This window comes from Flagellimonas alvinocaridis (assembly GCF_965248585.1).
Lineage (GTDB): Bacteria > Bacteroidota > Bacteroidia > Flavobacteriales > Flavobacteriaceae > Flagellimonas > Flagellimonas alvinocaridis.
In genome coordinates this window covers 173,014-403,699 of the sequence record NZ_OZ252111.1, presented here as the reverse complement: position 1 = coordinate 403,699, position 230,686 = coordinate 173,014, and the positions used below count along the sequence as shown (strand labels likewise).

214 protein-coding genes, 1 tRNA gene and 1 pseudogene (1 of these 216 cut by a window edge) are annotated in these 230,686 nt (G+C 42.4%); 110 read left to right on the top strand and 106 right to left on the bottom strand.

What is annotated here, in order from left to right:
* Positions 1–48: 48 nt before the first annotated feature.
* A complete protein-coding gene (locus tag ACP14V_RS01795; RefSeq protein ID WP_136565353.1) occupies positions 49–303 on the bottom strand; it encodes a SemiSWEET family sugar transporter in 255 nt (84 codons plus the stop codon).
* Positions 304–402: 99 nt separating this feature from the next.
* The gene (locus ACP14V_RS01790) at positions 403–3,375 is read right to left on the bottom strand and encodes a leucine--tRNA ligase (protein WP_272610891.1); all 2,973 of its coding nucleotides are present in this window, start codon (positions 3,373–3,375) and stop codon (positions 403–405) included.
* Positions 3,376–3,464: 89 nt separating this feature from the next.
* On the opposite strand from ACP14V_RS01790, the gene ACP14V_RS01785 reads away from it, so the two are divergent.
* The 5 genes from ACP14V_RS01785 to ACP14V_RS01765 all read left to right on the top strand — a co-directional run bounded on the left by ACP14V_RS01785 (position 3,465) and on the right by ACP14V_RS01765 (position 7,029).
* Positions 3,465–4,343, top strand: a complete 879-nt coding sequence (locus tag ACP14V_RS01785; protein WP_136565351.1) for a cell division protein FtsX — start codon at positions 3,465–3,467, stop codon at positions 4,341–4,343.
* A gap of 102 nt (positions 4,344–4,445) precedes the next feature.
* Complete coding sequence (locus ACP14V_RS01780; protein WP_136565350.1) at positions 4,446–4,709, top strand: DUF3098 domain-containing protein; 264 nt, start codon at positions 4,446–4,448, stop codon at positions 4,707–4,709.
* The gene (locus ACP14V_RS01775; protein ID WP_136565349.1) at positions 4,710–5,504 is read left to right on the top strand and encodes an undecaprenyl-diphosphate phosphatase; all 795 of its coding nucleotides are present in this window, start codon (positions 4,710–4,712) and stop codon (positions 5,502–5,504) included.
* Between the two features lie 30 nt (positions 5,505–5,534).
* Positions 5,535–6,221: a tRNA pseudouridine(55) synthase TruB gene (gene truB, locus ACP14V_RS01770; RefSeq protein WP_272610892.1), complete on the top strand. Its 687-nt coding sequence runs from the start codon at positions 5,535–5,537 to the stop codon at positions 6,219–6,221.
* An 88-nt stretch (positions 6,222–6,309) separates the two neighbouring features.
* Positions 6,310–7,029, top strand: coding sequence for an energy transducer TonB family protein (locus ACP14V_RS01765; protein ID WP_272610893.1), 720 nt, complete (start codon positions 6,310–6,312; stop codon positions 7,027–7,029).
* On the opposite strand, the gene ACP14V_RS01760 is transcribed toward ACP14V_RS01765, so the two are convergent.
* The gene (locus tag ACP14V_RS01760; RefSeq protein WP_272610894.1) at positions 7,012–7,644 is read right to left on the bottom strand and encodes a thioredoxin family protein; all 633 of its coding nucleotides are present in this window, start codon (positions 7,642–7,644) and stop codon (positions 7,012–7,014) included. The two genes, ACP14V_RS01765 and ACP14V_RS01760, sit on opposite strands and share 18 nt — an antisense overlap.
* Positions 7,645–7,824: 180 nt before the next feature.
* Between ACP14V_RS01760 and ACP14V_RS01755 the strand changes: the two genes are divergently transcribed.
* Positions 7,825–8,388 carry a DNA-3-methyladenine glycosylase I gene (locus tag ACP14V_RS01755; RefSeq protein ID WP_272610895.1) on the top strand — a complete coding sequence of 188 codons (564 nt, stop codon included), beginning with the start codon at positions 7,825–7,827 and terminating at the stop codon, positions 8,386–8,388.
* A gap of 21 nt (positions 8,389–8,409) precedes the next feature.
* On the opposite strand, the gene aat is transcribed toward ACP14V_RS01755, so the two are convergent.
* Positions 8,410–9,078: a leucyl/phenylalanyl-tRNA--protein transferase gene (gene aat, locus ACP14V_RS01750; protein ID WP_409557941.1), complete on the bottom strand. Its 669-nt coding sequence runs from the start codon at positions 9,076–9,078 to the stop codon at positions 8,410–8,412.
* A gap of 82 nt (positions 9,079–9,160) precedes the next feature.
* On the bottom strand, positions 9,161–9,538 hold the full coding sequence (locus ACP14V_RS01745) for a DUF3127 domain-containing protein (protein WP_272610896.1): 378 nt from the start codon (positions 9,536–9,538) through the stop codon (positions 9,161–9,163).
* Positions 9,539–9,661: 123 nt separating this feature from the next.
* Here ACP14V_RS01745 and ACP14V_RS01740 point away from each other — a divergent pair, with 123 nt between their 5' ends.
* Both ACP14V_RS01740 and ACP14V_RS01735 read left to right on the top strand, forming a co-directional pair.
* On the top strand, positions 9,662–10,813 hold the full coding sequence (locus ACP14V_RS01740; protein WP_272610897.1) for a sensor histidine kinase: 1,152 nt from the start codon (positions 9,662–9,664) through the stop codon (positions 10,811–10,813).
* Positions 10,814–10,816: 3 nt separating this feature from the next.
* Positions 10,817–11,167, top strand: a complete 351-nt coding sequence (locus ACP14V_RS01735; protein WP_272610898.1) for a hypothetical protein — start codon at positions 10,817–10,819, stop codon at positions 11,165–11,167.
* Here the strand turns inward: ACP14V_RS01735 and ACP14V_RS01730 are convergent.
* Complete coding sequence (locus ACP14V_RS01730; RefSeq protein ID WP_272610899.1) at positions 11,160–11,552, bottom strand: HIT family protein; 393 nt, start codon at positions 11,550–11,552, stop codon at positions 11,160–11,162. The genes ACP14V_RS01735 and ACP14V_RS01730 overlap by 8 nt on opposite strands.
* A gap of 63 nt (positions 11,553–11,615) precedes the next feature.
* On the bottom strand, positions 11,616–12,092 hold the full coding sequence (greA, locus tag ACP14V_RS01725) for a transcription elongation factor GreA (RefSeq protein WP_136565339.1): 477 nt from the start codon (positions 12,090–12,092) through the stop codon (positions 11,616–11,618).
* 186 nt (positions 12,093–12,278) lie between these two features.
* On the opposite strand from greA, the gene ACP14V_RS01720 reads away from it, so the two are divergent.
* The gene (locus tag ACP14V_RS01720; RefSeq protein ID WP_272610900.1) at positions 12,279–12,722 is read left to right on the top strand and encodes a Rieske (2Fe-2S) protein; all 444 of its coding nucleotides are present in this window, start codon (positions 12,279–12,281) and stop codon (positions 12,720–12,722) included.
* On the opposite strand, the gene ACP14V_RS01715 is transcribed toward ACP14V_RS01720, so the two are convergent.
* Together ACP14V_RS01715 and ACP14V_RS01710 are read right to left on the bottom strand one after the other, a co-directional pair.
* Complete coding sequence (locus tag ACP14V_RS01715) at positions 12,719–13,720, bottom strand: Gfo/Idh/MocA family protein (RefSeq protein ID WP_272610901.1); 1,002 nt, start codon at positions 13,718–13,720, stop codon at positions 12,719–12,721. The two genes, ACP14V_RS01720 and ACP14V_RS01715, sit on opposite strands and share 4 nt — an antisense overlap.
* 39 nt (positions 13,721–13,759) lie before the next feature.
* Positions 13,760–15,931: a TonB-dependent receptor gene (locus ACP14V_RS01710; RefSeq protein ID WP_272610902.1), complete on the bottom strand. Its 2,172-nt coding sequence runs from the start codon at positions 15,929–15,931 to the stop codon at positions 13,760–13,762.
* 289 nt (positions 15,932–16,220) lie between these two features.
* On the opposite strand from ACP14V_RS01710, the gene ACP14V_RS01705 reads away from it, so the two are divergent.
* The gene (locus tag ACP14V_RS01705; RefSeq protein WP_272610903.1) at positions 16,221–18,683 is read left to right on the top strand and encodes a hybrid sensor histidine kinase/response regulator; all 2,463 of its coding nucleotides are present in this window, start codon (positions 16,221–16,223) and stop codon (positions 18,681–18,683) included.
* Here ACP14V_RS01705 and ACP14V_RS01700 read toward each other — a convergent pair.
* The 6 genes from ACP14V_RS01700 to ACP14V_RS01675 form a co-directional block, all read right to left on the bottom strand.
* Positions 18,658–19,998, bottom strand: a complete 1,341-nt coding sequence (locus ACP14V_RS01700) for a sigma-54-dependent transcriptional regulator (RefSeq protein WP_272610904.1) — start codon at positions 19,996–19,998, stop codon at positions 18,658–18,660. The two genes, ACP14V_RS01705 and ACP14V_RS01700, sit on opposite strands and share 26 nt — an antisense overlap.
* Before the next feature lie 132 nt (positions 19,999–20,130).
* The gene (locus tag ACP14V_RS01695) at positions 20,131–20,433 is read right to left on the bottom strand and encodes a hypothetical protein (protein ID WP_272610905.1); all 303 of its coding nucleotides are present in this window, start codon (positions 20,431–20,433) and stop codon (positions 20,131–20,133) included.
* A 684-nt stretch (positions 20,434–21,117) separates the two neighbouring features.
* A complete protein-coding gene (locus ACP14V_RS01690; RefSeq protein ID WP_272610906.1) occupies positions 21,118–23,217 on the bottom strand; it encodes a DUF4301 family protein in 2,100 nt (699 codons plus the stop codon).
* Positions 23,178–23,813 carry a nicotinamide riboside transporter PnuC gene (pnuC, locus tag ACP14V_RS01685; RefSeq protein ID WP_272610907.1) on the bottom strand — a complete coding sequence of 212 codons (636 nt, stop codon included), beginning with the start codon at positions 23,811–23,813 and terminating at the stop codon, positions 23,178–23,180. The genes ACP14V_RS01690 and pnuC overlap by 40 nt, the downstream gene beginning before the upstream one ends.
* The gene (locus ACP14V_RS01680; protein ID WP_136565332.1) at positions 23,797–24,057 is read right to left on the bottom strand and encodes a thiamine-binding protein; all 261 of its coding nucleotides are present in this window, start codon (positions 24,055–24,057) and stop codon (positions 23,797–23,799) included. The genes pnuC and ACP14V_RS01680 overlap by 17 nt, the downstream gene beginning before the upstream one ends.
* Before the next feature lie 45 nt (positions 24,058–24,102).
* The gene (locus ACP14V_RS01675) at positions 24,103–24,744 is read right to left on the bottom strand and encodes a 4'-phosphopantetheinyl transferase family protein (RefSeq protein WP_272610908.1); all 642 of its coding nucleotides are present in this window, start codon (positions 24,742–24,744) and stop codon (positions 24,103–24,105) included.
* Between the two features lie 73 nt (positions 24,745–24,817).
* Between ACP14V_RS01675 and ahcY the strand changes: the two genes are divergently transcribed.
* Positions 24,818–26,134 (top strand): adenosylhomocysteinase, encoded by a 1,317-nt coding sequence (gene ahcY / locus ACP14V_RS01670; RefSeq protein ID WP_272610909.1) that lies wholly within the window; start codon positions 24,818–24,820, stop codon positions 26,132–26,134.
* 69 nt (positions 26,135–26,203) lie between these two features.
* Here ahcY and ACP14V_RS01665 read toward each other — a convergent pair whose 3' ends face one another.
* From ACP14V_RS01665 to ACP14V_RS01650, 4 genes are all read right to left on the bottom strand, one after another.
* The gene (locus ACP14V_RS01665) at positions 26,204–28,099 is read right to left on the bottom strand and encodes a peptidase M61 (RefSeq protein WP_272610910.1); all 1,896 of its coding nucleotides are present in this window, start codon (positions 28,097–28,099) and stop codon (positions 26,204–26,206) included.
* A gap of 200 nt (positions 28,100–28,299) precedes the next feature.
* On the bottom strand, positions 28,300–28,878 hold the full coding sequence (locus ACP14V_RS01660; RefSeq protein ID WP_272610911.1) for a DUF3332 domain-containing protein: 579 nt from the start codon (positions 28,876–28,878) through the stop codon (positions 28,300–28,302).
* A gap of 87 nt (positions 28,879–28,965) precedes the next feature.
* On the bottom strand, positions 28,966–29,721 hold the full coding sequence (locus ACP14V_RS01655; protein ID WP_136565327.1) for a LytR/AlgR family response regulator transcription factor: 756 nt from the start codon (positions 29,719–29,721) through the stop codon (positions 28,966–28,968).
* Positions 29,722–29,723: 2 nt separating this feature from the next.
* Complete coding sequence (locus ACP14V_RS01650; RefSeq protein WP_272610912.1) at positions 29,724–30,803, bottom strand: sensor histidine kinase; 1,080 nt, start codon at positions 30,801–30,803, stop codon at positions 29,724–29,726.
* A 249-nt stretch (positions 30,804–31,052) separates the two neighbouring features.
* On the opposite strand from ACP14V_RS01650, the gene ACP14V_RS01645 reads away from it, so the two are divergent.
* Positions 31,053–33,437, top strand: a complete 2,385-nt coding sequence (locus tag ACP14V_RS01645; protein ID WP_272610913.1) for a TonB-dependent receptor — start codon at positions 31,053–31,055, stop codon at positions 33,435–33,437.
* 65 nt (positions 33,438–33,502) lie between these two features.
* A complete protein-coding gene (locus ACP14V_RS01640) occupies positions 33,503–34,615 on the top strand; it encodes an alanine racemase (RefSeq protein ID WP_272610914.1) in 1,113 nt (370 codons plus the stop codon).
* A 3-nt stretch (positions 34,616–34,618) separates the two neighbouring features.
* Here the strand turns inward: ACP14V_RS01640 and ACP14V_RS01635 are convergent, their stop codons facing one another.
* From ACP14V_RS01635 to ACP14V_RS01610, 6 genes are all read right to left on the bottom strand, one after another.
* Positions 34,619–35,638, bottom strand: a complete 1,020-nt coding sequence (locus ACP14V_RS01635; RefSeq protein WP_272610915.1) for a phytase — start codon at positions 35,636–35,638, stop codon at positions 34,619–34,621.
* Positions 35,639–35,731: 93 nt separating this feature from the next.
* Positions 35,732–38,635: a TonB-dependent receptor gene (locus tag ACP14V_RS01630; protein WP_272610916.1), complete on the bottom strand. Its 2,904-nt coding sequence runs from the start codon at positions 38,633–38,635 to the stop codon at positions 35,732–35,734.
* Between the two features lie 171 nt (positions 38,636–38,806).
* Positions 38,807–40,408, bottom strand: coding sequence for a tetratricopeptide repeat protein (locus ACP14V_RS01625; RefSeq protein ID WP_272610917.1), 1,602 nt, complete (start codon positions 40,406–40,408; stop codon positions 38,807–38,809).
* 160 nt (positions 40,409–40,568) lie between these two features.
* Positions 40,569–40,829: a 50S ribosomal protein L27 gene (gene rpmA / locus ACP14V_RS01620; RefSeq protein WP_090291918.1), complete on the bottom strand. Its 261-nt coding sequence runs from the start codon at positions 40,827–40,829 to the stop codon at positions 40,569–40,571.
* 26 nt (positions 40,830–40,855) lie between these two features.
* Positions 40,856–41,395, bottom strand: a complete 540-nt coding sequence (gene rplU, locus ACP14V_RS01615; protein WP_272610918.1) for a 50S ribosomal protein L21 — start codon at positions 41,393–41,395, stop codon at positions 40,856–40,858.
* Between the two features lie 104 nt (positions 41,396–41,499).
* Positions 41,500–41,946: a DUF4199 domain-containing protein gene (locus ACP14V_RS01610; protein WP_136565319.1), complete on the bottom strand. Its 447-nt coding sequence runs from the start codon at positions 41,944–41,946 to the stop codon at positions 41,500–41,502.
* A gap of 181 nt (positions 41,947–42,127) precedes the next feature.
* On the opposite strand from ACP14V_RS01610, the gene ACP14V_RS01605 reads away from it, so the two are divergent.
* The 3 genes from ACP14V_RS01605 (at position 42,128) to ACP14V_RS01595 (ending at position 46,021) form a co-directional block, all read left to right on the top strand.
* Entirely contained in the window at positions 42,128–43,450 is a 1,323-nt protein-coding gene (locus ACP14V_RS01605) for a M16 family metallopeptidase (protein WP_272610919.1), read from the top strand.
* A gap of 1 nt (position 43,451) precedes the next feature.
* Positions 43,452–45,524: a M16 family metallopeptidase gene (locus tag ACP14V_RS01600; RefSeq protein ID WP_272610920.1), complete on the top strand. Its 2,073-nt coding sequence runs from the start codon at positions 43,452–43,454 to the stop codon at positions 45,522–45,524.
* A 77-nt stretch (positions 45,525–45,601) separates the two neighbouring features.
* Complete coding sequence (locus tag ACP14V_RS01595; protein ID WP_136565316.1) at positions 45,602–46,021, top strand: hypothetical protein; 420 nt, start codon at positions 45,602–45,604, stop codon at positions 46,019–46,021.
* Here ACP14V_RS01595 and gldD read toward each other — a convergent pair whose 3' ends face one another.
* From gldD to mutY, 4 genes are read right to left on the bottom strand one after another with little or no spacing between them, the layout of a single operon-like run.
* A complete protein-coding gene (gldD, locus tag ACP14V_RS01590; RefSeq protein ID WP_272610921.1) occupies positions 46,022–46,579 on the bottom strand; it encodes a gliding motility lipoprotein GldD in 558 nt (185 codons plus the stop codon). It abuts the gene before it with no gap.
* On the bottom strand, positions 46,569–47,879 hold the full coding sequence (locus ACP14V_RS01585) for a gliding motility-associated protein GldE (RefSeq protein WP_272610922.1): 1,311 nt from the start codon (positions 47,877–47,879) through the stop codon (positions 46,569–46,571). The genes gldD and ACP14V_RS01585 overlap by 11 nt, the downstream gene beginning before the upstream one ends.
* 24 nt (positions 47,880–47,903) lie before the next feature.
* Complete coding sequence (locus ACP14V_RS01580; RefSeq protein WP_272610923.1) at positions 47,904–48,362, bottom strand: single-stranded DNA-binding protein; 459 nt, start codon at positions 48,360–48,362, stop codon at positions 47,904–47,906.
* 23 nt (positions 48,363–48,385) lie between these two features.
* The gene (gene mutY / locus ACP14V_RS01575) at positions 48,386–49,423 is read right to left on the bottom strand and encodes an A/G-specific adenine glycosylase (RefSeq protein WP_424987720.1); all 1,038 of its coding nucleotides are present in this window, start codon (positions 49,421–49,423) and stop codon (positions 48,386–48,388) included.
* Between the two features lie 123 nt (positions 49,424–49,546).
* Between mutY and ACP14V_RS01570 the strand changes: the two genes are divergently transcribed.
* The 4 genes from ACP14V_RS01570 (at position 49,547) to ACP14V_RS01555 (ending at position 54,611) form a co-directional block, all read left to right on the top strand.
* Positions 49,547–49,837: an HU family DNA-binding protein gene (locus tag ACP14V_RS01570; RefSeq protein WP_036380395.1), complete on the top strand. Its 291-nt coding sequence runs from the start codon at positions 49,547–49,549 to the stop codon at positions 49,835–49,837.
* Between the two features lie 271 nt (positions 49,838–50,108).
* Positions 50,109–51,659, top strand: a complete 1,551-nt coding sequence (locus tag ACP14V_RS01565) for an Rne/Rng family ribonuclease (RefSeq protein ID WP_136565311.1) — start codon at positions 50,109–50,111, stop codon at positions 51,657–51,659.
* Positions 51,660–51,816: 157 nt separating this feature from the next.
* Positions 51,817–54,132: a glycogen debranching protein gene (locus tag ACP14V_RS01560; protein WP_272610925.1), complete on the top strand. Its 2,316-nt coding sequence runs from the start codon at positions 51,817–51,819 to the stop codon at positions 54,130–54,132.
* Positions 54,129–54,611: a regulatory protein RecX gene (locus ACP14V_RS01555; RefSeq protein ID WP_272610926.1), complete on the top strand. Its 483-nt coding sequence runs from the start codon at positions 54,129–54,131 to the stop codon at positions 54,609–54,611. Before ACP14V_RS01560 ends, ACP14V_RS01555 begins: the two co-directional genes overlap by 4 nt.
* Here the strand turns inward: ACP14V_RS01555 and ACP14V_RS01550 are convergent.
* The 4 genes from ACP14V_RS01550 to bioA form a co-directional block, all read right to left on the bottom strand.
* A complete protein-coding gene (locus ACP14V_RS01550) occupies positions 54,608–55,486 on the bottom strand; it encodes a cupin-like domain-containing protein (RefSeq protein ID WP_272610927.1) in 879 nt (292 codons plus the stop codon). The genes ACP14V_RS01555 and ACP14V_RS01550 overlap by 4 nt on opposite strands.
* Before the next feature lie 58 nt (positions 55,487–55,544).
* On the bottom strand, positions 55,545–56,645 hold the full coding sequence (gene bioB, locus ACP14V_RS01545) for a biotin synthase BioB (RefSeq protein ID WP_272610928.1): 1,101 nt from the start codon (positions 56,643–56,645) through the stop codon (positions 55,545–55,547).
* A gap of 82 nt (positions 56,646–56,727) precedes the next feature.
* The gene (locus tag ACP14V_RS01540; RefSeq protein WP_272610929.1) at positions 56,728–57,912 is read right to left on the bottom strand and encodes a beta-ketoacyl synthase N-terminal-like domain-containing protein; all 1,185 of its coding nucleotides are present in this window, start codon (positions 57,910–57,912) and stop codon (positions 56,728–56,730) included.
* Positions 57,913–57,921: 9 nt separating this feature from the next.
* Complete coding sequence (bioA, locus tag ACP14V_RS01535; protein WP_272610930.1) at positions 57,922–59,217, bottom strand: adenosylmethionine--8-amino-7-oxononanoate transaminase; 1,296 nt, start codon at positions 59,215–59,217, stop codon at positions 57,922–57,924.
* Positions 59,218–59,270: 53 nt separating this feature from the next.
* Between bioA and ACP14V_RS01530 the strand changes: the two genes are divergently transcribed.
* Entirely contained in the window at positions 59,271–60,755 is a 1,485-nt protein-coding gene (locus ACP14V_RS01530; RefSeq protein WP_272610931.1) for an ArnT family glycosyltransferase, read from the top strand.
* On the opposite strand, the gene ACP14V_RS01525 is transcribed toward ACP14V_RS01530, so the two are convergent.
* Positions 60,749–60,901 carry a hypothetical protein gene (locus ACP14V_RS01525; protein ID WP_272610932.1) on the bottom strand — a complete coding sequence of 51 codons (153 nt, stop codon included), beginning with the start codon at positions 60,899–60,901 and terminating at the stop codon, positions 60,749–60,751. The two genes, ACP14V_RS01530 and ACP14V_RS01525, sit on opposite strands and share 7 nt — an antisense overlap.
* A 15-nt stretch (positions 60,902–60,916) precedes the next feature.
* On the opposite strand from ACP14V_RS01525, the gene ACP14V_RS01520 reads away from it, so the two are divergent.
* Positions 60,917–62,581: an ArnT family glycosyltransferase gene (locus ACP14V_RS01520; RefSeq protein ID WP_424987715.1), complete on the top strand. Its 1,665-nt coding sequence runs from the start codon at positions 60,917–60,919 to the stop codon at positions 62,579–62,581.
* On the opposite strand, the gene bioD is transcribed toward ACP14V_RS01520, so the two are convergent.
* From bioD to ACP14V_RS01505, 3 genes are read right to left on the bottom strand one after another with little or no spacing between them, the layout of a single operon-like run.
* Positions 62,520–63,134, bottom strand: a complete 615-nt coding sequence (gene bioD / locus ACP14V_RS01515; protein ID WP_272610942.1) for a dethiobiotin synthase — start codon at positions 63,132–63,134, stop codon at positions 62,520–62,522. The genes ACP14V_RS01520 and bioD overlap by 62 nt on opposite strands.
* Positions 63,134–63,511, bottom strand: a complete 378-nt coding sequence (locus ACP14V_RS01510; protein WP_136565305.1) for a DUF2007 domain-containing protein — start codon at positions 63,509–63,511, stop codon at positions 63,134–63,136. Before ACP14V_RS01510 ends, bioD begins: the two co-directional genes overlap by 1 nt.
* The gene (locus tag ACP14V_RS01505; protein ID WP_272610933.1) at positions 63,508–64,659 is read right to left on the bottom strand and encodes an aminotransferase class I/II-fold pyridoxal phosphate-dependent enzyme; all 1,152 of its coding nucleotides are present in this window, start codon (positions 64,657–64,659) and stop codon (positions 63,508–63,510) included. The genes ACP14V_RS01510 and ACP14V_RS01505 overlap by 4 nt, the downstream gene beginning before the upstream one ends.
* A 62-nt stretch (positions 64,660–64,721) precedes the next feature.
* On the opposite strand from ACP14V_RS01505, the gene ACP14V_RS01500 reads away from it, so the two are divergent.
* Entirely contained in the window at positions 64,722–66,521 is a 1,800-nt protein-coding gene (locus ACP14V_RS01500) for a M61 family metallopeptidase (protein ID WP_272610934.1), read from the top strand.
* Positions 66,522–67,052 carry a GNAT family N-acetyltransferase gene (locus ACP14V_RS01495; RefSeq protein WP_272610935.1) on the top strand — a complete coding sequence of 177 codons (531 nt, stop codon included), beginning with the start codon at positions 66,522–66,524 and terminating at the stop codon, positions 67,050–67,052.
* 175 nt (positions 67,053–67,227) lie between these two features.
* On the opposite strand, the gene ACP14V_RS01490 is transcribed toward ACP14V_RS01495, so the two are convergent.
* The 8 genes from ACP14V_RS01490 to ACP14V_RS01455 all read right to left on the bottom strand — a co-directional run bounded on the left by ACP14V_RS01490 (position 67,228) and on the right by ACP14V_RS01455 (position 80,750).
* A complete protein-coding gene (locus tag ACP14V_RS01490; protein ID WP_136565301.1) occupies positions 67,228–67,581 on the bottom strand; it encodes a hypothetical protein in 354 nt (117 codons plus the stop codon).
* Between the two features lie 231 nt (positions 67,582–67,812).
* Entirely contained in the window at positions 67,813–70,878 is a 3,066-nt protein-coding gene (locus tag ACP14V_RS01485; RefSeq protein ID WP_424987712.1) for a deaminase domain-containing protein, read from the bottom strand.
* Between the two features lie 230 nt (positions 70,879–71,108).
* Positions 71,109–71,387 carry a F0F1 ATP synthase subunit epsilon gene (locus ACP14V_RS01480; RefSeq protein ID WP_136565293.1) on the bottom strand — a complete coding sequence of 93 codons (279 nt, stop codon included), beginning with the start codon at positions 71,385–71,387 and terminating at the stop codon, positions 71,109–71,111.
* 76 nt (positions 71,388–71,463) lie between these two features.
* On the bottom strand, positions 71,464–72,972 hold the full coding sequence (atpD, locus tag ACP14V_RS01475) for a F0F1 ATP synthase subunit beta (RefSeq protein ID WP_272609294.1): 1,509 nt from the start codon (positions 72,970–72,972) through the stop codon (positions 71,464–71,466).
* Positions 72,973–73,133: 161 nt separating this feature from the next.
* Positions 73,134–75,893: a TonB-dependent receptor gene (locus ACP14V_RS01470; RefSeq protein ID WP_136565291.1), complete on the bottom strand. Its 2,760-nt coding sequence runs from the start codon at positions 75,891–75,893 to the stop codon at positions 73,134–73,136.
* Between the two features lie 208 nt (positions 75,894–76,101).
* The gene (gene glmS / locus ACP14V_RS01465) at positions 76,102–77,949 is read right to left on the bottom strand and encodes a glutamine--fructose-6-phosphate transaminase (isomerizing) (RefSeq protein WP_136565290.1); all 1,848 of its coding nucleotides are present in this window, start codon (positions 77,947–77,949) and stop codon (positions 76,102–76,104) included.
* 129 nt (positions 77,950–78,078) lie between these two features.
* Positions 78,079–79,935, bottom strand: a complete 1,857-nt coding sequence (locus ACP14V_RS01460; protein WP_272609293.1) for a DUF4270 domain-containing protein — start codon at positions 79,933–79,935, stop codon at positions 78,079–78,081.
* Positions 79,936–79,940: 5 nt separating this feature from the next.
* Positions 79,941–80,750 carry a glycogen/starch synthase gene (locus ACP14V_RS01455; RefSeq protein WP_136565288.1) on the bottom strand — a complete coding sequence of 270 codons (810 nt, stop codon included), beginning with the start codon at positions 80,748–80,750 and terminating at the stop codon, positions 79,941–79,943.
* Positions 80,751–80,852: 102 nt separating this feature from the next.
* Here ACP14V_RS01455 and panC point away from each other — a divergent pair, with 102 nt between their 5' ends.
* From panC to ACP14V_RS01425, 6 genes are all read left to right on the top strand, one after another.
* A complete protein-coding gene (gene panC / locus ACP14V_RS01450; RefSeq protein WP_272609291.1) occupies positions 80,853–81,701 on the top strand; it encodes a pantoate--beta-alanine ligase in 849 nt (282 codons plus the stop codon).
* Between the two features lie 12 nt (positions 81,702–81,713).
* Positions 81,714–82,064, top strand: a complete 351-nt coding sequence (gene panD / locus ACP14V_RS01445; protein ID WP_136565286.1) for an aspartate 1-decarboxylase — start codon at positions 81,714–81,716, stop codon at positions 82,062–82,064.
* Positions 82,065–82,066: 2 nt separating this feature from the next.
* Positions 82,067–83,032 carry a lysylphosphatidylglycerol synthase transmembrane domain-containing protein gene (locus ACP14V_RS01440; RefSeq protein WP_272609290.1) on the top strand — a complete coding sequence of 322 codons (966 nt, stop codon included), beginning with the start codon at positions 82,067–82,069 and terminating at the stop codon, positions 83,030–83,032.
* A 26-nt stretch (positions 83,033–83,058) separates the two neighbouring features.
* The gene (locus ACP14V_RS01435) at positions 83,059–84,204 is read left to right on the top strand and encodes an alpha/beta hydrolase (protein ID WP_136565284.1); all 1,146 of its coding nucleotides are present in this window, start codon (positions 83,059–83,061) and stop codon (positions 84,202–84,204) included.
* A 102-nt stretch (positions 84,205–84,306) separates the two neighbouring features.
* Positions 84,307–85,668: a DNA repair protein RadA gene (gene radA, locus ACP14V_RS01430; protein ID WP_272609289.1), complete on the top strand. Its 1,362-nt coding sequence runs from the start codon at positions 84,307–84,309 to the stop codon at positions 85,666–85,668.
* A gap of 121 nt (positions 85,669–85,789) precedes the next feature.
* On the top strand, positions 85,790–87,877 hold the full coding sequence (locus ACP14V_RS01425; RefSeq protein ID WP_424987707.1) for a PQQ-binding-like beta-propeller repeat protein: 2,088 nt from the start codon (positions 85,790–85,792) through the stop codon (positions 87,875–87,877).
* 3 nt (positions 87,878–87,880) lie between these two features.
* Here ACP14V_RS01425 and ACP14V_RS01420 read toward each other — a convergent pair whose 3' ends face one another.
* On the bottom strand, positions 87,881–88,921 hold the full coding sequence (locus tag ACP14V_RS01420) for an NADP(H)-dependent aldo-keto reductase (protein ID WP_272609287.1): 1,041 nt from the start codon (positions 88,919–88,921) through the stop codon (positions 87,881–87,883).
* A gap of 60 nt (positions 88,922–88,981) precedes the next feature.
* Complete coding sequence (locus ACP14V_RS01415) at positions 88,982–89,746, bottom strand: exodeoxyribonuclease III (protein WP_272609286.1); 765 nt, start codon at positions 89,744–89,746, stop codon at positions 88,982–88,984.
* 128 nt (positions 89,747–89,874) lie between these two features.
* Here ACP14V_RS01415 and ACP14V_RS01410 point away from each other — a divergent pair, with 128 nt between their 5' ends.
* On the top strand, positions 89,875–90,429 hold the full coding sequence (locus ACP14V_RS01410; RefSeq protein ID WP_272609285.1) for a cysteine hydrolase family protein: 555 nt from the start codon (positions 89,875–89,877) through the stop codon (positions 90,427–90,429).
* A 120-nt stretch (positions 90,430–90,549) separates the two neighbouring features.
* On the opposite strand, the gene ACP14V_RS01405 is transcribed toward ACP14V_RS01410, so the two are convergent.
* On the bottom strand, positions 90,550–91,029 hold the full coding sequence (locus ACP14V_RS01405; protein ID WP_272609284.1) for a hypothetical protein: 480 nt from the start codon (positions 91,027–91,029) through the stop codon (positions 90,550–90,552).
* Positions 91,030–91,058: 29 nt separating this feature from the next.
* Positions 91,059–92,360 carry a hypothetical protein gene (locus tag ACP14V_RS01400; protein ID WP_272609283.1) on the bottom strand — a complete coding sequence of 434 codons (1,302 nt, stop codon included), beginning with the start codon at positions 92,358–92,360 and terminating at the stop codon, positions 91,059–91,061.
* 292 nt (positions 92,361–92,652) lie between these two features.
* Here ACP14V_RS01400 and ACP14V_RS01395 point away from each other — a divergent pair, with 292 nt between their 5' ends.
* The 5 genes from ACP14V_RS01395 (at position 92,653) to ACP14V_RS01375 (ending at position 96,771) form a co-directional block, all read left to right on the top strand.
* Complete coding sequence (locus ACP14V_RS01395; protein WP_272609282.1) at positions 92,653–93,702, top strand: Gfo/Idh/MocA family protein; 1,050 nt, start codon at positions 92,653–92,655, stop codon at positions 93,700–93,702.
* Positions 93,703–93,712: 10 nt separating this feature from the next.
* Positions 93,713–94,654, top strand: coding sequence for a polysaccharide deacetylase family protein (locus tag ACP14V_RS01390; protein ID WP_272609281.1), 942 nt, complete (start codon positions 93,713–93,715; stop codon positions 94,652–94,654).
* A gap of 26 nt (positions 94,655–94,680) precedes the next feature.
* A complete protein-coding gene (locus ACP14V_RS01385; protein WP_272609280.1) occupies positions 94,681–95,256 on the top strand; it encodes a hypothetical protein in 576 nt (191 codons plus the stop codon).
* A gap of 45 nt (positions 95,257–95,301) precedes the next feature.
* Positions 95,302–95,835 carry a hypothetical protein gene (locus tag ACP14V_RS01380; RefSeq protein ID WP_272609279.1) on the top strand — a complete coding sequence of 178 codons (534 nt, stop codon included), beginning with the start codon at positions 95,302–95,304 and terminating at the stop codon, positions 95,833–95,835.
* A 150-nt stretch (positions 95,836–95,985) separates the two neighbouring features.
* Positions 95,986–96,771 carry an FkbM family methyltransferase gene (locus tag ACP14V_RS01375; protein WP_272609278.1) on the top strand — a complete coding sequence of 262 codons (786 nt, stop codon included), beginning with the start codon at positions 95,986–95,988 and terminating at the stop codon, positions 96,769–96,771.
* A 31-nt stretch (positions 96,772–96,802) separates the two neighbouring features.
* Here ACP14V_RS01375 and ACP14V_RS01370 read toward each other — a convergent pair whose 3' ends face one another.
* Positions 96,803–97,003: a hypothetical protein gene (locus tag ACP14V_RS01370; protein ID WP_272609277.1), complete on the bottom strand. Its 201-nt coding sequence runs from the start codon at positions 97,001–97,003 to the stop codon at positions 96,803–96,805.
* Between the two features lie 119 nt (positions 97,004–97,122).
* On the opposite strand from ACP14V_RS01370, the gene ACP14V_RS01365 reads away from it, so the two are divergent.
* From ACP14V_RS01365 to ACP14V_RS01355, 3 genes are all read left to right on the top strand, one after another.
* Complete coding sequence (locus ACP14V_RS01365; RefSeq protein WP_272609276.1) at positions 97,123–97,590, top strand: DinB family protein; 468 nt, start codon at positions 97,123–97,125, stop codon at positions 97,588–97,590.
* A 34-nt stretch (positions 97,591–97,624) separates the two neighbouring features.
* The gene (locus ACP14V_RS01360; protein WP_272609275.1) at positions 97,625–98,278 is read left to right on the top strand and encodes a hypothetical protein; all 654 of its coding nucleotides are present in this window, start codon (positions 97,625–97,627) and stop codon (positions 98,276–98,278) included.
* Between the two features lie 76 nt (positions 98,279–98,354).
* Complete coding sequence (locus tag ACP14V_RS01355; protein ID WP_136565270.1) at positions 98,355–98,867, top strand: DUF3124 domain-containing protein; 513 nt, start codon at positions 98,355–98,357, stop codon at positions 98,865–98,867.
* A gap of 3 nt (positions 98,868–98,870) precedes the next feature.
* Here ACP14V_RS01355 and ACP14V_RS01350 read toward each other — a convergent pair whose 3' ends face one another.
* Together ACP14V_RS01350 and ACP14V_RS01345 are read right to left on the bottom strand one after the other, a co-directional pair.
* Positions 98,871–100,415, bottom strand: a complete 1,545-nt coding sequence (locus ACP14V_RS01350; protein ID WP_424987699.1) for a glycine--tRNA ligase — start codon at positions 100,413–100,415, stop codon at positions 98,871–98,873.
* Positions 100,416–100,451: 36 nt separating this feature from the next.
* The gene (locus ACP14V_RS01345; protein WP_136565268.1) at positions 100,452–101,348 is read right to left on the bottom strand and encodes a hypothetical protein; all 897 of its coding nucleotides are present in this window, start codon (positions 101,346–101,348) and stop codon (positions 100,452–100,454) included.
* Between the two features lie 162 nt (positions 101,349–101,510).
* Between ACP14V_RS01345 and ACP14V_RS01340 the strand changes: the two genes are divergently transcribed.
* On the top strand, positions 101,511–102,086 hold the full coding sequence (locus ACP14V_RS01340; RefSeq protein WP_272609273.1) for a ComF family protein: 576 nt from the start codon (positions 101,511–101,513) through the stop codon (positions 102,084–102,086).
* 58 nt (positions 102,087–102,144) lie between these two features.
* Positions 102,145–103,776: an Ig-like domain-containing protein gene (locus ACP14V_RS01335; RefSeq protein WP_313791638.1), complete on the top strand. Its 1,632-nt coding sequence runs from the start codon at positions 102,145–102,147 to the stop codon at positions 103,774–103,776.
* On the opposite strand, the gene ACP14V_RS01330 is transcribed toward ACP14V_RS01335, so the two are convergent.
* The 4 genes from ACP14V_RS01330 to katG all read right to left on the bottom strand — a co-directional run bounded on the left by ACP14V_RS01330 (position 103,763) and on the right by katG (position 107,961).
* Positions 103,763–104,536, bottom strand: a complete 774-nt coding sequence (locus tag ACP14V_RS01330) for an amidohydrolase (RefSeq protein ID WP_272609271.1) — start codon at positions 104,534–104,536, stop codon at positions 103,763–103,765. The genes ACP14V_RS01335 and ACP14V_RS01330 overlap by 14 nt on opposite strands.
* An 11-nt stretch (positions 104,537–104,547) precedes the next feature.
* Positions 104,548–105,171, bottom strand: a complete 624-nt coding sequence (locus ACP14V_RS01325; RefSeq protein ID WP_272609270.1) for an NUDIX hydrolase — start codon at positions 105,169–105,171, stop codon at positions 104,548–104,550.
* A gap of 1 nt (position 105,172) precedes the next feature.
* Complete coding sequence (locus tag ACP14V_RS01320; protein ID WP_272609269.1) at positions 105,173–105,655, bottom strand: ankyrin repeat domain-containing protein; 483 nt, start codon at positions 105,653–105,655, stop codon at positions 105,173–105,175.
* A gap of 86 nt (positions 105,656–105,741) precedes the next feature.
* Positions 105,742–107,961, bottom strand: a complete 2,220-nt coding sequence (katG, locus tag ACP14V_RS01315; protein ID WP_409557924.1) for a catalase/peroxidase HPI — start codon at positions 107,959–107,961, stop codon at positions 105,742–105,744.
* A gap of 282 nt (positions 107,962–108,243) precedes the next feature.
* On the opposite strand from katG, the gene ACP14V_RS01310 reads away from it, so the two are divergent.
* Both ACP14V_RS01310 and ACP14V_RS01305 read left to right on the top strand, forming a co-directional pair.
* The gene (locus tag ACP14V_RS01310; RefSeq protein WP_272609268.1) at positions 108,244–108,849 is read left to right on the top strand and encodes a DinB family protein; all 606 of its coding nucleotides are present in this window, start codon (positions 108,244–108,246) and stop codon (positions 108,847–108,849) included.
* Positions 108,850–108,949: 100 nt separating this feature from the next.
* Positions 108,950–109,480 (top strand): lipid-binding SYLF domain-containing protein, encoded by a 531-nt coding sequence (locus tag ACP14V_RS01305; protein ID WP_272609267.1) that lies wholly within the window; start codon positions 108,950–108,952, stop codon positions 109,478–109,480.
* Between the two features lie 62 nt (positions 109,481–109,542).
* On the opposite strand, the gene ACP14V_RS01300 is transcribed toward ACP14V_RS01305, so the two are convergent.
* From ACP14V_RS01300 to ACP14V_RS01275, 6 genes are all read right to left on the bottom strand, one after another.
* Positions 109,543–110,019, bottom strand: a complete 477-nt coding sequence (locus tag ACP14V_RS01300) for a hypothetical protein (RefSeq protein ID WP_272609266.1) — start codon at positions 110,017–110,019, stop codon at positions 109,543–109,545.
* A gap of 20 nt (positions 110,020–110,039) precedes the next feature.
* Entirely contained in the window at positions 110,040–110,552 is a 513-nt protein-coding gene (locus ACP14V_RS01295) for a hypothetical protein (protein WP_272609265.1), read from the bottom strand.
* Positions 110,553–110,611: 59 nt separating this feature from the next.
* Positions 110,612–111,100 (bottom strand): hypothetical protein, encoded by a 489-nt coding sequence (locus ACP14V_RS01290; RefSeq protein WP_272609264.1) that lies wholly within the window; start codon positions 111,098–111,100, stop codon positions 110,612–110,614.
* A complete protein-coding gene (locus ACP14V_RS01285) occupies positions 111,054–112,775 on the bottom strand; it encodes a hypothetical protein (protein ID WP_272609263.1) in 1,722 nt (573 codons plus the stop codon). Before ACP14V_RS01285 ends, ACP14V_RS01290 begins: the two co-directional genes overlap by 47 nt.
* 159 nt (positions 112,776–112,934) lie before the next feature.
* Positions 112,935–114,296 (bottom strand): DUF5689 domain-containing protein, encoded by a 1,362-nt coding sequence (locus ACP14V_RS01280; RefSeq protein ID WP_272609262.1) that lies wholly within the window; start codon positions 114,294–114,296, stop codon positions 112,935–112,937.
* A gap of 10 nt (positions 114,297–114,306) precedes the next feature.
* The gene (locus tag ACP14V_RS01275; RefSeq protein ID WP_272609261.1) at positions 114,307–117,048 is read right to left on the bottom strand and encodes a TonB-dependent receptor; all 2,742 of its coding nucleotides are present in this window, start codon (positions 117,046–117,048) and stop codon (positions 114,307–114,309) included.
* Positions 117,049–117,150: 102 nt separating this feature from the next.
* Here ACP14V_RS01275 and ACP14V_RS01270 point away from each other — a divergent pair, with 102 nt between their 5' ends.
* The gene (locus ACP14V_RS01270; protein ID WP_272609260.1) at positions 117,151–118,194 is read left to right on the top strand and encodes an endonuclease/exonuclease/phosphatase family protein; all 1,044 of its coding nucleotides are present in this window, start codon (positions 117,151–117,153) and stop codon (positions 118,192–118,194) included.
* An 11-nt stretch (positions 118,195–118,205) separates the two neighbouring features.
* The gene (locus tag ACP14V_RS01265) at positions 118,206–118,607 is read left to right on the top strand and encodes a JAB domain-containing protein (RefSeq protein WP_272609259.1); all 402 of its coding nucleotides are present in this window, start codon (positions 118,206–118,208) and stop codon (positions 118,605–118,607) included.
* A 60-nt stretch (positions 118,608–118,667) separates the two neighbouring features.
* Here the strand turns inward: ACP14V_RS01265 and ACP14V_RS01260 are convergent, their stop codons facing one another.
* The 8 genes from ACP14V_RS01260 to uvrC all read right to left on the bottom strand — a co-directional run bounded on the left by ACP14V_RS01260 (position 118,668) and on the right by uvrC (position 131,129).
* On the bottom strand, positions 118,668–119,105 hold the full coding sequence (locus ACP14V_RS01260; RefSeq protein WP_136565252.1) for a hypothetical protein: 438 nt from the start codon (positions 119,103–119,105) through the stop codon (positions 118,668–118,670).
* A 90-nt stretch (positions 119,106–119,195) separates the two neighbouring features.
* Complete coding sequence (locus ACP14V_RS01255; RefSeq protein ID WP_136565251.1) at positions 119,196–121,877, bottom strand: TonB-dependent receptor; 2,682 nt, start codon at positions 121,875–121,877, stop codon at positions 119,196–119,198.
* Positions 121,878–122,046: 169 nt separating this feature from the next.
* Complete coding sequence (gene pgi, locus ACP14V_RS01250; protein WP_136565250.1) at positions 122,047–123,684, bottom strand: glucose-6-phosphate isomerase; 1,638 nt, start codon at positions 123,682–123,684, stop codon at positions 122,047–122,049.
* Positions 123,684–124,964, bottom strand: a complete 1,281-nt coding sequence (locus ACP14V_RS01245) for a peptidoglycan DD-metalloendopeptidase family protein (protein WP_272609258.1) — start codon at positions 124,962–124,964, stop codon at positions 123,684–123,686. Before ACP14V_RS01245 ends, pgi begins: the two co-directional genes overlap by 1 nt.
* A 2-nt stretch (positions 124,965–124,966) precedes the next feature.
* Positions 124,967–125,944, bottom strand: a complete 978-nt coding sequence (locus ACP14V_RS01240) for a tryptophan 2,3-dioxygenase family protein (protein ID WP_272609257.1) — start codon at positions 125,942–125,944, stop codon at positions 124,967–124,969.
* 5 nt (positions 125,945–125,949) lie between these two features.
* Entirely contained in the window at positions 125,950–126,729 is a 780-nt protein-coding gene (locus tag ACP14V_RS01235; RefSeq protein WP_272609256.1) for a DUF3108 domain-containing protein, read from the bottom strand.
* Between the two features lie 336 nt (positions 126,730–127,065).
* Positions 127,066–129,309, bottom strand: a complete 2,244-nt coding sequence (locus ACP14V_RS01230; protein WP_272609255.1) for a patatin-like phospholipase family protein — start codon at positions 129,307–129,309, stop codon at positions 127,066–127,068.
* A 29-nt stretch (positions 129,310–129,338) separates the two neighbouring features.
* Positions 129,339–131,129, bottom strand: coding sequence for an excinuclease ABC subunit UvrC (gene uvrC, locus ACP14V_RS01225; RefSeq protein ID WP_272609254.1), 1,791 nt, complete (start codon positions 131,127–131,129; stop codon positions 129,339–129,341).
* A gap of 471 nt (positions 131,130–131,600) precedes the next feature.
* Between uvrC and ACP14V_RS01220 the strand changes: the two genes are divergently transcribed.
* Positions 131,601–132,164, top strand: a complete 564-nt coding sequence (locus ACP14V_RS01220; protein ID WP_136565245.1) for a 5-formyltetrahydrofolate cyclo-ligase — start codon at positions 131,601–131,603, stop codon at positions 132,162–132,164.
* Here the strand turns inward: ACP14V_RS01220 and ACP14V_RS01215 are convergent.
* From ACP14V_RS01215 to ileS, 4 genes are read right to left on the bottom strand one after another with little or no spacing between them, the layout of a single operon-like run.
* A complete protein-coding gene (locus ACP14V_RS01215; RefSeq protein ID WP_272609253.1) occupies positions 132,161–132,790 on the bottom strand; it encodes a lipoprotein signal peptidase in 630 nt (209 codons plus the stop codon). The two genes, ACP14V_RS01220 and ACP14V_RS01215, sit on opposite strands and share 4 nt — an antisense overlap.
* 31 nt (positions 132,791–132,821) lie before the next feature.
* Positions 132,822–133,442, bottom strand: a complete 621-nt coding sequence (locus ACP14V_RS01210) for a DUF4097 family beta strand repeat-containing protein (RefSeq protein ID WP_272609252.1) — start codon at positions 133,440–133,442, stop codon at positions 132,822–132,824.
* Between the two features lie 26 nt (positions 133,443–133,468).
* The gene (locus tag ACP14V_RS01205; RefSeq protein WP_136565242.1) at positions 133,469–133,852 is read right to left on the bottom strand and encodes a TraR/DksA family transcriptional regulator; all 384 of its coding nucleotides are present in this window, start codon (positions 133,850–133,852) and stop codon (positions 133,469–133,471) included.
* Positions 133,853–133,855: 3 nt separating this feature from the next.
* Positions 133,856–137,257 carry an isoleucine--tRNA ligase gene (gene ileS, locus ACP14V_RS01200; RefSeq protein ID WP_272609330.1) on the bottom strand — a complete coding sequence of 1,134 codons (3,402 nt, stop codon included), beginning with the start codon at positions 137,255–137,257 and terminating at the stop codon, positions 133,856–133,858.
* Between the two features lie 179 nt (positions 137,258–137,436).
* Here ileS and ACP14V_RS01195 point away from each other — a divergent pair, with 179 nt between their 5' ends.
* Positions 137,437–137,736 (top strand): hypothetical protein, encoded by a 300-nt coding sequence (locus ACP14V_RS01195; protein ID WP_136565240.1) that lies wholly within the window; start codon positions 137,437–137,439, stop codon positions 137,734–137,736.
* Positions 137,737–137,787: 51 nt separating this feature from the next.
* Here ACP14V_RS01195 and ACP14V_RS01190 read toward each other — a convergent pair whose 3' ends face one another.
* The 4 genes from ACP14V_RS01190 to ACP14V_RS01175 form a co-directional block, all read right to left on the bottom strand.
* Positions 137,788–140,202: a TonB-dependent receptor gene (locus ACP14V_RS01190; protein ID WP_272609251.1), complete on the bottom strand. Its 2,415-nt coding sequence runs from the start codon at positions 140,200–140,202 to the stop codon at positions 137,788–137,790.
* A gap of 1 nt (position 140,203) precedes the next feature.
* Positions 140,204–140,923 (bottom strand): DNA repair protein RecO, encoded by a 720-nt coding sequence (recO, locus tag ACP14V_RS01185; RefSeq protein WP_272609250.1) that lies wholly within the window; start codon positions 140,921–140,923, stop codon positions 140,204–140,206.
* Positions 140,924–141,011: 88 nt separating this feature from the next.
* Positions 141,012–142,355 carry an NADP-specific glutamate dehydrogenase gene (gene gdhA / locus ACP14V_RS01180; protein WP_272609249.1) on the bottom strand — a complete coding sequence of 448 codons (1,344 nt, stop codon included), beginning with the start codon at positions 142,353–142,355 and terminating at the stop codon, positions 141,012–141,014.
* A gap of 131 nt (positions 142,356–142,486) precedes the next feature.
* Entirely contained in the window at positions 142,487–143,641 is a 1,155-nt protein-coding gene (locus ACP14V_RS01175; protein WP_272609248.1) for a cystathionine gamma-synthase, read from the bottom strand.
* 86 nt (positions 143,642–143,727) lie between these two features.
* On the opposite strand from ACP14V_RS01175, the gene ACP14V_RS01170 reads away from it, so the two are divergent.
* The gene (locus ACP14V_RS01170) at positions 143,728–144,474 is read left to right on the top strand and encodes a DUF3298 and DUF4163 domain-containing protein (RefSeq protein WP_272609247.1); all 747 of its coding nucleotides are present in this window, start codon (positions 143,728–143,730) and stop codon (positions 144,472–144,474) included.
* On the opposite strand, the gene ACP14V_RS01165 is transcribed toward ACP14V_RS01170, so the two are convergent.
* Positions 144,471–144,938, bottom strand: coding sequence for a DinB family protein (locus ACP14V_RS01165; RefSeq protein WP_272609246.1), 468 nt, complete (start codon positions 144,936–144,938; stop codon positions 144,471–144,473). The genes ACP14V_RS01170 and ACP14V_RS01165 overlap by 4 nt on opposite strands.
* A gap of 60 nt (positions 144,939–144,998) precedes the next feature.
* Here ACP14V_RS01165 and ACP14V_RS01160 point away from each other — a divergent pair, with 60 nt between their 5' ends.
* The 4 genes from ACP14V_RS01160 (at position 144,999) to ACP14V_RS01145 (ending at position 147,494) form a co-directional block, all read left to right on the top strand.
* Positions 144,999–145,316 carry an ArsR/SmtB family transcription factor gene (locus ACP14V_RS01160; RefSeq protein ID WP_272609245.1) on the top strand — a complete coding sequence of 106 codons (318 nt, stop codon included), beginning with the start codon at positions 144,999–145,001 and terminating at the stop codon, positions 145,314–145,316.
* A 191-nt stretch (positions 145,317–145,507) separates the two neighbouring features.
* Positions 145,508–146,200, top strand: coding sequence for an aspartate/glutamate racemase family protein (locus ACP14V_RS01155; RefSeq protein WP_272609244.1), 693 nt, complete (start codon positions 145,508–145,510; stop codon positions 146,198–146,200).
* A 50-nt stretch (positions 146,201–146,250) separates the two neighbouring features.
* Entirely contained in the window at positions 146,251–146,601 is a 351-nt protein-coding gene (locus ACP14V_RS01150; RefSeq protein WP_272609243.1) for an arsenate reductase family protein, read from the top strand.
* Entirely contained in the window at positions 146,601–147,494 is an 894-nt protein-coding gene (locus ACP14V_RS01145; protein ID WP_272609242.1) for a DMT family transporter, read from the top strand. The genes ACP14V_RS01150 and ACP14V_RS01145 overlap by 1 nt, the downstream gene beginning before the upstream one ends.
* Here the strand turns inward: ACP14V_RS01145 and ACP14V_RS01140 are convergent.
* Complete coding sequence (locus ACP14V_RS01140; protein WP_272609241.1) at positions 147,478–147,954, bottom strand: acyl-CoA thioesterase; 477 nt, start codon at positions 147,952–147,954, stop codon at positions 147,478–147,480. The two genes, ACP14V_RS01145 and ACP14V_RS01140, sit on opposite strands and share 17 nt — an antisense overlap.
* A gap of 117 nt (positions 147,955–148,071) precedes the next feature.
* On the opposite strand from ACP14V_RS01140, the gene ACP14V_RS01135 reads away from it, so the two are divergent.
* The 12 genes from ACP14V_RS01135 to ACP14V_RS01080 all read left to right on the top strand — a co-directional run bounded on the left by ACP14V_RS01135 (position 148,072) and on the right by ACP14V_RS01080 (position 156,608).
* The gene (locus tag ACP14V_RS01135; protein WP_272609240.1) at positions 148,072–149,049 is read left to right on the top strand and encodes an NAD(P)H-dependent flavin oxidoreductase; all 978 of its coding nucleotides are present in this window, start codon (positions 148,072–148,074) and stop codon (positions 149,047–149,049) included.
* 55 nt (positions 149,050–149,104) lie between these two features.
* Complete coding sequence (locus ACP14V_RS01130; protein WP_272609239.1) at positions 149,105–150,106, top strand: bestrophin family protein; 1,002 nt, start codon at positions 149,105–149,107, stop codon at positions 150,104–150,106.
* Entirely contained in the window at positions 150,106–151,065 is a 960-nt protein-coding gene (locus tag ACP14V_RS01125; RefSeq protein WP_272609238.1) for a YheT family hydrolase, read from the top strand. Before ACP14V_RS01130 ends, ACP14V_RS01125 begins: the two co-directional genes overlap by 1 nt.
* 113 nt (positions 151,066–151,178) lie before the next feature.
* Positions 151,179–151,658: a c-type cytochrome gene (locus tag ACP14V_RS01120; RefSeq protein WP_136565225.1), complete on the top strand. Its 480-nt coding sequence runs from the start codon at positions 151,179–151,181 to the stop codon at positions 151,656–151,658.
* A 75-nt stretch (positions 151,659–151,733) separates the two neighbouring features.
* Complete coding sequence (locus tag ACP14V_RS01115) at positions 151,734–152,111, top strand: nuclear transport factor 2 family protein (RefSeq protein WP_136565224.1); 378 nt, start codon at positions 151,734–151,736, stop codon at positions 152,109–152,111.
* Between the two features lie 2 nt (positions 152,112–152,113).
* Complete coding sequence (locus tag ACP14V_RS01110; protein WP_272609237.1) at positions 152,114–152,824, top strand: membrane or secreted protein; 711 nt, start codon at positions 152,114–152,116, stop codon at positions 152,822–152,824.
* Positions 152,825–152,919: 95 nt separating this feature from the next.
* On the top strand, positions 152,920–153,339 hold the full coding sequence (locus tag ACP14V_RS01105) for an META domain-containing protein (protein ID WP_272609236.1): 420 nt from the start codon (positions 152,920–152,922) through the stop codon (positions 153,337–153,339).
* Entirely contained in the window at positions 153,336–154,142 is an 807-nt protein-coding gene (locus ACP14V_RS01100) for an META domain-containing protein (RefSeq protein ID WP_272609235.1), read from the top strand. The genes ACP14V_RS01105 and ACP14V_RS01100 overlap by 4 nt, the downstream gene beginning before the upstream one ends.
* Positions 154,143–154,144: 2 nt before the next feature.
* Positions 154,145–154,624, top strand: a complete 480-nt coding sequence (locus ACP14V_RS01095; protein WP_272609234.1) for a hypothetical protein — start codon at positions 154,145–154,147, stop codon at positions 154,622–154,624.
* A gap of 26 nt (positions 154,625–154,650) precedes the next feature.
* The gene (locus ACP14V_RS01090) at positions 154,651–155,004 is read left to right on the top strand and encodes a YciI family protein (protein WP_272609233.1); all 354 of its coding nucleotides are present in this window, start codon (positions 154,651–154,653) and stop codon (positions 155,002–155,004) included.
* A gap of 115 nt (positions 155,005–155,119) precedes the next feature.
* Positions 155,120–155,989, top strand: coding sequence for a YciI family protein (locus ACP14V_RS01085; protein WP_272609232.1), 870 nt, complete (start codon positions 155,120–155,122; stop codon positions 155,987–155,989).
* Positions 155,990–156,080: 91 nt separating this feature from the next.
* Positions 156,081–156,608 (top strand): DinB family protein, encoded by a 528-nt coding sequence (locus ACP14V_RS01080; protein WP_272609231.1) that lies wholly within the window; start codon positions 156,081–156,083, stop codon positions 156,606–156,608.
* A 1-nt stretch (position 156,609) separates the two neighbouring features.
* On the opposite strand, the gene ACP14V_RS01075 is transcribed toward ACP14V_RS01080, so the two are convergent.
* A complete protein-coding gene (locus tag ACP14V_RS01075) occupies positions 156,610–158,136 on the bottom strand; it encodes a SulP family inorganic anion transporter (RefSeq protein WP_272609230.1) in 1,527 nt (508 codons plus the stop codon).
* Between the two features lie 82 nt (positions 158,137–158,218).
* Positions 158,219–159,190 carry a phytanoyl-CoA dioxygenase family protein gene (locus tag ACP14V_RS01070; RefSeq protein WP_272609229.1) on the bottom strand — a complete coding sequence of 324 codons (972 nt, stop codon included), beginning with the start codon at positions 159,188–159,190 and terminating at the stop codon, positions 158,219–158,221.
* Between the two features lie 134 nt (positions 159,191–159,324).
* Between ACP14V_RS01070 and ACP14V_RS01065 the strand changes: the two genes are divergently transcribed.
* The gene (locus tag ACP14V_RS01065; RefSeq protein ID WP_272609228.1) at positions 159,325–160,167 is read left to right on the top strand and encodes a helix-turn-helix transcriptional regulator; all 843 of its coding nucleotides are present in this window, start codon (positions 159,325–159,327) and stop codon (positions 160,165–160,167) included.
* 93 nt (positions 160,168–160,260) lie between these two features.
* Here the strand turns inward: ACP14V_RS01065 and ACP14V_RS01060 are convergent, their stop codons facing one another.
* On the bottom strand, positions 160,261–161,181 hold the full coding sequence (locus ACP14V_RS01060; RefSeq protein ID WP_272609227.1) for a nicotinic acid mononucleotide adenyltransferase: 921 nt from the start codon (positions 161,179–161,181) through the stop codon (positions 160,261–160,263).
* Between the two features lie 124 nt (positions 161,182–161,305).
* Between ACP14V_RS01060 and ACP14V_RS01055 the strand changes: the two genes are divergently transcribed.
* A complete protein-coding gene (locus tag ACP14V_RS01055) occupies positions 161,306–162,307 on the top strand; it encodes an NAD(P)H-dependent glycerol-3-phosphate dehydrogenase (protein WP_272609226.1) in 1,002 nt (333 codons plus the stop codon).
* Here the strand turns inward: ACP14V_RS01055 and ACP14V_RS01050 are convergent.
* From ACP14V_RS01050 to ACP14V_RS01040, 3 genes are read right to left on the bottom strand one after another with little or no spacing between them, the layout of a single operon-like run.
* Complete coding sequence (locus ACP14V_RS01050; protein WP_272609225.1) at positions 162,304–163,971, bottom strand: glycerol-3-phosphate dehydrogenase/oxidase; 1,668 nt, start codon at positions 163,969–163,971, stop codon at positions 162,304–162,306. The genes ACP14V_RS01055 and ACP14V_RS01050 overlap by 4 nt on opposite strands.
* Before the next feature lie 3 nt (positions 163,972–163,974).
* Entirely contained in the window at positions 163,975–164,283 is a 309-nt protein-coding gene (locus ACP14V_RS01045; RefSeq protein WP_272609224.1) for an antibiotic biosynthesis monooxygenase family protein, read from the bottom strand.
* 8 nt (positions 164,284–164,291) lie between these two features.
* Positions 164,292–164,648, bottom strand: coding sequence for a hypothetical protein (locus ACP14V_RS01040; RefSeq protein WP_272609223.1), 357 nt, complete (start codon positions 164,646–164,648; stop codon positions 164,292–164,294).
* Between the two features lie 59 nt (positions 164,649–164,707).
* Here ACP14V_RS01040 and ACP14V_RS01035 point away from each other — a divergent pair, with 59 nt between their 5' ends.
* The 6 genes from ACP14V_RS01035 to ACP14V_RS01010 all read left to right on the top strand — a co-directional run bounded on the left by ACP14V_RS01035 (position 164,708) and on the right by ACP14V_RS01010 (position 169,580).
* A complete protein-coding gene (locus ACP14V_RS01035) occupies positions 164,708–165,232 on the top strand; it encodes a CvpA family protein (RefSeq protein ID WP_272609222.1) in 525 nt (174 codons plus the stop codon).
* A 150-nt stretch (positions 165,233–165,382) separates the two neighbouring features.
* On the top strand, positions 165,383–165,892 hold the full coding sequence (locus tag ACP14V_RS01030; protein ID WP_272609221.1) for a CAP domain-containing protein: 510 nt from the start codon (positions 165,383–165,385) through the stop codon (positions 165,890–165,892).
* Positions 165,893–166,003: 111 nt separating this feature from the next.
* On the top strand, positions 166,004–166,546 hold the full coding sequence (locus ACP14V_RS01025; RefSeq protein ID WP_272609220.1) for a 3-hydroxyanthranilate 3,4-dioxygenase: 543 nt from the start codon (positions 166,004–166,006) through the stop codon (positions 166,544–166,546).
* Positions 166,543–166,917 (top strand): DUF1304 domain-containing protein, encoded by a 375-nt coding sequence (locus tag ACP14V_RS01020; RefSeq protein WP_409557923.1) that lies wholly within the window; start codon positions 166,543–166,545, stop codon positions 166,915–166,917. The genes ACP14V_RS01025 and ACP14V_RS01020 overlap by 4 nt, the downstream gene beginning before the upstream one ends.
* Before the next feature lie 73 nt (positions 166,918–166,990).
* The gene (locus ACP14V_RS01015) at positions 166,991–168,544 is read left to right on the top strand and encodes an aldehyde dehydrogenase family protein (protein ID WP_272609219.1); all 1,554 of its coding nucleotides are present in this window, start codon (positions 166,991–166,993) and stop codon (positions 168,542–168,544) included.
* A gap of 478 nt (positions 168,545–169,022) precedes the next feature.
* Positions 169,023–169,580 (top strand): hypothetical protein, encoded by a 558-nt coding sequence (locus tag ACP14V_RS01010; protein WP_272609218.1) that lies wholly within the window; start codon positions 169,023–169,025, stop codon positions 169,578–169,580.
* Between the two features lie 18 nt (positions 169,581–169,598).
* Here ACP14V_RS01010 and ACP14V_RS01005 read toward each other — a convergent pair whose 3' ends face one another.
* A complete protein-coding gene (locus tag ACP14V_RS01005) occupies positions 169,599–170,594 on the bottom strand; it encodes an acyl-ACP desaturase (protein WP_136565203.1) in 996 nt (331 codons plus the stop codon).
* A gap of 54 nt (positions 170,595–170,648) precedes the next feature.
* On the bottom strand, positions 170,649–171,374 hold the full coding sequence (locus ACP14V_RS01000) for a metallophosphoesterase (protein ID WP_272609217.1): 726 nt from the start codon (positions 171,372–171,374) through the stop codon (positions 170,649–170,651).
* A gap of 156 nt (positions 171,375–171,530) precedes the next feature.
* Here ACP14V_RS01000 and ACP14V_RS00995 point away from each other — a divergent pair, with 156 nt between their 5' ends.
* Positions 171,531–172,475: a carbohydrate kinase family protein gene (locus tag ACP14V_RS00995; RefSeq protein ID WP_136565201.1), complete on the top strand. Its 945-nt coding sequence runs from the start codon at positions 171,531–171,533 to the stop codon at positions 172,473–172,475.
* Position 172,476: 1 nt separating this feature from the next.
* Positions 172,477–174,402 carry an alpha-amylase family protein gene (locus ACP14V_RS00990; RefSeq protein WP_272609216.1) on the top strand — a complete coding sequence of 642 codons (1,926 nt, stop codon included), beginning with the start codon at positions 172,477–172,479 and terminating at the stop codon, positions 174,400–174,402.
* Here ACP14V_RS00990 and ACP14V_RS00985 read toward each other — a convergent pair.
* The 3 genes and pseudogenes from ACP14V_RS00985 to ACP14V_RS00975 all read right to left on the bottom strand — a co-directional run bounded on the left by ACP14V_RS00985 (position 174,399) and on the right by ACP14V_RS00975 (position 177,170).
* Positions 174,399–175,534: pseudogene (locus ACP14V_RS00985) on the bottom strand (ATP-binding protein). The gene ACP14V_RS00990 and the pseudogene ACP14V_RS00985 overlap by 4 nt on opposite strands.
* Positions 175,531–176,286, bottom strand: coding sequence for an SDR family NAD(P)-dependent oxidoreductase (locus ACP14V_RS00980; RefSeq protein ID WP_272609214.1), 756 nt, complete (start codon positions 176,284–176,286; stop codon positions 175,531–175,533). The pseudogene ACP14V_RS00985 and the gene ACP14V_RS00980 overlap by 4 nt, the downstream one beginning before the upstream one ends.
* 11 nt (positions 176,287–176,297) lie before the next feature.
* Positions 176,298–177,170: an aldo/keto reductase gene (locus tag ACP14V_RS00975; RefSeq protein WP_272609213.1), complete on the bottom strand. Its 873-nt coding sequence runs from the start codon at positions 177,168–177,170 to the stop codon at positions 176,298–176,300.
* 158 nt (positions 177,171–177,328) lie between these two features.
* On the opposite strand from ACP14V_RS00975, the gene ACP14V_RS00970 reads away from it, so the two are divergent.
* The 19 genes from ACP14V_RS00970 (at position 177,329) to ACP14V_RS00880 (ending at position 199,714) form a co-directional block, all read left to right on the top strand.
* Entirely contained in the window at positions 177,329–178,330 is a 1,002-nt protein-coding gene (locus ACP14V_RS00970; protein WP_136565196.1) for an AAA family ATPase, read from the top strand.
* Positions 178,331–178,398: 68 nt separating this feature from the next.
* Positions 178,399–179,265 (top strand): DUF58 domain-containing protein, encoded by an 867-nt coding sequence (locus tag ACP14V_RS00965; RefSeq protein WP_136565195.1) that lies wholly within the window; start codon positions 178,399–178,401, stop codon positions 179,263–179,265.
* Complete coding sequence (locus tag ACP14V_RS00960; RefSeq protein ID WP_272609212.1) at positions 179,266–180,927, top strand: hypothetical protein; 1,662 nt, start codon at positions 179,266–179,268, stop codon at positions 180,925–180,927.
* Entirely contained in the window at positions 180,928–181,926 is a 999-nt protein-coding gene (locus ACP14V_RS00955; protein ID WP_272609211.1) for a vWA domain-containing protein, read from the top strand. It begins immediately after the preceding gene.
* Between the two features lie 3 nt (positions 181,927–181,929).
* Entirely contained in the window at positions 181,930–182,976 is a 1,047-nt protein-coding gene (locus ACP14V_RS00950; RefSeq protein WP_272609210.1) for a VWA domain-containing protein, read from the top strand.
* Between the two features lies 1 nt (position 182,977).
* On the top strand, positions 182,978–183,850 hold the full coding sequence (locus tag ACP14V_RS00945; protein WP_272609328.1) for a tetratricopeptide repeat protein: 873 nt from the start codon (positions 182,978–182,980) through the stop codon (positions 183,848–183,850).
* Positions 183,850–185,634, top strand: a complete 1,785-nt coding sequence (locus ACP14V_RS00940; protein WP_272609209.1) for a BatD family protein — start codon at positions 183,850–183,852, stop codon at positions 185,632–185,634. The genes ACP14V_RS00945 and ACP14V_RS00940 overlap by 1 nt, the downstream gene beginning before the upstream one ends.
* Positions 185,631–186,395, top strand: a complete 765-nt coding sequence (locus ACP14V_RS00935; RefSeq protein ID WP_272609208.1) for a tetratricopeptide repeat protein — start codon at positions 185,631–185,633, stop codon at positions 186,393–186,395. Before ACP14V_RS00940 ends, ACP14V_RS00935 begins: the two co-directional genes overlap by 4 nt.
* 56 nt (positions 186,396–186,451) lie before the next feature.
* Positions 186,452–186,763 (top strand): hypothetical protein, encoded by a 312-nt coding sequence (locus tag ACP14V_RS00930; RefSeq protein ID WP_272609207.1) that lies wholly within the window; start codon positions 186,452–186,454, stop codon positions 186,761–186,763.
* A gap of 90 nt (positions 186,764–186,853) precedes the next feature.
* The gene (locus tag ACP14V_RS00925; RefSeq protein WP_272609206.1) at positions 186,854–188,437 is read left to right on the top strand and encodes a SulP family inorganic anion transporter; all 1,584 of its coding nucleotides are present in this window, start codon (positions 186,854–186,856) and stop codon (positions 188,435–188,437) included.
* Between the two features lie 10 nt (positions 188,438–188,447).
* The gene (locus ACP14V_RS00920) at positions 188,448–189,074 is read left to right on the top strand and encodes a carbonic anhydrase family protein (RefSeq protein WP_272609205.1); all 627 of its coding nucleotides are present in this window, start codon (positions 188,448–188,450) and stop codon (positions 189,072–189,074) included.
* Positions 189,075–189,176: 102 nt separating this feature from the next.
* Positions 189,177–191,033, top strand: a complete 1,857-nt coding sequence (locus tag ACP14V_RS00915) for a SulP family inorganic anion transporter (protein WP_272609204.1) — start codon at positions 189,177–189,179, stop codon at positions 191,031–191,033.
* 21 nt (positions 191,034–191,054) lie between these two features.
* The gene (locus ACP14V_RS00910; protein WP_272609203.1) at positions 191,055–191,747 is read left to right on the top strand and encodes a hypothetical protein; all 693 of its coding nucleotides are present in this window, start codon (positions 191,055–191,057) and stop codon (positions 191,745–191,747) included.
* Positions 191,740–192,759, top strand: a complete 1,020-nt coding sequence (pheS, locus tag ACP14V_RS00905) for a phenylalanine--tRNA ligase subunit alpha (RefSeq protein WP_424987673.1) — start codon at positions 191,740–191,742, stop codon at positions 192,757–192,759. Before ACP14V_RS00910 ends, pheS begins: the two co-directional genes overlap by 8 nt.
* Before the next feature lie 124 nt (positions 192,760–192,883).
* The gene (locus ACP14V_RS00900; RefSeq protein WP_136565183.1) at positions 192,884–193,360 is read left to right on the top strand and encodes a GbsR/MarR family transcriptional regulator; all 477 of its coding nucleotides are present in this window, start codon (positions 192,884–192,886) and stop codon (positions 193,358–193,360) included.
* 52 nt (positions 193,361–193,412) lie between these two features.
* Complete coding sequence (locus ACP14V_RS00895; RefSeq protein WP_272609201.1) at positions 193,413–194,483, top strand: efflux RND transporter periplasmic adaptor subunit; 1,071 nt, start codon at positions 193,413–193,415, stop codon at positions 194,481–194,483.
* A gap of 33 nt (positions 194,484–194,516) precedes the next feature.
* On the top strand, positions 194,517–197,663 hold the full coding sequence (locus ACP14V_RS00890) for an efflux RND transporter permease subunit (RefSeq protein ID WP_272609200.1): 3,147 nt from the start codon (positions 194,517–194,519) through the stop codon (positions 197,661–197,663).
* A gap of 31 nt (positions 197,664–197,694) precedes the next feature.
* Entirely contained in the window at positions 197,695–199,095 is a 1,401-nt protein-coding gene (locus ACP14V_RS00885; protein WP_272609199.1) for an efflux transporter outer membrane subunit, read from the top strand.
* 10 nt (positions 199,096–199,105) lie between these two features.
* Complete coding sequence (locus ACP14V_RS00880) at positions 199,106–199,714, top strand: TetR/AcrR family transcriptional regulator (RefSeq protein ID WP_272609198.1); 609 nt, start codon at positions 199,106–199,108, stop codon at positions 199,712–199,714.
* 40 nt (positions 199,715–199,754) lie between these two features.
* Here the strand turns inward: ACP14V_RS00880 and ACP14V_RS00875 are convergent, their stop codons facing one another.
* Positions 199,755–200,423, bottom strand: a complete 669-nt coding sequence (locus tag ACP14V_RS00875) for a lysoplasmalogenase (RefSeq protein WP_272609197.1) — start codon at positions 200,421–200,423, stop codon at positions 199,755–199,757.
* Positions 200,417–200,890: a CYTH domain-containing protein gene (locus ACP14V_RS00870; RefSeq protein WP_272609196.1), complete on the bottom strand. Its 474-nt coding sequence runs from the start codon at positions 200,888–200,890 to the stop codon at positions 200,417–200,419. Before ACP14V_RS00870 ends, ACP14V_RS00875 begins: the two co-directional genes overlap by 7 nt.
* Positions 200,891–200,917: 27 nt before the next feature.
* Between ACP14V_RS00870 and dinB the strand changes: the two genes are divergently transcribed.
* A complete protein-coding gene (dinB, locus tag ACP14V_RS00865; protein WP_272609195.1) occupies positions 200,918–202,018 on the top strand; it encodes a DNA polymerase IV in 1,101 nt (366 codons plus the stop codon).
* Positions 202,019–202,020: 2 nt separating this feature from the next.
* Here the strand turns inward: dinB and ACP14V_RS00860 are convergent, their stop codons facing one another.
* A complete protein-coding gene (locus ACP14V_RS00860) occupies positions 202,021–202,446 on the bottom strand; it encodes a COG2426 family protein (RefSeq protein ID WP_409557927.1) in 426 nt (141 codons plus the stop codon).
* Between the two features lie 140 nt (positions 202,447–202,586).
* On the opposite strand from ACP14V_RS00860, the gene ACP14V_RS00855 reads away from it, so the two are divergent.
* Entirely contained in the window at positions 202,587–203,162 is a 576-nt protein-coding gene (locus ACP14V_RS00855) for a TetR/AcrR family transcriptional regulator (protein ID WP_272609193.1), read from the top strand.
* A gap of 54 nt (positions 203,163–203,216) precedes the next feature.
* Here ACP14V_RS00855 and ACP14V_RS00850 read toward each other — a convergent pair whose 3' ends face one another.
* From ACP14V_RS00850 to ACP14V_RS00820, 7 genes are all read right to left on the bottom strand, one after another.
* On the bottom strand, positions 203,217–203,765 hold the full coding sequence (locus tag ACP14V_RS00850; protein ID WP_272609192.1) for a carboxymuconolactone decarboxylase family protein: 549 nt from the start codon (positions 203,763–203,765) through the stop codon (positions 203,217–203,219).
* 284 nt (positions 203,766–204,049) lie between these two features.
* Positions 204,050–204,862 carry a helix-turn-helix domain-containing protein gene (locus ACP14V_RS00845; RefSeq protein ID WP_272609191.1) on the bottom strand — a complete coding sequence of 271 codons (813 nt, stop codon included), beginning with the start codon at positions 204,860–204,862 and terminating at the stop codon, positions 204,050–204,052.
* Positions 204,863–205,049: 187 nt separating this feature from the next.
* A complete protein-coding gene (pyk, locus tag ACP14V_RS00840; protein ID WP_136565171.1) occupies positions 205,050–206,492 on the bottom strand; it encodes a pyruvate kinase in 1,443 nt (480 codons plus the stop codon).
* 2 nt (positions 206,493–206,494) lie between these two features.
* The gene (locus tag ACP14V_RS00835; protein WP_272609190.1) at positions 206,495–206,959 is read right to left on the bottom strand and encodes an IPExxxVDY family protein; all 465 of its coding nucleotides are present in this window, start codon (positions 206,957–206,959) and stop codon (positions 206,495–206,497) included.
* A gap of 105 nt (positions 206,960–207,064) precedes the next feature.
* The gene (gene rnc / locus ACP14V_RS00830) at positions 207,065–207,808 is read right to left on the bottom strand and encodes a ribonuclease III (protein WP_136565169.1); all 744 of its coding nucleotides are present in this window, start codon (positions 207,806–207,808) and stop codon (positions 207,065–207,067) included.
* Between the two features lie 7 nt (positions 207,809–207,815).
* Positions 207,816–209,066, bottom strand: a complete 1,251-nt coding sequence (gene fabF, locus ACP14V_RS00825; RefSeq protein WP_136565168.1) for a beta-ketoacyl-ACP synthase II — start codon at positions 209,064–209,066, stop codon at positions 207,816–207,818.
* Positions 209,067–209,166: 100 nt separating this feature from the next.
* Positions 209,167–209,400, bottom strand: coding sequence for an acyl carrier protein (locus tag ACP14V_RS00820; protein WP_009778413.1), 234 nt, complete (start codon positions 209,398–209,400; stop codon positions 209,167–209,169).
* A 161-nt stretch (positions 209,401–209,561) separates the two neighbouring features.
* Between ACP14V_RS00820 and ACP14V_RS00815 the strand changes: the two genes are divergently transcribed.
* The 4 genes from ACP14V_RS00815 to ACP14V_RS00800 all read left to right on the top strand — a co-directional run bounded on the left by ACP14V_RS00815 (position 209,562) and on the right by ACP14V_RS00800 (position 213,810).
* On the top strand, positions 209,562–210,125 hold the full coding sequence (locus tag ACP14V_RS00815; protein ID WP_272609189.1) for a phosphoribosylglycinamide formyltransferase: 564 nt from the start codon (positions 209,562–209,564) through the stop codon (positions 210,123–210,125).
* Positions 210,125–210,760 carry a ribonuclease H family protein gene (locus tag ACP14V_RS00810; protein WP_272609188.1) on the top strand — a complete coding sequence of 212 codons (636 nt, stop codon included), beginning with the start codon at positions 210,125–210,127 and terminating at the stop codon, positions 210,758–210,760. The genes ACP14V_RS00815 and ACP14V_RS00810 overlap by 1 nt, the downstream gene beginning before the upstream one ends.
* Positions 210,761–210,940: 180 nt before the next feature.
* Entirely contained in the window at positions 210,941–211,867 is a 927-nt protein-coding gene (locus ACP14V_RS00805) for a PfkB family carbohydrate kinase (protein WP_272609187.1), read from the top strand.
* A 44-nt stretch (positions 211,868–211,911) separates the two neighbouring features.
* The gene (locus tag ACP14V_RS00800) at positions 211,912–213,810 is read left to right on the top strand and encodes an amidophosphoribosyltransferase (protein ID WP_272609186.1); all 1,899 of its coding nucleotides are present in this window, start codon (positions 211,912–211,914) and stop codon (positions 213,808–213,810) included.
* A 672-nt stretch (positions 213,811–214,482) separates the two neighbouring features.
* Here ACP14V_RS00800 and ACP14V_RS00795 read toward each other — a convergent pair.
* Positions 214,483–215,091, bottom strand: coding sequence for a superoxide dismutase (locus ACP14V_RS00795; RefSeq protein WP_272609185.1), 609 nt, complete (start codon positions 215,089–215,091; stop codon positions 214,483–214,485).
* A 118-nt stretch (positions 215,092–215,209) separates the two neighbouring features.
* On the opposite strand from ACP14V_RS00795, the gene ACP14V_RS00790 reads away from it, so the two are divergent.
* From ACP14V_RS00790 to ACP14V_RS00775, 4 genes are all read left to right on the top strand, one after another.
* On the top strand, positions 215,210–218,323 hold the full coding sequence (locus ACP14V_RS00790) for a UvrD-helicase domain-containing protein (RefSeq protein WP_272609184.1): 3,114 nt from the start codon (positions 215,210–215,212) through the stop codon (positions 218,321–218,323).
* A 9-nt stretch (positions 218,324–218,332) separates the two neighbouring features.
* Positions 218,333–219,526 carry a glycine C-acetyltransferase gene (kbl, locus tag ACP14V_RS00785; RefSeq protein WP_272609183.1) on the top strand — a complete coding sequence of 398 codons (1,194 nt, stop codon included), beginning with the start codon at positions 218,333–218,335 and terminating at the stop codon, positions 219,524–219,526.
* Between the two features lie 113 nt (positions 219,527–219,639).
* A complete protein-coding gene (locus ACP14V_RS00780) occupies positions 219,640–220,998 on the top strand; it encodes an OmpA family protein (protein WP_136565160.1) in 1,359 nt (452 codons plus the stop codon).
* Positions 220,999–221,068: 70 nt separating this feature from the next.
* Positions 221,069–223,798 carry a PD-(D/E)XK nuclease family protein gene (locus ACP14V_RS00775; RefSeq protein ID WP_272609182.1) on the top strand — a complete coding sequence of 910 codons (2,730 nt, stop codon included), beginning with the start codon at positions 221,069–221,071 and terminating at the stop codon, positions 223,796–223,798.
* On the opposite strand, the gene ACP14V_RS00770 is transcribed toward ACP14V_RS00775, so the two are convergent.
* Together ACP14V_RS00770 and ACP14V_RS00765 are read right to left on the bottom strand one after the other, a co-directional pair.
* Positions 223,799–224,509 (bottom strand): SDR family oxidoreductase, encoded by a 711-nt coding sequence (locus ACP14V_RS00770; protein ID WP_272609181.1) that lies wholly within the window; start codon positions 224,507–224,509, stop codon positions 223,799–223,801.
* Positions 224,510–224,611: 102 nt separating this feature from the next.
* Positions 224,612–224,986 carry a winged helix-turn-helix transcriptional regulator gene (locus tag ACP14V_RS00765; protein ID WP_272609180.1) on the bottom strand — a complete coding sequence of 125 codons (375 nt, stop codon included), beginning with the start codon at positions 224,984–224,986 and terminating at the stop codon, positions 224,612–224,614.
* Between the two features lie 87 nt (positions 224,987–225,073).
* Between ACP14V_RS00765 and ACP14V_RS00760 the strand changes: the two genes are divergently transcribed.
* The 4 genes from ACP14V_RS00760 to ACP14V_RS00745 are packed head-to-tail and all read left to right on the top strand — an operon-like array spanning position 225,074 to position 227,121.
* Positions 225,074–225,322, top strand: a complete 249-nt coding sequence (locus ACP14V_RS00760) for a hypothetical protein (protein WP_272609179.1) — start codon at positions 225,074–225,076, stop codon at positions 225,320–225,322.
* Positions 225,291–225,806, top strand: coding sequence for a GNAT family N-acetyltransferase (locus ACP14V_RS00755; RefSeq protein ID WP_272609178.1), 516 nt, complete (start codon positions 225,291–225,293; stop codon positions 225,804–225,806). The genes ACP14V_RS00760 and ACP14V_RS00755 overlap by 32 nt, the downstream gene beginning before the upstream one ends.
* A 54-nt stretch (positions 225,807–225,860) precedes the next feature.
* Positions 225,861–226,730, top strand: coding sequence for a HEPN domain-containing protein (locus ACP14V_RS00750; RefSeq protein ID WP_272609177.1), 870 nt, complete (start codon positions 225,861–225,863; stop codon positions 226,728–226,730).
* The gene (locus ACP14V_RS00745; protein WP_272609176.1) at positions 226,699–227,121 is read left to right on the top strand and encodes a hypothetical protein; all 423 of its coding nucleotides are present in this window, start codon (positions 226,699–226,701) and stop codon (positions 227,119–227,121) included. Before ACP14V_RS00750 ends, ACP14V_RS00745 begins: the two co-directional genes overlap by 32 nt.
* 598 nt (positions 227,122–227,719) lie before the next feature.
* Here ACP14V_RS00745 and ACP14V_RS00740 read toward each other — a convergent pair.
* Together ACP14V_RS00740 and ACP14V_RS00735 are read right to left on the bottom strand one after the other, a co-directional pair.
* Positions 227,720–227,793, bottom strand: a tRNA-Ala gene (locus ACP14V_RS00740).
* 56 nt (positions 227,794–227,849) lie between these two features.
* Complete coding sequence (locus ACP14V_RS00735) at positions 227,850–228,647, bottom strand: universal stress protein (protein WP_136565154.1); 798 nt, start codon at positions 228,645–228,647, stop codon at positions 227,850–227,852.
* 53 nt (positions 228,648–228,700) lie between these two features.
* On the opposite strand from ACP14V_RS00735, the gene ACP14V_RS00730 reads away from it, so the two are divergent.
* The 3 genes from ACP14V_RS00730 to ACP14V_RS00720 form a co-directional block, all read left to right on the top strand.
* Positions 228,701–229,201, top strand: coding sequence for a GNAT family N-acetyltransferase (locus ACP14V_RS00730; RefSeq protein WP_272609175.1), 501 nt, complete (start codon positions 228,701–228,703; stop codon positions 229,199–229,201).
* Between the two features lie 11 nt (positions 229,202–229,212).
* Entirely contained in the window at positions 229,213–230,547 is a 1,335-nt protein-coding gene (locus ACP14V_RS00725; RefSeq protein WP_272609174.1) for an MATE family efflux transporter, read from the top strand.
* A gap of 92 nt (positions 230,548–230,639) precedes the next feature.
* On the top strand, positions 230,640–230,686 hold the beginning of the coding sequence (locus ACP14V_RS00720) for an enoyl-CoA hydratase/isomerase family protein (RefSeq protein ID WP_272609173.1). The gene runs 721 nt beyond the window's last position; only the first 47 of its 768 coding nucleotides appear in the window; the start codon lies at positions 230,640–230,642; its stop codon lies beyond the right edge, outside the window.

The following is a 230,686-nucleotide window of genomic DNA, read 5'->3' as shown; positions in this document are numbered from 1 at the left end:
ATAATATATTATTGTAAAGTACCCTAAACAATAAGGGGGTAGATTGGACTATTTGTGTTTTATTTTTAAAACAAGCATTACAATGACCAAAATACCAGTTATACCATTCGCCAATATTATGGCTAGGCTCTCATGCACATAACCGTAGTATAGCCACAGCATGGTTCCAATGAAAAAGGCCAAATACATGGTAAGGGAAACATCCCGGGTAGATTTGTGCCGCCACGCCTTATAAACTTGCGGAATAAATGAACTGGTGGTTAGGGTGGCCGCAACAAGGCCAATGATCTCAATAGTGTCCATGGTTGGTTATTTGCCCTAAATGTAGGGACTTTATGGATGACTGCTCATCGCATCGTAAAGATTATCCGTAGAGATTTACTGTCTTTTGAGAAGCCTCGCTTACCCTACAATATTCACAATCTTACCGGGTACCACAATCACCTTTTTGGGGGCACGACCCTGCAACTGTTCCTGGGTCTTTTCATGGGCCAGAACCGCGGCTTCTATCTCGTCTTTGCCCATATCCAAGGGCAACTCCAACTTAAAGCGCATTTTTCCATTAAAGGAAATGGGGTATTCTTTGCTGCTCTCTACTAGATATTTCTCCTCAAACTTTGGGAAAGGTGCTTCGGCAATGGACTCAGTATGTCCCAATCGCTCCCAAAGCTCCTCCGCAATATGGGGCGCGTAGGGTGACACCAAAATGGCCAACTGTTCAAAAATAGCCCTGCTGGTACATTTTTGAGCGGTAAGTTCGTTCACACAAATCATAAAGGTGGAGACGGAAGTATTGAACGAAAAGTTCTCGATATCCTCCTCCACTTTTTTGATGGTCTTGTGCAGCGTTTTTAGATTATCGGCCGTAGGTTCTTTATCCTCAATGACCTCAAAAAGGCGCCATAGTTTTTTAAGGAAGGAATGCACTCCCGTAATTCCTGCAGTGTTCCAAGGTTTGGATTGTTCCAAGGGACCTAAAAACATTTCATACAGACGGAGGGAATCTGCCCCATATTCCTCACAAATGGCATCGGGGTTGACGACATTGTATTTGGATTTGGACATTTTTTCGATTTCCATTCTCAACAAAACATACCTACCGATATTGTCTTGCCCAGACCAAACAATATCATTCGCAGTTAAATCCTCAAACCTGTTATCATTTTCAATGAGAGCTATCAATTCGCTTTCATATATCTTATCCAAATGAGTTAGCCCAACTGGAACATGGTAGACATACTCACATATAAGTCCAAAATAACTCCCATTAAACTCAACTATTGGAAGTTCTTCAGTTTCATAATCTAAATTAGTGCTTGCCAAAACGCATTTACCTGTACTTTCATATGGTACTTTCCCAGGAGTAATGCTTAAACTATATTTAGTGATGAATTTAGATTCCCCCGTAATCATCCCTTGGTTGATCAACTTTTGGGCATATTCGTCCTTGGGCACATAACCCCTATCAAACATAAACTTCTGCCAAAAACGGGAATACAGTAGGTGGCCCGTGGCATGTTCACTACCGCCAATATAGAGGTCCACATCCTGCCAATATCCAATGGCCTCCGGAGAAAAAATGGCCTCATCGTTGCGCGGGTCCATATATCGATTAAAGTATTGGGAACTTCCCGCCCAACCCGGCATGGTGTTCAACTCCAACGGGTACACTCCTTCATGAGATTCCGAATCAAGTTCGGAATGACCGTCATGCTGAAGTTGTTTCAGCATCTCATTGGAAACTACTTTATTGTTCTTGGCGTCCCAAGCCCAAGTGGTGGCATTGCCCAAGGGCGGCTCGCCAGTTTCAGTGGGAAGGTATTTCTCCACTTCGGGCAATTCCAAAGGCAAGTGTTCCAAAGCGATCATTTGGGGCATCCCATCTACATAATACACCGGGAAGGGTTCTCCCCAATAGCGTTGCCTGCTGAAGACGGCATCACGAAGGCGATAGTTGACCTTACCCACTCCATGTCCAATTTTCTCCAACTCTGCAATCACTTTTTTAGTGGCCTCTTTATAGGAAAGCCCATTCAAAAAGTCGGAATTAGCTATGATGGTGGTCGCTTTGTCGGCAAACGCCTCTTCGGAAATATCCACCCCTTCAAAAATGTTGGGGATATCAATATGGTAATGTTTCGCGAAATCGTAATCCCGTTGGTCACCGCAAGGCACGGCCATCACCGCTCCGGTTCCGTAACTGGCCAACACGTAGTCGCCAATCCAAATGGGAACAGGTTCTTTGGTGAACGGATGCTCTGCATATGCTCCGGTAAACACCCCTGAAATGGTCTTTACATCAGCCATACGATCCCGCTCTGAACGCTTTGCCGTGGCCTCCACATAGGCTTCCACCTCGGCTTTTTGTTCTGGAGTGGTGATTTTAGCCACCAAATCGTGCTCAGGGGCCAAGGTCATAAAACTTACCCCAAAAATGGTATCGGGGCGGGTGGTGAAGACCTCTATAATCTTTTGAGATTTCTCGCTATCGCTCGAAATGACATTAAAAGTCACCGAAGCGCCTTCGGAACGTCCGATCCAATTGGTCTGGGAATCTTTTAGCGGCTGTGGCCAATCAATCTTGTTCAATCCATCGAGCAAGCGTTGGGCATAAGCCGTGATACGCATGCTCCATTGCGTCATTTTTTTTCGGATGACGGGATGACCTCCACGCTCGGATACGCCATTTACGATCTCATCATTGGCCAAAACCGTGCCCAAGGCCGGACACCAGTTCACTTCGGTATCAGCCAAATACGTGAGTCTGTATTTTAAAAGGATCTCTTGCTTTTCCTTTTCAGAAAACGCGTTCCATTCCGCTGCACCAAAATTGGGTGCATCCTCATCACAAACAGCTTCTACCGCTGTATTCCCTTCCTTTTCAAAAAGGGAGACCAAAGTCTCAATGGCTTCAGCTTTATCGGAACTTTTATTGTACCATGAGTTGAACAATTGGATGAAGATCCACTGTGTCCATTTGTAATATCCCGGATTGGAAGTGCGCACTTCCCTGCTCCAATCGAACGAAAAGCCCAACCTGTCCAACTGCTCGCGATACCTTTTAATATTGTTTTCGGTAGTGATCGCAGGGTGTTGTCCGGTTTGAATGGCGTACTGCTCCGCGGGCAACCCGAAGGAATCGTACCCCATGGGATGCAACACGTTGAACCCTTTATGCCTTTTATAACGGGAATAGATGTCCGTGGCAATGTACCCCAATGGGTGCCCTACGTGCAATCCTGCCCCAGAAGGATAGGGGAACATGGACAAGGCATAAAATTTGGGCTTGTCAGAATCGTTGATTGCCTTAAAGGTTTCATTTTCTGCCCAGTACTTCTGCCATTTGGCTTCAATGTCACGGAAATCGTAGTTCATGGTATTCTCTTTCATTTTCGAGTTGCAAAAATAGGTTTAATCCCCTAAATACAATTTACTTTTCTATTTTTACGTACTGATTCCACTCTATGAGCCAATATATTGAACGATATCAGCGAAGAAAGTTGATTTCCTCCTACTTCTCCGTGGTTTTGAGCATCGCTTTGGTGCTTTTCCTGTTGGGTGTTTTGGGACTTTTGGTCTTGAATACCAAAAAACTGGCGGACCACTTCAAGGAACAAATCACCATTTCGGTCTTTTTGAAGGACAATGCCAAACCGGTTGAAATTGACCAATTACAAAAAAGCCTCGTTTTGGCAGAATACACCAAATCTGCCGAGTACATTTCCAAGGAAGATGCTGCAGAACAATACAGCGAGGACATTGGTGAAAATTTTGTGGAGTTCTTGGGGTACAATCCGTTAAAGAATTCCATTGATGTGAACCTAAAGGCCGATTTTGTTTCTCCAGAGCAAATCGCGGAAATTGCCGAAGACCTTGCCACAAAAACCTATGTGGACGAGGTAAGCTACGACAAACCTTTGATCTCCTTGCTCAACGACAATGCCCGAAAGATCAGTTTATGGATATTAGTAGCCAGTGCTATTTTTACTGTCATAGCCGTATTGCTCATCAACAGTTCCATCCGATTGTCCATTTATTCCAAACGGTTTATCATCAAGACCATGCAAATGGTGGGCGCTACCAAAACCTTTATCAGACGCCCCTTTATCTGGGCCAACATAAAACTGGGCATGATAGGCGCGGCCGTGGCTTTGGCCTCCTTGAGCATCCTTATCTATTACATCAACAAAAATTTTCCCGAACTGAACCTGCTACAGGACTATTTGGTATTGATCTTTTTATTTATCGGAGTTTTTGGACTAGGGGTTGTCATTTCGTGGGCAAGCACCCATTTTGCCACCCAACGTTTTTTAAATCTGAGGACAGACGATCTTTACTATTAGATTCTAGATATTGGACCGCTACGCTGATAGATTTGGTACTCATATCTTCCCATATTGTTGGTTGAGAAAATATTCTGGGAAACTTTTCCTTAAATTTGCGGCATGAGCAAGAAAAACAAGAATGTTCAAAAACCCACCAAGGAGTTCATCTTTCAAAAGAAGAACTACCTGTTCCTCTTCATAGGTCTGGCTTTTATTGCTTTGGGCTTTATTTTGATGGCCGGCGGTGGCAGTGATGACCCAGAGGTCTTCAATCCAAATATCTACAGTTTTAGGAGAATCCGTTTAGCGCCCACTTTGGTACTGATCGGCTTGGGTATACAGATTTATGCTATTTTGTTGAACCCTAACAAAAACAAAGAATAATTGGAGCTTATTGATGCCATAATCCTTGGAATCATCCAAGGGTTGACCGAATTTTTACCTGTATCGTCCAGCGGACATTTGGAATTGGGGAAAGCCATTTTGGGCGCACATGCCCTTCCCGAGGAAAGCCTACTCTTCACGGTGATCTTACATTTTGCCACCGCATTGAGCACCTTGGTCGTATTCAGGAAGGATGTTTTTGAAATTTTGAAAGGTCTTTTCCAGTTCAAATGGAACGAGGAGACCCAATTTTCGCTAAAAATTGTCATTTCCATGATTCCCGCGGCTTTGATCGGACTCTTTTTGAATGATTTTATTGAAGTTTTTTTTGACGGGGCCATCATCATAGTGGGCATCATGCTCATCATTACCGCAGTGCTACTCTATTTGGCCGATTTGGCCAAGACTACGGACAAGGGGGTTTCGTTCAGAAGCGCCTTTGTGATCGGTATGGCACAGGCGGTGGCCATTTTACCAGGGATTTCCAGAAGTGGGGCTACCATTTCCGCAGCGGTTCTTTTGGGTGTTGACAAGGCAAAATCGGCTCGTTTTTCGTTCTTGATGGTCGTTCCCCTTATTTTGGGAAAAGTGGCCAAAGACCTTATGGGGGGTGAAATCAATTTTCACGGTGATCAGGCCGTTGCCATGGGCGCTGGGTTTATTGCCGCCTTCATAGCCGGCCTTGCCGCCTGTACTTGGATGATCAAACTCGTGCGCCAGAGCAAGCTTACCTATTTTGCCATATATTGTCTCATAGTGGGGCTTATCGCCGTTGCCTGGAGCATTTGGGGATAGATTGTTACCTTTATCCAAATCCCGAAACCTTTGAAAACCAAGGAAGATTTTTTAAACGGTCAAATTCTTTTGATCGATAAACCTTTGGAGTGGAGTTCCTTTCAGGCGGTGAATGCCCTTAAATGGGCCATCCGAAAAAAATTCGACCTTAAGAAAATCAAAATAGGCCACGCAGGCACTCTTGACCCGTTGGCCACAGGCCTTTTGATTATCTGCACAGGGAAGTTCACCAAAAAAATCCCAGAGCTGCAAGGGCAGATCAAGGAATATACGGGAACATTCACCCTTGGGGCCACTACTCCTTCCTATGATTTGGAAACCGAAGTAGACCAAACCTACCCTACGGAGCACCTTACGCAAAACATCATAAAAGAAGCGACCAAAGAATTTTTGGGTGAGATTGAACAGGTTCCTCCCATATTCTCGGCTTTAAAAAAAGATGGAAAACGTCTTTACGAACTAGCTCGTGAAGGAAAGGAAGTGGACATAAAATCCCGAAAAATAACTATCTCTGAGTTTGAAATTACCCGAATTCAACTTCCCGAAGTGGATTTTAGAGTAGTTTGCAGCAAAGGAACCTACATTCGCTCCTTGGCCCATGATTTTGGGAAATCTTTGAAAACTGGAGCACACCTTTCTGCTTTAAGAAGAACCAAAATAGGGGATTTCAACGTAAATAATGCTACGACACCTATGGATTTCAAAGAAAATTTATAGGCAGAATGGCCTAAAAACCGAGCAAATAATTGGTTTGAAACAGTCATCAGGCAAAATATTTTATAAAAAAAGCGGTTATACTAGAACCATGAACTTGAACAGAAGCCAGTTATCCCTAATCATAACCTTCTTCTCCATGGCCTTGGTGGTCTTGTTGTTGTTCAACATCCACTTAGGGGGCATGCAAGAAGATGAGTATGTCATTGAAATGAGCTTGGCCGATGAGGATATCGAGGAATTGCTGAAGGAAGAGGAAGAACGAATGGAGGAACTGGCCAACAACGACCCCATCAAAAGCCACATGGCCTTCAATGAAACCGCAAAACCCACCATTGGGAATCCCGAACCCTTAAAAACCCTTGAAGAGTTATTGGAAGAAAGGGCCATGAGCAGTGAAGAAGGTCAATTTTCGGAAAGTGACACCGCTTTTGCCGATCAGCTAAAGGAACTGGCCGCAAAACGTGACGAAAAAAAGCAGAAGTTGGGTGAACGGGATGCACAAAAAGAAGAATTCACCAACTATCTTAAAGACAGGCGTACCTCCATTTCATTTTCATTGGTAGAAAGAAACGCATATTATCTACCACCTCCTATTTACACCTGTATTGAAGGAGGGAAGGTGGTCATTAACATTAATGTGGATGCCAATGGCTATGTTACCGAAGCAAGTTTTAATGACAAGAGCTCCGGCACCAGCAATGGATGCCTTGTGGACAACGCCATAGCTTACGCCCTAAAGGCACGTTTTAGCCCTGATTCCAAAGTCAACCAAATTGGAACCATTACCTACCTATTTCAAGGGAAGTAGGGCTACAATCTCCTCCAAAATACTTTCACCCTTATCCTTATTGTACCAAACCTGAAGGTCCTGTTTGAACTCTGGGGTAAACGTTCCATGCATCGCTTTATAATCATTTGCCATTTGTGTGGCAATACTAGGCCTTGGTCCCCATTCTGCGATGATTTCATTCAAGTCCGCATCAAAGACCACCAACTTGGGTATGGAACGACTGCCATTGGTAAGGAAGGCATCCATAAGCTCAGGGTTTTCATCCCTGAGCAAAGCTTTAAAATCTATATTTGGATTCGCTTCGGCAATCTTGTTCATGATCGGCATACTGTGTGCAGCATCCCCGCACCAGCTTTCTGTCAAAACCAAGAATTTCAACCTGGAAGAAATGTTGGAGACCTTTTCCCCTATCGCTTCAGGCAGTTTAAAGGTCTTGTCCCACCGCCTCATGCGGCGGTCGTTAAGCTGGGTGTATTCAATGTTCGCTTCGGATTGGGATAAGCCTGTGGTCTGTTTGGTATCCGCTAAATGATGGACCAAATCCCTATATTTTTCATAATCCATTCCCATTGAAATCCCCTGTTTGACCAATGTGATCTTGACCTCTTCAATCTTCTTTTCCAGTAGTTCCATCCGTAATACTTTTTACAAAAATACGCTCCACAATTTGGGCGTTTTCTGATTTTTATCATTGGTTGTATCCCATATCAAAACCTTACATTTGTCCGATATATTCAATTAATTATTGAACCCTGCTGTTTTCGTTGCCGGATGTTTGATAGGTTCTTTACCTTTGACCAAAACTTTTCCACTATGGACAAACATCGATGCGGCTGGTGCCTGGGCGACCCTTTATATGAAGCCTACCACGATTTGGAATGGGGTGTTCCCGTTAAGGATGATGCCACTCTTTTTGAATTTTTGATATTGGAAACCTTCCAAGCCGGTCTAAGTTGGATCACCGTATTGCGGAAACGAGATAATTTTAGGGAAGCCTTTGATCACTTTGACTATCAAAAAATTGCCGAGTATGGTCAGGATAAAATCGATGAGCTTTTGGATAACCCAGGTATCATCCGAAACAAACTAAAGGTGCATGCCACTGTTTCCAACGCCAAGGCCTTTATGGATGTCCAGAAAGAGTTTGGCAGCTTCAGTGCCTATATCTGGGGGTTTGTGGACGGTAAACCCATTAAAAATAGTTTGGAGAATTATAAAATGGCCCCTGCCACCACGCCTTTATCCGACACCATTAGCAAAGACCTAAAAAAACGAGGGTTCAAGTTTGTGGGCAGTACGGTGATTTATGCGCATATGCAGGCCACTGGGATGGCAAATGATCATGAAACTGCTTGTTTTAGATATCATGAGGTGTGATTCCCCAAAAATCCTTTGGACCTACAATCCGATTTTCAAAATTTCCACAAATTGTTTCCTAGGCATCAATTCTGCCCCCAAGCTTTCCAAATGCGGGGTGTATACTTGGCAATCTATAAGCAAATAGTTTTTTTCCTTTAGTTCGTGGGCCATTTCAATAAAAGCAAACTTTGAGGCATTGGGTTTTAAGCTGAACATGCTTTCGCCACAGAACACATACCCCAAATCTACTCCGTACAATCCACCAACAAGCTCATTGCTCTCCCATACCTCATAGGACTTTGCACATCCCTGTTTGTGTAAATCCAAATAGGCTGCTTTCATTTTGGGGGTTATCCAAGTTCCCTCTTGCCCCTTTCGCTCCATGTTGGCACATTGTTCCATAACTTCTAAAAAGCAAGTATCCTTCGTTAATTTAAATGTGCCATCACGTAGCACCTTTCGCATGCTTTTGGATACTTTAACTTTGTTGGGAAAAAGGACCATGCGTGGGTCCGGGCTCCACCACAATACAAGGGAATCGTCGTTAAACCAAGGAAAAATCCCGTTTTTGTAGGCAAGCATAAGTCGGTCTAGGGACAAATCGCCCCCAACAGCCAAAAGACCGTCTTCATTTGCGCTTTCCACAGAAGGAAACTCCAAACGGTCTCCCAAGAAGGTTATGGGAAATTTATTTCCGCTGTTTTCCAAAATGGTCTTTTTACCAAGATAAGAAATAGACTAAAGTCGCAAAAGCGTCTTTATCTAAAAAATGTATGAAGGCAGACAAATATTAGAATGGCAGATCGTCATGATCTTCCTCATTCAGGTCATCCGCTGGTTCAAAGGCTTCCATAGGTGGAACGGGCGGCATGTTGCCATCTTGTGCCTCTGATTGTAGATTCTCTATTCTCCACCCTTGAATGGAGTTGAAGTATTTGGTTTCACCTTGGGGGTTTGTCCACTCACGACCGCGAAGGTTGATGCTAACCTTAACTGGTTGACCTACGGAATAATTGTTCAGTAAATCGCATTTATCCTGTACAAACTCCACCAATATATGCTGCGGATATTGCTCTTCGGTTGTTATGACCATTTCTCTTTTTCGGAACCCATTGTTTCCAAATGTCTTGGTCTCATCTATCATTTTTATTCTTCCCTGAACTTCCATGTATGCTAAATTTCAATAAAATTCAAATGTACATAAAATGAAACCCATTAGAAACCCGTTATTTCAACTAACTATCAACATATTTTCTTTTTCAGCTATCTTTAATAACAATTCAGCCAAAAAATGAACTTCAGTCCCAAGAGGAAAGCATCCAACATAATCCTGTTAATTTCGGCATTTGCCATAGTTAGCCTTATCCTTTGGAACACCAACAGCTTTTTTAGAAAATTCAAAGAGGAGGAGCGCCTAAAAATGGAGATTTGGGCTACGGCACAATTGGAACTCATTCAATCCTCGGTGGACCAAGAATTGGGAAACCTCACCTTAAAGGTCATGGGCAACAACACCTCTACCCCAATGATCTTGGTAAACGAGGAAGGCTCCTTTAAAACTCATAATATTTCTAAAGAGAAGATAGGGGACAGTGTCTATATTCAAAAAAAAATCAGACAATTTGCCAGTGAAAATGAACCTATACAAATCATTCAGGATGGGGAGCTCCTTGAAACGCTCTACTATGGAAACTCCGAAGTCCTAAATAAGCTAAAATATTACCCCCTTGCCCTATTGTTGATAATTTTCCTGTTCGGAACGGTGATATTCTTTTTCTTTCGGACCAACAAAGCTTCGGAACAGAACAAACTGTGGGCAGGGATGGCCAAGGAAACGGCACATCAAATTGGCACACCTTTGACCTCACTACTGGGATGGAATGAATTGTTGAAATCAGAGGACATCAATCCGGATATTACCAAAGAAATTGCCAAGGACATTGACAGGCTACACACTATTACGGAACGCTTCTCCAAAATAGGTTCCGTGCCTGAACTACGCAACCATGACATTGTAGCGGAAACCGAAAAAGCCTACCAATATTTAATTCAGCGCAGTTCCAAGTTGGTCCATTTTTCGTTCAGCACCAACGTTGAGCAACTTTATGTGCCATTGAATCCTCCATTATACAACTGGAGCATTGAAAATTTGGTGAAAAATGGCATAGATGCCATGAAAGGCAAGGGCAATATTGGTATACAAATTGAAAAAAAGGGACAAAACGTACACATTTTGGTTTCCGATACGGGTCAAGGTATCCCAAAAAGTGATTTTCAGAATATTTTTAACCCGGGGGTAACCACTAAAAAAAGAGGTTGGGGATTGGGACTTTCCTTGGTAAAAAGAATTGTTGAGGAGTACCATAAAGGAAAAATTAAAGTATTTTCGTCAAGTAAGGAGGGAACAATCATGCAAATTTCCCTCAGAACAAATGAAACGTGAGTCATGGCAAAGGAAAAAAAAATTGTTCTCAAGGAAGCCGAAATCACCAATAACTGCCCCGAGTGCTATAACCAAGAGTTGATACTCACCTTTTACCAAAAACATACGCTTGGTGCATTTTTCCATATCACCACCAATGAGGTGACCCATGAGATAAAATGCAAAAAATGTCAATCTGTAATCTATCCAGTAAGTTGGACCCCGGATATTGAAAGGGTTTTTGATTACTACAATAAGTTGGTTACACCGGATAGGTCATCCATACGCTTCACCACTTTGTTTTTTATTGTTTTGGTGCTGATACTCTGTGTGGTGGCCGCAACCATGTATTTCTATTTGGAAGGTCTTATTTAAGGGCCTCACGGATTTTTTGGGCCACAGTCTCAAACTCCTCTGCACTTAGGCTCTCCTTATGCTGAAATGTCGCATTTTTCATACTATGCAATGGTATAAGGTGTACATGCACATGAGGTACTTCCAGCCCAATAACCGTCATCCCGACACGTTTGCAGGGAACTGACGCTTCAATGGCCTTACCTACTTTCCTTGAAAAGGCCATAAGTTTCATGTACGCCTCCCCATCAAGGTCCAGCAGTTTATCCACCTCTTTCTTGGGCACACATAGCGTATGCCCCTTAGCATTTGGATTTATGTCCAAAAAGGCAAAATTATCGGCATCTTCTGCTATTTTGTAGCATGGGATGTCTCCATTGATGATTTTGGTGAAAATACTGGCCATGGTGATTTGGTTAAAAAAAATCCCGTCTCTCGACAGGATTAAATATAGGTATTTTAGGTTTTTTTATTCCCTTGTAATTTCCAAAACCTCCAACTTTAACGTTCCATTGGGCACTTTGATCTCTGCCACATCGCCAACAGATTTTCCCAGTAATCCTTTTCCAATGGGTGAGGTAACGGATATTTTGCCCGATTTTAGGTCTGCTTCGCTTTCGGCCACCAAAGTATATTTCATTTCCATGCCATTGGCCTGGTTTTTCAGTTTTACTGTGGAAAGCACCAATATTTTTGAGGTATCCAATTGCGATTCGTCTATCAACCTAGCATTGGCCAAGGTTTCCTCCATTTTGGAAATCTTCATTTCCAAGAGGCCTTGAGCTTCTTTGGCAGCATCATATTCGGCATTTTCGGACAAATCTCCTTTGTCTCTAGCTTCGGCAATGGCCTGCGATGCCTTGGGGCGTTCTACATCTTTCAAATGATTCAACTCATCCCTTAATTTTTTTAATCCCTCCGCTGTGTAATAAGATACTTTACTCATATCGTCACGTTTTTATGCAAAAGAACATCGAAGAAAATAAAAAAATTTCCCCAATGGCCTTTCTCTACAAATACAAAAAATCCTCAACGATACCCATGCCCCTGCATGGTTTTTTTGCGAGGATTTAACGCAAATATAGGTAATTTTTGTTCAACTTTGCAGCAGTAACGTTTTGAAATTCAAACTATGAGACGCTTTTTGGGCTGTATCCTTCTTATCTTTCTAATTTCTTGTAGCTCAGACAGTACCAACCGAAATCCATACCTTCAAGAAGTTAATTTTAGGTTTGATCTAAACCTCAACCTACCTCTTTATAATGGGCTGAACAATATTGGTAATCCTGTCTATGTTGGCAACGATGGTGTAGGTACCCGAGGTGTCTTTGTAATGCGTGCCGGATTGAGTGGCGCCCAATTTGTGGCGTGGGAAGCCAGTTGTCCCAACCATGCGCCCAATAACTGTTCCACCATGGCCATAGATGGGCAGAATGTGGTCTGTGATTGTGAGGGATACACCTATAATCTGTTTACAGGACAACAACTGGATAGGCCCGATGATGGGGGAAGGTACTACGATTTACTTTTTTACAGGGCCACACAAAGTGGAAACACCGTGGTCATCTCCAATTAAAGATTACCCAAGATAGCATCCATGACCCAACTGGTATGCAAGCCTGTTTTTCCTGTTGAGGGGTGCTTCCCCTTTCCCAGTAAATGGTTTTTGATGTTTTCCACATGAAACTGTTGCACATGTTCTGGGTGCGGGATTTCCAGGATTTTATGTCCCGATGCGTTTTCCAGTTCAATGGGTGCTTCATCCAGAACTGCAAAGCGTATGCTTCCTTCAGAACCGAAGATTTCTACCTTATCCACTCGATGGTGGTTGCCAAAATTCCAAAATCCAGCTCCTGTCACTCCATTTTCGTGCAACCAACTTCCCGCAATGGCATCATGGGCCGTATACAAACCTTGTTGGTTCAAGGCCACTCCGTTTGCGGTTTTGATATCCCCAAATAGAAAATTGAACAAATCCAGACCATGACTGGCCAAATCATCAAAATAGCCACCGGGAGCCACTTTTTTATCGGTTCTCCAATTATACCCTCCATTTAAATCGACCTCATTGGGCGAAGCAGCTTTTTGCCAATTTACATGCCTTACCTTGCCTATCAACCCCTCATCCAACCATTGTTTGATTTTAAGGAATCTAGGCAAGGAGCGACGATAATACGCAATGAAAAGCGGTATGTTCTTGGCATTGAATGCCTCATAAATGGCCAAACTGTCCTGATAATTGGGTGCCATGGGCTTTTCAATACAACAGGGCTTTCCTGCTTTCGCTACTTGAAGGGCATACAGTTTATGGGTGTCCGGAGGTGTGGCGATGTAAATGGCATCAACCTCTGGATTTTGAATCACCTCATCGGCATTGGTGGTCCAATGGGAAATTTGGTGCCTTTGGGCATAATCTTGGACTTTTTCTGCATCGCGGCGCATTACCATGTGTACTTTAAACTCTGGAATGAGTTGGTATGCTGGAACGCTTTTCTTTTCGGCCACACTACCGCAACCGATAATGCCCCATCGGAGAAGTTTTTCTTCAGAAAAATGAAAATGGGATTCTGTCATGGTGTATAAAAGTACAGAATCCCATTTACTATTTGGTCATTAAAAATTAACGGTGGCCCCTACCAGAAAGTTGATTCCTGCTTGGGGATAATATCCTGCTCCCTCAATGGTGGTGACGGTTCCAGGATTGGAGTAGTCGTCATCAAAGGTGTAGAAATACCCGTTGGAAACAATATCGGCATCAAAAATATTGTTCACCAAGCCAGAAAGCACAATGCTTTTTACAAATGAATTGGCCTCAATGACATATTGCACATTGAAATCGGTTTGTGTATAGCTATCCAAGGTAGAGTTTTCAGAATCGATGTTCCCCATATATTGCTTGCCCACAAACTTTGAAAGCAACGATACCTGAAGATTTGTATTGGGTTGAAACGCTAGGATGTTTCCTGCAATCACTTGTGGTGAATACGCAATTTTGGTGTTCCCCAAGTTTTGAAGTACCCCGTCCCGCTGGAAGAAGAAATCAACATTTCGGTTATCGCTCAAGGCCACATTGGGCTGTATCCTAAATTTGCGCCCCAATCGGATATTGGCATCCACTTCCAATCCCAAGCGGTAACTGTCCCCCACATTGGCCCGTAGCGGTGCACCCACATCATTGAGTTCACCGGTGAGCACCAGCTGATCTTTATAACGCATGTAGTACACATTGGTGTTCAACTGGATGTCAGGGGACACAAAACGCCATCCCAATTCATAATCGTTCAACTGTTCGGGTTTGGGACTTCCGTTTTCATAATCATTACGGTTAGGTTCCCTATTGGCCCTGGCGTAGGACAGATAAAAATTGTTGTTGGGGTTCAAATTGAACGTAATCCCTGCTTTCGGATTGAAAAAGTTGAAGGTGTCATCCACCAACCCCGTATCTTCTCCATTGGCTTCATAACCAACCCTTCGGTATTGCATATCCCCAAAAACCGACCATTGGTCATCCAACTGATAATTAGCTTTTGTATAGGTGTTGAAATCCTTTTTTGTGGAATTATCATCATAATATTTATCTCTGATTTCACTCTGACTCGCATAACGAGCCCAGATGATTTCCCCAAAGTGGTCTCCCTTGTACTCATTGTATCCTCCGCCCAAAATCAACTTCAGGTTTTGCTTGTTATATGTGGCTGAAAAAACGGTGCCATAAAAATGGTTGTCCAACCATCTTCTTCGGATCAAGTCGGTAGTATTGATGGTCTCCCCTCCCAAGCTAATGGGTTCCAAGCCATAGTCTGAAAAGTCATCATCTTCCCTATACTGCTCAAAGTATCCTCTTCCACGTGTATAGTGCAAGGCCAAATTGGTACTCCATTCCGGACTTAGGGTCTGGTTCCAATGCAATTGCACATGGTTTTGCTTGTAATTGTCCTCTTCACGGTCATAAAACTGTACATTCCCATTCTCATCGGTATATCTTCCTGCAGAATTGTAGGTTCTATTTTCTTCCAATTCTTCAGCGGTGATGCCATTCCAGGATTGATAGGTAACCTCATGCCCTCCAAAAAGCAATGCCTTTAACAATGTGTTGTCACTGCGGTAGGTCCCTTGCATAAAATAGCTGTCCAGTTCGGAGCTGGCGCGGTCCACATACCCATCAGAGGTGATGCGCGACAACCTTCCTGAAAATTCAAAATGGTCGTTCAACATCCCCGTACTGAACTTTACATTGTTTCGCAGTGTGTTAAAACTCCCTATGGAAGAGGAAATCTTGGCGTAGGCGTCTTCAGAAAATGCATCGGTCAATACATTTAGGCTTGCGCCAAATGCCCCCGCACCATTGGTCGAGGTCCCAACCCCACGTTGCAACTGCAAGCTCTGGGTCGAAGAAGCAAAATCGGGCATGTTCACCCAAAATGTACCATGAGATTCCGCATCATTGTAGGGCACACCATTAATGGTGACATTTACCCCCCTTGAGTCGGTCCCCCTTACACGGAAACTGGTGTATCCCACTCCTGCTCCTGCATCTGAAGTAGTGACCACGGCCGGTAAAAAGTTCATTAAAATGGGAACGTCCTGTCCCAAGTTTCTGGAAGTCAGTTCCTCTTTGTCCAAGTTGGAAAAAGTAATGGGAAACTCCTTGGTTACCCGTACGGCTTGGACCAAGACCTCGTCCAAAACGAATTTTTTTCCCTCCAAAGAATCTGTTGGTTCCTGTTGGGCGCTCATACTCAGCGCCAGCCCGGAAACGGCCAATGTTGTGAATAAAGTTTTCATTCGTAAAAAATGTTACGAATAAAAGGGGCCATTATTCTTGTTAATACTTGATTTTGTTTCTTTAAAGAAACGATGAAATTCCAAGATGCGCCTTGCGCAATCCCTTGGCAGCATTACCCGCCCAGGTTCATTGGGTATAATCTCAGCCTTGCCATGCAAAGCACCCCTTTGAGATGGCCGCAAATGTACTATGCCGCTTTCATTTTTCATAAGAAACCCCAGAAATTAACTTTTGATAACAACTATGTGGTATACTTGAATGCGTATATACAATATCAAAGAATTGTGTATGACCCGGAAACCCAAGAACAGATTCACTCTAAAAATCATCTTCAGCTATTTGATTTTGGGAGCATTGGGGGTCTTGGCCGCTTTTTTTATCTATAATGAATTTAAAAGCTACACTACATCCCAAGACAAAAATGATGACAATCTAAAACTTTTGAAGACCAATAGATTGCTTGCCAGTCTTTATGAGGCCGAGAATCTGTCCAAACTTGCCTTACAGACCAAAAGTGCCAAGAACCTGAAGGTCTATGCGCAAAAAGTGGATTCCATAAACATCTTGATCGATTCCTTAAAACCCATGGTTTTTGCCCGGGATGTCAACCAAATTTTCAAGTTGGATAGTGTACAGAAGCTGCTTCAGCAAAAAATGTACAACAGTGCCGAACTTCGAAAACTAAAGGTTGAAACCGAGAACACGGCGCCCATAGATTCCATTTTGCAAGCATTCCATAAAATGGAGGTGGATATGGGGCGAATCACCCCGGAGACCTTTGCTCCCAATTTTGATCAACTGTCCCCAGCAACCCAAAAATCCATCAGGGAATATGTGGCCATTCTCAACAAAAACATTCCGGACCCCAATGGAAACACCAATGCCAAAAACATAGATTCCATCCTTGAGGTCTCCAAATCGATTTTACAGAAAGCCAAAACAGAAACCGCCGCTGTAGAACGCTCGGTATCCCAAAAAGAACTTCAGATCTATAGAACCGATCTGGAACTTTCCCAAAAAATACGCAGTATCATCTCATCGTTTGAACACGAAATCATTCGAAATACCTATTTGGACAACCTTAAACAAAAGAGGGTGTTGCAACGAAGCATTCGTATGGCAGCGGCAGCCATTGCTTTGGGGCTCTTGGGCATAATTTTGTTCACTTTTTTTATCTCCAAGGATTTTTGGAAAGTACAGCAATACCGGGAACGCTTGGAAAAGGAGAAAAAATACTCGGAGTCGCTCTTAAAAAGTAGGGAACAATTGATTTCTACCGTAAGCCATGACCTAAGGACACCGTTGAATACCATCAGCGGATATACAGAGCTGATGGAACAAAGTGGCCTCAATAAAAAGCAATCAAAATATCTCCATAATGTGAAATCCGCATCAAACTATGTGGAGAACCTCGTGAACGACCTATTGGATTTTTCAAAACTGGAAGCAGGAAAAGTACATATCGAGAAAGCCTCTTTTGTTCTTTTTGACCTTATTGTTGAAACAGCTTCCCATTTTCAGGAAACATATTCCAAAAAAGGGGTTGAGCTGCATTTGGATATAGCCGAGGAACTTAAGAATCCCATCATTGGCGATGCAGTCCGCATACGACAAATCTTGACCAACCTTGTTGGAAATGCCTTTAAGTTTACCCATACAGGTTTTGTAAAAGTGGAAGCCATCGCCAAGAAAAGCAAGAACCATTCCTATTTGAACATTAAAGTAGTGGATACCGGCATCGGCATTGAGCTCGAAAAACAGGAAATGATCTTCAAGGAATTTACCCAAGCTGAAGATTCAACCGAAAAACACTACGGCGGATATGGCCTAGGGCTCACCATTTCCAAAAAACTGACCGAACTGTTGGGGGGAACCTTAACGCTGGACAGTAAAAAAAACAAGGGAAGCACCTTTACCCTACAGCTCCCCTTTGAGTTTTCCAAGGAGCCATTGACCCAAACAGCAGAGACCTTTACTTCCCATGATGATTTAACCGTTTATATTTTGGATGATGATGAAACCCTGTTGGAACTCTTACGTGAAATCTGCCAGAGGAACCATATCCATGTCAAAACGTTTTCCAGTTATCGCACTCTGGAACAAACGGAAAATCCGAACTACGACCTCCTCCTTACGGATATACAAATGCCCGGTACCGATGGATTTGCCGTGCTCCAGAAATTACGGGATAGGGATAACCATCTTTACTCAGGTCAACCGGTAATTGCCATGACAGGACAAAAAATCGTGGACAAGGGGAAATACACCAAAATGGGTTTTACCGATGTGCTGCAGAAACCTTTTTCCAGTCATGTATTGCTAAAAACACTTGGAGTTGTATCCAAAATCGATGTAGAATCTCAAGCTTCTTTACCCAATAGCACACCGGAATCCAATTCCCCCCTGTTCAGGATTACACAGATTTCGGCTTTCCTGGACAGTCCGAATGCAGTACGCGAGGTATTGGAGGTTTTTATGGAGAATACGCAAAAGAGTATGGAATTGCTTTTTTCGGCCATTGGGGATGTGGATTTTTCCCGTATTCGGTCCATTTCCCATAAAATGTTGCCCATGTTTCGGCAATTGGAGGCACAGGAGGTCATTGAAACTTTGAAAAGATTGGAACATCTGCCTGATGACTCCAATGGAGAAAAGGTTTTTGAAGAGCTCTCCAACTTAAAAACCCGTATTGACCAACTTGAACAGGCCATTTGCCAATACTTGGCTACACCTCCATTTGGTACAGATTGATTTTATTGTAAAGTGTCTTTCTTGTCATCTGCAGCAATTTGGCCGCCTTGCTCTTATTGAAATTGGTCTGTTTTAGGGCATTTAGAATCCGTTCCTTTTCATACTCGGATTTTGAAAACTTTGTGGTGGTGTTCTTTTCAGTGCCATGAATCATTTGATCAGGGAAGGCACTTGGCATTATGGAATCCCCTTCGGTAAAAAGAACCGCCCGTTTTATCACGTTCTTCATTTCCCTAAGATTTCCCGGCCAAGGGTAGGTTTCAATATACTCTTGGGCCTCTGTTGAAAAACGGGAAACGTTCTTCCCCAGTTCTTCATTGGCCCGATCTAAAAAATAATTCGCAAAAAGCATGATATCCCCAACCCGCTCCCGAAGTGGCGGAACAGTCATGGAAAACTCGTTCAATCTATGATAAAGGTCTTCCCTGAATCTTCCTTCCTCTACAGCTTGACCCAAATCTTCATTGGTTGCGGCAATGATCCGCAAATCCAAATGGATTTCTTTGGTGCTTCCCACCCGTTTTATCTTTCGTTCTTGGATGGCCCTCAATAATTGTATTTGGTGCTCGTAGGACAGGTTTCCAATCTCGTCCAAAAAAAGGGTCCCTTCGTTGGCGGCCTCAAAATGTCCCATTTTATCTTCAATGGCCCCGGTAAAACTTCCTTTCACATGCCCAAAGAACTCGCTGGTGGCAATCTCCTTGGGAATGGCACCACAGTCAACGGCCACGAAGTTTTTCTCCCTTCTTTTACTGGCATCGTGGATGGATTTTGCGGTTACTTCCTTTCCCGTTCCACTTTCTCCAATAAGCAAAACCGACATATTGGTAGGGGCAACCAAATTGATATACTGTTGCAGTTTTTGGGAGCTTTCACTCTTACCTACCAAAAATTGATTCGGCGCATCCTTTTTCTCATTTGGATTCTGTTTAGGCGTTTGTGTATCGCTTGAAGCTTTAGTGTTGAGGGCGTTTGTGATGACAGATAGTATTTCATCCGGTGTAAAGGGTTTGGAGATATAATCAAATGCCCCTTTTTTCATGGCGTTTACCGCTGTTTTCACCTCGGCATATCCCGTCATCAGAATCACTTGGGTATTTGGCGAAGCTTTCTTAACAGTAGACAAGAGGGTCAGCCCGTTACCTTTTGGGAGCCTAACATCAGATAGAATCACATCAAAATTGGAAGCACTAAGGTTTTCTTGAGCTTCTTTTATGGTATAGCTTGAAGAAACAGCATACCCATTCTTCGTCAAAAACTTGGATAGCATTTGACAAAAAGCAGTATCGTCCTCGATGATCAAGATTTTGGGCATATCTCAGTAATATATACGATGCCCATTGCTATGAAGATGATGGGAGTTTGGTAAAATTATCACAAAAAAAGGGTTGCCGTAGCAACCCCTTTTCATCAAACCAACTAACCTAACAAGGTCTCATAAACTATTTTATAGCTCTATCCAGTTCCCTTCAGAATCGGCATAAACGGTTCCTTTGGTCCCATCTTCCAAAGAGAGTTCCAATTTAAATTGGTCCTTATCATTTTTATATGCCTTATCAACCTTGGCAGTGGGGTAATTTTTTGCCACAGCTGCGGTAACAGCCTCTGGAAGGTCGGAGACGCTAATTTCCTCAAAGTCTTGGGCCACACATACTATTGCTTCACCCATTTTCAATTCTGGGGTGTTCTCATTGGCGATGGCTGTAAGTCCTACAAATGATAGTGCGGTTGCGATAACTAAATTTTTCATGGTATATGATTTTTATAATGTTAAACTCACTTATTGCCATGAAAATCCAATGCCAAGATCTTCTTCAGCCATAGACGTTATTCAACTATTTGAAAAACTGCATGTTACAAACAACAAGTAGTCTAAGGCATTGTGTAAATCTGTTTACCACAATTAAATAATGTATCGTTTTTATACAAAGAAAGGCCGCCGAAGCAGCCTTTCAAAAGTGCCAAAATCATAATCCCAAGGAAAAAAATTATGACTACACTTGGCAACAACGGATAATACATGGTTAGCGTTTAGCTAGCATCATCCTGCTTTTTTTTATGTACTATTTTCTTTCGACTTTTTATATATGACACCAAAAGGTAAATGGCCATGGCCAATGAGATTATATTAAAGAACAGAACTATTCCAAATAGCATTGTTTTTGTTTCCTTTAAGCAAATACCGTCAAAAAGAGTTTTTAAAAGAAAGCCGTACAATTTGTACGGCCTTCCAACCAAATCAACCAACCTAAAATCCAGACAGTCATTAAGACTGTCTCTCTTCTACGGTTACATTAAAAACTATAAATTCTTTTAACAGTGTATCCGTTTCCATTATATCTTTTTGACACTACTTTTTTATGGGGGTCACATAAAAGCAAAAAAAAATCCGCTTCTTGGCAGAGAAGCGGATTTTACAAAATGTTTTTCTGGTCTATGCCTGATGGGTAGGCTTAAGAAGATCGTTTACGGTCTTCACAGGATTAAATGTTACCAAAGGGACTTCGACAAATAAAGTGTTCCAAAAGGCCATCGCTCCATTCCACAGTCCTGGAAGCTCCAACGCCTTTAGCTCCTTGCCTTCTTGTGTCTTTCCCGTAATAAATCCTTGCTTAGGGTCCACAAAATCCAAAAGATTGTATTTTTCTCCCTTGTAGTTTCTTACCCCACATACCAAATCCACCGGATTGAAGTGGGTTGAATTTTTGAGAATGGACTCCTGTTGCTGATTGGATAGGTCAATCTGAGCCGACTCAATGATTTGAAGTGAAATATTTCCTTCTGCATCCCTCACCCAAAAAGGACCGCCTCCTGGTTCTCCTTCATTCTTTACCATTCCACAGATACGTATGGGACGATTTAATTTGTCCTTTAGAATGACTAGTTGTTCGTTAACATCCAAGTCATCATAATTCTTGGGCATCCGAACATTGAGTTCTCTTTCCAAAAAGGATTTTATTTCATCGGATTTTTCTGGTGACACCTCATTATCCTCCAAAAGTCTGGCATAATCAAAGGCCTTGGCCTGCACCTTTCTCAATACTCCCGCCAACATCTTTTTGCTATTGGCCACTTTTTCCAAATTCTTGTCGACCACCACATTGTCTATATTTTTAATGAAAATGATGTCGGCATCCTGCTCGTTCAGGTTTTCAATGAGGGCTCCGTGCCCTCCGGGGCGGAACAGTATGGAACCATCCCCGTTCTTGAAAGGTTTGTTTTCCATATCTACCGCTATGGTATCCGTGGATGGCTTTTGGTTTGAATATGAAATTAGGAACTGCGTGTTTGTAGTCTTCGAAATTTTTGGAGACACCTTGGATTCTTCTTCCTTAAACATATCATCGTGCTGTGGAGAAACGGTAAAGTGTAAATGGGCCTTCCCATCTGTTTTGGCATACAATGCCGCTTCCTTCAAATGCTCCTCAAATGGTGTTGCGCTACCTGAATCGTACTTATGAAAGGGCAATAGTCCTTTGGGATAGAATCCGTAGTTTAATCTCTCTTCTCCTAGCATTTCCTTTACAAAAAGATAGGCTTCTTCGTCTTTATTGGACACATTATCCTTAATACGATCCATAATGAACCCATAAAAGGGCAGCTTATGCATTTGGTCAGTAAACTTTTTTGCATCGGAATCGCCTGTTCGGTCCAAATATTCAGAAAGAGTCTCCTTTTTGGCGTCAAAGGCGTCCAAAAAGTTGAACATGGCCTTGAACATCCGGGATGCGGCCCCAGAGGCGGGAACAAATTTCAACAGATCTAAATGACCTCTGTTCTGTTCAAAATATTGTACAAGTCCTTCTTGCTCCTTTTCCGAAAATCTTAAGATCCCATTGGAAATTACTGCGGCCTTCACCAAATCCACAAAGGGTATCCCTTCTTTGAAAGTTTCTATCTGATTTGCTACTTTTTCTTTGGAAACCCCTTTGTTTTCCAATTGTTCCAAGTCTTTTGAACTTAAATCAATCATGTGCTTAAAAAGTTTATCGATTTCTTGTATGGCCGTTGAAAGCCGGAACGCTTTGTTCCCCTTTAAAATAACAAAATTTCGATCATATTTTTCCAAAGCTTCCTTGAAATACTGGAACATTTCCTCACGTTCTTCGGGTTTGTCCCTTAGATCGTCTGCCTCCCATGGGGTGTCAATATAGGTTAACAAGTATAGATCATAAGTATTTTGGATAGCATATTTTTCCAGAATTGGATCACAACTTCCTGTGTAATAGGTTTCTGAATATACTTTAGTCTCCAAAAGGTCTGTGTCACAAACCAAAATCTTGTTCGCTTTTTTTGCCAATTGGTTCTCCAAGCGCATCTGTCCATAAGCTATGGGTACAAGGTCTTTAGGCTCGCAGGTCTTTTGTTCCCTGTCCCATTTCTCTTGAAGATATTCCCGGGCATATTCTGGCACCCACTGGGTTTGGTAATGTTGGGCCAATTGTTGGGCCAAGGTGGTCTTTCCAGTAGATTCCGGCCCAAATAGAACTACTTTTATGAGGTTTGAGGGCTCTTGCCCAAGTCTTTCTTCCATGCTACATATCCCTGAATGGCCAATACGGTAAAAATGAGGTATTGCAATGAGAACATGCCCCATCCCCGGTAGGCGTACAAAGGTACAGTTATTAAGTCTCCCAAAACCCAAAGAGTCCAGCTTTCCAATTTTTTGTTGGCCATATACCACATGGCCGTAAAGAAAATGCCCGAGGTGACGATATCCACATAGTTGGTCGTCTTTATTTCAGCTCCAAAAGCCTTGTATACCCCAAAGGTGACCAACAGCGTAACGGAGAACAGTGCAATCCCAATCCATTTTTCCCTAGTATTGGTGCGTGAGATCTTCACAATAAACTCTCTATCCTGTCTTCTTCGGGCCCAGTTCCACCATCCATAAATGCTCATAATGGAAAAGTAGAAGTTCATCATCATATCGCCTAGCAATCGATCTACAAAAAATATGTAGGTAGTAATGGCCGTGGCCACCAAACCTGTTGGATAGACCATAATGTCTTCCATCTTGGCATAGATCACACTGGCTATTCCAAAGAAAAAGGCAGTGGCTTCAAGAATGACCAAGGAAAGTTCCCTGTCTTCGTATGGACCGAGAAAAAAATCAAAAATGGGGCTCATAATCACTCCTGTCGGATTTTACAATCTTCATCCCCAATACTACATGATCAATATTTTCAAAGGCTACTTTAATTTCATCCGTCAACAACCCCATAACCCTATCATACTCCCCAAAGACTTGGGTGCTTAAGGGATTCTCCAAAACAGTAAGTCCAGAAGACCTCAACTTTTTAATGAAATCGATGATAGGGGGCTCAAAATCATCTTGTAGCGGCGTCAAGGTAAGCTCAACGGATATCTTCATGGGGCACTTTTATTTTCCAAAAGCAAATCTAGTAAAAACTACCTGTCATCCCCCCATCATTCTGAGAGCATATACACAAGTGAATCCTTCAAACTCCAAAAACTCAATTTCATAATGGGATTTTTTGCCCTTGTACAAGATTTCGGCCACCGTCCTAGCATCTTGAAAGGTAAAGTCCATCACATCAATATGGCGTAAAAAACTCAACCCCTGTTGCGCATAAATTTTATAAAGCGATTCCTTGGCACCCCAAACGATGGTAAGTTTTCTGATGATGGCATCTACATTGGCCAAGGTCTTGTACTCTTCAATGGGAGTGAACTTGTGAGCAATTCTCAGGATTTTGTCGCGCTGCATTTCAATATCTATCCCCACTTCGTCAGTTTCGCTGATGATGACCCCCGTAAAATTATGCGAATGGGTAATGGAAATATGGTTCCCATCCTTTAAATGGGGCTTCCCAAAATCGTCATAGTATAGGTCTTTGTCCTCATAACCCGCTTTGGCCATTAAGTGTCTGATACTCAAAAACGCCCTTCGGTGTGCTTCGGATTTCATCCCATCCATCCTATCTTGGCAATGGGGAGTGAGCTCTATTCCCTTGGACAATTCCTTCTCAGCCTCGGTGACTTTCCAGATGTAGACCGAGGTGGTTGGTGAAACTGTTATGGTTTTGTAAATGGGCACGACTAATAGTTAGGTGTTTTTGTATCTTTGCTGCACTATAAAAGCTAAGCTACGAAAGTAAATTTATATACGTATGAGCACAAAGACAATTCCCCATGTACCCTATAAGGTGAAAGATATTTCCCTAGCCAACTGGGGAAGAAAAGAGATTGAGCTTGCCGAGGCCGAAATGCCGGGACTTATGGCATTACGAGAGGAATACAGAAAAGAACAGCCCTTGAAGGGAGCCCGTATTGCTGGTTGTTTGCACATGACCATTCAAACTGCGGTATTGATTGAAACTTTGGTGGCCCTTGGTGCCGAAGTGACCTGGAGTTCCTGTAACATCTTTTCCACCCAAGACCATGCCGCTGCTGCCATTGCCGCTGCAGGAATCCCGGTCTATGCCTGGAAAGGGATGAACGAAGAGGAGTTCGACTGGTGTATTGAGCAGACTTTGTTCTTTGGCGAGGACAGACAGCCCTTGAACATGATTTTGGACGATGGTGGTGACCTTACCAATATGGTGTTGGATAAATATCCTGAACTGGCTTCAGGCGTAAAAGGCCTTTCCGAAGAGACCACCACTGGTGTGCACCGTTTGTACGAGCGTATGAAGAAAGGTACCTTGCCCATGCCAGCCATCAACGTGAACGATTCTGTGACCAAATCCAAATTCGATAATAAATATGGATGTCGGGAAAGTGCCGTGGATGCCATCCGTAGAGCCACAGACACTATGTTGGCCGGAAAACGAGTGGTTGTTGCCGGATATGGTGATGTTGGAAAAGGTACAGCGGCCTCCTTCCGTGGTGCAGGGGCCATTGTTACCGTGACCGAGATTGACCCTATCTGTGCCCTTCAGGCCTGTATGGATGGCTATGAGGTGAAAAAACTGGAAAGCGTTGTCCCCAATGCCGATGTGGTCATCACCGCAACCGGAAACAAGGACATCATCCGCGAAGAGCATTTTCGTGCCTTAAAAGACAAGGCCATTGTCTGTAACATTGGGCATTTTGACAATGAGATCGATATGGCTTGGTTAAACAGGGCCTATGGCAATACCAAAGACGAGATCAAACCACAAGTGGATAAGTATACCATTGATGGTAAGGACCTTATTATTTTGGCAGAAGGTAGATTAGTGAATTTGGGCTGTGCCACGGGCCACCCCAGTTTTGTGATGAGCAACTCATTTACCAACCAAACCTTGGCCCAAATAGAACTTTGGAACCATAGTGACAAATATGAAAACGAAGTATATATGCTTCCCAAACATTTGGATGAGAAAGTGGCCCAATTGCATTTGGCACGCTTGGGTGCGGAATTGACCGAATTGAAGGAAGATCAAGCAGAATATATCGGTGTAAAAGTGGATGGCCCCTTTAAACCCGATTATTACAGGTATTAATCTTCTGTGCAAACCATAAAAAAGGCCCCGATCATGATCGGGGCCTTTTTTATTTGGCAAAACTTAGACCTAGCCTTTTAGCCAAGCCTTCCGTAATTCTTTTTGGGCTTCCGTAGCCTCTGGGTTTTCCAATAGCGTAACGGCTTTGGTATAGGTTGGTGTGGTGGTGGCCTCAATGAGGACCTCCTCATCTCCCCTTAACAACTCTACTTGAATGGCTTTGCCAGGACTCCATGCATACACTTCTGTTAAAATTTGATTGGCGTTGGCCAAGGTGACTTCTGTTCCATTAATGGATTTTATAAAATCATTGGGTTTAACCCCATTATCGTTCCAAAAGCTGTTGTTTGCCACAAGATCATTGAACTTAATCCCTCCCCTCTCTGGGTCTGCGGACAAGATCAGTTCGCCGGCATTCTGAATGTAATTGGTCTCCACTTCAGCCTCTGCGAAATAAAGTCCTACCTTATCCAACATTTGGCCATAATCTATGGGTGTATTTCCAACTACATGGGTGTTTAAAAATTCGCCAACCGCAGGATAGGTCATTGTCGTAATTTCAGTAATAAGGGCATCATCTTCAAAAGGTTTGTCCTTACCATATTTTACGGACAACTCTCCTAACAACGAACGCAGGCTACGTTGCCCATCACTGTTTTCCCTCATTAAAATATCCATGCACATACCAATTAACGCTCCTTTCATATAAACATTGGCATAGTTGTCCTTATATGGGTTTTCCAAAATGTTCTCACTCATTTGGGTAAAACTCATGGCATCATCGTAATTGGACCTTGAGGTATTTATCTTTTCGGTGGTCCTAGCGTAATACTCCGCCGGGTCTATCAAGCCTTCATAGACCTGGAAATGCTGCGCAAAATATTCGGTGACCCCTTCGTAAAGCCATAGGTGCTTGCTGAATGTTGGGTTATTGTAGTCAAAATAATGTACGTCTTCTGAATGTACTGAAAGTGGAGTGACAATATGAAAGAATTCGTGGGCCACTACATCGATCATCGATTCTGCCAATGCTTCTGGATCCATTTGTTCCGGCAAGACCACCACAGTAGAAGTATGGTGTTCCAAAGCTCCAAACCCTTTTGGGGAATCTGGTTTTTTGGTGTCGGACAAATAAAGTAGGATGTCATATCGGGGCGTACTGTTCAAATCTCCGAGATATCTCTTTTGGGCTTGCATCATCTCTGCCATGATTTCTTTAATCTCGGAAGCCTTATGTACTCCATTGGGGGAAAAAACACTCAATACAATCTTGATGTTTCCAACCATAAACTCTTCAACTTCGGTCTCCCCATACATCATGGGATTGTCCGTTACCTCAAAATATCGATTGGCAAGGAACACTGAGTTTTTGATGGTACCATCTTCGCTCTGGGTCGATTGTATTTCTGTGAGAGGAGAGGTATACTTGAATTTTGTAGGAGATTTGATGTCAATTTGGTAAGCATTCCGTTTTAGGGAATCAAAATACCCCACAAACCCGTGGAGGTTCAGCATCACTTGCTTAGGCTCTATATTGGTCCCTGAGGGTGAAAAGGGAACTTCCTCGCCAATTCCTCCATCCACTTCCTGATCAAAAGTATCGTTTACCGCATACGTTATTTTATCCAAATTCTTGGCATTGGCAAACATCCAAGTGTTGGTGTCAACCTGAGTAATTTGCATCGTATTTCCCTGATAATCAATAGCCGATATATTCTCTACATACTTCCCAAAATCAGATACTGCATAGGTTCCCTGAACCACTCTTGGCAATCTGTAAATAACCGTATCTTGGACAAACCTCCCTGGATCTATGACCACATTTACTTTATCATCTTGAATATTAACCAAATCCAATTGTGCTCTTATAGAATTATCGGAAGCTAGATCATTGACTTGATTTTTGACACCGCAAGAAAAAACTGTTGCAAGCACCAATGCATGTAAGGTTACCTTTTTTATCATGATTTACTGAATGTTTTTTGATATTGCCAACTAATATAGTATTAAAATATTTCCGACAACAATAGGTTACGGAAATAGTTGATTTGTTACATATAAAGATCCTTTACCAAGCAAAGGCTAATAGTTCTATAATATTCCGAAAGTTTTTGGCAAAAAAAAGCCATGGAAAGAACCATGGCTTTTTAAATGGTCAACTGTAATTAATCTGCCAATAAACTTTCGGAATAATAACAGGTCTTGTTTTCCTGGAGAATGGCCAACCCTTCTTCCCTAGTGTCCATTGGGTTGATTTTGATTTGCTCTCCATTGGGCATATACACAATATAGAACCCTTCCTCGAAAGAGGATAACTTTATAATCTCTCCATTTGGGCGAACGGCGTTCCAAGATTTTTCATCGGGCTTGTACACCAAATCCAATTTTTTGCCTTTTTTAGGACCTTCCACCACGGTAATTTGAACCCTGTTTTGGGTGGCTACCATTTTAAAGGTATTTCCGTCATGTTCCACCATTTGAGTCTCGGACTCCCCTGGTTTCATGGCTATGGGGTTAGATCCGGACCAAAACTCGATCACATTGAAGATTATAGCATCCCCGAGGAGGAACAATTCATACACGGGAACAATCCACAACCCCCAAAAAATCAGGTTATCTACAAATTTACTGTCGGTTGCCCCTTGGTTCCAGTCCTTCAAATTATTGAATGCCCTGAACGATCCCAAACAGCTTGAAAACAAGATGGTAGACGACAATAACAAACAGCTAATGACTTTTTTCATGATAAATGGGTTTATAGTTAATGTACTTAAAGCTACAAAAAGTATTTCAACCCATCTTGGGGTTCTGTGTTCGACATCAGAACATTATCACATATCCAGCCATTTCTTAAAATTGGTGGTGCGCTCCCGTGAAACGATTACCTGCTCTTCTTCCTTTGGAAGAAGTTTCAACAACAAACGGCTGTTAAAATAGCTATGGATTTCCACCACGGCCTTTACTGAGACCATGAACTTGCGGTTAATCCTGAAAAAGTGAATAGGGTTTAGGATATTCTCCAATTGGTCTATGGTGTATTCAATGGGATAAGATTGGCCCAAATGCGTATACAGGCATATCAACCCTTCATGGGATTTAAAATAGGCGATGTCCTCCACGTTGAAAGAACGGAATTGGTTCCCCACCTTTACCATGAACCTATGTTTGTATTCCTTATGGAAAAGTTGTTTCAGATGCTCCAGATTTTCTGTAGTGGTATGTCCGTTACGGGTAACATTTTTCTTGAATTTTTCCAACGCCGTCTTCAAGTCTCCCTTCACTATCGGTTTTAACAGATAATCTACCCCATTATACTTAAATCCACGAATGGCAAATTCATTATAGGCCGTTGTAAATATTACGGGAGGATGGTCCTCAATGGCATCCAAGATGTCAAAACCATACCCATCATTGAGTTGGATGTCCAAAAACACCAAATCGGGAAGTTGGTTTTTCTGGAACCAATCGGCACCACTTTCCACAGAATTGAGCCCGGCCACAATCTCAATTTCTGGGGCCAATTCCCCAACCATCTGTGCCAAACGCTTTAGGGCAAACTCTTCGTCCTCAACAATGACCGCCTTCATTTTTAGGATATGGCTTTTAGGTTCATTTCCGTTATTTTTTTATCCAGAAGTGGAATAATGACCTCAAAATGGGCATCCTCCTCGCGTATCAACACTTCCTTGTTGGTATAGTACGAATAACGCTTTTTGATGTTTTCCAGACCAAGCTTGGTGTTTTCCTCTTTGGTATCACGCTTTCTAAGGGTATTCTTGATGGCCAAAGCGCTGTTCCCAATCGTGGACAGCGAAATCTGCAAGGGTTTTTCCTTGGAATACCAATTGTGCTTCAGGGCATTTTCTATTAACATTTGCAAGGTCAAGGTAGGAATCCGATAGAGTTCCGGAGCAACCTTGATGTCCGTTTTAACCGAAATCGCATCCTTGTGCCGTACCTCCATCATAAAGATATAGGCATCCAAAAAATTGAGCTCTTTTTGCAAACTTACCAAATCCTCTTCCTTGTTATCCAAAATATAACGGTAACTAGAGGCCAACCGGGTTACAAAGTCCGAGGCCAAATCCCGGTCCTCATACATCAAGGACGTCAACGTATTTAAACTGTTGAACAAAAAATGGGGGCTAATTTGACTTCGCAAGGAGGAATACTTGGACGCGATCATTTCTCTTTTCAGATTTTCCATCTGTTCCTGCATTTCTTCCTTCTGCTTCATGGAAAAATAAAAAAGGTTGATGAACACTACGGTAGACCCTATCAATCCAGCCCTAAAAAAGTCGCCCCAAAATTCAATGATGTAAGGTTGTTCACAGTGAATGTCCAACACTTCTCTTAAGGGGAAAAGGGCCAAATAGTAGATCAAGGCGCTCAAGGGTAGCAACAATGCCATGGTCTTCAAATAGATACCGATACTATTCCTTAGATTGAGTTCTCCTTTTCTCAGTTCTTTATAGATCAACCGATCATTGAACTCCCACGTTATCATAAAAAATAGGAAGGTGGTCCAATAATAGAACTGGCTCGTGGACGTAAAAAAGGTATGCAGCTCACCCTCTTCATGCTCCATGGTGACTTTGATGGTAAAGAAAACCACGTTGACCACCATCCAACGGAACAGAAATTTTTTTAACCCTTTCTTTTTGAGCATCCCAAAAACCATTTGTTAAAGATACGCAAGGTCTTAACAATCACTGCAAACCTTAAAACCCAACTGTCAAATAACAGATTGAACCGTAGGCAATCCCTTCTTATCTGAAATTCATCACAAAAAAAGCGGCTTTGGCATCCCAGAATCTTTGATGAACGGTACAACGGCCTAAAGTACGGTTCACCATTCCTCGAATTCTTGATTTCAACACCTTGAGGCATCTTCGATGAAAATCAAATAACGTCAGTCATGAAAAAAATCATTCTCGCCCTATTCTTTTTGTATGGATTTTCAATGTTTTCCCAAACAGGGACCATCAAAGGCATCGTTTTGGACAAACAATCTGAAAATCCCATGGAAGGAGCTACGATTGAATTGTTGCAGATGCAAATGGCCACCGGGACCATCACTGACCTTGATGGTCGATTTTCTTTTGAAAATGTGCCTGTGGGTCGCCAAACCTTACGGATAAGCTATATCGGTTTTGAAAGCACCACGGTTTCCAATGTGGAAGTAACCACAGGAAAAGATGTTTTTATTACCGTTACATTACTGGAATCTTTTAACCAATTGGAAGAAGTGGTCCTGACCAATACCGATGCCAAAAACAAATCCGTGAACAAATTGGCCACGGTTTCCGCCAGACAATTTGGGGTGGAGGAGGTCACCCGATTTTCCGGTGGGCGAAGCGACGTAGGGCGATTGGCCGCCAACTTTGCCGGCGTTTCCGCACCCGATGATAGCAGGAACGACATTGTTATCCGGGGGAACTCGCCCACAGGGTTGCTCTGGCGTTTGGAGGGAGTGCCCATTCCCAGCCCCAATCACTATTCCACCAGCGGGACCACCGGAGGGCCTGTATCGGCTTTAAACCCCAATCTCCTTAAAAACTCCGATTTCATCACTTCGGCTTTTCCTGCTGAATATGGGAATGCAATTGGTGGGGTGTTCGACCTTGGGTTCAGAAAAGGGAATGCCGATGATTATGAATACACCCTCCAAACGGGAATCTTCACTGGGGTGGAGGCCATGGCAGAAGGCCCCTTGGGCAAAAATAAAGGGTCGTTCCTGATTGCTGCACGATACTCATTGGTAAGTCTTTTGGGGATTGGCGCCGGGGGAACCTCAGCCACTCCCAATTATAATGATGTTTCCTTTAACATTGATTTTGGCCGCGTAAATTCCGGCACTCTTTCAGCCTTTGGCATCTTCGGAACCTCAGATATTGAGTTTTTGGGGAACGATATAGACCCAGATGATCTTTTCGCCGCAGAAGATGAAAACTCCTATGTGGACTCAAGATTTGGTGTTTTGGGTTTAAAGTACAATCTCAGCCTAAGTCAAAACTCTTTTTTACGAACCATTGCATCGGTGTCCTATTCGGGAAATGAGTTCACGGCAGACCGTTTCATCGAAATGGGCACTCCCCAAGAGCGATTGATACGCTATACCGACGTAGATGATTCGGAAACCCGTTTTACCGTGTCATCATTGTTCAATACCAAACTCAACAATAGGCTTGCCTTTAGGACCGGCCTTCTTGTTGAGGCGTTCAATGTACAGAGTCTGCTCCTAGATCGCACCGAACAAGCAGACAACGACTCTGATGGAGACCCAGATTTGGTCACCTTTAGGGACATTGATGAAAATATAGCCCTTTGGCAACCCTACGTCCAAGGACAGTTTAGGGTTACTGAAAAGCTTACCTTCAATGCCGGTCTACATGCCCAATACAGTTCCCTCAACAGTCAATGGGTATGGGAACCACGAGCCGCCATCAACTATTCCCCCTTTCCCAACCATATCTTCAACTTGGGATATGGGCTACACCATCAATCCGTTTCGCTACCGCTCCTGTTCCTGAACGAAAATGTGAACGGAGAAATACTACAGACCAATAAAAGCCTTGATTTTGTCCAAAGTAACCATTATGTATTGGGATATGATGCACGTTTGGCCGACAGTTGGAGAGCTAAGGTGGAAATTTACTATCAAGATATTGACAAGGCAGGGGTAGAACCTTTTCCTTCCAGTTATTCTACGCTTACCGAAGGAGCCGATTTTGGTTTTGACAACGATAGGGTTTCCTTGGTCAACGAAGGTACAGGTCATAACCAAGGGGTTGAGCTTACTTTGGAGAAATTTTTCAGTAGGGGATATTATGGTTTGTTGACGGGCTCTTTCTTTGAAAGCAAATACAAAGGAAGTGATGGTATGGAACGAAACACCCCTTTCAACAATGGACATGTGGTCAACCTTCTGGCAGGAAAGGAATTTAAGGCAGGCCCATCTGGCAAAAATATCTGGTTTGTGGATACACGGCTTACCACCTCTGGGGGCAGATACTATACCCCTGTTGACTTGGAAGCTTCACAACAAGCTGGTTTTGAAATCCTGCGGGAAGACTTGGCCTATAGCCAACAGTATGATGCTTATTTTAGATGGGATGTGAAATTTGGCCTCAAAATAAACAGTAGAAACAAAAAACGTTCGCACCAATTTTATGTAGACCTGCAAAACGTGACCGCCAATGAGAACATCTTTGTGGAACGCTATAACCGATTGACCAATAATGTAGACCGCGTGGACCAAATTGGATTCTTTCCAGACTTTGGGTACAAATTTCAATTCTAGGGGGAATTCAATTTTCCTTCACTCATAAATGAGTACCTTGTTTCCCAATTCAAACTGAACGGAACATGGCCCAAAATTGGTATGAGATTAAAAATGTGGATGCGGTTGATTCCCCATCTATTGCCTTGTATGTAAATCATCTGGAATACAACATCAGAGAAATGCTCTCCTTGGTCGGTGGGGATACTACCCGTTTGATGCCCCACATCAAGACCAATAAAATGCCCAAGGTCATGAAGCGTTTATTGGATGCCGGCATTTCCAATTTTAAAGGTTCCACCATTGCGGAAGCGGAAATAGCAGCAGAAGCGGGAGCCGATTTTGTGTTGATCGCCCATCAATTGGTCGGGCCCAAAGTGGACCGTTTCCTTGAATTGACCGCCCATTTTCCTTCTACCCGTTTTGCCACGCTGATTGATGCTGTGCCTACGGCCAAATTGTTGAATGAAAAGGCGAAGGTCAAAGGCTTGATCATTCCAATTTATATAGACATCAACAACGGGATGAACCGTTCCGGAATCAAAATAGGAAAGGAACTCGATACTTTGATAGCCTCTTTGGATGAATGCAAATCCCTTCAGTTTGAAGGGTTCCATGTGTACGATGGGCATCTTCGCGACCCAGAATTTTCAGAGAGGAACCAAAAAATTGAAAAGGGATTGGAATCTGTTACCCACTACTTCGATGGGTTAAAAAAGACCCATCCAAATCTAAGAATGATTTGCGGAGGAACCCCCTCCTTTACTTCACACCGTATGGAAGAAAACAGGATTACAAGTCCGGGTACCTGCGTGTTGTGGGATTGGGGATATGGTGAAAAATTAACGGAACAAAACTTTAAGCACGCGGCGCTCGTCGTGACCCGTGTGATCTCCAAACCCACCGAAGGTATTGTTACTGTGGATATGGGGCATAAATCCGTGGCCGCGGAAAACCCCATAGACAAGCGGATACAATTCCTCAATCTTGAGGATTACGAACTGCTTTCACAAAGTGAAGAGCACGGCGTGATCAAAGTGGCGGATTGGGATGCCCTAAACATCGGTGATGTACTTTACGGCATCCCCTACCATATTTGTCCTACCATTAACCTACATGATGAAGTTTCCGTGATCAAAAACGGTAAAAAAACCGACACTTGGGAGATTACCGCTCGAAAACGAAAACTTACTATTTGAATTTTATTCCAGGTCCAACGCTTTCTTCAAATCGTAAAAATAGAAGTCCTTTTGGTCGTTCATTGCGGCAAAAAGACCATTGGGGAAAGTATCGTTCAAAGGCACAGTGATCACATCGCAGCCATCAGTTTCTGTAGTGGATAGGTTTACAGCTTTAATGAAGCTATTGTCTTTTCTGGAAAAGATATTGAATTGTCCGCGTTGCTGGTCAGATACAATAATATATCCTACTCCGTTGGGGTACCTTGCAATGGCAATCCCCTCGATATCTTCCAAAAAGTGTTCTCCGCCAAAGCAGGCCAATTCTTCATTGCCCATACTAGGTTCCGCATAATATTTTTTAACGCATTCGCCTTCATCGGAATAATATACGTAGCCCATTTCGTTGTCCACAGCAATGGCCTCAATTTCCTTTCCTCCCGTAAAGCTTCCGAACTTGCGCACCAAATGGGCTGAAACCCCTGTACTATCCGATTCCAGTTTATATTGGTACAAATACGAGCCGCTTGGTCCTATCTTTCTGCCAACAATGGCATATACGGATGAATCTTTTGGCGATTTGTACAAACTGATGCCCATGGCCAAACGTTGTTCTACTTCGGTTTCATCTTCAAAAACAGGAAAACCTCCACCATCGAGGGGCCTCATATCCGGTACAGAAAACAATCTTATTTGTTGTTTTTCCCTTTCCGTGAAAGCAATTACATCCACAGCAACGGAATCGTTCAACTGAAAACCGTATTCCAAATCCACATTGTTGGGTCTTTGGATATTTTTGATGGACTTTTCTTGAATGATCTTTCCATTGAGGTCAAAGGCATAAATACCTCCATTGGTCTCTTTATCGGTTCCAAAAACAATACTTTTTGAGGCATCATCCGGATTGATCCAAATGGCAGGATCATCCGTGTCATTTGGTGTCTTTTCAGTAATAATGTCCGGTGCTATGGCTGGAAGCTTACTCCCTTTTTTACAGGAGACCATGCCTAGCACCAATATAAAAGGGATATAGATTTTTTTCATAAAAATAGTTTTAAAAAGGGTTCGTCAGTTGGAGTACCTGCCCAAATAGGGCAGGCACTCGGCATGACATTGTTCAAAATACTAGCTGCTGAATTACTTTTTGAACAAATCGTACTTCAACCCGAAAGTGAAACGGATATCATAGAACTCCGCTTGCTGCGTACGGTCCTTTACACTTTGGAAATAACGCAGGGGTTGATTGGTGATGTTGTTTACATCGGTATAGATCCTTAGGTTTTTATTGATGGCATAGCTGGCATTGAAATCCAAGAAAAACTGGGTGTCATAATACCGATCCTCAAAGGCATTTCCCCCAATTTCATCCACATACGAATCCGAAAAATTGGCGGAAAGTCTTGCACTGAAACGCTTGTCGGCATACCCCAATGAACCGTTGAACATGTTCGGAGCGGTGTTGGGCAAGTCCAAATCGGTACGTTCGTCCCCATCTTCGTTACGGATACCATCAGCACTTGAGGTCAAATAGGTATAGTTTAAATAAATGCTGAAATTACGTGCAAACCCGGGCAAGAAATCCAATTGTCTCTGGAAAGATACCTCAGCTCCAAAAATGGATGCAGAATCACCGTTCAAGGGTTGAAAAATATCGTATCCTGTGGTTCCTGTTCCAAAAGAATCATCTTCAGATTCTGTGATGAAGGTATAGATAAAATCGTTTATCCTTTTATAAAAAAGCCCGCCCGAAATAATTCCAACGCTCTGAAAATAATGCTCGGCATTCAAATCAAAGTTCATGGACGTTGTGGGATCCAACTCTGGATTTCCAACAATGACTTCTGCATCTTCGTTCACAATTTCGGCCCTGGGGATCAAATCCACATAGTTGGGTCTAGCCAAGGTATTGGTCCATGCAAACCTTAGAATAGTATTATTGGTTACATCATATTTAAAGTGAACGCCCGGTAACACATTGGTATAGGTGTTTTCATCCGAAACCTTTTCCACTTCAATGCCCTCTTCAATACCGGCATCCTCATCTTCCTCAATGTAGATGACCCGGTTACCATCAGATTCCAATTTGGTACTCTCTACCCTAACACCGGCCAACACGCTCAATTTATCGGAAAGTCTTTGGTTCATCATGGCATAGGCCCCAAACACATTTTCCTTCACTTTAAAATTGCCCGGCAAAAATTCATCGGGAACGGCTTCACCATTGGAACTGTTCAGGTTTAAAGAGCCTATCCATTCCGCACTGGCAAAGTTACCTGCCTGGTATTTTTCACCTGCCAAATACTCAGGATCGGTATAATCTTTAGTGGGGATATCCAACAAGGTTGGAAAGTCGTCCTCCAAATCGTATTCAAAGAAATCATTGTTTCTTTCCTTGGTCTTGAACCTACCCCTTGCACCAAACTTTATGGATCCATCCCCTTGGCCAAAAATATTGGCGGGCAATTCAAAATTGACAAAGAAGTTCATGTCTTCTTCTTCGGTATATTGATTTTCGTTGGTGATCTCACCAAACTCAAAGTTGCCCAAATCGTTAAAATCGGAAGCAGTGGCAGCCGTCATAATGGGGTATCTGGGGTTGCTGTTATCGTTGTTCACGATATATTCGGATTCGTACTCCGCGTAACGCTCGTTCAAACGTTCTTCTGAAGCCTTGGCATAAGACCCCATCCAATCCATCTTTAAAGATCCCAACAAATGGTTACCTCCAAGGGTATAATTTTGCATCCGCTGATCCTCCAAACGTCTGTTCTTGTTACGCCCACCGGCAACACCACCTTTGGTCTGTCTTTTGATCTCAGCAGGGAAACGGGTAAGCCTTCCACTGGAAACCGTGAAATCCCCTACTTCGATATCTTCGCCATCCAAGATTTCCTGCTCCAATCGGAAACGGTTCTCACGATCATCCCTCCAGTTGTACATGGTTTTCAAGAAAATATTGTTTCCTGAGTTGATCTGAAAATCAAAATTGGCAGCAAAACTCCTTCTCACACGTTGTACCAAATAAGTGCGCTGCTCGGTTACATTGGTGTAGGGATCTACATCCACTTCCTCTAAAATGGGCTCCCCTTCGTCATCCTCTTCCCCAGTATTGTATTCAAACTCATCGGTCCATTCAGCTTCAATGTCATCTGAACCAAAATCATTGTCGTTGATGGTGGCAGAAAACATGTACCCGAATTTTCCGTCGTTGGTACGGTCTCCCACCAAGATAGACCCGTTCCAAATTCTTTTATCGGTAATAAAGTTGACTCCCGATCCCGCCGTGGCCGAAACCCGAAATCCTTGGGGTGCGGTACGGGTAACCAAGTTCACGGAACCTCCCAAGGCATCGGCATCCATATCTGGGGTAACGGCCTTGTTCACCTCAATAGTCTGGATCATATCCGAAGGGATCAAGTCCATTTGAATGTTTCGGTTATCTGCTTCCGCGGAAGGAATCCGGCTACCGTTCAAGGTCACGGAGTTCAGTTGGGGCGACAGACCGCGAACAATAATGTTACGGGCCTCCCCTTGATCCACCTGCATGGTGATTCCAGGAATCCGTTTTACGGCATCCCCAATATTGGCATCGGGGAATTTTCCAATTTGGTCCGTGGAGACCACATTGGTTATGTTCAAATTGGTTTTTTGGGTATTCAGGGCTTTCGCCTGTCCGCTAAGTCCATAGGCACTTACCTGGACTTCGTCCAACTCAACATTGGAAGGGTTTAGCACAATACTTACTGCGGTGGTTTGTCCGCCGGATACGGTAACTTCCTGCTCCACATCGGCATAGCCCAAGTAAGAAATATTCAGGGTATAGGTCCCCGCTGCGATTCCCACCAAGGTAAATCTTCCGTCAAAGTCGGTGATAGCCCCTTTGGATAGCGATTCAATATATACATTCGCCCCAGGAACGTAAATGCCGTTCTCATCGGTAATGGTTCCTTGTATATTGCCTGTTTGTGCTTGGGCGTTTAGGAGACCAAGCATCAAAAAAAGCGTTACAAAAAGTAGTTTTTTCAAGTTCATTGATTTCATTTTGGTTTACGTTAGTATGCATTCCAAAACTATGTATATCAACCCATTAAGATTTAAATTAAAGGGAAACAAAAAGGAAACAAATCCCTAAAACTGCGGAAACAAGAAGGCAACAATTACATTTTTTTTACATGGGGCTAACCTTTTCTAAAAAGTGGCGAAAAAAAGTGGTCAAAGCTCTATCATAAAGTTTACCAGTTCTTCTTTTTGGTCTATGGGGAGTTTCTTCCGAAGACGATGGCGAGCCACTCGAACACTATCGGGGGTAACCCGTAAGATGGATGCAATTTCCTTGGAGGTCAAGTTTAACCTCAACAACATCCCCAGCCGTAGCTCCGCTGGCGAAAGGTTGTCTTCGGACATAGTGGAGAGTTTCTTGATAAACTCTGGGTGAATTTCCTTAAAAAAATTCATGAACTCATCCCACTCGTGTTCCTGTTGCAAATTAAAATCGATTTCCTTGACCAAGCTTTTTATTTTTTCCGAAGTGTCCATATTTTTTCGAGATGCAATGTTTCGAAGAGTATTGGACAAATCGAGCAAGATTTTATTTTTCTGGGAAAGATGGAGGCTGTATCGGGATAGTGAAGCTGTTTTGAGCTGTACCTCATTTTGAAGGTTCTTTTCCTCAATGGCTTTTTTGTCCAATTCCGCCTTGAGCATGCGCTGTTTGTATTCCTGTATCTTGATCTTGGCCTTCCGTTTTCTCCCCAAATAGTTGTATAGGATAGTAAGTATTGTGGCGATAGCGAACAGCGCCACCCAAAGTAAGTTTTGATTGGCGGCATTTACCTTGTTCTGTTCCTTCAACAACTGTATTTCGGCTTCTTTTTTATTGGTCTCGTAAATGGTCTGCAACACATTGAGCTGATTGGTATTCTGGGCCGTGAGCATAGCACTGCTGAACCTTTCTGATTGTATCAGTTCCGCATGGGCCTTTTCAAAATTTCCCATGAGGGCATAAGTCTTGGAAAGGTCTTTATGGGCACTTTCCAACTGATGGAGATCATTGAGTTTTTGAGCAACCTCCAACGCCTTTTTGGTATGTGTCAATGCCGAATCATAGTCCCCAGTTTTCCGAAAGGAATCTCCCAGATTATTGAGTACGTTTACCTCTTCTATGGTTTCGGAATCCTTTACGTACCCGTATGATTTGTTGAAGTATTGATAAGCAAGGTCAAACTGCCCTAAATCCTCATAAATGCTCCCAATATTCTCATTGGTGATGGCCACACCATGTTTATCTCCTAGGTGTTCAAACAACAACAGGCTCTCTTTTTGATAGGCCAGCGCCTTTTCATATTCTCCCTGTTTTTCATAGCAAGCCCCTAATAGGGACATGGAATTGGCCTGGCCAAAGCTATAGTTGAGCTCTAAGGAACGGTTCATGGTATCCGTAAAATGTTGCTCGGCCAAGTCAAAATTGTTTAGGGAGAGATAGACCCTTCCAATGTTGTTGTTCAATGTGATATATAGCGTATCCGAAAGGTCGGTCCCCATTTGTTCCAAAGCGCCATTGTATTGGTCCATTGCCTCGGAATACAATCCCAACATATGATGATATTCGCCCAATTTTATGTAATTCTGGACAATTTCCCGGGGTTGGTCGGGATGCTTTTTGGAAGCTTCCAATCTTTTTTGAAATTCCAGAAAAGTGGAGTCGGAGGTTTGTGTTGGGCTGAGATCGGTTTGGAATTCTTGTCCTAGACCTTTTGTGTGGATAAGAGCTATCCCCAAGACCAATGTACAAAAGGCGCCAAAATTTGCTTTCATGGAACGTGACCCAAATTAAGAAGGGAACAATAAAATCAATTACTGCCGGTCACATATCACCATTAGGTTATTAAACCATTAAAAAATAGGTTGGGGGCAATGATAAAAAATAAGGCCCCGCTTTGCGGGGCCTTATTTTAATCGTTTAAAACGGTGGTTCTTAAGCTTGAAAAGGCTCAATGGAAACAAAAGATTTTCCACCAGTTTTCTTTTCAAACTTCACGATGCCGTCTACCTTGGCATGCAAGGTATGGTCTTTTCCGGCATAAACATTGTCACCAGGGTTGTGCTTGGTACCACGTTGTCTTACAATGATGTTACCGGCTACAGCGGCCTGACCACCAAAAATCTTAACCCCTAAGCGTTTCGATTCTGATTCTCTACCGTTTTTTGAACTACCTACACCTTTCTTGTGAGCCATGATATCTAAATTTTAGTTCTATTCTTTTATTTGCTTAACGCTTCAATCAATTCGGCTTTCTTCATGGAAGAATATCCGGTAATGTCCTTAGCTTTTGCCATATCTTTCAATTCAGCTACCGTTTTGGAGCTTAAATCCTCGGCAGCCTTTGGAGCTTCCTTTTTTGGAGCAGCTTTTTTAGCTTCTGCCTTTTTGGGTTCAGCTACTGGCTTTTCCTCAGCTTTAGCCTTTGCTGGAGCAGCTTTCTTAGCTCCTTTGGCCACGATACCTTCAACAACGATCTCAGTCAAATATTGTCTGTGTCCGTTTTTCTTTTGGTATCCTTTACGTCTTTTCTTTTTGAAGACGATAACTTTATCACCCTTAAGGTGTTTTACAACTTTGGCCTCAACAGCCGCACCTTCTATGACTGGGGCGCCAATAGTAACGTTCCCTCCATCTTCCAAAAGAAGAACTTTGTCAAAAACGACTTTGTTCCCTTCTTCTTCCTGCAAACGGTGAACGTACACTTTCTGGTCTTTTGCAACTTTAAATTGCTGCCCTGCCATCTCTACAATTGCGTACATAATACGTTAGTTATAATTATTTAATGGTCTATTCGCCAAATTAGCGGGTGCAAATATACTGCTAAATCCTTAATCTACAAGTATAATTACAACCTTTTGACCCATTATTTTTTGGGATTGTTGGAAGATTTAAAGAGTTGCATAAAGGAAAGTGTTAAAACCAAGGTAGTGGCAAACCCCATTATGGCAACCGTAAAGAAAACTATTCCTTGAAAATTTTTATAGTCCTTGGCCCAAACCTTGGAAAGGTCGTCCAAAAAATGACTGTTGAGCTCGGTGGAGTAAAGTGCAAAGAAAAATGTGAACAGTAGTGAAGCTATAAAACCTGTGGTAATCCCTGCGGTAAAACCACTACCATAACTAAAACCCTTACCTTGCCGTAGTCTTGTATACTTTATGGTCTCATAAATACCAAACCCAGTGATAACACCATTAAATAGGCTATAAAACACATTGGTGTGTTTTCCCATAAGGGAGAGTATCAAAAAATATGCAATGAGAATCGCACTGGTGACAATTCCAAAACGAATAGGTAGGGTTAGATTTTTCATCTCATTATATTTTTGGATATGATGATTAATTTACTGAATGTTTACGACATATGCCACAGTTGCCTTCAAAGACTTGTGTCATATTTATCTGACTTTCAAATTTTATCCTATATTTAGCGTAACATCAATCAAAAAATCCATACTAACCTCATTGGATTTTAGCAACATAAAATAGAGCATTATGAAAAGAATTCTGCTTTCTGCACTTTTCATACTTGCCATGGGCCATTTTCTTGCTGCGCAAGAAGTCGCTTATGAAGAGTATGATCTAAACAACGGGCTTCATGTTATTCTACACCAAGATAACACGGCCCCTGTGGTGACCACTTCGGTCATGTACCATGTGGGATCCAAGGACGAGGACCCACAAAAAACTGGGTTTGCCCATTTTTTTGAGCATCTTTTGTTTGAGGGTACCCAAAACATTCCCAAGGGTGAATGGGACAAGATTGTGACTAGCAACGGTGGTCGCGGAAACGCCAACACCTTTCTGGATCGCACCTATTATTACGAGACCTTCCCATCCAACAGTTTGGAGATTGGCTTATGGTTGGAGTCTGAACGGATGATGCATCCCATTATTGGACAAGTAGGGGTAGATACCCAAAAAGAAGTGGTCCAGGAAGAAAGACGTCTTCGTGTGGACAACTCTCCTTATGGGGCATTTTTTGAACAAATGCTGAAAAATCTATATACAAAACATCCGTATCGTTGGGGTGTAATTGGTTCCTTAGATCACTTGGCCAGTGCCACTTTGGATGATTTCAAAAACTTCAACAAAACTTTTTATGTACCCAACAATGCCGTACTGGTGGTTGCCGGGGATATCGACATCAACAAAACCAAAAAATTGGTTGCAGATTATTTTGGTCCCATCCCAAGAGGGGCCGATGTCCAAAGAAAAAACATTGAGGACACTCCCATCACCAATACCATTCAGGCCACCTATCATGATCCCAATATTCAGATTCCTGCCATCTTTTTGGCGTACCGGACTCCGGGACAGGCTAAAAGGGATGCCTATGTCATCAATATGATATCGACCTACCTTAGTGATGGGGAGAGCTCCAAACTCTACAAGAAATTGGTAGATGAGGAGAAAAAAGCCCTTCAAATTTTTTCTTTCCCTATTGATGCCGAAGATTATGGGGCCTACCTTGTGGGTGGCTTACCTGTTGGGAACAATACCATACAGGACATCAAGGATGGGATTGATGCCGAAATCTTGAAAATCCAAACCGATTTGATTTCAGAAAAAGACTATCAAAAACTCCAGAACAAGTTCGAGAACAATTTTGTGAGCGCCAATAGCAGTGTTCAAGGGATTGCCAATTCCTTGGCCGAAAATTACATGCTAAGGGACAACACCGACCTCATCAATACAGAAATTGATATTTACCGATCCATTACCCGAGAAGAAATTAGGGAAGTTGCCAAAAAATACCTGAAAGTAAACCAAAGGGTGGAACTTGAATATTTACCAGAACAAAAAGACGCCAATTAAGATGAAAAAGTATATCGTATTGACGGTACTGTCGCTCTTTATGGCAGTATCCCACGCACAGATAGATCGCACCAAACAACCTCAAAGAGGACCTGCCCCTGAAATAAATTTGGAGGAACCTGCTCGTTTTGAACTCATGAACGGCCTCAAGGTTTTAGTGGTAGAAAATCATAAATTACCAAGGGTATCCATTCATTTGACCATAGATAATCCTCCTATTTTGGAGGGTGACAAGGCAGGGGTTGCCGATTTGACCTCTAGCCTATTGGGAAAAGGATCTAAGTCCATCTCCAAAGATGATTTTTATGAGGAGGTCGACTTTTTAGGCGCCTCGATTGATATTAACAGTCAAAGCGCTTCAGCAAGTTGCCTTTCCAAATATTTCCCAAGGATTTTGGAGCTCATGGCCGATGCTTCCTTGAACCCCAACTTTACCCAAGAGGAATTTGACAAGGAAAAAGATCGCATTATAACCGGACTTAAATCTGAAGAAAAAGATGTTTCAGCCATAGCTACACGGGTTCAATTGGCCCTTGCCTATGGTAAAAACCACCCTTTTGGAGAGATAACCAGTGAAGAGACCGTAAATAATGTGTCCTTGGTGGATGTTGAGCAATTTTACCGGAATTATTTTGTGCCTGCCAATGCTTATTTGGTGGTCATTGGTGATGTTGATTTCAACAATGTAAAGGAATTGGTGACCAAATATTTTACGCCTTGGTCCAAGGCTGTTCCGCCATCGTTCAGTTATGCGGAACCCACTGATGCCCAATACACCCAAATCAATTTTGTAGATGCCCCCAACGCCGTTCAATCCGAGGTGGCCGTGGAAAACATCACCCATTTGAAAATGAAGGATGATGATTATTTGGCCTCCCTTTTGACCAATAGAATCCTAGGCGGAGGGTCCCAGGCCAGATTATACCAAAATTTACGGGAAGATAAAGGGTACACCTACGGATCTTACTCCGGTATCAGGGACAATAAATATAGCCCAATGCGTTTTGATGCTTATGCCCAAGTCCGTAATGCAGTGACTGATAGTTCTGTGGTCCAGATTCTGGAAGAGATTGATAAAATGATCAACAGTCCGGTGACTGAAGAGGAACTGACCAACACAAAGGCTCTTTATGCCGGAAATTTTGTGATGGCGCTCGAAAATCCGGCAACCATTGCCAACTATGCCCTCAACATAGAAACGGAAGACCTACCCTCCGATTTTTACAAAACTTATTTGGAGCGCATTGAGGCCGTTACCATTTCCGACATCCAGAATGCAGCAAAAAAGCATTTTTCTACTTCCAATGCCCGTATCGTCGTCACAGGAAAAGGAAGTGATGTTTTGGAAAATCTGGAAAAAGTCTCTTTCAAAGGCAAGAACATACCCGTACTGTACTATGACAAATATGCCAACAAAACTGAAAAACCCAATTATAATGTTGCTATTCCAGATGGCGTAACGGCTAAATCCATATTAGAAAAATATATCGAAGCCGTTGGTGGAAAGGCCAAATTGGAAAATGTGGAATCGTATGCCATGATGGCCGAGGCAGAAATGCAAGGAATGAAGCTGGAACTGGAAATGAAGAAAACCTCCAAGGATCAATTTATGCAAGATGTAAAGGTAATGGGCAATTCCATGCAGAAACAAGTTTTGGATGGTAATAAGGGCTACATGGTGGCCCAAGGCCAGCGAAAAGACCTTTCTTCAGAGGAAATTGAGAAAATAAAGGAAGAATCTGCCGCATTTCCAGAACTGAATTATCTCGCTGCAGGTAATATCACCTTGGAAGGCATTGAAACCATAGGAGACAAAAAAGCCTACAAATTAAAGGTAACCAACAAAAAAGCAGCCTTTTATGATGTGGCGTCCGGCCTTAAGATTCAAGAAGTGACCGTAGAGGAAGTACAAGGTCAAGAAATGCAGAACACTTTAGGATATGACAACTATCAGGAAGTATCTGGAATCAAATTTCCATTTAAATTGACCCAAGAAATGGGTCCTCAGAACATTGAATTTACAGTGAAGGAAATCAAGGTAAATGAAGGTGTAGAAGCTTCAGATTTTAAATAACTCCATCACAAACAGATAAAAAAAAGGAGCTTTTATAGCTCCTTTTTTGGTTATTTTAGCATGCAAAATATTCTACTATGAGAACATTCCTTTTAATAATATGCCTAGCTATCCTTACCATTTCCTGCAAAGAAGAGAAAAAAGCTCCCGAAGGACCAACCCAAATGGAACAGGTTATGGCAGTTCATGATGAAGTAATGCCCAAAATGGGCACCTTGGGCAAGTTGGTTGGTGAGCTCAAAGAAAAAGTGGACACCACTGAAGTAGGCCAACAATATGAAAAAGCCATGAAAGATCTTCAAAAGGCCAATAGGGCTATGATGAACTGGATGAAAAATTTCGGAGACCGATTTGATTCCGACGAAATCTTGTATGGGAAGGAGCTTTCAGAGCAAAAACAACAATGGCTCAACGAGGAGGAGGAAAAAGTAAACGCCCTGAAGGAGCAAATTAACGGGAGTATAGAAAGAGCCGAAGCGCTTTTATCCAAAGAATAATCATTCTTTCCACTTAAGGCTCTCCATGATTCTACGGATGTCGTTCTGTAGATATATGGCCGCAGGCAAAATGGAATCGTAATTGGGCTTGGCATAAAAGTACAATGACCCTGTTATAAAATGATTTGTGCTATCGGTCACATAAAACTGGGATTGGGATGCAGCATTCCCACTTACTTCATAGAACATCCCGTAAACTTTTGCCTCAGCATTTATATATTCCTTGGGTGCAATGTTATCTGCCTTGACAACATGCTCATAGGTTAATTTTTGAGCATCTATGAGCAGTTCCCGAATGTTTCCGTCCACTGGTTTATAGGTAAGATAGATGGACCCCTTCATCATTGGATAATCCAAAACCAAGGAGCAATCTTTATTCTCTTTTATGGTGGAAATTGTGTTTTGGTCAAAGGTATAAATGCAATCAGAGTCTGACAGCTTATAACTTCCCTGGGGATACTCCAACCGAAGCATGGCTTTGGGTTTGGGCAAAACATCTTCCTTACAGCCCATACATACAAGTCCAACACAAAAAAATATAAAATGGCTAAGCTTCATGGGGCAGGGTAACTTTAATGCGTTTCAATCTTTTTTTGTCCAAACTCTCTACAATAAATTGATAGTCTTTGAAGAATATTTTCTCGCCTCTTTTGGGGAAGCCTCCTGAAATTTCCAGAACAAACCCAGCTATGGTCTCCGACTCCCCTTTCTTGGCCTCAAATTCCTCTTCGTCCCCAATCTTGGTTACACGGTAGAAGTCCTTAAGTGCGGTTTTCCCATCAAATACGTAATTGCGTTCATCCAGTTTAGAAAAAATAAGGTCTTCATCATCAAACTCGTCACTAATATCCCCAACTATTTCCTCGATAATGTCTTCTAGGGTAACAATCCCGGAAGTACCCCCGTATTCGTCGACCACAACCGCCAAATGGTTCTTTTTTTCTTGGAACTCCAACAATAGGTCGTCCAGTTTTTTATTCTCGGGCACAAAATAAGGTTCACGGATCAAGGACATCCAACTAAAACTTTTTCGGTCGATATAGGGCAAAAGGTCCTTCACATACAGGACGCCCAGTACATTGTCCATATTTTCAGAGAACACCGGCACCCTTGAGTAACCATTCTTTTTGATTTCCTCGATAACTTCAGGAAACTTCATTTTCTCGTTCAGGGCAAAAATATCGATTCGGGGGCGCATGACCTGCTTTGTGTCTGTGTTACCAAAAGTTACAATGCCTTCCAATATTTTCTGCTCCTCTTTGGTGGTATCCCCTTCTGAAGCCAACTCCAATGCTTGTGACAAATGGTTAATACTGAGGTTGGATTTTTGCTTCCCCAATTTTTCCTCAAGAAATAGGGTGCTTGATCGCATTGGCGCACTTAAAGGAGTAAACAGGACACTTAAAATTTTTAAGGGAATAGCCATAAAATATGAGAACTGGACCCTGTTGCGATTGGCATAGATTTTTGGCAAGATTTCCCCAAACATTAAGATAAGAAAGGTCGCCACCACCACTTCCAACAAGAATCGCAAGGTACCGTCTATTCCGTAAAAAATGGTTTCCCCAATTGAACTGAACAGTAAAACTATGCCAATGTTTATGGCGTTATTGGCAATCAAAATAGTAGCCAAAAGTTTCTTGGGTCTGTCCAACAATTGTACGATCATGTTTCCTCTGGAACTGTCTTTTTCCTGCATTTCTTTTACATCGGTCTGGGACAGGCCAAAAAGAGCCACCTCAGCAGCCGAAATCATGGCAGATCCGCCCAACAGGAAAAAAAGCACAATAACTTTTATGGTAAAAATACCATTAAAGGCAGTGAAGAAAAACACCAAACAAGGGGGTTCGGGATCCAAATTGAATTGCTTTAACTTATATGTTTAGAATGGCAGGTCATCCTCTTCCTCGGTCTCATCCATGGGTGCCACAGGGCCAGAAACTTTAGATGTCTCCTGACTTGGAGAAGTTTCCTGCATCTGCTGTACATTGGCCATGCTCTCTTTCTTTGTGGTCAGGAAGGTAAAATCCTGCACATGTACCTCAGTAGTATATCTGGTATTTCCATCTTCTCCCTGCCATTGTCTGTTTTTGAGTCTACCCTCAACATATACCTTATCGCCTTTGCTCAAATATTTTTCACAAATTTCGGCAGCCTTGTTCCGTACCACAATATTATGCCAATCCGTATTGGTGACCTTTTCTCCAGTTTGTCTATTGGTATAGGTTTCATTGGTGGCCAAAGGGAAGCGGGCAATGCAATTCCCACCTTCAAAATAGTGGATTTTCACTTCGTCTCCCAAATGCCCGATCAGCATTACTTTGTTCAATGTTCCGCTCATAACTCTTTAATTAGTCAAAAGTACTAAATTTTAAATGTTTGGATGAAATCTGCAATCAAAACTGGTACGGGAAATTCCACTATTTGTTCCCAAGAAATCCCATCTGGTAAAAGCTTCTTGGTTTCAACGATCCAGAATCTGGTATACAAATGCTGATGGGATAGTTTGTGGACAATAGGTGTCTCATTATACATGGAAAAAGAACGGTATTGTGGAAGTCTATTTTCTTCCATTAGAATTTGTTCAAATTCTTCAACTTGCAATTCCTTTTCGGATTCCAGCAAGGGAAACTGATATAGATTTTGCCATATGCCCTTTCCTTTTCGCTGTTCCAATAAGGTATTCTTTTGACCATCCAAAAAAACCAGATAATTAAAATATCGTCTTCGGGTCTTGGTCTTGTTCAGTTTTATGGGCAGAACATCCACTTTATTATCTTTCAGGGCCACACAGCTCTCTTGTAACGGACATAACATGCAATATGGTTTTTTTGGCGCACATTGAATGGCCCCAAACTCCATGATACCCTGATTGTAGTCCCGAATTTGTTCCTCATTCATAACCTTTCTTGCCAATTCCTTGAAATGTTTGATTCCTTCAGAACTATTTATGGGTATACCCACGCCAAAATACCTTGCCAACACCCTGTATACATTACCATCAACAACAGGCTCCGGAATATTAAAACAGATAGATGCAATGGCACTAGCCGTATAGTCCCCAACGCCTTTCAAGGATTTTAACCCAACATAGGTATTCGGAAATGCGCCGTTGTGCTCGTTCACCACCATTTTGGCGGTCGCATGCAAATTTCTGGCTCTTGAATAGTAGCCTAAACCTTGCCAAAGCTTTAAAATTTTTTCTTCTGGGGCCTTTGCCAAATGACGAACAGTAGGAAAAGCATCCAAAAACTTAAGGTAATAGGGTATTCCTTGAACAACCCGGGTCTGCTGAAGGATAATTTCAGACAGCCAAATATTATAAGGTTCTATGGTGTTCCTCCATGGCAACTCTCGTTTGTTCTTATGGTACCATTGTAAAATTTCTTGGGAAAAAGACATGCAGAAAAATACTATTGTCGGTGTGTATCAGTTTATATACTTAAAATTAAAGGCTTTAAACGAAAGATTAATTTTAATGTTTATATTTGCAAGCCAAAAAAATAAGAAAAATAATCAAGAGAAATGACGAAAGCAGATATTGTAACTAGAATCTCAGAGAAGTTAGGTATTGAGAAAGGAGACGTTCAAGCAACAGTTGAATCATTTATGGAGGAGGTAAAATCGTCCTTGGAGAATGGAGATAATGTTTATTTAAGAGGTTTTGGAAGCTTTATCATTAAGACGAGAGCGGAAAAAACAGGTAGAAACATTTCAAAGAACACTACCATTAAAATCCCCGCACACAATATTCCTGCCTTCAAACCCGCCAAGGTGTTTGTTGAAGGCGTAAAAAGCAACGTACAAGTAAAATAATATAACTAACACTAAAGCAAGAGCCCTATGCCGAGTGGTAAAAAAAGAAAAAGACACAAGGTAGCTACGCACAAGCGCAAAAAGCGCAGAAGAGCTAACCGACACAAGAAAAAGTAGTTGTTGCAACTACTTTTTCATTTTACACAAACACGTTCTTTGACATAGAGATTCAAGAAACGAATTTCAATCGGTTTGAAATAGAACCGATACCATATATTGTTTAATCATTTATCCCATAACCTATTCCGGGATAAATTTAAAATCGATTCAGGTGAATAGAGAATTAATTGTTCGATCTAGTCCCGAAGCAGTCGATTTTGCCTTACTCAAGGATGGAAAACTTATAGAATTACACAAAGAAGAAGACAACAACAACTTTTCCGTAGGGGATATTTTTCTGGCCAAGATCAGAAAACCCGTTACAGGCCTTAACGCAGCATTTGTCAATGTAGGTTACGAAAAAGATGCATTCCTGCATTATCATGACCTGGGCCCGCAATTGTCTTCCATGCTGAAATTCATCAAAAAAGTTAGGACAGGGCGTTTAAAGGATTACACCCTGAAAGATTTTCCATTTGAAAAAGACATCGACAAGAATGGCAGCATCAATGATGTAATCAAAGCCAATCAGTCATTATTGGTACAAATTGTAAAAGAACCCATATCCACCAAAGGGCCCAGAATTAGTTCCGAGCTATCCATAGCTGGGCGCTATTTGGTCATGGTCCCATTTTCCGATCGGGTCTCGGTATCCCAAAAGATAGCGAGCAAGGAAGAAAAGGACAGACTTATCCGTTTGGTAAAGAGCATTAAGCCCAAAGGATTTGGTGTTATTATACGTACCGTTGCAGAAGGCAAAAAAGTTGCAGAACTGGACAAAGATCTTCAGAACTTGCTATCCAAATGGATAGCAATGTGCAAGAAATTGCAAAGAGCTCCGCACCCCTCAAAAGTTTTGGTAGAAGTCAATAGAGCTTCATCCATTTTAAGGGATGTTTTCAACGATTCCTTTTCAGGAATCCATGTTGATGATGAAACGCTCTATAATCAAATCAAGGATTATTTGCACGAAATCGCACCCGAAAAAGAAGCCATAGTAAAGCAGTATTCAGGTTCCGCTCCCATTTTTGAAAAATTCGGGATCGAACGGCAAATCAAGACCTCTTTTGGAAAAACGGCTTCCATGAGCCGTGGGGCTTATCTTGTCATAGAACATACTGAAGCGCTCCACGTTATAGACGTGAACAGTGGCAACCGTTCCAACAAGGCCAAGAACCAAGAGGATACCGCTCTGGAAGTTAACCTTTTGGCCGCATCCGAAATTGCAAGACAATTACGACTGCGAGATATGGGTGGAATCATTGTAGTGGACTTCATAGATATGACCAAAGGTGAACACAGAAGAAAGTTATTTGATCACCTAAGGGAAGAAATGAAGGACGACAGGGCAAAACACAAAATTTTGCCTCCAAGTAAATTTGGCCTGGTACAGATTACAAGGCAAAGGGTACGCCCCGAAATGAACATTAAGACCAGTGAGGAAAATCCAAACGGCAACGGCGCCGAAGTGGAAGCTCCAATAGTCTTGATAGACAAAATACAAGCGGACCTTGAGCGAATTTTGAAAAGCAAGCAAGTAAACAATGGCATCATATTAAATACACATCCGTTTATTGCTGCATATCTGACCAAAGGATTTCCATCCATACGTTCCAAATGGTTTATGGATCACAAAAAATGGGTGAAAATACAACCAAGGGATGCTTACAAATACCTTGAATACCGCTTTAAGAATAAAGACGGCAAAACGATACATATATAAGAAGCGGCTCCAAAATTGGAGCCGCTTTTTTGTTTTAAGGGATTTAGATACAAAGTGCTACTTTTATGATCCATCAATATTCATTGAAATGAGGATTCTATTATGCTTAGTTTTAATAATTGCCTTTGTGGGATGCTCTTCTGAATCCCAACAGCCATTGTCAACATTATTACAAACCTCAGAATCCATTAAGGGAAATGATCGCTACAAAGATTCTCCATATGTAACTGCGGGTGACCGGGTTTATATGGTAGGTCATCAAAACGGACAGTTCCCGCCTTTGGGATGGCATATAAAAGGCGAAATGGGCGGTATATGGAACCATCCTATAAAACTTTTGGATGGGTTTGACGCAGAAATTCAGTTGGAAAACGATACTTTACATCTGAACAATGCCACTGACTTTATCAACTACCCTTTTGCCAATCAACACATCTTTGATTTTCCTTCCAAAAACATTTCCGTAGACCGCATACAATTTGTTCCAGACGCAACCCAGGGTGTATTTGTTCAGTTTGTGATACATAACAAGGGTGCCACGGAAAAATCCTTGAAGTTTACGTTTACTGGACACACAGATCTAAGGCCAACATGGCTAGGCGAACGAACCCAAATGCATGATGCTGTGGACAACATAAAATTTGATGGCAGCAAATGGGTTGGAAAAGACGAAGACAACCCATGGTTCACAGTTTTTGGGTCTGACCAGAACCCTTCATCTAGCTCTTCCCCAGAGAAAATAAATGGCGAAAACGGTAAATCCGGCTCTCTTGTGTATGCCTTTACGGTGCCCGGTAAATCTGAATATATTCTCAATTTTGCGATTTCCGGTTCGTACAAATCCCAAGAAGAGGCCTTGGCCACATATCTTGACATACACAATGGTTTCTTTAAAATGGCGCAGCAGAAAAAAGAACGTTACGCCCAACTTGCCCATCAATCCAAGCTTACCATTCCCGATAAAAATATGCAACAGGCGTTTGAATGGCTCAAATACAATTGCGACTGGTTGGTGCGGACTGTTCCAGAAATAGGTACGGGCATAGGAGCTGGCATCCCCGATTACCCATGGTGGTTTGGTGTGGATAGTGAATATGCATTAAAAGGGTACATGGCGATTGGCCAAAAGGATATTGTAGAAAAAACAATTATGTTATTGGATAGTGTTTCTCTTGCGGTAAATGGCAACGGCAAGATCCTTCATGAAATGTCTACAAACGGCACCGTATTCAACCAAGGGAATGTTAACGAAACCCCTCAGTTTGCGTCTTTGATCTATCATATTTATAAGTGGAACGGTGATTTGGATTTTTTAAAAAAGTATTTCCCCACTGTCCAAAAAGGTCTTCAGTGGCTTATGGATGAAAATGATAGCAACAATAACCTATTCCCAGATGGTTTTGGGATGATGGAAATCCATGGTCTGGACAGCGAAATGATCGATGTTGCTGCATATACCCAAAAGGCTTTTGAAGATGCTTCAAAGATGGCTGCCGAACTGGAAAAGCATGATTTGGCAAAAGAATATCAGGCATTGGCAGATACACTTCGAACCAAAATCAATACAGATTTTTGGTCCGAACCATTCGGTTCTTATGCAGACTTTTTGGGCACGGACCAACAAGCATTGCATTTAATAGACGATGCCATGGTTAGAGCAGATACCTTGAACAAGCCGTGGGCCATTGAAGAACTCCAGGCTACCAAGATGGCAATTTTGAGTCAACAATCCACCTCCTTGAAACCTTTTGTGCTACACCATAATTGGGTGGTGAACACCCCAATGGAAATGGGAATAGCCGACAGCACCAAAGCTATAACGGCCTTAAATACCGCCGAGAAATATACCAATCCATTTGGCATGTTTGTTACGGGAATAGATAGAGATGAGTCTGCGGGTAAAGACATTGGATCGTTTAAGGGAAGTAAAGTCTTTTCGTATACAGGTGCCGTGATGACCTTGCCCACTGGAGTGCAAGCCATCGCCGAGAACAATTATGGTAGACCCGATAACGCCTTGGATTATCTAACCAGAATGACCCGAACCTTTAGCTACGCCCTTCCCGGTAGCATGTACGAGGTTTCCCCGGATTATGGGATGATTGTACAAGCATGGAACATTTATGCCTTTGCCATTCCTATTGTGGAGCAATTTTTTGGTATAAATCCAGAGGCAAATCGAAGCACGGTGATTATTAAACCCCAAATGCCTTCAAAATGGGACAAGGCTTCTTTGGAAAATGTTTCCGTAGGCAACAATCACATTTCTATTTGGTATGAAAACAACGACAATCATTTCAAAATTAAGATTGAGCAAACCCAGCCTGACTGGACCATCAAACTTATTTTGCCTCAAGACCATAATTTAACTGCTGAAGGAGGAGCAAAATTAAATATGATTGATGGAAAAACCGTCTTCACCGCTACCAATACCACTAGCTTGGTGGTTTCCAAACCTAATATGAAACCATGAACAAACAAGCCTTTCAAAATAAACATTATACTGTGGACGAAGCCACTAAAAAACTGGAAGGATTCTGTGCGTATCAGGAGAGGAGCCATAAAGAAATAGTGGAAAAATTAAGGGGCATGCATATGATTCCCGAGGCCATTGACCACATTGTTACCCATTTGATCCGAGAGAATTATCTAAATGAGGAGCGCTTTGCCAAAAGTTATGCCCGGGGCAAGTTCAACATAAAAAAATGGGGCAAAAAACGCATTGTCCTGGAATTGAAACAACGTCAAATCTCCGCCTACAATATAAAAAGTGCCCTAGCAGAAATTGATGAAGGTGAGTACCTTACCACATTGGATGAGCTTGCAAAAAAACGGTTGGGACAAATTAAGGAGACCAATAGCCAAAAAAGAAAGAAAAAATTGGCCGATTATTTATTCTACAGGGGTTGGGAGACCCACTTGGTCTATGGGAAAATCAATGAATTGATCTAACCCATTCTATTTTCCGTCAATATTTTTTCAGTACGGACAACAGCTTCCTCATTCTTCCAATCTATCCATTTTTGCCCTTTGAGCCTACGCATAAGATTATCAAAATGCCTCATAAAGAAAATGTTATAAACCGCCTTGCTAAAATTCTTAGGCTTTCGGGCAATGGCGCGCAAACTCATGGAAAATCCCGGGGTAACATATTTCATATGATGCCAATATCCTTCAGGAATGTAAAGCACGTTACCATGTTCCAATTGGGCTATGTGCCCTTTGGCATGTTGCAGGGCTGGCCATTTTTCCAAATCCGGGTCTGCAAAATCTATATCCTCCCGGGTAATCAAGGAGTGGGGAATTTTGTACAAAAACTTGGTTTCGGATTGCGAATATAGAATGCATTGTTTTTTCCCTTCAAAATGAAAGTGGAAGATGTTCGCCAGATCTATATCATAATGCATAAAGGTATGGGAGTTACTGCCCCCAAAGAACAACATGGGCAGTCCTTTCATCAATCTCAATCCAAAATCGGGATAGGTAAAATCTTTTTGTAATTGGGGAACTTCCTTCAATACATTCCAAAGGAAAATACGATACTTTGTTGGACCCTTTTTTAAAAGATCCACGTAGTCCCGCATTTTCATTTTTGCATGCGGCTCGTTGAATCCTTCGTCATGTTTTACCGGACGATCATCATACAAGGGAACGGTTTTATCACCTGCCACCTCTTTCATGTACTCTAGATTCCATTTGGAATACGCAGGCCAATCCTCAATAAAGCGCTCAATAACCACTGGTTTTTGGGGCTTGAAGTATTTACGGATAAACTCTTTCTTGGAAAGGGTCTCCTCCCTGGGAATCTGTTCAAGGTGCAGCTTCAAAATTTCAATGAGTTTGAAACGACTAAATTAGTAAAAAGGTTTTAATCTGGTTTAAACCTTATTCCTTGGGCAACAAACTGGCTTTTTGCTTGGCTGTTTCATTGCGTTCAATGGTATGTCCGGGTCTGCTCCACTTGGGTTTTTCACCCAAAGATTGGTGAGCACTTTCATTGGCCTCCACTGTTTTGGGCTGAGGAGCTTTTACAAACGCTTTCTGTGGATTTAGCCCCAATTGCTTGAACATTTCCATATCCTCATTTACATCTGGATTGGGTGTGGTCAATAGTTTATCCCCAGCAAAAATAGAGTTGGCCCCGGCAAAAAAGCACATGGCCTGTCCTTCCCTACTCATTTCGGTCCTTCCAGCTGAAAGTCGCACTTGCGTCTTGGGCATTACAATTCTGGAGGTGGCCACCATACGAATCATCTCCCAAATTTCTACTGGTTTTTGATCTTCCATGGGGGTGCCATCTACAGCAACCAAAGCATTGATCGGTACGGACTCGGGCTGTGGGTTCAATGTTGATAAGGCCACCAACATACCGGCACGGTCTTCAACGGATTCCCCCATCCCAATAATCCCGCCACTACAAACGGTAACATTGGTCTTGCGAACATTTTCTATGGTCTGAAGGCGGTCTTCATACCCTCGGGTAGAAATTACCTCCTTGTAATATTCCTCAGAGGTGTCCAAGTTATGGTTGTAGGCATACAGTCCTGCTTCAGCCAAACGCTTGGCTTGGTTTTCGGTCACCATCCCCAAGGTACAGCATACCTCCATATCCAATTTGTTTATGGTACGAACCATTTCCAACACTTGGTCAAACTCTGGTCCGTCCTTAACATTTCGCCAAGCAGCCCCCATGCAAACCCGGGAGCTTCCCGAGGATTTTGCACGAAGCGCTTGCGCCTTTACTTGTTGAACAGACATCAAATCGTTGCCCTCTACATTGGTATGGTACCTAGCTGCCTGTGGACAATACCCACAATCTTCCGGGCAGCCTCCAGTCTTAATGGAAAGCAAAGTTGATACTTGAACTGTATTAGGGTCGTGGTATTCACGATGTATAGTAGCTGCTTCGTAAAGCAGTTCCATTAAAGGTTTGTTGTAGATTTCAAGGATTTCTTCCTTGGTCCAAACGTGTTTAGTAGCAGTCATATTACTCAGAAATCTTGTTCAAAAATAAGGCATTCTAACTTATTAAGGACATCAAGCCTACAATAATGGCAGCCATCTTTTATTAGGTCCCTGGTCTATGCAGCAATACACTTACCGCATTTCCTCCAAAGCCCACAGCGTTCACCATAATTCTTTTTAGGGGCTTGGTCTGTTCTTGGTTCTTGAAGAAGGGTCCTGGAATGCACTGTTGTTTTAAAAGCATTAAAACAGCCATTTCCAAACTCAACAGTCCAGAAGCGCCAAATGTATGACCAACCTTCCATTTATTGGTAGTTAAATAAGGGTGATTTTCCCCAAAGACCTTTTTAATGGCCAGATACTCCGACTGGTCTCCCTTTATTGTTCCGGGCGCGTGAAGCACTATCGCATCAACATTGCGCGGTTCGCTTTCCCCCAAGGCCATTTTCATGGAATCTTGAAAGCATTTGGCATCGGTGGAAATGGATACACTGTGTTCCAAGGGTTCCGTAGCATATCCAACACCTTCAATTAAGGCCAGGGCATTGGAACCAATTCCTTTTTCCAAGCAAGCCAAAGCGGCTGCCTCTCCCAAAACCATAGTATTTTTGGTTTTACTTAAATCCATGGCTTTGCAAGGAAAATCATCTCTCGGCTGCGCTCGAGATGACACTTTTGAATACACTTTAAGTGCCTGCATTTGGGCAATTGTGAATGGCGTCAATGGCGCCTCACTTCCTCCCGCTAAAAATTTATCAGTCAACCCACTTTGAATCCAGGCTACCCCATTCAATACCGCATGAAGGGCAGTAGAGCACGTTATGGAGTGTGAAATCTCTGGGCCTTTGGATTTTAGGTCATGGGCCACCCAAGATGATATATTTCCCAATGTCGTGGTGGGCGAACTCAAGGTAGCGGCCTTTCCTTCTTTTAAAAAATCTTCATGGTATTTTTCAAAAAGGGCAGTCGCACCTCTTGATGACCCTATATTGATACCAAACTTGGATTCATTCTTCCAGCCTGCATCCTTTACGGCCTTTCGCGCGGCATAAATGGCAAAAAGAACTGTATCGTCCAGCGGCTTATATTTGATATCCGATTGGCGCAACTGTTGAATTTCTTCATTAATGCTTTTGGGCATTTGGGAAGCCCACACAGTTTTATCCCCTATCCCGACTTCAGATAAATAATGATCTTCCTTTAGGTAAGCATTCCATACTTCATCCAAAGTGCCGCCGAGTGCAGAAATGGAAGATAGTGCCGTTATGGAAATGGGTTCTTTCAACATAAGCAATCCTTAAATCAATTCAATAGCTGACCTGATAGCATCATATACCCTCTCCATTTGCTCCTTTGAAGTAATGAACGGCGCCAAAATATAAATGGTGTTCCCTAACGGACGTAAAAAGACTCCGCTATCCATAAAGTGCTTGAAAAGTCGGTCCCTCAGGTTGCCGTAGCGTTCCATCTTCACATTGAGGTCCAAGGCATAAATCACACCCAATTGGCGTGTACCAGCCACTTTGGGATGGTTTTCTATTTCTTCATTGAACTGTTGGTGCCAACGAACAATGTTTGAAATATTCTCCTGTACCCAGTCTGTTTGAAGCAGTTCCAAAGCTGATAAAGCTGCGGTACAGGCCAGTGGATTTGCTGTATAGGTATGCCCATGGAAAAGTCCCTTTGCTATATCATCGCTATAAAATGCCCCATACACTTCCTCGGTGCATGTGGTGAGCCCCATGGGAACCAAACCTGCCGTAAGTGCCTTGGACAGGCACATGATATCGGGTTTGGTACTAAGGTAGTCCGATGCGAAGAACTTTCCGGTTTTCCCAAAACCTGTCATCACCTCATCGGCAATGGTTAGCACTTGGTGCTCTTTTAATAAGGCCAAGATTTGGTCTAATCCATCAGCATCATGCATCTTCATGGCGGCAGCCCCTTGAACCAAAGGTTCATAGATAAATCCGGCCAAATCATTGTTCTTCAACCGTTTTTTGAGCTGCTCTACTATTCCATCTATATTCTCTGAAGTAGGTACGGGAATGCGTTCAACTTCAATGAAAAATTCCTCGAACGGGCCATTGTATACCGATAAGCCCGAAACAGACATGGCGCCAAAGGTGTCCCCGTGGAAGCCTTCTTCAAAAGCCAGAAGTACACTGCGTTTTTCTCCACGGTTAAAGTGATATTGCAAGGCCATTTTTATACCTATCTCCGTGGCCGTGGAACCATTGTCTGAAAAAAACATTTTCTCTTGATTCCCAGGAAGTATCTTGATGAGCTCTTCGGACAATCGAACAGCGGGTTCATGGGTGAACCCACTAAAGACCACTTGGTCCAAACGCTGCATCTGCTCCATGACCTTTTCCAAAATATAGGGGTGGCAATGCCCATACATACAGGTATACCAAGACGATATACCGTCTACATACTCTTTCCCATCCTCATCATAAAGGAATGCACCCTCTGCCCTGGCAATGGCCAACATATTAGGGTGTACCTTATGCTGGGTCAAGGGATGCCATAGATGTTTTTTATCTCTTTGCGATAATTTTTCCACTACTTCTGCCTTACTCAAACGTTTCAATTTATCTATCTTGCAAAGATGACAATTAATAGCCAAAAAACTTAATCGGGGCCGTGCTTAAAAAACTTATCTCCCTTTCTTCTTCCAATTACAAAAACCTGGATTGGAAAACGGTTCTTCTTATTTTGTTCCTCGTGGCCTTTTTTGTTCGGTTTCCCTTTTTTTTCCGGGACTATGTGGACCGGGATGAAAGCACATTTATTATTATGGCCCAGTCTTGGGTAAATGGCCATTTGCCCTATACCAAATTATGGGATTTAAAACCTCCTATTACGTTTTTGTTCTTTGCGGTCATCATCAAAATATTTGGCAAAAGCTTTATTGCAATTCGATTGTTCGGCACCTTACTAGTGGCACTTACTGCTTTGTTCACGTATGGAATGACCACCAAAATAACATCAAAAAAAGTGGCCTTTTGGGTCGCTTTGTTCTGCGTATTCTTCCAAAGCCTGTTTGGAAGCCTACAAGGGGTAATGTCCGAACATATCTGTACCTTTTTCTTTACAGTCGGGGCGTATCTCTTACTGACCAAGGACCACGGAAAATGGTATTTTTTGACAGGACTCTTTTTTGGACTTTCAGTAATGTCAAAATTAAACATGGCCTATCCAGTTCTAGGGCTAGGGATTTATTTTTTGTGGGAAGGATTTACCCATAAACGATTAAAGGCCAACCTCAAAAATTTAACTTTAATGGGATTGGGTGTGATCAGCACCATTGCCCTTACCGCACTTCCATACTATTTTGAAGGGAAGACCCAGATTTGGTGGCAATCCATTTTTGAGGCACCCCTAGCGTATTCAGATTCCCAATTCCACTCTCCCCTCAAATCTTTGCCCTTTATATTGGCTTCAACACTGTTCTTTTACTTTGCCTACAGGAAAGAACTGGTAAACTTCAAGAGCAAGCCCATTCAAATCTTGTTGATAATTTTTGCGGGTGTCATGCTGTCCTTCGTTCAAGCAGGTAAAGTCAATGGGCATTATCTAATACAAGTTTATCCCTTTATATTGATTCTATTTGGAATTGCCATAAGTAAATTTGTGCCCCACAAGAAAGTATTTAAACCGTTGGTCGCCGTACTCCTGTTGCTTATTCCGATGGAAGCTTATCTTGAATATGTAAATATTGCAAAGAACAAGATAGAAAAAGGCTCTTTTTTTAATGGCGAGGGTATTGATGTTCCATCCTATATTGAAGCCAATAGCTTAGAAATCAAGAATATTTTTTTTACTGAGTACCATATTGGGTATTGGGTTTTGGGAGTTGATCCCCCTACCACGGCTGCCACCCACCCAAGCAACATTACCCGTGACGTGTTGTATCCTTACATGGAAAATCCTAGAAAAACTGGCATTGAGGAACTACAATACATCATGGAAGTGTTAAAACCCAAAACGCTGGTTGCTCGGAAAGGCAAAAAAATATTCGACAAAAAGTTGGTTGGGTACAACACCTATATTGATGCCTATTTGGCAAAACACTACACTTTGCTTGCTACCGTGGACCGTGGTCTAATTTATCAAAGGAATCAATAATTTTTGTCCAGTCTTTCAGTAATAAATTCACCTTCAAACCGTTTTAAGAGTGGGTCACCAATGTTGACCGCAGCATAATTTATTGCCCCATCAAACATTTGCTTGGCTGGTTTCCCATCCAATTCGTTGGATTTGTCTAATGCCAAAACTTATATGCTGCGATGGTCAAAAACCTACTTAACTATCTCAATAGGGGTCCCTATTTCACAATTTTATCGTTATTCTTTTTTGTACTCTACACTATTTCCTTGTTCTTTAATTTGGGTGTTGCCCCATTTTACAACGAGGAACCTAGGCGGTCTATAATTGCCATGGAAATGTTGTTCAACAATAACCCCATGGTAACCACTGTATTCAATGAAGTCTTTTATGACCACCCACCACTATGGTATATTGTACTTGCCCTTAGCGCCAAAACCTTCGGGGCCAACACTGAATTTGCTTTTCGATTTCCTTGTGCCCTTTCCTTACTACTCACTGGAGTGGTAATTTATTATATGGGGAAAAAATATGTAGGCCAATCATTCGGACTTATATCAGCATTTTTATATCTGATATCTGCAGACCTCTATTTTTTCTTTTCAAACACTGCTGAAATTGACATTTTCTTCTCTCTCCTAGTCTTGTTAAGTGCTTTTTCCATTTTCCATTTTTACGAACAAAAAAGGTTTGCATTACTTTTCTTAAGCGCCTATTTTTTCTGCTTTTTAGGTTTCATGACCAAGGGAGTAGTGGCTATTGCCTTCTTGGGAATAACATTAATGGTGTTTTTCGCTCATAAGAAAGATTTTAAAACCCTATTCCTGCCCATTCATTTTTTATCTGCCTTTTTATGTTTGGGTAGCATTCTTTCGTTTTTTCTCATTTACAATCAGTTTGATGATGCCATGCTCTATTGGGAAGGAATGTGGCATATTACTAAAAATAAATCCTTCTTGGATAAAGAAAACAATGCCTTTATCTCACATTTTATTTGGTTTCCGATAAACATGTTGGGAAACCTTTTCCCTGCTACTTTATTTATTGTTTTTCTCTTTAAGAAAGCGGTATTACCCAAAATCAAAAAGAATGGATATATCATCTTTTTGTTATTGTTTTTCTTTTCCAATTTTTTGGTCTATTGGATATCTCCTGGGGCAAAGGCTCGATACACATATATGTTTTATCCTTTGATAATCAGTATTTTAACTTATGCTTTCATCGTATCTCAAGACAAAAAAAACAAAAGCACAACATTTATCCTCAACTTTTTGGCGCTAGTTTCACTAATCCTTGGAGTCGCCTGCATCGCCCTTCCTTTTATAGATTTCTTTAAGTCTATAGAAGAGTTGATTTACTTTGGTCCTCTTTTGGGAGCATGTGTCCTAATTTTGTTTTTTCTGCAAATAAAAACGTCCAATCTTTGGAACAAGTTAATCTTAGGCTTGATGGGAGTTGTTGCAGCAAAACTTGCATTTTCCCTTGTTGTATCCCCATTAAAGCAGTTTGAAAGTTCCGCTTCCAGATATAAACAACATGCAATAAATATTCTAGAAATTGTCAAAGAATCTCCTATTCTCCTTTATTCAAACATAGATGCCTTTGGCCATCATAAAATTGGTAAGTTTTACATTACCGGGGCATATTTGGAACTTTTAGGAAATCGCCCTCTAAAAAAAGCCACCTATCAAGAAAAAGGTCAGTATTATATTTTGCACAAAGAAGAATTGAATGGACAAAAGGTTTTATACACTATAGATGATGTCCGAAGTTGCTTGGTTTTGGTCAAAAATGAAGAAGGGAATTCCGGAGCTTTTTTGCATACTGCTGAACAATCTCCTTATTAAACTGGGATTCCTCATTAATTCTTCCCAAGAAAGTGACCCCACATTTCTTTAGAATGATTTCTTCCGTGGTTGAGTGCTCATCCCCGCTAAAGATAATCCCAATCTTCACGCCTTTTTCTTGAAGTTTTTCCACAGTCAAAAGGGTATGGTTAATGCTTCCCAAATAGTGTCTGGAGACCACAATAACCTTATAGTCAGGCCTTATCAAATCAAAAATGGTATCTGAGTCGTTCAATGGCACCAACAATCCTCCAGCTCCTTCAATTACCAAATGGTTATTGGTTTTTGGCTCTTCAATTTTGCTCACATCAATGGTGATGTCATCAATATTGGCAGCCGCATGCGGGCTCATGGGCGTTTGCAGGGCATAACTGTTTGGGTGAATAACGGTTTTCTTATTCGATATAAAACCCTTCACTTTATGGCTATCGGAATACTCCAAATCACCTGCTTGAACAGGTTTCCAATAGTCTGCTTCCAAAGCTTCGGTAACAATGGCGGAAACCACCGTTTTTCCCACTTCGGTTGAAATTCCTGTTATAAATAGTTTCATCATTTTTCGGGTCTTGTGATAAAGTTACACTGCATGCATCTGTACTTGGCCGACTCAAAAAATGGAAAAAGCTTAAGAAATAGCCCTTTTCGGGAATAATATTTCTCAGACTTGGTGGCCTTACAGTTGGGACATACAATCAAATTTCCTTCTTTATCCCTTGCATAACTTTTGATCTCTTCATAAATCTTCAAGGCCTCGTCTTTTTGCGATTTGTACACCTGCAAACGAATACGGGAGTAGCTAGTGGCCGTGTGATAATTTAGATTCTCCTCCCATATAAAAGCAGGAATCCCTTCAGATTCAAGTTTTGCTTTGGCAATTTGGGCGTCTGACTCCAGAAAAAACAAATCAAGTGTGTAAAATTCCTTTTTCACTGGGTTATAAATTGTACCAAATGCAAAACTCGGGAAATTTCTTCTTTTGTGTTGTAGGTATGCAAACAAAACCGCAATCGCTCACTCCCCTGTTTTACCGTTGGGGAAAGAATGGGTTTTACATCAAATCCTTCTTCCTGTAACTTGGTTGCCAAAGCTTTCACCTTTTCATTTCCCTTCACCAAGGCACATTGGATGGCGGAATCGCTCTCAATAAAACTGTCCGTTAAGCCCAACAGGCGTATCTGCTCTTTAAAGTATCGAATATTCTTGAACAATCTCTTCAAAAGTTCGCTCCCCTTACTCCCTAAATATTGGTATGAAGCCAAAATAGTGGCCACAGAGTGTGGTGGCAGTGCGGTGGTATAAATAAAGCTTCGAGAAAAGTTGATCAAATATTTCTTGAGGTCGATAGAACCCAATATGGCCGCTCCATGACATCCCATGGCCTTTCCAAAAGTGATGATTCGGGCGAAAACGAGTTCCTCAAGTCCTAGTTGACAAACCAAGTCTCTTCCCTCACCAAATATTCCCGTGGCATGGGCTTCATCAACCACCAAAAAACAGTTTTCATCAACACAAAACTTGGCCAACGCCTTTAAATTGGGCGAATCCCCATCCATGGAAAACACCGATTCAGTTACAACATAAATGGCATTCTCGGTGCCCAACGGTGTTCTAATCGAGCTTAGTTTCTCGCTCAAACTACTAAGATCATTATGCGAGAACTTGTAGCTTTTTGCATGCCCCATTTGAATACCATCACGGATACTGGCATGAATCAATTCATCATACAAAACAAAATCGCCACGTTGGGGAACAGAGGAGAAAAACCCAATATTGGCATCGTACCCCGAGTTGAACACCAAAGCCGCTTCAGACCGATGATGTTTGCCTAGAAAATCCTCCAAATCCCTATAGAGTTGATGGTTCCCCGTCAGCAGTCTGGAACCTGTTGCCCCATTCTTGCAAGGTGTACTTTCCATGATTTCTGAAGTCATTTGCAACAACTCCCGACTTTGGGCCAGACCAAGATAATTGTTCGAGGAAAAATCGACCAGACCATTGCTTAATGGCAATTCCCTTAAGGAATTATCTCCCATCCGTTCGGCAAGTTTGGATTGTAGTTTTCTCGGTAATCTCCCCATAGCACAAATGTAGTACTTACTGTTTTTAAACAGTATATTCGTTTTCACTAAACCTTTTGAAAATGAAATTTGTTCTTTTCCTTTTTGCCACAATTTTTGGTTGGTTGTCCATGATGGCTCAGACCAACACCTATTCCATTTCGTTTGAGAATGCCGTGCATCATGAGGCATCTGTAAAGGCCACTTTTCCCAATTTGAAGATGGACACGATTTCCTTTCGGATGAGCCGTACATCTCCGGGAAGGTATGCTTTGCATGAATTTGCCAAAAATGTTTACGGGTTTAAAGCTTTTGATAGCAAGGGTAGGGAATTGGCCGTACACCGTCCCAATCCTTACGAATGGCAAATAAGTGGGCACGATGGTTTGGTTCAGGTCAAGTATACTTTGTTTGCTAACCGCGGTGATGGAACCTATGCACAAATTGATGAAACCCACGCCCATTTAAACATCCCGGCGACTTTTATGTACGCTCCATCTTTGAGTGACCGTAAAATAGAGGTAACATTTAATGTTCGTGAAGATTTAAACTGGAAAGTAGCCACTCAATTGCCCTTGGTTTCGGGCACCACCTACACGGCGCCAAACCTTTACTACTTTATGGACAGTCCTACCGAAATCAGTGATTTTACCTTAAGATCGTTTCAGGTTGACGGACAGACCATACGACTAGCGCTGCACCATAATGGCACCGAAAATGAGGCCGACACCTATTTTGAAAAGGTGAAAAAAGTGGTCTTGGAACAGCAAACTGTTTTTGGTGAGCTTCCCACTTTTGATTATGGCACCTATACCTTTTTGGCTTGTTACATTCCCAATGCCTCTGGCGATGGTATGGAGCATCGAAATTCTACTATTTTAACCAGTACGCGCAGTTTGGCCAATGGAGGAATGGAGCGTAATATTGGTACGGTATCCCATGAGTTTTTCCATGCGTGGAATGTGGAACGGATACGGCCCAAATCTTTGGAGCCATTTGATTTTGAGGAAGCAGACATGAGTGGTGCGCTTTGGTTCGCCGAAGGCTTTACCAGCTACTACACCAATCTCATCTTGTGCCGGGCTGGACTTATATCTCCAAAAGAATACGTGGAGGGCATTACCGGCACCTTCAATTATGTATGGAACTCACCCGCCCGACAATTTTTTAATCCCATAGAAATGAGCTATCAGGCTCCCTTTGTGGACGCCGCCACTTCCGTTGACCCAGTAAACAGGGAAAACACTTTTATTTCTTATTATTCTTATGGCAGTGTCCTAGGTTTGGCATTGGACCTTTCTTTACGTGAAATTGGTCTTACCTTGGATGATTTTATGAAGTCGGTTTGGAACAAGTATGGAAAACCTGAAGTGCCCTACACTATAGAAAACCTTCATGATGCTCTAAACGAATTTGCTGGCAAAACTTTTGGGGATGATTTTTTCAATAATTTCATCTATAATAGTGGCATGCCCGATTATGTTTCTTTGTTCAATACTGTTGGGGTGCAAGTGCAGCGACCCAAGACCGAACCCTATTTTGGAGCCTATGTTTCCATGAGTCCAGATAATTCAGGATATAAAATATTGAGAAACCCCATAATAGGTAGCCCTGCTTACCTCGCTGGCTTGGACAATGGCGATGTAATTCTCAACATCAATGGCATTTCTTTTTCTGAAGACCAAGATTTCCCAGATTATCTTAGACAATTTAATATGGGAGATTCCCTAAAGGTGAACTATGCCCGTTATGGGGTGCAAAAAATGGCCTCACTGACTTTAAGCCCCAATCCTGATTATACCATCAACCTTATGGAAGATGGGGAGCAAATTCCATCAAATTCAATGCTCCAACAAAGAAAAAGTTGGCTTAAACACGAATAAATGATCTACTATAAACAGGCAAGTTCCCAAAAAGAATTGGAGCAGATTCTTTCTCTCCAACAAAAAAACTTGGCCAAAAGCCTAACCGCGGACGAGTTGGAAAACGAAGGCTTTCTCACGGTGGAACATTCCATGGAAATCCTACAGGCCATGAATGATGAATGTGGACATATTATTGCCTTGGAAGACGGTAAAGTTATTGGTTATGCGCTTTGCATGCACCCCAAATTTGCCGATTCCATTGAAGTTTTAAAACCCATGTTTGCTGAAATCAATAAAGCAGTGGTCGACAAAACCAATTATATGGTGATGGGACAAATCTGTGTTTCCAAAAGCCATAGGGGCAAAGGTCTTTTTAGAAACCTATACTTGACCATGAAAAATAAACTGCCCGAAGGTTTTGACACCATCATTACTGAAGTGGATGGTAAAAACAAGCGTTCTTTGACAGCACATGCCGCCGTTGGTTTTGAAACACTAAAAATTTATACCTCCGGGGGTAAAGAATGGCACCTTATTATTTTGGAATAAGCACCTGTGTTAAATTTTGGGGTGTCTACACCTCCCCTTCCAAGGCCGTCCCACTGGTCTTTGGTAAAATTACGCAGGCCAGTTAAAATATCCTTTACCTTCTTGATCTTGGTAACGGCTCCTATGCCCGTGGCCACGGAGAGTAATTCTTATTTGAACCTGCAACTTTGAATATTCAAATTCCCCCCAATTTCTTATTTGCACTAAGAAGTAATTTTTCCCAACTTTCTAGGTCAAAAACGATTTTGTATTCATTGCCTAAATTCATTTTTAATAATTGGGCGGAAAATATGACACGGTTAATGAATATGGAATACTGATACAAATCCTCAAAACCAGATTCCCTCCCATCCCTTTCATTATAAGTTGACTGATAAATTCGTTGGAGTTCCTCAATTTCATTTTTTAAAAATTTATCTACATTTAATGAATCTATACTTACGTTTTCCAAAATTGGCTTGTCAATACCAGTTTCTTCAATCCAAATTGGTGAACAACAATATTCAAAACTATACTTTAACTTTCTCATGTTTTAAAATGAAATTGGATTCGCACCTACAATACAGCTGATAGTCTACTATAAATAGTACCTAGTTGAAAGATATCTGACAATCGAACATTTCCAGAAATTCTCGCAAAATTGACTTCATCCAAAATATATTCCAACAGTTTAAAATTTGTTTTATAGGTTTTGTTATATAATTCAATTGCTTTTATCATGATATTTTCATCATCACATATAACCTCAAATATTAATTCTTTATTTCGCTCCATCGACTAAAATTAATTTTATGTTTGGAAACATTTCATTGAATTGCTGTATTACACCTTGACAAGAACTGCAATATTCCAATTCTGAAACAATTTTTAGCTCTCCAGTAACTTTTGGCATCACCGCACCAGGACTTCCTCCTAAATCATTTGCCAATTTGTTAAGCATTTTATATTCGCTATCTGTATTTCTTAACCAAGAACGACCGCCACCACCATCAACTTTAATGGCTGTGAATATTTGTGGTTCGACATCAGGCTTAGCCTCACCACTCAACCACATTTTGTTATCAACAGTATTGCCATTTAAATTACCTTCAAGATAACCACAGTTTTTTCCTTTTAAATTGTTTGTAACTCTATAATTTTTTATAATCGTTGTTGCTTCCGCAATTTCGTCAATACTAGCTACAAAGATATTGGAGTATCCATTCCAATTTTCTCTAGCTAACCTACCGGTCAAATCATCCCCAAATCTCCTTCCAAGATCGTCCCACTGCGCTTTGGTAAAATTACGCAGGCCAATTAAAATATCCTTTACCTTCTTGATCTTGGTAACGGCTCCTATGCCCGTGGCCACGGAGAGTAGCTGCACGTCCAGCACTGCCCGCTCATAACGTTCCTCATTTACAAAGGAGTAGTAGCTATAAACTTCCAAGGTTTCCCTCAGCTTCTCGGATATTTGGTCGCAAAGGTCTTTTATCTCCTCCCAATCCGTAATAAAATCAAAAAAATCCTCCACGGCCTGTCTGGTGTCTTCAAACCCTTTGCACTTGTCCAGATACTTTTGCAGTTGCATCTGTCTTTCCTCATCATCCACGGTGAACTTTTTCAGTTTCTCCTTGACCCTATCCAAAAGCCCTTTTCGTTCATCGGGTACCTCAACGGTCTCCAACAGTTTGTTCAACCGATTCCTGTTCACTTTTACGGACATGGAGTTGCACTCTAGATAGGCCACTGTAAACGAATAAAGGAGTTGCTGCATGCCACTCCCCAAATCTTTTAGGAGTTGTGGCAATTTTAAAACACCATCTACCTCCATATAAACCCCGTCCACCAAACCAGACAGGTAAGGAATATCGCCCCCTGAGTATAGATTTTCGTTGGCAACCTCTACATCACGCCACAAACAATAAGGAACAATTCCCTTGTCTTTGTAACTTGCCCAATCTTCACTGTTGCACTGTTGTAGAAATTCATAAATCTCCTCCAGTTTTTCTATGGTCTCCCAAAATGCAACACTCTTTTCGGGGTCGTTGAGAATACTTTGAGCCTCCCCCACAAAAACCTCATCCTCGGCTTTGGCAATGCTCGCTTGCAGTTCTTTGTTCTTTTGGATAACCTGATTGGCCATTCCACTGCCCGTATCGTATCCATCTTCCCCCGTGGATTCCGCGATAAGGTCATTGGATATGGTTTTATAAACTTCTTGGTTTGCAACCAGTTCATTTTTGGTCTCAGTAGTAATGTGGGTGCTAGATAGCAGTTCGGATATATGGTCGTCCTGTTTTTGGTTCAGTTCCTGCAACAGAGAGACCTCTTCCTCAGTTCCTGTATAATTCTGGAGCAGTTCCGAAATGGCATTGAACAGGTTCCCGATATCCTCAACGAATGCATCCACGTTCCCGATATTGCCCCAACTTGGGTCGTATTCGGTCTCCACCAAACCATCAATAAGCTCGTAATCGGTATTCACGATAATGTTGGTAAACCCAACTGCTATTTTAGTGTCCGCCAAGTAAGGCACGGTGATAAAACCTTGTCCCGAAAACCTGCCGTTGCTTCCCTGTACCTCAACCACGGTCACCGGAAAATCCCCTGCCGTGAACACCTCGTTCACCCCAAGGCTCAACAGTGGGTCTTGGTTGGCAATTTCAATCTCGGGCGGGATGCCACAGTTGTAGTAGGCCATCTCATCCTCGGTGGGCGTAGTGAACTCATGCATCGGGGAATAGGCCAGACCGCCGTTGGGGGTACACTCACCTCCCACCCTAAACTCGTAAATGGTACCCGCTTCCAAATTGCGAATGGTAGTCCCATTGGTCTGCGACCATTGCCCGAACCAGTCATCTTCGCCATACCCTTTTTTACGATACTGCACCCGATAGCGCAGGTGTTCGCCCATTTGCCATGTAATCTTAACGGTCTGGGAATTCTCGGCCTCGGAGAGCACAAATCGGGGCGGTGGGCAATCGGCCCAGTAGGTAAAATGGTAGATCTCGCTCATCCCGTTGTTCCGGAACAAGGAGGTGTCGTTGATGCCATCGCTCACAAAGGCCCTTACCTGCCAGCCATAGGTCTTGCCCTCCAAAAGAGGTGTCTGTGCCGGACCATAATGCAGGGTATTGGCAAAGGTGGTGGTCTGGTACAAGGGCGGACTGGCCAAAAAAGCGGCCTGTGGGTCCATAGCCGTATCCCATAGTTCTTTTAGGGTGAACTCGTACTGTACCGCCCCGGCGTTGATGTGTCTCGGTGTCCAATTGAAGATGATGTTCTGTAGGTTCTGGGCCGTGACCAAGTCCCCTCGGAAAGGAACGTTGAGCAGGGGCGGGTCGTTGAGCACCAGATAAATGTTGGCACAACTACGGTTGCTTATGCGCTGGCCCGAAAACTGGTCGTACACCTCAAAACAGAAACGGTACTGCCCTTCGGGCAACTGTTGGCCATACTGCTGCGGGGAGATGCCAACCAGATTGTTATAGTTGAAATAGGCCTGTAGGTCCAGATTGGTCAACCTGTTGTTGATCCCTCCGTCCAGAACTATGGGCAATGTGCCCGAGACAAAGTCCGTGGACTGGAAATTGATGCCCGGGCCTTCCACGAACAATTTCAACCGTACCTGCCTGCCAAATTCCTGCGCATCGGTGAGCAAAAGGTTCACGAAGAGCTTTTCCTGTGTGGTCGTAGTGTAATCGGACAGTTGAAAACTATAGGGCGGGATGATCTGCGGGGTGACCTGTACCGGGTAGATTTGAGCGGTAATGGCAGTGAAATGGAGGAAACAAAAGATAAAGTGAAGCTTACATCTTTTGACAATGTAGGACAGTGGACTCATATAAGTAGTTTCTTTGCAATGGATTGTGGGAAGAATCATCCATGTTTAAAAACCAATATATGCTACCAATGGTAAGAATTTAAAGTCAATTGACGGATGCCCCTTTTGAATTGACGGAAATGAATTATTATGGGTCGGTACTTACTCGCTATAAAAAAGAGGATTCAGAATAGTCAGAAATAAAAAAGCCGTCCAATTGGACGGCTTTTTTATTGTATTCATTCTTGTTTTTAATCCGCAAGAACAATGACTTTGTTATTCTTCATTTCAACAGTTCCACTGGTTATGGAAAGTACAGTCTCCCCGTCATTCCCTTTGGAAAACTTATTTTGGAAAGCCTCATCTATTTTGATGTCTCCCTTTACCTTCACTTTTCCTTCTTGTAACAAGGACACAATAGGGGCGTGGTTTTCCAACATCTGAAATTCTCCATTCACCCCAGGTACTGTAACTGCAGTTACTTCTCCGGCAAACAAGGTGGCTTCTGGTGATACTATTTCTAAATACATATTTATTAGTATTGAGATGTGAGATAGGAGTATTGAGATATATCTAACTACTCAATACTAGAATCTCAATTTTGTTTTAAGCTTCCGCCAACATTTTCTCTCCAGCCTCAATAGCTTCCTCAATGGTTCCTTTAAGGTTGAAGGCAGATTCTGGCAAGTGATCCAATTCACCATCCATAATCATGTTAAATCCTTTGATGGTATCCTTAATATCTACCAAAACCCCAGGAATACCAGTAAACTGCTCGGCTACGTGGAATGGTTGAGACAAGAAACGTTGTACACGTCTTGCTCTACCAACAGCTAATTTATCTTCTTCAGAAAGCTCTTCCATACCCAAGATGGCAATGATATCCTGAAGCTCTTTATATCGTTGCAACAACTCTTTTACACGTTGCGCGCATGCGTAATGTTCTTTACCTAAAATGTCCGGAGTCAAAATCCTAGAAGTAGAATCCAAAGGATCCACCGCAGGATAGATACCCAATTCCGCAATCTTACGGGAAAGTACCGTAGTTGCATCCAAGTGGGCAAATGTCGTAGCAGGCGCAGGATCCGTCAAGTCATCCGCAGGTACATAAACTGCCTGTACCGAAGTAATGGAACCTCTTTTGGTTGAAGTAATCCTTTCCTGCATGGCTCCCATCTCTGTGGCCAATGTTGGTTGATAACCTACCGCAGAAGGCATACGACCCAAAAGTGCAGATACCTCAGAACCAGCCTGAGTAAAACGGAAAATATTGTCTACGAAGAAAAGTACGTCTTTTCCTTGTCCGTCACCGGCACCATCACGGAAATATTCAGCAATGGTCAATCCAGATAGGGCCACACGGGCACGGGCACCAGGAGGCTCGTTCATCTGACCGAAAACGAAAGTCGCTTTGGATTCCTTCATGGCCTTTTTGTCCACTTTGGACAAATCCCATCCTCCTTCTTCCATAGAATGCAAGAAAGCATCACCATATTTTATAATTCCAGACTCCAACATCTCACGAAGCAAGTCGTTTCCTTCACGGGTACGTTCACCAACACCAGCAAACACGGAAAGTCCACCGTGACCTTTTGCAATGTTGTTGATCAATTCCTGAATCAATACGGTTTTCCCTACACCAGCACCACCGAACAATCCAATTTTACCACCTTTTGCATAAGGCTCGATAAGGTCGATTACCTTAATCCCTGTAAAAAGTACTTCTGTTGAAGTGGAAAGGTCCTCAAATTTTGGAGCTTCCCTGTGGATCGGAAGTCCATTGTCTCCAGCTTTAGGAAGGTTTTCCATACCGTCGATAGCATCACCGATCACATTGAATAGACGACCATACACATCCTCTCCGATCGGCATTTGAATTGGTGCGCCTGTGGCAACCACTTCAACACCTCTGCTCAAACCATCGGTGGAGTCCATGGAAATGGTCCTTACGGTATTCTCACCAATGTGGGATTGTACCTCCAATACCAATTTGGAACCATCCTTTTTGGCGATTTCAAGGGAATCATAAATCTTTGGAATCTCTGTTCCCGATTCAAACTCAACATCAATGACCGGGCCTATAATTTGGGCAACCTTACCTGTAACTTTAGACATTACTGTGTTTATTTTTAATTGACTACGAGGAAAAAACCGTTTTTTTTCCGGCTGCAAAGATATACTTTTCCCTTTGTAATCAGAAACTAAAAACCTTCTTTTTTTAGCAATAAAAAAGGCACTGAAAAAATCAGTGCCCTTGAATTGTTTTTGAGTTTTGATTATGGGTTAATGGTCCATGAAACATAATATATTGAACCTATGCTTCCAGTACCAACCGCTGTAAAATACTCATCTCCCAAAATATTGGATCCTCCAACCTTGAAAACCGATTTCATACTTGGAACGGAGTAGTTGAACTGGGCATCCAACACCGTAAAGGCCGGAATATCCCCATCAGCAAAAGATGCTTCCCAAAAATAGCTGTCGCTCCACCGGTAGTTCACATTAAATCCAAAGTTTGTGAAAAGTTCAGGATTACCAAAGGAAGCCTTGACCTTATGCTTTGGTGTATTGAAATTGGTCCGGAAATCCGGGAATCGTCCTTCATCAAAATCCAGCTCAGCATAGGTATAATTGACCCCTAAATCAAAATTTCCAATCTTGGTGTCAACCCCAACCGTTCCTCCATAAGAATTTATATCGACTTCAGAATTGGTGTAGGTTTGATATGCTTGAAAGTCGCCATTCTGTAGTGCCAGCAAGGATAACCCTCCATCGCCAGCTTGGCCGTAGAAAGGAACTACTGTGGTAACATTGGCAATAAAGTTGGAGTAACTGTTATAGTACCCACTTAAATCTATCGTGAACTTCCCTATTTGTGCCCTATAACCAGCTTCATAAGCTGTAATCTCTTCTGGTTTGATTACAGGGGTGTTCACTGCTTCTGGAGCACCGCTCTGTACCGAGCTTAAGGAATATGCATTTTCATAAGCTGCACGTCCCACAATATCCACTGACGATTGTCCAACCAGCGCCTGACCACTTTGACTAACACTAAAGGTCCTTACGTCCCTGTCCAAATTGGCGGGGGCAGAACCAACCAAAATAGCTCTACCTGCATTCAACCCAATGAACAAATCTTGTGTGGTCGGGTTTCTAAAACCTTGCTGAACAGATACCCTTACATTATGATTTCTATTTTCTCCAGCGGTATAGGCCAAAGAAATTCTTGGAGAAACAAACCCATCAAAGAACTCATTCTTATCATAACGGGCGGAGCCTGTAAATTTCAAACGATCATCCAAAAACTTCTTCTGCAATTGAAGGTAAGCTCCATATTCATTATAGGATATGGGGCCATCATTATCGGTAAAAATGGTGCCACTTGAATTCAACACGTATTCACGGAACGAGCCTCCAATCTGAAGGTCGGCCCAATCATCAATCAAATGGGCTAGATTATAGTTTCCATTGATATGGCGGAATTTGGTATTGTCTATGAATTTGGCCCCGGTAGTAAGATCGCCATTGCTGGTAACCGAGTTAAAGGCACTCTGGAAGCCTGGAGTTCCAGGGATGAGTCTTCCCGTATCGGCTGCCTGTCTTGCAGCTGCATGCGCCTGAACTGAGGACTGTTCCGGGGTAAGACCGCCCATCTGAATACCTCCTAAGTAAGTAGGGATATAGGTTTGGGCATATTCCGTGAACCATTGTGTATCCGATTTCCATGCCCTGTTGATGTTGATGGCCGCAAAGCGGGTATCATAAGCATCACCGGAGTTTTCTGAAACGATATATCCCCTAAGAAAGAAATTATCATTTTTTATTTCCAGCTTATGCTGCTGCATGGTAAATCCACTTACTGCATATCGGTTGGCACCTTGATAGATTGTGGTTCCTCGTCCAATCCTACTGTTTACGATGACTTCAAGATCATTCGCAAAAGGCCTATAGTGCAACGCGAAATCCGCTTTTACACTTTCTGCATTATAGTCTGCCAAATCAGTTTCATTGTAACCTGTTCTTGAAATAACTGCAGAACCAACGGTCCCTGTTGGCAATCCAGCGGCAGCATCAAAATTCAAGGTAGTGGAAACCTCATCACCGTATATATTCAGTCCATCATAAGCTGGGTTGGTTCGGTCCGCTCCAGGATTATTCAAGTCCAATACACTGTTGGCATGCCAATCCTCACCGCTTAAAATGGAAAGGTTTGCCTTTAAAGCCACCTTATCGCTAAAGGCGTGGGCGGCACGCACTCCAAAATCTTTATAAAAATTGCTTCCAGCAGCATCCTGAATCGTAACACCACCTTTAGCATATGCGCTAATTCCTTGAAAATCAAATGGATTTTTACTGGTCATAAACAAAATACCATTGAAAGCACCCGCTCCATACAAGGCAGAAGATGCTCCCGGTAGAATCTCAACACTTTGCACATCCAGTTCTGACATACCCACTAGGTTACCCAAAACAAAGTTGAGTCCAGGGGCCGTGTTGTCCATTCCATCTACAAGTTGCAAGAACCTATTATTGGCAAAAGTGGCAAAACCTCTGGTGTTAATGGATTGAAATGTTAAACTATTGGTGTTTATATCCACTCCTTTTAAGTTCTGCAATCCTCCATAGAAAGATTCTGCAGTAGTATTCTTAATTTCTTTTAGGCCGAAGCGTTCCACAGACACGGGGGATTCAAAAATCCGTTCAGGAGTACGGGAAGCAGAGACCACAATTTCGTCCAAAAGAGTTGATGCCTCTCTCAATACAACGGAAAGCGTCTGGTTATTAGCGGTCACATTGACCACAAATTCTGTAAACCCAATACTACTGACCCTAAGTCTGAATGGGGGTTCTTCTGATGTATTGAAGGTAAAGTTTCCATCAAAATCGGTAGTGGTTCCTTCCGCTTTTCCCACCAAGACCACATTGGCTCCTGGAATGGGTTCGTTTTTTTCATCAACCACTGTTCCTTGTACAGTGGTCTGCGCATAGGACACAATTCCAAAGAGCATGAGGGAAATACTGAAAAGTCTTCTCATTGGTTCTGAATTAGAGTTAGATACGTTTTAATTGCATGTTAATTATGTATGTGGAATATACATTTTTTTTCATTTGCATTACACAAATATGAAAAAAATTATGCATGCATAATACTTATTTGTCAAAAAAATCCCTGATTGGCTAAGCATTTAATAAAAATGGCGCTGAAATCAGCGCCATTATGTATTAATTTATGAATTTGGAAAGTTACTCCACGGTAACTGATTTTGCCAAGTTTCTGGGCTGATCCACATTACATCCACGCATCACTGCGATATGGTATGATAGCAATTGCAATGGTATGGTGGTCAATAATGGAGAAAGGCTTTCTGAAGTCTCAGGTATCTCTATGACATGGTCTGCCAATTCCTTTACAGATTTGTCTCCCTCGGTAACAATGGCAATAATCCTTCCTTTTCTCGATTTGATTTCTTGGATATTGCTCACCACCTTTTCGTAATGCCCCTTTTTGGTAGCAATCACCACAACTGGCATTTGTTCATCAATCAAAGCAATGGGGCCGTGCTTCATTTCCGCCGCTGGATATCCTTCGGCATGGATATAACTAATTTCTTTTAGTTTCAATGCTCCTTCCAAGGCCACCGGAAAATTATAACCCCTACCTAAATACAAACAGTTTGTAGAGTCTTTATAAATTTCTGAAATCTCCTTCACCAAAGGATTGGATTTCAACGTTTTCTCAACTTTGGCTGGAATCGATTCCAACTCTGTAAGATGCTCATGAAACTTGGATTGTGAAAATGTTCCCTTTTCTTGAGCCAATCTCATAGCCAATAAGGTAAGAACGGTTATCTGTGTGGTAAATGCTTTTGTTGAGGCCACCCCGATCTCGGGTCCTGCATGGGTATATGCACCGGCATCGGTTTCCCTGGCAATGGAGGATCCCACAACATTGCAAACCCCAAATACAAACGCGCCTTTTTCCTTGGCCAATTTAATGGCGGCCAATGTATCTGCCGTTTCTCCAGATTGGGAGATTGCTATAAGTACGTCTTTGTCCGTGATTACGGGGTTTCTATATCTAAATTCCGAAGCGTATTCCACTTCTACAGGAATCCGCGCCATGTCTTCAAAGATATATTCAGCTACAAGGCCGGCATGCCATGAAGTTCCGCATGCAACAATGATAATTCTATTGGCATTTAGGAATTTTTCCAGATTCTGGTCTATTCCCGCCATCTTTATTATCCCTTGGTCGGCCAAAAGTCTTCCTCTGTAGGTGTCCATTATAGCCCTAGGCTGTTCGTAGATTTCCTTGAGCATGAAATGCTCGTAACCTCCTTTTTCTATTTCCTCGAGGTTTAACTGCAGCTCTAGAATATTGGGATAGGCTATGGCATCGTCCTTTATCTTGCGCATCTTGATTTCCTTTCCAATCCTAACAATGGCCATTTCTTCATCTTCCAAGTAAACGGCATTGTTGGTAAATTCTATGAAAGGGGAAGCATCAGATGCAATGAAATATTCATTTTCCCCTATGCCTATGGCCAAGGGGCTTCCCAATTTCGCCACTACAATTTCATCCGGTTTGGTGCGGTCAAATACCGCTATCGCATAAGCTCCAACTACTTGGTTTAGAGCTATTTGAACAGCTTTCCCTAGTTTAACGCCTTCCTTTTTCTTAACCTCCTCAATTAAGTTCACCAACACTTCAGTATCTGTATCCGATGTAAAGGTGTACCCTCTTTTAGCAAGTGCTGTTTTGATGGATCCGTAATTCTCTATAATACCATTATGGATAATCACCAAATCTCCGGAATTGGAATAGTGGGGGTGCGAATTGGTATCGTTCGGAACACCGTGTGTGGCCCATCTTGTGTGGCCCAAGCCCAGCTTTCCGTTTGTTGAAATGGTTGTTTCCGCCCTATTTTTCAGGTCCTCAACCTTTCCTTTGGTTTTGGAGAGACTAAGGTTCTCGCCATCGAAAAGGGCTATACCGGCACTGTCGTAGCCTCTATACTCCAGTCTTTGCAAACCTTTTATCAATATGGGGTAGGCGTCTCTATGGCCAATGTACCCGACTATTCCACACATAAGCTTATTTTTGGATTAATGATCATTTTGGGTTTAGACCCCTAAAATTAAAATCTATTCGGCAAAAATAGACAAAACGACATCGTCAAACCGATGAACGACCCAAAATAAGCCACAAGGAGTTATTTTTTAATTCGCTTCTGTGTAGAAAATCTCCAATTTTAACCGCTTATCGGCTGGCACTTCCAAATCACTACCATAAAGAACTGTTCCCAACGGACTAACACTTGCCCTGATCGGGACATCTATAGCTTGTCCTCCTTCTCCCATTCCTTCCTGCACTCCAGGAAAAAATATGTTGGAGGTGGTTGTTAATGCCAAAGCGGCATTTGTGGAGTCCCTAACAATAATATTGTTAAGGTGCTCTGTAATCCTGATGGTATACTTTATTCCTTTTTTGTTTTCTTTCTGGATAATTCCATTATAATTAAGGAACAATCCTAAGGGAGCACTATTGGCATCTACTACATTGCCAGCATTCTGTTCTGTTGAGGCATCAAATATAGGCTGATTGGTCTCTGCATTATACAGATACAGTCTGGGAGGTTCGTCCAAGACAGAATCTTCACTTGGAGCAGCGTCCAATGTCCCTCGATCTACATAAAAGACCAGATTTGCTTCATTGATAATCCAATTCTTCGACCTGATTTCATTGATGATATTCGCGCCTCCGTTCTTCGCTTCTTCAAAAAGACGAACTTCTGTCAACGTTTTTGCCCCCTTCACATAAATACGTGATGCATTTTCATCATTGTCCAGCGCTCCGGCAATGTCGGGAGGAAGTACATCATCCTGAAAAACATTAACAGCATTACCAAAAACTACACCGTTGTTGTTCACCAAAAGGTTTAAAACAAAATCCTTTTCCGAAGTAATTACCTCTTCCTCTTCGGTATCATAATCCTGATATTGGTATGTGATGGTAATATTGGCTTGGGTAAGGTCCAAAAGAAACATAAGTTTGTCCATCCCTGTTCCAGAAATATGGATTCCCCTTAAAAAATCGTTGAAATTGGCTTGGCTCAACAACTCAGACTGGCCTTCTTTATCCAGAATGTTCTGCTGGAAAAAGTCGTTTCGCAAAGGCACCCGTATGCCCGGAGCCCTACGGGATTCCACTACGGTCTCGGCTTCATTCACGTCATCCGTATCTGGGTCATCATCAGCAAAAGTAAGCTCTTCCTGATTATCAATGATTACGGTTTTGTTATCAGATATAGTGAGTTCCTCCCCAATAAAACCAGAAAAATCCTGATTTGAAAAATATTCTTGAGCTTCCTCAAAATTGGTGTTCGGATCCAAGTCTCTCAAAAAATAATTAGATCGGGATACCGTAATTTCAAAACTTTCATCCCTGTCGCCATAAATACTGTCCAAATCAAATGTTCTTCTGAATATATTAGGTACAAAATCATCAGCCGTACCATCTTCACTGGCATCAAGTGGGTTTGATCCAATATTGGTTTCTTGTATATCGGTAACAGTATCTCCATCGGTATCCGAAGCCGAGTCGTATGGGTCAATATCCAATTCATTGTCCACACCATCGGAATCTGAGTCTTTTGTAGCCGAAGGAGGAACTTGAAAAGGTATGTACAGAAATACTTCTTTTACGGTTTCGTTCTCTGGTATGGTAGATGCGCTGCTATCAGAATCTGCATTGTCTTCAGTTGCTTGGGACGAGTCCCCAAATACAGGGTTCCCTTGTCGGTTAGGCAAAGAAAGTTGCGACAAAATACTGGCACTTCTTTTACCATATACAGGGTCATTAAAGGTTCCTAACTGGTAAAGGGGCAATCTATTGGTCTGTACCGCCGTAATTCCTTTATTGAACGCAAAAACGTCATAGGTCACCTTGTCCGTTTTAAAGGGCTCCCCTCCAACAACACCTTCTCCAATGGTGTCCAGTTCGTCCTCACAAGAAGCTATTAGCAGAAATAAAGTTCCAACCAAAGCTGAAACCTTTACAATCTTGGAAAATCTCATGCAATTTATTTTAAAACCTCTGTTTTATAGAAATTTGTGTATGCTTCCTCTGCTTCTTGAAGTGAAACGTAGGGCAATACTGGTTTGGAAAGATTGGCAATGTGGTTTTTTATTTCCTCTGACACCTCTTCCGCGGCTAAAATAATGGCATCGGAATGATCTACGGCAACCTTTAACAAATTATTATAGTCGGGGTTGGCCAGTGCGGAAACCGTATCTTTATCTATACCATCAAAGGCAACTTTGTTGATCATTTCATTGTCCAGTTCACCTTCGAATCCTTTATTATATATGGAAGTTATTATTTTACTGTCTGCGAACAAGGGTTCATCCGCGTAATATTCCCTAAGGTACAACGGAACCATGGATGCCATCCAACCGTGAACATGGATGATGTCCGGCGACCAGTTTAATTTTTTTACTGTTTCAACCACACCTTTGGCAAAGAAAATAGCGCGCTCATCATTGTCTGGAAACAAGTTGCCTTCAGAATCTGCAAAAGTTGCTTTTCTCTTAAAGTATTCCTCATTGTCTATAAAATAAACTTGGATACGTTCCCTTGGTATGGAAGCCACCTTAATGATCAAGGGCATATCCATGTCATTGATCACCAAATTCATTCCCGACAATCGAATTACCTCGTGCAATTGATGCCTTCTCTCATTAATATTTCCATATCTGGGCATAAAAATGCGTATCTGCCCGCCATTGCTATTGACCATGCGGGGCGCTTCGTACGACATTGAGGAAACTGGATTCTCTGGGAGGTAGGGAACTAATTCAGAAGATACGAACAATATCTTTTTGCCATTCATAAACACTTTCTTTTGTTTATCCGAAAAACGTAGCTGCAAAAGTACAAAAATTATGCTGATTACCAGTATTTATAGTATTTTTGCACGCTTTTGAACCGTACAATGCACCTATTCGACCTAAAAAAAGAACTCATTTCCTTTCTACATGGGGAGCGAAGTAAAAACCATAACATTGGCCTAGTGCCTACTATGGGCGCTCTTCACCAAGGGCATATATCCTTGGTAAAAAAAGCGCTTTTGGAAAATGACTTGGTGGTCGTCAGTATTTTTGTGAACCCTACCCAATTTGATAAAAAGGATGATCTTGAAAAATACCCGAGGAATCTTCAGCGCGATTTGGATATTTTGGGCAGTGTTTCAGATAAAATCATTGTTTTTGTACCATCCGTAGATGAAATCTATGGTGCAAACGTTGAATCCAAAAGCTATGAGTTCGATGGTCTGGACAAAGTCATGGAAGGTGAATTCAGGGAAGGCCACTTCAATGGCGTGGGCACCATTGTGGAAATGTTTTTGAGAACAGTCTCCCCAGATAAGGCCTATTTTGGCGAAAAAGATTTTCAGCAACTCCAAATTATCCGGAAAATGGTAGCGCAAAAAAAATTGCCCTATCAAATCATTGGATGCCCCATAGAACGCGAACCACATGGTTTGGCCATGAGTTCCCGTAATGAACGACTGACAAAAGCGACTAGAAACCAGGCTGGGTTGATTTATCAAACCCTGCTTTCTGCCAAAAATAAATTTGGCACGGAAAGTGCACAAGAAATCATGGATTGGGTGAAAAATGTATTCGAAAAGAACGCGCTGTTTGAACTGGAGTATTTCCAAATTGCAGATGAGGACACACTAACACCTACATTAAAAAAACAGGATAACAAAAAATATAGGGCGTTCATTGCCGTTTATGCTGACGGTGTCCGCCTCATAGATAATCTAAGATTGAATTGATACCTTTGCACCATGCAAGTAGAAGTTGTAAAATCTAAAGTTCACAGGGTAAAAGTAACCGGGGCCGACCTTAACTATATTGGCAGTATCACCATTGATGAAGATCTTATGGATGCCGCAAATATTATTAGGGGCGAAAAAGTGCAGATCGTGAATAACAACAATGGTGAGCGATTGGAAACCTATGCCATTCCTGGGCCAAGGGGTTCAGGTGAGCTTACCCTTAACGGGGCCGCAGCCCGAAAAGTGGCTGTGGGCGACGTACTGATACTGATCACTTATGCCTGGATGGACATTGAAGAGGCTAAATCCTTCAATCCGGCATTGGTCTTCCCCAATGAAGCCACCAATCTACTCAACTAATTTTGGGCAAATCCCTTAAAAAATTCCTGAAGATTTTTGTTCCCATAGCCTTTGGGCTTTTTTTGGTTTGGTATTCCTACAATGCTACCTCCCTAGAAGAACGTAGTCAAATTATTCATTACATCTCTAATGCCAGTCCGTTTTGGGTGACTGTTTCCATAGTTCTTGGTATTCTTAGCCATGTGTCTAGGGCCATCCGCTGGAACTACCTCTTGGAACCTATGGGATATCGCCCCAAAATAATCAACAATATTTTTATTGTCCTCATTTCCTATTTTGCCAACTTGGGCATTCCACGTTCCGGTGAAATTTTAAGGGCCACGGCGTTGACCACCTATGAAAAGGTTCCCTTTGAAAAAGGGTTTGGCACTATCGTTACCGAAAGGGTCCTGGATCTTTTGATGCTCCTACTGATCATTATGGTCACATTAGTGCTTCAAACAGATATCATTCTGGCATTTTTGGAAGAAAAGGGCATCAATTTGGTGGGTGCCTTTGGTCTACTTTTCGCAGGCATAGTAGGTCTTTTTTTGGCAACGTCCATCATCAAAAAATCCAAATCGGCCTTGGCGCAAAAACTAAAAGCCTTTTTAAACGGACTCTTGGATGGTGTCCTCAGTGTATTCAAAATGAAAAGAAAATGGCCTTTCATCCTACATACGCTTTTTATTTGGGCAGCTTATGTGGGCATGTTCTGGGTTATAAAACATACAGTGGCCGAAACTGCTTCACTCTCCCTGAGTGAACTACTGGTGGCCTTTGTGGGAGGTGCCTTTGCCATGTCTACCACTAATGGCGGAATAGGCCTGTATCCCATAGCTGTCAGTGCTGCCTTGGGCATATTTGGCATTAGCTCCGTTTCCGGCGATGCGTTTGGATGGATCATGTGGATCGCACAGACCCTTATGGTTGTTGTCTTTGGTACAATATCCTTTATTGTATTACCGTTATTGAATAGGAATCGGTAGACCCCAGCCACCTAATCATTTTACCCATGAAAAACCGTCTATTATTTCTGTTGATAGGCTTAGTTTGCCTGAATCTTGGAGCACAGGTAAAACATGAGATTTTTGAATCTTTTAAACTACAGGAAAGAAGGAATGTTTCCTATTATTTTCCTGAAGATTATACCGATGACAAAAAATACCCTTTGTTGGTGGTTCTGGACGCAGAGTACTTGTTTGATTTGGTCGTGGCCAACGTCAAGTTCCAAAGTCGTTTGGGACGTATGCCACAAGCCATTGTAGTGGGTATTGGTCAAGGGGAGAATGATATCCGTTGGGATGATTGTGATTACGATGAAGCTTCTGGACTCCCTACCGAAAAAGGAAAAATGTTCTACGAGTTCTTGGGCACCGAAATCTTACCATACCTCGGGACCACATATAATATTGCTCCTTTTAAAATGTTTATTGGTTACGATATCACCGCTAATTTTGGGAACTATTACCTCTTCAAAGATCGGTCGCTTTTTAATTCCTACATAAGCATTTCACCCGTTTTGGCCACCGAAATGGAGAACCGCGTTCCAGAAAGACTATTGGCTTTGGATCAAGTGATTTTTTACAATGTCATCGTGGAAAAAGAAGCATCGGACGATAGACAACGTATCCTCCAAATGAACCACAGCATTAATTCCATTACCAAAGAAAACCTGCATTATTTCTTTGATGAATACGAAAATGCAGACCACGTTTCCATTATCCCTTATGGAATTGGCAAGGCATTCGACAATGTTTTTAAGATATTCAGGCCTATCAGCCCTGCCGAATACAAGACAGAAATCCTTACTTCCAATGACCCAGCCTTCAATTATCTTGAGAACAGGTACAATATGATCGAGCAACTCTTCGGTTTTGAAAAGCCCGTGGAACTCAACGACATTATGGCCATTTATGCCGCTTGTAGAAAAAAAGACGATTTTGAATCCTTGAAACCCTTGGCGGAACTCTGCAAAAAGCAATTCCCGGAAACCATGATGGGCTTCTATTTTGAGGGAGAATATTATGAAGAACTCGGTGAGCCCAAAAAAGCCTTCAAGACCTTTGAAAAAGCATTCCAGATGGAAGAAATTGATTTTCTGACCAAGGATATGGCCCTGGAAAAAATCGACGCCCTTAAGGCGGACTTCGGATATTAGCCAATTGGATTGTTAGACAGTTGGATCATTGGATTGCTAAATCCAAGCATCCATAAATCCAACAATCAAAATCCCTATCTTTAGGCCCTTCATAAATTTGGAATGGCCAAGACCAAAACAGCTTTTTTTTGCCAAAACTGTGGAACCCAATATGCCAAATGGGTAGGGCAATGTTCTGCCTGCAAGGAATGGAACACCATTGTGGAAGAGGTGGTCCAAAAGGAGGACAAAAGAAGCTGGAAGACCAGCAATGTCTCCGATAAAAAAGCCAACAAACCTCTTCGGGTTTCTGAAATCACCCATGAGAGTGAACAACGGTTGGACACTCAGGACCAAGAATTCAATCGAGTACTGGGTGGCGGACTTGTTCCCGGCTCCTTAACCTTATTGGGAGGTGAACCTGGCATCGGAAAGAGCACACTTTTGCTCCAGATTGCCTTAAAATTACCGTACAAAACCCTCTATGTTTCTGGAGAAGAAAGCCAGCGACAAATAAAGATGCGGGCAGATCGCATCCAACCCAATAGCGAAAATTGCTATATCCTCACGGAAACCAAGACCCAAAATATCTTTCAACAGATTGCCCAAGTTGAACCTGATCTTGTCATCATTGACTCCATCCAGACATTACATACAGACTATATTGAGTCTGCAGCGGGAAGTATCTCCCAAATTCGTGAATGTGCGGCGGAGTTGATCAAATTTGCCAAGGAAAGCCACACTCCTGTTATTTTGGTGGGGCACATTACCAAGGATGGAACTATTGCAGGGCCAAAAATATTGGAACACATGGTAGACACGGTCCTCCAATTTGAAGGCGACCGAAATTACGTATACCGAATCCTCCGCTCTCTTAAGAACCGTTTTGGTTCTACCGCAGAACTTGGCATTTATGAAATGCAGGGCAGTGGTTTACGTGAAGTGAACAACCCTTCAGAAGTGTTGATTTCCAAAAACGAGGAAGACCTCAGTGGAACGGCTATTGCCGCCACAGTGGAAGGCATGCGCCCTTTGCTTATTGAAATCCAAGCCTTGGTGAGTACAGCAGTTTATGGAACACCTCAACGTTCCGCTACGGGGTTTAATGCCAAACGCCTGAACATGCTCTTGGCGGTATTGGAAAAACGTGCTGGGTTTAAATTGGCCGCCAAAGATGTGTTTCTGAATATCACCGGAGGTATTTCTGTGGATGACCCCGCTATTGACTTGGCCGTATTGGCCGCCATTTTGTCCAGCAATGCCGATATCCCTATTGAAAAAGGCATTTGCTTTGCCGCAGAAGTGGGGCTGGCGGGAGAAATTAGACCTGTTCAGAGAGTGGACCAGCGCATACTTGAAGCTGAAAAATTGGGGTTTTCTTCCATTTTTGTTTCCAAAAGCAATAAAATAGGGTTAAAAAATACCTCAATCCAAATACATAAAGTATCCAAGATTGAGGATGTGGTAGCCACATTGTTTGGGTAACTTGTTCTTTTTAAAGGTTTCTTTCTATATTTAAGAAAGCTTCTTCGTCAATATGTCTCGGTATCTTCTATTTCCGATTTTTATTTTATTGTTGGCTTGCTCCAATGAGGGTTCCCAATCCATGGATAAGGAATATTTCACGACTTGGCAGCACTATTTGGGCGACCCCGAACGCTCCCATTTTTCAACCCTAGATCAAATTGACACAACAAACGTAAGCCAACTTTCCTTGGCTTGGTCCTACAAAAGTGGCGGCCTTGAAGAAGGCCGGACTACCCAAATACAAACCAGTCCGCTTATTGCGGACAATGTGCTCTATGGAGTAAATGCAGCCTTAGAGCTTTTTGCCATCAATGCCGCTACGGGAGAAGAATTATGGAAATTTAATCCAGCTACCAAAGACAATTCAGGATTGGGGATAAACCGTGGCCTAAGTTTTTGGTCGTCTAATGGCACTCATCCCGGTCGTATTTTTTTCTCTTCTGGACCTAAATTGTATGCTATAGATGCCAAAAGAGGAGAGCCTATTGTCTCCTTTGGAAATAATGGTAGTATTGATCTTAGGGATGGCCTTGGCAGAGATCCAAGTAAGCTTTCCGTTGTATCCAACACCCCAGGAGCCATTTTTAACAACCTATTGATCCAAGGAACACGTGTGGGGGAAGGCCCTGGCTCCTCTCCAGGTCACATAAGAGCGTATAATGTACTGACCGGGGAAACTGCATGGACCTTTCATACCATTCCGCAGCCCAGTGAATTTGGTTATAAAACTTGGCCCGCAGAAGCTTATAAAAGTGTGGGTGGCGTAAACAGTTGGGCTGGAATGGCATTGGATGAAGACAGAGGCATTGTCTATATTCCAACTGGTTCAGCTGCTTTCGACTGGTATGGGGGTGATCGGGAAGGGGCCAATCTGTTTGCCAATACCCTATTGGCTTTGAATGCCGGAACAGGGGAGTTGATTTGGCACTTTCAGATGGTGCACCATGATATTTGGGACAGGGATTTGCCCGCCCCTCCAAATTTATTGGACATAAAACAAAATGGAAAAACCATGCCCGCTGTAGCCCAAGTCACCAAGAGCGGACATGTCTTTGTTTTTGATCGGGTAACTGGCGAAGCTTTGTTTCCCATTGAGGAAAAAGAATACCCAGCTTCAACACTAAAAGGGGAAAAGGCTTTTAAAACTCAGCCTCTGCCCATAAAACCGAAACCTTTCGCGCGTCAAATTTTAACCGAATCCGATTTATATGCCCCAAACCAAAAAGCCTTTGTGGATGATTTGGTCAAAGGCAATAAAAATGATGGAGCTCCTACAGTGCTGGAAAAATTCAAATCCATTACTTCCCTTGGACAATTTATCCCCATGGATACTACAGGTGTAATACTTTTCCCTGGAGCAGACGGTGGCGCTGAGTGGGGAGGTGCCGCACTTGATCCCCGTAGTGGAATCATGTATGTCAACTCCAATGAAATGGCTTGGATTATAAAAATGAAAGCTGTTGAACAGGGAGATGGAAAAGCAGATGTGGGCCAATCCCTTGCACAAATTCATTGCGCACGTTGCCACGGGGGCAATCTTCAGGGTTTAGCAGGAATCCCAGAGCTACAAAATGCAAAGTTGCGATTTACCCCAGATTCCATTCGACATATCATACAAAAAGGCAAAGGGGCCATGCCCGGCCTGCCCAACCTTTCAGATGGCGAAATTTCTGAGATTGTCCAGTTCCTGGCAGGTATGGAACAGGCCAAAGACCATAGGGTCGAGAAAGTTGAAATTGACGTTCCCTACTCTGTGGCCAGTTTTGCCCGTTTTAAGGATGAACGTGGTTACCCAGTAGTGAAACCTCCTTGGGGCACCTTGAATGCCATCGACCTAAATACGGGTGAATATCTTTGGAAGATCCCTTTGGGTCATGAAGAAAGTTTAGATGACCCCAATGTTCCCGTTTCCGGTCTGGAAAATTACGGAGGTCCTGTGATTACTGCTGGAGGCATTCTCTTTATTGCCGCCACCAAAGATGAAAAAATTAGGGCCTTCAACATGAAAACTGGGAAACAGCTATGGGAAGACCAACTTCCTGCAGGGGGATATGCCACACCGGCTACCTATCGAGTGGAAGGCAAACAATATGTGGTCATATCCTGTGGAGGAGGCAAAATGGGAACCGCCTCTGGAGATGAGTACCGCGCCTATGCTTTGGAATAAATTTTAGGGTGACGGATTGGGAATTGCATTATGGATTTCATCAATCCCTTTTAACACCTCATCCGAAAGATTTACCTCTATACTTTCAATATTTTCCTTGAGTTGCTCCATGGTTGTGGCCCCTATGATGTTACTTGTAACAAAAGGTCTGGAGTTCACAAACGCCAAGGCCATCTGGGCCATGCTCAAATTGTGTTCCTTGGCCAACTCGGCATATTTTTTTGTAGCTTCAACTGCAGCAGGGCTGCTATATCTATCGTATTGTGGGAATAAGGTCACCCTAGCCTTTCTGGGCGGAATGTCTGTCAAATATTTTCCACTCAACACTCCAAATGCCATGGGTGAATAGGCCAAAAGCCCAATTTGTTCCCGCATGGAAATCTCGGAAAGCCCCACCTCGAACAATCGATTCAGCAAACTGTACGGATTCTGTATGGTGAGCATACGGGGCAAGCTTTGGTGCACCTTGCTCTCTTCCAAATACCGCATGGTACCCCAAGGGGTTTCGTTGGAAATCCCAACCTGTCTTATTTTTCCTTCTGCTTTTAAATCCCGAAGAGTTTCCAGCACCTGATGAATATTGTCCTCCCAACCATCAATCGTATGGGCATTAAACCCACGTTGTCCAAAAAAGTTGGTGTTCCGCTCCGGCCAATGCAATTGGTAAAGATCAATATAATCGGTTTGCAAACGCCTCAAACTTCCTTCCACAGCACCAATCAAAGACTCTTTGCTAAAACCCGTATCCCTGATTTCTTTAGCTGCATACCCCGGACCGGCAATCTTGGTGGCCAAAACCACCTTGTCGCGGTTCCCCGTTTTCTTGAACCAGTTTCCAATAAGCTCCTCGGTCACGGCATAAAGCTCTTTTTTGGGTGGAACAGGATACATCTCGGCCGTATCAAAAAAATTGACCCCTTGGTCCAGGGCATAATCCATTTGTTCATGGGCTTCTTCTTCATTGTTCTGCCTCCCCCAGGTCATGGTTCCCAAACAGATTTTACTGATCCTGATATCGGTATGCGGAATTCTTGTGTACTTCATCAAACTAATTTTTCAGAAAACTAAGGTAATCAACCTTAATTTTTAATCTTTAAGACATTGTTATTTTTCTATTTCCAATAAAATAGGACAATGATCGCTATGCTTTGCATCGGCCAAAATCACCGAACGTTTTAAGCGATCTTCCAGTGATTCGTTCACCATACCATAATCCAAACGCCAGCCTTTGTTATTGGCCCTCGCATTGGCGCGGTAACTCCACCATGTATAATTGTCAGGTTCCTTGTTGAAATGTCGGAAACTGTCTATAAAGCCACTCTTGATAAAATTGCCAATCCATTCGCGTTCTACGGGCAAGAATCCCGAAACGTTCTTGTTTCGTACCGGATCATGGATGTCGATGGCCTCATGACAGATATTATAATCCCCACAAACAATCAAATTTGGGCGTTCTTTTCGGAGTTGGTCAGCATATTTTTGAAAATCGGCCATATACATCAACTTGTGATCCAAGCGATCCAAGTTGGTTCCTGAAGGCAAATACATGCTCATGATCGAAACATCTCCATAATCGGCCCTAAGGTTGCGGCCCTCATGGTCCATATAATCGATTCCCGTTCCGTACTCCACATGGTCCGGCTCTTTTTTGCAAAGCAAGGCTACCCCACTATACCCTTTCTTTTGGGCACTGAACCAATAGTGGAAAGGGTATCCGGCTTCCTCCAAGAGTGCTGTATCAACCTGCTCTTCCATGGCCTTGGTCTCCTGCAGGCACACCACATCCGGGTCTACGGCTTTTAGCCAATCCACAAAACCCTTGTTCATGGCTGCCCTAATGCCGTTCACGTTGTACGAAACTATCTTCATCTCTAAATTTTGCTTAAAAATAGCCAATGTCTTTGGCTCCTTAAAATTGAATTTATCAATATCTCCATTGATGAAAAGAATTGACCAATAATCTTCTTATTCGTAATTTCACCCTAAAACTTTTGGGTATGACGGCCTTGCTCTTGATCGATATACAAACGGGACTCCAGGAAATTGAATTTTACGGCACCGAACGCAACAATTCCGAGGCAGAAACGAATGCCCAAAAAATCCTGGATGTCTTCCGAAGGAAAAATTGGCCCATTTTCCACGTACAGCATAGTTCCACAAACCCGGACTCTCCCTTGCACCCATCCAAAAAAGGGCATGCCCTCCATCCGTTGGTAACACCCATTGATGGGGAATCCATCATCCAAAAAAATGTGAACAGTGCCTTTATTGGCACCGATTTGGAATCCCGACTCAAGAACCAAAACATTTCAGATTTGGTGATTGTAGGGCTCACCACGGAGCATTGCGTTTCCACTTCGGTACGGATGGCCGCCAATTTGGGGTTTTCCGTTACCTTGATTTCCGATGCCACTGCAGCTTTTGATAAAACAGGTGCCGATGGAAAATGGTATTCCGCCGAAACCATTCACCAGACCAACCTAGCTGTTCTCAAGGATGAATTTGCCCAAGTAATCAATACGGCCACTTTATTGGAAAAGCTAGCGGATTAGTTCTTATTTTTAAGCCCAAACCCTTTTTTACTGCCGTATGTTACGTTCAGGATTTCTCGTATTATTGTATCTTGTTTTTAACTCTACGCCTTGCTTGGCCCAAGAAAATCCATGCGGGAATTAATTAATTTCCATAACCAATTCTATCTTATCCAACTCGTCAATAATAATAAATGTTAGTTTTATATTTAGGCTATCCCAAATAATCAAATCGGGGTTGTCTTTAAGCTCACATTCAACAAGAGTCCCTGTTGTTTCTGTCAGAATAGTACCCTCAATTTCTTCTGACTCTAGTTGTTTTTCATTTACTCTCCTAGAAATAGAGGTTGGCAAACCATACTTATCTACTATAGAATTGTAGAATTTACTATCGAATGACCCTTTAAAATCAGTATATACTTTTTTTATAATATTGGTTTCATCCACGTAAATAATTACATTCTTGAGAGGTTTTGAATAAAATTTTTCACCATTGATATTTAATATTGAATATATCTTTTCATTACCAAATCCAATACTATCCAATAAATTCACCTCATATGGAATATCTTCAATATGTCTCCCTAAGAAAGAGTCAATTTCATTGTTTTGTACAGTCATCAATAAAAAAAAATAAAATAGTCTAATTATCATTTAGTACAATCTGTTTTAGCCCACACCCAATCCTCTGCATACGGTGCTAGGTTTTTAATTGGAAAGGGGGCAGTCTTACTATAGTCCCCTCCAATTGCTCTCATTGCAGCTCTAATATTTTTATCCCACTCTAATCCTAATGAATATCCACTAACTTTTGGGTTTTCCTGAAACCATGCTTTCGTCTTGAGGTTAGCTAAATGTAGAGCATTTGCTGTATAATTAGCTGCATTGCCATTTGTCCAAGTTTTTGGCATAGAAAAGTACGCTTCCGTTATGTTTAAATCAAATCTATGATAATAAGGCGACCCGTCACTATAGAAACCAGCTGCAACAAAAATATTTTGAATATTTGATACTCCAGCCGCTTTTACTAACAATCCATTAGCATATTCAAAACTTTGGCAACTTGGAATAAGAAGTACATCTTCCTCCTCCTCTTCATTAACCGGTAATAAAACCTCACCTTCTGGGCAATCATCGTCCTTTCCTGTCAGGAGTCTCCCCAATTTCTCGGCATCGCCCCCACTCGGCTCAAAAGAATCGCAAAAACAGCCTTCCCCTACTTCAACATCTGGGGTTGCGCCGCCTCCCGTACTACCTCCAGAACTCACCCCTATAGGGCCGGTGCCTCCCGTATATGAGGTTCCTCCGGTTCCAGATGAACTTCCTGGACCTCCCCCACTACCTGAAGATGTACCTGAACTTCCATCACCATCACCATCCATGCTGAACTCTCCACAGGGGTCGGGCAGGGTATGATATTCACCTGTTGATGCCAGTGATATATACGAGAAATCCCTGAAGCTATAATAATTTATGGTCCTTTCGTAACCACCACCTCGCTTGATGCCTTGGGAACGGTCGATAAAGTAATCAGGCTCCATTATATATTCCAATATGGCCACGGGAATATCCTCTCCATCGGAACGTTCCGTAGCGATCAAATTGTAGAAGGCATTTTCACGACCGTTCTTGAGATATAGCTTTAGGGCATAGGTCTTGTTGCCCACAGAATCGGTCACTCCAAGAATTCTACTTGTATCTAGAAAATAACCTTCTTCATTTACTTTATTTCCCAATGTAGCTTTGTTGGCCTTTGTTATTGAGGTAATCCTATCAATAACCTGTGGTATGTCATCAGCACTCAATACATCCACTATATTCCCTTTGAGTGTTTCAGGTTGTTTTTGCTCTTGGGCGGTCTCCAAGACCAATACCTCTTCCGTTTCGCAGGAGAATAGGAATAGTAAAAGAAAAAAGGATAGCAAAATGCCTTTGAAAGAGTACTTTCTCATGGTTAAGTGTTTAAAATGGTTAAAACGATATATAGTTATGGGGATTGACAAAATAAAGATTTGATCTCAGAATCAGTTGCAGGAAAACCTTAAAAAATATATGGTTTTTCCATTGTCAACTCATTTGACAATTTAATATGATGAAGATTGCGTGAAGTAATCAATACGGCCACTTTATTGGAAAAGCTAGCGGATTAGTTCTTATTTTTAAGGCCAAACCCTTTTTTACTGCCGTATGTTACGTACAGGATTTCTCGTATTATTATGTCTTGCTTTGAACTCTACGCCTTGCTTGGCCCAAGAAAAACCCCTAAAAGTTGGTGTTGCCGGACTCACCCACACTCATGTACATTGGATTTTGGGCCGTGAGGATTTGGGAGATATTGAACTTGTGGGCATTGCCGAACCCAATCGGGAACTCGCCCAACGCTATGCGGACCAACATGGCTTTTCCATGGATTTGGTCTATAACTCCCTGGAAGAAATGATTGCGGCTACCCAACCAGAGGCCGTGACCGCATTTGGGACCATTTTTGACCATCTGAGTGTGGTAGAGACCTGTGCGCCCAAAGGCATCCATGTGATGGTGGAAAAACCCTTGGCCGTAAGCTTGGAACATGCCCAAAAAATGAAAGCCTTGGCCCAAAAGCACAATATACATCTGCTTACCAATTACGAGACCACTTGGTACCCCACCAACCATAGGGCCAAAGAACTTTTGGAAGAGGGAAAAATCGGCGATCTGCGAAAAGTAATCGTACGCGATGGCCACCGCGGCCCCGTAAAAATAGGCGTCAACAAAGAGTTTTTGGATTGGTTGCAGGACCCCATCCTGAATGGTGGAGGTGCCATCACGGATTTTGGTTGTTATGGAGCCAATCTTATGACGTGGCTCAAAAAAGGAGCAAAGCCCAATACGGTTACGGCCGTGACCCAACAGTTTCAGCCGGGGAACAACCCCAAGGTGGACGATGATGCCACCATCATCCTTACGTATGATGACTGCCAAGCCATTTTGGAGCCTTCGTGGAACTGGCCCATTGGCCGAAAAGACATGGAACTCTACGGCCTTACTGGAGCCATTTATGCCGATAACCGAAATGACCTCCGCATTCGTATGGCCGAGGGTTACGATGGCTACCAAGAGGAGCCATTTACTTTGGAGGAACGTCCTTCCCCTTACAACGACCCCTTTTCTATGCTTGCTGCTGTGGTGAGGGGCAAGATAAGCTTGCAGCCCTCCGATCTTACGGCATTGGAGAACAACATGGTGGTCATGGAAATCTTGGATGCCGCCCGCCAAAGTGCCAAAAAGGGAAAAACCATTCATTTAAAGCACTAACCCATTTTTAATGATACTGAAACATCTCCTTTTCATTGTAAGTTGCGCCGTCATCCAGATGGGTAACGCCCAAAAAAAGGTGGCCATTACCATAGATGATGTCCCCAACACCCGCCTTTACCAAAAGGATGGATATTCCTCTAAACTGATGACCCGTTTGGATTCCCTTGAAATTCCCATAGCCATTTTTATCAACGAGGGGCTCCTATACAGAACAGATTCCATCACCAAAAACTTTGAACTTTTGCGGCAATGGGCGCAACGGGACTACATCACCTTGGGCAACCACTCGTTCAGCCATCCAAGGTATTCCGAAATGGGCATCGAAGCCTTTGCGGACGAAATTGTAAAAGGAGAGGCCATAACCCGTGAGCTGGCCAAAAAGAACAACAAATCGTTGGATTACTTTCGGTTTCCCTTTAACGATATTGGACAAGATTCCCTTCAACATGTGCAGGTAAGGCAGTATTTAAAGGATAAGGGCTATGTGCTTACCCCACATACCGTGGAAAGTTCGGATTGGATGTTCAGCAGTGTATACGAGCATTATCTGGACCAAAAGAATTTTGCCAAGGCAAAGGAGATTGGCGAAGCCTACCTGGCCACCACACTGGCCTATTTTGATTTTTTTGAACGGATGGCCCAAACGAAGTACCAACGTCCCATACAGCAAATTTACCTCTGCCACGACAACCCGTTGAACGCGGACTACCTTCCCAAACTGGTGGCAGCCCTAAAGAAAAGGGGATATACCATGGTTGGTCTTGGCGAGGCCCTTCAAGATACCGTGTATGCCCAAAAGGACGAATATTATAAAAAATGGGGTGTTTCGTGGCTGTACCGTTGGATGCCTTCCCAAGAAGAACGGGTCCCTTGGATGAAACAGGAACCCTCTACCACACAGATACAGGAATTGTTTGAGGCTATTCGGAAAGAGCAGAGTAGTAATTAGTAAACACAATACCTTATTAAATAAAAATGGATACAATTGAATTTAAAAAACAATGGAATCCCGATGATTTTGATAGATGGACTGAATTTAATCCTGAACAGTTTCAGAAAGCTCCACTAACAAAATTGACAACCGAGTTTCTAGCTGGTGGATTTCCCTATTCGGCTGCACCATTTCTAGATTTTGGTTTAGAGCGTTATGACGGTGCGCTATATAACATAGCAGAATATTATTCTGGGATGGATGTCGTCAAAGGAGCAGAAAACTATTGGATTTTTGGTTCGGATAGTTCTGGAAATCCGATCTGTATGGACTGTTCCGCAAATGATAAAATAGTCTTGCTAGATCATGAGCTAGGTTTTGAACCTATTCAGGACATAAATAAAAATGTAATTGAACTAGCTTTATGCCTATTGGAATTCAAGAGGTTTGTTGCCCAAATACAACTAGAATTTGGGGAAGACGGGTTTATGGACTCCAAATTCACAAAAAATCATCTTGAGGAACTTAAAAACAAACTTCAATCCATAAATCCAAACATTTTTATCGAATCGGACTTTTGGAAGAGTGAAATTGAAAACCTGTTTTCAGAAATCGAATAAAAACCGTCTAGGCATTTATTAAAGCTAACTAAAAACATCTAACAAATGACAACCAAGGACTTTTTCAGGCTCATCATAAAAGCATTTGGAACATATTGTTTTATCAACGCACTTTTTACATTGATTCCCAACCTATCCTATTCCGGTGGGTTTTTCTCCTTTCACTTTGCAATGAACTTCGTTTATTTCATTGTAACCGGAGTCATTGTTTATATCCTCTTGTTCCAAACAGACCGAACAATAAATCTCTTTCGCCTAACCAAGGGTTTTGACCATGAAAAAATTGAAACCAAGGATTTAAACGCAAAAAGTCTTTTCAAATTTGCTGTAATCCTGATCGGGCTTCTTTTGATCACCAATAATTTGGCCCAATTTTTAGACTATTGCTATTTGGCCTTCAAAAAACAGGTTTCTGCATATGGTTTGGGAGAGATTGAAGGTGCCATGTTGGACCAACATTTGGATTACAACTGGTGGGCCATCTCTGGATTGAATATCCTGATAGGAATCCTAATGTTGTTGAACTATGAATGGATTGCAAAACTATTCACTCCAAAAGCCAAATTGGATAAGGGTTGATTTCTCCCCTCCAAACAAAACAACATCACTATAATCACATTTATTCAACAGCAAAAACTTCGGACAGCCTTGCCATAAGTCGTGCTTAACTGCTATATTTAAGCGAGATAGATGATGCCCCTCCTCTATTTTACTCAAAAAAGCGCCTTCATGAACACAGCAGAGCATCGTATGGGAACACCGTTTGTAAGCTGGCTTGTTTTGCTGCCCAAAAAAATAGCCAAGGCCCTTTACGTAATCAAACTGCAACTTGCCGGAATCTATTTTACCCTCTTTTTAAAGACCTACAAAAAGGATGGCATAACGCTCCACGTACCCTTTCATTTAACGGATTTGAAATTCCGGGGCAGGTTTCCCTTGAATCTTTATGAGGTGGAAGAGACCAAACACCTAAAAAAACATTTGTCCCCCCATGCCAAAGTTTTGGAATTGGGTTCCTGCCTAGGGTACACTTCGTGCATGATCAACTCAATATTGCTAAACAAAAACGCCCATGTTGCCTTGGAGGCAAATCCGAACCTTATCCAATGGATCAAAAAAAACAAGCAAACCAACCATTGCGGTTTTTCTCTGGAAAATGCCATTGTTTCCCATGACAAGGAAAACACCTTCTATATCCATAAACTGATTGTTGGCGGTAGCACGGTAAGGAAAACACCCAAAAAAGTTAGCGTTAGGGGATGGACCATAGATGAATTGAAGGAAAGATACAAGTTGGACTTTGATACGTTGATCATGGATATTGAAGGAGGCGAACTGAATCTTTTTAAGGATTTTAAGGAGAGCCTATCCAGCTTTAAAACTATTTTTTTGGAGGTTCATCCGTTTGCCGGAATCTTGACAGAACAGGAAGCCAAAGAATGTGAGGACCTCTTAAGTGAGCTCAATTTTAAACTGGTGGTTAGGGATGGGCACTTTCAAATTTGGGAAAAATGACCTCCCGCGACCATGGCAAAGGCTTGCCACACTAGCCAGGAACTTTGCGCATTACCCGTTCAACTCCCTTTAATGCGGTGACTACGTTCTGTAGCTCTATTTGTTCAAACGAATCCTTTTCCAGATAAAACAACATTTCCACGGCCAGGTCCAGATAGTGGGCCAAGATCGCCGGGCTGCCGTAGGTGTCCGTGATCCATGCATTGAGCTGGGCCATTTGTATTTGGTTCATGAAAACAAGATAATCTCTATATTTCGAATATATTACTACGAATTAGTAGCTTTTGACATGACCCTTGAAAAATTTTTCAGTGAGGGTTTTGATTAAAATGCACTTTCAATCTGCAAAGCATGACACGCACTGAATCTCTGGCAAATCGGTTACAGGAAGTTCTTTTAAACGGACGTTGGATTGCCAACACCAACTACAAACATCAACTGGAGGATATTACTTGGGAGCAGGCCATAAAAAAGGTGGGGTCACTGAACACTGTTGCAGCCCTTACCTATCATGTAAACTATTATTTGGCTGGAATCTTGAACGTGTTCCGTGGTGGGGAGTTGGAAATCCGTGACCGATACAGCTTTGATTTGCCCCCAATTTGTTCAAAAGAAGATTGGGACAATCTGGTAGATGAGTTTTTGACGAACTCCGAAGCATTTGTTCTTGAAGTCTCCAAACTACCGGACCACAAACTGGACATGCCTTTTGTTGACGAAAAATATGGTACCTACCTCCGAAATTTAGAAGGGGTTATTGAACATTGCTATTACCATCTTGGTCAGATTTCCTTCCTTAAGAAGTTGATTTTTGCCTAACTTAGTATCTTACAATCAAAAAATTACGCTCAACATGAAACCTGCTCTATTCGCCTTCTTCTTGTGTTTTTCAGTAGCATTGTCTGCCCAGACCAAGACGTTTAAACTATCCCATTATGTGCTTCCTGAGTTTGCTCCGGGCACCGTGCTCATGAAGAACGGGGAACAGAACAAAGCATTGCTCAATTACAATTCGCTTTCGGAAGAGATGGTCTTTCAAGACGGTGAGGGCAAAAAAGCCATTGTTGATGCCCAGTTGGAAAGAATAGACACCGTTTACATCAAGAACCGCAAGTTTTTTAGAATGGACGGCACATTTTATGAATTGTTGCACAAATCTTCCGTAGAACTTTATGCGGAATACCAATGTACTGTCCAAAACCCCGGCAAGCCTACGGCATTTGGACAGACTTCCCAGACCTCATCCAATGAATCCTACACTTGGCTGGAGTTGGGAGGTAGGGTCTATGACTTGGAATTACCCTCAGACTATAAGATCAAGACCCACATTACCTATTGGTTAAAAAAGGACGGGAAACTGGAAAAGGCCAAAAACCTGAACCAGCTGAAAAAATTGTACAGCGCCAAAAAAGATGAAACCAAAACATACTTAAAGAAGCATGATCTGGAGTTCGACAACCCTGAGCAAGTGGCCCAAATGGTACAGTTTCTGGAAAGTGCACCCTAATGCGGACTTTACAATTTCTTGGGAACACTGAAAATGGCTGGGTAAATATGTATCTTGGTCAACACACACATCTCTTATGAGGAACCTTGCCTTATTTTTTTTAACCCTGTTGATTTTTTCCTGTGACAAAAAGGCACAGAAGGAAGTCAGCTCCGTAAATCCAATAAATTGGAACAACCGTACTGTGGTACTATCTCCAAAAGATTCTTTGGCAAACGGTAGTAGTTATCTTTCGGTCTACTCGCAGATTTACAGCGAAACGGAACACCGAACCCATAACCTTACGGGAACCATCAGCATGCGTAACACCAACTTGAAGGATTCCATTTTCATCCGAAAAGCAGAGTATTTTGATACCCATGGAAATTCCATAAGGACTTATTTTGATAAGCCCATTTTTATAAAACCCATGGAGACCGTGGAAATCGTTATAGACGAGAAGGACCAATCCGGGGGTACCGGCGCCAACTTTTTATTCCACTGGAGCATAAAACCCACATCCCATGAACCCTATTTTGAGGGCGTAATGATTTCTACATCTGGGCAACAGGGCCTTTCCTTTACCACCAAAGGTATCCGGGTTGAATAAAGATTACTGGATTTTCTGCAACCAATAGCGCATATCAACTTCTTTGGAAATGATGTCTTTCACTTCGGAAAGTTTTACCCGCTTCTGTTCCATAGTGTCCCTATGGCGAATGGTCACGGTTTCGTCTTCCAAAGTTTGATGGTCCACAGTGACACAGAACGGTGTCCCCGCAGCATCCTGGCGACGGTAACGACGACCTACGGCATCTTTTTCATCATAGTCCACGTTGAAGTCCCACTTTAGGTCATCGACCAATTTTTGGGCTACCTCGGGTAGTCCATCCCGTTTGAGCAATGGCAAAACAGCCACTTTATTGGGAGCCAATACCGCTGGAATCTTCAAAACGGTTCTGGTAGAGCCATTTTCAAGCTCTTCCTCCTGCAGTGAGTTGGAGAATACGGCCAAGAACATACGGTCCAAGCCGATAGAGGTTTCCAGCACATAGGGCACATAACTCTTGTTCTCTTCCGGGTCGAAATATTGTAGTTTCTTTCCTGAATATTTTTCGTGGTTGCCCAAATCAAAATCGGTTCTGGAGTGGATTCCTTCCAACTCCTTGAACCCGAATGGGAACTTGAATTCGATATCAGCAGCCGCATCGGCATAGTGGGCCAATTTTTCATGGTCATGGAAACGGTAGTTATCGGCTCCCATTCCCAAGGAAAGGTGCCACTTCATTCGTTTTTCTTTCCAAGCCTCGTACCATTCCTTTTGGGTTCCCGGCTTAATGAAGTATTGCATTTCCATCTGTTCAAACTCCCGCATACGGAAAATGAACTGGCGGGCCACGATCTCGTTACGGAAGGCTTTACCCGTTTGGGCAATCCCAAACGGAATCTTCATCCTCCCCGTTTTCTGAACGTTCAAGAAATTGACAAAAATCCCTTGTGCGGTTTCGGGACGAAGGTATAGGTCCATGGCACTATCGGCGGAAGCACCCAACTTAGTCCCGAACATGAGGTTAAACTGCTTAACATCTGTCCAGTTTTTAGATCCTGATAATGGACAAGCAATTTCCAATTCCTCAATAAGAGCCTTGACATCGGCCAAATCCTCGTTTTCCAAGGATTTTGCCATTCGTTTTAGGATTTCATCGGCCTTGGCCTGATAATCCACTACACGTTGGTTGGTGGACAAGAACTGCTCCTTGTCAAAACTATCCCCAAAACGTTTGGCGGCTTTGGTGACTTCCTTGTCTATTTTGGCTTCTATCTTGGCGACATGATCTTCGATCAAAACATCGGCCCGATATCTTTTTTTGGAATCCTTGTTATCGATCAACGGGTCGTTAAAGGCATCCACGTGGCCGGAAGCCTTCCATGTGGTAGGATGCATAAATATGGCGGCATCTATGCCCACAATGTTCTCATTGAGCTGCACCATGGCTTTCCACCAATATTCGCGAATGTTTTTCTTCAACTCTGCTCCGTTCTGTCCATAATCATAAACAGCACTGAGTCCGTCATATATCTCACTGGATTGAAATACATAGCCGTATTCCTTTGCGTGGGAGATAACCTTCTTAAAAATGTCTTCCTGATTTGCCATTGGGCAAAAATAGAATTTTACCCAAAAAGAAGTGTGTTATTTCAACTGAAATTCTGTGGAAGCGAGCAATCTTTCATCCTCAAAAACATTCAGGGTGTAAATTCCTTCGGCCAAGGAGCCTTCGGGTACGGTAATGGCATCACAAATACTGATTTCCTTGCCCGTATAAACAATCTCCACTTTTTTGCTGTAGATGTTACCACTGACCGATATGGTATTGGCATTGTCTTCTATCACGGCCATATTGGGATCCAAAAACTGTAGGTATACCACTTTTACATCGCCACGTTCGTTGGGGTCGCTCAAAATGGTAACACATCCCCGTAATTTTTCAATAGTGGAGGCCTTGTTGGTCTTTATGGGTCTTCCGGCTCGCAATCGGAACCCACTACCCTCGGCATCCTGCAATTTTAAATAGCTTTTAATACGCAATTCCCTGGTAAGCTCCCTGTTGGTTTCCCTGAGAAGCGATTCTGTTTGCTCCATGGAGCTGGCCCTTCCCCTTAAATCTTCCAACTGCTTTCGGGTTTCTTCGTATCTACTGGCCAAAAGGCTGTTGTTATACCTAAGAAAGTTGTTTTTTAGTTTAAGGCTGTCAAACCTGACTTCCAATTTACGAAGCTCTTTTCGGGTTTCCTTGAGTTTGGTAATGCTGAAATTCAACCTTCCCACAGAATCCAAGAGTTGCTGCACCCTGAACCTTGAAGTTTGAAGTTCAATATCGTTCACTTCGTTAAGTCCCGAAAGTCTGTCCACTTCGGCCTTCATCAGAGTAAGGTCCTTCACCAAAAGTGATTTTTCCTGCTCCAAGAACGACATTTGGTTCCTAGATTGGGCGTAACTATAGTAGAAAGCAATAAGAATACCTACAATGACCGCAACTAGCGCAGCAAAGATGATCTTGTAGTTGAAATTATTATCTTGGGGGTTCATGGGTTGACAGACTACTCTAACGCGTAATAAGATTTGATACCAAAAAGGTTGGCTAAGATAATAAACGAGATTAACAACATACTATTGCCAAGGGTATGTTTTGGATGTAATGCCCAATTATTCAGAGGAGAAAGCATTTTGTGTGCCGTTTGTCGACATGAGATGCCACTCACCGATCATAACTTCTTGGAAGAAAACACGGTGGACCGTATTTTTTATGGTCGAATTGCCATAAAAAAGTCAGCCTCCTTCGTTTTTTTCTCCAAAAACGGAATTGTAAAAAATCTTTTACACTCCTTAAAATACAAAAATCAAGAGGAAATAGGAGGTTTTTTTGGTGATTGGTATGGTGTCCAATTAAGAAAAGAAATGGGTCTAGGTAAAATTGATGTTGTTATCCCAGTTCCTCTCCATCCCAAGAAACTAAAAAAAAGAGGTTATAACCAAGTGGCACTCTTTGCACAAAAAATTGCCGAGGCCGTTGGTGCCGAATATAGGGATGATGTACTTCTTAAAACCTTAAACACAAAAACCCAGACGAAGAAAGATAGACAGTTGCGCTGGGAAAACTCCAAAGAGGCTTTTGAAATAAATCCTTTGGTCAAAATGGGCTTGGGTCACGTATTACTCGTTGATGATGTGATAACCACAGGTGCCACCATAGAATCATGTGCCAAAGTACTACTAAAAACAAAGCCCAATGATATTTCCGTACTAAGTATAGCAGTGGTCCCTTAGGGTTAAATTTTATTAATGCCTACCGTCAATTTTTAAATTAGTTGTTTCTTTGTCCCACATGGTTTTTTGCATGGTATACGTAAGAAAATTGTTGGGTTTGTTATTTTTTGTCCTCATGGGCCTCGCATTATGGCAATGTGCCAGAAGGGGCACACCTACAGGCGGACCCAAAGATGTTGCCCCACCAAAGCTCGTACGCATGGAACCAGAAAATTTTACCATTAATTTCAAAGCCGAAAAATTTCGACTTTATTTTGATGAACTTATAAAGCTTGAGGATGTGCAAAACCAGCTTGTGGTTTCCCCTCCTTTAAAAAACGCCCCAGAAATTACCCCGCAAGGCGGTCCCCGTAAATACATTGAGGTCATCATAAAGGACACCTTACGTGAAAATACCACGTACACCTTCAATTTTGGGCAGAGCATTGTAGATAATAATGAAGGAAACCCCAACAGTTTTCTTACCTATGTGTTCTCTACCGGGACCTATATAGATTCTTTAACACTCTCTGGGGCCGTAAAGGACGCTTTCAACAAAAAAGCGGATCAGTTCATCAGCGTTATGCTTTACGAAATGGACAGCACCTATACAGATTCCACCATTTACAGAAATCCCCCCAATTATATTGCCAGTACCGGGGATAGCCTGCCTCTTTTTCAATTGAATAACCTTAGGGCAGGGAAATATGCCCTCGTCGCCCTAAAAGATGTAAATAAAAACCATCTATTTAACCAAAAACAGGACAAAATTGGGTTTTTGGAAGATACCATAACCATCCCAACAGATTCCACCTACTTGCTTAACTTGTTCTTGGAGGAACCTGACTATAGCGTTTCCGTGCCCAGTTATGTGGCCAAAAACCGCATTATTTTTGGCTATCAAGGAGATGGGGAGGATATCCAAATCGAAACGTTGACCCAATTGCCAGATTCAGTACAAACCAAAATACTGAAAGATCGTGAAAAGGATACCTTAAACTATTGGATTACCCCAACCGATATAGATTCCATCATTTTTACCATTGCCAATACCAAACTGGAGTTGATAGACACCTTTTCCGTAAAAACCAGAAAATTGGCCTTGGATTCCCTTACTCTATCTTCTGGTGTTAGGGGGAAATTTAATTTTGAAGATACGTTCAGCTTACTGGCAAACACGCCCATTGTTGCCGTGGATACCTCAAAAATTGGGCTGGTGGTAAGCGATTCCCTGTTGGCTCCCTACAGTTATGTTTTGGATACTGTGGAGAACAAAATCGATTTTGATTTTGACATTGAACCCAACCAACGATACCGTTTTTCTCTACTTCCCGGGGCAGTTTCTGATTTCTTTGGAATACAGAACGATTCTCTGGACTATGTCATTTCAACCAGTGGCTATGCTGATTATGGCAACCTTAGGATGACTCTTGGAGGCGCTGTTAAATACCCGCTGATACTGCAATTAACCAATGAGAAGGGTGAACTGCAACGTGAAATTATTGCTCCTGAATCCAAAATATTTGAGTTCAGCAACCTAGAGCCTGGCAATTATGTGGTTCGTGTTATTTTTGATGACAATGGGAACGGGAAATGGGACACCGGCAGTTATCTTAAGAAACTCCAACCCGAACGTATCAGCTATTACCCCGATGTGATTGAGGTTAGGGCCAATTGGGAATTGGAGCAGAATTTTATTATTTCAGAGTAAAGTCATCCCTGTCCGCTAAAAATTTAAGCTTTTCCCTTGTGGATTGTATATGCGCTTTATCCAAAGTAGTATAAATGATTTCCTCTTTTTCTGAATATGCAATAGGGTTTCCCAACGTATCATAAACCGCAGAATGTCCTGGGTATTCGTGCCCGAGATTATCATGTCCAATCCTGTTCACCCCAATAGTGTAGGCCATATTCTCTATGGCTCTGGCTTTTAGCAGTGTGTCCCATGCTTCAATTCGAGGTTTCGGCCAATTGGCCACATAGATCAAAACATCATAATTTTCGGCATTACGGGCCCATACCGGAAACCGAAGATCGTAGCAAATTAATGGGCATATTCTAAAACCTCGAAAATCGATAAGTATTTTTTCTACACCTGAGGTATAGACCTTATCCTCTCCCGCAAGGGTAAAAGTGTGTCTTTTATCATAGGTTGAAAGACCTCCATCAGGTTGGACAAACCACAACCGATTGAAAAACTTGTCGTCTTCTTGAAATACCATACTGCCCACTATTGCCGCATCCTTCTTTTTTGCCTGACTTTGCATCCACTCCACTGTTTTGATGCCTTCCGAAGCATCCAAATGCTTTGGATTCATGGTAAATCCAGAAGTAAACATCTCTGGCAGCACAATTACATCCACCTCGTTGGAAATGGTATTGATTTTTTCCTCGAGCATAGTTCGGTTCTCTTGTGGTGCCTCCCAATACAAATGGGATTGGATCAATGCAATGTTAAGATGTTGTGGCATTAGGTCTGTTTTTAGTCAAAATACACTTTGGATTCCGCGGACTTTGCATTTTTAAACATTGCGTGTATCTGCTCTTCCAAAATCCGTTCTTCTGAAAGTTCTGGAAGATTATCCAAAGGAAAAAAGCCAGCGTCCAGCATGTCAAACCCCGCTTGGAGTTCTCCTCCTGTCATTTGGCAGAGAAAAATCAGTTTGTACACATAAAGGGGAGCCGGCGGGTGTGGGTGTTCCCGCTTGTCATAAACGGCCAGTAGGCTTATTGCCTCAACCTCAATCCCGGTTTCCTCTTTTACTTCCTTTATTGCCGTTTCTGATGGTGTACTTCCAATATCCGCCCAACCTCCGGGAATGGTCCATTTCCCATCAATACTCTCCCGAGCCATCAAAATTTCATCCCTTTCATTTAGCACAAAAGCACGCACATCCACTTTGGGGGTCGGGTAATCTTCTTGGGGCATAAAAAAATCCTCCAAGGCTTTCATGGGCACATTTCCCAACTGACCCATCAATTGTAGGCTTATGGCCTTTAATTCTTCATACCTCTCTTGATCATAGGGATCTTGGGCATATATCAATCCCGTTTCCGAAATTGCCTTTATCCGCTTAACCAGATTGAGCTGCTCTTTGATATTCATTTTAATCCCTTTGTTTTTGAAATAGCTCAACCAAAGATTGAATCCCTTGCTCTTTGGCATGATCCAAGGCCGTATTTCCTCTGGCATCTTTCACAGTAATATCAGCGCCGTGCTCCACAAGTAGCTCTGCTATTTCCGGCCTGTTAAAGGTAACGGCATAAATAAGGCAGGTGGCACCCATGGCATTTTTTTGGTTGACATTGGCCCCAGCATTGATCAATTGCTTGGCAATATCCACATATCCTTTGAAACATACCCCCATCAAGGCTGTATTTCCTGAGCCGTCCTTGGCATCTACCTGAGCTCCTTTTTCCAAGAGAAGTTGGGCCAAATCCCCGTGACCATAATAGGTGGCGAGCAATAATGGGGTAGAGCCTCTTTGGTCCTTTACTTCCAACAATTTGGGATTGGAGGCAAGAAGCTGTGCAACTGCTTTGGCATCGCCACTTCTGATGTGATTAAAAAAAGATTCCACTTGATCCATACGTGAATGAAATTTATAAAAAAACTGCCACAACCGTGAGGGTCATGGCAGCTTTGGCAATTAATTTTCCTTTTCTTCTAATTTTGTTACGCCAGATCAAAACGATCTAGGTTCATAACCTTGGTCCACGCCGCCACAAAATCCTTTACAAATTTTGTTTCTGACCCAGACTCTGCATATACTTCTGAAAGGGCACGCAAGATGGAGTTGGAACCAAATACAAGGTCGACCCGAGTACCGGACCATTTAAAATCGCCTGTTTTGCGATCAACTCCTTCATAAAGTGATTTCTCCTCATTGGCGGCTTTCCATTCAGTGGACATATCGAGCAAGTTCACAAAGAAATCGTTGCTCAACACTCCGATATTGTCTGTAAACACCCCATGCCTTGAACCGTCAAAGTTGGCACCTAGTACCCGCAAACCACCTACAAGAGCGGTCATTTCTGGGGTAGTAAGCGTTAATAATTGTGCTTTATCCACCAACAAATGCTCTGCAGGAACTTTTACTCCTTTTACCACATAGTTTCTGAATCCATCATAAGGCGTGTTCAAATAGTCCACAGAATCAACCTCGGTTTGCTCCTGGGTCGCGTCATTACGTCCCGGGGTAAATGGCACTTCCGTAGGTACACCGGCATCACTAGCTGCTTTTTCAACCGCGGCACTACCCGCCAATACAATCATATCGGCCAAGGAGATTTTCTTCCCACCACCAGCATTACTGTTGAAATCATCTTTGATGCCTTCCAGTACTTTTATGGTCTTATCAGTGCCTTTGTTTACTTCCCAACTTTTCATGGGCTCCAAGTTGATACGGGCACCGTTGGCACCACCACGCTTATCCCCACCACGGAAAGTAGCGGCAGATGACCAAGCGGTATACACCAAATCAGAAACGGAAACCCCGGAATCCAATACTTTAGCTTTCAAAGCTTTTATGTCAGAAGCATCCACCAAGGTATAATCCACTGCTGGAATGGGGTCTTGCCAAATCAACTCTTCTTTCGGCACTTCTGGACCTAGATATCTGGAAACAGGTCCCATATCACGGTGTGTCAATTTAAACCAAGCTCGGGCGTAAGCTTCGGCGAAGGCCTGTGGATCGTTGTAGAATTTACGGGATATTTTTTCGTAAGCGGGATCAAAACGCAAGGATAGATCGGTTGTCAACATGGTTGGCTTTCTGTTAGGCCCGCCAAAAGGGTCTGGGATGATAGCTTCTGCATTTGAAGCTACCCATTGGTGTGCTCCCGCTGGAGATTTGGTCAATTCCCATTCATATTCAAACAAGAACTTAAAGAAGTCATTGCTCCATTGTACAGGGGTAGAGGTCCAAATTACTTCCAATCCAGAAGTAAACGCATCGGGACCTTTTCCTGAACCATTTTTATTCTCCCAGCCAAAGCCTTGCGTTGCCAAATCTGCTGCTTCTGGATCTGCATCCATTTCGACTTTTGCGCCATCACCATTACCGTGTGTTTTACCAATGGTATGCCCTCCTGCAATCAATGCAACAGTTTCCTCATCGTTCATCGCCATACGCCCAAAGGTATCTCGGATATCATGCGCTGCGGCCACGGGGTCCGGGTTACCATCAGGTCCTTCCGGATTTACGTAGATCAATCCCATTTGCACAGCTGCCAACGGATTCTCAAGATCACGCTCTTCTTTATTGTGCGAGTAGCGGCTATTGGGTGTATCACTCGTAGCCAACCATTCGGTTTCGTTACCCCAATATACATCTTGATCCGGCTCCCAAACGTCTTCACGACCTCCAGCAAAACCAAAGGTGCGGAAGCCCGTTGATTCCAAGGCAACGTTTCCGGCCAAAATCATAAGGTCTGCCCAAGATATCTTCTGACCATATTTTTGTTTGATGGGCCATAACAAGCGACGAGCCTTATCCAAACTCACATTATCTGGCCAAGAATTTAGAGGTGCAAAACGTTGTTGCCCTCTTCCACCACCTCCACGGCCATCTTGTACACGATACGTTCCTGCGCTGTGCCAAGCCATCCGGATGAACAATCCGGCATAACTGCCAAAATCGGCAGGCCACCAATCCTGTGAATCGGTCATTACATCCAAAAGATCCTTCTTCAGTGCTGAATAATCCAGTTTTTTGAATTCTTCGGCATAGTTAAAAACTTCTCCAAGCGGATTTGATTTTTCCGAATGCTGGCTCAACAGTTCCAACTTAAGTCGATTGGGCCACCAATCTTCATTTTGTGTACCTCCACCGGCAACTTCACTCAAAAAAGGGCACTGACTTGCATCTGCCCCGTTTGCCATTTCTTTACTCATGATAGTATGTTGTTTAAGTTATTTTTTATCCTTTATAAATTTACGAAAATGACCTCCATCGATATAGATAATTGATATTAAAATACTATTAAAACATAAAATTTATCTATTTATAGCCTTTCTGATCTTGCCGCTTCTTTTTACGGAAATAACCCCTTGATTTGGCATATTTACCCCCTTTAAGGGGCGTTATCATACCTTATCTTTATACTGTGGCTGCTTTTGTGCTCCATAGCCACATACCATAAAAACATCATGACAACACCTTTAACCCTATAGATTATGAAAAAGTTGATTTTACCTTTTGCTGCATTGATACTTTTCAGTTTCAGCGCGGATACCACAAAACTCAATGAGCAAGATCGTGAGTGGATGTTGAAGCATCTTACCGAGACCCGTAACCACATGACCCAGGTTTTGGAGGGTCTAACCAATGCCCAGCTAAATTTTAAACCTGATGAAAACTCCTGGTCCATTGCCGAATGTGTAGAACACTTGGCCGTTACTGAAAATGGCTTTGGGGGATTGATCCAAAAAACAGTTGGAGCTGGCCCAAATCCAGTCCTTAAGGATTCGCTGGTATTTAAGGATGAAGACATAATGACCAATATCAGTGACCGGAGCAATAAGGTAAAAACATCGGAAGCTTTTGAACCTAGTGGACAGTTTGAGTCTTTTGAAAACACCCTACAGGCCTTTTTGGAAAAAAGGAATGCCCATATTGAATATGTAAAAACCACCGAGGACGATCTTAGAAACCGGTATAGCAAGGATCTTCCGTTTGGCCCTGTGGATGGGGTGCAATTGATCATTTTTGCCGCTGGCCACACCGAACGCCACGTATTGCAAATGAAGGAAGTTATGGCACACACCAAGTTTCCAAAATAAGGGAAAACAATAGGTTTTCCTTAACACTAATTGGCAAACCCTTTCCAAAATGGAGAGGGTTTGTTTTTTAACTTTGAGGAAACACTACAAAATGAACACTATGAAGACTTTAAAATCAATTGTACTGGTCGCTTTTTTAATGATTGGCACCAGTTTGTTTGCACAGAATAAAAAGGACCAGAAAATCATGGCCGGTGCCAAGAAGGCAAAAACCGCCCTTTTGGAGGCTGCCCCCAACCTTGACGGTTTTTTTGACAATTCGGCGGGTTATGTGATCTTTCCCAATGTGGGAAAAGGGGGCTTTATCATTGGTGGGGCTTCCGGTAATGGAGTGGTCTATGAAAATGGCAATCCTATTGGAATGGCTGACCTTAAAAAGTTAAACATAGGTCTACAAGCAGGTGGACAGGCCATAATTGAGGTTATCTTTTTTGAGACAGACACAGATTTGGACCGCTTTAAGGAAGGGAAATTTCAATTTGCGGCAGAAACCTCAGCGGTGGCCCTAAAATCGGGAATTGCCTTTAACGCCAAATACAAAGACGGCGTGGCCGTTTTTGCCCTCCCCAAGGCCGGTCTTATGGCCGATGCCTCGGTAGGGGGACAGAAGTTTGGCTATAAGCCATTTTAAGTGCTTTTGCCATAAAACTCAAAGCCCCTTAAAGGGGCTGACTTTTAATATATTATTACGGATTAATTCCCAATGTCGTCATTAGTAATTGTGAAAATAATTTTACCAACTATATTATTCCCTGTTGGCTCAATCTTTTCAAACATCCATGAATCATAATTAAAAGGACTGTTTACTGCAATACCATAATGGTCTATAGGTCCTGTCCATTCTTTCACTAGGTTACCATTTGCAATAATTTGAATTTTAGTATCGCTATTCTGGATAATGGAGAAATAACTATCTATCGCATTGTTTTCATAAACAAAATTGTTGTTTCCACCTTCCATATTTGGCACAACATTTATTGATATCAAAGAACCGTCTCCCGAAAGCGGATGATTAATCATATTAATATTAATTTCCTGATCAGAAGTGTTTAAGAACCTAACAATAGCTCTATTTTCAGGAGGGTCCATTTCAGGAAATACGCATCCATTAAATGACGAGAAACTAAGGCCAATCAGAATAATTGGAAAATGCGGTATAAATCTTTTCATTCGTTAATTAGTTAAAAGATCTATAACCCAACATCATCATTTGAAATAGAAAATATGATTTCTCCATGTTTAATATAATCACCATCCCTTATAGGTTGATCATATTTAACAATGCTCCAAGAGTCATAATTATAGGGGTTATTAATGCCAATCCCCAAATAATCTGGAGGACCCAACCATTCTTTTTTCATTTCGTTTCCAACAAACAATTCAAATTTTCCATAATCATTTAGGTTATCATAAAAAACGTCTACATTTCTCTCAACGATCAGCTTCAAATTACTTTCCCTTACTCCATCTGAAGAAACAGATGATGAAAAGTTGGCAACCCTTTTCGTATTAACTTTTAGTATAAGTGTATCCGACTTTTCATTTGTTGACCCAATGCTGTGATATACAATACTCACTTCAACATTAGATGTGTTTTCGAAAACTCTCTGATAGAAATCTACATATAATGATTCCTGAGGGTCACAACCCAGCAAACTAAGGCCAATCAGAATAATTGGAAAATGCGATATCAATCTTTTCATTAATTAATTAAAAAATAGCTACTTAAAAAGAGGCTGGCTCTTTCCCCTACCATGGGCCATTAATTACCAATATCGTCATTGGTTATGGTGAAAGTAATTTTACCAACTATATTATTCCCTGTTGGCTCAATCTTTTCAAACACCCATGAATCATAATTAAAAGGATTATTTTCTCCCATACCATAATTCCCTGATGGCTCTAATATCCATTCTTTAACCATTATATCTCCAAGATATATTTCAATCCTTTTTATATTACTTCTGGATAAATCATCAATGTAATTTTTAACTGGGTTATCTCCTCCATTAAAATATAGATCTTGGTATAATCCGCTTCTTTCATCACCAGATGGCAATAAAAAGCTTTTCACAACTATCATTTCAGAAACATCTAACATTTTAATCGTAATTGTCTCATTAGAAGAGTTTAGATATTTTTCCAAATAGTGTTTTTCAGGTGGGTCTATTTCTGTCAAAACGCACCCAAAACAAATTAATAAACTAAGGCCAATCAGAATATTTTGAAAATGCAACGTCAACTTTTTCATCGTATATTGTTTTTAATTTCAACTCTTTTATTAAATCAGGAAATGTGTCTGTTGTTGACTTCAAACAATCAAAAATCTCCAGTATTGTGACATCGGGAATATTGTCAACATCTTGCAAAAATCCTGGGTTGTACCAATCTTCATTTTCATCCAAATAATCATGTGACCCATGATTTTTGTATGAAGCTGGAAATTCTTTATCTGATAAAACGGCACTCAGATAATTCCCCCACATCTCGCCTACACCGCAATAACCAGCATTTTTCCCATGTCCATTTCCGTAAGCCCCATAGGTAATGATATAATTGATATACTTCATCCAATATCCGCTGCCAACTTTTTTAAAATGGGAAGCATGGGCCAATTCATGAAAAGTAGTGGAAAACACCCCATCCGTTCCCTTACTTGAACCTGATCTAATGATCACATCAGGAAGTATGAATTTTGTCAAAATCCAAATTATATTTGCCTTTAACGCAATTTTGTTTGCCTTCGAAATAAAAGTAGATACTTTAGAATTTGTTGTAAAACCGGCATACCCCCACACTCTCCTTAACATGGGTGCCGATGAATAGCCTGTTCCCCCCAAAGCCACAATACGCAAATTGTTATGGGGTTTTCCAATGCCCATTTGCGCACAGTAATTAAAATACTTAACAGTTGCATTGTTCACGGTGGCCCAGCGCCAACCCACTGAACTGGTAGAGAAGTTAACATTATATCCATTTCTACTATGCTTTCCGGCCCTATATCTTGCTGATGAAACACTGGCCAACCAAGGCCAAATCTTAAATCCTATGGTATTTTTAAAGACCACGGTATAATGAACATCCCTTCGGTAGCCTCTGTTCACTTTGTAATAACCGTTGGAGTTGGTCCATCCCTTGGCCCATTTAAACCACCGCCTCGTCTTTACTTTTACCCCAACTACGGGATCCATCTTTTTGGTTACGGTATTGTAGACTTTCACATAGCCTTGGGGAGTCTTCTTGCTTTTTTCTTGATAGGAGCTAGCCGATTCTTCATAATTACCAGTCAACCGAAGTGCTTCGTCCTCCAAATCGAACAGGAACTCCTTGGAGATTCCTGTCTTACCTGCAATCGTTGTGGTTTTGGAATCATCCTGTCCGTCTTCATCTGTATCGACATTTGAAGGTTCAACAAGAAACAAGTCCTCCACTTTTTCATAAGAAATCCCATCTGGGACTTTATAATCTTTTAGTACAGAAGCATACAACCACTGCGCTTCTAGAATTTCTGTGTTCTCGTCTACATAATAATCCCCTTCCTGCTTTATCTCCACATCCAACGGAATCTCTGAAAGATTGAGGGAATCTGCCAATAGCAACTGCTTTTGTTCATCATTTTCCACCCAAAATTTCACATAATAGTCCGTAGTGATAATTTCAGAGGAATCCTTCAAAGTTTGGGAGCCATAGTTCTTTTGACTTTTCTCCAGTTTTTTAATCAGATTCGCATAAGCCTTCCTCATATTCTTTACGGAATAGGGGTTTTCCAGTTTTTTGCCCAGCTTGATCATCCTAAGCGTGTCCTGTTGCTCCTTGGCAATGGGTTGGGGGTCATTGGTCTGCACAACTTCCTTTTCACAGGAAGCCAATACAAGCAATAAAATGGCCATTTTTGGAATAGCCCAATACGTTTTTCTTTGGTCCATAATAAAAAGATTTAAATGGTATTGGGGCATGCGGCTCTATCTTGGATAAGGTACTATAATAGGATGTGCACATCGAGGCCCGATTGATGAGTGACCCATTTGGATTGGTGGATACCCCTTCTCAATTAATGTGTAGAAAATTCTGTGTGGAGTTGTAGGTCAATCCCTTATTCCAGGTGTAAAATCATCGGGGGCATTTTGGGGCATTTTGGTGGTACCTGAATCTCCCGTATCATTAAAAATGGTCCACTCACCAAAGGTGTAACTGGGATTTCCTTCCAAAATGTCCGGGTTACGCAAAGCCCTGCCGTCCTCAAACTCATGGTTGGTCCCCGAGCCATCTTCTCCAACCACACCAAAAACATCTATGACCGTTCCAAAGGGGTCTACTAATTCTAAATTATCGTCCCCATTGGAATCTGCCGGACTGTTGGTGGAAACCCCTAGGTCGGGAGGAAATCCATACACCAATTCAAACTCAGCGGCGTTTGGCGATATGACCAAAGTACCTCCTGCGCCAATGACCAGCCCAGACAAATCTATAGTTGAACTTACTTCGGTATTGTCGTTGGTATAGCGACGTAGGGTCCACAGATTTAAATCCAAGGGTTCCGATGCGGAATTATAGAGTTCCACAAAGCGTGCTCCTGCGTTGTTGTCCGGGTCTGCCAATTCTGAAATAAAGATTTGGGTCGATGTGAATTCCGTGATGATTTCTGGACAACGCTCTTGGGTAAAATCAATATCCTCCAAATCCCGGATGACCAACTGCAACTGTTTTCCATCTTTCACAAGAATACCGGTTATAGAGCCATTGCCTTCAGGGAGGGTTTCTGCCTGAAAATCGGCATACCCACTATTGAGCAATGCCATTTCATTTTCGGCACAATCGGTCAGAGTGCGTATGGTCTCTTCTTCTGGAAGCGCAAAAGACTGTCCCAGTTCTTCTTCCAAAAATTCAAGAGCCTCCAATTGGACCAAGGTGTTCACGGTAGCATTTTCAATCTCGGGAATGATAATTTTTGTAGGCTGTATCTCGGTCAAATCATCACATGAAAGAAAAACATGCTCCATCACTTTCAAACCGGGCAATCTCCCTACAGAAACATTTCCGAAGGAAGTAAAGGTACCTCCGAGTTTAAGGGTCTCACCACTTTTACCGAGATACAGTCCCTTCAACTTTATCAAAACCTTGCTCCCTACATCAAAAAACAAATGGGATTCCCTAAAATCCATCTCAATAACAAGCCCGTGAACGGGATTTACCGGAGCATCTTGTAGATATAAAACTCCAAAAAAGTTTCCTGCTTTATCCGATGAGATCACATACCCCTCCAACACCAAATCTTCTTGGATTTGCACAGCTCCATCTCCCAATAACCCTTCAAGTTCGGCAAAGCTGATATTTACCTTGAGCCCTGAATTGCATGTTGTTTTTGGTTGATTAAATTCCGTGTTCTTTACACAGGCCACAACCATGATCAATAGCAATAGCACACTTATCTTGTTTGAATTTTTCATGTTTCTTGATTTAGAAGCTTATGGCGAGATTTAAAAAATAGGTCCTCCCATAGCTGTACCAATATTTGGGTCCAAATGATGGGGTGCCGCTTAGATTATCTTGCTGCAATTGGCCAAAATTGCCATTTCGGCTTTGTTCGTATCCACCTGTTCTGAAAACACCATCAAAAAGATTACTGACGCTGGCAAACAGACTAATGTATTTTTTGTTGACCAGCCATGATTTTCCGCCAATGAGGTTGAGCAAATAGATGTCTTCCAATTTTTTTTGCCTTAAAATTTTGGCCACATTTTCATCGGTGGCATCTGGAAAACGTTCCCCGGTTTCTGGGTCCAACAAAAAACTAGTAGTACGGGAAATGGTAGAGATGTTAATGTAGTTGTTGGTAAGGTAGTTGGCCGTTGCCCCGAACCACCAATAGTTGGGGTTGCGGTACTCCACGCCCAAGGCAAGGGCTGTTTGTGGACCTTGGGCCAGTTTTAGACCCTTTACCTTGGCAATACCCAAATCTATGTCCCCTTCCGGGTCGATAAGGTCCTCATCGGCTCCTGCGGTATCAAAATTGATTTGCACCGAAGGGTCACTGGCATACACATAATCGCCCAGATTCCCTACCAAAGTCAGCTTTACACTGGAGGAGGCTTCATATTCCAAACCCAGTTCCAGCCCTTTGTGCAATCTATCCAAGCCCGTAATGACTTCTTGAACAAAATCCGAACCAAGCCCCGAGTCCACAAAAAAGAAGTTAATGTCCGTGGTATTCATGAACCTTGTATAAAAGACCGTCAAACGCCCCGTCAAGTTGGGTAACCGTACAAAATAGCTTACATCTGTCGTGGTAATGGTCTCTTTTTGAATCTCGGAAACGACTTCATTGTTCTCCCTTGGGTTTATAAAGATGTTTTGAAGCGTTGGCGACCGTTCCACCTTTGCCGCATTGGCCGTAAACCAATGGCGTCCTGAAAGAAAATAGGTGAGCCCACCCTTAAATGACATATTGGAGAAGCTGACTTTTGGACTTTCTCCCATTGAGTTTTCCAAAAAACGTTCATTGACAAACAAACCATTTCGCTGGGCTTTATATCCTGAAATGGATGCAGAGACAAAACCGCTCCACTTTTTCAGTGTGGTGGAAAGCTGGCCAAAGGCTTCAAATTGTGATGTGTCCAAAGTGTAGTTGTAATTGAATTTATCGCCTGTTGTCTTCTCCAGTTTTCCATTGGCATCATTCAAGGTATTGGAGAAGGAATCCTTGTCTTCATGAAATTCCGCCCCCAACACATCTTGGATTTCAGCATAGTTCTCTGAGGAAAGTGTTTTAAAGTTCCCTCCAAAACCCAGGTTTATGTTTTCATTGATATTGTATTCCATGCTGGTTGCCATGGTTGTCTGGGTGTCATCGGCAACGTCGTTATAAAGCACATAAGCCGCCCTGCCTTGATTATTCGCATTTGTATTTGCTGTGTACAGATGCTCCCATGAAAGTTGTGGGTGCTTCAAAAAACCTTCGCGCGCCAAATCGGCATTTATAAAATCGGCACCAATGGAACTGTTGATAAAATAACTGGGCAAATACCGATAATAGGTTGGATCTGGGTTGGGTGCATTAAAGTACCCTAAACGGCTTCTGGTATTGGTTCCAAATTGATGGGCTACGCCCACGTTCCAACTAAATTTTTCACTTTGGAGTTTATAATTCAACAAGAAGAGCGGTTCAAAAATTTCACGTTCCCGGGAATTTCGTAGTTCTCCATTCTGATTTCCCCAATAGGGATTGTATTGGTTTCCCATGAGGTCAAACACCTCTTCGGTAAGTGCAGCGGAACGTCCTCTTCGGTTACGGGATAAAATTGCGGTCAGGGACAGACTGCTTTTTGAATTGGGCAGGTACTCCAATGCTCCAAAAAAGGAATAGGCGTCGTACAATGTTCCCTCAACATATCCTTCTTGGGCCCACCTGCGTGAAGCTGAAAATGAGTAGGCCCATCCTTTTTGGGAGGGTCCAGAATTGTAGGTTGCCATTAGCCTTCCCCTATAAGTTCTATTGGATGCGGAACTGGACAAGCGAATACCGGGCCGCATACCCGAAGGACGGACATTGATTTGGGTATTCCCCAAAATACCCCCAAAGGTATAGGAGTTTATGTCCAGCGCATGATTATATTCTTGATTCCGTACTACATCATTGAGTCCACCCCAATTGTTCCATTGAGGCCTGCCATCAAAAAATTTGTTCATGGGAATGCCATTGATCAAGACCGTTCCATTACGGGAATCGTAACCCCGAACCTTAAAAAAAGCCTGTCCAAAATCAAAGGCGGCCCGGTTTAAAAAAACATCCTTGGTGGATTGCAGTAGGCCAAGAGCCCCAGATACGGCTTCCCCGTCATCCAAAAGGTCTCCGTCAGTGAGAGTAATTAAATTGTCCGATCTTTCCTGAATAATGTCCTTCTCCAAAAAAACATGTCCAAGGTCTATGGGTTTACCTTCAAAGTATAGGGAAAACCTTTTTGGAACAAAATCAGGTGCCGAAATCTTTAAAACGTATTCACCGACTTGGCGAACTTGAACTTCGAAATTTCCGTTGGCATCGGTAAAAAAATTACGTGACGTATTTTCAATGGTAACGGTAGCATTGGGCACAGGTAAGTTTCTTCCCATTTCTTGCACGCTACCCAAAATGACTGTCCCCTGTTGCCCAAAATGAACATTTGTACAACAGAACACAGCCAAGAGCAAAGCTGTTCTCATAGCTATTGGTAGGTTAATTAAACAAAATTTGGGCTATGCTTCGTTCAGCTTTGTAAGGCAATTACACAATTTTACCTATTTTAACGGCAAAATCAAAACATAATGCGATTATTAATATGCCTACTTGTATTAATATCGACCTCACTCCACGGACAAAAGTCCAGCACATACACCATAAGAACCATTGCATTCTATAATGTTGAAAATCTTTTTGATACCGTCAATGATTCGCTCACATTTGATGATGACCGTACCCCCGAAGGAAGTTATCACTGGACCGAAGAGCGGTACAATGTAAAGGTGTCCCAAATTTCCAAAGTGCTATCCAAGATTGGGGAGGAAACATCAAAAACCTCACCCGACGTCATTGGTCTGTGCGAAGTAGAGAACAGGAAAGTAGTGGAAGACCTTGTCCAACACTCCAACCTTTTGGAGAAAGATTATGGTATTGTACATTTTGACTCGCCAGATGGCCGCGGGATTGATGTTGCCTTACTCTTTAAAAAGGAGTCTTTTCTGCCAACATCCTTTAAAAGTCATAGGCTTTTGCTATTTGATGATATGGGAGAACGGGTTTATACCCGGGACCAACTTGTGGTTGGCGGCACAATGGACCAGGAAGAGGTCTATTTTATTGTTAACCATTGGCCTTCACGAAGAGGAGGAACCACAACCAGTAGTCCGAAAAGGGTAAGGGCAGCTTTGCTGAACAAACGCATCATAGATTCAATCAGAACCATCAATTGGAGGGCTAAGGTCATTTCCATGGGGGATTTAAACGATGACCCAACTGATAAAAGCTTGACAAGAATCTTGAAGACCAAGGGAAAACCCCAACAGTTGGACAGCTTAGACCTATTCAACCCGATGGAAAAATTGTATCGGAAAGGCATTGGCTCGCTGGCCTATAGGGACAAATGGAACCTTTTTGACCAGTTCTTTATGACCTCAAACCTTATCAATGCCGATAAAACGGAATTGACTTTTTGGAAGGCCGGTATTTATTCCCCTTCTTTTTTACGAACCCAAAAGGGTAAATACAAAGGCTATCCCATACGGACCTATTCCGGGGGGAGCTATACCGGCGGTTACAGTGATCATTTTCCGTCCTATATTTTTCTGATAAAACAGTCTAATCTCCAGTAAATCAAAGTCTCATGAATCTAGATGTATCCGAAAACAGGGAAGAACATATTTCAGGCACGGCCGATATTGCCCGAATCATGCAAAAAATATTGTGGCGGCAGAACAAACTTCACCGAAAAAAGGAGTACTTCTGGACCATAGGTCTGAGCACTGGAAACGATATTGAATATATTGAACTAGTCACCATAGGCACCAGTAACCGGAATATCATTAAACCAGTGGAGGTGTTGAGCTTACCCGTGTCCAAAAAATGTACAAAAATCATACTTTGTCACAACCACCCTTCCGGAAAATTGGAACCCAGTGGAGCGGACCTAGAATTCACCGAAAAGATGAAACTTGCCGCAGCCCTCATGGAGATTGAAGTGTTAGACCACATTATCATCACGGAGATGAACTATGTGACCATTTGAGAAAAAGTATTCTTATTGAAGGAGAAAGAATGAGATTCCCGCCTACGCGGGAATGACAAACTAGTTAAACCACTGCCCCCAAGGAATACGGCTTAAGATGAGTAAAAGTCCAATGCCATAAAAAATGGCAATGCTCTTGAACTTCTTTTCGCTTTCCATGAACTTTTTGTGACGGGACCAACCCATAGTAATCAGAACTATGGCTATAATGTTGGTAAAGGGGTGCTCCACAGCCAAGAGGCGTGCAGCTGAGTTTAGTCCTCCCATTCCCAAGGTCTGGATGGCCTTTAGCCCATTGCCCGAAATAAAATACAGTACAAGCCCCACCAACAACTGAATGTGGCTCAAAATCAAGGCAAAAAGGCTTATGCGGAGATCCTTGTGCATGGTAAAGTCTTTTTTGCCCAACCAGCCAGCTATGGCGTTGATTACAGCGATTACCAAAACGGCCAAAACCACGTAGGCCAAATAAGAATGTAGGTTTTTGATGATTTCCATAGGTATAGTTTGTGAGCTTAAAAATACGGAATTTATATATTAAAAAACCCTGCCAATGGGCAGGGTCTTCTATCTATTTTTTAGCTTTGATTAAAAATCGTAGCGAAGGGTAACGTTCCACGTTCTTCCCAAACCAAAATAACCTTGGTTGGAAACGGCAATACCTTCATAGGTTTCGTCTCCTGCCTCGGCAAAGTTGGCAGTAGTCAATCTAGAAATGTACTCCTTGTCCAGAACGTTGTTCATATTGGCCCTGATCTTCAAGTTTCTGGTTTTGTCTATCCCCACAGGCAGGTTAAAGGTAACCCCTGCATCCAATAGGCTAAAGGATGGCAATTCCAAGTTTTCCTTGATAGCACCAACATCTGAATACAGATTGTCATAGTATCTGAAATCGGAATCCACGGAAATCATATCTGTAATTCTGTAAGCAAATCCAAGTCCACCAGAAAGCTGGGCGGCACCACCTACTTTTCCACCATCGATATCAACATTCTCTGTACTCAATACATTTCGGTCTTCATCAGTAACTTGGGTAACAGCCTCTCCTTTGTACTGCCAATCTCCAATAGAAGCAAACCCATTGAAAGAAAGTCCTCTGGCGGGTCTAACCTTAACATCCAACTCAACTCCAGTATGCAATTGCTCCGTACCAAAGTTAGAGGTATAGGTCACAACATCGTCCACAACATCGGAACTGGTAACAACACGGTCTTTCCATGAAGTTCTGTACAAGTTGATATTTCCAGAGAATATAGAGCTGGAGTACCCATATCCCGCCTCAAGACCAAAGATTTTTTCATTTTCGGTCAATGGATTTACTTGGTTGGTAAAGTTCAAGTAAATGTTATCGTGGTATGGTTGACGGTTATAGTATCCCGTGTTAAAGTAGAAACTATGCTCGGCAGTAGGGTTGTAGCTGAAACCAGCCTTGGCATTATACCCAAAGTTATTCACTTTCTCAGAGTCAACACCATCGGTTATTCCAGCAGGTATAGGTTCATCTGTTCCTTGTGAAGAAGTGCCATTGATCAAAGATTGGTCTGCATATTGGTAAGGATCAAACCTTTGGTGATATTGGTTTGAAACGGATCCTTGGAAGAATGCCGAGAATTGGTCAGTAGCATATTCCAATTGGGTGAACAATCCACCATAAGAGATTCGCTCATCATTGCTGTAGGCAATTTTTTGGTCTTCAGGATAACTGTTAAAGGCTGCTGCCCATCCAGAAGGTCTGAAGGATTCAGTAGCAATTACTCTTTTATAAGTTCCAAAAGTGCCGTAGGTTTCATGATTATTGTTTTGATCTCTTAGGCGAATGTTTTCTTGCCAAGTGTTAAGTCCATGAAAATCGGATACTACCCTAAAGTGTTTTCCGTAATAGGTCCTTAGGTCAAAACCTACGTTCCAGCTAAGGTTGTCTGAAAGTTGCTTTTCAAAGTTTGAAATCAATCCATACCAGTTGTGCAAGTTCATGGAAGCACGGGTAACATAACCGCCACCAGCAGCAAAGTAACCTCCCGCTCCATTGGGCACGCTATTGTTAAAGGCATAGATGGCATCATAATCTATACGTCCTTCATCTGTTCTTATACGGCTACCACGGTCACCTGTACCTCCACCGTTACCCCAAGAGGCGTACAAAACGGTAGACAAACTAGAAGTGTCATCAATGGTCCAGTCCCAGTTTAGGTTGGCCACAGGTTTGTGATAAAAGTTTCTCCTTTCGGTCTTGTAAACACCGTTGTATAGACCCCAGTTGTTATTATAGTGCATACCATACTCCAAGTAATCTTCAATGGGCTTGGTGAAGTTTTGATCGTGGAACTGAGGGGCACCAGTAATCAAAAAGTTGAAGTTATGGTTTGTGTTTGGGCGATACCCTACAGAAATAAAATAAGTCTGTCCTTCACCAAACATTCCCTCATTGTAGCCATCTCCTTGCCAGTGGGAAAGCATAACGCTCAAACCCCATCCTTTATCGGAAATTCCAGTATTGTATCCTGCAGAAGTTTTGATGTAGTTGTTGTTAGCTACCGTGGCGTATCCAAATCCACCTGGATCCATTTCTGTGGCCTTGGTCACAAAGTTTACTGTACCCCCAACAGAGGAAATGGCCAATTTGGAAGAACCTAGACCCCTCTGAATCTGAACTCCAGAAGCAATATCGTTAAGACCAGACCAGTTTGACCAGTACATCAAACCATCTTCCATTCCGTTGATAGGCTGACCATTCAAAAGAAAGGCAGTGTTATCCTGATCAAAACCACGCACCCTCATATTGGTATCCCCAAAACCTCCGGCTTGGCCTGACACATATACAGAAGGTGTATTCACCAAGGTCATGGTAACGTCTTGGGTCCCTATTTTTTCTTGGATAATCTTTACGGGAATCGAAGAAACGGCGATTGGCGTTTTTCTGTCGGCAGCAAGGTCAATAATACCAGTACCTACAACTACAACTCCTTCCAATTCCTCAGCATCTGGTTGAAGAGTTATGGTTCCTACGCTACCCGCTGCACTAAATGCAATATTTTTGGTAACAAATCCAATATAGGAAACCACCAAGGTACCAGAGGCCTGGTTGACTTCCAAGGTAAAGTTTCCATCAAAATCCGTAGAGGTACCTACAGAAGTTCCCCTTACCATAACGCTGGCTCCTGGAAGTGGGCCTCCAAGCTCACCATCCACTACGGTACCAGTAATAGTTCCTTGTGAAAATGCCATTGCGGAAACAAAAAGCGCCACAAAAGCGAAGTAGATTTTTCTCATTTTTCAGTGTTTTAGTGTTTAATTTGCCCTGCAAAAGTGATGTATTTTTAAAACATCATGATTAAGTCAAGGTTAAATGAAGCTAATATAGTTAACACAAATTTAACAAGCAAAATCTGTTGATAAGCAATTGGTTACCGGAATTTCCAATTAATAAGAACCCTCTAATTTATCCCTTAAAAAACTGCAAAAGATTTAGTGTGGAGCTATCGTGTTTGCCAATTTCAGAATTTTCTATGTCGCCTAGAATATTTTTGGCCAACTGTTTCCCCAATTCCACGCCCCACTGATCATAACTGAAGATGTTCCATATTACCCCTTGCACAAAAATCTTATGCTCGTAGAGGGCGATCAATGAGCCTAAGCTCTTGGGAGTTAGTTTTTGTATCAAAATAGTGTTGGTGGGTTTGTTGCCTTCAAAAACTTTGTAGGGTAGCAACAATTTAAGTTGGTCTTCGGGCAGTCCTTGGGCTTGTAATTCTTTCTTCACCTCAACCTCGGTCTTACCATTCATAAGGGCTTCCGTCTGGGCAAAAAAATTGGCCATAAGTTTGTTGTGATGGTCTGCATCTCCATACAATGATTGTTTGAAGCCTATGAAATCTGTTGGGATAAGTTTGGTGCCTTGATGAATCAACTGGAAGAAAGCATGTTGCGAATTGGTACCTGGTTCTCCCCAAATAATGGTTCCGGTCTCATAGTCTACCTTGCTCCCCGCACGATCCATACTTTTGCCGTTACTTTCCATGATTCCTTGTTGGAGATAAGCAGGAAAACGACTCAAATACTGGGTGTAAGGAATAATAGCCTCGGTCTCGGCACCAAAGAAGTTGTTGTACCAAACGCTCAAGAGGGCCAAGACAACTGGTATATTTTCAGAAAATGGGGCTTCTTTAAAATGCATGTCCATATCATGGGCCCCTGCCAAAAGCTCATCAAAGTTTTTATAGCCCACCGAAAGGGCAATGGACAACCCTACCGCACTCCATAAGGAAAATCTTCCCCCAACCCAGTCCCACATAGGAAATACATTCTCATCTGCAATACCAAATTCCTTGATTCTTTCAAGATTGGTAGATACGGCCACAAAATGTTGCGCAATATCTTTTTCCGAAGCTTTCTTTAAAAACCACTTTTTAATAGTAAGGGCATTGCTCAACGTTTCCTGTGTGGTGAATGTTTTGGATACGATTACGAAAAGTGTGGTCTCGGGATCGAGTTCCTTAAGTATTTCATGCACATGGTCCCCATCTACATTACTTACAAAATGTGTTTTTAGATGATTTTTATAGAATTTTAGGGCTTCGGCGACCATAACCGGCCCCAAATCCGACCCACCAATACCTATATTGACCACATCTGTAAATGCCTTACCGGTATATCCCTTTCTATTCCCTGAAATAACAGACTCGGAAAACGATTTCATCTTTTCCTTTACCTCATAAATTTCATCAACGATGTTTTCCCCGTCCACCAAGACCTTATCTCCTTTTTTAGCCCTTAGTGCAGTATGCAGCACCGCCCGTCCTTCAGTTTGGTTGATCAGATCTCCTTGAAAATATGCAGATATGGCTTCATTCAGCTTTACATCATCGGTCAAGTCCAATAAAAGGTCAAGCGTTTCCCCAGTAATTCGATTTTTGGAAAAGTCCACCAAAAAATCATTCCACAAAAGGGAAAACTTCTTGCCACGATCAGCATCTAGGGCAAAAAGTTCTCTGAGATGGGTATCCTTGTTCTCTTGATAGTGTGCTAATAGTTTTTTCCAGGATTGGGTTGTAGTTGGGTCGATTTTGGGAAATGCCATTACTGGTTGTATGATATTAAGGTTTCTTCAGGTTCTGGGTTAGGGTTTACAAATTCTATGCAATCCAATTGGTCCTTGATGGGCTCTATGTGCGCCATATATTGTGTTCGAAGCGAATCTGCAATAGGCTCGGCCGTAGGCAACTTCTCCCGCAAGGGATCCACTTGTCTACCGTTCTTCCAAAAACGATAACATACGTGGGGGCCACCTGTATTGCCTGTCATTCCTACCCATCCAATTACATCGCCTTGGCGCACAAAGTCTCCTCTTTTCACCTTTTGACTTTTCATGTGAAGGTATTGGGTGCTATAAACACTATTGTGCTTGATCTTCACATATTTTCCGTTACCTCCCCTTCGGGTAGATTCGGTTACGGTACCATCTGCCGTGGCAATGATCGGAGTTCCAATAGGCGCTGCATAATCGGTCCCCTTGTGTGGTCTTACCTTATAGCCGTAATAAGCAATCCTTCGTTTTAGATTATATCTGGAAGACAATCTATATCCGAATTTAATGGGGGCCCTTAAAAACGTACTTCTCAGGTTATTGGCCTCTTGATCGTAATAATCCAAGATGTTCTTCAATGAATCGGTCACATAAGGAAATGCATAAATGGTTCTCCCTTTATGCTCAAACAAGGCTGCTTTTATGGGGCCACGGCCTGCATAAATACTATCGTTAATGTATCGCTCGTCATAAATGACTTTAAACTTGTCTCCTTTTTCCAATCTAAAGAAGTCAATGGTCCATGCGTAAATTTCAGAAAGGTCTATGGTAACATTGTAGTCAACTCCCAAGTTATCCAAGGTTTCGGAAAGGTTGTTGGTGATGACACCCCCAACTTCACGCTCTCTCAATTTTACTTTTTTCTTGCTCTTGTATGCCGTTACACTATCCCTTAGATCCACTACGGTATAGTTTATTTTATCATTTTGATAGATAAAAATCTCTGCTACTTCTGAAGTGTCCTTGGATTTAAGAATGGTATAGGGTTTACCCACTTTAATTTTCCGAACATCGAAAGTATCCCTGAAATTTTCTGAAATAGTCGCAATTTTTGGATAGTCCACTTTGTTTCTGAGCATTAGCTCCCCAAAACTATCCCCTCTTCTTACCGTATCATGGACCACATTGAATTCCTCAAGATTGAATCCAAAATGTGTTACTGGCGGTTTCACTATGGTTTCAACTTTCACCAATTCATCCACCAAAACCTTGTCCTGTTTACATGACACCAATACCGTTATCAATGCCAAAGTTGCCCCAAAAAATTTATGCATGCTTATGTTTCCTTGTATTCTTTGTTTGCGGGATTAAAAATATGATCCACCCATTGTTTTCCCCACTCATCCAACTCATTTTCTGAATACAAAGTTGGGAAAAATATTATTTTTTGAAAACTTGGTGGTAAAAACTGCTTCCAATTGGTGCCCCCAGTGGCATCCACTTCTTGGTTTTCCTTGGCCAAATATCGGTATGCTGAGCCCATGTGCATCAAGGGCCAGTTAACATTGGCATTGATATCCAAATCTTTTAACGCCTTGATCAGGTCTTTATTCTTTCTGGAAGATTCGGGTAGTTGAAGGTATTTGTGGTAAATGGTACTCTCCTTTACTTGGTTGGCAATTCTGAGCAATCTTGGGGTATACCGTATCTCAAACTGTTTTAAGGTAAGTGTCTTTTCCCCTGTGGCTTTATCCGTTGCTCCTTTTTTCCAATAAATATGTTCAAAAAGCTCCTCTATTTCGTTTTGGGAAGAAAATGAATCCCGCTCGGTATGGTACACCAGATTTTCCAATGGGGTGGCATAAATCTCTATCATCCTGTATTGGGCCGACTGAAACCCGCTTGCAGGGAGCAATGCCATTCTATATCTTAGAAACTGTTCCCGCTCCATCCCCTTGATCATTATGCTAAAGGATGATATTAGAGCCTTGAAATAGTTGTTCATCCTATTGACCTTTTCTATGAAGTAACGAAGGTCTTGGGATTTATCTTCGGTTATCTGCTTTTGTTCATGAAGAATGAGTTTAAAGTAGAGTTCCGTGATCTGATGATACATGATGAAAATCTCCTCATCCGGAAAATGGGTTCGGGGCACCTGAATGCTCAAAAGTGTATCTAGGTGAATGTAGTCCCAATAGGTAAGGTATCTTTGGTAAAGCAATCCATCCAAGTACGAACTCAGGTCTTGTCCCGAGTTTTTGTACTTTTCCTCAAGTTTGTTTATTTGGGATTGAATTAGCGCATCATTCTTCATCAATGCTATTTCATTATTATTCTAAACTGATTTCTGAGTCCGTTGTACCCGTCCAGATCGGCTTTTAGGGAACCTACCGCCAAATCTGCCTTGATCCGGATGGGAATCTTGTTCAGGTCATTGGAAACCCAAAGGGTAAGACTTTCTTTTTCCTTAAAAACCCTTCCAGATTGAACCATCGGCCTAAATTTAAGACATTCCACTTTTCCAAACTTGGTTCGGAGGGTTTCTTTTCCCAAATATTTTAGCTTGAACTTGAAAACACCGTCGTCATCGAACAACATATCCAGGTCAATGGATTGACCTACCTCAAAATGGTCAAGGCCGTAGGTATTCCTTAAAAAATAGGAAGCCGACAATAAATCTTGGATGCGATCATGGACCGGAATGTCCATTTGCGTGCCATTTTTATTGTCTTTTAGGACCGCCGTATCCTTTTCATAATTAAAATCGATTTCGATGTCCTTGGTATATCCGCCCTCATCAATTTTACGGATAAACCTATATGGCTTTCCATCATGTCTTCCAAAGTAACTTTCATAGGTGTCGTCTACCTTAAAAAATATGCTGGCAAATCCAGTGGTCTTCCCTTCACCCACCACGTGGTATACCGGAACCCCGTCCAAATTTTTGGAACTCAGGTGCAATGTGGCATAACTGGCATTGAGAAATCCGTAATGAATACGGAATTTTAGCCATTCGCCCGCTTTGAACGCCGGTACCTTTTCTTGGGAAAAGCCCGACAGGCTACAGAGCAATAAAAATGTAATAAGTATCTTTTTCATAAGCAGTTAGTTCGCTATAAAATTACTAAAATCGTCATCGGGGCTAATATCTTTACAATTACTTAAACAAAACTTGTTCCAAAATAGTATGTACAAAAAAAGCCCAGTCTTAAAACTGGGCTTTTCCTAAATAACCAACCAAACTTTAAATTATGAAAAACCAATACTTAAAGTTATAAGGGAACCACCCCTTATTTGATGTAAAGATACATCAAGGTTTTGTAGGAAAATGAGTTTTTAACGGACTTTAACTATACTTGCACGATAATGGTGTCCTGACGCAGTTTTTTTTGCAAATTCTTAAGAAAAATGCAGGTTTTCATGCATCTTCCCTCATCAGAACCAATATCCCACACTAAAGAAAATACTGTCATTGTTTATCTCTGGTGTCCAAGAATAATAAACTTGAATAGGGCCTAAAAAAGACTCAAATCCATACCCTATTCCATATCCCGTAAAACTCGGTTCTGTAAACCAGTTTCCAGTTCTAAAAAGATCGTCTTCCACATTGGCAAAATTTGCGGAAAAAAGAAGGTGGTTTTTCGGTGCAAACCGGTAATCCAACCTTCCATATGCCTTTACAAAGCTATTCCCGATAACACTCAGGAAATCATACCCAAAAAAGGGAATGAAATTATTCACGAAATCATTTCCAAAGCCGCCCAGTACAAAATCAAAGGATGTAACTGCCGATGTCCCAAATTTCAGCCCTCCTTCGGCCTCAACATTAAAGCTCAGGTTATGGGCCAATGGGATTACGGTCCCCAATCGGGCCTTTCCTACTGAAAATTCCTCAAAATTATTGTTGAAATCAGAAGAGAATAAATAAAAATGGAAATCACTATCAAACAAAAGTCCTTTGGTTGGGAAGTACTTATCGTCATACGTATCCAAGGTTATTTTCCCGAATGTGCTGAAATAGTTCGAGTTTTCAAAAAAGGTCCTCTCCGAAGACTCCATCGAGTCATCGGGGGCATCTGGATCCAACTGATTTAAGGTACGGGTACTGAAACGTAAAAAACGATGCTCCAAGCCCAATGTCCCGGCAAATTCTTCACGCAACACCGTTTGAAGATAGATTTGGTTGGTCAAATCTGTAACATCCAGACTAATTTCACGAATGTTCGAGACATTGGGGACATCAAAATTTGAACGGATCAACGCAAAGTTGATATCCTCATCAAAATCGGTGAACTTGGAGTTGATTCCAAAACTCCAGTAATATCCTTTGTCCAAATAATATTGCATATTGTATCGGATATGATCTCCCAGAATAAAATCAAAGGAGGCGACATCATCCCTCATCAAGAAATTCTTTTTGGTGAGATTGATCAGTGCAGCACTTTTGTAAAGGTCATCGTAATGGGCGGACAGTTTTAGAAACATCTTGGTAGGGTTTTCCTTCAACTTAAGGATAAGGTCCGTGCCGAGCCCATTGGAGACCAGTTCATATCGGATGGCCTTAAAGTTGCCGGTTGCCGAAAGGTTGTTTATGCCTTGTTTTAATTGGTCAAAAGCTATTTTCTCGGCCAAATTGAATCTAAGCTTCCCTTTGATATACCCTCTTGTGTACCTATCATTACCCCGTATGATCAATCTATTGATGATAAGACTGTCCATGGCATAAATCCTCTCCTTCTTTGGCTCGGGCGCATAATTTTGTTCAGAGGCCAAAGTCTGTAAAGCTTCTATTTTAGTCCTTGCCGCTGCTTCTCCACTGGCCACGATTTCCTTGCTCCGTCCAAAATCAATGACTGAAAACTCATCAATATCCGGTCTAATGTAGATATCCGTTTCCTCGGATTTCTTTTTCATATCATTTACCGTTCTATAATTGTTGATCTGGAGCAATATTTCAGTGGCGGACGACAAGGATTCCCGCGTGGATAGATTGTGCTGTACATCGACCCCAATGACCATATCTGCCCCAAGGGCCTTTATTTTATCAATCGGATAGTTGTTCACCACGCCACCATCTATCAAAATATCCCCATCTATTTCCGAAGGTTCAAACAAGGAGGGAAAAGTTCCGCTTGCCATAATGGCCTCAGGAAGATACCCATGATCCAGTAATACCTCTTCGCCAGTCTCCACGTTGGTCCCAATACACAAAAAGGGAATGGGCAATTTGCTAAAGTCCTGCACATCCTTTACGTGAAAAAGCAATCGCACCAATTCATTATAAATGTTTTGGCCACCGGAAATTGCTTGCGGAAAGGTTACATTGAAATTGGTGAACGGAAGACCTAGGGCATATCTTTCCGAATCTTCTTTTTCATAGAAGGTCTTGGCTCCTCTGGGCACATTGTCCTGAATAAGCTTGGTAAAATCTGTTACCCTAAAAATGGAGTCCAATTCTTTGGCCGAATACCCCGATGCATACAATGCCCCCACTATGGCCCCCATACTTGTTCCTCCTATATAATCTACCTTGACTCCTGCTTCCTCTATCACCTTAAGGGCTCCAATATGGGCCAGTCCCTTTGCACCTCCCCCACTAAGCACGAGACCAACTTTGGGAGGGGCTTCGCTATCTGCGGTCTGGGCCCAACCCAAAACGCCGATCAAAACAAACGCCATTGTAACTGCTATGTGTCTCATTTCCTTTTTCACTGGTGAAAGGATTTATATATTTTCTGTGCCTTTGCCTCTCCAACAGATTCTGCCAAACTTTCTATTGAGGCCTCCTTAATTCGTTTTACCGATTTAAAACTTTTCAACAATTGCTCTGTCGTTTTTTTGCCGATGCCCTCTATGCTCTCCAGCTCGGAACCAATGGCGTCCTTGCTCCTTTTATTCCTATGATGGGTAATTCCAAATCTGTGGGCCTCATTCCTCAGTTGTTGTATGATCTTTAAAGTTTCGGACCGTTTATCCAAATACAGGGGTACGGGATCCTCTGGAAAATAAATTTCTTCCAACCGTTTGGCTATGCCAATGATTGCAATCTTCCCCCTAAGGTCCAAAGCATCCAAACTTTTTAGGGCCGATGACAATTGTCCCTTACCTCCATCAATAACAATGAGCTGGGGAAGCGGTTCTTCTTCATTGAGTAATCGCTTATATCTTCTGTATACCACTTCTTCCATGCTGGCAAAGTCATCCGGACCTTCAACCGTTTTAATGTTGAAATGCCGATAATCCTTTTTGGACGGCTTTCCATCCTTAAAGACAACACAAGCTGCAACAGGGTTGCTTCCCTGAATGTTGGAATTATCAAAACACTCAATATGTACCGGCTCAACGGTTAACCGCAAATCGGATTTCATCTGGGCCATAATCCGTTTGGTATGCCGATCGGGGTCGGTAATCTTGATCTGCTTTAGCTTGTCTTGCCTAAAAAACCGTGCATTGCGTTCCGAAAGCTCCAAAATCCTCCGTTTATCTCCCAACTTGGGTAAAGTAACCTTAAGGTTTTTTTCCACACTCACTGGAAATGGGAGATATATTTCTTTTGAGGTTGATTTAAATCGTTGGCGAATCTCGGTAATGGCCAACTGCAGCAGTTCCTCATCGGTCTCGTCCAGTTTCTTTTTGATCTCCAAGGTGTGCGATCGAATTATGGAACCATGGGAAAGTTGTAGGAAATTAACGTAGGCATAGGTCTCATCGGAAACAATAGAGAAGACATCCACATTGTTGATCTTGGGGTTGACCACTGTTGATTTGGCCTGGTAATTTTCCAAGATGTCTATTTTGTCCTTGATTCTTTGCGCTTTTTCAAACTCCATTTTCTCTGCAAAATCTTTCATCTGCTGCTTGAAGGACTGGAGTGAACTTTTAAAATTTCCTTTTATAATGTGCCTTATATCCTCTATCTGTCCATGATATTCCTCTTCTGTTTGGAGGCCTTCGCATGGGCCCAAGCAATTTCCCAGATGATATTCCAGGCATACCTTGTATTTTCCGGCATCGACTTTATCGGCAGACAAATCATAATTACAAGTTCGTAAAGGATAAAGGCCTTTGATCATGTCAAGCAGGGTGCGTACCGTCTTCATACTGGTGTAGGGACCATAATATTCAGAGCCATCCTTGATCAATTTACGGGTTGGGAACACTCTGGGAAAACGTTCGTTCTTAATACAGATCCATGGATAAGATTTATCGTCCTTGAGCAGCACATTGTATCTGGGGAGCAATTTTTTGATCAGATTGTTCTCCAAAAGCAGGGCATCTGATTCTGTAGCCACCACAATATGTTTTATAGAGTGTATTTTTTTTACAAGGACACGGGTTTTCCCATATTCTTGTTTCTTGTTAAAATATGAAGACACCCTTTTTTTCAAATCCTTGGCCTTTCCCACATACAGGATTTTTCCTTCCTTATCATAAAATTGGTACACTCCCGGGTTATTGGGCAGTACACTTATTTGTACATTGATGGATGGGTTGGACATAGAATATTACAAAATTGGCCCTACAGCGGTACTGCTAACAAAGTTAAATGTAAATTATTGGGATTTTTGTTAAACTTGATACTTTCCCGTTCTGCATTGATCGTTGGCTCCTTTCAACCAACGGACTCCAATTACAAAGAATTTGGGCCGATTTGATTTGAATGGTATAAAACTGTGGATTTCCCTTAAAAAAACAATGGAAAACCTGCAATACGCAAGTTAAGGGTCCTTTAAAAATGTTAAACTGTTGCAAAAAAAGGTGCATTTCATCGATAAAAGATGCATTTCATGGTGAACTTATCAATTCTTTTACCTACATTTAACGGTATAAATACAATCCTATGGAAAACTATGTGATCGTTTTGGGAATGTACTTGATTTTGATGCTTTTCTTCAAAATCTTCTTCTCGGTTTCCACCAGAGGAGAATAGAAATGTATGCCCAAAACACTACCCCAAATTTCAGCACTAGATGTTGAAACATGAACTAAGAAAAAAATACAAAAATCTAAGGGCCGAGCTTGATGCCTCCTCTACCTCGGATTTAAGTATACTCCTTACAAATCATGTACTTCAAATCCCAATTTGGGATTTTTTTTATTTCCATATTTTTCTGACCATAGAGGAACACATGGAAGTGGACACATTGCCTTTAATCACCTTGCTTCAAGGTAAAGACAAAAACGTAGTGGTTCCTAAAGTAGTTGGCGACCACTCCTTGGAGAACTATTTATTGACCGACAGTACCCGATTCAAGAAAAATAAGTGGCATATTCCCGAACCCGTAGACGGTATTTTAATTCCCGAAGGTAAAATAGATGTAGTCTTTTTGCCCCTTTTGGCCTTTGATTGCAACGGTAACCGTGTGGGGTACGGTAAAGGATTCTATGACACTTTACTAAGTAAATGCAGAACAGAAACCGTTAAAATTGGGCTTTCTTTTTTTGAGGTGGAAGAATCCATGATTACGGACACCCACCAAAGCGATGTGAAGCTGGATTACTGCGTTACCCCAAAGAAGGTATACAAATTTTAATCCGCTGCTTCTTCCTGTTTTGGAAATGCCTTTTTATTGAAGACAATTAAAATTCCGACCCCTGTACTTATCGCCGTATCCGCTATGTTGAAAACGGGTTCAAAAAAACGGAATCTATTGCCTCCAATGGACGGAACCCAATCGGGCCATGTCGTATCTATCATCGGAAAGTAAAGCATGTCTACCACTTTTCCGTGCAATAAACTTCCATAAGGTTCATCAGAAAACAATGTGGCCACCTGTCCGCTGCTATGATCAAAAATGACCCCGTAAAAGACAGAATCGATGATATTACCCAAGGCCCCTGCGAAAATTAGCGATACGGCCAAAATCAAAGTCCTTGGTGATTTCTTTTTGGTGATATCCCATAGCCAATAGCCAATTCCAAAAACGGCAAAAATTCGGAAAACAGTCAGTATCAACTTTCCAACAGGTTCAGAAATAGGCAAAAGATCACTCAACTTGGTACCCCAAGCCGCTCCTTCATTTTCAATAAAAAGTATTTTGAACCACCCTAACACGTCCACTGATTCTCCCAAGACAAAACTGGTCTTGATATAGATTTTGCTTATCTGATCCACAAGCAGGATCAAAACAATGATGAACAAGGATTTTTTTAAACTCATATCTTTTAACGAAGTTGCAAAAATATAGATATTATTTTGTTTTCCTAAGATGGATGTTCCCCTCGATACTCTTCAACACATATTGGTTATTCCCTTTAGGAATTGGGTTACGTTCCACATTGCCATAAGAGCTCTCCGCCAATATATGTCCATCGCTGGTCGTTAACCAAATATCCCCACTTTGCGTGGCCACCTCCACTTTTTCTGAGACATTCTCAAGAACGCATCGGCCCTCGGAAAGTTTAATGTTTAAGTTTTTGTAATTCCCTTCAACCTGCACTTCGCTTTTGGTTCCAAAAACGGACACATTTTTATAGTACGGGACTGTAATCTGCAATGCAACGGAAATTACTTTGTGTGCACTTAATTTATCATTGGGGTTGGTAAAATTTGGTTGAAAATCGGCACTAATTCGTAGGGTTGATCCTTCTTCTTCAATGGAAACCAACAAGTCTTTGGCATATTCCCCCTCTATGCTGGCAGCAACACTGATTTCGTTGGCGGTGGTAGTACTTAGTTTAATAGTATAGCAATTTTGGGCGTCAATTTGAACAAACTCCGTTCTAGGACCAACAAAGGCTTTCTTTACCAATTTCTGTCCTTGAAGCTGCGCAAGGAAAAAGAAGCCCAACAAAAATACCGTTGCCCTCATAAACAAAAAACGCCCTAAGGCGTTTATTATTTCTGCATGTTCTTCGCCTCTATGCTCAACGTGGCATGCGGAACAAGTTTCAACCTTTCCTTATTGATGAGTTTTCCTGTAACCCTGCAAATTCCATACGTCTTGTTCTCAATTCGTAAAAGAGCACTCTTAAGGTCCCGGATAAATTTTTCCTGACGAATGGCAAGTTGGGTATTGGCCTCCTTGCTCATGGTCTCCGAACCTTCTTCAAATGCTTTGAAGGTGGGCGAAGTATCGTCCGTTCCGTTGTTGCCATCGTTCATATAAGAACTCTTCAAAAGTTCCAAATGGCTTTTAGCCTTTTCTATTTTTTCTTCTATCAAGGCCCTGAATTCTTCAAGGTCCTTATCCGAGTATCGTACTTTTAGTTCTTCGGCCATGTTCTAATGCTTTTGAATAAACAATTTTGTATTCACTTCATCAAAGGCAATTGCAATGCCTTCATCTAGTTTTTCTTCAAAATTCAGTTCTGCCGTCAAGGTTTCCGTTTTTATGTAATCCTCGTTACTGGAAACCGCATTTTCCACAAAACCGTCTTTCAGTATTTTAATGTCAATTTTATCCGTTACTTCAAATCCAGATTCTTTTCGGATATTTTGGATCCTGTTGACCAATTCCCTCGCAATTCCCTCTTTTCTAAGGGCCTCGTCTATGGTAATATCCAAGGCTACAGTAAGCGATCCGGAACTTGCCACCAACCAACCTTCAATATCTTGTGAGGTTATTTCTACATCTGTCAACTGTAAATTAACGCTTTTATTATCCAATTCAAGCAATAATTCACCTTCACTTTCCATTTTTTGGATATCCTCTTGGCCCAGTTGGCTCACTGCAGCAGCAATGGCTTTCATATCCTTACCAAATTTAGGCCCTAAAACCTTAAAATTAGGTTTTATTTGTTTTACAAGGATGCCTGAAGCATCATCGAGCAGTTCAATTTCCTTGACATTCACCTCGGATTTGATCAAGGTTGAAACCGCCTCGATATCTTCCTTTTGGGTGTTGTCCAAAATAGGGATCATTATTTTTTGAAGCGGTTGGCGCACCTTTATCTTTTCTTTCTGTCTGATGGAAAGCACCAATGAAGATACTTTCTGGGCCAATTGCATCTTACGCTCCAATTTTTTGTTCACCATGGTGGAATCAAATACCGGAAACTCTGCCAAATGCACGCTTTCAAAATTTTCTTTTGATGAGGCCTTGTTCAAATCCTTGTACAACTGTTCCATAAAAAATGGGGCAACGGGAGCCGATAGCTTGGCCACTGTGTTCAAACAAGTGTATAAGGTCTGATAGGCTGAGATCTTATCTTGTTGATAATCTCCCTTCCAGAACCGCCTTCTGCTCAAACGCACATACCAATTGCTCAAGTTTTCCTGTACAAAGTCTGAAATCATCCGGGTTGCCCTCGTCGCCTCATAATCAGCATAGGCCTCATCCACACCTTTGATCAAGGTATGCAGTTCAGACAAGATCCACTGATCTATTTCAGGTCTTTCCTTCAACGGAACATCGGGTTCGGTATACGTGAACTCATCAATATTGGCGTAAAGCGCCATAAAGGAATAGGTGTTGTACAGTGTTCCGAAGAACTTTCGCTTCACCTCAACAATTCCATCAATATCAAATTTTAGATTATCCCACGGGTTGGCATTGGAAATCATGTACCAGCGTGTAGCATCAGGGCCATGTTCCGGTAACACTTCAAAGGGATCCACGGCATTACCCAAACGTTTGGACATTTTCTTGCCCTCCTTGTCCAGAACCAGTCCGTTGGAAACCACATTCTTGTAGGAAACCGTATCAAAAACCATTGTGGCAATGGCATGCAGGGTATAGAACCATCCACGGGTCTGATCCACACCTTCGGCAATAAAATTGGCCGGGAACGCCACGCCATCATCAATCAATTCCTTGTTTTCAAAAGGGTAGTGCCATTGGGCATAGGGCATGGAGCCACTGTCAAACCAAACATCGATAAGGTCTGATTCCCGTTTCATGGGTTGCCCTGACGGAGACACCAAGGTTATCCCGTCCACAATGTTTTTATGCAGGTCGATATTGTCATAGTTGGCCTCACTCATATCGCCCACTACAAAATCAGCAAAAACATCTTTGCCCAGCACCCCAGCTTCAACGGCTTTGGCCATTTCGGCCTTGAGCTCTTCAACAGAGCCTATGATGAGTTCTTCCTTGCCATCCTCGGTTCTCCAGATGGGCAATGGAATGCCCCAATATCTAGAGCGGGACAAGTTCCAGTCGTTGGCATTGGCCAACCAATTACCAAAACGTCCTTCACCGGTTGCCTTTGGCTTCCAGTTGATGCTCTGGTTCAACTCGAACATACGATCCTTAACATCGGTGACCTTGATAAACCAAGAATTCAAAGGATAATATAAAATAGGCTTATCGGTACGCCAGCAGTTGGGGTAACTGTGAACGTATTTTTCCACCTTGAAGGCTTTGTTCTCTTCCTTTAGTTTGATAGCAATCTCAACATCAACTGACTTATCCGGAGCCTCACCATCTTCGTAATATTCATTTTTTACGTACTTACCGCCCAACTCTTTCATCTCAGGTCTGAACCTTCCCTGTAGATCCACCAAGGGAACGGGATTGTTATTTTCATCCAAGACGAGCATGGGAGGTACTTCCGGTTCCGCCTGTTTGGCCACCAAGGCATCATCCGCACCAAAGGTGGGTGCGGTGTGCACAATTCCTGTACCGTCTTCCGTGGTCACAAAATCCCCGGAAATTACACGGAATGCATTTTCGGGATTTTGGTAGGGAAGCGCATAAGGCAATAGTTGTTCGTATTGGATACCGACCAAATCCTTGCCCACAAAGCTTTCTCCAATCCAATAAGGAATCTTTTTGTCGCCTTTGTTGAATTCGACCAATTCCGCTTCAGTTTCCACTTGGGTGAACTTCCCGGCAAATTGTTTTCCCACCAAACCTTTGGCCAACACAACAGTTATGGGCTCAAAGGTATACTGGTTGAATGTCTTTACGGTAACATATTCAATTTTTGGCCCTACAGTCAATGCGGTGTTGGAAGGCAACGTCCAAGGTGTGGTCGTCCATGCCAAAAAATACAAGTCGCCCTTGATTCCTTTCAGAAAATCGGGAAGTGTTTCTTTCTTCGCTTTAAACTGGGCCGTAACCGTGGTATCCGTCACATCTTGGTAGGTCCCTGGTTGGTTGAGCTCATGGGAACTCAATCCGGTACCCGCTTTTGGTGAATAGGGCTGAATGGTGTAACCTTTGTACAGCAAACCCTTGTCATAAATTTGCTTCAACAACCACCAAACGGATTCCATGTATTTGGGCTTGTAGGTGATGTAGGGATCATCCATATCCACCCAATACCCAATTTTCTCGGTCATCTCGTTCCAGACATCCGTGTAGCGCATTACCGCCTTTTTACAGGCAGCGTTATATTCTTCAACAGAGATTTTCTTGCCGATATCCTCCTTGGTGATCCCGAGTTCTTTTTCCACTCCGATCTCTATGGGCAAGCCATGGGTATCCCAACCAGCTTTACGCTTTACCTGAAAACCTTTCATGGTTTTGTACCTTGGGAAAATATCCTTAATGGTACGGGCCATAACATGGTGAATGCCCGGCATACCGTTTGCGGAAGGAGGTCCTTCATAAAACACATAACTTTCCTTGCCCTCCCTAGTGGAAACACTCTTTTCAAAAATCTGGTTCTTTTTCCAAAAGTCCAGAACTTCTTCCGATACCTTTGGCAAATCCAATCCCTTATATTCCGCAAACTTCATATCTACTGCTACTCTTCTAGAATTCCAAGTTTGCAAAATTATAAATTTAGATGGAATTACACCTCCTGAAAAGGCATTAGTATTCACTTAATATCCTTAACCTAAATATGATATAATCAAAATCTTCCATTTATCTTAAATTATATATCTTAACAGGATTAACACTAAACCATGTAAACATGAAAAAAGTTTTTATTACTGTTATGGCCCTGTCCTTATCCATGTCTGTGCTGACGTCCTGTAAGGAGGCCTCCGATAAAGCAAAAGAAGCTTCCGAGGAAGCTACTGAAGCCCTTGAGGATGCTGGTGAAAGCCTTGAGGATGCCGCAAAAGATGCAGGCGATGCCATCAAGGAAGCCGGAAAAGAAGCACAAGAAATGGGTGAAAAAGCTTTGGATAGCCTTAAAAAAGCTGGAGAGGAAGCCATGGACAAGACCAAAGAAGCGGCCAAAAAAGCCATTGATAGTGTGAAAATCTAGTCAAGAGCGATACATATGGAAAAAGGCACGGAATTCCGTGCCTTTTTTATTTTAGAACACATACCCCAAGCCCAAAATAAGATTGGTCCCCGGAGCCACAATACCCGAAGAGTATGTACGGTATCGCTGGTTGGTCATGTTTTCCAGACCCAAGGTTGCCTTGAACGCATTGGATATTTGATATTGGGATTTAAAGTTCAGCGTGTACCATGAGGGAGCATACGGATTTCCGTTGGCATCACTGGCGTAGATATAGGTTTTGCCCTGTTCGGAAAGGGCCAAATCTTCATTACTGATCTCTCCATTGTAATTTAAAAAGACATCCGCTTTTAGTTTTTGGTTCTGCCAAACCACATGCACGTCCCCAAAAGTAGGCGCCGCATGTCGGGCTGGGCTATCAGTACCATCGTCGTCCTCTTCAGTTCCTTCGGTCAGGGTAAGGTTGGACACCAAAGACCAGTTTTCATCCAAATAGGCTTCCACACCTACTTCGAATCCGTAGACATAGGCTCGGGCCGCATTCTGAATGGCCTGTACATTACTAAGTTCCCCATTGTATTCAATTTCGGTTTGCCCATTGAAGGAATAATCCCTTCGCACCAGTGCATCCACCAAATAGGTATAATATGCTGCGCCTTTGAGTACAAGTTTGTCCTTGAAGTTTTTTCGAACACCTATTTCGGCATTGTAAGCATATTCCGGTTCCAAATCGGGGTTAGGTACAACAACAGAGCCCGGTTCCGAGTCGAAAATCTTTCCAATATCATCAATGTTTGGTGCCCTAAATCCAGTTGACCCATTTAAAGTAAGCTGCAAATCCGCTTTAGGGAACCAGCTAAATCCCAAACTTCCGGTTAGTGCTCCTGTTATAATATCGGCTTCATCAAAAGGAAAGGGATAAAAGGTCTTCTCAAATACCGCATCTACCCAAACCTGACTGTATCGAATACCTGACAATATGGTAAAATTGGGTTTTAGATCGTACTCCCCATTGATGTACCCTGCCAAGGTTTGCCATGTTGCCCCATCCGGATATCGGGACGCTGTCCGTTCAACGGCATTTGTTTCAATATTTTTTTGGCTTCCCTTGGAATTTACTTTGTTAAGCACAAATTCTCCTCCGTAGTAGAGATGGAGCTTGCCCATTTTTTTGTTCTCAAAATCCAAATTCATTGAAACGGCATCTACCTTTTCCTTTGCTGAAAATAATTCCAGGTCATTAAAACCTCTATCGTACCTACTTTCCTCAAAAAACTGATAGGCCGTTGTGAGCTTTGCGCCATCATAGAATTTATTGTTTGCCTTATGGGTGACCTGAAAATTTCCCATGAACCATTTCTGTGGCCCGTAATACCATTCCGCGGAGCGTAGCCCCAGTCCATCTCCGGTAGGACGAATCAACCTATCGTAACGCGAATAATCCGAAGTTTCCGAATAGTATAGTCCCAAGTCGTAGTTCCAACTATTGCTGGGCTTATAGGTGAACTTTTGCAGTAAATTAATCTGATCGTACCCTGATGCAATCTGCTTTCTCGGGTCGTCATTTGCCACCAAAACATCCATATTATTACGACGCACCACATAGTTGTTCCGTAAATACGAATCTGGACCATGCTTACCCATTTTCAGATCATCAAAATCATTGTAGGTAATGCTCGTGTAGGACGCCCAATTTTGCTGTCCCAAATTAAAGTCCACATGAGTAGTACTTTCATTATTGGCGGAAGCAAATCTATACTGGGCACTTCCAGAAAATGCCAAACTATCCGTATATGAAAAATGAGGGTTCTGGGTATAGAAGTTCATTACTCCCCCCATTGCGTCACTCCCATAAATAACGGATCCCGGGCCAAAAATAACTTCGGTCTTTTTTATCGTAAATGGGTCAATGGAAATCACATTTTGTAGGTTGCCTCCCCTAAAAATGGCGTTGTTCATGCGAACCCCATCTACTGAAAGCAGCAATCTATTGGTTGCAAAACCTCTAATCATAGGGCTACCTCCACCTAATTGACTTTTCTGTACAAATACTTTTCCGCTGTTCTGCAGCAAGTCTGCCGAAGTCTGCGGACTGGTGAATGCTATGCTGCGTGCATCCAGAGTTTCAATTTTTTGCGGTATCTTCTTCTTTTGTTGTTCCCATTTCGAGACTGAAAGAATCACTTCCTGCAATTCTTCTGATTTAAGATGCAGATATATCCGGTTTCCCTTTTTTTCTATCTGCAACTTGGTAATTGTATATGTCTCGTAACTAATATGCTGGAACGTAATTTTCTCTGTCATCGAAAAAAACCTCAAATCGCATTTTCCATTGGAATCGGTTACCGTCGTCTTGGTCCTGTCTTTATTAAAAACGGCAATATTGTCTATAGGTGTTCCTGAATCAGCATCCCATACAGTAACATCTTGGGCGAAAAGTATAACGGAAAACAATAAAAAAAATAGGATCAGGGTTGGTTTGTGCATATTATTGAAACACGGCATTTAATACGGCAAGAGACCTTGGTTCCCTAAATCCATGCACATGCAAACGAAAATAGAGCACCATATTTTTTAAGAGTTCCCGCCTGTTAAACTTAGTTAGTTGTATTCCCTGTAATGCATCAAAATTCGTGCCTAAAAATTTCTTAAAATCAATCAGTATTTCATTCTGAATCAATGGATTAACAGATGGTGTTATACAGAAACTCCCTTCCAAAAGATCAAAATACGGTTCGTTGCCATATGATGTGTCTGGGTAAAAGCCTAAATATTTAGTAAGGTTGATTAAAAATAGAATGTGGAAATTGGGGGAAAGCGGATGTTCATCAAGCCAATGAAGACTGTATTCCAAATAATTGAAAAGAGCTTGGTCTTTTTCCTGTTCCTGAATACTGTTGCCCAGCATTTCCGCCAAGAAAAGCACCACACTGTTCTTCAAAATATCCGTATGCAAGGTCTTGTAGGGCATGGCCACCTTTACTTCCTTGATGCTTTCCAGTGTCCCCTTGTTTCTATGGTTGGCCACAATTTCCAAAGGCATCAACGGCTGAAAATAGGCCGGCTTCAGTTTTCCTTTTTTGGAGGACAGCACTCCTTTCAACAGATAGGATTTAAGTCCATCGGATTCAGTAAACGCCCGTACAATAAGACTGGTGTCCCCATATTTTAGGGATGAAAGAACTATGGCCTTTGTGGTGATTTGCATATAAAACTAAAAAGCAGTTACCGAAAGATAAAAATAACTACTCCTTCCGGTAACTGCCAACCAAAAACTCTGGCTGATTATCTAAAAGTTAGATGACCCCTTGGGCCAACATAGCATCTGCAACCTTAACAAAACCGGCAATATTGGCGCCTTTCACATAATTACAATACCCATTTTCCTCTTTTCCGTATTCTATACAGGCATTGTGGATATCTTCCATGATTCCCTTAAGTCTTTCATCAACTTCCTCACGGGTCCAGCTGATGCGCAAAGAGTTCTGTGACATTTCCAATCCTGAAGTGGCCACACCTCCTGCATTGGAGGCCTTTCCTGGTGCAAATAAAATCTCCGCATCATGGAATGCATGGATGGCTTCAGGTGTTGAAGGCATATTGGCCCCTTCGGCCACGGCAATACATCTATTTTTGATGAGTACAGCGGCATCATCCCCATTTAGTTCGTTTTGGGTGGCACACGGAAGGGCCACATCACATTTTACTTTCCATGGGGTTTCTCCTTTATGGAACTCCGCTGATGGGTATTTGTCCACATATTCGGAAATTCGACCTCTCTTGTTGTTCTTCAGGTTCATGACAAAGGCCAGTTTTTCATTGTCAATACCATCCTTGTCATAAATATATCCGGCTGAATCGGAAAGGGTAAGCACCTTACCTCCCAATTGCAATACTTTTTCGGCTGCATATTGGGCAACATTCCCAGAACCTGATATTACCACATCTTTACCTTTAAAAGACTCATTCCTAGTCTTTAGCATACTATCGGCAAAATACACGGTACCATATCCAGTAGCCTCGGGACGGATAAGGGAACCTCCCCATGAACGTCCTTTTCCGGTAAGCACGCCCGTGAACTCGTTACGTATCTTTTTATACATTCCAAAAAGGAACCCAATTTCACGGGAACCTACTCCAATATCCCCAGCAGGAACATCGGTATTTGGACCAATATGTCTGCACAGCTCGGTCATAAATGCGTGGCAAAAGCGCATGACCTCATCATCTGACTTCCCTTTGGGGTCAAAATCCGACCCTCCTTTTCCACCTCCCATGGGCAAAGTGGTCAAACTGTTCTTGAACACCTGTTCAAAGGCCAAGAACTTCAATACACTGGCATTAACGGTAGGGTGAAAACGCAGTCCCCCTTTGTATGGTCCAATGGCGGAATTCATCTGGATGCGGTATCCACGGTTCACATGGATTTCTCCCTCATCATCCACCCAAGCTACACGAAAAGAAATCAATCGCTCTGGCTCTACCATCCGCAAGAGAATGTTCTTTCCATTATAAATATCATGTTTGGCAATGTAGGGAATTACCGTTTCGGCAACTTCTTGAACCGCTTGGATAAATTCAGGCTCATGACCATTTCTGGCAATGACCTCATCCATAAATGCTTTAATTTTTGCTTCCATATAACGGATTAAAATTTGTTGTCCCTTAGAATCGTCTTAGGGTTGTATTTTATTGATTTTGTAATTTGAAGGCAAAATTATTGTTTTTCAATAATTTGAAATACGTTTTTTTAAAAATTTTTCAATATTGATCACCCAATGGCCTGCTCCAAGTCCGCTATAAGATCATTCACGTCCTCTATACCCACACTCAAACGGACCAAGGCATCCACCACCCCACTTTTCTCCCGTTCCTCTTTCGGAATACTGGCGTGGGTCATACTGGCCGGGTGTCCAGCTAAACTTTCTACACCTCCCAGCGATTCGGCCAAGGTGAAGACTTCAAGTTTTTCCACAATTTGAATCGCATCAGCATAGCTGGCTCCCTTGGGAACAAATGAAATCATTCCGCCAAAATCATCCATTTGGGCCTTGGCCACCCCGTGGTTGGGATGGGTCTCAAATCCGGGCCAATAGACCTTTTCAATCTTCGGGTGCTTGGCCAAATATTCCGCAATGGCCTTCCCGTTCTCGCAATGCCGTTGCATACGCACATGCAATGTTTTTATACCACGAAGCGTCAGGAAACTATCCATGGGACCACATACCGCCCCGCTCGCATTTTGGATAAAGTATAGCTTATCCGCCAATTCCTTGTCCTTGACTACCAAGGCTCCGACCACCACATCGCTATGGCCTCCCATATATTTGGTAGCGGAATGCATCACAATATCCGCACCCAAATCCAACGGGCGTTGTAGATAAGGGGTGGCAAAGGTATTGTCAACGGCCAATAACAGTTCGTGTTTTTTGGCCAGTGCGGATACCGCCTTTATATCAATAATGTTCATCATGGGATTCGTAGGGGTCTCCACCCAAACCAACTTGGTCTTGTCATTGATGTATCCCTCGATGGCATCTGCATCTTGCATGCCTACAAAATGAAAAGTGATTCCATATTTTTCAAAAATCTGTTTGAAGAGCCGATAGCTTCCGCCATACAGATCGTTGGTCGAAACCACTTCATCCCCAGGGGAAAGCAGCTTAATGACCGCATCTATGGCCGAAAGACCACTGGCAAAGGCCAGACCATAGTTCCCATTTTCTATACTGGCCAAGGCATTCTCCAAAGCGGTCCGGGTAGGGTTGGCACTTCGGGAATACTCAAAACCCTTATGCCCCCCAGGGGTGGTTTGGGCATAGGTAGAGGTTTGATAAATGGGTGGCATTACGGCACCATAGGCCTCGTCGGGAAACTGTCCACCGTGAATGGTCTTGCTATTGAATCGTAAATCTTTCTTGCTCATTTTGTTAATATCTATACACAAATGTATCGTTATCTTTTGGAGTAGTCAATGAAGTCTTATTTTTGACAAAGCATAACACCCCTTTTATGAAGAAGACCCCATACCTGATATTCGTACTTCTTATAGCCTTTGGTTGCGAAAATGAAAGCAACCTTACTTTTGAGCCCATGGAATTACAGGGCGAAAACTGCAAGGATTGCCCCACTATTGAAATCAATGTTCCCAAGGCCCTGGATGATACCGCTGTGGCCAAAACCATCAATCGGTCCTTGGAAGAGGAAATGATCTCCCTGCTTTCTTTTGGTGATGGAGAGGAGGAGATTACCGGAATCCAATCGGCCATGACTTCCTTTACCGATAGCTTTAAGGAACTGAACGAGCGGTTTCCCGATGAAACCCCAGGCTGGGAAGCCAAAATCCATGGAACCATTGTGTACGAAGACCCGCAAATAATCACCATACAGGTTGAATCGTATACCTATACCGGGGGAGCACATGGCTATGGCTCTACCTCCTACTTGAATTTTGACAAACAGAGTGGTACCGAACTGGAAAACTGGGAACTTTTTGACGATCTGGAAGGATTTCAAAAGTTTGCGGAGACCAAGTTCAGGATACAAGAGGATATTCCCCAGGACGAAAATATCAATGCCACAGGGTTTATGTTCGATGGTGATGTCTTCCACTTGTCAAACAACATGGGCTATACCAAGGATGGCCTACAATTGATCTACAACCAATATGAAGTGGCCTCCTATGCCGATGGCCCCATTGTATTGATGTTGCCGTACAATGAGATCAATCTCTATCTCAAACAAAAAGTGAAGTCCTAGGAATCCCTTTCCAATACCTTTTTCAATGCGGTGATGGTACCCAAATGGATTCCTTCGTGCAGCAAATCATAGGCAATGGCCTCTTCCACCGAATTGAGTTCAATCTTGAGTGATGTCGCATAGGGCTTAAACGAACCAAAGACGCCCGCTTTATAATCTTCCGCGGTCTTCTTGGGCAGTGAGAACATCAATTCGGAAACCTGTTCAATTTCAGCATCACTTGGAATGCCATTGGGCTTGGTGCCTTTCCTATATTTTTCCACCAAGTCTTGGGGAGCCACCAACGGTTGGCCACTGAGGCCATAGATCAACAGCTGCTCGGAAACGACAATATGGACAATGTTCCACCAAATGTTATTGTTGAAACCTTCAGGTATTTCGAACAATTTTTCCTTTGGGGTGTTCTGCAAATGGTTGTGAAGTATACTTCTGTTGCTTAAAATAAGGTCGAATAGTTTTTCCATTCCAGGGTTTAGTTGAAATTTAATTTGACATATCTATTTTTTTAGATATATAGATATTTTATGTATATTAGCTGTATGGATGTGATTGAAATCAGCAAAGTTTTATCCAATAAAACTAGGGTTAATATTTTAAAATGGTTGAAAAATCCCGAGGTAAATTTTCCGCCCCACCAAGATATTGACCATTTTGATGATGGGGTATGTGTAGGGTATATCCAAGACAAGACAGGATTGTCGCAATCCACCATTTCTACCTATTTGAACAGCATGCAAAATGCCAATTTGGTCATCCCTACCCGACATGGAAAATGGACCTATTACAAAAGGAACGAAGCGGTGATCCAGGCCTTTGTTGAAACCCTGAAAAATGAATTGTAATTTTTTTGGAATACATATTGAGATTTAGCGAAATGTAAATATTATGGAAAACTGCATCAACTACAATTGCTGCCCCGAAACCCAAGTTTCAATGGGCACATCACAAATGATTGTCAAAAGAATTCGGAAATGGCTTACCTCTATTCGAGTGGAAGGGGCAGAGAATATGTCAAAAATCAAATAACAGATACATGAAAACTATTGGAATGATCGGGGGAATGAGTTGGGAATCCTCAAAAATGTACTATCAATTCGTCAATGAAATCATTCGTGAAAAACTGGGAGGTTCGCACTCTGCCAAAACCCTACTCTCTTCGGTGGATTTTGAGGAAATTGAACGGTATTCCTTTTCGGGCGACTGGGATAAAATTGGTGATATCATGGCCCTTCATGCCAAAAAATTGGAAACTGCCGGGTCCGATATCGTACTACTTTGTACAAATACCATCCATTTGGTAAGCCAGGCCATTACCCAAGCCATTGACGTTCCCTTTTTGCATATTGCTGATGCCACTGGAGAGGCCATCCGCGAGAAAGGAATGAAAAAAGTGGCGCTATTGGGTACAAAATTCACGATGGAAAAGGATTTTTACACCAAAAAGTTACGGGAAGACTATGGTCTTGAGGTTTTGATTCCCAATGAAACGGATAGGGAGCTTCTTCAATCCATGATCTATAATGAGTTGGTCAAGGGCGTCTTTACGAATGCCTCCAAGACCGTTTGTTTGGATATCATCAAAAAGATGGAATCACAGGGAGCCGAAGGTGCCATTTTGGGTTGTACCGAGCTGCCCATCCTTGTACCGGACCATGAAGCCTCTATACCCACATTCGATACCGCCAAGATCCATGTTCAAAAAGCCGTTGAATTTGCATTGGCTTAATACCGGTTTGATCAAAAATCGGTTCCTTTGTACCCATAGAGACCTATAGTATGAAAAAAATTTACCATTTGGGCAGCTGCTCAACCTGTATACGTATTTTAAAGGAATTGGAACCTTTACAGGGTGTACATCTCCAAGAAATAAAATCGGAGCCCATGACCCCTGAGCAAGTGAAGGAAATGGCGACCTTATCGGGAAGCTACGAGTCCCTCTTCAGCAAAAGAGCCATGCTCTACCGTGAAAAGGGATTGCATGAAAAGGAACTTTCCGAAGACGATTACAAAAATCTCATCCTTGAACATTATACCTTTTTAAAAAGACCTGTTGTCCTAGTTGATGGACAAATCTTTGTTGGCAACTCCAAGAAAGTGGTCCAGGCCGCAAAAGAGGCCCTGCATTAATGAGTAAAAGAACATTGGCCATTTTAGCCGCCCTTGGGGCAACTGCCATCTATGGCATTAACCACACCTTGGCAAAAGGGGTTATGCCCATGCACGTAAAACCCTTCGGGTTTATTATGTTGCGTGTTGGTGGGGCGGCCATCCTGTTTTGGGCCATCTCCTTTTTTGGCCCCAAGGAGAAAGTTGAAAAAAAAGATTGGGGCCGACTCTTGATCTGTGCCATCTGTGGAATGTCCGTGAACATGCTCTCCTTTTTTAAGGGGCTTCAACTCTCCACGCCTATCAACAGTGCCGTATTGATTACGATCACACCAATTATTGTGGTGGTGCTTTCATCGTTCTTTTTGAAGGAAAAAATTACCCTCAATAAAAGTTTGGGTATTCTCATGGGTTTTATCGGTGCCGTCGGATTGATTCTTTTCGGTGCCGAAATACGTCAAGATGCGCCAAACATTCCTCTTGGGAATTTTCTTTTTATCGTCAATGCCACATTTTATGGAACGTATCTAATCGTGGTAAAGACCCTTATTGAAAAATACCATCCCTTTACCTTGATGAAGTGGCTCTTTACCATTGCCGTGATCATCAATATTCCCATTACTTTACCGGAATTTTTGGAAATTGAATGGTCTTCCATGCCCCTTTGGGCCTATGGTTCCATAGCATTTGTGGTGGTGGGCACCACTTTCCTCACCTATCTGTTCAATGTATTTGCATTGACTCAGCTCAAGGCATCCACCGTTGGGGCCTTCATTTATGTGCAACCCCTGATTGGGATATTGTTTGCTTTAACGCTGGGGAAAGATCATTTGTCCTGGATAAAAATCCTCGCCACGGCATTGGTATTGGCAGGGGTGTATCTGGCCAGTATGCGGCCTAAGCCAAGTCCATAGGTTTTTGAACAAACTTTCGGGTGTCTTCTTTGGTCAAGGTCTTGAACCCTTCGGATTTTTCCATTTGGTTGAACGCATCCAGGAATTGCTGGGGCAGCCCTATGAGTTTTCGTTCCTTAAGGTCGATCCATGCGCCCATCATCTGGCATCGGGCAAAGTTTCTTCCCTTGCTGTCATAAAAATCGTGATGGAACTCAAAGAACATACCATCTTCGCTCATCCCTTCAAATCCCAATGAGACCTTTACAGGTTTTCCAGCGAATACTTCCTTGAAATAGTACATGTGCTCGTAAAAGACCACAGGGCCAATATTGTGCTCGGCCATCCCTTTTTGGTCAAATCCCAATTGGCCCAAGTAAGCCATCCGGGTATGGCTCATAAAATTAATGTAAGCCGAATTGGCCAAATGGCGATTGGCATCCAAATCGCTCCATCTAATATCAAATTCCTTAAAAAACATAGCGGGTTATTTTGTTATGCATGCATAATAATTGTAAAATTACCATAGTTTTCAGAACTGAGTCCCATAAAGTGCGATTATAAATCCTATTTTTAAACATAGTTTAACACAAACCTCATGAGTGAAAAAGCCGAATTTATCAAAGATCTTTCCTTACCCGCTATAGCTGCTCCGATGTTTCTTATCTCTAGTCCCAAATTGGTGGTGGAGTGTTGCAAAAATGGTATCGTGGGAACATTCCCGGCCCTTAACCAACGCACCAGTGAAGGTTTTGAGGAATGGCTCATCCAAATAAAATCGGAACTCAAACAATTCGAGGAAGAAACGGGCAAAAAGCCGGCCCCTTTTGGGGTAAACCTTATTGTGCATCCCACCAACCCCAGATTGGAAGCCGATGTAAAACTCTGCATGAAACACAAAGTCCCATTGGTCATCACCTCCTTGGGTGCCGTGAGCCAAGTGGTCAATGCCATTCATAGTTACGGTGGTCTGGTGTTCCATGATATCATTAAAAAACGACATGCAGAAAAAGCGGCCGAGGCGGGTGTGGATGGACTTATCCTTGTTTCTGCTGGAGCGGGCGGGCATGCGGGGAACATCAACCCCATGAGTTTGGTGCACGAAGTGAAAAAAATCTTCCACAAAACCATCATCCTTTCAGGGTGTATCAGTACGGGACAGGATATTGCTGCTGCCATGCAAATGGGGGCCGATTTGGCTTACATGGGTACCCGTTTTATCAATACTGAGGAAAGCAAAGCTCCCGAAGAATATCGGAACATGATCATTGAGGCCGGGGCTAGCGATGTTGTCTACACCGCCGCCATTTCTGGTGTACATGCCAATTTTTTGGCTGCCAGCCTAAAGGCTGCCGGGATTTCGGAGGAAGATTTGAAAAAAGACCGAAAGATAGATTTTGGCAAGGAACTGAACACCGAGGCCAAGGCCTGGAAGACCATCTGGTCCGCAGGACAAGGGGTTACTTCTATTGATGACATACTACCTGTTTCGCAACTGGTGAAAAATTTAAAGCAGGAATTCAAAGAATCCATTGAGGCGCAATACCGGTTATTGGATACCTTTCCAAAGGAATGACCCCAGTAACTTTTCTTTTGTATTTTGGTAAGGCATAACCAACAATGACACTACCATGTACATCAAAAGAAACATCAGCTGGCATATCATTTTACTTTACGCTTGGAAAAATCTTATTTTCTTTATCCTTTATGCTGGTATTATTTTTTATCTATACCTTGCTTTGGGGTGGACCCATATTGATATTCCTTTTCAGCCCCTATCGGTAATCGGTATTGCCGTTGCTTTCTATATTGGATTTAAGAACAGCCAAAGTTATGATCGCTTCTGGGAAGGCAGGAAAATTTGGGGAGGCATTGTAAATTACTCTCGTACTTGGGCCAACAACGTACTGAACTTGGTGGAGAATGACCGAAAAGCACAGGTTACCCTAATTTACAGACATATTGCTTGGATCAATGCACTGCGCATCCAATTGCGACAGCCCAATAGTTTTTCATTAAGGGAAAACAGGGTCCTTGAACGCATTTTTGACAGACACGGGGAAAGGAACCCGGCTTGCGATGCAGCGGAACAGTTTTTGTCCACAGAAGAAGTGAACGATTTGGAAAACCGAAAGAATGTGGCCACACACCTCATTAAAAATCAAGGAAAACAATTAAAGCAGCTTTTAAAAGAGGGAAAAATAACGGAGTTCGATAAGCAAATTTTTCATCATGATCTGGAGGAAATGTACAACCTCCAAGGAATGTGCGAGCGTATCAAAAACACACCGTTCCCCAGACAATATGCATATTTTAGTACAGTTTTCACTTGGATTTTCATTCTTCTATTGCCTTTTGGACTCCTCAACGTTTTTGAGACTCAACTCCTGAGTATGGACACAGCTCTTAATTGGTGGTATCTAGGACTCATGGTCTTCTTTTCAGTATTGATTTCTTGGATGTTCACCACAATGGAAAAGGTGGGCAGCAATAGTGAAGACCCCTTTGAGGGCCGCATCAACGATGTTCCCATGACCGCGCTATGCCGTACCATAGAAATAGACCTCAGGGACATGTTGGATGAACAAGATCTTCCTGGGAAAGTAGAACCCCAACAAAATATTTTGTACTAATGCCCTTGGTTCCTTCCAGTTATACCCCTCCTGCATTTTTCAAAAACGGACATTTGTCAACCATATATTGTGGCCTTGCCCGTAGGGTAAACGGTCTGATTCAAAAAAGGGAACGTTTGTATTTATCGGACGGGGATTTTTTGGACCTGGATTGGAGCAATTCCATCACTCCAACAAGAAAATTAGTTCTGTTGTTGCATGGTTTGGAAGGTGATGGCCAACGACCCTACATAACCGGAAGTGCGAAGCTGTTCAACCAAAATGGGTTTGATGCCTGTGCCCTAAACTACAGGGGATGCAGCGGTGAGCCCAATACACTATACCGTTCCTATCATTCGGGGGTTACCGAAGATCTCGAGGAAGTGATCACCTATATCCTCAGCAGCTATCCCTACTCGGAAATCTATCTGAATGGATTTAGCTTGGGCGGTAATCTTTTGCTCAAATATTTGGGTGAAAGAAGCGCCGTCCCCAAAGAAATCAGAGGAGCCGTGGCCATATCGGTGCCTTGTAGCCTGCACAGTTCCTGCCAACAATTGCTTACTCTAAAGAACATACTATACGCCCAACGATTCAAAAGGCATTTGATTGCCAAACTAAGACAGAAACAACATCTTTTCCCGGAACGTATCACAGGTTCCGATATCAAAAACATCAAAACCCTCAAGGATTTTGACGATATCTACACGAGTAGGGCGCATCACTTTAAGGATGCGTTGGATTATTATACCCAATGCAGCTCGCTCCAGTTTCTTCCTAACATCAAAGTTCCCAGTCTCGTCATCAACGCAAAAAATGATTCGTTTCTTGGTCAGGACTGCTACCCTTTTCACGAAGCGGACACCAACCCTAACCTCTATCTAGAAGTTCCAAAATATGGAGGCCATGTGGGCTTTTGGGGTAAAAACAATCAAACCTATACAGAAAAGAGAAGCTTGGATTTCTTTGATTCCCAATAAATAAATCACATTCTCAAGAAAGATTGTGCCCCATACCGCAAAAACCCTTAAAAATTCGACCTTAAATACCTATCTTAGTGGCTACAATTACACAAACTACAATTACATTCAGAATGAAAAAAATACTAGTACTCTTGGCATTGGGTGCCTTTGTGGCAAGCTGTGGCGGTAAAAAGGAAGAAAAAAAGGATGGTTTTGAGGTGAGTAGGACCAAAACCGAAGAGAAAAAAGCTCAGGCCAGTGAAGGTGTGCCTGTAGATTTGGACAACAAAGGAGTGGGGCCCATAAAAAATGTTGATTTTGCCGATGAGGTCAACGAAGAGATGGCGGCGCGTGGAAAAGCCACGTTTGAATCCATTTGTGTAGCATGCCATATGGTAGACCAACGTATGATCGGACCAGCTATGAAAGGTGTGTACGAACGAAGAAGCCCTGAGTGGGTCATGAACATGATTCTGAACCCAGATGGAATGTTAAAGGAAGATCCTATCGCCAAGGCATTGCTTAAAGAATACAACAACGCCATTATGCTGAACCAAAACCTTACGGAAGAGGAAGCCAGAGATGTGGCGGAATACCTTAGAACACTATAACTTACTAGAATAATACATCTTTGAAATGCTGTTGTCTTCCTTGAAAGCAACAGCATTTTTGTTTTTATATCAACTATGGATTCAGCATCAAATAAGAACAATGCAATCGCCTTTTATAAAATGGCGTATGAGGGAAACCCCAAAGCAGCTGTCGAAAAGTATGTGGGAGATACCTATATTCAACATAACCCAGATGTGGCCGATGGCACAGAAGGCTTTATTTCTTATTTTGAGAGAATGCAAAAGGAATACCCCAAAAAATCCATCGAATTTGTACGATGTATTTCAGAAGGAAATTTGGTTGCCCTTCACACCCATCAAATCTGGCCAGATAATGATGAGTATGTCACCATGGATTTTTTCCGTTTTGATGAAAAAGGTAAAATATGCGAACATTGGGATGCCATCCAACAAATCCCAAAAAAATCTGCCCACACCAATAAAATGTATTGATCATGAAAAAAAATATCCTAACACTGATTCTAGTTTCCATCACTTTATCCATGTCCAATGCCCAGGATCTTAATGGTGCGTGGGAAGCCACACTAACCAATGATGAAGGAGTGGCGGTACAATATGTCACAATTGTTTCCGATGGTTTTTTCTCGGAAGCTTTCTTTGAAAAAGAAAACGGAAAATTCATCGGTACCAAAGGAGGCTCTTTTTCTTCGGACAATGGAATGCTCACTTATACACTGGAATTTGCCTCCTTTGATTCTGATATGGTCGGCTCAACAAATTCTTTCCCTTACAGTTTTAAAGATGGAAAGCTTTATGTTGGGGAAAAGGTTTGGAGTCGTATTGATGACGGCAGCCCTGGTGATTTAAAAGGTACATGGTTAATTTCTGGACGTATGCAGGACGGAGAAGTGATCAAGCGGGATACATCAGGTCCCAGAAAGACCATGAAAATCCTTTCCGGAACTCGATTTCAATGGATCGCCTACAGTATCGAAACCAAAGCGTTCATGGGAACTGGTGGAGGTACTTATACCACCGCAAATGGCAAATACACTGAACATATTGGGTTTTTCTCCAGGGACGATTCAAGAGTAGGGGCAAGTCTGGAGTTCAATTTCGAACTTAAGGACGGTGATTGGCACCACTCTGGATTAAGCAGTAAGGGTCAGCCCATCTATGAGGTTTGGAGTATTCGAAAAGAGTGAAATCACTTCTTATCAATTAATTAACCTGTTGTACTAAAGCCCATTACATTATTTTTTAGTACTTTTTACCTCCATTAACCATTAATTTCCCACAAATGAAAGTCTCTACCTTTCTTTTTTGCACAGTTTTGCTATTGACGGGTTCCTGCAATCCAAAATCTGATGATTCTTCCGCATTGTTTGATATTACTTGGGAGCTGGAATATATATCTGGCCCCCGAATTGCCTTTGAAGGCCTTTTCCCGAACAAGAAACCTCAAATAATGTTTGATCAAGAATCTGGGAAAGTCATGGGTAATGATAGTTGTAATGGCTATTCGGCAGAGTATACCATGGACGGAAATTCTATTTCTTTTGGAGAACCCGGCCCTACCACCATGATGTTCTGTGGCGGTGGCGAAAGACAATTCCTGAACATGATGCAAAAAATAGACGGATATGCCATGGAAGAAGGTAAGCTCAATTTACTTATTGGTGATGTTCCCATGATGCGTTTCAAAAAAGTTGAACCATGAAAAAGTTAATACCACTACTCTGCTTTGTCATATTATTTTCCGGTTGCGTGGAGAAGAAAAAAGAAGAAAGCACAAACGAGGAAGAAGCAACACAGAAAGATACCGTACAGATCAAGACGGTTGAGCCCCTTGCCTTAAAAATTGACGATAGTTATTTTAAGGCCAATGGCACGGAACCTTTTTGGGGACTAAAGGTAAAAGACAACCGCGTGGAGTTGAACATGATGGAAGATACCATTGTCACGCCACATTCAGCCCCTATCAAAGTCCAAGATGCCAATATTAGTATGTACCGTATACAGACTGAAGCAGTTTCTTTGGATGTGATCATAGCACACAAGGAATGCACCAATGCCATGTCTGGGGAAAAGTCGCCGTATACCGTGACCATTGCCTATAAATATACCGGCGAGGAAGAAACCCATGCCTTGGAAGGATGTGGCACCTACATAACGGACTATCGTCTCCATGATATTTGGGTACTCGAAGAAATGGATGGCAAAAAGGTCTCCAAAGATGACTTTAACGGAAGGGACGTCCCTAATATGGAAATTGATATTAAAACCAATCGATTTGCAGGATTTGCGGGTTGCAATAGAATGACCGGGGGGCTTTTCTTTGAAAAAAATGTACTCCGATTTACCAATGCGGCCTCCACGAAAATGGCCTGTCCCAATCTTTCCGCTGAAGACAAATTCATGAAAAAACTTCAACGTAGCACAACCTACAAGATTGAAAATAATCGATTGTATCTGTCCAATGGTAGTGCGGAAAATCTTCTCATTTTCAAAAAAATCGACTGAGCATGAAAAAAATAACCTATCTATTTCTTGCGGCTCTTTTGATTGTTAGCTGCAAAACCAAAACGGAGAAAGAAAATACCGATTCCCACGCAGATACCCCCTCAATGGTTAAATCAAAACAGGCTCCTTCTCTGGAAGAAGGTTGTTATGTTTACAATGCCAATGGAAACCGGATTGTTTTTGAAATTACCGATGTATCCAAAACCATACTTGGAAACCTCAGCTACGCCTTAAAGGAAAAGGATGGCAATAAAGGAACTTTTGCCGGTGTTATGAACGACAGTATCCTTTTGGGTAAGTATTCCTTTGTGTCAGAAGGAAAAGAAAGCACCCGTGAAGTGGCCTTTTTGGTTGAGAATGGCCAACTCATAGAGGGATTTGGGGAATTGGACAGCACCGGAACGGCCTTCAAGGACCTTTCCGTTCTTAGTTTTAGTTCTTCAATGCCTTTGAGTAAAACAGAATGCGATACAGAACCCTAAAAACCCCCATACAAAGGTATTATGACATGAGAAAATTAATATTACTATTGCTGTTTCCCTTTCTTATCTCCGCACAAGATAATGCAGAAAACAAATCACAGTTCGTGGCCCTGTATACTGTTGGAAATCTTTGGAACAAAGACGTAGAACCCCAGAATCAACCTTATTTTAAGGAACATTCAGCTTTTTTGTCTAAGCTTAGAAAAGAGGAAACGATTATTTTGGGCGCAAGATTCAGCGATACAGGAATGATTGTTCTAAAAGCTGCTGACCTCGAATCTGCCAAAGCCTTGCTACACCAAGACGTTGCAATCCAAAATGGGCTTTTCACAGTTGAAGTGCATCCTTTTTATCCCTTTTACAAGGGATGTCTGGAGTGATCAATGGGGTTTATTTGTCCTTTTTTACCGATTTACACCTGCTTTTTGGCAAAAAAGCAAGCCTATCTTAATCAATAATCGGTTAATTTTATGGGATACTCTTAATTTCTGTTTGATGAAAACAAAAGTCTTTCCCCTGCTTGTCCTACTATGTAGTTTTGCCCTCACTGCACAATCCCCATCAGATTACACCATAGTCTTCACGTCGCAGGCAAAGGTCAATCTACATGAGAATGAGCGACAAAACATAAATTCATTTTTTGGGGTCGCTTTGGGCAGAAGAATAGAGCCCAAAACTGATTCTGATTGGGTATATTTTGACGAAGGTGGCTTTGTGAAATTTGCCTACCATTCCGATGAAAACATGGTATTGGACTCGTCTGAATTTATCAAATCCATGCAATTGGGACTTTTGGTTCCCTCAACGGAATATGAAGCTGTTCAATCCATTATCAAAAATTATGGCGCTCCTCCAATGCTCCCAGAAGTTGAAAAATATCAAGATCATGCCCATTTTTACTATTTTCATGCCCCAGGGGGCCAAGTCTTCCGAATTGTAAACTCAGAAAAAACACTTCCCAAAAAAGGCGGGGTTCTTTTTGATGCCGAAAAAGCGGAAAAATACGGGGCGGATGACTATGGAATGAAAAAATACGTTTTTGCATTCTTAAAACGAGGCCCCAATCGTTCCCTTCCCAAAGAAGAAGCGGACGCATTGCAGATAGCCCATTTAGAGAATATTGGAAAATTGGCCCAAGAAGGCAAGTTGGTCCTTGCTGGACCATTTTTTGGCAATGATGACTTACGGGGCATTTATATTTTTAATGTGGATTCGTTGGAAGAAGCCAAAACACTTACCGAGACCGACCCTGCCATCCAGGCAGGCAGCTTAACCATGGAACTCAAAGAATGGTATGGTTCGGCCGCTCTTATGGCAGTAAACCAAATTGGCCTTACCTTGGCCAAAAAATCCATTATGGATTAATTCTTTTTTAATTATGACTAACCTTTCTTTTACCAAGTTAATTGGTTGTGCCTTCTTTTTTATTTTCGCAATGAAACTACAAGCCCAAAATATGGAATTACCCTACCATCAAATTCCCGATCATGCCGAAACATACAGTGCTGGCAATATTGTGTCACGAATGATCGATGGTTTGGGCTATCGCTATTATTGGGCAACAGAGGGTTTGACCGAAAAAGACCTGCAATACAAACCTTCTGCGGATGGACGCAGCCTTTTCGAGACCATGGAACACATCTACACCATGTCCAACAATATTGTATTGGCCCCAGATGCAAAGCCTTATGAAAGGCCCAAGGCCCCCCTTAACTATTCCTACGATGAGCTTCGTGAACTGACTCTTACAAACCTACTAGCGGCCAGCCAGAAAGTTCTGGGAAAAAACTCCAAAGAAATGGAAGATTTTAAAGTGATTTTTAAACAAGGTGATAAACAGTCCGAATTCCCATATTGGAACATGATCAACGGGATGCTTTCCGATTGTATTTACCATACCGGCCAAATTGTACTGATGCGAAGGGCCAGTGGCAATCCCCAAAACCCTAATGTGAATGTGTTTCTTGGGAAAACCAGGGAATAGTCTATTTGTCCACCACAACCTTATAGGTTGGATCTTCCAGCACATTTACCTCGATAATATCATCCGCATTGGCCAACAACCTCCTACAATCCCTGCTCAGGTGTTTTAGGTGAAGTTTCTTTCCTACTTTTTTGTAGCGTTCGGTAATCTTGTTCACGGCTTCAATGGCAGACATATCCACCAATCTGCTTTCGGCAAAATCGATAACAACCTCATCGGGGTCATTGAGCACATCAAACTTTTCGGCAAACAAGGTAGTGCTGCCAAAGAAAAGAGGACCATAAATTTCGTAATGCTTCACCCCTTCTTCATCGATATGTTTTCTCGCACGGATGCGTTTTGCATTGTCCCATGCAAACACCAAGGCAGAAATAATGACTCCCACCAAGACTGCCAAAGCCAAGTTATGAAGGAATATCGTCACCAAAGTTACCAGCACCATGACCAATACATCGGATTTAGGCATACGGCGGAAGGTTTTTAAACTCGCCCATTCAAAAGTTCCCAATGCCACCATGATCATTAGCCCTGTCAATGCGGCCATAGGCACTTTTTCAATAAGGCTAGACCCAAACATGATGAACACCAACAACATTAACGCAGCAAAAATTCCAGACAGTCGTGCCCTGGCACCATTGGAAGTATTGATCAAACTCTGCCCGATCATGGCACAACCACCCATTCCGGAAAAGAACCCTGAAAGGATGTTAGCCGTACCTTGAGCCACGGCCTCCTTGTTTCCCCTACCACGGGTCTCGGTAATTTCATCAACAATATTCAAGGTGAGCAAACTCTCGATCAAACCTACGCCTGCCACGATAGCCGCATAGGGAAATATAATCTGTAGGGTTTCCAAAGTAAGGGGCAGATCAGGGATATGAAAGGGAGGAAAAGTTCCTTCAATGGAAGCGATATCGCCAATGGTCCGGGTATCCAGTCCCAAGAAAAATACAAGCCCGAACACCAAAAGAATTGCGGCCAAAGACGCTGGAATCGCCTTGGTCAATTTGGGAAGTCCCCAAATAACGACCATGGTCAGCAGTACCAATCCAAGAAAGATGAACAAAGTGCTCCCGGTCAACCATTCGCCATCCGCAGTTTTAAATTGGCTCATTTGCGACATAAAAATAATGACGGCCAACCCGTTCACAAACCCAAAGATTACAGGGTGGGGCACCAAGCGCATCAACTTCCCCAAGCGAAGCAATCCGGCAGTCATCTGCAAAATTCCTGCAAGAACCACCGTTGCAAAAACATACTCAACGCCATATTGCTTTGCCAAACTCACAATGACCACAGCCACGGCTCCAGTAGCACCAGAAATCATTCCCGGTCTACCTCCCAATATGGAAGTGACCAACCCCATTACAAACGCAGCGTATAGTCCGGTTAGGGGAGACAAACCTGCAATAAAGGCAAATGCAATAGCTTCTGGCACCAGGGCAAGTGCAACAGTCAAGCCCGATAAAATTTCTGTGCGATAGTTTACTTTTTGGGAAAAATCAAAAAGGTTGAGATATTTTTTCATGGCTTCTTTCTTGAAGCGGGCAAAAGTAGCATTATTAAATGCAAGACCCTAATAAGCTCCTTATTTTTAAGGATTTGATGATCTACCAGTTGGTCAATCCCAATACCTTTTCACCCAACGCGCTTAATTTTGCGGTTTCGTATTTGGTCTGTTCCCATTTTCTGGGGTCTCCGGGAAAGGCATACCCTTCAGGGGCAATTCTATTTTTCCAAGAATTGATACGCCAATTTCGCATTTCTTCATTGTCTTCTTCAGCGGGCATCATGGAAATGTATTGTGCAATCCTAACCTTATTCCCTGATTTATTTGGACGAATCCCGTGGGGTTGGGTACTATTAAAGATCAATAAGTCACCCGCTTCCAATTTCACCTTCACGATTTTGTCTTCCAAGCCCGTAACATCGGGTTGAAAATGGTCGCGGTCTTCGGGTTGTGTCAGTTTCCATGTATCGTAGTTTCTGTAAAGCCAAGGAATACACTGGAATCCTCCCATATTTTCATCAGTTTGGTCTGCCAATGCCAGAACGCCCTGTACATTTTGCGGTTTGGTTTCTGGATCATAATCCCAGTGGATAAACCCTTTTTTGTTTTCACCGGGCCGTTGGGGCATGTTCAAGTTGGCACGATCAATGGTCACCCATAGCTTTTCAGTTCCCCAAATGTCCACAAAGGCATCGTATACTTTTTGGGTTTGCCGATTGTTCCATAAATGTTGATGGTTATAGACCTCTACCATTCCGGTTCCCGTAAGTTCTTTCATTTTCATTTCTGCCCGGGCAGGAGCGTACCAGGTGTCCGGATTGTTTGGATCCTTTTCATCAAACTCCCATAAAAAATCGGCAGTGGCCTTGGCCTGCTCCTTCGGAACAGCATTTTTAATGACAATGTACCCGTTCTTTAACCAGAATTCCCAATCCTCCTCGGATAAAACCCGTAAAGGTTCCCCATTGGACCTATCGTTCAATTTAATTTTACTACTGGTCGCCGTGGATGGGTTACCCGGTATTTCTTCGTGGGCCTTGTTGGCCATTTCCATGTTCTGTTGCTGTTGCATTGTATGTTTTTTTGATTCAATACTCTAGATGCCAAAGCTATGGGTGAATCAAAATGGTTTCCACCGTGGGATTGACCATAATTTGTACTATTTTGATTTTTATTGATTATTTTTAAAAATATTTGAGCAATACAATGAAAATTCAACTAGAAAACATACAACCCAATGATAAGAGTTCCTTTCATTTATTGCACAATCCCAAATTGAACGATCTCTTTTTCTGGCATTTTCATCCTGAGTTCGAGCTGGTTTATATTGAAGGTGCCAATGGCAAACGACATGTTGGTCAACACACCTCCAACTTTAAGGGCAGCGATTTGGTGCTGATCGGTTCCAACATTCCCCATTTGAATTTTGATTACGGTATTAAAACAACGTACCATAAAGAGGTCTTGCATATTAGTGCATCCTTTAAGGAAAAGGTGTTTGCCGAAATCGAAGAGCTTGAGGATGTCTATGAACTATTGGAAAAATCGCAGCACGGTATTGCCTTCTTTGGGGCAACCAAGGAGACTATTGGAAACATCATGAAGCAATTGCAAGCCATGGACCGGTTTGGACAGTTCCTTAAAATTTTACAGTTGCTCAAAATTTTGGCTCAAAGCAAGGAATTTGAGTTGCTGCATTCCAATCCCATCATAAATGATAAAGCCAACAAACAGCAACAGCGTTTGCAAAGGGTGTACTCTTATATTGATGAGCATTATTCCAAAAAAATTGCATTGGATGATGTTGCGGAATCGGTAAATCTGGGTAAGGAGGCTTTTTGCAGGTACTTTAAAAGGAATACAGGAAGTACTTTTACGCATTTCTTGAACCAGTACCGAATAACCCAGGCCAAGCGGCTTTTACTTACTGGAAAAAATGTTAGCGAGGCTTGTTATGAATGTGGTTTTGAAAGTTTATCTTATTTCAACAGGACCTTCAAAAAGGTAAGCGGCGAAAACCCTTCGAGCTATAGGAATGCTCATGTATAAAAAAACCGCCTTAAGCAAAGTTGCTCAAGGCGATTCTTAACTAAATAACCAACCAAAAAACTTATTTGTATAGTCGAACACTTTATTTTTTCCTTACATTTTACGTTGGCGAACCACGTTCATTAACGCATTTTTAACTTTCACGCGTTTTTTTCCAGTGTCAATACCTAATTTTAAGTATTGCATATACCCTCTTCCTGTAAACTCATAAATAGTTCCGCTGGAAACGTGGTACAACTCAATGGTGCTATCATCCATAACATAAAGTTCAAAGTAATCATCGCCCAAATAGTCGTAATCCAATGTTAAGGTCTTAAGTGTAGCATCGTTCTGCACATCATAAACTTGGTAGATTCCTTGGTAATCCCATTGCAAATTGCTCAATGGAATTCCAGGGGCATCAATGGAGGACCTAAAAGACCCATCATTGCTTACAGGAAATTGCAGATAGTTTTCCTCATCAAATTCATTAATGGCGCCCACTTCACTGGTATAGGTCTTTTCCCAAACTTGGTATTCCTGCAGAAAATATTGGATATTGTCATAAAAGACCTGATCATAATCAAAATTTCTGCTTTGGTATCCCCTTAGTACATATGAGGTGTCGGAATAAGGGTTGTACAGTTCCAAAGTGTTGCTGTTCAATGCATACACTTCCATTAGCCAAAGTCCATCAACATCATGGTCTACCTCAACGGCTCCGGACAAGGTTACATAGTTGCCAACATCTATCCCTAATCCGTTTCCTGTTTTTCCAATTCCTACCAAGTTATTGTTGGCATAAACCACCCCTCTATCAAAAGAAATGGTAAAAGCATGTTGCAAAAATGGGACCTCGCCATTACCCTTGGTTACATTAATATCTACATACCATAAATCGTAACTCTCTAAAACCAAGGCGGTATTTATGGGAGATTCGGTGATATAATCATCATCCAGAATAACCTCGGTGTAGCAAGAACTGGCCAAAAGGCCTATCAATAATATTCCAAAAAGTAGTTTTCCAATTTTCATAGTCGAGGTTTTAAGATTCAACAAATCTAGACCAAGCATTGTGCCAAAAATTATAATGTTTTGATAATCAGATGATAATGTATGCTCTGATATATTTTTTAGCTTTGCCCCGTAAATGGTATCCATGGAAAATAAATTGAGATTTGGGGTTTTTGGTGGAGGAAGCTGGGGAACCGCTTTGGTTAAGATGCTATCGGAAAACCAGAACAAGGTGGGATGGTATATGCGGAACGACTCTGCCATAAGGCATATCCTTAAAGAAGGTCATAACCCCAATTATTTAAGTTCTGTGGAATTTGACGTGGGTCAACTCAATCTTAGTCACAATATCGACCAAATTGTGGAAGCATCCGATGTGCTCATCTTTGCCATTCCTTCTGCTTTTTTGGATAAGGAACTCAAAAACCTCCATGTTGATCTAAAGGACAAAATCATCTTTTCGGCCATAAAGGGGATTGTACCAGAAAGCGGTCTTATTGTCGGAGAGCATTTTCATAATCAATACGACATTCCGTTCGAGAACATTGGGGTAATCACTGGGCCTTGTCATGCCGAAGAGGTGGCCTTGGAACGCCTTTCATACCTTACCATTGCCTGTGCCGACGCCAACAATGCCAAACTGGTGGCACAGGGATTGAAAAGTGATTATATCCGTACCAAGATATCCGATGACATCATTGGAACGGAATACGCCGCCATGCTCAAAAATATTTATGCCATTGCCGCCGGTATTGCGCACGGATTGGGCTACGGCGATAATTTCCAGAGTGTTCTGATGAGCAATGCCATCCGGGAAATGAAACGGTTTATTGATCGGGTGTACAAAATGAAACGGAATATTAACAACTCGGCCTATTTAGGTGATTTGTTGGTGACCGGATATTCCACTTTCAGTCGAAATCGCCTGTTCGGCAATATGATCGGGAAAGGCTATACCGTTAAAAGTGCCATGATGGAAATGAATATGGTTGCCGAAGGATATTATGCCACCAAAAGTGCACACTTGCTCATGGACAAGTTGGAGAAAAAGTCCAAAACACCCATCATCAATGCTGTGTACCAAGTGCTATACAAAGAAAAAAACCCTAAAAAGGTTTTTGAAAAGTTAACCGATAAATTGGACTAATCCCTATCCAACGAAAAGTTGGAATGTTCTTCCAACTCTTCTTCCAAGGTTTTATGGAATGCCCCTATTTGGTCATCCGTATACCCAAAAGCCTTTTGAAACTCATCCAATACTGCGTCCTTGTATTGGCGAACACTATCGATGTCAAAATACAACCGTCCGGTTCGTCTAATGAAAAAATCCATGGGGTTAAGGACCATTTCATGGGCAATGGCAAATTGTGCTTCTGCCCTGATTATGCGCTCATGCACATCAGGATTAGTTAGGGCCGCATAGTGCTCTAGAACGGTCTCGGTCTGTTTGCCATAGGTGGTTACCAGATACCACGCGTCGTATTCAGAAAAACCACTGTCTTGGATACGGTCAAAAATCTGTGCGATGTACTTTTTTACGTGCTTGAACTTTTTAAAATCGCTCCCGCAAAGTGGTATTTTATCTGTAATGCAGGGATCTAATAAAATCTCATGATCCTCTTCCATTTGCTTGGCGATACGGTTCACGGTGCGTTCCGCCATTTTCCGATACCCGGTAAGCTTACCTCCAGCAATGCTCACCAACCCGGTATCCGAGGTAAAGATCTCATCCTTTCGGGAAAGCTCCGAGGCCGATTTGCCTTCTTCATGAATCAAAGGCCGCAGTCCTGCCCACGACGAAATGATATCGTCCAACTCAAGATTGATGTCCGGGAACATATGGTTTACAGCAGAAATTAAATAAATGGCATCGGCAATATCCGTGGTCACATGGTCTTTGTCTGCATTGTAATTGGTATCCGTAGTCCCAATATATGTTACCTTGCCTCTTGGAATCGCAAACATCATCCGTCCGTCCGGGATATCAAAATACACGGATTGCCTTACCGGGAGTTTTTCTTTGGGAAAAACCAAATGGACGCCTTTAGTCAAATGCAGTCTTTTTCCTTTTTTGGAGTGGTTCATGCTTCTCAACTCATCTACCCAAGGTCCCGCAGCGTTGATAACATACTTGGATTTTATGCTGATTTCCTTTCCAGTGACTTCATCTTTGAGGGTTACCCCGGCCACTTTTTCGTTTTCATAGATGAAATCCGTAACCCCAGCATAGTTGAGCACCTGTGTCCCATAATGAAGACTGGTCTTGATGTTCTCCAAAGTGAGTCTGGCATCATCGGTACGGTATTCGGCATAGTACCCAGCCCCGTTCAGTATCTTTTTCGGTAACAGGGGCTCCAGCTTCAAGGCTTCCTTTTTTTCCAACATTTGCCGCTTGTCATCCCCTGTGACTTGGGCCAAGATATCGTAGACTTTTAGGCCGATGGAGGTCAACCATTTTCCATAGGAACCGCCCTCGATCAAGGGCAGCAACATTTTCTCGGGAATGACCAAATGGGGGGCCAGTTTATGGACAATGGCCCTTTCGGAGCCTACTTCCTTCACCAACCAAAAATCAAATTGCTTTAAATAGCGAAGTCCTCCATGTATCAATTTAGTGGATTTGCTACTGGTGCCCGATGCAAAGTCGCCCTTTTCCAACAAAACCGTCTTTAATCCACGGGAAGAAGCGTCCAAAGCTATTCCCGCTCCGGTGATTCCTCCCCCGATTACCACGAGATCATAAGGCTCTTTGGCCAGTTTTTTTAGGATTTTATCCCGGTCCAGATTTGAAAAAGCAATGCTTCCCTCCATATCTTATTTGGTGAATTCATATTCTCGCTCCACTTTACAAATTCGGACTTTGTACCAAGAATACCAAGTTCTGATTCCTTTCCTTTGTGCTTCGCGATGTTCCATTTGGGCCTTCCAATGGGCAATGGCTTCCAAACTCTCCCAATAACTGATGGTCACACCCAATCCGTCGCGGGCACTTTCAAAATCCAAAAACCCGGGCTGTTTCCGGGCCAATTCCTCCATGGCTACGGCCATTTCGCCATAACCGTTGTCGCCATCGGTGCGCAGGCTTGTAAAAATGACCGCATAGTAAGGTTTCTGTAGTTCCATATCGGGGATCAATCAATGTATTCTTTCTCCAAAAAATAGTTCACCAAAGCCTCTTTCATTAAAATAGCCTGTTCTCCCGATTTTAAGGGAGGTAGTTGTTCCTTGACCTTATAGTGGGGCCATCCATCATCATCAAAAAAATCAAAATCATAGTAGCCATAGGGTTCCAACAATCTACAAATAGCAATATGCATAAGATTGATCTTCTCATCTTTTTTGAAGCTTCGGTGAAAATTTCCCAGCTCCTGAACTCCCACCAAATAGATTATACCATCAATTTCCAAAGGATCACCATCAGAAAATTGCCGAGATAATCTTTCCACCAAAAGCTCCCATCGTTCCTTTAATTTCTCGTCTCTTGACATATCATTTGCATGAATTCCAAAGGTACAAATCAATATTCTATATTTGTTAAAACCCGCATATGAGCTTTTTGGATATTGTTATTGGGATTTTATTGGTTTGGGGCCTCTACAAGGGCCTTAAAAATGGTCTTTTTGTGGAGATTGCCTCTTTGGTGGCATTGATTGCCGGAATCTATGGGGCCATCCATTTCTCATATATTACTGGGGATTATTTGGCCCAGCACATGAACTGGAGCGAGCAGTACATGAACATTGCAGCATTTTTAATCACTTTTTTTGCCATTATCCTATTGGTCAACTTTGCTGGAAGGTTCTTGACCAAAATTGCTGATTTTGCTATGCTCGGCCTTTTGAACAAGCTCTCAGGCGGTATTTTTGGGGCACTGAAGGTCGCTGTTATCTTGGGCGCCATGCTTATCTTTTTTGAACGCCTTTCCACGCCTTTGAACCTAATCAATGAAGAGACCAAAAAAGAGTCTGTTTTTTATACCCCCATAAAGGATATTGGTGCTTTTATATTTGATCTTGTGCTTCAGAATGAGAAAGCCCAAGAAGAACTAGAATTCAACGGAGAGACCATTTAACTGTCCACACCTTCATTTGTACTTACATTTTTGCAATTCAACGTAAGAATTTGCCATCTATGGAAAATTTATGGGAAAAGTAGTTTCCTCCATTAGATTAGCATTCAGAACACTGGGATATTAGAACCTATCCCTGAAAGTACCCCGATAATGAAAAAATTATGTAGCGCAATGCTGCTCATTGCAACTGTTGCCTTGTTTACCATGTGCAACTCCACTTCAATTGAGGATGAGATTGAATACACCGAGGCGACCCTTGGGAATGAAAAAATTTCTATAGACCCCAACGGTATTGAGGATAAACTCATGGATATGGTCAACGAACACAGGGTTTCCATAGGAATGAACACCCTCCAAGACAGTCCGTCCTCCTACAAATATGCCGAGGAACACAACAACTATATGATTGCAAAAAACAAACTGAGCCATGACAATTTCGAGTCTAGGGCCAATAAGATAGCCGAGGAAACCGATGCAATTGGGATTTCGGAAAATGTAGCTCGGTATTATATTTCAGCAGAAAAAACAATGGAAGCTTGGTTAGTGAGTGATTCCCATAAAAAAGCCTTGGAAGGAGATTATACCCATACTACCTTGAGCGTCCAGTTGGATAAAGAGGGTAGACCCTATTACACACAGATTTTTATTAAAGTGGAATAACAACCACGTACATTTATATTAGTGTTGAAGACCTGTTTGCCAAGCAGGTCTTTTTTGTGAAACACTATGTTCCCTCTCAGGTTTTTTTTACCTTTCCTAAAATCTTGAGATATGGCCATACAAGCTCCTTTTAACCTAAACAAATGGGTCGAGGAAAATAGGGATACATTAAAACCTCCTGTAGGCAATAGGAATCTTTACAAAGAAGCTGATGATTATATTGTGATGATCGTTGCCGGGCCCAATGCCCGAAAGGATTACCATTATAACGAAACCGAAGAGCTTTTCTATCAATTGGAAGGTCATATTGAAGTTCATATTCAAGAAGATGGCCAAAAAAAGACCATGAAGCTGGGCCCAGGCGACATGTATCTGCATCCTGCCAAAGTTCCCCATTCACCAGTGCGCCATGAAGGGTCCATTGGGCTGGTGGTTGAGCGCAAAAGGAAAGACATGAAAGTCGATGACGGACTACTTTGGTTCTGTGATCACTGCAACAACAAACTTTATGAGGTCTACTTTACCTTAAACGATATTGAGAAAGATTTTTTGGCCCATTTTAAGCACTTTTACAGTTCCGAGGAACTGCGTACCTGTGACCAATGTAGAACGGTCATGCCTATTGATGAACGCTTTATTGCCAAGGAAGAATGATACTCCTCTTAGCTAAAATTGTAGTAATTATTGTGGCTTTGCTCCACATCTATTTTTTATGGTTGGAAATGTTCGCATGGACCACAAAGGCAAAAAAAGTATTTCGTCAATTCCCTGAAAATTTGTTCGAACCCACCAAAACCCTTGCCGCCAACCAAGGGCTCTACAATGGTTTTTTGGCAGCAGGGCTCCTATGGTCATTAATCATCCAAGACCCTATTTGGCAGGTAAACTTAGCCCTGTTCTTTTTAGGTTGTGTAGCCATTGCCGGCATTTATGGCGCCCTTACCGCTTCCAAAAAAATATTTGTGGTACAAGGGTTACCCGCTTTGTTGGGTATAGTTCTGTTTCTCTTGTATCTTTTCTTTTGAAAACCTTCTTTTTCCCTCCTAGATTATTTGTAATTTTGAAAAAATATAACAATTCACGATTAAAAAGTTATAAATGTCAAACACAGCGACTGCTATTGGAATGGAAGAAGCTTTAAAAAAGCTTGGACTCAAAGAAATAAACAATGGAACTTCTACAGGTTCGGAGCATTTTGGTTCGGGTGATACCATCGCTTCCTATTCACCTGTCGATGGTGCACTCATCGGGAAAGTAACAACCACTTCTCCTGAAGATTACAAAATGGTTATGGATGCAGCCACCTCTGCTTTTAAAAAATGGCGATCCATCCCTGCACCCCAAAGAGGTGAAATTGTAAGACAGTTCGGGGATAAACTCCGTGAACTCAAAGAACCTTTAGGCAAATTGGTTTCCTATGAAATGGGAAAAAGCTACCAAGAAGGGTTGGGTGAAGTCCAAGAGATGATAGACATCTGTGATTTTGCCGTTGGCCTTTCCAGACAACTGCACGGATTGACGATGCATTCGGAGCGCCCTGGGCATAGAATGTACGAGCAATACCATCCACTTGGTGTAGTGGGAATTATCTCTGCTTTTAATTTCCCGGTTGCTGTTTGGGCTTGGAACACCGCATTGGCATGGGTATGTGGTGATGTGTGCGTCTGGAAACCATCGGAGAAAACACCTCTCTGTGGTGTTGCATGCCAAAACATCATAGCCGAAGTACTTCAAAAGAACCATCTACCAGAAGGAATTTCATGTTTGATCAATGGCGATTACAAAGTGGGCGAGCTCATGACAAATGACAAACGTATTCCACTGGTATCAGCCACAGGTTCCATCAGAATGGGTAAAATTGTGGCCCAAGCCGTAGCGGCAAGACTGGGAAAATCGCTATTGGAGCTTGGAGGTAACAATGCCATTATTGTAACTCCCGACGCTGATATTAAAATGACCGTAATCGGTGCCGTATTTGGTGCTGTCGGAACGGCAGGACAACGTTGTACCTCAACCCGTAGATTAATTATTCACGAATCTATTTACGATCAAGTAAAAAATGCGGTTACCGATGCCTACCAACAACTTAGAATTGGTAATCCTTTGGATGAAAACAACCACGTTGGTCCTCTAATTGATGTTGATGCCGTTAAAATGTACCTCAACGCTCTTGAAAAAGCTGAGAAAGAAGGCGGTAAAATACTTGTAGAGGGAGGGGTACTAGAAGGGTTGGAATATGAAAGTGGCTGTTACGTTAAACCGGCCATAGTTGAAGCCGAAAACTCCTTCAAAATTGTTCAGGAGGAAACCTTTGCCCCAATCTTATACTTATTAAAATATTCCGGAGAGGTTGAAAACGCCATTGAACAGCAAAACGGTGTTGTACAAGGTCTTTCATCGGCCATTATGACCAACAACCTTAGAGAGGCCGAGCGATTTTTATCAGCTTCAGGTAGCGATTGTGGTATCGCCAATGTGAATATTGGAACATCAGGCGCAGAAATAGGAGGTGCTTTCGGAGGGGAAAAAGAGACTGGTGGAGGTCGCGAAAGTGGTTCTGATGCTTGGAAAGTTTACATGCGACGCCAAACGAACACTATAAATTACACTACAGAATTGCCCTTGGCACAAGGCATTAAATTTGACTTATGATGTGTTGGTAGTTAAACCCATAAAAAAGCCCGGAGAAATATCCGGGCTTTTTCTTTTTATGAATTCATCATTCCTTTGATGTAATCTATAATGGATTTGAATTACACTTTCCACTAAACAAAGTCGCCCATTTAGGATGAACACTAAACGGGCGATCTTAAAAAACCAACTTAACTAACTCAAACTTAGTTTGATTAAACCCTACTTCAATGCCGGAACCTAGTCGGGAGAAATAGGGTTTCTTACCTAATATTTGCCACGAATTTCATACTATTTGAGGAATCTTCTAAAGGCATTCGTATCAGTGGTAGTAAAAAATGTATGATTTGCCCTTTTAACCCTGTTTTCAGTTTCCATACCTTGTAATCTGTATACGATAAGCACCTAAAAAGCTCAATTTCTTAACATTAAATCAACGATTTTAAGATTTTTTTAATATTTTGGATGTGGTATTCATAAACCTTTTCAACCTCGACCAATGGATTTTCAAGACTCAAATACTTGGTATTGGATTATCTTGGCGCTTACCGGTATAGTTGCAGGTGTTTTGGGCTATTTATTTGGAAAATCCGATGTTCCCTCGGCACCCGATAATTTCAGTGAATTGAGCAAACTGGATATAGAAAATGCCAAACTACGGGCCGATTTGGAAATTTGCAAAAAACGATTGTCCGCAACCAACACTTCCAAAGTAAGTCCCAAAGTATCCAATAAAATTGCCCATACACCCACACCACAGTTTAATGCAGATGCCGCCCGGACCGCATTGGGCAAAAAGGTGAAATTGGACGACCTGAAAATTGTTGAAGGTATAGGGCCCAAAATAGAGACGCTCTTCCATAATTTCGACATAAAAACTTGGAAGGCCCTATCGGAAACCTCGGCCGATACATGCCAAGAAGTATTGGATTCGGGGGGTAAAAGATTTAGAATCCATGATCCTGCCTCATGGCCCATGCAAGCCAAAATGGCCTATGAAGGACATTGGGAACAATTGTCTGAATGGCAAGAAAAACATAGGGCCGGAAAGTTTTAGATTACCAGCAAAACTCCCTTAAATCATTCCGTTTGCAGTGACCCACTTGAAAGTATACTGCTCCTCTGAAAATTTCATCCGCTCAGCAATCCGTTGTAGTCGCTCTGGCAATCTCATCAGATAATCACGGGCCTTTTCTGCCGTATCTGAAAGCGCCTGTAGACTTCCCAACTGCCAATAATCATTCAACTTTTGTAGAATTTCAATATAGTCTTGGGCTGTGTATACGCCCAATCGCTGTGCACAATCTGAAAATTGTTCAAATGCAAACCCCATACTTCCGCCCGATTCACGTAAAAAGTGTGCCGGCATTACAATTTTTCGCTTCATCATGTCGGCAAAAGCCTCTACCATATTGTTGGGGTCGTGTTCTAAAATAATCTTCACAAACTCCCTGTAGGCCAAATGGTGACGCATTTCGTCGCCAGCAATGATGTTGCACATTTTGGCCAAAGATTTATTTCCCTTTTGCCGAGCCAACTTGCCCACTCTTTTGTGGGAAATGTTCGTGGCCAATTCCTGAAAAGAGGTATAGACAAAATTCTTGTAGGGGTCTCTATCGGTACCGATATCAAACCCATCCGAAATTAAATGTTGGGTAGTAATTTCCACTTCCCGCATGTTTACCCTTCCAGATAGGTAAAGGTATTTGTTCAACACGTCTCCGTGCCTGTTTTCTTCTGCGGTCCATGCCCTTACCCATTTGCTCCATCCATTTTCCTTACCGTTGTGTTGATCAATTCCCTCAACATCCATCAACCAAGACTCATAAGTTGGTAATGCTTCCTCGGTAATGGTATCTGCCACCAAGGTTACCCAAAAATCATAGCCCAGTTCTTTGGCCTCACCACGAATCTGTTCCACTTCATCAAAAAATTTATCACTTTGGGAATCTGGCAAGAAGTCTGTGGGTTGCCATATTTCTTCAGTAGGAATGAGAAACTCCTTCATAAATCCTTCCACTTTCGGCTCAATGGTTTGCATTACCTCCAACCGAATATTCTTTTCTGGCATAAACTAGTTTTTTGCAAAGGTCTCCATTAAATTCTGAAAATGGATGGAATAGTTCTAATTTCTTCCTCTTTCCCCAGGATAAAATGTATGAACGGCATCACTTTGCCAAAACTCCTTGGTTTCCACATCCATTATGGTCAACGCTCCCATAAACGCGGCCCCAGTATCCACATTCCATACATTGGCCCCATTTTTAGGGATAACCTCTTCGGTTTTAGAGATAGGTGTATGGCCTATAAAGACTTCTTTATATTGATGTAATCTTTTAGGAAAATTGGAATCTGTTGGGGTCAGTTTGGGGTCTACTGCCATGGCAAGTTCCCATAAGGTACGATCCCAATAAAATGATTGTTCAAAATATTCAAAATCTACCCCTTTAAGGTTAGTATACCCGGCATGTAGGTAAAGCCTGTTATCTTCTGTTAAATGGTAGTTCTTTAATCCAGCGTAAAACTCAAGGTGTGCGCTCCAATCATTGCGACCATCGTTCAGATAAGAATCCCTTGTTGCTGTTCCACCATGGGCAAGCCACTGAGGATTCTCTTTTTTGGTCAACAACCATTCCCTGCACAGTTCATCATGATTGCCTCTAATGAATGTGCAATCAAATTCTCTGTTCAAATCCAAAAGAAAGTCAACCGTTTCTACAGCAGTACTCCAACCATCCACATAATCTCCCAAAAATATCAGATGATCTGTTGAGGTGATCTTTGCTCTTTGAAGAAGTTGTTCCAAAGCTCGCAATCCTGAATGGATATCCCCCACAACCAATGTTCGCATATCAAAATTTTTGACAATATTACGGACAAAAGGCGCGATGCATACTAAATTAAGGTAAAGTTTTCCATTGGATAAGACCCTGTTCCCAAACAAAAGGATGGCGTTTTTTGGATGAGAGTCTTTTTTATATGTACATTGGGATAGTACAAGGAAAAAATGAAAAAAGTATTCTGCATAGGTGAAGTATTGATAGATTTTGTTGCTGAAAACCAAGGCAACGACCTTTCAAAGGCCATAAAATTTACCAAGAAAGCGGGTGGAGCACCCGCCAACGTAGCTTGTGCCATATCCAAGCTTGGTGGCCGGGGTGTTTTTATTGGTTGCGTGGGGGAAGATCCTTTTGGGAACTTTTTGCTTGATGTCCTAAAAGCTGAAAATGTGGATACTTCGCTGGTCCAACGCTCTGAAACCTTTACTACCCTTGCCTTTGTTTCATTGGCCGAGAATGGTGAACGCGATTTTGTATTTAGCAGGGGTGCCGATCGTGAGTTAGGATATGATCCCCTATTGCGAAAAACCTTTAAGGACAATATTCTGCATTTGGGTGCTGCAACCGCTCTTTTAGGCGGACCTTTGGAAAAGACCTACAGCAAATACCTCTTTGATGCGCTTACCAAGGAAATGTTTATAAGCTTTGACCCCAATTTTAGGGGTGATCTTTGGAAAGAAGATGAGGAAACCTTTGTGAAAAAATGTATGCCGTTTGTGGAAAAGTCCCATTTGTGCAAATTCAGTTTGGAAGAAGCACAACTAATATCCGGTAAAGCCGATCCCATGCAAGCATGCGAATTTCTACATGAAGTGGGTAGCAAGATCATTACCATAACCTTAGGGGCAGAGGGTACTTTACTCAGTGCCAATGGCGTTAAAAAAATTATTCCCAGCATTCCAGTAGACCCAGTAGACACCACTGGAGCTGGAGATGCATTCATGGGTTGCCTCCTCCACCAAATTTCGGATTTGGGGAATTTTGATCCTGTTTTTGAACAATTTGACCTCCTGGAAAAAATGGTTGAAATGGCCAACCGGGCCGGTGCGTTGACCACAACCCAATATGGGGCCATTGCGGCATTACCTACCAAAGAACAGTTGGAAAAATAAAATGACCCAAGCCCAATTACATCAGCTTTTGCGTTCCCAATTAAAGGAAAACGACCCAAAGATCTTGTTCGACCTGAGATTGGCCACCAATGTAAGCTTGATCCAACAGCTTTTCTTTTCCCTTTACCCTGAGCAAACCCATCAACTCCATTTTGAAAAGTTGTTGAAACTGCTTCCCAAATTATTTGCTTCCCGTCCAGAAGCGTTGAAAAAACAGGATCTGCGGCGTTTAAAAGCCGGGAATTGGTATCAGTCCGAACAAATGGTCGGTATGCAACTCTACGTAGAGCATTTCAACAAAGACCTGAAAGGACTTCAAGAAAAAATACCCTATTTTAAAGAACTGGGCATCAACTTTATCCATATCATGCCCATCACCACAAGGCCTAAAGGGGAAAATGATGGGGGATACGCTGTAAACAGCTACCATGAGGTGGATAAAAAGTACGGCACCAAGAAAGACCTGCTGGCCTTGACCGCTGAATTCAGAAAGCAGGGGATTTTCCTAATGCTGGATTTTGTGGTCAACCATACCTCCAATGAATTCCCTTGGGCCAAAAAAGCTGTTCAGGGCGACAAAAAGTATCAAGGCTACTATTACATCTATGAGGACAACACGATTCCGTTGGAGTTTGAAAAAAACTTACCCGAAGTGTTCCCAGAAACCTCCCCGGGTAACTTTACCTATGTTCCAGAAATGGAAAAATGGGTAATGACCGTTTTCAACAGTTACCAATGGGACCTCAACTATACCAACCCCGAAGTCTTTCTGGAGATGCTCACCAATCTGGTGAAACTGGCGGATATGGGGGTGGATGTGGTCCGGTTCGATGCCCTCGCATTCCTTTGGAAAAAAATGGGGACCATCTCGCAAAACCTTCCAGAGGCACATGACCTAATTTCACTTTTTAGAATGTGCCTGCAGGTGGTGGCTCCCGGCACCATTCTGCTAGCCGAAGCTATTGTGGCCCCAACGGACATCATTAAATATTTTGGGGAAGGGCCTACAAAAGGGAATGAATGTGAAATGGCCTACAATGCCTCTTTAATGGCTCTTTTATGGAATTCCATTGCCACCAAAAAAACTTCCTTGCTCTATAAAAGTTTGGCCCATGTTCCTCCAAAACCAAAGGACTGTACCTGGATCAATTACATCCGTTGTCATGATGATATTGGTTTGGGGTATGAAAATCGGTTGATCGAAGAATTGGGCTGGAATCCGGCCCAGCACCGAAAATTTTTGTTGGATTATTATTGCCAAAGGCTCGACTGGTCCCCTGCAAAAGGGCTGCTCTTCATGTACAACCCAAAGACCGGGGATGGTAGGATCACAGGAAGTGCCGCATCATTATTGGGTTTGGAAGAAGGGCTTGCCAAAGAAAATAAGGCTTTGATCGATCAGTCTGTTTCCAAAATCATCATGATGCATGCCATTATCATGGCGTTTGGAGGAATCCCCTTGATTTATGCTGGAGACGAAATCGCTACGCTCAACGACTATTCCTTTAGAAACGACCCCTCCAAAAAAGAGGATAGCCGATGGGTAAATCGGCCGATGCAGGATTGGCAAGTCGTTTCTAAATTGGATGATGATAGTTTACCCTCTTCCCAAATTTTCCGAAGACTCCAACATCTTATTTCCATCCGAACGGAGAATTCAATTTTTGCTGACCATAATGACATAGAGCTATACCATACTGGAAATGAACACATTCTTGTTTTTGAGCGAAGTTGCCAAAATGAAGGTCTTCTTGTTATCAGCAATTTTGATGAAAACCCACAGGTTATGGAGACCAGTTGGGTTAAAAAATTGGGGTATTTTGCCCAAGGAGAACCTACAGATCTAATTTCCGATACAAAAATTAAAATCAACAGCGGTTTATTGGAGATAATGCCCTACCAAATTATTTGGTTGAAAAGGAGTTAGTTGTACCTCACCTTTCTAAGGATTCGCTGGGATTCTTTCAGCGAGAGATATATACTTTGATCATGGGTTTTCAGCAAGGGTCTGGCCTGGTCCATTTGTTCTTTGGCCTCTTCAAAACCATTCAAGTAGCAAATAAGGTAGGTAGCCGGCAAATGGGTTAAATCAATTTGCTCGGCACTCGTCAGGGCTATTTCCTTTCCAGTTTTTGTAGTAGTGCATTGTTGGCATTATATACATGGAACAGGGTTTTTTTGTCATATTGTGGAGGCTCAAAAATCAATTTGCTGTTGATGGTGTATTTGCCATTTTCCGAAAAGGTGATTACCATCTCTTCCAAGGGATAATACTTTTGCTGAGCACCCAATCCCAATTGCACAAACTCCAGAGTACTGAATGAATCATCATCATAAGCAATGGTAATCTCGTCCAAAGCTGAATAGAACAGTTTTACCTGTTCATTGATCAACTCAATATCTACTCGGGAATAATACGTCTTGTTTTTTACTTTCTTCTTGTTGCCTGCCCAACAGACTACAAACTGTTCCTTGAAAACTTTGTAATCACTGGTTAGATCGGGATGCCTCGTGTTCATAAAATTGATTACGGCATCCAACGTGAGTTCAATATTGTTGCGGGCATGCTGCTCTATGGTGGCCACAACCTCAGAATTAATATCCTTCAACTCAATATCAAAAGCCTTTGGCAAACTAATGCTCCCTTCCCTGAAGAAAACTGCGCCACCGTAATACTTCCAAATATTCTTCCGAAGGGCACAGACCTTCCCATTAGATCGAATGGTGACCAACCCCACTACCTTTCCTTCGGGCAAATGGGGAAATGGAATGTTCTCATAGGATATGATGGGCGGATTGTCCAGATAGGCATTCACCAAGTTCTGGATCTTGCTGTCGTCGAAAAAATCGACCCCCACAATCTCATTGTCGGCATCCTCCACTCCAACCACGATAAAGGAATTGTTCTTGGGGTTGCTATTGGCCAAAGCACAGACATGCTTTAAAAATTTGGCCTTGCCTTCTTTTTCACCTATGGATATAAAACGCTTCTTGTCGTAAAAACTGTTTTCGTCGTTATGCGCTAAAAGATTTTTTACCAGTAGGCGTTTATTGATCATAGCTCCTTTTTCACGATGGTGCTACTAGCTTGGGCTGTGGGCATGACCACCAAATCTGCAATGTTGACGTGATAGGGGCGGGTGACCACAAAAAGGATAATATCCGCAATATCTTCAGGCTTTAAGGGTTGAAAACCTTGGTATACTTTAGAGGCCTTATCGGCATCTCCCTTAAACCGCACATCGCTGAATTCGGTCTGTACCAAACCAGGATTGACCGCTCCAACCCGAATACCATAGGCATTGAGGTCTATCCGCATCCCTTGATTAATGGCATCCACGGCATGTTTGCTGGCGCAATACACATTCCCGTTGGGATACACTTCCTTGCCTGCCGTTGACCCAATATTGATGATATGTCCTGCCTTGCGTTCCACCATTTGAGGCAATATGGCTTTGGACATGTACAACAAGCCTTTTACATTGATGTCCAACATGGCTTCCCAATCGTCAATACTTCCCTTGTCTATGGGGTCCAAACCGTGTGCATTTCCAGCATTATTGACTAAAATATCAATTTGGGAGAAAGCTTTGGGCAAACTTTCAACAGCTACAAAAACAGCCTCCCTGTCCCTCACATCAAAGTTCAACGTATGGATTTCAACATTTCCCCCAAGTTTTTCCTTCAACTCATCCAAGCGATCTTGTCTACGCCCGCACAAGACTAAATTAAATCCTTGCTTTGCAAAAATCTCTGCCGTTGCCTTTCCAATACCACTGGTTGCTCCAGTGATCAATGCTGTTTTCTTCATTATATATATTCTTACGGAACGCCATGGCCTTGGCTTGCCTCTAAAAGAACAAACCAATCCTGTAATTCCAAATCTATGTTTAAGGCCTTTTTGGCCATGGTTATTCTGTCTTTGTTTGTGGTACCTATAACGGGAAACACTATGGCAGGATGTTTTAGCAGCCATGCCAAAAGCAATTGACTTTCATCCGCTCCATATTTTTCCATCAAGGGCACCATGGTCTTTTTGATTCTTTGGGTCTGTTCCGTTTCTTCCCGGAACAAACTTCCCAAAGGGCTCCAAGCCATGGCCATCCGATCATTGGCTATGCAATCATCAAATGTTCCATCATACATGGGAGAATCATATGTCAGTGAAAATTCTACCTGGTTTCCCGAAACAGGAATGGTCTTCTCCAACATGGCCACTTGGGACGGGGTAAAGTTGGAAACCCCAAACTGTTTGATCTTGCCACTTTTCAATAAAGCATAAATGGCTTCCGCTATTTCATGGGGTTCCATCAACGGACTGGGACGATGCAGTAAGAGCAGGTCCAAATATTCTGTATTCAACTTTTTAAGGGATTGCTCGGCAGACCAAATGATGTAATCCTTACTGTATTCGTAATGGTTGATGCGATTGTCCCTGCCTCGGGTTATCTGTATGCCACACTTTGAAATCAATTGGATATCCTCCCGCTTGATTCCACTTTCGGCATAGGCCTGGCCAAAATCAGCCTCGGTGGAATAGCTACCATAAATATCGGCATGATCAAAAGTGGTAAGCCCCAATTCAATGCAATGCTGCATCAAATCAATCATTTCGTTTTTGGAAAGTTTTTTGCCCCAACTTCCCCATGTCATGGTTCCAGCAATGATCCTGGAATACGTATCTCTCTCTTTCATATGGGTTGAAAGTATAAAATTAAACCCTTAAATCCTTCATAAAACTAGGGGTTTACCGTTTTTTTTAACCATTAATTAACAGGTCAATTTTAAATAAATTTTCATTTTGCACCTCTTAGCATACACACTGACTTAAACATCTAACAATAAAAGTTTATATGGAAGAAAACACTACTATAGATATTAGTGCTGTGAATGAGAAAATTGCCCAAGAAAGTGCTTTTATTGACCTGCTTACCGGTGAAATGAACAAGGCCATTGTGGGTCAAAAACATATGGTAGAGCGGTTGCTCATTGGTCTTTTGGGTCAGGGCCACATTCTTTTGGAAGGGGTTCCCGGGCTCGCCAAGACTTTGGCCATCAATACCTTGGCCAAGGCTGTAAAAGGTAGTTTTAGCCGAATCCAATTTACTCCCGATCTTTTGCCTGCGGATGTGATCGGGACACTCATTTACAATATCAAGGAAAATGATTTTTCCATTAAAAAGGGTCCCATTTTTGCCAACTTCGTGCTAGCAGATGAGATTAACAGGGCTCCGGCCAAAGTACAGTCCGCTTTGTTGGAGGCCATGCAGGAAAAACAAGTGACCATTGGGGACGAGACCTTTAAACTGGACGCCCCATTTTTGGTAATGGCCACCCAAAACCCTGTGGAACAAGAAGGAACCTACCCACTTCCTGAAGCTCAAGTGGACCGTTTTATGTTGAAAACGGTAATAGATTATCCCAAGCTCAACGAAGAACAACTGATTATCCGCCAAAACCTTAAGGGCTCCTATGAGGAAGTAAAACCTGTGGTAAGCATTAAGCAAATTCTAAATGCGCAACAGGCAGTCCGGGAGGTGTATATGGATGAGAAAATTGAAAAATACATTCTGGATTTGGTGTTCGCCACCCGATATCCTGAAAAATATAACCTTGAAAACCTAAAGCCACTAATAAGTTTTGGGGCCTCCCCAAGAGGAAGCATCAACTTGGCCAATGCTTCCAAGTGCTATGCCTTCATCAAAAGGCGTGGGTATGTGATCCCCGAAGATGTTAGGGCCGTTGTGCACGATGTCTTGCGGCACCGTATCGGGATAACCTATGAGGCAGAAGCAGAAAACATCACCTCGGAAGAAATCATAAACAAGATCGTAAACGAGGTAGAAGTACCGTAACGGTTCAATGTTTCTCGGTCAAAGTAGCAATGCTTTAAACCAACCCGAAAACCCATTTTTTGAACCCAATGGATACAAAGGAACTACTTAAGAAGGTACGTAAAATTGAGATAAAGACCCGCCGTCTTTCCGACCATATTTTTGGTGGGGAGTACCATTCTACCTTTAAAGGTAGGGGCATGACCTTCAGTGAAGTGAGGCAGTACCAATTTGGGGATGACGTGCGGTCCATTGACTGGAACGTTACAGCTCGGTACAATGAACCCTACGTTAAAGTCTTTGAGGAAGAAAGGGAACTCACCATGATGCTGATGGTGGATGTGAGCGGCTCCGAGCTTTTTGGAACATCCAATCAGTTTAAAAAAGAAGTCATTACCGAAATTTCGGCAACACTGGCCTTTTCAGCATTACAGAACAACGACAAAGTGGGGATAATTTTATTCTCCGATGAAGTAGAGCTCTTTATTCCTCCCAAAAAAGGGAAAAGTCATGTGCTCCGTATTATCCGAGAGCTTTTGGAGTTTACCCCACAAAGCAGTGAGACCAATATTGCCGAAGCCTTAAAGTTCCTTACCAATGTGATGAAGAAAAAGGCCATCGTTTTTGTGCTGTCGGATTTTATTGCCGATGATTATAACAATACCCTTCGTATAGTAGGAAACAAACACGATGTTACCGGCATTCGTGTTTTTGACGAACGGGAAGAATCCATTCCCAATCTGGGTATGGTACAAATGATGGATGCGGAGACCGGAACCATGCAGTTGGTGAACACCCAATCCAAAAAAGTTCGCTCTGCTTATGGTCAGTTCCACAAAGACAAAGTAGGCTATTTCATGGATTCGTTTACCAAAAGTGGCTGCGGTGTCATCAATTGCAGGGTAGACGAGAGTTATGTAAGAAAATTGTTGGGCTATTTTAAACGAAGAGGATAAATGCTAATTGAAAGTTTAAAATTGAAAAATCAAAAAGTATCGGTGCAATTTGTACTGGGAGTTCTTCTTTGCCTTTTTCTATTGCCTCTTTCAGGATTCTCACAAACAGACTCCAAAATCACTGCCAATGTGGATACCCTATCCATAAAAATTGGGGAGCAGATAAAATATACCATTACTGTGGAAACCGATTCCACCGATGTGGTCCACTTTCCAGAAGGACAGACTTTTTCTCCTTTAGAAACGGTGGAAGCCATCATAGGAGATACCATTAAGAATAATGATAAGGTTGTCTTGCGACGCATTTATGCCCTCACTCAGTTTGATAGCGGCGCATACACTATCCCTCCGCAACGTATCGCCATTAATGAACGGCCTTTTTTCACAGACTCTTTTAATATAAAAGTGGGAGATGTGGCCGTGGACACCACTAAGCAGAAAATGTTCGACATAAAACCACTCATACAGGTAGATCGTAGTAATGCCGAACTCTGGAAAACTTTACTTTGGGTTCTCTTGGGTTTACTCGTGGTTGGCGGCTTGGTCTACTGGTTCTTCCTAAGAAAAAAGCCCCTGACAGAAGAGGAAAAGGTGGCTTTGCTACCTCCTTATGACAGAGCTTTAATGGAGTTAAAAAAGTTGGAAAACTCCAGATACCTCATTCAAGATGAGTACAAAAAATACTATTCTGAGCTTACGGACATTGTTCGCTTGTACCTTGAGGACGAAGTGCATGTTTCTGCCATGGAAAGCACCACGGAACAGCTGATCACCAAGTTGGAGATGCTAAAAGATGCCGGAGAGCTAAAGTTGGACGATGAAACCCTAAAACAATTTCAGAAAATATTGCAGACCGCAGACTTGGTGAAATTTGCCAAATCCAAGCCTGCCAGTTCAGTAGCCGAACAAGACCGAAAGCTTGTGGAGCAAATAGTGGTAAAAACCCACGATGCCCTCCCCGAGCCCACAGAGGAAGAATTATTGCTGAATGAAGAATATCTGGAAGAACTCGCCAAGAAAAAACAACGCAAACGCATCTACTGGGCTGCAGCCATTTTTGCGGGGCTAGTTTTTGTAGGCACAGGAGTATCGGTAGCCTATTATGGTTTTAAACAGGTAAGGGACACCGTTTTTGGCTATCCCACCAAAGACCTTTTGGAAGGCGAATGGGTGTCTAGCTCATACGGATTTCCCCCTGTTGAACTGGAAACCCCTGAAGTACTGATTAGGGATGAATCAATGATTACTCCTGAAATAAGGGAACGACTAAAGGATATCAGCAGTTTTCAATATGGTAGTGCTGTCGGCATGTTCAGCATTAGAACATCTTCGACAATATTTAAGGATGATGTGGAACCAAACTTTGAAAAAACTGTGGAATTTTATCTTAAAAGTCTTGAATCCCAAGGAGCAAGAAATATTATTGTCAAACAAGAAGAATTTCAGACCAAGTCTGGAGTTCCTGGTTTGAAAACTTACGGAACAGGAAGCTTTATACTACCTGTTTTGGGAGAAATCCCAAAAAGCAACTATATACTTCTGAACTTTGGAGGAACCGGATTTATGCAACAGGTAGAAATTTTTTGGTTAGGTGATGATATCTATTCAGAAAAAATCGTGGAAAGAATTTTAGAAACCATTGACGTTAAAACACAGGCATAAATGTTTGAAAATATAGAATTCGCAAATCCACAGTTTTTCTGGTTGCTCTTATTGCTTCCACTGGCTTTGCTATGGTATGTTTTCAAACACAGAAACCAAACTGCGGCCTTGAGAATTTCAAGTATCAAAGGGTTCTCCGTAAGCAGTTGGACATCTAAATTGAGGCCTATTCTATTTGTAATGCGGCTTTTGGCCTTGGCTGCCATCATAACCGCCCTGGCAAGGCCACAGACCGAGGATATCTCCACCCGTACCAAGACCACCAAGGGTATAGACATTGTCATGGCCATAGACGTTTCTTCCAGTATGTTGGCCCGGGATTTAAAACCCAATAGGCTTTCGGCCCTCAAAGAAGTAGCAGCCGATTTTATAAAACAGCGGCCCAACGATCGTATTGGCTTGGTGGGCTATGCAGGTGAGAGTTATACCAAAACCCCCATAACCAGTGATAAAGCTATTGTACTGAACGCACTCAGGGAAATTACCTACGGCGAATTGGAGGATGGTACAGCGATTGGAATGGGATTGGCCACTTCTGTTAACCGTTTGAAAGAGAGCAAGGCCATTAGCAAGGTAATCATTCTATTGACCGATGGGGTAAACAACTCTGGCTTTATTGAACCAAAAACAGCGGCCGATTTGGCGGTAGAATTTGGAATAAAGACCTATACCATTGGTCTGGGCACCAACGGGAATGCCCTTTCCCCCATTGGTTACAATCCAGATGGAAGCTTCCGATATGGTATGCACCAAGTGGAAATTGATGAGGAATTGCTCAAGGAAATAGCAAAAGTCACTGGCGGACAATATTTTAGGGCTACGGACAATGATACATTGGAAGAGATCTATGATGAGATCAATAAATTGGAAAAAACAGAAATAGAAGAGTTTAAATATTATAAATACGAAGAAAAGTTCCGACCGCTGATTTTTTTGGCAGGAGTATTGCTCTTATTGGAATGGGCCCTGCGCAATTCTATATTTAAAAGCTTTATCTAGCATATGATACAGTTTGATGAAAAAACATATTTCTATCTCTTGGGCATTATTCCGGTAATGGTCTTGGCCTTCTTTTTTCTTCAAATCTGGAAAAAAAGGACCCAGCGCCATTTTGCCAACCCCAAATTGCTCAAAAGATTGGCGCCCAACAAATCCAGTTTCAAGTCGGTTATAAAACTGGTGTTTCTACTGGCTGGGCTATCATCACTTATTGTGGGATTGGTAAACCCTAAAATTGGCACAAAACTGGAAACCGTTAAAAGAGAAGGCGTAGATATCGTCTTTGCGGTGGACGTATCCAAAAGTATGTTGGCGGAGGACATTGCCCCAAACCGATTGGAAAAGGCAAAACGTTTGGTATCGGAAATCATCAATCAATTGGCAAGTGACCGTATCGGTATCATTGCCTATGCTGGACAGGCCTATCCGCAATTGCCAATTACTACTGATTATGGTGCGGCCAAGATGTTCTTGCAGAGTATGAACACCGATATGTTGTCATCACAAGGAACTGCCATTGATGCAGCCATAGATTTGGCCACAACCTATTACGATGATACCGAACAGACCAATCGGGTCCTCTTCATAGTTTCTGATGGGGAGGATCACTCCGAAGGAAACACGGCAAACGCCGTTGAAGGCGCCGTAGAAAATGGTATTCGTGTCTTTACCATTGGGGTAGGAAAACCTAAAGGTGCACCCATCCCAATAAAAAGGAATGGCATTGTTGAAAGTTTGAAGAAAGACACCCAAGGCGAAGTGGTCATAACCAAACTCAATGAGGCCGTACTGACCGAAGTTGCCGATCGCGGAAATGGCGAATATATAGACGGTTCCAATACGGAAAATGCCGTGGAACATATCAAAGAACTACTGAACCAGATGGATAAAACAGAATTTGAAGCCAAGCAATTTGCTGAATATCAAGACCAATTTCAATGGTTTCTGGGAGCAGCACTTTTATTTCTATTTTTGGACATTTTCCTTCTGGACAGAAAAACACAATGGTTAAAAAAACTAAATCTTTTCAATGAACATGATGATGACTAAGATGAGATTGATGTTTGTTCTCGTGCTATGCACAAGCTATGCCATGGCGCAGGAAGAAATAGCGGACAAAAGCGCCGAAAAGGCACTTAAGGCCTCCACTAACCTTACTTATGAGGCCAATGGAGAGCTAAGTTCCAATGATTTTATTGCGGCAGAGGCCAATTATAGAAAAGCCATTTCCAAGAGTGAAAAAAACGTGGTGGCACCATTCAATTTAGGAAATGCCTACTACAACCGTGAGAGTTTTGGAGAAGCCTTTGGTCGCTACAAACAAGCTGGAGAAAAAGCAGAAAACAAGCCCGAAAAACACAAGGCCTTTCACAATATGGGCAATGTGTTTATGAAGAACAAGGAATACGAAAAGGCCGTTGAAGCCTACAAGGAAGCCTTGCGCAGCAATCCCAATGATGACGAGACCCGTTACAACTTGGCCCTAGCAAAAAAGATGCTTGAAAAACAGCAAGACGAGCAACAGAACGATCAAAATCAGGATAACGAAGACAAGCAGGACCAACAAGATCAAAATCAGGATCAAAACCAAGATCAGAACAACGAGGGGGATAACGACAAACAGGACGAAGGGAAACAAAACGAGGACGAAAACAAAGATCAAGGAGATCAGGGAGAAAACGGAGAGGACAAGCCCGAAGAAAATAAAGAAGGGGATGGTGACAAAAAGAAGGAGCAGGAGAAAAAACCAAATCAGGGCGATCAACCCGACGACCAAAAACAACAGCCAAGACCCAATCAGCTCTCTGAACAACAAATTCAGAACCTCCTAGAAGCTATGCAGAACGAAGAAAAAAAGGTTCAGGAAAAAATGGAGGCAAGAAAAGTGAGAGGCAAAAAAGTCAGAAACGAAAAAGACTGGTAATGTATAGGTTGAGGGGCAACATATTACTTTTTACAATCATATTCTTCTTGGCGGGGGCTTCCAGCCAAGCCCAAGAAGAAGAGGTTACTTTTGAAATGAACCTCAGCAAGGAAAAATTGGGCATTAATGAACGCCTTCGTGTGGAGTTTACCATGAACAAGGATGGAGATAACTTTAACCCTCCCCCCTTTGAAGGTTTTAAGGTGGTCATGGGGCCTTCCCAATCCATAAGCTCTTCATGGATCAACGGAAAAAGGAGCTTTTCAAAAACATATTCCTATATTTTGGTGCCTACGGCAAGAGGTTCCTTCACTATAAAGCAAGCGACCATCGAAATTGCCGGCGAAACATACAAAACACTTTCCAAAACGGTTGAAGTAACTGCGGCGGTGGACAAACCCAGCGATCAAAAAACTGTGGATGATGTGGCCGATGAGAACCTACATTTGGTAGCAGAAGTTTCCAAGGGAAATTCTTATCTCAATGAGGCCGTTACCGTCATCTATAAGCTTTATGTAAGCCCAAATATTAGTGTTACCAACTACAGGGAACTGGACAATCCAACGTACAACAATTTTTGGAGCCAAGACATTCCCGTTACCAGACGTACCGCCGAAAATGGCACCTATCAAGGAAAATCATACCGCTATGTAGTCTTGAAAAGAGTTGTTCTCTATCCACAAAAAGCGGGACAACTTGATATTGAACCTCTTTCCTTGGAGGTTTTTGTTGATGTTCCTACCAACCGAAGGGATTTTTTCGGTGGACGCATTTACACCCAGACCAGTAAAACGGTATCTGCCGGGAAAAGGACCATAAACGTGAAACCACTTCCAGAAAATGGAAAGCCTGCAAATTTTGGTGGAGCCGTAGGGGATTTCGAATTTTCTGTTTCTGCCTCCAAAAAACAGTTGAACGCATCAGAATCCCTACAAGCCATTGTAGAGGTTTCCGGAAAGGGCAACCTGAAACTCTTTCAACTCCCTGAACCCGAACTTCCAAGTGCTTTGGAGGTTTATGATCCGGAGTATGAAGAAAACATTCAAACTTATAGCTCGGGAATGGAAGGTAAAGTTTCCAACAATTATACCATTGTGCCTTCATTTAGGGGGAAATACCCCATTCCAAGTATTTCCTTTAGCTATTTTAATCCCAAAACGGAAAAATACATCACCCTCAACTCCGATGAAATCAATATAGAGGTGTTGGAGGGACCAACAAATTCTGCAAGTAACAATGCCGTAGGTACGGCAACCAATAAACAACTGGTTGTTCCAACAGGAAAGCAGTTTCATTTTATTAAACTAAACCCTAACCTAAGTCCTATTGGTGTAAACTACTTTTTTGGTTCCAGAGCATTTTATCTATGGCTTCTTGGTCCCCTTCTTCTAATTCCGATTGCAATTTTTTCATTCAAGAAAAGGGAAGCAATTGCCCAAGATGTTGTGGGCAACAAGATAAAAAAAGCCAACAAACTGGCCAGAAAATATCTATCCACTGCCAAAAAAGAATTAGGCAACAAAGAAGCCTTTTATGTGGCTTTGGAGAAAGGACTTCACAACTATCTAAAAGCCAAGCTGAAAATCGAGACCTCAGAATTCAGCAAAGAAAAAATAACCTCCATCCTTTTGGACAAAAAAGTGGAGGACACAGATGTGGAAGGGTTTATTGAGCTATTGAAAAGCTGTGAAATGGCCAGATATAGCCCATTTTCGGATGTGCAAATGCAAAATGACTATGATAAGGCCAGCGGGGTAATTTCAAATTTGGACAAACAGTTATGAGTATAAAAAAAATAGTGCTTTTAATTGCCCTCTTTTCGGCTTCCCTTGGTTTCTGCCAAAGTAACGCCCTGTTTGATCAGGCTACAGAATATTACAACAAAGGGGAATACGATAAAGCCATAGATAATTACAAAAAAATTCTTGATACTGGGGAACATTCCGCACAATTGTATTTTAATATGGGTAACTGCCATTATAAGCTAAATGCCATTGGGCCCAGTATTTATTATTATGAAAAAGCCTTGTTGTTAGACCCCAATGATGCGGAAATCAGGAACAATCTAGGTTATGCCCAAAACATGAGGCTAGACGCCATAGAAAGCATCCCCAAAACCGAGATTGCCCAAATCTATGGAAAAATTGTGAACCTCTTTTTCTTTGATCAATGGGCTTATGTGGCCATAGGTTTTGCCTTTTTGTTTGTTCTGGGTTATCTGGCCTATTTTTTTCTCCGATTTGCCAATCAAAAACGGATAGCTTTTATCGTGAGCATTTTTGCACTTTCCTTGAGTGTTGTGTCCATTTTAATGGCTTATCTGCAAAATCAAGAGTTTAAAAAAGACAATCCGGCCATAGTTTTCAGTAAACAGGTCAATGTGTCGTCTGAACCCAACAATAACAGTGAAATTGTCTTCACCCTTCACGAAGGAACAAAAGTAAATGTGTTGGATCAACTTGACGATTGGAGGAAAATTAAATTGGCGGATGGCCAAACTGGATGGTTGTTGACCGATAATATTAAGTTGTTGAAAGACTTTTAAATATTATTTAACAAACTTTTTTGCGCTTCCTTTTATTTTTGCAAAAAAACTGTATAGTGCTAAGACTTTTGGCTCTTCCTTTTGTCTCGGTGATACTGGTCACAATTTTAATGGCCTCACCCTTTGTTCCCCTTCTGGGCAAGGAGTACTGTACCGCAATAATTCTTGGTTCCTCTGAAGAGGAAAACAACAGCAAGGAAACAACTGGTAGCAAGAACTTTGAGAGTAAGTTTTTTCTACTTCGCAATTTTTTCCCTGTAGATTCTACACTAAACCAAGAAAAAGATTTTGATGCTCTAGCCTATATTTTTAGAGTTTTGGATTGCACCATTGAGATTCTTGACCCACCTCCCAAGAGATTGATTTAATTTTTTTTCTTTTTTAAACACATCAAAAATCAATTTCTAACAGTCTTCAGTAAATTATAAATCCCTGAAGACACCATTACTATATTAATCATGTTCAAGTATATAAAAAATGACTTGCCAGCCAGTATTGTGGTCTTTTTTGTGGCACTACCCCTCTGTTTGGGAATTGCCCTGGCCAGTGGCGCCCCTCTTTTTTCGGGTCTTATCGCAGGAATCATAGGAGGGATCGTTGTGGGTTCACTAAGTGGATCTCAAATAGGTGTTAGTGGGCCCGCTGCGGGGCTTGCTGCAATTGTATTAACTGCCATAGGTACTTTGGGAGGTTATGAAAACTTTCTTGTGGCCGTGGTCTTGGGTGGAATCATCCAAATTGTTTTTGGCTTATTAAAAGCTGGGGTTATTGCCTACTATTTCCCGTCATCAGTAATCAAAGGAATGCTTACCGGTATTGGAATCATTATAATCCTAAAGCAAATTCCACATTTCTTTGGATACGATGCCGACCCAGAAGGAGATTTTGCATTCTTCCAAGTTGATGGTGAAAATACGTTTAGCGGAATTATATCTGCCATTAATTCCATTAGTCCGGGGGCAACTGTGATTGCCGTTGTGGCTTTGTCCATTCTTATTCTTTGGGATAGGGTATTGAGCAAAAAATCAAAGATTTTTCAGTTGATCCAAGGACCTTTGGTAGCCGTGGTTTTGGGAATTGTTTATTTTGCCTTTACCTCTGGTGATGGCACTTGGGGTATTTCTGCAGAGCATTTGGTAAGTGTTCCTGTTCCTGACAGTTTAGAGTCGTTTGCCGGGTTGTTCAGTTTCCCAAATTTTTCGGTCATAACCAATTCCGAGATTTGGATTACTGCCTTTACCATTGCACTCGTGGCCAGTTTGGAGACTTTACTTTGTGTTGAAGCAACTGATAAGTTGGACCCACATAAACGTGTAACCCCTACCAACAGGGAGCTATTGGCACAAGGTGTCGGAAACAGTTTATCCGGTTTGGTTGGCGGATTGCCCATAACCCAAGTAATTGTTCGTAGTTCTGCCAATATACAATCTGGAGGTAGAACCAAAGCTTCAGCTATTATTCATGGATTCTTTTTATTGGCTTCGGTAGTTTTAATCCCAACGCTACTAAATATGATTCCTCTATCCGTCTTGGCGGCCATCCTCTTCGTTGTTGGTTATAAGTTGGCTAAGCCAAGTTTGTTCAAGACCATGTATAATTCTGGTTGGAAACAGTTTGTTCCTTTTGTTGTTACCGTGATTGGAATCGTGTTTACCGATCTTTTGGTAGGTATAGGATTAGGCCTGGGCGTAGGGATTGTGGTAATCCTTATAAAAAGCTACCAAAATTCGCATTTCCTTCATATTGAGGATAATAGCAATGGTGTACATAAAATTAAAATGACTTTGGCAGAAGAAGTTACCTTTATCAACAAAGGAGCTATTCTAAAAGAGTTGGACAGGCTTCCTGAAAATTCATACCTTGAACTTGATGTTAGAAAGACAAGGTTCTTGGACAATGACATTATTGAAATTTTGGAAGACTTTTCGGCCAAAGCCAAAAATAGAAATATTGACATTACCATTATTTCCGAACGAGGCATTGCGGAAAACCCAAAAAGTTACATTGAATTCTTTAATCTAAGACCGAAAAAATCGGCATAACTATAGTGATATGAAAGCACACACAAAAGAAACACAAGCCACCATGACCCCAGAAAAAGCCATTGCTTTTTTAAAGGAGGGCAATGAGCGTTTTCAACAGAACCTAAAAGCCAATAGAAACTTATTGGAACAAGTAAACGACACCAAAGATGGGCAATTTCCTTTTGCCACCATCCTAAGTTGTATAGACTCCAGGGTTTCTGCAGAACTAGTATTTGACCAGGGTTTAGGGGACATATTTAGTGTTAGAATAGCCGGAAACTTTGTCAATGAAGACATCCTTGGAAGTATGGAGTTTGCCTGTAAGCTGGCAGGAACCAAATTATTGGTTGTCCTTGGCCATACTAGTTGTGGAGCCGTAAAAGGGGCCTGTGATCATGCCCGCCTTGGCAACTTAACAAAGCTTATCAACAAAATTGAACCTGCTGTTGATGCGGTTACCGAGCCAAGAGACGAGTCCTTGAGAAATTCCAAGAACCTTGACTTTGTAGATTCCGTTGCGGTTAAAAATGTAGAACTGACCTTGGATAACATCAGAAATCAGAGTCCCATCCTAAAGGAAATGGAAGAACAAGGAGAAATAGCCATTGTAGGAGGTATGTATGACATATCTGATGGTAAAGTTACTTTCATGTAAGCCACAAACTCTATGATCTTAAAGGCCGATGATTACGTAATCATCGGCCTTTTTATGTCCTAAAATTAGTATCTTCATGCGGTATAAATTTAATACTGGCATATGTTCAAACACCTAAGAGGAGACCTTTTTGGAGGAATAACCGCAGGAATCGTGGCACTTCCTCTGGCACTTGCGTTTGGTGTCAGCTCTGGTCTAGGACCCAGCGCTGGATTATATGGTGCCATTTTCATTAGCTTTTTTGCAGCCCTCTTTGGTGGCACCAACACCCAGATATCTGGACCTACAGCCCCTATGACAGCGGTGAGTATGGTGGTTATTGCCAGTATTGTTGCCGTTAACGACGGTGATGTAACCAAGGCCCTCCCTGCTATTTTAACTATTTTTCTTTTGGCAGGTCTAATGCAAATAGGGTTAGGATTGGTTGGGTTGGGAAAATATATAAAATACATTCCCTATCCTGTAGTTTCTGGTTTTATGACAGCCATTGGTGTAATTATTTTGGTTACACAGATATTACCAGCTGTAGGATATTACCCAAAGGAAGATTTGGAGTTTGTAAATCAATATATGCCCGAAGCCGAGGAGAAAATCTTGGAAAATATTCTTAGGGAAGAAGCAGGCGAAGGCATTCTGGTATTGGAAAACTTTGAAGAAACCATAAAGCGTGCAAGTACCATAACAGAAGCCGATATGAACAAGGAGGCCAGTACCTTGGCCGCCAAAGATGCTTCAGGTGTTTTGGGAACCATAAAGGTTCTTCCCCGTGCATTACTGAACATAAATTGGTTGGAACTGGCCCTCGCCTTGGCCACCATTTTTATCATCTATGGTTTCAAAAGAATCACAACTGCCGTTCCCAGTACCTTGGTAGCCCTGTTGGTAGTTTCTGGAGTGGCATTTGGTTTTGGATTGGATTATCGTCCCATCGAACAAATTCCCAGCGGATTGCCCATCCCGAACTTGGAGATATTTTCAGGATTTAACCTGAACTCCATTGCCCCGCATATTTTTACTGCACTTACACTTGCCCTGCTTGGGGCAATAGACTCGTTGCTCACCTCGGTAGTAGCGGATAACATGACCCAAACCAAGCACAAACCAAACAAAGAATTGGTTGGACAGGGTATTGGCAACAGTATTGCAGCTGTTTTTGGGGGTATTCCCGGGGCTGGGGCCACCATTAGAACTGTTGTCAACATTAATTCTGGTGGCAAAACCAGGCTTTCAGGAATGGTCGCCGGTATTTTATTGCTCGTTATTCTTCTCGCCCTTGGCCCTGTGGCCTCTCAAATTCCCGCTGCGGTTTTAGCAGGTATATTGGTCACCGTGGGTATAGGAGTAATGGACTATAGAGGGTTGAAAGCAATTCCACACCTTCCAAAGGATATTAAGTTAGGCCCAATGAAGTTGAGCTCAGAAGTAATCATCATGTTGGTGGTGTTGGTTCTATCTTCCATATGGAACTTGGTATATGCTGTAGGTATAGGGTTGGTAATTGCATCATTGATGTTCATGAAAAAAATTGGAGACCTTACTGCAAAAAGATCTGATGTAAAACCCCTGAAAGAAGAAGCATGGTCCGATGAGAAGAATCTCTCGCAAAAAATTAAGGAAGATGTTTTCATTAAGCACATTAAGGGACCCTTGTTCTTTGGTTCCACCAGCGATTTTCAGCAACTGGCATCCCAAATTCCAAATACCGCGTCCACAGTCATAATCCGAATGGGGCGCATGCAATACATGGACCAGTCTGGTCTTTATGCCATGGAAGATGTGCTGCAGGATTTGAACAGGAAAAACATTAGGGTACTCTTGGTGAGTATCCTGGACCAACCCAAATACATGATGGAACGTATTGATATTATCCCAGGCTTAGTTCCTCAGGAGCATATTTTTGACACTTTTAAGTCCTGCATGAATTGGATTGGCAATGGTTCTGAGAGTGTTAAACCCTAATTCCATACTACAGATAAACCCATGCTTTTCCTAAAATTTCCAAATGATTCAGGACCTATTTATTTAGAAACCCTGGATGGAAGATTTCCTGTGGAGCCTTATAACACCCTAAGCAATCTTATCTTTTTGTTCATTATTATTTATTGGGGTTTAAAAGTGTATAAGAACACTAAAGAACATCTTTTTTTAGCTTGGGTTCTCCCGGTAATTGCCGTTAGCTATGTTGGCGGCACTATTTACCATGCCACAAGAAGTCATGAATTCTGGCTTAGGCTAGACTGGATGCCCATTATGTTCCTTTGCGCTGCCCTGGTCATTTATTTTATTTTTAAGGTGGTCAAACCGTGGTGGCAACGTCTGCTACTTGTGGTTTTGCTATTAGGTGCCTCTTATATGCTTCGTATCATACCTATGCCAACAGGATGGCGGATTTCATTGGGATATGTGATCACCGCAATTACAATTCTGTTGCCTTTGGTGTGGTACCTTATTAAAACTAAAGGAAAAAATGTTTCGCTGATAATCCTCTCTTTTGCAATTTTTGCAGTGGCCGTAATGTTTCGGAGCATAGACAAAAACCAAACTTTTCTTTCTATGGGCACCCATTGGTTATGGCATTTTTTTGGTGGAGTGGCCGTACATTATCTTATTGCCTACATATTCAAGGACAATTTGCTAAATTTGTCGGCCAATACTGCCAGTAAAAATGATTGAGACTATAAAGGAACACTTGGCTGAAGTGGAAAAATTCACTTCAACCTCAACAGAAGAGATAGAAAATTTCCGAATCAAGTATTTGGGAAAAAAGGGCTTGTTGAACAGTTTCTTTGCCGAGTTCAAAAATGTTCCCAATGAAGAAAAGAAAGAGTTTGGACAGGTTATCAATCAATTGAAAAACTCGGCAACGGAAAAAGTCAACGAACTAAAGACCGGCCTTGAGAACCAAGCGGAAACCACTGGCAAGTTCGGGGATTTGACCCGTCCCGGGGAACCCATAGAAATTGGGGCAAGGCATCCCATTTCCATTGTTAAGAATCAAATCATTGACATCTTCTCAAGAATTGGCTTCAACGTATCCGAAGGTCCGGAAATTGAGGATGATTGGCACAACTTTACAGCGTTGAACCTCCCGGAATACCATCCGGCCAGAGACATGCAGGATACTTTCTTTATCCAAACAGATCCTGACATCCTGTTGCGTACCCACACCTCATCCGTACAGGTCAGGTATATGGAAAGCAACAAACCACCCATCCGGACCATTTCTCCCGGTAGAGTATATCGAAATGAGGCCATTTCTGCCCGTTCACATTGTTTTTTCCATCAAGTGGAAGGTTTGTATGTGGACAAGAACGTATCCTTTGCCGACTTAAAACAGACCTTGCAATATTTTACTTCTGAGATGTTCGGAAAATCCAAAATCCGACTCAGACCTTCTTATTTCCCTTTTACCGAACCCAGTGCCGAAGTGGATGTATACTGGGGCCTTGAAACAGAAACCGATTACCGGATGACCAAGGGTACCGGCTGGTTGGAAATCATGGGTTGCGGAATGGTAGACCCCAATGTGCTACGCAATTGTGGCATAGATCCCGAAGTATATTCCGGATTTGCCTTTGGTATGGGAATAGACCGTATTGCCCTATTATTGCATCAAATTTCGGACATTCGCCTGTTGAGCGAGAATGATGTCCGGTTCTTGGAGCAGTTCAAAAGTGCCTTATAATTCCCTTATTTTCATTGTGTTAGATTTGAATACGACCGCCAGATGATTTTTTAACAGAAGTTTAAGTTCGTTTGGTTTTGTTGGTTCCGAACTAAAAGTAATTTTGCGGCGTTAAATCCATTTCATGGTAACTGCAAATCAACAACTTATAGAAACATTAGGGATTCACCTTGAAGGAGAGTACAATTTGCCGCCTTTGGCCGCAAGAATCTACGCCATCCTTATTTTAACCGATGAGGACGGCCTCACTTTTGAGGACTGTCTGGAAAAAAGAGGGGCCAGTAAAAGCTCAACCTCAACCTCTTTGAACCTTCTTCTTAACATGGGAATCATCACCTACTTTACAAAACCGGGTGATAGAAGGCGATATTTTTCTGTTGCCAAACAAAAGACCTTTTTCCTTTCCAAGCTCCAGGAAAATCTTAAACGATTGGAAAAGGAAAAGGAAATCATCACCTTGGTCTTGGAACATCACAAAAAAAGTAGCCCAAAAAAACTCAAGGAGGGACAAGAAAGAACCCATATCTACTTGGACTATGTGAATAAAAATGAAAAGCTTCTAAGAGAGTCCATTGAAAAACTTGAAAAAAATATAGACTGAAAAAATAATGCTTACCCAACTATTCAAAAACCTTAACACCACTAACAAAGTCATGAAAACAGCCCATATAGCCTTAACCCTAGTTACTGCTTTGATCCTCTCCTCTTGTGGGGAAAAAGCCCAGCAACGAACCGCACCACCTCCCCCTACCTTAAAGGTGAGCAATCTAAAAAAACAAGACGTTACCATTTATAAGGTCTATGCTACTTCCGTGGAAGGAAAGCAAAACGTGGAGATCTGGCCAAAGGTTTCCGGTTTTGTCCAAAAAATATATGTGGAAGAGGGTCAAAAAGTAAAAAAAGGCCAATTGCTCTTTAAATTGGAGACCCAGACCCTTACCCAAGATGCCAATGCCGCCAAAGCTGCCGTGAATGTGGCCCAAGTGGAAGTGGACAAGCTTGTGCCCTTGGTGGAAAAAGGCATCATCAGTAATGTACAATTGGAAACGGCAAAGGCAAGACTGGCTCAGGCCAAAAGTACCTATCAAAGTATTTCCGCCAATATAGGCTATTCCAACATCAATAGCCCTGTTGATGGTTTCATTGGGGCAATTCCCTATAAGGAAGGTGCTTTGGTAAGCAATGCCATGACACAACCCTTGACAGTGGTGTCCGATATTAGTAGTGTCCGAGCATATTTTTCAATGAATGAAAAAGAGCTATTGGACATGAAGCAACGCATGGCTTCCAATGGAAACCCGCTTACCACCGATACTGCCCCAGAGGTGGAATTGGTCATGATCAATGGTGAAATCTATCCGCAAAAAGGAAAAATAGCCATGGTCAACAATATCATCAACGGAACAACAGGAAGTGTAACGTTGAGAGCCGATTTCAACAACCCCGATCAATTGCTCAGCTCCGGGAGTACAGGACAAATAAGAGTTCCTTCAACCTATCAAAATGTATGGGTGATTCCACAGTTTGCCACAGTTGATCTACAAGGCAACAAAATGGTCTATATCCTCCATGATGGCGATACCGTTTCTACCAAGCCTCTTAAAATTGTAGCACAAACAGATACGGATTTCATTGTTTCCGAAGGCTTTGATGAAGGTACTACCATCGTTGCCGAAGGAGTGTCTAAGCTTAGGGACGGACAGACCATAAATCCTGTCAAGTAAAATCATATTGTCAACATTTTTTAGAAGAAAAATATGTTTCAAAAATTTATAGAACGTCCCGTACTTTCTACCGTGATTTCCATAATTATTGTGATTCTGGGAATTTTGGGACTAGCCACCTTACCGGTTGAACAATATCCCGAGATTGCCCCTCCCACGGTTCAAGTTTCTGCAAACTACACAGGAGCCAATGCCGAAACGGTATTAAAAAGTGTTGTAGTACCGCTAGAAGAGCAAATCAATGGTGTTGAAGGCATGACCTACATGACCTCATCAGCAAGTAACGATGGTGCTGCCAACATCAGTGTATTCTTTGAGCTTGGTGTAGACCCGGACATTGCCGCGGTAAACGTACAGAATAGGGTAGCGCGGGCCAACAGTCTATTGCCCCAAGAAGTAATCCAGACCGGGGTAACCACTCGGAAGGCTCAAAACAGTGCGTTGCTTTTCTTCTCTATCTTTTCCAAAAATGAGAATTACGACGCCACCTTTGTGGAAAATTATGCCAAAATCAACTTGGTGCCACGTTTACAACGGATCAAAGGAGTAGGTAATGTAAACGTATTTGGGGCCAAGGATTATTCCATGCGGATATGGATCTCTCCAGATAAAATGGCAGCTTACAATTTGGTTCCTGCAGACATACAAGCGGCGCTTCGAGAGCAAAACCGGGAAGCGGCAACAGGGAAAATCGGTGAAAATTCGGAAGGTATCTTTGAGTATGTCATGAAATACAAGGGTCGACTTTCCGAAGTGGCCGAATACGAAAACATCATCCTAAAAACTACCGATGATGGCGGTTTTCTACGCTTAAAGGACGTTGCCGAGATAGAGTTGGGAGCTTTCAACTATGCCCGAAAAAACTACGGTATGGGAAATCCCGGTGTGGCCGTTGGGGTATATCAAACCTCAGGGTCTAACGCCAAGGATATTATTGATGAGATTGAACAAATTTTGGTGGAAAGCAAATCGGAATTCCCCAAAGGACTGGATTATGTGATCCCATTCAACACCAAAGACTTTTTGGATGCTTCCATTGACCACGTGGTCAAGACCTTGATCGAGGCCTTTATCTTGGTTTTTATTGTGGTATTCCTATTCCTGCAGGACTTTAGGTCTACTTTGATTCCAGCCATTGCCGTGCCTGTGGCCATTGTAGGAACCTTTTTCTTCTTGCAATTGTTTGGCTATTCCATCAACATGTTGACGCTTTTCGCTATGATCTTGGCCATTGGTATTGTGGTGGATGACGCCATTGTGGTGGTCGAAGCTGTCCATGCCAAATTGGAAGAAGGGGCAGATTCGGCAAAGACCGCGACCAAAAAGGCCATGGGAGAAATTTCCGGGGCTATTATCTCCATTACCTTGGTAATGTCCGCCGTATTTATCCCAGTTTCGTTTATCCAAGGATCGTCAGGGGTGTTCTACCAACAATTTGGTATTACCTTAGCTGTGGCCATTTTGATATCGGCCATCAACGCATTGACACTCAGCCCTGCATTGGCCGCACTCTTCCTAAAACCCCACAATCCGGATAAAGAGCATAAATCAGGATTAATGACCCGTTTTTTCAAGGCCTTCAATGTTGGTTTTATGGCCATTACCAATAAATATACCGGCGCTGTAGGCAACTTGGTCAAACGTAAGTGGATTACTGTGGCCCTACTCTTAGGTTTCAGTGCGCTGGCACTTTACCTGTTCCAATCCACACCATCTGGGTTTGTGCCCGATGAGGATCGAGGTATCATCTTTGCCAATGTGAGCATGCCTCCAGGAACCACATTGGAGAAAACCGAGGAAACCATCATGAAACTGGATTCCATTTATGAATCCATGGATGTGGTTGAAGCCCGGATGAGTGTAGCCGGATTCAGCCTATTGAACCGGGTAAGTGCGGGGTCGTATGCCTTCTCCATCATGAAACTGAAGCATTGGAACGAAAGAAAGGAAGATTCCCTTTCCGTAAGTGCCACCATGCAACGTTTGAATGCCACTTCGGCCCAATTCAAAGATGCGCAGATCATATACTTTACCCCTCCCAGCATACAAGGTTTTGGTACCAACTCTGGTTTTGAGGTGCAGCTTCAGAACAAGGGAACGGACGACTGGTTGGCCATAAATGAGGTGAAGAATCAATTCTTGGCGGCGATGAATGCTAGACCGGAAATTCAATATGCCATTTCACAATTTGATCCCGGTTTCCCACAGTACGATTTGGAAATCGATGTGGAAAAACTAAAAATGGCAGGATTCTCCACTACCGATGTGTTCAATGCCCTCCAAGGCTATTATGGGGGAATCTATGCAACGGATTTCAACAAGTTTGGAAAGCAATACCGCGTCATGATCCAGGCAAAACCCCAAGATCGTGCCAATGAAAATTCATTGAACCAAATCTTTGTCCGTAACAGTTCCGGGGAATCCGTAGCGGTAAGTCAGTTTGTTACCCTCAAAAAGATTTACGGTCCAGAGGTGGTAGAGCGATTTAACCTATTGAGTTCCGTGAAAGTAAGCGGTGTGCCCAATCCCGGTTACAGTACGGGAGACGCCATCAATGCCATTGAGGAAGTGGCCGCCCAAGTACTACCAACTTCATACACTTATGACTATTCTGGACTTACCCGTGAAGAAAGCAACGCCAGTTCCCAAACTGTACTCATTTTTATCTTGAGTTTGATTTTTGTGTACTTCCTGCTAAGTGCCCAGTATGAAAGTTACATTGTACCACTTTCTGTACTATTGTCCTTGCCCATCGGTTTGGCCGGGGCTATACTCTTTGTGAATTTGGGTGGATTGGAAAACAACATCTACTTCCAGATTGCCCTGATCATGTTGATTGGTCTTTTGGCCAAAAATGCCATTTTGATCGTGGAGTTTGCCCTACAGCGAAGAAAGGCAGGGTTCTCCCTGTTCAATGCTGCGATTGATGGGGCACGGGCCAGGCTACGTCCTATTTTGATGACCTCCTTTGCCTTCATATTTGGGCTGTTGCCTTTGGCGCTCTCCACAGGAATCGGTGCCATTGGAAACCAATCCATAGGATTGAGTGCCGTTGGGGGAATGCTTATAGGAACCATATTTGGAGTGTTCGTGGTCCCTGTGCTATTTGTCATTTTCCAAGCACTTCAAGAGCGAATTTCAGGAAAGCCGGAACAACTCAATGAAGCAAACCATGCCTAAACATTCAATGTCCAAACAAAGCATATCACCCATGAAAATAACATCCATATATAAAATCACCCTGCTGTTTTCGGCGACCTTATTGCTGCAATCCTGCTTTGTCGCCAAAAACTATTCCCGACCAGAAATTGAAACGGAAAGTTTGTACAGGACCGATAACCTTCCCACAGATAGTACCTCCATGGCAACCATCTCATGGAAGGACCTGTTCAATGACGAGCAGTTGAAATCTTATATTGAAAAAGGTCTGGAAAACAATCTGGATATACGTATTGCCCTGGAAAATGTTGCTGCTGCCGAAGCCTATGTTAAGCAAGGTAAGGCGGGATATTTCCCAACTCTTACAGGCAAAGCTAGTTTTACCCGGACCAAAAACTCTGGAAACAGTCAGTTTGGAAGCTTTTTCACAAGACCTTTGGAACAATATGAACTTTCTGGCTCCCTTTCTTGGGAAGCAGATGTGTGGGGGAAGATTCGAAGCAATAAAAGGGCTGCAGGAGCCTCATATCTACAGAGTGTGGCCGCACATCAAGCGGTAAAGACCAATTTGGTGGCTGCCATAGCCAACACCTATTACCAGTTAATGGCATTGGACAAGCAATACAACATTGCGGAACAGACCTTGGCTGCCCGAAAAGGAAGTTTGGAAACTACCATGGCCCTGAAGGATGCAGGGCAACTGACCGAAGTGGCCGTAAAACAGACCGAAGCCCAAGTCCATACCACGGAAATTATTCTTATCGACTTGGAGAACAACATTAAACTACTGGAAAATACCTTCTGTATTTTATTGGGTGAGCCTCCCCATGAAGTGGAACGGTCCCGTTTGGATGAACAATCCATTGAAAGTGATCTGGAAACTGGGGTGCCTTATTTATTGTTGGCCAATCGTCCCGATGTAAAGCAAGCCGAGTTCGGACTCATCAATGCTTTTGAATTGACCAATGTTGCCCGCAGCAGCATGTACCCATCCTTGAGCCTTACCGCTTCCGGGGGATTCCAAAGTTTGGAATTTGAAAACTGGATTGACGCCAGCTCCCTGTTTTCCCAATTGGCAGGTTCGCTAACACAGCCTATTTTCAACGGGCGTAGGCTAAGGACCCAAATGGAAGTCGCCAAAGCACAACAGGAACAGGCTTTATTGTCTTACAAGAAAACCTTGTTAACGGCAGGTAAAGAAGTTTCGGACGCACTCTACAGCTATGATGCCGAAGCCCAAAAACTGGAGGCCCGTGCCAAGGAACTGGAAGCCTATTCCGTTGCCGAAGACTATTCGGAAGAATTACTGAACAACGGTTTGGCCAACTATCTTGAAGTCCTTACCGCCAGACAAAATGCACTGAACTCAGAATTGAGCTTTGTGGATTCCCAATACGGACAATTGAATGCCATAGTGGAATTGTATAGGGCCCTGGGAGGAGGCTGGCAGTAAAGATCAGGCCATGGACAACAAAAAAGAGTTGCTGGAATGTGCATTTTCCAATTTTTCAAAATTTGGGAGTAAACGCTTTTCCATGGACGAGTTGGCCCACGACCTGGGCATTTCAAAAAAAACCATATACAAACACTTTCAAAGTAAGGAAGAGCTGGTCATGGAGAGTCTACAATGCTTTTTACAAAAAGTAAGGAGCTCCATTGATGACCATATGCAGAAGAATCCAAATGAAGACCAGCCCTTGCTTACAATCATTTACATATACAAGTTAGGGCTTAGCCACCTGCAAGGTATAAGCCCTGCTTTCTTTTACGGTATCAACAAGTACTACACCAAGGCCGCTAGGGTTTATTCTGAATTTAGAAAGGATATTGTTTGGAACGTGGTACATCCGTTGTTGGTCAAGGCCCAAAAATTGGAGCAAGTTAGGCCAGATGTTAATGTGGAATTGGTGTGCAAACTTTTTCTGTTGAGACTGGAGGATACTGTCTATTCAAAAGCCAATCTTTTTGAGGAATACAGTGCCCAAGAATTACTGGACCACATTATTGTTAACCACTTACGGGGAATCCTTACCCTGGAATATCTTCAAAACTGCCCCTGCGAAAACTATTGAACCACTTTTCACCTGATTCTGGTGTGAATATTGAATTAAACTATGCCTTTTCTCCCAAACCAATGTTATAAGCAGCATTGGCAATCAAAGCAATACTAAGCCAATACGTTACCAAAATAAGAACACTGGCATAGTCAAAAGGCGCTTTGAATTTATTAATGGCCAGCAAGGTATCCGAAAGCATGAAAAATAGCACAGCCCACGCTATCCATGCGTATGTCTTTGCCTTATCCCTTAGATATAAGCCTATTCCTTGCCATGCCATTGAAGTTATCACCAAAACATAGAATAGAACAGGTACCATAAAGTCCCCTAAATCTGGTTTCAACCAAAAGAAAATAGCTCCACCTATCAAGAAAAGAATCACAAACGAGATCCAATGGAACCAAAAACCCTTGTGTTTGATAAATGCCACAATAAAGAGAATATGTGCCAGTAAAAACGCCACCAATCCGAAAACAAAATACGCTTGATTGAGCAAAAGCACATCGCCCATCAAACAAAAAATCAAGGCCACAAGGATAAGCTTGGTAAACTTGGTGGATAATCCCTTCGGAACAAAAAATAAGAGTGATAGTATTGAAATGGTAGTCAATGGCTTCAAGAATACATAGAGCGTCCTATATCCCAAATACTCGCTGAAAATGGCTGCCAAGGCCAGCACCAAGCTAACCAGATTAATTGTTCTTTGTCTTTTATGGTTTACCATTCTGAAAATGGTTTTTGACTTAGTTGCGAATTGTAATATTTTGTTTGTCCTGTGACCTCTTCCCCCAACCAGCTAGGTCTTTTAAAAAACTCATCTTCATGCTGTAGTTCTACCTCAGCAACTACCAGCCCCTTATTTTCTCCCAAAAATTCATCCACCTCGAACACATGGTTGCCCAAAGGCACTGTATAACGTACTTTTTCCAAAATCACATCCTCACACAAATCAATAAGATTGGTCGCTTCGGCCACAGTGATTTCGGTTTCCCATTCAAATCGTGAGGTGCCGGACGCATTATTGGCTCCCTTGACGGTCAAAAAACCTTGGTTTCCCATGATTCGCACCCTAACTGTTCTTTGGGGGTCCGTACTCAAAAAGCCTTGTGCTATGCGGGTGCTCGATGTGGCCTCTTGTTGATATGCGTTGGAGGTCACCAAAAACTTTCGTTCTATTTCCAAGTGTTCCATCAAACTAAATATACCCTAAATTTGAGTATGGATTTTGATTTTCCCTTAAGAAAAATCATTCATGTGGACATGGATGCGTTCTATGCCTCAGTGGAACAGCACGATAATCCCGAGCTGAAGGGAAAACCCATTGCCGTGGGCGGCGGCTCCAAGCGGGGGGTGGTTTCCGCTGCTAGCTATGAGGCTCGTAAATTTGGGGTTCGGAGTGCCATGGCCGGATACATTGCCCAAAGGAATTGTCCGGATTTAATCTTTGTAAAACCCCGGTTTGACCGCTACAAGGAGGTTTCCTATCAAATTCGGAGTATTTTTTTTGAGTACACAGATCTTGTGGAACCCCTTTCTTTGGACGAAGCTTATTTGGATGTGACCGAAAACAAAAAAGGAAATCCATCCGCCACGTTGATTGCCAAGGAAATCCGTCAAAAAATCCTTGAGAAAACCGGGCTTACGGCATCGGCCGGAATCTCCATCAATAAATTCATTGCCAAAGTGGCCAGTGACTACAACAAACCCAATGGACAAAAAACGGTGAACCCCGAAGAGGTCATCCAGTTTTTGGAAGATCTGGATATTCGCAAATTCTATGGAGTGGGTAAAGTAACCGCAGAAAAAATGTACCGCTTGGGCATTTTTACCGGGAAAGACCTAAAGCAAAAATCATTGGAATTTTTGGATGAGACATTTGGAAAAAGTGGCAAGTACTACTATTATGTGGTACGTGGCATACACCACAGTGCCGTGAAACCCCATCGGATTCCAAAATCTGTAGGAGCAGAGCGTACCTTTTTTGAAAACTTGAGCAGTGAAATATTTATGCTGGAAAAATTGGAGAACATTGCGGCGGAGTTGGAGAGAAGACTTCAAAAATCCAAAATCGCCGGAAAAACCATCACCTTGAAAATCAAATACAGCGACTTTACCCTTCAGACCAGAAGCAAGACCCTTCCCTATTTTATTGCAAGCAAAGAACTTATTCTAGAAACAGCCAAAGAACTCCTGTATCAATCCTCTCTGGAGAATTCAGTACGTTTATTGGGCATTTCATTGGCCAATCTCAATACTGAAAAACAAAAGAAGGTTCCAGAAAAAGAAGTCGTATCCGTTCAGTTAAAATTTGATTTCTAAGCCTACTTCACAGATAATACGGTAACCCCATAAATGATGAGTGATGACAGAAATATGCCAAGGGCATTGGCTAAAAAAGCCTGCTTTTTTTCAATCTTTAGTAAATACGAAGCAATGCTTCCGGCATAGACACCTGTGCCCGGCAACGGAATCATAACAAAAAGAACCAGCCCAAAGAAACCATATTTTTGAACTTTGTCCGCTGTACCGGTCTTTGCCCTTCGGGCTACAAATAGTGCAGATTTCTTATAGGGTCTCCATTTGACCAAATGCCGATTGATGTTTTCCAAAAAGAACATCATTATGGGAAACACCAAAAGATTGGATAGAAAACAGGCCACAAATACCACATAGCTATTCACTCCCCTTCCAATACCATAAGGTATCCCTACTTTCGATTCACCTAAAGGAGACAAGCTCCAAAACATGGCAATTAATAAATCTAGAATCACGCAATTTCTTTAAAAAAGCAAAACTAGTGATGAAAATGTATTGTCTTGCATACCACTATGCTAAAAAATGATTAAAAAAATGCTAGACAGACCGGTCTTTTGTCTATATTTATGTAATGATGGAAAGTATACACAACAAAATCATTGAAACAGCAAGTAATCTATTCTATATCAATGGGTACCATTCTACTGGTGTTAATGAAATCATAGCCAAAAGCGGCATTGCCAAGGCTACGCTCTATAGTCATTTTAAATCCAAGGAAGATATTTGCATCGCCTATTTGAAGTTTAGACATGATGCCTTTATAGAATCCCTCAAAGAGTTTGTAGGTCGAAGAAAAAAAGGAAAGAACCAGCTCTTGGCCATTTTTGATTTCCTCCAAGATTTATACCGGGAAGATCAATTTTATGGGTGCTGGGGACTCAAGACTTTAGGAGAGCTTTCACCAAAAGAGAAAAAAATACTTGAAGTGATCCAAAAACAAAAAAAGGAACTGTTGCTTTTCCTGGGTGAAGTGGTGGGCGGTAACATTCCCAATCTCTCCAAGGCAGAAATCGAAAGAATATCCAGTGGGCTTTATCTTTTATATGACAGCGCCATTACCGAAAGCCACCTTTTTAAAAATGACTGGCCTATTTTTATGGCCAAAAGCATCGCACCCTCCCTTTATGCCGGTATTGATGTGGACTAAAAAGCCCTTCCAAAAACTTGAAAGGGCTCTTACACTTAAACTAATTACAGCATCTTAGGCTTCCACCTCCGACAATGGTTGTGCTACAGGAAAATCAATAGGAGCATCCATCGTGTTGTTGATATAGTTGGAAATAGTCTTATCTCCCACCAACAAAATGGTATCGATTAGGTTCTCCTTGGTCCATCCGGCAGCAAAGAAATTATCTAAAATACTGGCATCGGTAGCACCTTTATTCTCCGTAATGTTTTTGGCCAATTTTGCCAAGGCATCCAACTTGGCATCAAAAGAGGCTTTCCCCGCTCTCAACTCCAGAATTTGATCTTCCGTAAAACCGTTCATTTTTCCAATGGCGGTATGGGCCGATAGACAATATAGACAGTTGTTCACTTCGCTAACAGCCAAGTTTACCACTTCTTTTTCTTTGGCCTTCAAAGAGGTCTTGCCATTGGCAAAGGTTAAATAATTGCCCAGTGCATTTTCGGAATGGGCATAGGTAGCATATAGATTGGGAACAAAGCCCAAAGCCTTTTCCAAGTTGTCAAAAATGGCCTGATTGGCTCCGCTTACTTCTTCTCTTTTGGGTACATTAAATGTGCTCATGATCTAAAAAAATTTTAAATGAATTATTATTTGATTATCTATTTTGTACAAAGGGTCTTTCCGTATCACAATAGAAATCATGATGGTGATTTTGCTCACAATGGTTGTTGGCAATTACTGTCTGAACCACTCTTTTTTGTGGTGTCCTGAAAATTTCGATTAGATTGAAAAGGGTATTACCTGAATACTTCATCCTTGGTTTGTTTTAAATTACAGTGCAAAGATGTTGCGAAAAGACAGGTAGGTGTTAGGAACCATTTCCCGAGGACTTGCTCATTTTTCCCTTAAGCCGGGACCAGCTGGTTTTCCCTATACTCGGAAGGGGTCATTTGGGTCATTTTCTTGAAGAATCGGCTAAAATGGGCAGGGTCATTGAATCCAAGATCATAGGCAATCTCCTGATTCTGTTTATCCGTATAGTTTATGAGGCGTTTGGCCTCCAAGACAATACGGTCCAAGATGATTTGTTGGGGCGACTTTTGGTTATAGATGGAAAAAAGGTTGGAAAGAGTCTTGGGGGATTTGTACAACATTTCGGCATACTCGCTTACCTTTCTTTTGGTCTTAAAATGAAGGTCCACCAGATAATTGAACCTTCGGATGATATCGATTTGGTCGTTGCCCAAGGTTTTTACAATGAGTTGTTCCTTGGCTAACCGGGTGGTCATAATGATCAGCCGTTTTAAGAGCATCTGTAGCATTTCTCCCTGAATATTGTCTGGAGTTGAAAACTCTTCAACAAACATATCGTATAAAAGATTGAATTTGCGCAGCTCTTCATTCTGGATGGTTACAATAGGCAAATCTTGGGTGCCAAAAAACAAAATCCCATTACAAGAAACCTCGCTGTCATGATCAAAGACACAATAGAATTCCCTATTGAAAAAAATAGCGGAGAGGGGCAATTCCGTTTTGACATAGGAAACATGTTGTAGGTAGGTGACCGTTACCATTTGGTTGGGCATTAGCTCCAACGCCATCCCATCTACCTCAATGGTAAGGGGAGCCTCATTCCTGTTCCATAAAAATTTAATGTTGTTGGGTATTGGGGAATGCTTTGGACAATCGTTTTTGATATCTTCCACAAGCCTGAGCATGGCTCCTAATTTTGCATCCTTGAATTCGTAGACCATTTGTAAATTGGAACTATAATGAGGTTATGCCCGTTTAGTCTACTGTTCTGAACCATACTTACATACTATAAAGCAAAAATCCCAGAAACCATGGGCTTCATGGCGTCTGGGATTTTTTAATAATTTATATTTCTGTGTCGGGATACTTGTATTAAAACGAGCAAGTTTCTATCTCGCTCACCCGAAGGGTGTTCACCATTCCCTTGTCCTTAATGGGCATAGCGGCCAAGCTAATTAGCATGTCCCCAACATCCAAAAATCCTTTTTTGCAGGCAATTCGGTTTACATCCTCAATGGTTTCATCCGTGGAAACAAATCGATCGTAATAAAATGCCTTAACACCCCACAATAGATTCAATTGGGTGAGTATTCTTTTATTGGACGTAAACACCAAAATATGGGCACTTGGCCTCCAAGCCGATATCTGAAAAGCCGTATACCCACTATTTGTCAAAGTTGAAATGGCCTTGGCCTGAATCTCATTTGCCATTAGCGCCGCATGATAACAAACCGACTTGGTAATGTATCTTTTGGTGCGGATATGAGGTGGGTTCTGAGGAACCTTGATCAAGCTTGAATTTTCTACACTGGTCAAGATACTGGCCATTTTTTCAATTACTTGAACGGGATAGTTCCCTACCGAAGTCTCTCCAGACAACATTACGGCATCAGCTCCATCCATTACAGAATTGGCCACATCGTTTACCTCAGCACGGGTTGGTGTAAGGCTGGTGATCATGGTTTCCATCATCTGCGTGGCAATAATCACGGGGATTCTGGCCTTTTTGGCCTGGAGCACCAACTTCTTTTGAATTAATGGAACTTCTTGGGCTGGCACCTCAACTCCCAAATCGCCCCGAGCGACCATAAGACCATCGCAATAGGCCACAATCTTATCAATATTATCAACGGCCTCTGGCTTTTCAATCTTGGCCACAATGGGAATTTTGTGGTCCGAGTGTTTATTCACCAATTCTTGCAGGTCAATAAGGTCTTGACTATGCCTAACAAAAGAAAGGGCAATCCAATCTACTTGGTGCTCTATGGCATATATGGCATCTTTAATGTCCTTCTTGGTAAGGGCCGGCAACGAAATGCTGGTATTGGGAAGGTTGACTCCTTTTTTCGATTTTAAGGGTCCTCCCTGAATTACCGTAGCTTTGACCTCGTCCTTTCCGTTGGTTGATTTGACCTCAAAAATCAATTTTCCATCATCCAAAAGAATGCGTTCGCCAGGCTTTACGTCCTGTGGGAAATTTTGGTAGTTCATGTATACCCTTTGGGCAGTGCCCTCGAAAGGCTCTCCAGTGGCAAAGGTGACTTCGTCGCCAGGCACAACCACGGCCTCGCCTCCCATGACCCCAACCCTAAGTTTTGGACCTTGCAAATCTGCAAGTATGGATGTATTTACCTCCAATTCCTCATTCAACTCGCGTATCATATTGATACGTTCCGTAACATCGTCATAGGAAGCATGCGAAAAATTTATCCTGAAAACATCCACGCCAGCCTCTATCATTGCCTTAAGGGTTTCCTTCTTGCTAGTTGCTGGGCCTAACGTTGCTACAATTTTAGTCTTCTTTCTACTTGGCATTTTTAAAAGATTAGGTTTCTTTTTGATTTTAAGGTATGTGCTTCCACTGGATAAGCTGTAACTACCTTTGCTATTTTATTGATGGCCTTGACCTTTTGTTCCAAGGCGGTTTCATCTGCGCCATCGACCTTAAGAAAATAGTCAACTTCTTTGCGTTCCTTCACCAAATGGTTGGTTCTATAGGAAGAATCGTTTCCAAATAACCCATCTGATTGAACCGCTTCCACTATGGTACATGAATTGGATATCAACGTCCAGTATACATCGTTGATTTCATCCTCCCAATCAAATACGGAAAAAAAGAAACTTTCGTCCAAATGGAGATCGTTTCCCATTCTTTTCAGATAGAGCGAACAATTGGAATTTATGCCATAAGCCATGGCGTAATCTTCTAAATTACTGTGTATGGCTATTAGCCCAAAACTGTCATCAAAAAAGTCTGCCGATATCCTGTGTGTTGTCAACATGCCTTTAACACGAAATGTAAATATACTCTTAATCCCTTTGATTGCCTAGCTGAAACGGCACAATACGTTTATAAACCAAACGAAAACGTTTGAGTTTACTTTTATTTAATCTTGTTGATTTTCAATTTTGTTCTGAAGTGCAAAATAGGCTCTTTTGGATGCCTTTTCTTCAGCCTTTTTTTTAGAAGTGGCTCTTGCTTTTGCCAAAATTCTATCGCCAATGGTAAGTTTTACGGCAAAGTGTTTCAACTCGTCATTTCCCGTGTCCTCATATACATTATAGTGGAACGGCTTTTTTTGTTTTTGGCACCATTCAATGACCAAGCTCTTATAACTGATTACCTTTCCTTCCAATTGATCAATATCCACATAGGGATCAATAACCCGTTCATTGATGAACTTTTCGCAATATGAATATCCCCGGTCTAGATATATGGCTCCAACCAGCGCCTCGAAGACATTCCCGTGTATGTTTTCTCCAAAATGGGACTTGGGAATCCTGCTTTCCACAAACTGCAAAAGTTCCAAATCCTTTCCCAATTCGTTCAAGTGCTTTCTACTTACCACTTTAGATCGCATTTTGGTAAGATAGCCTTCATCCCCTTCTGGAACCTCATTGAACAAATGCTTTGAAATGATGGTTCCCAACATGGCATCCCCTAAAAACTCCAGACGTTCATAATTCATGGGGTTTCCATCCGCATCCTTTTTGTTCATAGATCTGTGGAGGAACGCCTTTTTATAAATCTCTATGTCCTTGGGCTTAAATCCGAGGATTTTTTTAATCCCCAAAAAAAAATCCCCATCCGAGTCTGGATGGGAATTAAATATTTTGGAGGTGAATTTCATCTGGAAACTACCCTAATTTTTTAAACAAAACACATGCATTGTGACCACCAAACCCGAAAGTGTTGCTCATGGCCACATTAACCTCTCTCTTCTGTGCCTTGTTCAAGGTCAGATTGAGCGATGGGTCGATTTGTTCGTCTACAACATTATGGTTGATTGTTGGCGGAACCAAGCTGTGTTCCATGGCCAAGATAGACGCAATGGCCTCAATGGCCCCTGCCGCCCCCAACAAATGCCCTGTCATGGACTTGGTGGAGTTAATGTTTATCTTGGTTGCATGGTCTCCAAATACTTTGGATATTGCCTTCAGCTCTGCTACATCTCCCAAAGGAGTAGAAGTTCCGTGCGTGTTGATGGCATCCACATCTTCCGGTTTTAGGCCGGCATTCTGCAAACAATTTTCCATCACCTTTACCACGCCGATTCCTTCAGGGTGTGGTGCCGTCATGTGATAGGCATCACTGGAGAGTCCACCACCCAATACCTCTGCATAGATTTTTGCTCCTCTGGCCTTGGCATGCTCGTACTCTTCCAAAATAAGGGCGCCAGCGCCTTCACCAAGTACAAATCCGTCACGGGTGGCATCAAATGGTCTTGATGCTGTCTCGGGGCTATCATTTCTTGTTGACAAAGCGTGCATGGCGTTAAATCCTCCCATACCGGCAATGGTCACCGCTGCTTCGCTTCCTCCGGTTACAATGACATCGCAATGGCCCAATCTAATATAATTGAGCGCATCGATCATGGCATTGGCCGAAGAAGCACATGCGGATACCGTGGTATAGTTAGGCCCCATGAATCCATGCTTTATGGAGATGTTTCCCGGCGCAATGTCCGCAATCATCTTAGGAATAAAGAAAGGATTGAATCTTGGCGTTCCATCGCCATTGGCATAGCCAATCACTTCATTCTGGAAGGTTTCCAAACCGCCAATTCCGGCTCCCCATACAACACCGACCCTAAATTTGTCCACATTGTCCAAATCTATCCCTGAATCAGCTATGGCCTCATCTGAAGAGACAAGGGCATATTGGGCAAACCTATCCAATTTTCGGGCTTCCTTTCTATCAAAGAAATCCTCTGGATTGTACCCTTTGAGCTCACAGGCAAAACTTGTCTTGAACTTCTCAGTATCGAAATATGTTATGGGGGCAGAACCGCTCTTACCGGTTCGTAGTCCTTCCCAATAAGCTTCCAAATTGTTGCCTATGGGGGTCAACGCCCCCATTCCGGTAACCACTACTCGCTTTAACTGCATTGAACTATTTTTTACCCTTTAGAACCTAAATTATAAAAAAATTATCCATGCGATGACCACCACATGGATAATTTATACTCTTTAGTAATATATCATGTAATTACTTCGCTTCTTCTATGTAGCTAATGGCTTGACCAACAGTTGCAATGTTTTCTGCTTGATCGTCAGGGATTTGAATATCAAATTCTTTCTCAAACTCCATGATAAGCTCAACAGTGTCCAAGGAATCCGCTCCTAAATCGTTGGTAAAGCTAGCTTCAGCTACAACTTCATTCTCATCTACACCCAGTTTATCAACGATGATAGCCTTTACTCTTGATGCAATGTCTGACATAATTATAGTGGTTTTAAAAATTTAATCGTTGGCAAAAATAAAAAACTTTGGTTTAAATACACCATTTGTCGATAAAATGTAACCGAAATTAAGCATCTTTAATATCAGTACACTACTTTAGCCCTGTAAAGTTAATCGAAAATCCCTTCCATTCCTTACCAATGAAGCGAATAGTTATATTGGCATCCGGCAGCGGGTCAAATGCAGAAAACATAATAAAATACTTCAAGGAAAGCCCAAGTGTAGAGGTTTCCGCGGTGCTTACCAATAAAAGCACAGCTAAAGTACTGGAGCGGTGCGATAGGCTGAACATCCCCGGATTCTACTTTAACAGGGCAGCATTTACAGGCTCTCAAACCATAGTACAATTTCTTGAAGGATTGCAGGCCGATTTAGTCGTTCTTGCCGGGTTTTTATGGAAAATCCCATCCAATATTATTGATGCCTTCCCAAATAAAGTCATAAATATACACCCAGCCTTGTTGCCCAAATATGGTGGAAAGGGTATGTATGGTGCAAAGGTGCACGAAGCCGTTAAAAAGAATTTAGAGACCGAAACTGGCATAACCATCCATTATGTGAACGAACATTATGATGAGGGTGCCATTATTTTTCAAGCCAAAACCGCCATCAGTCCTGAAGACAACGTAGATGTAATAGCCCAAAAAGTACATCGGTTGGAATATGAACACTTTCCGAAGGTTATAGAAAAACTTCTTTTGTAATGGCAAAAAAGGCAAAGTTCTATGTAGTTTGGAAAGGAAAACGTCCGGGTATTTTTGAGTCTTGGGATGATTGCAAAGCCCAAATTGAAGGTTTCAAGGGCGCTCAATACAAATCATTCACAACCTTTGCCGAAGCAAAAAAGGCCTTTAATGGAAATTATTTGGAGTATAAAGGGAAATCCAAAGGGAAAGTCGAACTTTCCCCAGAAGAGCTTCTAAAAATTGGCGACCCCAACTACAATTCGATAGCTGTAGATGCCGCTTCAAGCGGAAATCCCGGAAAAATGGAATATCGCGGAGTGGACACCAAAAGCAAAAGAGTGTTGTTCCACCAAGGACCCTTTGCTGAAGGCACCAGTAATGTGGGTGAGTTTTTAGCACTTGTTCACGGTCTTGCCTTCCTTAAAAAACAGAACAGCGACCGTATTCTATATTCCGATTCCCGTATTGCCATTGGCTGGGTACGAAAGAAAAAATGCGGCACCAAACTCAAGAAAAGTTCCAAAAACGCCACTCTTTTTGAACTTATTGAGCGGGCAGAGGACTGGCTCAAAAAAAACCGTTATGCTACGCCCATCGTGAAATGGGAAACCAAGGCTTGGGGAGAAATACCTGCAGATTTTGGTCGGAAATAAAGTCTTGACAGATATGATCCCTGAGATGTTAGAACTCTCTCTTTTAAACTTGCACTTGGGCTTGCTCTTGAAGCCTGAACTTGAGCTTAATCCTGCGCATATCCCTTCTTTTTCTTAAATCCTTTGCCAATGATTCCAATATGGAATATCAAAGCGTATATTTGCACCAAAATTCACTGAATGGGCAAATTGCTGATTGTTGGAAGTGTGGCCTTTGATGCTATTGAGACTCCGTTTGGAAAAACAGGTAAGATTTTGGGGGGAGCTGCGCCATTCATAGGATTGGCTGCTTCTCAGTTTAAAGTTAAATCGGCCATTGTATCCGTTGTAGGAGACGATTTTCCGCAAGAATATTTGGATTTGTTGACCGACCGAAACATTGACATTTCAGGAATTGAAGTGGTTAAAGGCGGCAAGACCTTCTATTGGGAGGGTCGTTATCACAACGACCTGAATTCCCGGGACACGCTGGTCACTGAACTCAATACCTTGGGCACATTTAGCCCAGTTGTCCCCGAAAATTTTAAGGATGCCGATGTGGTCATGTTGGGAAATCTACATCCCAACACACAAATGAGTGTAATTAATCAGATGGAAGAACGACCAAAGTTAATCGTCTTGGACACCATGAATTTTTGGATGGATAATACTTGGGATGAGCTCATGGAAGTTATAGAACAGATTGATGTGATCACCATTAATGATGAAGAGGCAAGGCAGATGACCAAAGAGTACTCTCTGGTGAAGGCGGCTGCCAAAATTCAGGAAATGGGTCCTAAATATGTGGTCATTAAAAAAGGGGAGCACGGTGCTTTGTTGTTCCATAAAGAGAACATTTTCTTTGCCCCTGCCCTTCCATTGGAAGAGGTTTTTGATCCCACCGGGGCCGGCGATACTTTTGCCGGAGGTTTTTCCGGTTATTTGGCCGAAACCGGGAACATTTCCTTTGGAAATATGAAAAATGCGATAATACAAGGATCAAATCTCGCTTCATTTTGTGTGGAACGCTTTGGGACCGAACGAATGGTTAAGTTGGAAAAACACGAAGTGGATGCACGTTTGATGCAGTTTAAGGAATTGACACAGTTCAATATTGAATTAACATAAATACGCGCCCTGAATTTTTCGGGGCTTTTTTTATTTGGTTTGTTATGAGTGATGCCATTAAGCACGAATGCGGAATATCACTGATCCGCTTGCTTAAACCTCTGGAGTACTACAAGGAAAAGTACGGTACAGCTTTTTACGGAGTCAACAAAATGTACCTGATGATGGAGAAGCAACATAACCGCGGACAAGATGGAGCCGGTTTTGCGAGCATAAAGCTGGACATGAAGGCCGGGGAGCGTTACATGAGCCGGGTACGATCTGCACAGCAACAGCCCATTCAGGACATCTTTGATCAAATCAATACAAGGATCAATACCGCATTTGCCGAACATCCCGAATACGAAAACGATGTACAGCTTCAAAAACAGCACATTCCCTACATAGGAGAGTTGTTGATGGGGCATGTACGATATGGTACTTTCGGAAAAAATAGCATAGAGAGCGTACACCCTTTTCTACGGCAGAACAACTGGATGCACCGAAACCTAATTGTGGCCGGTAACTTTAACCTTACCAACGTTGACGAGCTCTTTGGCAACTTGGTGGAGCTCGGGCAGCATCCCAAGGAAATGGCAGACACGGTCACCGTTATGGAGAAAATTGGCCACTTTCTGGACGATGCCGTAGCTAAACTCTACAAGCAAATCAAGAAGGAGGGTTACAACAAAAGAGAAGCTTCGCCTTTGATTGCTGAGCGATTGAACGTTGCGAAAATTTTAAGAAAAGCATCCAAAAACTGGGATGGTGGATATACCATGGGCGGTTTGTTGGGACACGGCGACGCTTTTGTAGTTCGTGATCCCGCTGGCATTCGCCCTGCTTACTATTATAAGGATGATGAGATTGTTGTAGTGGCATCTGAACGACCCGTGATTCAAACGGTCTTCAACGTAAAATACGATGATATAAAGGAACTAGATCCTGGGCATGCCGTCATTGTGAAAAAAGGAGGTGCGGTCGATGTTAAGGAAATCTTGGAACCCACAGAACGTAAGGCCTGCTCTTTTGAGCGCATCTATTTTTCGAGGGGCAGCGATAAGGAAATCTACCAAGAACGAAAGATGTTGGGGAAATTGGTATTTCCACAGATCCTTAAATCCATTGATGACGATTTGACCAATACGGTCTTCTCGTATATTCCCAATACCGCCGAAACCTCTTTCTTTGGAATGGTCAAAGAGGCACAGAGTTATCTCAACAAGAAAAAGGAACAGCAGATTCTGGCTTTGGGACCCAATATAACAGGAGAAGAGCTTCATGAAATTTTGGATGTGCGACCACGAATTGAAAAAGTGGCCATTAAAGATGCCAAACTGCGAACATTCATTACCCAAGATACAAGTAGGGATGACCTCGTGGCCCACGTTTATGATATTTCCTATGGTTCGGTAAAGGAGGATGATAATCTTGTGATTATTGACGATAGTATAGTAAGGGGCACCACCTTAAAACGAAGCATCCTAAAAATATTGGATCGGCTTTCCCCTAAGAAAATCATTGTGGTTTCTTCTGCCCCGCAGATACGCTATCCCGATTGCTATGGGATAGATATGGCCAAATTGGAAGATTTTGTTGCGTTTAAAGCTGCACAGGCTCTGCACGAAGACCACGGAACCACGAACAAGATTAAGGAAATTTACGAGAAGTGTTTAAAGCAAACATCTTCCAAGGACAAGGACGTGGTTAACTATGTGAAGGAATTTTATGCTCCGTTTACAGATGAGCAGATTTCCAAAAAAATTGCTGAAATCTTAAGCCCGGATGGCATAAAAGCTGAAGTGGACATTATTTACCAGACGGTTGATAACCTGCATGAAGCATGTCCAAAAAACCTAGGTGATTGGTACTTTACCGGTGATTACCCCACACCAGGAGGAAATCGCGTGGTAAATAGGGCATTCATCAACTTCTTCGAAGGAAAGAACGAACGAGCATATTGATCAAGCCAATCCAGAACCAAAGCCATGTATGCATTTCATCGATGAAATAAGCAGATTGGCGTGTTTTTATACGATGGGCAAGCGTCAAACCTACTTTAGTGTTGCCATAGCATAAGTAGGTTAAGTTCATGGTAAGATTTGGGGCAAAAAAGGTGGAAGCTATTCCACCTTTTTTATTTTGTATACTTTCCGATTCCACTGTTTCGTAATCCTTTTCCTTACTAACAGCCCGTACAAACCACAAGTTGGGCAGTTCAACCAATTAACGTGGGTTTCATCTAAAAGCTTGCTGGGCAAAAGACCCCTTGGCGTACATTTGGAGGACCATAGCATAAGTAGGTTAAGTTCATGGTAAGATTTGGGGAAAGAAGGCGGAGCATGCTCCGCCTTCTTTATGTTTGACAACCAAGGATTTATCCAAAAAATCGACGAACTGCACGTTTTCTTTTTTGTTGAAAAAGCAAAAATTTCTCCAAAACCCTTTGTTATTTTACACAATACCAGTATTTTAGTCTCGCCATAGCATAAGTAGGTTAAGTTTATGGTAAGATTTGGGACGAAAAGGGCAGGAGCTTTCCTGCCCTTTTCTATTTACACTAATCATCCTAGTTCATTCAATAAAAAAAGCCGCGCATTTTGCGCGGCTTTTCAATATATATAATGAATTCAGTCTTATTTTCCTGCCTCGTAGTTTTCGGAAACCTTATCCCAATTGATCACGTTGAAAAAAGCAGAAATATAATCAGGTCTTCTGTTTTGATAGTTTAAATAGTATGCATGCTCCCATACATCCAATCCTAAAATAGGCTGTCCGTCACAACCTGTTCCGGGCATAATGGGGTTGTCTTGGTTAGGAGTAGAGCAAACTTCCAGTTTACCTCCCTTGTGTACGCACAACCAAGCCCATCCTGAGCCAAAACGTGTTGCCGCTGCCGCTGCGAACTTTTCCTTGAATCCATCAAAAGAACCGAAAGCAGCATCAATGGCCTTGGCCAATTCGCCACTTGGGGTCCCTCCCCCGTTGGGAGACATTACTTCCCAGAAAAGGGAGTGGTTGTAAAAGCCTCCACCATTATTTCGAACTGCGCCATTGCTCATATCCAAATTGGACAAAATAGCTTCAATGTCCTTTCCTTCCAAATCTGTTCCCGCAATAGCGTTATTTAGATTATTGGTATAACCGTTGTGGTGCTTGGTATGGTGAATTTCCATGGTCCTAGCATCTATATGTGGTTCCAATGCATCGTATGCATACGGTAATTTTGGTAATTCAAAAGCCATAATTCTTTGTTTTTGTGTTATTACTAATTCATGTAAAAATACGGGTTTTAACAAACATATTCATCTAAATCCGTGTTAAGTTCAGATCGATAATTCTTATTTTGCAATAAAAGTTTTCTTGGGTAACAACAACTTTAAAATATACAGTGCTTCGGCTGGTTCCGGCAAGACCTATGCCTTGACCAAGGAATACTTAAAACTGTTGTTGGCCAACGATTCTCCTTCCAAGTTCAGGCAGATTTTGGCCATTACCTTTACCAATAAGGCTGTGGATGAGATGAAAACCCGAATCTTGGACAACCTCTTTGCTTTTGGCAGAAGTCCCATTCCCCAAAAACAATCATCTCTTTTTAATGAGTTGTGCCATGAACTTTCAGTAGACGATACGGAATTGCAACAACGCTCGCTAAGGGCTTTAAAGCGAATCCTGCACAATTATTCGTTTTTTGAGATTTCCACCATTGACAAGTTCAACCACAAGATTATAAAGACCTTTGCCCGCGATTTGCATCTTTCCCAAAATTTTGAGGTGGAGCTGGATATTGATCTGCTCTTGGAAGAAGCCATTGGTCGATTGCTGGAACGTGCCGGCAGCGACACTGAACTTACCGAAGTGCTGATTGCTTTTTCCCTTGAAAAAATTGATGACGACAAAAGCTGGAACATTGCCTATGATCTTTTGGAAATTGGAAAATTGCTTTTTCAAGAAAACCATGCTGCACATATAGATTCTCTGCGTTCCAAGTCTATTGCTGATTTTAAGGAAATTCAGAAATCAATAGCCTCCATGAGCAAGGCTATCGAGGAAAAGGCAAAACAACTGGCTCAAAATGTCCTTGAGGAAATAGGCAGGCAGGGTTTTGAGTTAACAGATTTTCCAAGCGGCACCCTGCCCAGTCATTTTAAAAAAATATCTGAGGGGGTTTTTGAAGCTAGAAAATTATACAACAATAAACTTGAACAAAATTTAAGAGAAAACAATAAGATTCTTTACTCCAAAGATAAGAGGGACTCATCCACTTTATCTTCTATAATTTTAGAGCAGTTCTTGCTTATAAAGAAGAATCTATGGCAACTAACATATTTAAAAAACATCTATGGCAACATGGTTCCCTTGACCTTGCTCAATGAGATTGCCAAGGAAATCAAAAATATCGAGCTGGATCGGGACATCATCCCCATTTCGTCCCTCAATGCTATTCTTTCCAAAGAAATCAAAGACCAACCCGTTCCCTTTATCTATGAGCGGATGGGTGAAAAATACCGTCATTATTTTATTGATGAATTTCAGGATACCTCCCAAATGCAATGGGAAAATCTGATTCCACTTATTGGGAACGCCCTGGAAAGTGAGGATGAAAAACACCAGCGTGGTTCCCTTTTCTTGGTGGGTGATGTAAAGCAGGCCATTTATCGTTGGCGGGGAGGACGGGCCGAACAACTTTTGGACCTGTTAAATGGACAATCAACGCCCTTTGTAGTGGAGCCTAGCATCCGTTCATTGGAAACCAACTGGCGGAGCTGTGACGAAATCGTTCAATTCAACAATCGCTTTTTTACTTCGGTGGCACCCATACTCCAAAATGAAGCGTACAAAAATCTCTTTTTACAGGACAGCCATCAAAAAACCAATAATAGGTCTGGCGGATTTGTACAACTGTGCTTTTTGGAAAATGGCATCGAAGAGAAAGAAGAAACCTACTGTTTAAAAACCTTGGAGACTCTCCAGTACCTTACCTCCCAAGGATATCCCTATTCGGATATCTGCATCTTGGTCCGCGACAATAAAAATGGAATGCTCTTGGCAGACTTTCTTGCCCAAAACCATATTCCTATTATTTCGTCGGACGCACTCCTACTCAACAATAACAAAACTGTAATCTTTTTAATGGCTTTGTTGCGCATTATGGAGAATCCCGCGGATCGCGAAGCGGCATACCAAGTGCTTTTGTTCTTGACGAAGCATGAAACGCACAAGCATGGAATTATTTCCAAAAATTTGGACCATATTGAAGCCTATCTTTTTGAAGAACATGCTTTCAACATGCAAAAACTAAAAGGGCAGTCCGTATCCACGATTTTGGAAAGCGCCATTGTACAGTTTGAACTCTCTAGTGACTCCACGGCATATCTTACCTTTTTAATGGACGAAGTCTTACTGGTTGAAAAAAGAATTGGAGCTAGTATTTATTCCTTTTTAAAGTATTGGGAGCAAAAAAAAGATTCTCTTTCGATTGCGGCACCGGATAACGTAAATGCTGTTACGATCATGACCGTACACAAGTCCAAGGGGCTGGAATTCCCTTTTGTAATCTTTCCCTTTGCCAATTCCAGAATAAACAAAATGGGTAAAAAATCTTGGGTGCCGGCCACCCAAGCAGAAAATGATTTGGGTTTAAATGAATTCCTTATCAACACCAACAGAGATATGCTCGAGTACAATTTGGATGCTGCCGAAATCTACGCGGCTGAAGAACAGAAGTCTATTTTGGACGCCATGAACGTACTCTATGTCGCTCTTACCAGACCCATAAAAGGGCTTTATGTGTTCACCGAAAAAGGAAAAGATATGAACTCCATGGAAAATGTTTCGAGCTATGCAGACCTATTCCAATGGCATCTGAAAGAATTGGGGGTTTACCAAAATGAAAAGGAGTTGTATTCTTTTGGGGAGTTCCAAGAGAACCAAAGCACCTATGTCGCAAAAGAAGAAACAGATTTTATCCCCTACGTTACCAGGCCCAAGGGAGATACTGGCTTCAGTATTTCAACTGCTTCCGGCAGGTTGTGGGACGATGGCCGTTTAGAGGCCATTGAGGCTGGAAACCTTATACATTATGCCCTGAGTCAGATAAAGACTCGAGAAGATATTCTGCCCGTGGTTGAAAAGCTTCAACTGGCAGGACACTTTCAAAAAGATGCCGCGGGCGAAATTCAACAAAAACTAATGCAGGTTGTAGGGCATCCAAATCTAAAGGCGTACTTTTCCGCCCCATATGAGATTTGGAACGAACAGGAAATCCTGACCGTCAATGGCCTATCATTGCGCCCAGACCGTATCGCAATTTTAGGTGATCAAGCCACGGTGATTGATTACAAGACAGGAAAGCCTTCACCATCACATAAGGAACAAATAGTACAATATGGAGATGCCCTGAGTGCAATGGGCTATAAAGTAGACCATAATATTATTGTATATATAGACCACGAAATAAACCCCATATTCATTTAATCAACAATCATGTACGGAAAAATCAAAGAACATTTGGCCCAAGAACTGGAAAACATACAGGAAGCGGGTCTGTTTAAAAAAGAGCGTATAATCACCTCTCCTCAAGGGGCTGCCATTACCATTTCAACAGGACAGGAGGTCATAAACTTTTGCGCCAATAATTATTTGGGGCTTTCTTCCCATCCCGATGTGATCCAAGCTGCAAAGGATGCCATGGATACCCATGGTTTTGGAATGTCGTCTGTTCGGTTTATCTGCGGCACACAGGATATCCACAAAACTTTGGAACAGAAAATTGCAAATTTTTACGGTACGGAAGACACCATATTATATGCCGCTGCCTTTGATGCCAACGGAGGGGTGTTTGAACCATTGCTGACCGCCGAGGATGCCATAATCTCCGATTCGTTGAACCATGCCTCCATCATAGATGGTGTTCGTTTGTGCAAAGCCAAACGTTATAGGTATGCCAACAACGATATGGCCGATTTGGAACAACAGTTAAAGCAAAGCATTGCAGATGGCTCCCGGTTCAAGATCATTGTCACTGATGGAGTCTTTTCCATGGATGGCCTTTTGGCACCTTTGGACAAGATTTGTGATTTGGCCGATAAATATGACGCCCTCGTAATGATAGATGAATGCCATGCTGCAGGTTTTATTGGGGAGACCGGAAGGGGTACGTTGGAGGAAAAAGGTGTACTGGACCGAATAGACATTATCACCGGAACCCTTGGCAAAGCATTGGGTGGTGCCATGGGCGGCTACACCACAGGCAAAAAAGAAATCATTGAAATGCTGAGACAACGGTCCAGACCCTATCTTTTTTCCAACTCCTTGGCGCCGGCCATAGTGGGGGCTTCCATTAAAGTATTTGAAATGCTGGATAAGGACACTTCCCTCAGGGATAAGCTCCAGACCAATACAGAATACTTTAAAAAGGGAATGAAAGATGCCGGTTTTGATATTATAGATGGGGATTCTGCCATTGTGCCCGTAATGCTCTACGATGCCAAACTTTCCCAACAGATGGCAGATATGCTCCTCGAAGAAGGTATTTATGTCATCGGATTTTTCTATCCGGTTGTTCCCAAAGGCAAGGCAAGAATCAGGGTACAACTCTCCGCAGCCCATGAAAAACATCATTTAGATCGTGCCATAAATGCATTCACCAAAGTGGGAAAGGCACTAAAAATCGTTTAACTGTATAAAAAGTTCTACGTAATACGTTAAAAAAAAAGAAAAATTGATTTTGTTAATAGTTCTTAACAACTTACATTTGCAGCTGATAAACACTTAAACTTAAAATTTTGAGCATGAAACATCTTAGCAAATTATTGGTTGTTGCCCTTGTGTTTGTAGGGATCAACAACATACAAGCGCAAGACGAGAATAATCCATGGCAGATCAGTTTTGGAGTGAATGCTATAGACGCTTATCCAACCAATGACGAGAATAACCCATTTTCAAGTACTACTTTGTTTGATGAGTACTTTAATGTTTCAGACCATTGGAACATTTTGCCTTCCGTTTCTTATGTTGGAGTTTCCAAGTACATCGGTGATGGTTTCTCTCTAGGTGTACGTGGTTCCTTGAACAGAATCGAGAAAATTGGTGACACCTCTGTGGATGACCTTTCTCACTATGCTGTAGATGGTACCATTAAGTACAACTTCCTAAAAAACACTACAATTGATCCTTTTGCTGAGATCGGTGGTGGTTATACTTGGGTTGATGAAATCGGAGCTGGTACCGTTAACGGTGGTGTTGGTATCAACATCTGGTTCTCTGAAAACATCGGTCTTACACTACAGACCCAGTACAAGCATGCTTTCGAAGATTACTTGGTTAAGCATTTCCAACACTTGGCTGGTATTAGCATTAAATTTGGTGGTACTGACACTGACGGTGATGGTATCTACGACAAAGACGATGCTTGTCCAGAAGTTGCTGGTTTGGAAGCTTTCAACGGTTGTCCTGATTCTGATGGTGATGGTATCGAAGATTCTAAAGATAGCTGCCCTAACGAAGCTGGTTCCAAAGAAATGAACGGTTGTCCTGATGCTGATGGTGATGGAGTTGCCGATAAAGATGACGCTTGTCCTAACACTGCTGGTCTTCCTGCTCTAGCTGGATGTCCTGATGCTGACGGTGACGGTGTTGCCGATAAAGACGATGCTTGTCCTAACGAAGCTGGTCCTGCTGAAAACAAAGGATGCCCATGGCCTGATACTGACGGTGACGGTGTTCTTGACAAAGATGATCAATGCCCAGATGTTGCTGGTACTGTTGCTAACAACGGTTGCCCTGAAGTAACTGAAGAAGTTCAGAAACAATTGAACGACTACGCTAGAACTATCTTGTTCGATACTGGTAAGGCTTCCATCAAAGCAGAATCTACTACTGTAATGGTTGACATCATCCAAATCTTGAACGAGTACCCAACTGCTAAATTTACTGTTGAAGGACATACTGACAGCGTTGGTAGCGAGAAATTGAACCAAGAGCTTTCTGAGAAAAGAGCTAACTCTGTACGTGACTTTTTGATCGACAAAGGAATCTCTTCTTCAAGATTGACTGCTATCGGTTACGGTGAGGCTAAGCCTATCGCCACTAACAACACAAGAGCTGGTAGAGCACAAAACAGACGAGTTGAAATCAACTTGGTAAAATAATGAAATAGAAACTTAGTTTTCTTTTCAAAAAGGCTCCCGATAATTCGGGGGCCTTTTTTATTTTTAGTCCATGCAACAAAGTTTTCTGGAACACGTATTGGACCGCTTGCGAGAGAAGGGCATCAATCCTTCCCAATGTACCTTTGTACTCCCAAGTAAACGATCGGGGACTTTTTTAAAAAAGTTCATTTCACAAAGACTGCAACAAAACACCTTCGTCCCGAAGATTTTTTCCATCCAGGACTTTATCGCGGACATTTCCGGAATGGACAGGGCTCCAAACCTAGAGCTACTCCTGACTCTCTTTGAAGTTTACCAAAAATCGAACCTAGAAGAACACGATGACTTTCCAACCTTCATGAAATGGGGGCAGGTTCTCTTGCAGGATTTTGATGAAATAGACGGCTATCTAATTCCTCCCAAGGATATCCTCAATTATCTGTCAGCTATCAAGGAACTCAACCACTGGTCCCTACAGAAAGAGAAAACCGAGCTCGTTAAAAACTATCTGCAACTGTGGAATAATTTGGAGTCTCTTTACAATGGCTTCACCAAAACCTTGTTGGAACAGCTACGAGGCTACCAAGGACTCATGTCCAGAATTGCAGTGGATAAATTGGAAGATTACGGTACAGCGCACAAAAGCTATCCTACAGTCTTTGTGGGCTTCAATGCCCTGAACAATGCAGAATCCACCATTGTCCAATATTTCTTGGAACAGGGAAATGGACTCATCTATTGGGACATTGACACCCATTTCTTGAACGACCCTATCCATGACGCCGGACTTTTCATCAGAAAATACCAGCGGGAGTGGCCCTATTACAAAAATAAAGGCACCATAGAGCCCCAAGACCATTTTCTCGCTTCCAAAAGAATCGAAATAACCGGGGTTCCAAAAAGTATCTCGCAGACCAAATATGTGGGACAGTTGTTGCAAAATTTAAATGACAGCAAGGAAATTGATCTCGCAAAGACCGCAGTGGTACTGGCCGATGAAACCCTCCTTACACCCATGCTCAAAGCTGTTCCAGCCGCCATTGAGAGCACCAATATTACCATGGGGCTACCGTTGGACAAAACCGTGCTCCACTCCTTTTACCTGAGTTTTTTGGACCTAAGCAGCACTGTATCGGAACGGGGATGGCTCTACAAGAATGTTTTGGAATTCCTCTCTAATCCCTATACCTCGGCATTGTCCAAAGACCAACCATTGGATTTTGCCAAGGTAATCTCCAACGACATCAAACAGAACAATTGGTTGTACTTGGATTACAACGCCTTGTCCAACTATGCCGTTGCCTCCGAAATCCTAAAGATTATTTTCCCCAGCACAGCAATCAGCCCAGTACAGTGGGTAGATTGCTGTCTTTTGCTCACCCTCCGTTTAAAAACGCTATTCCAAAAAGAGAAAAATTCATTGGAACTGGAACAGCTATTCCGCTTTTACACGCTCTTCAACCAATTGAAGCAGCACTTGGACAAATTGGGGCAAATTAAAGAACTTCGATCCATCAAAAGCCTGTTCAAGCAATTGACAAACATGGAAAACCTGGATTTTGTTGGAGAACCGTTGACGGGCCTACAGATCATGGGAATGTTGGAAAGCCGAAACTTGGATTATGAAACGGTCATCATTACCTCGGTCAATGAGGGAATCCTGCCTTCGGGAAAATCCAACAACTCCTTTGTTCCCTTCGATGTAAAACGGGATTACGGCCTGCCCACCTACAAGGAAAAAGACGCAATTTACACCTACCACTTCTATCGACTCATTCAACGCGCCAAAAACGTGTTCGTCATCTACAACACAGAACCCGACGTCTTGGAAGGTGGCGAAAAAAGTAGACTGGTCTCGCAATTGCTTACCGACAAGGACGTGGCCCCTTTTGTGACCCACCGCATAAGCACGCCGCAGACCCAGATCAAGGCAGAAACCCTCTTGCAGATTACCAAGGGTGAGCAACTGCACAGGGATATCGTGGCTTTTGCCGAAAACGGTTTTTCCCCAACCTCCCTGACCAATTACATTAGAAACCCCATCGATTTTTACACCCGTAATATTTTAAAAATCAACGATGTGGAGGAAGTGGAAGAGAACATCGCTGCCAACACCTTCGGGACCATTGTGCACGACAGTCTGGAGGACCTATACCAGCCTTTATTGGGGCAAGTGCTCACCAAGGAAAACGTATCCGCCATAAAACCGCACATCGCCCAAACGGTGCAGCGACATTTCAATAAAAACCTATCAGGGGTCGATGTTTCCAAAGGAAAATATCTTCTGGTTTACAACGTCATCGGAAAATATCTGGAAAACTTCATCGGTTTGGAACTGCAACAACTCCAGAGGCATGAGGTAAAACTCCTCGCTCTGGAAGAACGTTACGAGTGCCAACTGCAAGTACCCGGTCTGGACTTCCCCATAAAATTGAAAGGGACCCTGGACCGTGTGGACCAAGTAGACGGCATTGTCCGGGTGGTGGACTACAAGACTGGAAAGGTGGAACCCAAAAACGTAAAAATTACGGATTGGGAGGAACTCATCACCAATTACGACAAGAGCAAGGCGTTCCAATTGCTGTGCTACGCCCTGCTGTACACCAAAAAACACGGGGAACAACCCTTGCACGCAGGCATCTATTCCTTTAAAAACCTTGGACAGGGATTTTTCCCTTTTACCGAGGACAAAAACCCCTTGATCGACGCCAAGGTGCTGGAAACATTTAACCGCTATCTGGAACAACTCATCAAGGAAATCTGCTCCACGCAGATTCCGCTGACCGAAAAGCCCGTTTAATTATTTTAAATCGGGGCGGGTGGGTCGTACCTCTATCTTGCTGGGCAGTGTTCTAGGGTGCATGGTGAGTAGATCCACCACCAACTTCCCAATATCTTCTGGTTGGATTTTCCAAGCGTCCTTCTCCGAGGGTTCGTGGTCGTTGAAATGACTCGCCACCGATCCCGGCATAATCGTGGTGACCTTGATGTTGTATTGCCTCAAATCCAGCATGGCGGCCTGCGTAAAGCCCACTACGCCAAATTTGGTGGCATTGTAGCCCGCTGCGGTGGCAAAAAAGTTGGTCCCGGCCAAGCTGGCCAAGGTCATATAATAACCTTCGGTTAGTTTTAGGGCCTCTACCGAAGCCTTTAGCGTATGGAAAACCCCGTTCAGGTTGGTGTTGATCATTTGGCTCCAATCTTCGGGCTTCATTTCGTCTATGGGTGCAAAATGGCCCACCCCTGCATTGGCCATGACCACATCCAATCGCTTCCATGTTTTTAGAATATGTGCAACAGCATCTATTTCATCCTGTAATTCAACCACGTCCGAAACCACGCCCAAAACATTGGTGCCCGCATTAAGTTGGTTTACGGCTTCGTTGACACCTTCCCGGTTCCGTCCACTTATGGCCACTTTCATGCCCTGTTGCAAAAGGCTCTTGGCAATGCCCAACCCTATTCCTTTGGTGCCTCCTGTGATGTAGGCTACTTTTCCTTCTAAGTCCATATTGATTTTTTTATCCCCTAAAGTTCACAAAGGAAATGGGCAAAAACAAAAAAACCATCCTAAAAGGATGGTAAAGTTTTTGAAGCAGAATAACAATCCAAGCTAGTCAACCGTAATCAGTTTGCCGTTGCTTTCGGCATATGCAATGCCCCACTCCGTAATCTTTTGAATGATGGGAAGCAAACTATCGCCCAATTCAGTTAGGGAATATTCAACCTTGAACGGCGGTTTCGCACCATGCTTTTTTCGCAGTACAAGCCCATCGTTTACGAGTGCTGTCAACTGAATGCTCAGCATTTTATCGGTAATATCGGGTATCAGCTGTTTTATTTCAGAAAAGCGCAATTTCCCCCTACGCAGATACCAAAGTATGATTGACTTCCATTTTCCGCCAATAAAGTGGAACCCTACAGCGGTACCACAATGAAAAATCGCATCCCCGACTTGATATACCTTTTTTTCATTGTCCAAGATCATGGCAACCGTTTTATACTATCAACCTTGACAGTTATTGGTTATCAAAAATAATAAAAATAGCTTTGTACTATAAAAAGTATAGTTTAAATGAATGTTTACGACATGATAGGGTACATGGGCTTGGCACTGAACCTTTACTCCATGTATACCAAAGGCGAATATCGGTTGCGGCTTTTCTCGGCAATGGCCAATTTCATCTATATTATATACGGCTTTCTTATTTCGGCCATGCCCATTGTAATTGGTTGTACTATTGCAGTGATCCTTCATTTATATCGCTTAAAACACATAAAAACCATCAACAATGCTGAACATACGCCTTGCCACAAAGAGTGATGCCCCAATGATTGCCCTTCTTGGTCGAATCACTTTCAATGAAACCTTTGGCCATCTGTTCACGGACAAAAATGACCTGCTGGCGTACCACCAGAGAACCTTTTCCGTAAGCAAGATGGAAAGCAGTCTGCAAAAGAAAGCCAATGTTTTTTGGATCGCTTTTTACGATAAACTGCCCGTAGGCTATGCCAAATTGAAACTGGATTCCCACTCCCCCTTTTTACCTTCAAATAAAACCTGTCAGCTACAAAAGATATATGTCCTTAAAGATTTTTTGTCCAAAAAAATTGGTCTGGAATTACAGACAGCGCTTATAGATGAAGCCCGGAACAGAGATTTTGAAACCATCTGGCTATCCGTTCTCAACACCAACACAAGGGCTATTGCATTTTATAAAAAAAATGACTTTGCGCCTATAGGAACCCATGATTTTCAGATAGGAAAGGAAAAATTTGGTTTTAGTGCCATGGCCAAAAAGCTTTAGAAAGCAATAGGAGCAGCCACACCCCCACACCAAATAATTTCTTACTTTGCATGAGTGAACAAATCTTTAAACCATCTACCTAAAACCAAGCAAGATGAGCTGGGCCGCCTCACCACCCTGCTCTCCGCCTTTAAAGAGGTGGAAATGGTGCTGCTCTTTGGCAGCTACGCCCGCGGCAACTGGGTAGAGGACACCTATGTGGAAAAGGGCATCACCTATGAATATCGGAGCGATTATGACCTGCTCGTAGTGCTCACCCATGAGGACCTGCAACAAAAGTTCCGGATAGAGGACAAGGTAAAGGCCGAGCTTACCGCCACAGGCCAAGTGCGTACTCCCGTGAACCTCATTTTCCACGGTATAAAACACCTGAACCAAGCCCTGCGACTGGGCAACTACTTTTTTAAGGACATTAAAAAAGAGGGCATTGTGCTGTACGACTCGGAAAAGTGTAAACTGGCCACGCCCAAACTCTTGACGCCCCAAGAAAGCCAACAAAAGGCCCAAGAACATTTTGACCAGTGGTTTACGAGTGCGAATGGTTTTTTCAAAACCTTTAGGTTTAACTTTTCCGAGAAAGATTATCATTTAGCAGCCTTTCAACTCCACCAAGCCACGGAGCGCTACTACACCACCATATTATTGGTGTTCACGGACTACCGCCCCAAGGATCACAATCTGGAGACCTTGGGCATTAAAGTGGAAATGTGCGACAAGCGTTTTGCGGTCTTCCCCACCCAGACCGAGGAGGAAAAACGCCTCTTTGAACTGCTGAAGCGCGCCTATATAGATGCCCGTTACAAAATGGAGGAGTACCACATCACCAAAGGTGATCTGGAGTATCTGTCGGCCCGCGTGGCAGAGCTACAACAATTGACCGAGGACATCTGCCTTGAAAAGATTAAAGGGATTGGGGAGAGGTGAAAGTGATATTTTAAGATATATGCTATTCTGGAAAACTGAAAATAGAATTGCTCCAAAACGAGATTTTCACTCGAAAATTAGGGATTACTACATTGGTGTTTCCAACAACCAAGTTCCGGTTGAATTATTGAATGAAATCATCACGAGGGTAACTGACAACATTTATAGCGATTACAAACGATTCTGGAAGCAGTATCCAAAATCAAGGAAAAGATATTCAACCTTAAAGATGGAGGATGTTGAGCATCCTTCTATCAATTTTCTGATTACAGATTTTTTGGAAAAGAAAAAAGTCATTGGGATTAGGAATCTCTCAAAGATTCTATTCAAAATGAATGATGATGAATATGATAAATATTTAGACCACAAGAATTGGTATGAAACTAAATAAAATCCCCTGCTGCCGCAAGATTCCATCTTGTGGCAAACAACCCATAAAAATCCTTAAAAATTTATGTATCTTTTACCTCAATGAAGCGCCTTGGGGTTTCATGATGTGCAGTCCTGTGTGGGCAACACTATACAAGTACGGACATTAAAAATTGAATGAATGGAAAACGTTTGGACAATAACAACAGCATCGGCACTATTTTTAATATTGGGTTTTCTCCTGTATAAAGGTCTTGGAGCGTATGTTAGAAATGCATTCGGCAAAAAATGGCTAAAGGTGTGGGGGAACAAAGTATACTTCTGGCAAAGTGTAGTCTTTACCAGCATAGCCAGTACGGTCTTGGTGATGTATGTTTTAAAATGGTCGAATGTTGTAACCTTTTAAGGCCAAAAGAAAAACAAGTGGAAAATAAAAAAGCACCTCCATTGAGGTGCTTTTTTATTTGTGGAGAATACCGGATTAACCCGTTGTTCCGTGTGATCCAGTTCTGCAAATGCAAGGTCCATGACTTAGGCCATGGGCATTTAAAACACAAAAGCCGCCAAATGTATTTGAGCGGCTTTCATTTGTTTTAAACGCAATACCTTGCGCTTGATCGTGGAGAATACCGGATTCGAACCGGTGACCTCTTGCCTGCCAGGCAAGCGCTCTAGCCAACTGAGCTAATCCCCCAAAGAGAGCGCAAAGGAAATACTTTTTTCCGAAACTATCAAAAATAGTGCGCCTGCTTAGTCTTTTTTAACGCTGAGCACCAATACGGGGATGGGTACAAAGAACTCGGACTTTCTAATGGTGTTCTTTTCCCATAGTTTTTTAAAGAACCCGCGTTTCCTTCGGAACACACACAACATGTCCGGGTGTTCGTTCCTAAAATGTTCCATCACCCCTAGATAGGTGGTGGCGTTTTCGGTAATGGTCAACTGCTTGCTCAGGTCCATAAGGGCGGTGTTCACCTTAAGGTCGTCCTCGGAATACCCGGGGCGTTTTACCAACAAAAGGCTTACCTCTGCCCTGAATTTGTTCTTTATGGTCACCAACGGGCTCAAAATGCTGCTCCGCTTCAAGATTCCGGAGCCAAAGGCCGTTAAAACCTTTTTGATGGGCTTAAACTCGGTTCCCTTGGGAACGATCAAAGTGGGAATGTTGGTCTGTTTAATGATCCTCCCCGATGTGTTCCCCAGATAAAGCTCCTCCATAATGTCGTTGCTCCGTGGTGCTATAATGATCAGGTCTATGCCCAATTCCTTGTTTATGCTGTTCAGACCATCAACAATATCACCATTATAAGTGGCTATTTTAATCTCCACACCTTTGGTGTCCACTTTTTCGATGATCAGCTTTAAATGCTCCTTGCCACTTTTTGAAACCTTCTCTTCCACATTGGCCAAGCTCCCGATTCCAGTGGCCACATGGAACACATCCATGACAAAGATCTTGGCGCCAAAGTTCGATGCAAAGTCTACGGCATACTGCAAAGTTTGTGAAGAATCCGGTGATGTTCCAATGGGTACAAGAATGTTGTTCATTATTTGGCTGTTATGATTTAACCCTAAATTTACAATTAAATTGAAATGAATCCATGATACGGCACGCAAAGATATCTGAAATTGACCATATCCTGACCATTACCAAGGCCTGTGCCCTAAAAATGCAGTCCAACGGTATTTTTCAATGGAACGAGCACTATCCCAACAAGGCCGCATTTGTCAACGACCTTGACCGAAACGAACTCTATGTGAAGGAGCACGAAGGCTCCGTTGTGGGGGCCATTGTGGTTTCCACTCACATGGATGAGGAGTATGTGCCCATTGAATGGCTCACCCCCAATGGCAACAGTACGTATATCCACCGACTTTGCGTGGACCCGGCCTGTCAGGGCAAGGGGTTTGCCCAAGAGCTGATGGATTTTGCGGAGGAACATTCCAAAACACAGGGGTTTGTATCGGTGCGGTTGGATACGTTTTCACAAAACAAACGGAACCAGCGTTTTTATGAGCAACGGGGGTATCAAAAGCTGGGCGATATCTTCTTTCCCAAACAAAGTGGGCATCCTTTTCATTGTTATGAATTAGTGCTGTAACTTGCAGCGTCTTGAGCACGCAGATCAATTTTAAAAGCATCAACCAACTGGCGGTTCCCGCCACCATTTCGGGCATTGCGGAACCCATTCTTTCCATAACGGACACGGCCATTGTGGGCAATATTCCCGTGGACGGGTTGGAGTCCTTGGCCGCGGCCGGGATCGTGGGGTCGTTTTTGTCCATGCTCATCTGGGTGTTGGGCCAAACGCGAAGCTCCATTTCCGCGATCATCTCCCAATATTTGGGTGCCGGCAAATTGGAAGAGGTGAAACATCTGCCCGCGCAGGCCATCTTTTTCAACATTTTGTTGAGCATCGTAGTGCTGTTATCGACCGTCTTTATCATTGAGGATATTTTTAGGCTTTTCAATGCCACGGGGAAAATATTGCAGTATTGCATTTCTTACTATTCCATTAGGGTCTGGGGCTTTCCCCTCACCCTGTTCACCTTTGCCATTTTTGGCATTTTTAGGGGATTGCAGAACACTTTTTATCCCATGGTGATTGCCTTGATCGGTGCCGTGCTCAACATTGGTCTCGATTTTTTGTTGGTCTATGGGGTGGACGGTTACATTCCCGCCCTTTATCTGGATGGGGCCGCTTGGGCCAGTTTGATATCACAGGCCATTATGGCCCTGATTGCGTTTGTCCTTTTGCTGAAAAAGACCGACATCAGCCTACGGCTGGTGCTCCCATTGAACAAGGAACTCACCCGATTGGTGTTCATGAGCCTGAACCTTTTTGTGCGGGCCTTGGCACTGAATGCCGCATTGATCATTGCGGTTAGGGAGGCAACCGCCCTTGGCGACAAATACATTGGAGCACACACCATTGCAATAAACCTTTGGCTCTTCGCCGCCTTTTTTATTGATGGATATGGTGCCGCCGGAAACAGCATGGGCGGAAAATTGCTGGGCGCCAAAAACTATGATGGTTTGTGGGAACTTGCCAAGAAAATCATTTTCTATGGGCTCACGGTAAGCGTGGTCCTTATGCTGATAGGTTTTCTGTTCTACAGGCCCATTGGGCACCTTTTTTCCAACGAGACCGTGGTCCTGAAAACCTTTTATGGTATTTTTTACATCGTTATTCTAGGCTTGCCCATGAATACCTTGGCCTTTGTTTTTGATGGGCTTTTTAAAGGTCTGGGTGAAATGAAATATTTGCGGAATGTGCTGCTCTCGGCCACCTTTTTGGGCTTTATCCCGGCGCTATATCTTGGAAAATACCTCGGATGGGGATTCCATGCCATTTGGATCGCCTTTGTGGTATGGATGATGATCAGAGGATTTGCCTTGGTCTGGAAATTCCGGCAAAAGTTCAGGCCCTTGGTGCAAAACGTTTAATTTAGTGTTTAGTTTGAAATCAGACATCAGACATCAGACATCAGACATCAGACATCAGACATCAGACATCAGACATCAGATAATTTAAGATCATGCCCACAGACAGACCCAACGGAAGTTTATATACCAAGATTGACAA

Coding starts and splice junctions, on each gene's coding strand:
- ACP14V_RS01795 (WP_136565353.1), bottom strand. CDS start 303: ATGGACACTATTGAGATCATTGGCCTTGTTGCGGCCACCCTAACCACC.
- ACP14V_RS01790 (WP_272610891.1), bottom strand. CDS start 3,375: ATGAACTACGATTTCCGTGACATTGAAGCCAAATGGCAGAAGTACTGG.
- ACP14V_RS01785 (WP_136565351.1), top strand. CDS start 3,465: ATGAGCCAATATATTGAACGATATCAGCGAAGAAAGTTGATTTCCTCC.
- ACP14V_RS01780 (WP_136565350.1), top strand. CDS start 4,446: ATGAGCAAGAAAAACAAGAATGTTCAAAAACCCACCAAGGAGTTCATC.
- ACP14V_RS01765 (WP_272610893.1), top strand. CDS start 6,310: ATGAACTTGAACAGAAGCCAGTTATCCCTAATCATAACCTTCTTCTCC.
- ACP14V_RS01760 (WP_272610894.1), bottom strand. CDS start 7,644: ATGGAACTACTGGAAAAGAAGATTGAAGAGGTCAAGATCACATTGGTC.
- ACP14V_RS01755 (WP_272610895.1), top strand. CDS start 7,825: ATGGACAAACATCGATGCGGCTGGTGCCTGGGCGACCCTTTATATGAA.
- ACP14V_RS01745 (WP_272610896.1), bottom strand. CDS start 9,538: ATGGAAGTTCAGGGAAGAATAAAAATGATAGATGAGACCAAGACATTT.
- ACP14V_RS01740 (WP_272610897.1), top strand. CDS start 9,662: ATGAACTTCAGTCCCAAGAGGAAAGCATCCAACATAATCCTGTTAATT.
- ACP14V_RS01735 (WP_272610898.1), top strand. CDS start 10,817: ATGGCAAAGGAAAAAAAAATTGTTCTCAAGGAAGCCGAAATCACCAAT.
- ACP14V_RS01730 (WP_272610899.1), bottom strand. CDS start 11,552: ATGGCCAGTATTTTCACCAAAATCATCAATGGAGACATCCCATGCTAC.
- greA (WP_136565339.1), bottom strand. CDS start 12,092: ATGAGTAAAGTATCTTATTACACAGCGGAGGGATTAAAAAAATTAAGG.
- ACP14V_RS01720 (WP_272610900.1), top strand. CDS start 12,279: ATGAGACGCTTTTTGGGCTGTATCCTTCTTATCTTTCTAATTTCTTGT.
- ACP14V_RS01715 (WP_272610901.1), bottom strand. CDS start 13,720: ATGACAGAATCCCATTTTCATTTTTCTGAAGAAAAACTTCTCCGATGG.
- ACP14V_RS01710 (WP_272610902.1), bottom strand. CDS start 15,931: ATGAAAACTTTATTCACAACATTGGCCGTTTCCGGGCTGGCGCTGAGT.
- ACP14V_RS01705 (WP_272610903.1), top strand. CDS start 16,221: ATGACCCGGAAACCCAAGAACAGATTCACTCTAAAAATCATCTTCAGC.
- ACP14V_RS01700 (WP_272610904.1), bottom strand. CDS start 19,998: ATGCCCAAAATCTTGATCATCGAGGACGATACTGCTTTTTGTCAAATG.
- ACP14V_RS01695 (WP_272610905.1), bottom strand. CDS start 20,433: ATGAAAAATTTAGTTATCGCAACCGCACTATCATTTGTAGGACTTACA.
- ACP14V_RS01690 (WP_272610906.1), bottom strand. CDS start 23,217: ATGGAAGAAAGACTTGGGCAAGAGCCCTCAAACCTCATAAAAGTAGTT.
- pnuC (WP_272610907.1), bottom strand. CDS start 23,813: ATGAGCCCCATTTTTGATTTTTTTCTCGGTCCATACGAAGACAGGGAA.
- ACP14V_RS01680 (WP_136565332.1), bottom strand. CDS start 24,057: ATGAAGATATCCGTTGAGCTTACCTTGACGCCGCTACAAGATGATTTT.
- ahcY (WP_272610909.1), top strand. CDS start 24,818: ATGAGCACAAAGACAATTCCCCATGTACCCTATAAGGTGAAAGATATT.
- ACP14V_RS01665 (WP_272610910.1), bottom strand. CDS start 28,099: ATGATAAAAAAGGTAACCTTACATGCATTGGTGCTTGCAACAGTTTTT.
- ACP14V_RS01660 (WP_272610911.1), bottom strand. CDS start 28,878: ATGAAAAAAGTCATTAGCTGTTTGTTATTGTCGTCTACCATCTTGTTT.
- ACP14V_RS01655 (WP_136565327.1), bottom strand. CDS start 29,721: ATGAAGGCGGTCATTGTTGAGGACGAAGAGTTTGCCCTAAAGCGTTTG.
- ACP14V_RS01650 (WP_272610912.1), bottom strand. CDS start 30,803: ATGCTCAAAAAGAAAGGGTTAAAAAAATTTCTGTTCCGTTGGATGGTG.
- ACP14V_RS01645 (WP_272610913.1), top strand. CDS start 31,053: ATGAAAAAAATCATTCTCGCCCTATTCTTTTTGTATGGATTTTCAATG.
- ACP14V_RS01640 (WP_272610914.1), top strand. CDS start 33,503: ATGGCCCAAAATTGGTATGAGATTAAAAATGTGGATGCGGTTGATTCC.
- ACP14V_RS01635 (WP_272610915.1), bottom strand. CDS start 35,638: ATGAAAAAAATCTATATCCCTTTTATATTGGTGCTAGGCATGGTCTCC.
- ACP14V_RS01630 (WP_272610916.1), bottom strand. CDS start 38,635: ATGAAATCAATGAACTTGAAAAAACTACTTTTTGTAACGCTTTTTTTG.
- ACP14V_RS01625 (WP_272610917.1), bottom strand. CDS start 40,408: ATGAAAGCAAATTTTGGCGCCTTTTGTACATTGGTCTTGGGGATAGCT.
- rpmA (WP_090291918.1), bottom strand. CDS start 40,829: ATGGCTCACAAGAAAGGTGTAGGTAGTTCAAAAAACGGTAGAGAATCA.
- rplU (WP_272610918.1), bottom strand. CDS start 41,395: ATGTACGCAATTGTAGAGATGGCAGGGCAGCAATTTAAAGTTGCAAAA.
- ACP14V_RS01610 (WP_136565319.1), bottom strand. CDS start 41,946: ATGAAAAATCTAACCCTACCTATTCGTTTTGGAATTGTCACCAGTGCG.
- ACP14V_RS01605 (WP_272610919.1), top strand. CDS start 42,128: ATGAAAAGAATTCTGCTTTCTGCACTTTTCATACTTGCCATGGGCCAT.
- ACP14V_RS01600 (WP_272610920.1), top strand. CDS start 43,452: ATGAAAAAGTATATCGTATTGACGGTACTGTCGCTCTTTATGGCAGTA.
- ACP14V_RS01595 (WP_136565316.1), top strand. CDS start 45,602: ATGAGAACATTCCTTTTAATAATATGCCTAGCTATCCTTACCATTTCC.
- gldD (WP_272610921.1), bottom strand. CDS start 46,579: ATGAAGCTTAGCCATTTTATATTTTTTTGTGTTGGACTTGTATGTATG.
- ACP14V_RS01580 (WP_272610923.1), bottom strand. CDS start 48,362: ATGAGCGGAACATTGAACAAAGTAATGCTGATCGGGCATTTGGGAGAC.
- mutY (WP_424987720.1), bottom strand. CDS start 49,423: ATGTCTTTTTCCCAAGAAATTTTACAATGGTACCATAAGAACAAACGA.
- ACP14V_RS01570 (WP_036380395.1), top strand. CDS start 49,547: ATGACGAAAGCAGATATTGTAACTAGAATCTCAGAGAAGTTAGGTATT.
- ACP14V_RS01555 (WP_272610926.1), top strand. CDS start 54,129: ATGAACAAACAAGCCTTTCAAAATAAACATTATACTGTGGACGAAGCC.
- bioB (WP_272610928.1), bottom strand. CDS start 56,645: ATGACTGCTACTAAACACGTTTGGACCAAGGAAGAAATCCTTGAAATC.
- ACP14V_RS01540 (WP_272610929.1), bottom strand. CDS start 57,912: ATGTTGAAAGAACCCATTTCCATAACGGCACTATCTTCCATTTCTGCA.
- ACP14V_RS01520 (WP_424987715.1), top strand. CDS start 60,917: ATGGTCAAAAACCTACTTAACTATCTCAATAGGGGTCCCTATTTCACA.
- bioD (WP_272610942.1), bottom strand. CDS start 63,134: ATGAAACTATTTATAACAGGAATTTCAACCGAAGTGGGAAAAACGGTG.
- ACP14V_RS01505 (WP_272610933.1), bottom strand. CDS start 64,659: ATGGGGAGATTACCGAGAAAACTACAATCCAAACTTGCCGAACGGATG.
- ACP14V_RS01500 (WP_272610934.1), top strand. CDS start 64,722: ATGAAATTTGTTCTTTTCCTTTTTGCCACAATTTTTGGTTGGTTGTCC.
- ACP14V_RS01495 (WP_272610935.1), top strand. CDS start 66,522: ATGATCTACTATAAACAGGCAAGTTCCCAAAAAGAATTGGAGCAGATT.
- ACP14V_RS01490 (WP_136565301.1), bottom strand. CDS start 67,581: ATGAGAAAGTTAAAGTATAGTTTTGAATATTGTTGTTCACCAATTTGG.
- ACP14V_RS01485 (WP_424987712.1), bottom strand. CDS start 70,878: ATGAGTCCACTGTCCTACATTGTCAAAAGATGTAAGCTTCACTTTATC.
- ACP14V_RS01480 (WP_136565293.1), bottom strand. CDS start 71,387: ATGTATTTAGAAATAGTATCACCAGAAGCCACCTTGTTTGCCGGAGAA.
- atpD (WP_272609294.1), bottom strand. CDS start 72,972: ATGTCTAAAGTTACAGGTAAGGTTGCCCAAATTATAGGCCCGGTCATT.
- ACP14V_RS01470 (WP_136565291.1), bottom strand. CDS start 75,893: ATGAGAAGACTTTTCAGTATTTCCCTCATGCTCTTTGGAATTGTGTCC.
- glmS (WP_136565290.1), bottom strand. CDS start 77,949: ATGTGTGGAATAGTCGGGTACATTGGCCATAGAGACGCCTACCCCATA.
- ACP14V_RS01460 (WP_272609293.1), bottom strand. CDS start 79,935: ATGAGATTTTCCAAGATTGTAAAGGTTTCAGCTTTGGTTGGAACTTTA.
- ACP14V_RS01455 (WP_136565288.1), bottom strand. CDS start 80,750: ATGAATGGCAAAAAGATATTGTTCGTATCTTCTGAATTAGTTCCCTAC.
- panC (WP_272609291.1), top strand. CDS start 80,853: ATGCACCTATTCGACCTAAAAAAAGAACTCATTTCCTTTCTACATGGG.
- panD (WP_136565286.1), top strand. CDS start 81,714: ATGCAAGTAGAAGTTGTAAAATCTAAAGTTCACAGGGTAAAAGTAACC.
- ACP14V_RS01435 (WP_136565284.1), top strand. CDS start 83,059: ATGAAAAACCGTCTATTATTTCTGTTGATAGGCTTAGTTTGCCTGAAT.
- radA (WP_272609289.1), top strand. CDS start 84,307: ATGGCCAAGACCAAAACAGCTTTTTTTTGCCAAAACTGTGGAACCCAA.
- ACP14V_RS01425 (WP_424987707.1), top strand. CDS start 85,790: ATGGATAAGGAATATTTCACGACTTGGCAGCACTATTTGGGCGACCCC.
- ACP14V_RS01420 (WP_272609287.1), bottom strand. CDS start 88,921: ATGAAGTACACAAGAATTCCGCATACCGATATCAGGATCAGTAAAATC.
- ACP14V_RS01415 (WP_272609286.1), bottom strand. CDS start 89,746: ATGAAGATAGTTTCGTACAACGTGAACGGCATTAGGGCAGCCATGAAC.
- ACP14V_RS01410 (WP_272609285.1), top strand. CDS start 89,875: ATGACGGCCTTGCTCTTGATCGATATACAAACGGGACTCCAGGAAATT.
- ACP14V_RS01405 (WP_272609284.1), bottom strand. CDS start 91,029: ATGACTGTACAAAACAATGAAATTGACTCTTTCTTAGGGAGACATATT.
- ACP14V_RS01400 (WP_272609283.1), bottom strand. CDS start 92,360: ATGAGAAAGTACTCTTTCAAAGGCATTTTGCTATCCTTTTTTCTTTTA.
- ACP14V_RS01390 (WP_272609281.1), top strand. CDS start 93,713: ATGATACTGAAACATCTCCTTTTCATTGTAAGTTGCGCCGTCATCCAG.
- ACP14V_RS01385 (WP_272609280.1), top strand. CDS start 94,681: ATGGATACAATTGAATTTAAAAAACAATGGAATCCCGATGATTTTGAT.
- ACP14V_RS01380 (WP_272609279.1), top strand. CDS start 95,302: ATGACAACCAAGGACTTTTTCAGGCTCATCATAAAAGCATTTGGAACA.
- ACP14V_RS01375 (WP_272609278.1), top strand. CDS start 95,986: ATGAACACAGCAGAGCATCGTATGGGAACACCGTTTGTAAGCTGGCTT.
- ACP14V_RS01370 (WP_272609277.1), bottom strand. CDS start 97,003: ATGAACCAAATACAAATGGCCCAGCTCAATGCATGGATCACGGACACC.
- ACP14V_RS01365 (WP_272609276.1), top strand. CDS start 97,123: ATGACACGCACTGAATCTCTGGCAAATCGGTTACAGGAAGTTCTTTTA.
- ACP14V_RS01360 (WP_272609275.1), top strand. CDS start 97,625: ATGAAACCTGCTCTATTCGCCTTCTTCTTGTGTTTTTCAGTAGCATTG.
- ACP14V_RS01355 (WP_136565270.1), top strand. CDS start 98,355: ATGAGGAACCTTGCCTTATTTTTTTTAACCCTGTTGATTTTTTCCTGT.
- ACP14V_RS01350 (WP_424987699.1), bottom strand. CDS start 100,415: ATGGCAAATCAGGAAGACATTTTTAAGAAGGTTATCTCCCACGCAAAG.
- ACP14V_RS01345 (WP_136565268.1), bottom strand. CDS start 101,348: ATGAACCCCCAAGATAATAATTTCAACTACAAGATCATCTTTGCTGCG.
- ACP14V_RS01340 (WP_272609273.1), top strand. CDS start 101,511: ATGCCACTCACCGATCATAACTTCTTGGAAGAAAACACGGTGGACCGT.
- ACP14V_RS01335 (WP_313791638.1), top strand. CDS start 102,145: ATGGTTTTTTGCATGGTATACGTAAGAAAATTGTTGGGTTTGTTATTT.
- ACP14V_RS01330 (WP_272609271.1), bottom strand. CDS start 104,536: ATGCCACAACATCTTAACATTGCATTGATCCAATCCCATTTGTATTGG.
- ACP14V_RS01325 (WP_272609270.1), bottom strand. CDS start 105,171: ATGAATATCAAAGAGCAGCTCAATCTGGTTAAGCGGATAAAGGCAATT.
- ACP14V_RS01320 (WP_272609269.1), bottom strand. CDS start 105,655: ATGGATCAAGTGGAATCTTTTTTTAATCACATCAGAAGTGGCGATGCC.
- katG (WP_409557924.1), bottom strand. CDS start 107,961: ATGAGTAAAGAAATGGCAAACGGGGCAGATGCAAGTCAGTGCCCTTTT.
- ACP14V_RS01310 (WP_272609268.1), top strand. CDS start 108,244: ATGAAAAAGTTGATTTTACCTTTTGCTGCATTGATACTTTTCAGTTTC.
- ACP14V_RS01305 (WP_272609267.1), top strand. CDS start 108,950: ATGAAGACTTTAAAATCAATTGTACTGGTCGCTTTTTTAATGATTGGC.
- ACP14V_RS01300 (WP_272609266.1), bottom strand. CDS start 110,019: ATGAAAAGATTTATACCGCATTTTCCAATTATTCTGATTGGCCTTAGT.
- ACP14V_RS01295 (WP_272609265.1), bottom strand. CDS start 110,552: ATGAAAAGATTGATATCGCATTTTCCAATTATTCTGATTGGCCTTAGT.
- ACP14V_RS01290 (WP_272609264.1), bottom strand. CDS start 111,100: ATGAAAAAGTTGACGTTGCATTTTCAAAATATTCTGATTGGCCTTAGT.
- ACP14V_RS01285 (WP_272609263.1), bottom strand. CDS start 112,775: ATGGACCAAAGAAAAACGTATTGGGCTATTCCAAAAATGGCCATTTTA.
- ACP14V_RS01280 (WP_272609262.1), bottom strand. CDS start 114,296: ATGAAAAATTCAAACAAGATAAGTGTGCTATTGCTATTGATCATGGTT.
- ACP14V_RS01275 (WP_272609261.1), bottom strand. CDS start 117,048: ATGAGAACAGCTTTGCTCTTGGCTGTGTTCTGTTGTACAAATGTTCAT.
- ACP14V_RS01270 (WP_272609260.1), top strand. CDS start 117,151: ATGCGATTATTAATATGCCTACTTGTATTAATATCGACCTCACTCCAC.
- ACP14V_RS01265 (WP_272609259.1), top strand. CDS start 118,206: ATGAATCTAGATGTATCCGAAAACAGGGAAGAACATATTTCAGGCACG.
- ACP14V_RS01260 (WP_136565252.1), bottom strand. CDS start 119,105: ATGGAAATCATCAAAAACCTACATTCTTATTTGGCCTACGTGGTTTTG.
- ACP14V_RS01255 (WP_136565251.1), bottom strand. CDS start 121,877: ATGAGAAAAATCTACTTCGCTTTTGTGGCGCTTTTTGTTTCCGCAATG.
- pgi (WP_136565250.1), bottom strand. CDS start 123,684: ATGGCATTTCCCAAAATCGACCCAACTACAACCCAATCCTGGAAAAAA.
- ACP14V_RS01245 (WP_272609258.1), bottom strand. CDS start 124,964: ATGCATAAATTTTTTGGGGCAACTTTGGCATTGATAACGGTATTGGTG.
- ACP14V_RS01240 (WP_272609257.1), bottom strand. CDS start 125,944: ATGAAGAATGATGCGCTAATTCAATCCCAAATAAACAAACTTGAGGAA.
- ACP14V_RS01235 (WP_272609256.1), bottom strand. CDS start 126,729: ATGAAAAAGATACTTATTACATTTTTATTGCTCTGTAGCCTGTCGGGC.
- ACP14V_RS01230 (WP_272609255.1), bottom strand. CDS start 129,309: ATGGCGTTTGTTTTGATCGGCGTTTTGGGTTGGGCCCAGACCGCAGAT.
- uvrC (WP_272609254.1), bottom strand. CDS start 131,129: ATGTCCAACCCATCCATCAATGTACAAATAAGTGTACTGCCCAATAAC.
- ACP14V_RS01220 (WP_136565245.1), top strand. CDS start 131,601: ATGTTGAAACATGAACTAAGAAAAAAATACAAAAATCTAAGGGCCGAG.
- ACP14V_RS01215 (WP_272609253.1), bottom strand. CDS start 132,790: ATGAGTTTAAAAAAATCCTTGTTCATCATTGTTTTGATCCTGCTTGTG.
- ACP14V_RS01210 (WP_272609252.1), bottom strand. CDS start 133,442: ATGAGGGCAACGGTATTTTTGTTGGGCTTCTTTTTCCTTGCGCAGCTT.
- ACP14V_RS01205 (WP_136565242.1), bottom strand. CDS start 133,852: ATGGCCGAAGAACTAAAAGTACGATACTCGGATAAGGACCTTGAAGAA.
- ileS (WP_272609330.1), bottom strand. CDS start 137,257: ATGAAGTTTGCGGAATATAAGGGATTGGATTTGCCAAAGGTATCGGAA.
- ACP14V_RS01195 (WP_136565240.1), top strand. CDS start 137,437: ATGAAAAAAGTTTTTATTACTGTTATGGCCCTGTCCTTATCCATGTCT.
- ACP14V_RS01190 (WP_272609251.1), bottom strand. CDS start 140,202: ATGCACAAACCAACCCTGATCCTATTTTTTTTATTGTTTTCCGTTATA.
- recO (WP_272609250.1), bottom strand. CDS start 140,923: ATGCAAATCACCACAAAGGCCATAGTTCTTTCATCCCTAAAATATGGG.
- gdhA (WP_272609249.1), bottom strand. CDS start 142,355: ATGGAAGCAAAAATTAAAGCATTTATGGATGAGGTCATTGCCAGAAAT.
- ACP14V_RS01175 (WP_272609248.1), bottom strand. CDS start 143,641: ATGAGCAAGAAAGATTTACGATTCAATAGCAAGACCATTCACGGTGGA.
- ACP14V_RS01170 (WP_272609247.1), top strand. CDS start 143,728: ATGAAGAAGACCCCATACCTGATATTCGTACTTCTTATAGCCTTTGGT.
- ACP14V_RS01165 (WP_272609246.1), bottom strand. CDS start 144,938: ATGGAAAAACTATTCGACCTTATTTTAAGCAACAGAAGTATACTTCAC.
- ACP14V_RS01160 (WP_272609245.1), top strand. CDS start 144,999: ATGTATATTAGCTGTATGGATGTGATTGAAATCAGCAAAGTTTTATCC.
- ACP14V_RS01155 (WP_272609244.1), top strand. CDS start 145,508: ATGAAAACTATTGGAATGATCGGGGGAATGAGTTGGGAATCCTCAAAA.
- ACP14V_RS01150 (WP_272609243.1), top strand. CDS start 146,251: ATGAAAAAAATTTACCATTTGGGCAGCTGCTCAACCTGTATACGTATT.
- ACP14V_RS01145 (WP_272609242.1), top strand. CDS start 146,601: ATGAGTAAAAGAACATTGGCCATTTTAGCCGCCCTTGGGGCAACTGCC.
- ACP14V_RS01140 (WP_272609241.1), bottom strand. CDS start 147,954: ATGTTTTTTAAGGAATTTGATATTAGATGGAGCGATTTGGATGCCAAT.
- ACP14V_RS01135 (WP_272609240.1), top strand. CDS start 148,072: ATGAGTGAAAAAGCCGAATTTATCAAAGATCTTTCCTTACCCGCTATA.
- ACP14V_RS01130 (WP_272609239.1), top strand. CDS start 149,105: ATGTACATCAAAAGAAACATCAGCTGGCATATCATTTTACTTTACGCT.
- ACP14V_RS01125 (WP_272609238.1), top strand. CDS start 150,106: ATGCCCTTGGTTCCTTCCAGTTATACCCCTCCTGCATTTTTCAAAAAC.
- ACP14V_RS01120 (WP_136565225.1), top strand. CDS start 151,179: ATGAAAAAAATACTAGTACTCTTGGCATTGGGTGCCTTTGTGGCAAGC.
- ACP14V_RS01115 (WP_136565224.1), top strand. CDS start 151,734: ATGGATTCAGCATCAAATAAGAACAATGCAATCGCCTTTTATAAAATG.
- ACP14V_RS01110 (WP_272609237.1), top strand. CDS start 152,114: ATGAAAAAAAATATCCTAACACTGATTCTAGTTTCCATCACTTTATCC.
- ACP14V_RS01105 (WP_272609236.1), top strand. CDS start 152,920: ATGAAAGTCTCTACCTTTCTTTTTTGCACAGTTTTGCTATTGACGGGT.
- ACP14V_RS01100 (WP_272609235.1), top strand. CDS start 153,336: ATGAAAAAGTTAATACCACTACTCTGCTTTGTCATATTATTTTCCGGT.
- ACP14V_RS01095 (WP_272609234.1), top strand. CDS start 154,145: ATGAAAAAAATAACCTATCTATTTCTTGCGGCTCTTTTGATTGTTAGC.
- ACP14V_RS01090 (WP_272609233.1), top strand. CDS start 154,651: ATGAGAAAATTAATATTACTATTGCTGTTTCCCTTTCTTATCTCCGCA.
- ACP14V_RS01085 (WP_272609232.1), top strand. CDS start 155,120: ATGAAAACAAAAGTCTTTCCCCTGCTTGTCCTACTATGTAGTTTTGCC.
- ACP14V_RS01080 (WP_272609231.1), top strand. CDS start 156,081: ATGGAATTACCCTACCATCAAATTCCCGATCATGCCGAAACATACAGT.
- ACP14V_RS01075 (WP_272609230.1), bottom strand. CDS start 158,136: ATGAAAAAATATCTCAACCTTTTTGATTTTTCCCAAAAAGTAAACTAT.
- ACP14V_RS01070 (WP_272609229.1), bottom strand. CDS start 159,190: ATGCAACAGCAACAGAACATGGAAATGGCCAACAAGGCCCACGAAGAA.
- ACP14V_RS01065 (WP_272609228.1), top strand. CDS start 159,325: ATGAAAATTCAACTAGAAAACATACAACCCAATGATAAGAGTTCCTTT.
- ACP14V_RS01060 (WP_272609227.1), bottom strand. CDS start 161,181: ATGAAAATTGGAAAACTACTTTTTGGAATATTATTGATAGGCCTTTTG.
- ACP14V_RS01055 (WP_272609226.1), top strand. CDS start 161,306: ATGGAAAATAAATTGAGATTTGGGGTTTTTGGTGGAGGAAGCTGGGGA.
- ACP14V_RS01050 (WP_272609225.1), bottom strand. CDS start 163,971: ATGGAGGGAAGCATTGCTTTTTCAAATCTGGACCGGGATAAAATCCTA.
- ACP14V_RS01045 (WP_272609224.1), bottom strand. CDS start 164,283: ATGGAACTACAGAAACCTTACTATGCGGTCATTTTTACAAGCCTGCGC.
- ACP14V_RS01040 (WP_272609223.1), bottom strand. CDS start 164,648: ATGTCAAGAGACGAGAAATTAAAGGAACGATGGGAGCTTTTGGTGGAA.
- ACP14V_RS01035 (WP_272609222.1), top strand. CDS start 164,708: ATGAGCTTTTTGGATATTGTTATTGGGATTTTATTGGTTTGGGGCCTC.
- ACP14V_RS01030 (WP_272609221.1), top strand. CDS start 165,383: ATGAAAAAATTATGTAGCGCAATGCTGCTCATTGCAACTGTTGCCTTG.
- ACP14V_RS01025 (WP_272609220.1), top strand. CDS start 166,004: ATGGCCATACAAGCTCCTTTTAACCTAAACAAATGGGTCGAGGAAAAT.
- ACP14V_RS01020 (WP_409557923.1), top strand. CDS start 166,543: ATGATACTCCTCTTAGCTAAAATTGTAGTAATTATTGTGGCTTTGCTC.
- ACP14V_RS01015 (WP_272609219.1), top strand. CDS start 166,991: ATGTCAAACACAGCGACTGCTATTGGAATGGAAGAAGCTTTAAAAAAG.
- ACP14V_RS01010 (WP_272609218.1), top strand. CDS start 169,023: ATGGATTTTCAAGACTCAAATACTTGGTATTGGATTATCTTGGCGCTT.
- ACP14V_RS01005 (WP_136565203.1), bottom strand. CDS start 170,594: ATGCCAGAAAAGAATATTCGGTTGGAGGTAATGCAAACCATTGAGCCG.
- ACP14V_RS01000 (WP_272609217.1), bottom strand. CDS start 171,374: ATGCGAACATTGGTTGTGGGGGATATCCATTCAGGATTGCGAGCTTTG.
- ACP14V_RS00995 (WP_136565201.1), top strand. CDS start 171,531: ATGAAAAAAGTATTCTGCATAGGTGAAGTATTGATAGATTTTGTTGCT.
- ACP14V_RS00990 (WP_272609216.1), top strand. CDS start 172,477: ATGACCCAAGCCCAATTACATCAGCTTTTGCGTTCCCAATTAAAGGAA.
- ACP14V_RS00980 (WP_272609214.1), bottom strand. CDS start 176,286: ATGAAGAAAACAGCATTGATCACTGGAGCAACCAGTGGTATTGGAAAG.
- ACP14V_RS00975 (WP_272609213.1), bottom strand. CDS start 177,170: ATGAAAGAGAGAGATACGTATTCCAGGATCATTGCTGGAACCATGACA.
- ACP14V_RS00970 (WP_136565196.1), top strand. CDS start 177,329: ATGGAAGAAAACACTACTATAGATATTAGTGCTGTGAATGAGAAAATT.
- ACP14V_RS00965 (WP_136565195.1), top strand. CDS start 178,399: ATGGATACAAAGGAACTACTTAAGAAGGTACGTAAAATTGAGATAAAG.
- ACP14V_RS00960 (WP_272609212.1), top strand. CDS start 179,266: ATGCTAATTGAAAGTTTAAAATTGAAAAATCAAAAAGTATCGGTGCAA.
- ACP14V_RS00955 (WP_272609211.1), top strand. CDS start 180,928: ATGTTTGAAAATATAGAATTCGCAAATCCACAGTTTTTCTGGTTGCTC.
- ACP14V_RS00950 (WP_272609210.1), top strand. CDS start 181,930: ATGATACAGTTTGATGAAAAAACATATTTCTATCTCTTGGGCATTATT.
- ACP14V_RS00945 (WP_272609328.1), top strand. CDS start 182,978: ATGAGATTGATGTTTGTTCTCGTGCTATGCACAAGCTATGCCATGGCG.
- ACP14V_RS00940 (WP_272609209.1), top strand. CDS start 183,850: ATGTATAGGTTGAGGGGCAACATATTACTTTTTACAATCATATTCTTC.
- ACP14V_RS00935 (WP_272609208.1), top strand. CDS start 185,631: ATGAGTATAAAAAAAATAGTGCTTTTAATTGCCCTCTTTTCGGCTTCC.
- ACP14V_RS00925 (WP_272609206.1), top strand. CDS start 186,854: ATGTTCAAGTATATAAAAAATGACTTGCCAGCCAGTATTGTGGTCTTT.
- ACP14V_RS00920 (WP_272609205.1), top strand. CDS start 188,448: ATGAAAGCACACACAAAAGAAACACAAGCCACCATGACCCCAGAAAAA.
- ACP14V_RS00915 (WP_272609204.1), top strand. CDS start 189,177: ATGTTCAAACACCTAAGAGGAGACCTTTTTGGAGGAATAACCGCAGGA.
- ACP14V_RS00910 (WP_272609203.1), top strand. CDS start 191,055: ATGCTTTTCCTAAAATTTCCAAATGATTCAGGACCTATTTATTTAGAA.
- pheS (WP_424987673.1), top strand. CDS start 191,740: ATGATTGAGACTATAAAGGAACACTTGGCTGAAGTGGAAAAATTCACT.
- ACP14V_RS00900 (WP_136565183.1), top strand. CDS start 192,884: ATGGTAACTGCAAATCAACAACTTATAGAAACATTAGGGATTCACCTT.
- ACP14V_RS00895 (WP_272609201.1), top strand. CDS start 193,413: ATGAAAACAGCCCATATAGCCTTAACCCTAGTTACTGCTTTGATCCTC.
- ACP14V_RS00890 (WP_272609200.1), top strand. CDS start 194,517: ATGTTTCAAAAATTTATAGAACGTCCCGTACTTTCTACCGTGATTTCC.
- ACP14V_RS00885 (WP_272609199.1), top strand. CDS start 197,695: ATGAAAATAACATCCATATATAAAATCACCCTGCTGTTTTCGGCGACC.
- ACP14V_RS00880 (WP_272609198.1), top strand. CDS start 199,106: ATGGACAACAAAAAAGAGTTGCTGGAATGTGCATTTTCCAATTTTTCA.
- ACP14V_RS00875 (WP_272609197.1), bottom strand. CDS start 200,423: ATGGTAAACCATAAAAGACAAAGAACAATTAATCTGGTTAGCTTGGTG.
- ACP14V_RS00870 (WP_272609196.1), bottom strand. CDS start 200,890: ATGGAACACTTGGAAATAGAACGAAAGTTTTTGGTGACCTCCAACGCA.
- dinB (WP_272609195.1), top strand. CDS start 200,918: ATGGATTTTGATTTTCCCTTAAGAAAAATCATTCATGTGGACATGGAT.
- ACP14V_RS00860 (WP_409557927.1), bottom strand. CDS start 202,446: ATGTTTTGGAGCTTGTCTCCTTTAGGTGAATCGAAAGTAGGGATACCT.
- ACP14V_RS00855 (WP_272609193.1), top strand. CDS start 202,587: ATGATGGAAAGTATACACAACAAAATCATTGAAACAGCAAGTAATCTA.
- ACP14V_RS00850 (WP_272609192.1), bottom strand. CDS start 203,765: ATGAGCACATTTAATGTACCCAAAAGAGAAGAAGTAAGCGGAGCCAAT.
- ACP14V_RS00845 (WP_272609191.1), bottom strand. CDS start 204,862: ATGCTCAGGCTTGTGGAAGATATCAAAAACGATTGTCCAAAGCATTCC.
- pyk (WP_136565171.1), bottom strand. CDS start 206,492: ATGCCAAGTAGAAAGAAGACTAAAATTGTAGCAACGTTAGGCCCAGCA.
- ACP14V_RS00835 (WP_272609190.1), bottom strand. CDS start 206,959: ATGTTGACAACACACAGGATATCGGCAGACTTTTTTGATGACAGTTTT.
- rnc (WP_136565169.1), bottom strand. CDS start 207,808: ATGAAATTCACCTCCAAAATATTTAATTCCCATCCAGACTCGGATGGG.
- fabF (WP_136565168.1), bottom strand. CDS start 209,066: ATGCAGTTAAAGCGAGTAGTGGTTACCGGAATGGGGGCGTTGACCCCC.
- ACP14V_RS00820 (WP_009778413.1), bottom strand. CDS start 209,400: ATGTCAGACATTGCATCAAGAGTAAAGGCTATCATCGTTGATAAACTG.
- ACP14V_RS00815 (WP_272609189.1), top strand. CDS start 209,562: ATGAAGCGAATAGTTATATTGGCATCCGGCAGCGGGTCAAATGCAGAA.
- ACP14V_RS00810 (WP_272609188.1), top strand. CDS start 210,125: ATGGCAAAAAAGGCAAAGTTCTATGTAGTTTGGAAAGGAAAACGTCCG.
- ACP14V_RS00805 (WP_272609187.1), top strand. CDS start 210,941: ATGGGCAAATTGCTGATTGTTGGAAGTGTGGCCTTTGATGCTATTGAG.
- ACP14V_RS00800 (WP_272609186.1), top strand. CDS start 211,912: ATGAGTGATGCCATTAAGCACGAATGCGGAATATCACTGATCCGCTTG.
- ACP14V_RS00795 (WP_272609185.1), bottom strand. CDS start 215,091: ATGGCTTTTGAATTACCAAAATTACCGTATGCATACGATGCATTGGAA.
- kbl (WP_272609183.1), top strand. CDS start 218,333: ATGTACGGAAAAATCAAAGAACATTTGGCCCAAGAACTGGAAAACATA.
- ACP14V_RS00780 (WP_136565160.1), top strand. CDS start 219,640: ATGAAACATCTTAGCAAATTATTGGTTGTTGCCCTTGTGTTTGTAGGG.
- ACP14V_RS00775 (WP_272609182.1), top strand. CDS start 221,069: ATGCAACAAAGTTTTCTGGAACACGTATTGGACCGCTTGCGAGAGAAG.
- ACP14V_RS00770 (WP_272609181.1), bottom strand. CDS start 224,509: ATGGACTTAGAAGGAAAAGTAGCCTACATCACAGGAGGCACCAAAGGA.
- ACP14V_RS00765 (WP_272609180.1), bottom strand. CDS start 224,986: ATGATCTTGGACAATGAAAAAAAGGTATATCAAGTCGGGGATGCGATT.
- ACP14V_RS00760 (WP_272609179.1), top strand. CDS start 225,074: ATGAATGTTTACGACATGATAGGGTACATGGGCTTGGCACTGAACCTT.
- ACP14V_RS00755 (WP_272609178.1), top strand. CDS start 225,291: ATGCTGAACATACGCCTTGCCACAAAGAGTGATGCCCCAATGATTGCC.
- ACP14V_RS00735 (WP_136565154.1), bottom strand. CDS start 228,647: ATGAACAACATTCTTGTACCCATTGGAACATCACCGGATTCTTCACAA.
- ACP14V_RS00730 (WP_272609175.1), top strand. CDS start 228,701: ATGATACGGCACGCAAAGATATCTGAAATTGACCATATCCTGACCATT.